176 protein-coding genes and 1 riboswitch (1 of these 177 cut by a window edge) are annotated in these 176,360 nt (G+C 57.7%); of the genes, 81 read left to right on the top strand and 95 right to left on the bottom strand.

All coding sequences use genetic code 11. The annotated features are described in order from the left end of the window. Nucleotides 1-222 precede the first annotated feature (222 nt). On the bottom strand, nucleotides 223-1,167 hold the full coding sequence (locus F3J36_RS08795; protein WP_088517303.1) for an AraC family transcriptional regulator: 945 nt from the start codon (nucleotides 1,165-1,167) through the stop codon (nucleotides 223-225). Nucleotides 1,168-1,266: 99 nt separating this feature from the next. Here F3J36_RS08795 and F3J36_RS08790 point away from each other — a divergent pair, with 99 nt between their 5' ends. Continuing rightward, nucleotides 1,267-2,013 carry an SDR family oxidoreductase gene (locus tag F3J36_RS08790; protein WP_166719471.1) on the top strand — a complete coding sequence of 249 codons (747 nt, stop codon included), beginning with the start codon at nucleotides 1,267-1,269 and terminating at the stop codon, nucleotides 2,011-2,013. On the opposite strand, the gene F3J36_RS08785 is transcribed toward F3J36_RS08790, so the two are convergent. Together F3J36_RS08785 and F3J36_RS08780 are read right to left on the bottom strand one after the other, a co-directional pair. Then, nucleotides 2,010-2,438, bottom strand: coding sequence for an NUDIX hydrolase (locus tag F3J36_RS08785; protein WP_021509070.1), 429 nt, complete (start codon nucleotides 2,436-2,438; stop codon nucleotides 2,010-2,012). The genes F3J36_RS08790 and F3J36_RS08785 overlap by 4 nt on opposite strands. An 80-nt stretch (nucleotides 2,439-2,518) precedes the next feature. Continuing rightward, entirely contained in the window at nucleotides 2,519-3,667 is a 1,149-nt protein-coding gene (locus F3J36_RS08780) for a CynX/NimT family MFS transporter (RefSeq protein ID WP_371742000.1), read from the bottom strand. Nucleotides 3,668-3,777: 110 nt separating this feature from the next. On the opposite strand from F3J36_RS08780, the gene F3J36_RS08775 reads away from it, so the two are divergent. Continuing rightward, on the top strand, nucleotides 3,778-4,266 hold the full coding sequence (locus F3J36_RS08775; RefSeq protein WP_166719470.1) for a MarR family winged helix-turn-helix transcriptional regulator: 489 nt from the start codon (nucleotides 3,778-3,780) through the stop codon (nucleotides 4,264-4,266). 87 nt (nucleotides 4,267-4,353) lie between these two features. Next, the gene (cybB, locus tag F3J36_RS08770; RefSeq protein WP_166719469.1) at nucleotides 4,354-4,893 is read left to right on the top strand and encodes a cytochrome b561; all 540 of its coding nucleotides are present in this window, start codon (nucleotides 4,354-4,356) and stop codon (nucleotides 4,891-4,893) included. 72 nt (nucleotides 4,894-4,965) lie between these two features. On the opposite strand, the gene F3J36_RS08765 is transcribed toward cybB, so the two are convergent. From F3J36_RS08765 to F3J36_RS08750, 4 genes are all read right to left on the bottom strand, one after another. Further along, nucleotides 4,966-6,906: a methyl-accepting chemotaxis protein gene (locus tag F3J36_RS08765; protein ID WP_021509066.1), complete on the bottom strand. Its 1,941-nt coding sequence runs from the start codon at nucleotides 6,904-6,906 to the stop codon at nucleotides 4,966-4,968. Between the two features lie 464 nt (nucleotides 6,907-7,370). Beyond that, nucleotides 7,371-7,700, bottom strand: coding sequence for a YebG family protein (locus tag F3J36_RS08760; protein WP_058775925.1), 330 nt, complete (start codon nucleotides 7,698-7,700; stop codon nucleotides 7,371-7,373). Nucleotides 7,701-7,777: 77 nt separating this feature from the next. After that, nucleotides 7,778-8,572 (bottom strand): SIR2 family protein, encoded by a 795-nt coding sequence (locus tag F3J36_RS08755; RefSeq protein ID WP_010618046.1) that lies wholly within the window; start codon nucleotides 8,570-8,572, stop codon nucleotides 7,778-7,780. Further along, entirely contained in the window at nucleotides 8,569-9,129 is a 561-nt protein-coding gene (locus F3J36_RS08750) for a non-canonical purine NTP pyrophosphatase (protein WP_010618047.1), read from the bottom strand. The genes F3J36_RS08755 and F3J36_RS08750 overlap by 4 nt, the downstream gene beginning before the upstream one ends. 372 nt (nucleotides 9,130-9,501) lie before the next feature. On the opposite strand from F3J36_RS08750, the gene F3J36_RS08745 reads away from it, so the two are divergent. Further along, nucleotides 9,502-10,860: a bifunctional diguanylate cyclase/phosphodiesterase gene (locus F3J36_RS08745; protein ID WP_021509063.1), complete on the top strand. Its 1,359-nt coding sequence runs from the start codon at nucleotides 9,502-9,504 to the stop codon at nucleotides 10,858-10,860. Nucleotides 10,861-10,977: 117 nt separating this feature from the next. Here F3J36_RS08745 and F3J36_RS08740 read toward each other — a convergent pair whose 3' ends face one another. The 8 genes from F3J36_RS08740 to F3J36_RS08705 all read right to left on the bottom strand — a co-directional run bounded on the left by F3J36_RS08740 (nucleotide 10,978) and on the right by F3J36_RS08705 (nucleotide 18,614). Then, nucleotides 10,978-11,889, bottom strand: coding sequence for an ABC transporter substrate-binding protein (locus F3J36_RS08740; protein WP_058775928.1), 912 nt, complete (start codon nucleotides 11,887-11,889; stop codon nucleotides 10,978-10,980). After that, nucleotides 11,889-12,683, bottom strand: a complete 795-nt coding sequence (locus tag F3J36_RS08735; protein ID WP_058770231.1) for an amino acid ABC transporter ATP-binding protein — start codon at nucleotides 12,681-12,683, stop codon at nucleotides 11,889-11,891. Before F3J36_RS08735 ends, F3J36_RS08740 begins: the two co-directional genes overlap by 1 nt. After that, complete coding sequence (locus F3J36_RS08730) at nucleotides 12,667-13,593, bottom strand: amino acid ABC transporter permease (RefSeq protein WP_021509060.1); 927 nt, start codon at nucleotides 13,591-13,593, stop codon at nucleotides 12,667-12,669. Before F3J36_RS08730 ends, F3J36_RS08735 begins: the two co-directional genes overlap by 17 nt. An 11-nt stretch (nucleotides 13,594-13,604) precedes the next feature. Continuing rightward, complete coding sequence (locus F3J36_RS08725) at nucleotides 13,605-14,117, bottom strand: GNAT family N-acetyltransferase (protein WP_166719468.1); 513 nt, start codon at nucleotides 14,115-14,117, stop codon at nucleotides 13,605-13,607. Nucleotides 14,118-14,126: 9 nt separating this feature from the next. Continuing rightward, entirely contained in the window at nucleotides 14,127-15,059 is a 933-nt protein-coding gene (locus F3J36_RS08720; protein ID WP_058781522.1) for an ABC transporter substrate-binding protein, read from the bottom strand. Nucleotides 15,060-15,076: 17 nt separating this feature from the next. Further along, entirely contained in the window at nucleotides 15,077-16,390 is a 1,314-nt protein-coding gene (locus F3J36_RS08715; protein WP_058770232.1) for an LLM class flavin-dependent oxidoreductase, read from the bottom strand. Between the two features lie 79 nt (nucleotides 16,391-16,469). After that, nucleotides 16,470-17,606, bottom strand: a complete 1,137-nt coding sequence (locus F3J36_RS08710; RefSeq protein ID WP_166719467.1) for an amidohydrolase — start codon at nucleotides 17,604-17,606, stop codon at nucleotides 16,470-16,472. A 12-nt stretch (nucleotides 17,607-17,618) separates the two neighbouring features. Continuing rightward, nucleotides 17,619-18,614 (bottom strand): MsnO8 family LLM class oxidoreductase, encoded by a 996-nt coding sequence (locus tag F3J36_RS08705; RefSeq protein ID WP_058781525.1) that lies wholly within the window; start codon nucleotides 18,612-18,614, stop codon nucleotides 17,619-17,621. A gap of 416 nt (nucleotides 18,615-19,030) precedes the next feature. Here F3J36_RS08705 and F3J36_RS08700 point away from each other — a divergent pair, with 416 nt between their 5' ends. Genes F3J36_RS08700 through F3J36_RS08665 form a run of 8 tightly spaced genes read left to right on the top strand, consistent with a single transcriptional unit; the run spans nucleotide 19,031 to nucleotide 27,438 of the window. Further along, nucleotides 19,031-20,653, top strand: coding sequence for a TIGR04028 family ABC transporter substrate-binding protein (locus F3J36_RS08700; protein WP_166719466.1), 1,623 nt, complete (start codon nucleotides 19,031-19,033; stop codon nucleotides 20,651-20,653). Nucleotides 20,654-20,663: 10 nt separating this feature from the next. Continuing rightward, nucleotides 20,664-21,608: an ABC transporter permease gene (locus F3J36_RS08695; RefSeq protein WP_211072985.1), complete on the top strand. Its 945-nt coding sequence runs from the start codon at nucleotides 20,664-20,666 to the stop codon at nucleotides 21,606-21,608. After that, complete coding sequence (locus tag F3J36_RS08690) at nucleotides 21,605-22,462, top strand: ABC transporter permease (protein ID WP_058770236.1); 858 nt, start codon at nucleotides 21,605-21,607, stop codon at nucleotides 22,460-22,462. Before F3J36_RS08695 ends, F3J36_RS08690 begins: the two co-directional genes overlap by 4 nt. Next, complete coding sequence (locus tag F3J36_RS08685) at nucleotides 22,459-24,069, top strand: ABC transporter ATP-binding protein (RefSeq protein WP_166719465.1); 1,611 nt, start codon at nucleotides 22,459-22,461, stop codon at nucleotides 24,067-24,069. Before F3J36_RS08690 ends, F3J36_RS08685 begins: the two co-directional genes overlap by 4 nt. Then, nucleotides 24,066-25,070, top strand: a complete 1,005-nt coding sequence (locus F3J36_RS08680) for a putative FMN-dependent luciferase-like monooxygenase (protein ID WP_166719464.1) — start codon at nucleotides 24,066-24,068, stop codon at nucleotides 25,068-25,070. The genes F3J36_RS08685 and F3J36_RS08680 overlap by 4 nt, the downstream gene beginning before the upstream one ends. Before the next feature lie 12 nt (nucleotides 25,071-25,082). Next, a complete protein-coding gene (locus tag F3J36_RS08675) occupies nucleotides 25,083-26,186 on the top strand; it encodes an alkylhydroperoxidase domain protein (protein ID WP_166719463.1) in 1,104 nt (367 codons plus the stop codon). A gap of 2 nt (nucleotides 26,187-26,188) precedes the next feature. Beyond that, on the top strand, nucleotides 26,189-26,566 hold the full coding sequence (locus F3J36_RS08670; RefSeq protein ID WP_166719462.1) for a peptidase dimerization domain-containing protein: 378 nt from the start codon (nucleotides 26,189-26,191) through the stop codon (nucleotides 26,564-26,566). A gap of 23 nt (nucleotides 26,567-26,589) precedes the next feature. Beyond that, nucleotides 26,590-27,438 carry a VOC family protein gene (locus F3J36_RS08665; RefSeq protein ID WP_166719461.1) on the top strand — a complete coding sequence of 283 codons (849 nt, stop codon included), beginning with the start codon at nucleotides 26,590-26,592 and terminating at the stop codon, nucleotides 27,436-27,438. A gap of 1 nt (nucleotide 27,439) precedes the next feature. Here the strand turns inward: F3J36_RS08665 and fetB are convergent, their stop codons facing one another. Further along, nucleotides 27,440-28,201, bottom strand: a complete 762-nt coding sequence (fetB, locus tag F3J36_RS08660; RefSeq protein ID WP_166719460.1) for an iron export ABC transporter permease subunit FetB — start codon at nucleotides 28,199-28,201, stop codon at nucleotides 27,440-27,442. Beyond that, nucleotides 28,188-28,856 carry an iron ABC transporter ATP-binding protein FetA gene (gene fetA / locus F3J36_RS08655; RefSeq protein WP_166719459.1) on the bottom strand — a complete coding sequence of 223 codons (669 nt, stop codon included), beginning with the start codon at nucleotides 28,854-28,856 and terminating at the stop codon, nucleotides 28,188-28,190. The genes fetB and fetA overlap by 14 nt, the downstream gene beginning before the upstream one ends. A 160-nt stretch (nucleotides 28,857-29,016) precedes the next feature. Between fetA and F3J36_RS08650 the strand changes: the two genes are divergently transcribed. Continuing rightward, the gene (locus F3J36_RS08650; protein ID WP_166719507.1) at nucleotides 29,017-29,916 is read left to right on the top strand and encodes a nickel/cobalt transporter; all 900 of its coding nucleotides are present in this window, start codon (nucleotides 29,017-29,019) and stop codon (nucleotides 29,914-29,916) included. Nucleotides 29,917-30,016: 100 nt separating this feature from the next. Here the strand turns inward: F3J36_RS08650 and fhuE are convergent, their stop codons facing one another. Then, the gene (fhuE, locus tag F3J36_RS08645; protein ID WP_166719458.1) at nucleotides 30,017-32,215 is read right to left on the bottom strand and encodes a ferric-rhodotorulic acid/ferric-coprogen receptor FhuE; all 2,199 of its coding nucleotides are present in this window, start codon (nucleotides 32,213-32,215) and stop codon (nucleotides 30,017-30,019) included. A 713-nt stretch (nucleotides 32,216-32,928) separates the two neighbouring features. Between fhuE and F3J36_RS08640 the strand changes: the two genes are divergently transcribed. Further along, a complete protein-coding gene (locus F3J36_RS08640; protein WP_021509031.1) occupies nucleotides 32,929-33,330 on the top strand; it encodes an H-NS family nucleoid-associated regulatory protein in 402 nt (133 codons plus the stop codon). A 169-nt stretch (nucleotides 33,331-33,499) separates the two neighbouring features. On the opposite strand, the gene F3J36_RS08635 is transcribed toward F3J36_RS08640, so the two are convergent. The 3 genes from F3J36_RS08635 to F3J36_RS08625 are packed head-to-tail and all read right to left on the bottom strand — an operon-like array spanning nucleotide 33,500 to nucleotide 37,119. Next, nucleotides 33,500-34,699, bottom strand: coding sequence for an aminotransferase class I/II-fold pyridoxal phosphate-dependent enzyme (locus F3J36_RS08635; RefSeq protein ID WP_166719457.1), 1,200 nt, complete (start codon nucleotides 34,697-34,699; stop codon nucleotides 33,500-33,502). Between the two features lie 16 nt (nucleotides 34,700-34,715). Then, nucleotides 34,716-36,014, bottom strand: coding sequence for an LLM class flavin-dependent oxidoreductase (locus tag F3J36_RS08630; RefSeq protein WP_058770255.1), 1,299 nt, complete (start codon nucleotides 36,012-36,014; stop codon nucleotides 34,716-34,718). 34 nt (nucleotides 36,015-36,048) lie between these two features. After that, on the bottom strand, nucleotides 36,049-37,119 hold the full coding sequence (locus tag F3J36_RS08625) for an iron-containing alcohol dehydrogenase family protein (protein WP_166719456.1): 1,071 nt from the start codon (nucleotides 37,117-37,119) through the stop codon (nucleotides 36,049-36,051). Between the two features lie 252 nt (nucleotides 37,120-37,371). Between F3J36_RS08625 and F3J36_RS08620 the strand changes: the two genes are divergently transcribed. The 9 genes from F3J36_RS08620 (at nucleotide 37,372) to F3J36_RS08580 (ending at nucleotide 44,726) form a co-directional block, all read left to right on the top strand. Further along, entirely contained in the window at nucleotides 37,372-37,917 is a 546-nt protein-coding gene (locus F3J36_RS08620) for a GNAT family N-acetyltransferase (protein WP_088517326.1), read from the top strand. Beyond that, nucleotides 37,914-39,065, top strand: a complete 1,152-nt coding sequence (locus F3J36_RS08615) for an amidohydrolase (RefSeq protein ID WP_141495917.1) — start codon at nucleotides 37,914-37,916, stop codon at nucleotides 39,063-39,065. Before F3J36_RS08620 ends, F3J36_RS08615 begins: the two co-directional genes overlap by 4 nt. After that, nucleotides 39,062-40,378 carry an MmgE/PrpD family protein gene (locus F3J36_RS08610; RefSeq protein WP_166719455.1) on the top strand — a complete coding sequence of 439 codons (1,317 nt, stop codon included), beginning with the start codon at nucleotides 39,062-39,064 and terminating at the stop codon, nucleotides 40,376-40,378. The genes F3J36_RS08615 and F3J36_RS08610 overlap by 4 nt, the downstream gene beginning before the upstream one ends. Before the next feature lie 40 nt (nucleotides 40,379-40,418). Then, nucleotides 40,419-41,123 carry a YafY family protein gene (locus F3J36_RS08605; protein WP_166719454.1) on the top strand — a complete coding sequence of 235 codons (705 nt, stop codon included), beginning with the start codon at nucleotides 40,419-40,421 and terminating at the stop codon, nucleotides 41,121-41,123. Between the two features lie 117 nt (nucleotides 41,124-41,240). Then, nucleotides 41,241-41,483 (top strand): ParD-like family protein, encoded by a 243-nt coding sequence (locus F3J36_RS08600; protein ID WP_071813632.1) that lies wholly within the window; start codon nucleotides 41,241-41,243, stop codon nucleotides 41,481-41,483. Then, on the top strand, nucleotides 41,446-41,787 hold the full coding sequence (locus F3J36_RS08595; protein ID WP_021313439.1) for a type II toxin-antitoxin system RelE/ParE family toxin: 342 nt from the start codon (nucleotides 41,446-41,448) through the stop codon (nucleotides 41,785-41,787). Before F3J36_RS08600 ends, F3J36_RS08595 begins: the two co-directional genes overlap by 38 nt. Before the next feature lie 72 nt (nucleotides 41,788-41,859). Further along, nucleotides 41,860-42,243, top strand: coding sequence for a VOC family protein (locus F3J36_RS08590; RefSeq protein WP_058759086.1), 384 nt, complete (start codon nucleotides 41,860-41,862; stop codon nucleotides 42,241-42,243). A gap of 499 nt (nucleotides 42,244-42,742) precedes the next feature. Further along, a complete protein-coding gene (locus F3J36_RS08585; RefSeq protein ID WP_166719453.1) occupies nucleotides 42,743-43,897 on the top strand; it encodes an MFS transporter in 1,155 nt (384 codons plus the stop codon). Nucleotides 43,898-43,931: 34 nt separating this feature from the next. After that, nucleotides 43,932-44,726, top strand: a complete 795-nt coding sequence (locus F3J36_RS08580) for a hypothetical protein (RefSeq protein ID WP_166719452.1) — start codon at nucleotides 43,932-43,934, stop codon at nucleotides 44,724-44,726. 125 nt (nucleotides 44,727-44,851) lie between these two features. Here the strand turns inward: F3J36_RS08580 and F3J36_RS08575 are convergent, their stop codons facing one another. The 5 genes from F3J36_RS08575 to F3J36_RS08555 all read right to left on the bottom strand — a co-directional run bounded on the left by F3J36_RS08575 (nucleotide 44,852) and on the right by F3J36_RS08555 (nucleotide 50,278). Beyond that, nucleotides 44,852-45,559, bottom strand: coding sequence for a cysteine hydrolase family protein (locus tag F3J36_RS08575; RefSeq protein WP_021509020.1), 708 nt, complete (start codon nucleotides 45,557-45,559; stop codon nucleotides 44,852-44,854). Then, nucleotides 45,552-46,862 carry a cytosine permease gene (locus F3J36_RS08570; RefSeq protein WP_021509019.1) on the bottom strand — a complete coding sequence of 437 codons (1,311 nt, stop codon included), beginning with the start codon at nucleotides 46,860-46,862 and terminating at the stop codon, nucleotides 45,552-45,554. Before F3J36_RS08570 ends, F3J36_RS08575 begins: the two co-directional genes overlap by 8 nt. After that, nucleotides 46,855-48,303, bottom strand: a complete 1,449-nt coding sequence (locus tag F3J36_RS08565; RefSeq protein WP_059012488.1) for an amidase — start codon at nucleotides 48,301-48,303, stop codon at nucleotides 46,855-46,857. Before F3J36_RS08565 ends, F3J36_RS08570 begins: the two co-directional genes overlap by 8 nt. 253 nt (nucleotides 48,304-48,556) lie before the next feature. After that, on the bottom strand, nucleotides 48,557-49,195 hold the full coding sequence (gene leuE, locus F3J36_RS08560) for a leucine efflux protein LeuE (RefSeq protein WP_166719451.1): 639 nt from the start codon (nucleotides 49,193-49,195) through the stop codon (nucleotides 48,557-48,559). Nucleotides 49,196-49,396: 201 nt separating this feature from the next. After that, nucleotides 49,397-50,278 carry a LysR family transcriptional regulator gene (locus F3J36_RS08555; RefSeq protein ID WP_166719450.1) on the bottom strand — a complete coding sequence of 294 codons (882 nt, stop codon included), beginning with the start codon at nucleotides 50,276-50,278 and terminating at the stop codon, nucleotides 49,397-49,399. A gap of 123 nt (nucleotides 50,279-50,401) precedes the next feature. Between F3J36_RS08555 and F3J36_RS08550 the strand changes: the two genes are divergently transcribed. Then, nucleotides 50,402-51,256, top strand: coding sequence for a Vmh family MBL fold metallo-hydrolase (locus tag F3J36_RS08550; RefSeq protein ID WP_166719449.1), 855 nt, complete (start codon nucleotides 50,402-50,404; stop codon nucleotides 51,254-51,256). Nucleotides 51,257-51,304: 48 nt separating this feature from the next. On the opposite strand, the gene F3J36_RS08545 is transcribed toward F3J36_RS08550, so the two are convergent. Continuing rightward, entirely contained in the window at nucleotides 51,305-52,285 is a 981-nt protein-coding gene (locus F3J36_RS08545) for an alpha/beta hydrolase (RefSeq protein ID WP_369974302.1), read from the bottom strand. A 342-nt stretch (nucleotides 52,286-52,627) separates the two neighbouring features. Between F3J36_RS08545 and yddG the strand changes: the two genes are divergently transcribed. Then, on the top strand, nucleotides 52,628-53,542 hold the full coding sequence (gene yddG / locus F3J36_RS08540) for an aromatic amino acid DMT transporter YddG (RefSeq protein WP_058775950.1): 915 nt from the start codon (nucleotides 52,628-52,630) through the stop codon (nucleotides 53,540-53,542). A gap of 47 nt (nucleotides 53,543-53,589) precedes the next feature. On the opposite strand, the gene F3J36_RS08535 is transcribed toward yddG, so the two are convergent. Then, nucleotides 53,590-54,558, bottom strand: a complete 969-nt coding sequence (locus tag F3J36_RS08535; protein ID WP_166719448.1) for a GlxA family transcriptional regulator — start codon at nucleotides 54,556-54,558, stop codon at nucleotides 53,590-53,592. A gap of 112 nt (nucleotides 54,559-54,670) precedes the next feature. Between F3J36_RS08535 and F3J36_RS08530 the strand changes: the two genes are divergently transcribed. The 4 genes from F3J36_RS08530 (at nucleotide 54,671) to F3J36_RS08515 (ending at nucleotide 59,727) form a co-directional block, all read left to right on the top strand. Then, nucleotides 54,671-55,312: an HD domain-containing protein gene (locus tag F3J36_RS08530; RefSeq protein ID WP_166719447.1), complete on the top strand. Its 642-nt coding sequence runs from the start codon at nucleotides 54,671-54,673 to the stop codon at nucleotides 55,310-55,312. 594 nt (nucleotides 55,313-55,906) lie between these two features. Next, nucleotides 55,907-56,641, top strand: a complete 735-nt coding sequence (locus F3J36_RS08525) for a gluconate 2-dehydrogenase subunit 3 family protein (protein ID WP_166719446.1) — start codon at nucleotides 55,907-55,909, stop codon at nucleotides 56,639-56,641. After that, nucleotides 56,638-58,413: a GMC family oxidoreductase gene (locus F3J36_RS08520; RefSeq protein ID WP_166719445.1), complete on the top strand. Its 1,776-nt coding sequence runs from the start codon at nucleotides 56,638-56,640 to the stop codon at nucleotides 58,411-58,413. The genes F3J36_RS08525 and F3J36_RS08520 overlap by 4 nt, the downstream gene beginning before the upstream one ends. An 18-nt stretch (nucleotides 58,414-58,431) precedes the next feature. Continuing rightward, nucleotides 58,432-59,727: a cytochrome c gene (locus F3J36_RS08515; RefSeq protein WP_166719444.1), complete on the top strand. Its 1,296-nt coding sequence runs from the start codon at nucleotides 58,432-58,434 to the stop codon at nucleotides 59,725-59,727. 113 nt (nucleotides 59,728-59,840) lie between these two features. Here F3J36_RS08515 and F3J36_RS08510 read toward each other — a convergent pair whose 3' ends face one another. From F3J36_RS08510 to F3J36_RS08500, 3 genes are all read right to left on the bottom strand, one after another. Beyond that, nucleotides 59,841-60,908 carry a mechanosensitive ion channel family protein gene (locus F3J36_RS08510; RefSeq protein WP_058770269.1) on the bottom strand — a complete coding sequence of 356 codons (1,068 nt, stop codon included), beginning with the start codon at nucleotides 60,906-60,908 and terminating at the stop codon, nucleotides 59,841-59,843. Nucleotides 60,909-61,325: 417 nt separating this feature from the next. After that, entirely contained in the window at nucleotides 61,326-61,904 is a 579-nt protein-coding gene (locus F3J36_RS08505) for a YceI family protein (RefSeq protein WP_058759072.1), read from the bottom strand. Between the two features lie 281 nt (nucleotides 61,905-62,185). Further along, nucleotides 62,186-62,563, bottom strand: coding sequence for a helix-turn-helix domain-containing protein (locus F3J36_RS08500; RefSeq protein WP_166719443.1), 378 nt, complete (start codon nucleotides 62,561-62,563; stop codon nucleotides 62,186-62,188). Between the two features lie 101 nt (nucleotides 62,564-62,664). Between F3J36_RS08500 and F3J36_RS08495 the strand changes: the two genes are divergently transcribed. Then, nucleotides 62,665-63,393, top strand: coding sequence for a 3-oxoacyl-ACP reductase family protein (locus F3J36_RS08495; RefSeq protein WP_166719506.1), 729 nt, complete (start codon nucleotides 62,665-62,667; stop codon nucleotides 63,391-63,393). Nucleotides 63,394-63,451: 58 nt separating this feature from the next. Here F3J36_RS08495 and F3J36_RS08490 read toward each other — a convergent pair whose 3' ends face one another. Further along, the gene (locus F3J36_RS08490; RefSeq protein WP_166719442.1) at nucleotides 63,452-64,231 is read right to left on the bottom strand and encodes a MipA/OmpV family protein; all 780 of its coding nucleotides are present in this window, start codon (nucleotides 64,229-64,231) and stop codon (nucleotides 63,452-63,454) included. 125 nt (nucleotides 64,232-64,356) lie between these two features. Between F3J36_RS08490 and F3J36_RS08485 the strand changes: the two genes are divergently transcribed. The 4 genes from F3J36_RS08485 (at nucleotide 64,357) to F3J36_RS08470 (ending at nucleotide 70,552) form a co-directional block, all read left to right on the top strand. Further along, on the top strand, nucleotides 64,357-65,052 hold the full coding sequence (locus tag F3J36_RS08485; RefSeq protein WP_021509002.1) for a response regulator transcription factor: 696 nt from the start codon (nucleotides 64,357-64,359) through the stop codon (nucleotides 65,050-65,052). After that, nucleotides 65,049-66,221: an ATP-binding protein gene (locus F3J36_RS08480; protein WP_166719441.1), complete on the top strand. Its 1,173-nt coding sequence runs from the start codon at nucleotides 65,049-65,051 to the stop codon at nucleotides 66,219-66,221. The genes F3J36_RS08485 and F3J36_RS08480 overlap by 4 nt, the downstream gene beginning before the upstream one ends. Before the next feature lie 97 nt (nucleotides 66,222-66,318). Next, nucleotides 66,319-67,488: an efflux RND transporter periplasmic adaptor subunit gene (locus F3J36_RS08475; protein ID WP_166719440.1), complete on the top strand. Its 1,170-nt coding sequence runs from the start codon at nucleotides 66,319-66,321 to the stop codon at nucleotides 67,486-67,488. Beyond that, on the top strand, nucleotides 67,472-70,552 hold the full coding sequence (locus F3J36_RS08470) for an efflux RND transporter permease subunit (RefSeq protein WP_166719439.1): 3,081 nt from the start codon (nucleotides 67,472-67,474) through the stop codon (nucleotides 70,550-70,552). Before F3J36_RS08475 ends, F3J36_RS08470 begins: the two co-directional genes overlap by 17 nt. 131 nt (nucleotides 70,553-70,683) lie before the next feature. On the opposite strand, the gene F3J36_RS08465 is transcribed toward F3J36_RS08470, so the two are convergent. From F3J36_RS08465 to F3J36_RS08455, 3 genes are all read right to left on the bottom strand, one after another. After that, complete coding sequence (locus tag F3J36_RS08465; RefSeq protein WP_211072920.1) at nucleotides 70,684-71,880, bottom strand: cupin domain-containing protein; 1,197 nt, start codon at nucleotides 71,878-71,880, stop codon at nucleotides 70,684-70,686. A 344-nt stretch (nucleotides 71,881-72,224) separates the two neighbouring features. Further along, nucleotides 72,225-73,424, bottom strand: coding sequence for an FAD-dependent oxidoreductase (locus F3J36_RS08460; protein WP_166719437.1), 1,200 nt, complete (start codon nucleotides 73,422-73,424; stop codon nucleotides 72,225-72,227). Between the two features lie 90 nt (nucleotides 73,425-73,514). Further along, nucleotides 73,515-74,549: an aldehyde reductase gene (locus F3J36_RS08455; RefSeq protein WP_166719436.1), complete on the bottom strand. Its 1,035-nt coding sequence runs from the start codon at nucleotides 74,547-74,549 to the stop codon at nucleotides 73,515-73,517. Nucleotides 74,550-74,657: 108 nt separating this feature from the next. Here F3J36_RS08455 and F3J36_RS08450 point away from each other — a divergent pair, with 108 nt between their 5' ends. Then, complete coding sequence (locus F3J36_RS08450; protein WP_247653153.1) at nucleotides 74,658-75,590, top strand: AraC family transcriptional regulator; 933 nt, start codon at nucleotides 74,658-74,660, stop codon at nucleotides 75,588-75,590. A 28-nt stretch (nucleotides 75,591-75,618) separates the two neighbouring features. Here F3J36_RS08450 and mgrA read toward each other — a convergent pair whose 3' ends face one another. Further along, nucleotides 75,619-76,653: an L-glyceraldehyde 3-phosphate reductase gene (gene mgrA, locus F3J36_RS08445; RefSeq protein WP_166719434.1), complete on the bottom strand. Its 1,035-nt coding sequence runs from the start codon at nucleotides 76,651-76,653 to the stop codon at nucleotides 75,619-75,621. Nucleotides 76,654-76,822: 169 nt separating this feature from the next. On the opposite strand from mgrA, the gene F3J36_RS08440 reads away from it, so the two are divergent. Continuing rightward, nucleotides 76,823-77,722 (top strand): LysR family transcriptional regulator, encoded by a 900-nt coding sequence (locus F3J36_RS08440; protein WP_166719433.1) that lies wholly within the window; start codon nucleotides 76,823-76,825, stop codon nucleotides 77,720-77,722. Nucleotides 77,723-77,884: 162 nt separating this feature from the next. Here F3J36_RS08440 and F3J36_RS08435 read toward each other — a convergent pair whose 3' ends face one another. Together F3J36_RS08435 and F3J36_RS08430 are read right to left on the bottom strand one after the other, a co-directional pair. Then, nucleotides 77,885-78,211 carry a DNA-binding transcriptional regulator gene (locus F3J36_RS08435; RefSeq protein WP_021508992.1) on the bottom strand — a complete coding sequence of 109 codons (327 nt, stop codon included), beginning with the start codon at nucleotides 78,209-78,211 and terminating at the stop codon, nucleotides 77,885-77,887. Beyond that, nucleotides 78,204-78,587, bottom strand: a complete 384-nt coding sequence (locus tag F3J36_RS08430) for a type II toxin-antitoxin system RelE/ParE family toxin (RefSeq protein WP_021508991.1) — start codon at nucleotides 78,585-78,587, stop codon at nucleotides 78,204-78,206. Before F3J36_RS08430 ends, F3J36_RS08435 begins: the two co-directional genes overlap by 8 nt. Before the next feature lie 305 nt (nucleotides 78,588-78,892). Here F3J36_RS08430 and F3J36_RS08425 point away from each other — a divergent pair, with 305 nt between their 5' ends. After that, a complete protein-coding gene (locus F3J36_RS08425; protein WP_021508990.1) occupies nucleotides 78,893-79,183 on the top strand; it encodes a hypothetical protein in 291 nt (96 codons plus the stop codon). Between the two features lie 24 nt (nucleotides 79,184-79,207). On the opposite strand, the gene F3J36_RS08420 is transcribed toward F3J36_RS08425, so the two are convergent. Both F3J36_RS08420 and F3J36_RS08415 read right to left on the bottom strand, forming a co-directional pair. Further along, complete coding sequence (locus tag F3J36_RS08420; protein ID WP_088517567.1) at nucleotides 79,208-80,635, bottom strand: trehalose-6-phosphate synthase; 1,428 nt, start codon at nucleotides 80,633-80,635, stop codon at nucleotides 79,208-79,210. A gap of 173 nt (nucleotides 80,636-80,808) precedes the next feature. Continuing rightward, nucleotides 80,809-81,672 carry a substrate-binding domain-containing protein gene (locus tag F3J36_RS08415; RefSeq protein ID WP_166719432.1) on the bottom strand — a complete coding sequence of 288 codons (864 nt, stop codon included), beginning with the start codon at nucleotides 81,670-81,672 and terminating at the stop codon, nucleotides 80,809-80,811. A 232-nt stretch (nucleotides 81,673-81,904) separates the two neighbouring features. On the opposite strand from F3J36_RS08415, the gene F3J36_RS08410 reads away from it, so the two are divergent. The 4 genes from F3J36_RS08410 (at nucleotide 81,905) to F3J36_RS08395 (ending at nucleotide 84,656) form a co-directional block, all read left to right on the top strand. After that, entirely contained in the window at nucleotides 81,905-82,600 is a 696-nt protein-coding gene (locus F3J36_RS08410; protein WP_104093372.1) for a hypothetical protein, read from the top strand. A gap of 98 nt (nucleotides 82,601-82,698) precedes the next feature. Next, nucleotides 82,699-83,229 (top strand): outer membrane lipoprotein Blc, encoded by a 531-nt coding sequence (gene blc / locus F3J36_RS08405; RefSeq protein ID WP_021508986.1) that lies wholly within the window; start codon nucleotides 82,699-82,701, stop codon nucleotides 83,227-83,229. A 232-nt stretch (nucleotides 83,230-83,461) separates the two neighbouring features. Then, complete coding sequence (locus tag F3J36_RS08400) at nucleotides 83,462-83,758, top strand: hypothetical protein (RefSeq protein WP_071813630.1); 297 nt, start codon at nucleotides 83,462-83,464, stop codon at nucleotides 83,756-83,758. A 406-nt stretch (nucleotides 83,759-84,164) separates the two neighbouring features. After that, the gene (locus F3J36_RS08395) at nucleotides 84,165-84,656 is read left to right on the top strand and encodes an AAA family ATPase (RefSeq protein ID WP_166719505.1); all 492 of its coding nucleotides are present in this window, start codon (nucleotides 84,165-84,167) and stop codon (nucleotides 84,654-84,656) included. Between the two features lie 292 nt (nucleotides 84,657-84,948). Here F3J36_RS08395 and F3J36_RS08390 read toward each other — a convergent pair whose 3' ends face one another. Further along, the gene (locus F3J36_RS08390) at nucleotides 84,949-85,794 is read right to left on the bottom strand and encodes a hypothetical protein (protein ID WP_166719431.1); all 846 of its coding nucleotides are present in this window, start codon (nucleotides 85,792-85,794) and stop codon (nucleotides 84,949-84,951) included. A 751-nt stretch (nucleotides 85,795-86,545) separates the two neighbouring features. Here F3J36_RS08390 and F3J36_RS08385 point away from each other — a divergent pair. Then, nucleotides 86,546-87,529: a hypothetical protein gene (locus F3J36_RS08385; protein WP_211072918.1), complete on the top strand. Its 984-nt coding sequence runs from the start codon at nucleotides 86,546-86,548 to the stop codon at nucleotides 87,527-87,529. Nucleotides 87,530-87,650: 121 nt separating this feature from the next. Here F3J36_RS08385 and F3J36_RS08380 read toward each other — a convergent pair whose 3' ends face one another. After that, nucleotides 87,651-87,869: a hypothetical protein gene (locus F3J36_RS08380; RefSeq protein WP_058770285.1), complete on the bottom strand. Its 219-nt coding sequence runs from the start codon at nucleotides 87,867-87,869 to the stop codon at nucleotides 87,651-87,653. 331 nt (nucleotides 87,870-88,200) lie between these two features. On the opposite strand from F3J36_RS08380, the gene F3J36_RS08375 reads away from it, so the two are divergent. From F3J36_RS08375 to F3J36_RS08360, 4 genes are all read left to right on the top strand, one after another. Next, nucleotides 88,201-89,913, top strand: a complete 1,713-nt coding sequence (locus F3J36_RS08375; RefSeq protein WP_166719430.1) for an ABC-F family ATP-binding cassette domain-containing protein — start codon at nucleotides 88,201-88,203, stop codon at nucleotides 89,911-89,913. Between the two features lie 143 nt (nucleotides 89,914-90,056). Further along, complete coding sequence (locus F3J36_RS08370) at nucleotides 90,057-91,232, top strand: efflux RND transporter periplasmic adaptor subunit (RefSeq protein WP_166719503.1); 1,176 nt, start codon at nucleotides 90,057-90,059, stop codon at nucleotides 91,230-91,232. Continuing rightward, nucleotides 91,229-93,166 carry a MacB family efflux pump subunit gene (locus F3J36_RS08365; RefSeq protein WP_166719429.1) on the top strand — a complete coding sequence of 646 codons (1,938 nt, stop codon included), beginning with the start codon at nucleotides 91,229-91,231 and terminating at the stop codon, nucleotides 93,164-93,166. Before F3J36_RS08370 ends, F3J36_RS08365 begins: the two co-directional genes overlap by 4 nt. A 176-nt stretch (nucleotides 93,167-93,342) precedes the next feature. Then, nucleotides 93,343-93,621 carry a hypothetical protein gene (locus F3J36_RS08360; protein WP_058770289.1) on the top strand — a complete coding sequence of 93 codons (279 nt, stop codon included), beginning with the start codon at nucleotides 93,343-93,345 and terminating at the stop codon, nucleotides 93,619-93,621. A gap of 351 nt (nucleotides 93,622-93,972) precedes the next feature. Here the strand turns inward: F3J36_RS08360 and F3J36_RS08355 are convergent, their stop codons facing one another. The 5 genes from F3J36_RS08355 to F3J36_RS08335 all read right to left on the bottom strand — a co-directional run bounded on the left by F3J36_RS08355 (nucleotide 93,973) and on the right by F3J36_RS08335 (nucleotide 97,467). After that, nucleotides 93,973-94,188, bottom strand: coding sequence for a YdgH/BhsA/McbA-like domain containing protein (locus tag F3J36_RS08355; RefSeq protein ID WP_058770290.1), 216 nt, complete (start codon nucleotides 94,186-94,188; stop codon nucleotides 93,973-93,975). A 114-nt stretch (nucleotides 94,189-94,302) separates the two neighbouring features. Beyond that, nucleotides 94,303-94,461: a hypothetical protein gene (locus tag F3J36_RS08350; RefSeq protein WP_165899342.1), complete on the bottom strand. Its 159-nt coding sequence runs from the start codon at nucleotides 94,459-94,461 to the stop codon at nucleotides 94,303-94,305. Between the two features lie 141 nt (nucleotides 94,462-94,602). After that, nucleotides 94,603-94,818 carry a YdgH/BhsA/McbA-like domain containing protein gene (locus F3J36_RS08345; protein WP_059009207.1) on the bottom strand — a complete coding sequence of 72 codons (216 nt, stop codon included), beginning with the start codon at nucleotides 94,816-94,818 and terminating at the stop codon, nucleotides 94,603-94,605. 320 nt (nucleotides 94,819-95,138) lie between these two features. Then, complete coding sequence (locus tag F3J36_RS08340) at nucleotides 95,139-95,690, bottom strand: C40 family peptidase (RefSeq protein ID WP_021508972.1); 552 nt, start codon at nucleotides 95,688-95,690, stop codon at nucleotides 95,139-95,141. A 259-nt stretch (nucleotides 95,691-95,949) separates the two neighbouring features. Next, nucleotides 95,950-97,467 (bottom strand): MDR family MFS transporter, encoded by a 1,518-nt coding sequence (locus F3J36_RS08335; RefSeq protein WP_166719428.1) that lies wholly within the window; start codon nucleotides 97,465-97,467, stop codon nucleotides 95,950-95,952. A 78-nt stretch (nucleotides 97,468-97,545) separates the two neighbouring features. On the opposite strand from F3J36_RS08335, the gene F3J36_RS08330 reads away from it, so the two are divergent. Continuing rightward, nucleotides 97,546-98,208, top strand: coding sequence for a TetR/AcrR family transcriptional regulator (locus F3J36_RS08330; RefSeq protein WP_166719427.1), 663 nt, complete (start codon nucleotides 97,546-97,548; stop codon nucleotides 98,206-98,208). Between the two features lies 1 nt (nucleotide 98,209). Here the strand turns inward: F3J36_RS08330 and F3J36_RS08325 are convergent, their stop codons facing one another. Continuing rightward, nucleotides 98,210-98,365: a hypothetical protein gene (locus F3J36_RS08325; protein WP_021508969.1), complete on the bottom strand. Its 156-nt coding sequence runs from the start codon at nucleotides 98,363-98,365 to the stop codon at nucleotides 98,210-98,212. Nucleotides 98,366-98,548: 183 nt separating this feature from the next. On the opposite strand from F3J36_RS08325, the gene F3J36_RS08320 reads away from it, so the two are divergent. Genes F3J36_RS08320 through F3J36_RS08305 form a run of 4 tightly spaced genes read left to right on the top strand, consistent with a single transcriptional unit; the run spans nucleotide 98,549 to nucleotide 101,550 of the window. Continuing rightward, complete coding sequence (locus tag F3J36_RS08320) at nucleotides 98,549-99,115, top strand: peroxiredoxin (RefSeq protein ID WP_125310836.1); 567 nt, start codon at nucleotides 98,549-98,551, stop codon at nucleotides 99,113-99,115. A 14-nt stretch (nucleotides 99,116-99,129) separates the two neighbouring features. Next, nucleotides 99,130-100,359, top strand: coding sequence for a protein-disulfide reductase DsbD (locus tag F3J36_RS08315; RefSeq protein WP_166719426.1), 1,230 nt, complete (start codon nucleotides 99,130-99,132; stop codon nucleotides 100,357-100,359). 17 nt (nucleotides 100,360-100,376) lie between these two features. Further along, the gene (locus F3J36_RS08310; RefSeq protein ID WP_058759048.1) at nucleotides 100,377-100,928 is read left to right on the top strand and encodes a sigma-70 family RNA polymerase sigma factor; all 552 of its coding nucleotides are present in this window, start codon (nucleotides 100,377-100,379) and stop codon (nucleotides 100,926-100,928) included. Continuing rightward, nucleotides 100,921-101,550 (top strand): NrsF family protein, encoded by a 630-nt coding sequence (locus F3J36_RS08305; RefSeq protein WP_166719425.1) that lies wholly within the window; start codon nucleotides 100,921-100,923, stop codon nucleotides 101,548-101,550. The genes F3J36_RS08310 and F3J36_RS08305 overlap by 8 nt, the downstream gene beginning before the upstream one ends. 21 nt (nucleotides 101,551-101,571) lie before the next feature. Here F3J36_RS08305 and F3J36_RS08300 read toward each other — a convergent pair whose 3' ends face one another. Further along, nucleotides 101,572-102,636: an SDR family oxidoreductase gene (locus tag F3J36_RS08300; protein WP_058781094.1), complete on the bottom strand. Its 1,065-nt coding sequence runs from the start codon at nucleotides 102,634-102,636 to the stop codon at nucleotides 101,572-101,574. Nucleotides 102,637-102,736: 100 nt separating this feature from the next. Between F3J36_RS08300 and F3J36_RS08295 the strand changes: the two genes are divergently transcribed. Further along, nucleotides 102,737-103,639, top strand: coding sequence for a LysR family transcriptional regulator (locus tag F3J36_RS08295; protein ID WP_021508963.1), 903 nt, complete (start codon nucleotides 102,737-102,739; stop codon nucleotides 103,637-103,639). 7 nt (nucleotides 103,640-103,646) lie between these two features. Here the strand turns inward: F3J36_RS08295 and F3J36_RS08290 are convergent, their stop codons facing one another. The 7 genes from F3J36_RS08290 to F3J36_RS08260 all read right to left on the bottom strand — a co-directional run bounded on the left by F3J36_RS08290 (nucleotide 103,647) and on the right by F3J36_RS08260 (nucleotide 111,742). Then, a complete protein-coding gene (locus F3J36_RS08290; RefSeq protein ID WP_021508962.1) occupies nucleotides 103,647-104,297 on the bottom strand; it encodes a methionine ABC transporter permease in 651 nt (216 codons plus the stop codon). Beyond that, on the bottom strand, nucleotides 104,281-105,378 hold the full coding sequence (locus F3J36_RS08285; protein WP_058776052.1) for a methionine ABC transporter ATP-binding protein: 1,098 nt from the start codon (nucleotides 105,376-105,378) through the stop codon (nucleotides 104,281-104,283). Before F3J36_RS08285 ends, F3J36_RS08290 begins: the two co-directional genes overlap by 17 nt. A 2-nt stretch (nucleotides 105,379-105,380) precedes the next feature. Next, the gene (locus tag F3J36_RS08280) at nucleotides 105,381-106,181 is read right to left on the bottom strand and encodes a MetQ/NlpA family ABC transporter substrate-binding protein (protein WP_166719424.1); all 801 of its coding nucleotides are present in this window, start codon (nucleotides 106,179-106,181) and stop codon (nucleotides 105,381-105,383) included. A 20-nt stretch (nucleotides 106,182-106,201) separates the two neighbouring features. Continuing rightward, nucleotides 106,202-107,563, bottom strand: coding sequence for an LLM class flavin-dependent oxidoreductase (locus tag F3J36_RS08275; RefSeq protein WP_021508959.1), 1,362 nt, complete (start codon nucleotides 107,561-107,563; stop codon nucleotides 106,202-106,204). Beyond that, nucleotides 107,560-108,762 carry an SfnB family sulfur acquisition oxidoreductase gene (locus F3J36_RS08270; protein ID WP_166719502.1) on the bottom strand — a complete coding sequence of 401 codons (1,203 nt, stop codon included), beginning with the start codon at nucleotides 108,760-108,762 and terminating at the stop codon, nucleotides 107,560-107,562. The genes F3J36_RS08275 and F3J36_RS08270 overlap by 4 nt, the downstream gene beginning before the upstream one ends. A 9-nt stretch (nucleotides 108,763-108,771) precedes the next feature. Then, nucleotides 108,772-109,977 (bottom strand): SfnB family sulfur acquisition oxidoreductase, encoded by a 1,206-nt coding sequence (locus tag F3J36_RS08265; RefSeq protein ID WP_166719423.1) that lies wholly within the window; start codon nucleotides 109,975-109,977, stop codon nucleotides 108,772-108,774. Nucleotides 109,978-110,317: 340 nt separating this feature from the next. Beyond that, nucleotides 110,318-111,742 (bottom strand): hypothetical protein, encoded by a 1,425-nt coding sequence (locus tag F3J36_RS08260; protein ID WP_166719422.1) that lies wholly within the window; start codon nucleotides 111,740-111,742, stop codon nucleotides 110,318-110,320. Between the two features lie 184 nt (nucleotides 111,743-111,926). Between F3J36_RS08260 and F3J36_RS08255 the strand changes: the two genes are divergently transcribed. Then, nucleotides 111,927-112,814 (top strand): alpha/beta hydrolase, encoded by an 888-nt coding sequence (locus tag F3J36_RS08255; protein ID WP_211072916.1) that lies wholly within the window; start codon nucleotides 111,927-111,929, stop codon nucleotides 112,812-112,814. A gap of 8 nt (nucleotides 112,815-112,822) precedes the next feature. On the opposite strand, the gene F3J36_RS08250 is transcribed toward F3J36_RS08255, so the two are convergent. Further along, nucleotides 112,823-113,932 carry a lactonase family protein gene (locus tag F3J36_RS08250; RefSeq protein ID WP_166719421.1) on the bottom strand — a complete coding sequence of 370 codons (1,110 nt, stop codon included), beginning with the start codon at nucleotides 113,930-113,932 and terminating at the stop codon, nucleotides 112,823-112,825. Nucleotides 113,933-114,305: 373 nt separating this feature from the next. Between F3J36_RS08250 and F3J36_RS08245 the strand changes: the two genes are divergently transcribed. Beyond that, nucleotides 114,306-114,944 (top strand): LysE family translocator, encoded by a 639-nt coding sequence (locus tag F3J36_RS08245; protein WP_058770305.1) that lies wholly within the window; start codon nucleotides 114,306-114,308, stop codon nucleotides 114,942-114,944. 114 nt (nucleotides 114,945-115,058) lie between these two features. Here F3J36_RS08245 and F3J36_RS08240 read toward each other — a convergent pair whose 3' ends face one another. The 4 genes from F3J36_RS08240 to F3J36_RS08225 all read right to left on the bottom strand — a co-directional run bounded on the left by F3J36_RS08240 (nucleotide 115,059) and on the right by F3J36_RS08225 (nucleotide 120,272). Continuing rightward, nucleotides 115,059-115,859, bottom strand: coding sequence for an inositol monophosphatase (locus F3J36_RS08240; RefSeq protein WP_021508951.1), 801 nt, complete (start codon nucleotides 115,857-115,859; stop codon nucleotides 115,059-115,061). Nucleotides 115,860-115,873: 14 nt separating this feature from the next. After that, nucleotides 115,874-116,935, bottom strand: a complete 1,062-nt coding sequence (locus F3J36_RS08235) for an ABC transporter ATP-binding protein (RefSeq protein ID WP_021508950.1) — start codon at nucleotides 116,933-116,935, stop codon at nucleotides 115,874-115,876. Then, a complete protein-coding gene (locus F3J36_RS08230) occupies nucleotides 116,932-119,154 on the bottom strand; it encodes an iron ABC transporter permease (protein WP_058781082.1) in 2,223 nt (740 codons plus the stop codon). Before F3J36_RS08230 ends, F3J36_RS08235 begins: the two co-directional genes overlap by 4 nt. 89 nt (nucleotides 119,155-119,243) lie before the next feature. After that, a complete protein-coding gene (locus F3J36_RS08225; protein WP_058759035.1) occupies nucleotides 119,244-120,272 on the bottom strand; it encodes an ABC transporter substrate-binding protein in 1,029 nt (342 codons plus the stop codon). Between the two features lie 216 nt (nucleotides 120,273-120,488). Here F3J36_RS08225 and F3J36_RS08220 point away from each other — a divergent pair, with 216 nt between their 5' ends. Beyond that, on the top strand, nucleotides 120,489-121,523 hold the full coding sequence (locus tag F3J36_RS08220) for a LacI family DNA-binding transcriptional regulator (RefSeq protein WP_166719420.1): 1,035 nt from the start codon (nucleotides 120,489-120,491) through the stop codon (nucleotides 121,521-121,523). 1 nt (nucleotide 121,524) lies between these two features. On the opposite strand, the gene F3J36_RS08215 is transcribed toward F3J36_RS08220, so the two are convergent. Beyond that, nucleotides 121,525-122,427, bottom strand: a complete 903-nt coding sequence (locus tag F3J36_RS08215) for a LysR family transcriptional regulator (RefSeq protein ID WP_166719419.1) — start codon at nucleotides 122,425-122,427, stop codon at nucleotides 121,525-121,527. 131 nt (nucleotides 122,428-122,558) lie between these two features. Here F3J36_RS08215 and F3J36_RS08210 point away from each other — a divergent pair, with 131 nt between their 5' ends. Continuing rightward, a complete protein-coding gene (locus F3J36_RS08210; protein WP_088517377.1) occupies nucleotides 122,559-123,251 on the top strand; it encodes an SDR family NAD(P)-dependent oxidoreductase in 693 nt (230 codons plus the stop codon). A 5-nt stretch (nucleotides 123,252-123,256) separates the two neighbouring features. Here F3J36_RS08210 and F3J36_RS08205 read toward each other — a convergent pair whose 3' ends face one another. The 7 genes from F3J36_RS08205 to F3J36_RS08175 all read right to left on the bottom strand — a co-directional run bounded on the left by F3J36_RS08205 (nucleotide 123,257) and on the right by F3J36_RS08175 (nucleotide 130,269). Next, the gene (locus F3J36_RS08205) at nucleotides 123,257-123,607 is read right to left on the bottom strand and encodes a LysR substrate-binding domain-containing protein (RefSeq protein WP_256378233.1); all 351 of its coding nucleotides are present in this window, start codon (nucleotides 123,605-123,607) and stop codon (nucleotides 123,257-123,259) included. A gap of 248 nt (nucleotides 123,608-123,855) precedes the next feature. Beyond that, on the bottom strand, nucleotides 123,856-124,770 hold the full coding sequence (locus tag F3J36_RS08200) for a hypothetical protein (RefSeq protein ID WP_166719418.1): 915 nt from the start codon (nucleotides 124,768-124,770) through the stop codon (nucleotides 123,856-123,858). Next, nucleotides 124,760-126,442 (bottom strand): AAA family ATPase, encoded by a 1,683-nt coding sequence (locus F3J36_RS08195; protein ID WP_166719417.1) that lies wholly within the window; start codon nucleotides 126,440-126,442, stop codon nucleotides 124,760-124,762. The genes F3J36_RS08200 and F3J36_RS08195 overlap by 11 nt, the downstream gene beginning before the upstream one ends. A 211-nt stretch (nucleotides 126,443-126,653) precedes the next feature. Next, nucleotides 126,654-127,061 carry a DUF2000 family protein gene (locus F3J36_RS08190; RefSeq protein ID WP_058770312.1) on the bottom strand — a complete coding sequence of 136 codons (408 nt, stop codon included), beginning with the start codon at nucleotides 127,059-127,061 and terminating at the stop codon, nucleotides 126,654-126,656. Between the two features lie 35 nt (nucleotides 127,062-127,096). After that, complete coding sequence (locus tag F3J36_RS08185; protein ID WP_166719416.1) at nucleotides 127,097-127,954, bottom strand: AraC family transcriptional regulator; 858 nt, start codon at nucleotides 127,952-127,954, stop codon at nucleotides 127,097-127,099. Between the two features lie 27 nt (nucleotides 127,955-127,981). Continuing rightward, nucleotides 127,982-129,277, bottom strand: a complete 1,296-nt coding sequence (locus F3J36_RS08180; protein ID WP_166719415.1) for an SLC13 family permease — start codon at nucleotides 129,275-129,277, stop codon at nucleotides 127,982-127,984. A 92-nt stretch (nucleotides 129,278-129,369) separates the two neighbouring features. Then, nucleotides 129,370-130,269: a LysR substrate-binding domain-containing protein gene (locus tag F3J36_RS08175; protein WP_058759027.1), complete on the bottom strand. Its 900-nt coding sequence runs from the start codon at nucleotides 130,267-130,269 to the stop codon at nucleotides 129,370-129,372. Nucleotides 130,270-130,366: 97 nt separating this feature from the next. Between F3J36_RS08175 and F3J36_RS08170 the strand changes: the two genes are divergently transcribed. Further along, nucleotides 130,367-131,137 carry a 2OG-Fe(II) oxygenase gene (locus F3J36_RS08170; RefSeq protein WP_088517383.1) on the top strand — a complete coding sequence of 257 codons (771 nt, stop codon included), beginning with the start codon at nucleotides 130,367-130,369 and terminating at the stop codon, nucleotides 131,135-131,137. Here F3J36_RS08170 and F3J36_RS08165 read toward each other — a convergent pair. Together F3J36_RS08165 and F3J36_RS08160 are read right to left on the bottom strand one after the other, a co-directional pair. Then, a complete protein-coding gene (locus F3J36_RS08165; protein WP_166719414.1) occupies nucleotides 131,122-132,204 on the bottom strand; it encodes a DUF2817 domain-containing protein in 1,083 nt (360 codons plus the stop codon). The two genes, F3J36_RS08170 and F3J36_RS08165, sit on opposite strands and share 16 nt — an antisense overlap. Before the next feature lie 38 nt (nucleotides 132,205-132,242). Further along, nucleotides 132,243-133,013 (bottom strand): transporter substrate-binding domain-containing protein, encoded by a 771-nt coding sequence (locus tag F3J36_RS08160; protein WP_166719413.1) that lies wholly within the window; start codon nucleotides 133,011-133,013, stop codon nucleotides 132,243-132,245. 267 nt (nucleotides 133,014-133,280) lie between these two features. Between F3J36_RS08160 and F3J36_RS08155 the strand changes: the two genes are divergently transcribed. Both F3J36_RS08155 and F3J36_RS08150 read left to right on the top strand, forming a co-directional pair. Continuing rightward, nucleotides 133,281-133,955 carry a heavy metal response regulator transcription factor gene (locus F3J36_RS08155; protein WP_104093403.1) on the top strand — a complete coding sequence of 225 codons (675 nt, stop codon included), beginning with the start codon at nucleotides 133,281-133,283 and terminating at the stop codon, nucleotides 133,953-133,955. Further along, a complete protein-coding gene (locus F3J36_RS08150) occupies nucleotides 133,952-135,331 on the top strand; it encodes a heavy metal sensor histidine kinase (protein ID WP_166719412.1) in 1,380 nt (459 codons plus the stop codon). Before F3J36_RS08155 ends, F3J36_RS08150 begins: the two co-directional genes overlap by 4 nt. Nucleotides 135,332-135,360: 29 nt before the next feature. Here the strand turns inward: F3J36_RS08150 and nfsB are convergent, their stop codons facing one another. After that, on the bottom strand, nucleotides 135,361-136,014 hold the full coding sequence (gene nfsB, locus F3J36_RS08145) for an oxygen-insensitive NAD(P)H nitroreductase (protein WP_058770319.1): 654 nt from the start codon (nucleotides 136,012-136,014) through the stop codon (nucleotides 135,361-135,363). Between the two features lie 104 nt (nucleotides 136,015-136,118). Further along, nucleotides 136,119-137,120: a zinc-binding alcohol dehydrogenase family protein gene (locus F3J36_RS08140; RefSeq protein ID WP_021508931.1), complete on the bottom strand. Its 1,002-nt coding sequence runs from the start codon at nucleotides 137,118-137,120 to the stop codon at nucleotides 136,119-136,121. A gap of 136 nt (nucleotides 137,121-137,256) precedes the next feature. On the opposite strand from F3J36_RS08140, the gene F3J36_RS08135 reads away from it, so the two are divergent. From F3J36_RS08135 to F3J36_RS08125, 3 genes are all read left to right on the top strand, one after another. Continuing rightward, a complete protein-coding gene (locus tag F3J36_RS08135; protein WP_058759023.1) occupies nucleotides 137,257-138,174 on the top strand; it encodes a LysR family transcriptional regulator in 918 nt (305 codons plus the stop codon). Nucleotides 138,175-138,674: 500 nt separating this feature from the next. After that, nucleotides 138,675-139,046 carry a type II toxin-antitoxin system RelE/ParE family toxin gene (locus tag F3J36_RS08130; RefSeq protein ID WP_166719411.1) on the top strand — a complete coding sequence of 124 codons (372 nt, stop codon included), beginning with the start codon at nucleotides 138,675-138,677 and terminating at the stop codon, nucleotides 139,044-139,046. Beyond that, nucleotides 139,030-139,329, top strand: a complete 300-nt coding sequence (locus F3J36_RS08125) for a helix-turn-helix domain-containing protein (protein ID WP_021508926.1) — start codon at nucleotides 139,030-139,032, stop codon at nucleotides 139,327-139,329. Before F3J36_RS08130 ends, F3J36_RS08125 begins: the two co-directional genes overlap by 17 nt. 77 nt (nucleotides 139,330-139,406) lie before the next feature. Here F3J36_RS08125 and F3J36_RS08120 read toward each other — a convergent pair whose 3' ends face one another. The 8 genes from F3J36_RS08120 to F3J36_RS08085 all read right to left on the bottom strand — a co-directional run bounded on the left by F3J36_RS08120 (nucleotide 139,407) and on the right by F3J36_RS08085 (nucleotide 145,296). Continuing rightward, nucleotides 139,407-139,874 carry a hypothetical protein gene (locus F3J36_RS08120; RefSeq protein ID WP_058759022.1) on the bottom strand — a complete coding sequence of 156 codons (468 nt, stop codon included), beginning with the start codon at nucleotides 139,872-139,874 and terminating at the stop codon, nucleotides 139,407-139,409. A 185-nt stretch (nucleotides 139,875-140,059) separates the two neighbouring features. After that, entirely contained in the window at nucleotides 140,060-140,989 is a 930-nt protein-coding gene (locus tag F3J36_RS08115; protein ID WP_166719410.1) for an ABC transporter substrate-binding protein, read from the bottom strand. Nucleotides 140,990-140,998: 9 nt separating this feature from the next. After that, nucleotides 140,999-141,733: an ABC transporter permease gene (locus tag F3J36_RS08110; RefSeq protein ID WP_058776076.1), complete on the bottom strand. Its 735-nt coding sequence runs from the start codon at nucleotides 141,731-141,733 to the stop codon at nucleotides 140,999-141,001. Further along, nucleotides 141,717-142,433, bottom strand: coding sequence for an ABC transporter ATP-binding protein (locus F3J36_RS08105; protein ID WP_166719409.1), 717 nt, complete (start codon nucleotides 142,431-142,433; stop codon nucleotides 141,717-141,719). The genes F3J36_RS08110 and F3J36_RS08105 overlap by 17 nt, the downstream gene beginning before the upstream one ends. Beyond that, nucleotides 142,430-143,398 carry a HesA/MoeB/ThiF family protein gene (locus tag F3J36_RS08100; RefSeq protein WP_166719408.1) on the bottom strand — a complete coding sequence of 323 codons (969 nt, stop codon included), beginning with the start codon at nucleotides 143,396-143,398 and terminating at the stop codon, nucleotides 142,430-142,432. Before F3J36_RS08100 ends, F3J36_RS08105 begins: the two co-directional genes overlap by 4 nt. A gap of 10 nt (nucleotides 143,399-143,408) precedes the next feature. Continuing rightward, the gene (locus tag F3J36_RS08095; protein ID WP_132463263.1) at nucleotides 143,409-144,167 is read right to left on the bottom strand and encodes a thiazole synthase; all 759 of its coding nucleotides are present in this window, start codon (nucleotides 144,165-144,167) and stop codon (nucleotides 143,409-143,411) included. A 3-nt stretch (nucleotides 144,168-144,170) separates the two neighbouring features. Further along, nucleotides 144,171-144,368 carry a sulfur carrier protein ThiS gene (gene thiS, locus F3J36_RS08090; protein ID WP_150360083.1) on the bottom strand — a complete coding sequence of 66 codons (198 nt, stop codon included), beginning with the start codon at nucleotides 144,366-144,368 and terminating at the stop codon, nucleotides 144,171-144,173. After that, on the bottom strand, nucleotides 144,352-145,296 hold the full coding sequence (locus F3J36_RS08085; RefSeq protein ID WP_166719407.1) for an FAD-dependent oxidoreductase: 945 nt from the start codon (nucleotides 145,294-145,296) through the stop codon (nucleotides 144,352-144,354). The genes thiS and F3J36_RS08085 overlap by 17 nt, the downstream gene beginning before the upstream one ends. A 127-nt stretch (nucleotides 145,297-145,423) precedes the next feature. Continuing rightward, nucleotides 145,424-145,543: riboswitch (TPP riboswitch) on the bottom strand. A 165-nt stretch (nucleotides 145,544-145,708) separates the two neighbouring features. On the opposite strand from F3J36_RS08085, the gene F3J36_RS08080 reads away from it, so the two are divergent. The 3 genes from F3J36_RS08080 (at nucleotide 145,709) to F3J36_RS08070 (ending at nucleotide 147,694) form a co-directional block, all read left to right on the top strand. Next, complete coding sequence (locus tag F3J36_RS08080; RefSeq protein ID WP_058781064.1) at nucleotides 145,709-146,146, top strand: 6,7-dimethyl-8-ribityllumazine synthase; 438 nt, start codon at nucleotides 145,709-145,711, stop codon at nucleotides 146,144-146,146. Between the two features lie 171 nt (nucleotides 146,147-146,317). Continuing rightward, the gene (locus tag F3J36_RS08075; RefSeq protein ID WP_058776083.1) at nucleotides 146,318-146,995 is read left to right on the top strand and encodes a hypothetical protein; all 678 of its coding nucleotides are present in this window, start codon (nucleotides 146,318-146,320) and stop codon (nucleotides 146,993-146,995) included. A gap of 69 nt (nucleotides 146,996-147,064) precedes the next feature. Then, on the top strand, nucleotides 147,065-147,694 hold the full coding sequence (locus tag F3J36_RS08070) for an RES family NAD+ phosphorylase (protein WP_211072914.1): 630 nt from the start codon (nucleotides 147,065-147,067) through the stop codon (nucleotides 147,692-147,694). A 118-nt stretch (nucleotides 147,695-147,812) separates the two neighbouring features. On the opposite strand, the gene F3J36_RS08065 is transcribed toward F3J36_RS08070, so the two are convergent. Both F3J36_RS08065 and F3J36_RS08060 read right to left on the bottom strand, forming a co-directional pair. Next, nucleotides 147,813-148,022, bottom strand: a complete 210-nt coding sequence (locus F3J36_RS08065) for a glycine zipper 2TM domain-containing protein (RefSeq protein WP_031279978.1) — start codon at nucleotides 148,020-148,022, stop codon at nucleotides 147,813-147,815. A 253-nt stretch (nucleotides 148,023-148,275) separates the two neighbouring features. Then, nucleotides 148,276-149,001 (bottom strand): pirin family protein, encoded by a 726-nt coding sequence (locus F3J36_RS08060; RefSeq protein ID WP_132463272.1) that lies wholly within the window; start codon nucleotides 148,999-149,001, stop codon nucleotides 148,276-148,278. A 123-nt stretch (nucleotides 149,002-149,124) separates the two neighbouring features. Here F3J36_RS08060 and F3J36_RS08055 point away from each other — a divergent pair, with 123 nt between their 5' ends. After that, nucleotides 149,125-150,006: a LysR family transcriptional regulator gene (locus F3J36_RS08055; protein WP_166719406.1), complete on the top strand. Its 882-nt coding sequence runs from the start codon at nucleotides 149,125-149,127 to the stop codon at nucleotides 150,004-150,006. 1 nt (nucleotide 150,007) lies between these two features. On the opposite strand, the gene F3J36_RS08050 is transcribed toward F3J36_RS08055, so the two are convergent. The 9 genes from F3J36_RS08050 to F3J36_RS08010 form a co-directional block, all read right to left on the bottom strand. Next, nucleotides 150,008-150,757 (bottom strand): anti-sigma factor, encoded by a 750-nt coding sequence (locus F3J36_RS08050; protein ID WP_166719405.1) that lies wholly within the window; start codon nucleotides 150,755-150,757, stop codon nucleotides 150,008-150,010. After that, nucleotides 150,754-151,257 (bottom strand): sigma-70 family RNA polymerase sigma factor, encoded by a 504-nt coding sequence (locus tag F3J36_RS08045; RefSeq protein WP_166719404.1) that lies wholly within the window; start codon nucleotides 151,255-151,257, stop codon nucleotides 150,754-150,756. The genes F3J36_RS08050 and F3J36_RS08045 overlap by 4 nt, the downstream gene beginning before the upstream one ends. Further along, nucleotides 151,257-151,811, bottom strand: coding sequence for a cytochrome b (locus tag F3J36_RS08040; protein WP_166719403.1), 555 nt, complete (start codon nucleotides 151,809-151,811; stop codon nucleotides 151,257-151,259). Before F3J36_RS08040 ends, F3J36_RS08045 begins: the two co-directional genes overlap by 1 nt. Next, entirely contained in the window at nucleotides 151,808-152,857 is a 1,050-nt protein-coding gene (locus F3J36_RS08035) for a catalase family peroxidase (RefSeq protein WP_058759011.1), read from the bottom strand. Before F3J36_RS08035 ends, F3J36_RS08040 begins: the two co-directional genes overlap by 4 nt. Before the next feature lie 70 nt (nucleotides 152,858-152,927). Continuing rightward, on the bottom strand, nucleotides 152,928-154,151 hold the full coding sequence (locus tag F3J36_RS08030; protein ID WP_166719402.1) for an MFS transporter: 1,224 nt from the start codon (nucleotides 154,149-154,151) through the stop codon (nucleotides 152,928-152,930). Between the two features lie 186 nt (nucleotides 154,152-154,337). Further along, a complete protein-coding gene (locus F3J36_RS08025) occupies nucleotides 154,338-155,285 on the bottom strand; it encodes an ROK family protein (RefSeq protein WP_166719401.1) in 948 nt (315 codons plus the stop codon). Beyond that, a complete protein-coding gene (locus tag F3J36_RS08020) occupies nucleotides 155,282-156,148 on the bottom strand; it encodes an ABC transporter permease (RefSeq protein ID WP_058776091.1) in 867 nt (288 codons plus the stop codon). The genes F3J36_RS08025 and F3J36_RS08020 overlap by 4 nt, the downstream gene beginning before the upstream one ends. Next, complete coding sequence (locus F3J36_RS08015) at nucleotides 156,148-157,068, bottom strand: ABC transporter permease (protein ID WP_021508908.1); 921 nt, start codon at nucleotides 157,066-157,068, stop codon at nucleotides 156,148-156,150. The genes F3J36_RS08020 and F3J36_RS08015 overlap by 1 nt, the downstream gene beginning before the upstream one ends. Before the next feature lie 18 nt (nucleotides 157,069-157,086). After that, a complete protein-coding gene (locus F3J36_RS08010; protein ID WP_141495847.1) occupies nucleotides 157,087-158,622 on the bottom strand; it encodes an ABC transporter substrate-binding protein in 1,536 nt (511 codons plus the stop codon). Between the two features lie 285 nt (nucleotides 158,623-158,907). Between F3J36_RS08010 and F3J36_RS08005 the strand changes: the two genes are divergently transcribed. From F3J36_RS08005 to F3J36_RS07990, 4 genes are all read left to right on the top strand, one after another. Continuing rightward, nucleotides 158,908-160,041, top strand: coding sequence for an ROK family transcriptional regulator (locus tag F3J36_RS08005; protein ID WP_166719400.1), 1,134 nt, complete (start codon nucleotides 158,908-158,910; stop codon nucleotides 160,039-160,041). 11 nt (nucleotides 160,042-160,052) lie between these two features. After that, on the top strand, nucleotides 160,053-161,495 hold the full coding sequence (locus tag F3J36_RS08000) for a M81 family metallopeptidase (RefSeq protein ID WP_166719399.1): 1,443 nt from the start codon (nucleotides 160,053-160,055) through the stop codon (nucleotides 161,493-161,495). Next, nucleotides 161,492-163,288: an ABC transporter ATP-binding protein gene (locus F3J36_RS07995; protein ID WP_166719398.1), complete on the top strand. Its 1,797-nt coding sequence runs from the start codon at nucleotides 161,492-161,494 to the stop codon at nucleotides 163,286-163,288. The genes F3J36_RS08000 and F3J36_RS07995 overlap by 4 nt, the downstream gene beginning before the upstream one ends. 79 nt (nucleotides 163,289-163,367) lie before the next feature. Then, nucleotides 163,368-164,087 carry a GNAT family N-acetyltransferase gene (locus tag F3J36_RS07990; RefSeq protein ID WP_371741999.1) on the top strand — a complete coding sequence of 240 codons (720 nt, stop codon included), beginning with the start codon at nucleotides 163,368-163,370 and terminating at the stop codon, nucleotides 164,085-164,087. Here the strand turns inward: F3J36_RS07990 and F3J36_RS07985 are convergent. Next, entirely contained in the window at nucleotides 164,056-165,225 is a 1,170-nt protein-coding gene (locus tag F3J36_RS07985) for an ROK family transcriptional regulator (protein ID WP_166719397.1), read from the bottom strand. The genes F3J36_RS07990 and F3J36_RS07985 overlap by 32 nt on opposite strands. Before the next feature lie 264 nt (nucleotides 165,226-165,489). On the opposite strand from F3J36_RS07985, the gene F3J36_RS07980 reads away from it, so the two are divergent. From F3J36_RS07980 to F3J36_RS07960, 5 genes are read left to right on the top strand one after another with little or no spacing between them, the layout of a single operon-like run. Further along, the gene (locus F3J36_RS07980; protein ID WP_021508902.1) at nucleotides 165,490-166,728 is read left to right on the top strand and encodes an extracellular solute-binding protein; all 1,239 of its coding nucleotides are present in this window, start codon (nucleotides 165,490-165,492) and stop codon (nucleotides 166,726-166,728) included. A 9-nt stretch (nucleotides 166,729-166,737) separates the two neighbouring features. Then, entirely contained in the window at nucleotides 166,738-167,649 is a 912-nt protein-coding gene (locus F3J36_RS07975; RefSeq protein ID WP_021508901.1) for a carbohydrate ABC transporter permease, read from the top strand. Then, nucleotides 167,639-168,478 carry a carbohydrate ABC transporter permease gene (locus F3J36_RS07970; protein WP_166719396.1) on the top strand — a complete coding sequence of 280 codons (840 nt, stop codon included), beginning with the start codon at nucleotides 167,639-167,641 and terminating at the stop codon, nucleotides 168,476-168,478. The genes F3J36_RS07975 and F3J36_RS07970 overlap by 11 nt, the downstream gene beginning before the upstream one ends. Next, nucleotides 168,478-169,428 carry a carbohydrate kinase family protein gene (locus F3J36_RS07965; protein ID WP_371742003.1) on the top strand — a complete coding sequence of 317 codons (951 nt, stop codon included), beginning with the start codon at nucleotides 168,478-168,480 and terminating at the stop codon, nucleotides 169,426-169,428. The genes F3J36_RS07970 and F3J36_RS07965 overlap by 1 nt, the downstream gene beginning before the upstream one ends. A gap of 3 nt (nucleotides 169,429-169,431) precedes the next feature. Further along, the gene (locus F3J36_RS07960; protein ID WP_059009291.1) at nucleotides 169,432-170,514 is read left to right on the top strand and encodes an ABC transporter ATP-binding protein; all 1,083 of its coding nucleotides are present in this window, start codon (nucleotides 169,432-169,434) and stop codon (nucleotides 170,512-170,514) included. Nucleotides 170,515-170,633: 119 nt separating this feature from the next. On the opposite strand, the gene F3J36_RS07955 is transcribed toward F3J36_RS07960, so the two are convergent. Continuing rightward, complete coding sequence (locus tag F3J36_RS07955) at nucleotides 170,634-172,043, bottom strand: MFS transporter (protein ID WP_166719394.1); 1,410 nt, start codon at nucleotides 172,041-172,043, stop codon at nucleotides 170,634-170,636. Between the two features lie 115 nt (nucleotides 172,044-172,158). On the opposite strand from F3J36_RS07955, the gene F3J36_RS07950 reads away from it, so the two are divergent. The 5 genes from F3J36_RS07950 (at nucleotide 172,159) to F3J36_RS07930 (ending at nucleotide 174,346) form a co-directional block, all read left to right on the top strand. Then, nucleotides 172,159-173,013, top strand: coding sequence for a helix-turn-helix transcriptional regulator (locus tag F3J36_RS07950; protein ID WP_058770343.1), 855 nt, complete (start codon nucleotides 172,159-172,161; stop codon nucleotides 173,011-173,013). 99 nt (nucleotides 173,014-173,112) lie between these two features. Further along, a complete protein-coding gene (locus F3J36_RS07945; protein ID WP_058770344.1) occupies nucleotides 173,113-173,358 on the top strand; it encodes an AbrB/MazE/SpoVT family DNA-binding domain-containing protein in 246 nt (81 codons plus the stop codon). After that, nucleotides 173,358-173,690: an endoribonuclease MazF gene (gene mazF, locus F3J36_RS07940; protein ID WP_058781048.1), complete on the top strand. Its 333-nt coding sequence runs from the start codon at nucleotides 173,358-173,360 to the stop codon at nucleotides 173,688-173,690. Before F3J36_RS07945 ends, mazF begins: the two co-directional genes overlap by 1 nt. A gap of 105 nt (nucleotides 173,691-173,795) precedes the next feature. Continuing rightward, nucleotides 173,796-173,969 (top strand): hypothetical protein, encoded by a 174-nt coding sequence (locus F3J36_RS07935; RefSeq protein WP_021508895.1) that lies wholly within the window; start codon nucleotides 173,796-173,798, stop codon nucleotides 173,967-173,969. A 29-nt stretch (nucleotides 173,970-173,998) separates the two neighbouring features. Then, complete coding sequence (locus tag F3J36_RS07930; protein WP_021508894.1) at nucleotides 173,999-174,346, top strand: hypothetical protein; 348 nt, start codon at nucleotides 173,999-174,001, stop codon at nucleotides 174,344-174,346. 39 nt (nucleotides 174,347-174,385) lie between these two features. Here F3J36_RS07930 and F3J36_RS07925 read toward each other — a convergent pair whose 3' ends face one another. Then, complete coding sequence (locus F3J36_RS07925; protein ID WP_166719393.1) at nucleotides 174,386-175,579, bottom strand: zinc-dependent alcohol dehydrogenase; 1,194 nt, start codon at nucleotides 175,577-175,579, stop codon at nucleotides 174,386-174,388. A 263-nt stretch (nucleotides 175,580-175,842) separates the two neighbouring features. Here F3J36_RS07925 and F3J36_RS07920 point away from each other — a divergent pair, with 263 nt between their 5' ends. Continuing rightward, on the top strand, nucleotides 175,843-176,360 hold the 5' portion of the coding sequence (locus F3J36_RS07920) for a phage antirepressor KilAC domain-containing protein (RefSeq protein WP_021508892.1). The gene runs 190 nt beyond the window's last position; 518 of the gene's 708 nt are visible here — the first part of the coding sequence; its start codon is at nucleotides 175,843-175,845; its stop codon lies beyond the right edge, outside the window.

Below are 176,360 nucleotides of genomic sequence, written 5' to 3'. Positions count from 1 at the left end.
TCTTCGACAGGCTCATCCTTGCGTATTATGACCGGGCAGAAAAGCGTATTATCCGGATCGACTGACCACAAAAAGTGTTACCTGTGTGCCCGGTCTGATCTGTTACCCATGTGCCCGGTCGTACCTTGATGCGCACCGGCATTAACAGAGTGATTTTTAAACTGAACGGCATTGCACGCTTTATGGCGGCCCGTTTTACGCTGGCGGCTGCCCCCGGCGTGATTAATTTACCTGGGCGATTGCTGGCTCAGCTTCTGCGGTGCCGCTGCGCCGTTCCGCGCCAGCAAAGCCGGTTGGCGTCTGGCCGGTGAAGCGGGTGAAAGCGATGCTGAAGGCACTGGCAGAGCGGTAACCCACCCGTTCAGCCACGTCGGCTACTGACAGGCGGCTACTGCGCAGCAGATTTTTCGCCAGCGCCATGCGCCACGTCAGCAGATACGCCATCGGCGCCATGCCCACTGCATCGCGAAAACGTACGAAAAACGCCGAGCGCGATAGCGCCGCGTGTTTCGCCAGCTGGGGCACCGTCCAGCCATGGGCTGGCCTGGCGTGGATGGCGCGAATCGCCCCAGCCAGCCGCTCATCGGCCAGTCCCCGCATCACGCCAGGCGATGCATTCGCCGCGGGCATTGCGCGCAGCGCCTCGATCAGCAGTAATTCCAGCAAACGTTCCAGCACGATCTGCCGTGCCGGACGCTGTGCACGGCACTCATCCCTGACCAGCTGCACCAGCGTGGTCAGACGCGATGCGCCACGCACATGAATAAACTGTGGCAGTAACGAGACAATCAATCCCGCGTCAGGTGCGGCAAACTGGCAGTAACCAATCAGCGTCTGAACCTCGGCTGGCTGCTGCCGATCGCCAAGCCACACTTCGCCGGGCGCAAGCATCTCCGGCATAGAATCAGGCGCATCTGCGGCCGGTGGCTGCTCGCTGGTCATGCAAAACTCCCACGCGGCCGGAATCAGGACAAAATCCCCCTGCTCAAGCGCAACCGGAGGATGACCTTTCATTTCCAGTCGGGTGCGCCCCTCCAGCACCACGCAGTAAAACGGCTGGCCGGTCTCACTGCGCTGCACACGCCATAATCCATTGGCACGCGCGCGTTTGGAATAAGCCGCCCCGGGCTGTAACAGTGACACCATTTCGGCGAGCGGATCGATCATAATGGACTCCTGCAAATGAAACCAGGACTGTACGTTGTAGTGAGTCCGGTAGTGGCACTCTATAGTGAGCTCTTACCCAACGCAATGCAGGAGTGAACCATGAAAACCATTTTAATCACCGGCTGCTCTTCTGGTTTTGGTCATGCTACCGCGCTCTGGTTTCTGGAGCGCGGCTGGAAAGTCATCGCCACCATGCGCACCCCGCGCGCCGAACTGTTTCCCGAATCCGCCCATCTGCGCCTGCTGCCACTGGATGTCACCGATGCCACCAGCATCAGGCAAACGCTGGCTGAAGCAGGAGAGATTGATGTGCTGGTCAACAATGCCGGCATCGGATTATTAACCTCGCTGGAAGGCGCGCCGATGTCCTCGGTGCGGGAAGTGTTCGAAACCAACACGCTGGGCACCATCGCCATGACGCAGGCGGTCATCCCGCAGTTCCGTGCGAAAAACAGTGGCATGGTGATCAATGTGACCTCGACGGTGACGCTGAAATCCCTGCCGCTGCTGGCGGTTTATACCGGCAGCAAAGCGGCAGTCAACGCCTTTACTGAGTCGCTGGCGCTGGAACTGCAGCCCTTTAATGTTCAGGTGAGACTGGTATTACCCGGGCTGGCACCCACCACCGACTTTGGCAAAAATGCCCGGCCGCGCATGGAAAACACCTTGCTCGAGCCTTACCAGCCGATGTTTGAAGGCATCATCGCCGGCATGCAGCAGCCCCAGCCAACCACTAAAGCACAGGACGTTGCCGCTGCCGTGTGGCGTGCCGCGACCGATCCCGCCGCACCGATGCGCATCCCGGCCGGAGAAGATGCCGAAGCCTCGATGAAGCAATACGGTTAGCGATCTTTACGCTGGGCCAGCGCCTGCAGTGCCGCCAGACCGTCGCGCGCCAGCCAGCTTTGCAGCGGGGCAAACAACGGTTCAGGCAGCGCCTCAGGCGCGAACCAGTGCCAGCCTGCGCACTTATCCGGTTCCCGCAGCTGCGGCTCGCCGCTGGCGTCCGGCGCCACCATCAGCAGCGTAATATAGTGCCGGTTGACCGCCGGAAACACATCGCTGACGAAGGCGCCGTTGTGTACGCTGTGCAGCTGTAGACCGGTCTCCTCCAGCACTTCCCGCCGCGCACAGGCTTCCGGGGATTCACCAAACTCCAGATGGCCGCCCGGCGCCGACCAGTCACCGGCACCGTGGCTGCCTTTACGCTGGCCGAGCAACAGCTTGCCATCGCGGAAAATTAATACGCCAACACCGACCTGCGGGGACATCATTGCTCCTGATTTATCGATTCTCTCACTCTGCACGGTTTATAAAACAGCGTATTCCATCTGACAATGGTTTCCTGCCGTTATCGCTGGGGTTTGAGTCGCAGCGCCATCAGCATCAGTAGCAGCACGCCCGCCGCCATGATTTGCCACGCGCTGTCGAGTGATGCCGCGCGGTCGCGCACGATGCCGGCCATCAGCGGCATCAGTGCGGCCAGCATATAGCCGCCGCCCTGTACGAAAGACAGCAGCGCAGTGGCTTCTTCCGGCGTACGGGCATGATCAAGCGTGACGATCAGCGATAGCGGAAACAGCGCACCAATCCCCAATCCCAGCAGCAGCGTCGGTAACCAGGCGCGTTCGCCGCCCAGCCACAGCAGTGCGATCAGCCCCAGCAGGATGGAAGCCAGCACCAGCAGCAGCGGCCAGCGGCGATCGCGGCAGCGATGAATCAGTGCGGAGAGCATAAATCCGGCGGCGACTTCGGTCAGGGTTAATGCGCCCAGCACGTAGCCACTCTGCGCCGGCAGCCAGCCGTGTTGCATGTAAAATGGCGGTAGCCACGCCAGCACCAGCGTGTAAGCACCGGTGCCGATGCCAAAAAACAGCATCAACAGCCAGGCACGCGGCGTGCGGTGTACGCCGCCAGCCGGTGGCGTGTTTACTCTTGTGGTCACAGGTTGCAGGCGCAGCCACAGAATCAATGCGATCAGCGCCGGTAGCGACGGCAGCATCAGGGCGATCGTCAGTCCGGCATGGCTGGCGAGCGGTGCGGCGCTGGCTGCGGCCACTGCAGCTCCGGCCATAATACCGGTGGTGAACAGTGCCATTAACGTACCGGCACGCGAGGCGAAGTGACGTTTGATGAGCGCGGGCATCAGCGCCTGGATCAGCCCGATGCCGCAGCCGGCCAGCAGCGCGCTGGCGGTTAGCATGGTGGCACTGTGATCAACGCCACGCGCGCCACCCGCGAGCACCAGCACTATCAGGCCAGCGGTAATGCCGCGCGCTTCACCCAGCCTGCGCAGCAGCAGCGGTCCGGCCAGCGCCGCCAGCCCCATCATAATGACCGGCAGCGTCGTCAGCAGGCTCAGCTGCGTGGCACTGAGCCCTGCATCGTGCTGCAGTTGCAGGAACAGCGGTCCGATGGCCGCCATCACCGGACGCAAATTCAGCGCCACCACAAAAACCAGTAAAGCAAACATGCCAATAGCAGGTAAGGTACGATTCACATTCTGTCTCCATACGCCAAAGTATCTTAACGTTAAGATACTTTGCGGAAGAACGATAGCGGGTGCGCACAAAGCGACACATTGCCCGCCGTGAACTGATGAGAATTAACATGACTGACCACGTAGATTTTGTCGTTGCGCAATGGGCCAGCGCCATGCCGGAGCTGGACGCCTCTTCCATGGCGATTTTTGGCCGCATGCTGCGCCTGATGAAGCATCTGGCGAAAAAGCGCGCTGAGGCGCTGGCGCCCTTTGGTTTTCGCGATGGCGAATTTGATGTGCTGGCGACGCTGCGGCGTGCCGGCGCACCTTACCGCCTGTCGCCCACGCAGCTCTACAAATCGCTGCTGGTCACCTCCGGTGCCATGACCAACCGGCTTAACCGGCTGGAAGAAGAGGGATTGATTGCGCGTGTTGCCGATGCCGATGATAAGCGCAGCACGCTGGTGATGCTGACGCCGGCCGGCCTGGCAAAGATTGAGCAGGCGCTGCAGATGCATACGCAAACGCAGAACGCGCTGCTGGCCACGCTGGACGATCGGCAGCAGCAGCAGCTTGCCGCCCTGCTGCGTCAGCTGTTGCAGACAGCCGAACAGTAAGCCGGACGGGATGTGGCAAAAAATGAATTAATTCAGCGCGTTTTTCGCTATGTTAAGCATCCCACACCGCTTATTTTCGGACTGGCTATGCGTAACAAATATGCGCCTGCGCAAATCTTTATTCACTGGCTGACGCTGGTACTGGTGGCCACCGCTTACTGCACCATGGAGTTTCGCGGCTTATTCACGCGCGGATCCTGGCAAGGCTACACCATGATCGTCGGACATTTCAGCGCCGGCAGTTGTGTGCTGTTGCTGATGCTGTCACGCATTGTGCTGCGTTTTCGCCATCGCAGCCCGAAAATCGAACCCCAGCCGCCACGCTGGCAAACCGGACTGGCGCATCTGATGCATCTGGCGATCTATCTGTTCTTTATCGTGCTGCCGATACTCGGCATCCTTTCGCGCTTCTACATGGGCCGTAACTGGTGGATTTTTGCGATTCCGATGCCGGTCAGCGCCAGCCTGGATCCGGATTTTGCCGATATGCTGAGCGACTGGCACGAAACCCTCGCGCCATACGGCTACTGGCTGATTGGTCTGCACGCGGCGGCCGCGCTGGTGCATCATTATCTGATTAAAGACAATACGTTGCTGCGCATGATGCCGTCACGGCGAAACGGATGAAAGGAATAAGACGGTCGCCTGATGTGGCGACCGTCCTGATTTACGCGGCGTGCCGGCGATCGGTCACCGACCTCAGCTGAGGTGAAAACGTCCCACGGTATGCGCCAGCTGTGCCGCCTGGTCTTCCAGCGAACTGGCGGCGGCTGACATCTGCTGGACCAGCGCGGCGTTCTGCTGGGTGGTGCCATCCATCTCATTCACCGCGATCGTTACCTGGCTGATGCCGCGCGCCTGCTCGTCTGACGCGGTAACAATCTCGCCGATAATAGTGCGCACCGAGTTTACCGCCTGCGTCATCTCCTGCATGGTTTTACCGGCATCCTGCACCAGCTGCACACCGCTGCCGACGCGCTGCCCGGACTCTTCAATCAGCGCAGCGATGTCCTTCACCGCATTGGCGCTGCGCTGTGCCAGATTACGCACTTCCGACGCCACCACGGCAAAACCGCGTCCCTGTTCCCCGGCGCGCGCCGCTTCAACCGCGGCGTTGAGCGCCAGAATGTTGGTCTGGAAGGCGATGCTGTTGATAATGGCGGTGATGTCGCCGATTTTCTTCGCGCTGTCGTCGATTTGCGCCATGGTCTGCACTACCTGGCCCACCAGTGACTCACCGCGGCTGGCGATGTGCGTGGCGTTATCGGTCAGCGTCGTCGCCTGATGCGCGTTAGCAGCGTTGTGTTTCACCGTCGCAGTAATCTGTTCCATGCTGGCGGCAGTTTGTTCCAGTGCGGCCGCCTGCTCTTCGGTACGTGACGCGAGGTTGAGGTTGCCGCTGGCGATTTCACCCGCGCCCTGGCGCACCGACGCGCTGGCATCCTGAATCTGCCCGACAATTTCGCGCAGCTGGTTTTGCATGGTGTGCAAGGCGAAGAACAGACTGCTGCTGTCGCGCGCTTTCAGCGGGATGGCGTTATCCAGTTTGCCATCGGCCACCGCCAGCGCAATGGTGGCTGCGGTCAGTGGCTCACCGCCAATCGGCTTCAGCACTTTGCGACTAAATACCAGCCCAAGCAGTGCGCACACCACCAGGATACTGATCACCATTAAAATCACCGCGTTAATCAGCTGACGGTGCGCCGCTTCCATCACCTTGCTCACCGGGGCCACCACGCCGAGATACCATTTCTGATCGCTGTTACCGATCACCACCGGCCGCCAGGCTACCAGCGCATCCTCGCCCAGAATAGCGTCATGCTGTTCGGTGACCGTGCTGCTGAAATTATGTGTGTCGCCCTTCCAGGCTTTGCTGGTCTGGCTTTTGTCCGGATAAGACACCACATTACCCGCGCTCGAGAGCAGCATGGCGTAACCGCTGCCTTCCCACGGTTTGATGCTGTTCACTTTTTCCTGCAGTGACGCCAGTGAGATATCGGACGTCACCACGCCCCACAGTTTGCCCTGGCTGATAATTGGCGCGGCCACCGAGGTCAGCAGTGTTGGCACACCGTTATAGGCATAGCTATAAGGTTCGATCAGCGTATCTTTCTGGCTTTTCTGCGGCAGCAGATAGTAATCGCCCTGGCCTGGCGTAAAGATTGAGGTCAGCGGATGCAGGGCAAAATTGCCGCCCTGGTCGCGATCGACGAAATAGGCGTAACGTCCTTTAGGTGCCGCGCCAGCCTGAGAGGCAAACTCAGCATCGCGCCCGTCAAATGCGTTTTCTTCGAAGATGACCGAAATAGAGAGATAGTCCGGATTATCACGCAGTGCAGAGACCAGCAGCTTATCGGCCACTTTGCGGTCCTGCACGCCGGCAGCCGGCAGGGCAATCAGACTGTGGCCGAGGTTGTGTGCGACATCGCGTGCGTAACTCAGCTCTTGCTGGATTTGCAGCGCCTGACTCTGCGCAATCTGCTGTAAGTAACTTTCCGCCAGCGATTTTTGCTCATTGCTGGACTGCCAGCTGAGCACGCCGATAGTCACGGCGAAGCCGAGGGTGATGGTTAAGGCGCCCGTCAGCAGCATTTGTGTGCGGGTGCTCATTTTTTTCTTATTAGATACGGTTGTGGCCATGTCGGCGCTCCTGGTGTTGACACTTTATTACTGAAAAAGAATCACGCCCTGTGCACCTGCATCCCTGTAATCACTCTATCGGCGCACAATCCGGGAACTTGATGGCCTGGCAGGTCCGATCAGAAAACCATCAACCGCTGTTGTGGCGTCGGGTCGCCATTAAAAACGCTAAGACGATGCAGTAAAAAAAGAGGGAATTTGATCTGGCGCAAGATCGCCACTTCGTTGTGCTGTCAGGTTATTGCGTACGGGCGCAACGCGCCGCATAACAAGAGGAATGCAACATGGCAGGTAAATTGAGTCTGGCAGGGTTAATGGTGGTCTGGCTGGTGTATGTGGCGTGGATGGTCAGTTACTACTCAGGCACCTTCTCTCTTTTCACGCACTGATCCTTAGCACGATTCCCTGGCCAGCACAGAGGCTGGCCCGGATTCAGCAGCAGTGCAAAGCGAACGCGCGGTTCCTCAGGCGGCTTTGACCGCACGCACCTTCTTCTCTTTTTCCGGCGCAGCCGTATCGCTGTCGTCAGCAGCGGTTTCGCCGCTGTCTTTCACCGCGTCCGGCAGTTTGCTGGTGCGCAGAATGTGTTGCACCGCGTCTTTCTGTTCGGCCAGCAGCATACCCAGCGCTTCGGCCTGGGCCTCATCCATCGCTGGCTGATGTTGCTGCAGCCAGTCGGTGAACGCGTCGGCCATATCGAGCATCTTGTCCCATGCATCTGCGTCTTTTTTATTGGCAAACGTCATCTTCTCTTCACCCTTTCTGACCACAACATATTTGGTTTCGACTGCCATGATGCACCTCATTTACTGTGTTTATATACAGTATATTTCATTCAGCTTTATTTCGCCAACGGTTTTCTGCTTGCCGTTTAAGCCAGCAGCTCTTCGAGGAAGGTTGCCAGCGCTTTGCGCGGATCGTCCTCTTCAGACACGATCATCTCAATGCCCCACTGCCCCAGTACCTCTTTCGCCACCGGATTATTACGGTTGGTGAACAGGTAGGATTTGGGTCGTGCGGTCGCCAGCCCGGTGCGGCCCCACATCTTGGTCAGGCGATAAAACAGCAGGCGGATATTGAAATCGCTGATACTGTAGCCAACAAACAGCACGGAGTTACCCATGACATCATGGGTCAGTTTGATATCCAGCGGCGAGTCAAAATAGAGCCGCTCAAAGTAGCTGCTCTCATCCAGCACGATGGAGGTATCATCGTCAAAATCGCCATGAAGCTTAATAATATGGCGCTTATCTTCGGTCAGCGACACCAGATCGGCGGCGTTAGCGACCTTGCTGTACGGCACGTTGTGCGCTTCATGCGCCATCTCCAGCCAGCGGTCGTAATTGGTGGTGTAGATACGCGAGAAATTGCCCTGGGTGATCATGGTGTGGATTTCAGAGCTGCGCACGTCGATATCCGGACGGTGCCACTCGCGATCCATCCAGCTGCGCAGCGGGCCGAGCGAGCCTTTGCGCTGTTTGTAATACTCCGCCAGCGACAAATGGGTGCCGTAGGTATTGAAGATCTTCGGATCGTAGCCCAGCTCATTAGCCAGATGTGCAATCAGCTCGTGCCACTCCGGCAGTCCGAGATTGCGTGAGATGCCCGCACCGGCGAACAGAATCAGTTTGCCGGCATCGTAAGCGCGTTTGAGTTCCGGTTTCATGCCAGTCCCCGCGAAGTTTTCAGAAAGGTGGCAAAGCGATCCAGCGCCAGGCGGCGCATCGAGATTTCGTTTTTCAGTTCGCCCATTTCAGCGAACGTCTGGGTGTGCCCTTCCGGGATAAAGACGCAGTCCCACTGAAATTCGCGCGGCCCCGCCGGCTCCCGGGCAATGGTGCCGCGCAGCTGGCCTTCAAACTGGTACATTTTGCGCCCGTCACAGTAGCCGAGGACGGTTTTGGCGGTCACGCCCGGGCTGTCCAGGCCGTTCACCAGTTTGGTAAAGCGTTCCGCGTTCAGCCGGCTCCAGAAGATGCGCGTCAGTCCGGCGGGCAGGCCATTAAGCCCATCCAGATACAGACCGGTATGCTCGACAAACAGCGGGCGGCCAATGATTGAAAAGGCTTTAGTCAGTTTGTCACGAACCAGCTCCACCTCATTTTCGGTCTGAATCTCTTCAATACGGCGCGCAATGGGCACCACTTCGACACCCACCGGCTCAAGGATGGTACGCACCTCGGCCAGCTTGAGTTCATTAGCAGATAAGAAACGAATTTTCATTGCAATCAGTATGTTGAAAGTGGGTTAGTCCAACCTGGTGACGCGTATCCGGCTGCGGTTCCGGCTGTTATTGTCCGGCACGCTGTCGCCGGGCCGCGTGGTCATTCTACTCTGCGGCGACGTCACTGGCGAGGAACAATCGGGTCGCGCTGCGCGCGCCCTCGCCGGTATAGCGCATCGCTTATCGCTGGCGGCGTTAAATATTGCGCCTGAATGCGTTAATAGCGCTATTTGACGCCGCTTATGTCAAATATAAAAATCCGCGCTTAACGCGCAAATAATCTGAAAACAATTATGACAGTCGTCTCGCTTAAATATATTATGTGGCGTTTACACCTTCACGCGTCATGACAATAAAACCCGGAACCGTTTATGAACCCTTTGTTGAGTTCAGCCTGGTCGCGCATCCGTAATCTGCCCTTCATTCTGCAGGGTGATAGCCCGGAAAAAAAGCTCCGCCTGACGCTGCTGATTGCCGGCGTCGCCAGTATCGTGGCCGGTATCTTTATGGCAACACTGAATTTCAGTCGCGGTCATCATGACATTGGCTGTCTGTATATCGCCAGTATAGCGCTGGGGGGCTACATCATCATCGGCGCCTTCAGCGACCGGCTGGAGCGGCATCTGGCGATCATTACCCATGCGTTATTATTCACCATCATCGTGCTGTTGCTAGTGGATAATCATCACGCTGCCGGCAAGCGTTCAGAATATAACTATCTGGTGGCCTTGATCATCGGTTCGGCACTGGTGTTGCGCCAGCAATCCTTTTATCTGAGTAAAATATTTCCGCTGCTGTGCCTGCTGTGTTATCTGTTTTTTGTCACCACCGGTCTGATCTGGGAAAATAATCGTTTCCATCTGAATATTCCGCAGGAAGCCGTTTTTACCGTTTTCAATTGTGCAGTGCCGGTGACGGCACTGCTGTCGACCGTGTTCACCTATGGCGGCAATTATTCCGCCACCGATCTTATCAAGCGCGAGCTCGCGTCCGCCATCGAGCGCCAGCAGCTGGAGCTCTATTATCAGCCGCAGGTCGATGGCGACAAAAATCTCATCGGTTTTGAAGCGCTGCTGCGCTGGAAGCACCCGGAGAAAGGCTTTATCTCGCCGGAGGTGTTTATTCCGGTAGCCGAAAAAAGCGGGCTGATTATCGATATTGGCAAGTGGGTACTGGAGCGCATGCTACAGCAAATCGTCGAGTGGGATCGCGTGCTGCGGCTGCCTCCGCTGGTGTTTTCCATTAATATCAGTCCGCTGCAGTTGATGCACCGCGACTTCACCCATGACACGCTGCTGACGCTGTCGCATTACAAAATCCGTCCCGAGCGGCTGAAGTTTGAAATTACCGAGACCACCTTTATTTACGATCAGCAGCGCATTGGCGATGTCATTAACCACTTCAGCCAGTTAGGGATCAAATGGGCGATCGACGATTTCGGCGTCGGCTATTCTTCGCTTAAGTCTCTGAGTGATTTCGCTATTGATGATATTAAGATTGATAAATCCCTGATCATGCACATTTTTGAAAACGAATCGGCGGCGATTGTGGTGCAAAAGACCATTGAGCTGTCACGCGCGATGGGGCTGAACGTGCTGGCGGAAGGGATTGAGAGCGAGGAGTATTTCGAGCACCTGCGCAATAAGGGCTGCCATTTATTCCAGGGCTACCATTTTGCCCGCCCGCTGCCCGCCGCCGAAGCATTGCAGTGGATAAAAAAAGCAGGGTAAACCGGGCGAGCCTTCATTTTTTAAGCCGGTGCGCATCAATACGCACCCTGCGAAAGCCCGTGCGAGCTGTAGGGTCGCCATTTATGGTGACCACACCGCACGCCTGAGCACCCCGCCCTAATTCTCCTGATAAACAATCCCGGGCGGATTAACCTGCGAAATCTCTACCGCCTCGCCCTCTTCACCCCATCTTGCCAGCACCTGGTGGTACTGGCCGCCAGCGATAGCGCCGTTGATCGCCTGCTGCAGCGCCACGTCCAGGCCATTGCCCTTCTTCGTGGTGACCGCCACCCAGGCGCGAAACGGTCCGTGCCCGACAATTTTAGTTTGCCCGCGCGAAGCCACTTTCCACGCCGCCATGGCCTGCGGGCCAAATGACGCATCGGCCCGGCCAGAGAGCAGCGCCAGCGTGGCGGAGGCATCATCGTTGAGATAAATCGGCTGCACCGGGGCCAGGCCCTGCGCCCGATTCTTCTCATCCCAGCTCAGTAAGATTCGCTCCTGATTGGTGCCGGAGCCCACGATAATCCGTTTGCCGGCCACGTCTTCCCGGCGACGAATTGCGCTGATTTTACTGTCCGCTTTCACCGCGAAGGCGTGGTTATCCGCGCGATAGGTGGCGAAATCAAACTTCTGCTTGCGCTCCTCGGTCACCGCGATATTAAACATCGCCACATCATAGCGCCCTGCCGTGATGCCCAGCGGCCAGTCCTCCCACGCCGCCGGCACCAGCCTGAGTTTCAGACCGAGGCTGTCGGCCAGCAGGCGCGCAATGTCCGGGTCGCTGCCGATCAGCGTTTTATTATCGGACGCCCAGAGGCCAATTGGCGGTGAATTATTGGCTGAGGTGGCGACGGTTAAATAGCCGGGGTGAACAAAATGAAATCCGGCGGGGATCTTCGCGATCGCCTGCGGATTGGCCGCCATGGTGATCGGCGTTTCGTTATGACTGGCGTCCAGCTGTTGCGCACCTGTCGCGGGTGCCGCCAGTACCGCACCCGCCAGCGCGACTATGATCACTTTCTTCATTACAGCACCCGGGCGAGGAAACGTTTGGTGCGCTCATGACGCGGCTGATTCAGCACCTGCTGGCTGCTGCCCTGCTCAACCACGCGCCCGTCAACCATAAACACCACGTTATCCGCCACTTCACGCGCAAAGCCGATCTCGTGCGTGACAATCACCAGCGTGGTGCCGGAGCGCGCCAGCTTTTTAATCACATCCAGCACTTCGCCCACCAGTTCCGGATCGAGCGCCGAAGTCGGCTCATCAAATAGCATCACGCGCGGGTTGAGCATCAGCGCACGCGCAATCGCAATGCGCTGCTGCTGACCGCCAGAGAGATGCCGCGGCCAGGCATCGGCTTTGTGCCGCAGGCCGACCACATCCAGCAGTTCACCGGCGCGATCGATCGCTGCCCGGCGCGACAGCTGACGATGGGCAATCGGCGCTTCAATCAGATTTTCCAGCACCGTCAGGTGCGGAAACAGATTGAAGTTCTGGAACACATAGCCGACGTTGATGCGCTGCCGCAAAATCGCCTTCTCTTTCAGCTCATAGAGTTTATCGCCGCGCCGCTGATAGCCGATGTAATCGCCATCGATCTGAATAAAGCCTTCATCCACGCGCTCCAGATGATTGATGGTGCGCAGCAGCGTCGATTTGCCAGAACCGGACGGCCCGAGGATCACCGTCACCGAACCGGGAGCCAGCTCAAGCGACACATCATCGAGCGCTTTATGCCGGCCAAACGTCTTGCTGACGCCGGTAATACTGATGGCGCCGGTGGTATGCAGATAGCGGTAATCAATGGCTTCGGACATGAGACAGCTCCTCGTTGACGGCAGGGTTCACGCTGCGGTTGCGCCACTGGCGCCAGCGCGAAGGTTGCGGTTCACGCGTGACGCTGCGTGCCAGCCAGCGCTCGACGCTGTGCTGCAGCAGCGACAGCACGGTGGTGATGATCAGATACCAGGCGGCTCCGACCATCAGCAGCGGGATCACCTGCTGGGTGCGGTTGTAGATCATCTGGATGGTGTAAAACAGCTCGGGCATCGCCAGCACATACACCATTGAGGTGCCCTTGGCGAGGCTGATGATCTCATTAAAGGTGGTGGGAATGATCGCGCGCAGCGCCTGCGGCAGAATGATGCGAAACGTGCGGCGCGACGACGATAATCCCAGCGCCGAAGCGGCTTCAAACTGGCCGTGATCGACGCCGAGAAACCCGCCGCGGATAATCTCCGCGCTGTACGCGCTCTGCACCAGCGTCAGGCCAATTACCGCCGCCGGGAACTGGCCGAGCACGTTGATGGTCTGGAAGTGCCCCCACGACAGGGCGGTGAACGGAATACCGAACGACAGCGTGTCGTACAGGTACGAGAAGTTATACAGAATGATCAGCACCACAATCAGCGGCAGCGAGCGAAACAGCCAGATATAGCCAAACGCCAGCGTGCTCAGCAGCCACGATGACGAGAGCCGCGCCAGGGCCAGCAGGCCGCCGAATATCAGGCTCAGCAGCGTGCCGCACAGCGTCAGCAGCAGCGTTTGCCCCAGGCCATTAAGAATCACCGGATCGAAAAACCAGCGGGCAAACACGCTCCACTCCCAGCGCGGATTAAAGGCCACGGAATCGATCACCGCCGCAAGGATAAACAGCGCGATGATGGCACCGACGGTACGCGCCGGATAGCGTGCCGGCACCACGGTCAAAGGTTGTTGCTTACTCATGGTGGCTCTCCTTAGCTGGCCTGCGCCACGTTGTGCACATCAATGACTTTCAGAAAACGCAGTCGGCCATCGTGCGGCGGCTGGCCGTAAATCTCCATATCTTCGCGCAGCTCAAACTGCGGCTGATAGCCGTGGCCGATATACAGCTGTACCGCTTCCGGCTGACGGAAACCGGTGGTGAGAAACACGCGCTGATAGCCCGCGCGCAGCGCCCGGCGCTCCAGCTCCTGCAGAATCAGCAGTGCCAGTCCCTGACGGCGCAGGTCACGCCGCGTCCAGATGCGCTTCAGTTCGGCGGTGGTAGCATCCCACGGTTTGTAGGCGCCCATGGCGATGATCTCACCGTCGCGCTCCAGCACGATGAACAGCCCGCGCGGCGGCAGATACCACTCAGCCAGCTCAACTTCATTGTGTTTCCTGAAGAAATCGCCGTAGCGTGCTGCATATTCACCAAACAAACCGTCAAGAATCGGCTGCAGCTCCGGCGCTTCCGGTGACACTTCGCGGAAAAATTGCTGGCTCATGCCGCCTCCTTAATCGCCCAGTCCGGGCGGATTGATCTCGGAACGATCCAGACGCTCCACGCCTTCACCCCAGCGGTTCAGCACCTTGTCGTAGTCACCGTTTTTGATCACGCCATTGAGTGCGGTGTTAATTGGCTGCACCAGCCCGTTGTCTTTCTTCACCGTCACCGCGATGTGCGCCGCCTTCGGCCAGCCGCCGTCCACGCTACCCACCAGCCGGGTCTTTTTGGTCAGCGCCGCTTTCCACGCGCCAATCACGTTAGGGCCGAAGTAAGCGTCGGCGCGCCCGGCCTGTAGCGCCAGCGTCTGCGCAGCGTCATCTTTGGTATAAACCGGTGTGAAAGGCTTCAGTCCCTTAGCCTGATTCTCTTTATCCCAGGCCAGCAGGATGGCCTCCTGATTGGTGCCGGAACCGACGATGATGCGCAGGCCGGCGATATCTTCTGCCTTGCTCAGCGAGGTAATCGGGCTGCTGGTTTTCACATAGAAGCCCAGCGAATCTTTACGGTAGGTGGCAAAATCAAAACGCTGTTTACGATCTTTGGTCACCGTCACGTTGGTGATCGCCGCGTCATATTTGCCCGATGCCACGCCCAGCGGCCAGTCCTCCCACGAGGTGGGCACGATGTTGAGCTTCAGCCCGAGGCTGTCGGCCACCAGACGCGCGATATCCACCTCACTGCCCAGTAGCGTTTTATTGTCGTCGCTGAATACCGTGAGCGGCGGCGAGTTGAGTGCCGCCACCGCCACGGTGAACGATCCCGGCACGGCAAATTTGTGGCCCGCCGGAATTTGCGCCACGGCGGCAGGATTCTCTGGCGTGTTGATGGGCGTTTTATTGGCGGCAAGGCTCACCTGCTGACCATTGACGGCCACGTCCTCGGCCAGTGCCGCACTGCTCAGGCTCAGTAACAGCAGCACAATCAGGGATTTTTTCTGCATAGCGTGTTTTCTCATCGTTATTGTGGTGTGAACTGGTTGAGCGGTTGTTTCAGACCAAAGCTGGCGCGCAGCGTGCTGCCCGGGTATTCGCGACGCGTCAGGCCTCGCGCCTGGAGAACCGGAATCACCTGATCAACAAAACGCTCGAAGGTGTCCGGCGTGCCGCCCTGAATAATGAAACCGTCAGTGGCTTCGGTTTCGAACCACAGCTGCAGGCCATCCGCCACCTGCTGTGGCGTGCCGTGAAACAGCGGACGCGGCGTCGCGGCTTCCAGCGCCGCCTGGCGCAGCGTATGGCCGTGTTCACGCGCTTTGCGTTTGATTTCGTCGGTGGTGCTACGGAAGCTGTTCTGGCCAATATCGCCAATGTCCGGGAACGGCTGGTCGAGCGGATACTGCGAGAAGTCGTGATGGTCAAAGAAGCGACCGAGATAGTTGAGTGCATCCTCAATTGAGACCAGCGCCGCGGTGGTCTGGTACTGGCGCTCGACGTCTGCGTCATCCTCCCCCACGATCACACTGACGCCCTGGAAAATGTGCAGATCGCCCGGTTCACGCCCGTTCGCCACCAGCTGCTGCTTCACATCCCGGTAGAACGCCTGCGCTTCTTCGCGCGTTGGCTGATGGGTGAAGATGGCATCGGCATGACGCGCCGCCAGCTTGCGGCCATCTTCCGAGGCGCCCGCCTGAAAGATAATCGGCCGGCCCTGCGGCGTGCGCTCAATGTTCAGCGGCCCCTGTACCTGGAAAAAATCACCGTGATGATTCAGCGTGTGCAGTTTGTCAGGTGCATAGAACTGACCGCTGGCTTTATTGCGCACAAACGCGCCCTCTTCCCAGGAATCCCACAACCCTTTCACCACCTGCAGATATTCGTCGGCGATGCGGTAGCGCAGCGCATGCTCGGGATGCTGCTGACGCGAAAAGTTTTTTGCCGAGCCCTCCAGCGGCGATGTCACCACATTCCAGCCCGCGCGCCCGCCGCTGAGATGGTCGAGACTGGCGAACTGGCGGGCGACGGTGAACGGCTCACTGTAGGAAGTGGACACCGTACCGACCAGACCGAGATGTTCGGTGACGCCGGCCAGCGCCGACAGCAGCGTCAGCGGTTCAAAGCGGTTAAGAAAGTGCGGGATCGATTTCTCATTGATGAACAGGCCATCGGCGACAAACAGGAAATCCAGTTTGCCAGCCTCGGCTTTACGGGCGATACGGCGGGCGTAATCAAAACTGATGCTGGCATCCGCCTGCGCCGCCGGATGACGCCAGGCGGACATGTTGCCGGATGCGCCGTGCAGAATGGTGCCGAGGCGCAGTTGTCTTGCAGTCATAATCGTCTCTCTTTGCTCATGGCGCAGCCTGCCGGCGATAGCCTTATCGCCGTACAGCGCTGCCAGAAATGGAAGGAAATCAGTTAAGGATGGCGTCGCGACATCGCGCGTTTAGCTGCTGCAATGCCTGTTGCGCCAGCTGACTAAAATAGTGTGCCGCCGGGGCGATCAGCGCTTCATCGGGGTTGAAGCCACCGTGATGCAGGCCAAATTCACTGGCGCTGCCAATGCTGACAAACGCGCCCGGGAGCTGCTGCAGGTAATAAGCGAAATCTTCGCCGCCAAGGTGCAGCTCAGCCTGTTGCACCTGATAACCCACCTGCTGCGCCACCTGACTGGCAAACTGTGCCCAGTGGGCGTCGTTCTCCAGTACCGGCGGCCCCGGATGCCAGCTAAAGGTGGCCGTGGCACCGCTGGCGGCGGCGATATTGACCACCACCTCGCGCGCACGCTGCTCCAGCTGCGCGCGCACCTGTTTATCGTGCGTACGCACCGTGCCGCCAAATTCCGCGTCAGCCGTCTGCTGACCGTCGTGCCTGTGCGCATCAATCCGCGTGACGCTCAGCACCAGACTGTCCAGCGTATTAAAGCTGCGGCTGGTGAGGGATTGCAGCGCCTGAATAATCTGGCTGGCGACCAGGATGCTGTTCACGTCCGCGCGGGTGCTGTGCACGCGCACCACAAATTTATCGGCGTTGGCATAAAACGCACCGCTGCGCGTGGCAAAGGTGCCCGTGGGCAAACCCGGTTCGTTGTGCATGCCAAAAATCGCCTGTACCTGATCCAGCACCCCCGCGTCGATGAACTGGCGCGCGCCCTGGGCAATCTCTTCCGCCGGCTGGAACAGGATGCGCACCCGCCCCGCTAGCTGAGCTTCCCGTGCTTTCAGCTGCAGCGTGGCGCCCAGTATCACCGCACTGTGCACATCATGACCGCAGGCGTGCATGACGCCGGCTTGCCGTGAACGAAAAGGCAGCCCGGTGGCTTCATGGATCGGTAATGCATCAATATCGGCACGCAGGGCGATCAGGGGCGCGCCCTGACCCACTTCCGCCACCACGCCGGTGTGCAGCGGATAATCCAGCAGGCGCACGTCAGCCTGCTGCAGCCAGCGGCGCAGCCGCGTGCTGGTTTCCACTTCATGACCGGAGAGTTCCGGCCAGCTGTGCAGCTCGCGCCGCCAGTCAATCAGCTGCTGTTCGCTTACTATCGTCACAGGACCTCCCGGTCAGGCGCTAACCAGACGATGCGTCGCCAGCAGTTCGAGGGATTTCACCCGCGCCTGCTCCTCCGCCACCGGCGTATCAATAACAAACTCTTCAATGCCGTAGCGCTGGTGCAGCGCATCAAGCTGCGCGTGCACCTGTGCCGCGGTCCCTTTCAGCAGCGACGGCGTGCGTGGCTCAATCACGTAATCACTGAAACCGCCCTGCCGCACATAGCGCTCAGCCTGTTCAATGCTGCCGACGTTAACGCTCTGTCCGCCCGTCACGCTGACGTGATAAATACGCAGTGTGTCGACCAGCAGGTCAGCTTCTGCCGGCGAATCCGCCACCACCACCTGTACCGCCACCAGCGCACGCTGACCCTGACTGTGCTGGCGATAGCTGTTCAGCACCTGCGCCATCAGTTGCGGGTCGCCGTTGTGGTGTGCGGCGAACACCAGCTGCCAGCCGAGCTCTGCCGCCAGTCGGGCGCTCGCTTCGCTGGCTCCGAGCAGAAAGCGATTGGCCGGACGCGGCGGCTGCGGCGTGGCGCGCAGGATCTCCTCATCCCCCACCGGCGGCACACTGAGCCAGCTATCCAGCAGCGCCAGCTGTTCGGCAAAGCTGCCTTTCTCCTGCTGGCGCACCCCCAGTTGCAGCGCGCGGGTGGAAAGCGGCAGTCCGCCGGGCGCTTTCCCCACGCCCAGGTCGATACGTCCAGGTGCCAGCGCAGCCAGCAGGTTGAAGTTTTCCGCCACTTTATAAGGGCTGTAATGCTGCAACATCACGCCGCCGGAACCCACGCGGATATGCCGGGTCTGGCCAATGATCCAGGCAATCAACAATTCCGGCGAAGGACTCGCCAGCTGGTCGCTGTTGTGGTGTTCCGCCAGCCAGAAGCGGTGATAACCCCAGGCTTCCGCACGCTGAGCCAGCTGCAGTGTGCGATGCAGGGCCTGCGTGGCGCTCTCACCTGCTGCAATCGGTGATTTGTCGAGCAAACTCAGTCGGTATGACATGCGCCTGTTCCTTATTTCGATGAATAGGGTTGCGATGAATATGGCGCTTAGTGTGGCGGGGAGATTTATATTTCGTAAAACAACTAAATCGGCAAAGCGAATCAGGAAATGAGAAATAGTCATAATACTGGTGAATGAAAGCCTGATTTTTCGTAAAGCGGATTCCGCTTTCTGTCGGGTTAACATTACGCGAGCCGGTAATGATCCGCAGCAGCAATAACATCAGTGCAGGTTTCAGGTTGAGAAAAAACAATTTTATCGGACCAGGAAGACAACCCGGTAATTGCGGCATACAATTAATTCTCCGCTTTTGTTATTTTCGCAAAAGCTTAGTGCAATTCATTGGTTCAACTCACGGGTTGCACATTTGATGATGATTTCAGCCCACCGGGCACTTGATAACAAAGGAAATCATCATGAAGACGCATTTTCACTTGCGGGCGCTGAGCTTAGCCCTGCTGACAGGGATATTTAGCGCCCACGCGGCGGAGACGCCGGTCAAAGGCGGCACGCTGATATATCTGGAACAGCAGGCACATACCAATCTTTATCCGCCGGCCGGGGGTTTTTATCCCAACGGCGGCATTCTCAATCAGATCACCGACAAACTGACGTGGCAAAATCCGAAAACGCTGCAGGTGGAACCGTGGATTGCCGAAAGCTGGAGCAGCAACGCGGATAAAACGGAATATACCTTTAAAATTCGTCCTGGCGTCACCTTTTCCGATGGCACGCCGCTGGATGCGAATGCCGTAGCGAAAAACTTTGATACTTACGGACTCGGTAATAAAGCCCAGCGCCTGCCGGTGTCTGAAGTGATTAATAATTACGAACGCAGCGAAGTGATTGATCCCCAGACGGTGAAGTTTTATTTCAAACAGCCCTCACCTGGATTTTTACAGGGCACGGCCACCATTGGCTCCGGGCTGGTTTCGCTCAGCACGCTGCAACGCAGCTTCGACCAGCTCGGCGATGCGCGCCATATTATTGGCTCCGGGCCGTTTGTGGTCAGCGATGAAAAGCTCGGGCGGGAAGTGGATTTAACCGCGCGCAAAGATTACCAGTGGGGACCGAAAAACAGCGCCCAGCAGGGACCGGCGAATCTGGCTGGCATCAAATTTATCGTCACACCGGAAGATAGCGTGCGCATCGGCGCACTGCTGGCCGGTCAGGCCGATTTTATTCGCCAGGTGCAGGCGTATGACGAAAAACAGGCACAGCAGCAGGCGTTCCCGGTTTACGCAGCGCCGACGCGTGGCGTCAACGACAGCATCAGCTTCCGCCCGGATAACCCGCTGGTCAGCGATCTGCGCGTACGTCAGGCGCTGTTGCACGCGACCAACGCGCAGCAGGTGGTGCAAACCCTGTTTTCACCTAACTATCCGCAGGCCACCTCGGTGATCGCCGCCTCGGCCGCCGGGTATGTCAACCTCGCGGACAAACTGAAATACGATCCCGCCCGCGCCAGGCAACTGCTTGATGAGGCTGGCTGGCAGCCCGGCAGCGACGGCATCCGCGCCAAAGCGGGGCAAAAGCTGGCCCTGACCGTGTATGAATCGCTGCCACAGCCACAGAACAAAGAAGTGCTGCAGCTGGTGGCCCAGCAGTGGCGTCAGGTTGGCGTCCAGCTCACGGTGAAAGCCGGTGACGCCGGCAGCCGCACGCTGGACAACCTCGATCCGCTAAAAACCCCGCTCACCGTCTCGGAAGTGGGCCGCGCCGACCCGGACGTGGTGAAGAGCATGTTTTATCCCGCCAACCGCGATGCGCTGCTGCAAAAAGGCGGCTCCAGCGACAAAGTCCGGCATTTCCGTGACGACCAACTCAACAAGCTTTTGGTGGCGATCTCGGCCGAAGTCGATCCGGCGAAACGTCTGGCGCTCACCGGAGACGCCCAGCGTTATCTGCTGGATCAGGCTTATGTGATCCCGATCTTTGAAGAGCCGCAGGTGTTTGCCGGCGCGCCGTGGCTGAAGGGCGTGAGCTTTGAAGCCGTAGGCCGACCGTCGTTCTACGGCGCATGGCTGGAAAAACATTGAGAGGATGATGATGCGACACGCACTGCTGCATAGAGCGGGACAAAGCCTGCTGGTGTTATGGGCGGCGTTTACCCTGTCGTTTCTGCTGCTGCAGGTGCTGCCGGGCGATGCGGTGCTGATCAAGTTCCAGAATCCGGATCTGGGTCTCAGCCCGCAGCAAATTGCAGAGATGCGGCAGGCCTACGGTGCCGATAGCCCGATCTGGCAGCAGTATCTGCATACGCTGCTGGCGATGCTGCGCGGTGACTTTGGCTACTCGGTGCAGGCAGGTGTGCCGGTCAGCGATCTGCTGCGCAGCAATCTGCCCGCCACGCTGCAGCTGGCGCTGGCCGGATTTGCCGTTGCCTGCGTGGTGGCCTTCGCACTGGCGGCGCTGGCGCGACTGCCGGCGCTGCGCCTGCTGCGTACGCTATTGCAGTCGCTGCCGGCACTGTTTATTTCGCTGCCGACGTTCTGGCTTGGCATCGCGCTGATTCAGCTGTTCTCCTTTCAACTGCGCTGGATTCCGGTGATCAACCCATCGCCCCTGCAGGGACTGATTCTGCCGGTGCTGACCGTCGCCGTGCCCATCTCCGCCCCGCTGGCCCAGATTCTGCTGCGCAGCATCGATCAGGTTGCTACTCAGCCGTTTGTCGCCGTGGCCCGCGCCAAAGGTGCCAGCGCACAACACTTGCTGTGGCGCCATATCATGCGCAACGCGCTGCTGCCGGTGCTCAATGTGGCCGGTTTGCTGCTGGGGGAATTGATCGCGGGCGCGCTGATTACCGAAACCGTGTTCGGCTTAAGCGGCATCGGCCAGCTGACCCAGCAGGCGGTCAACAATCAGGATGTGGCGGTGTTACAGGCGGTGGTGATGATCTCCGCACTGGCGTTTGTGCTGATCAACCTGCTGGTCGATCTGCTGATGCCGCTGTTCGACCCACGTCTGCAAACCGTAGCCGGAGGAAATTCATGAGTCTGGTCGATTACTCTACCGCGCGTCAGGGACAGCCGGCCTTGCGGCGCGATCGTGCCCGTCGCCTGCAACCCGGCTTGTGGCTGGCATGGACGGTGCTGGCGCTGGCATTCGTGGCGGCCGTGGCACCGCAACTGTTCACCCACTATAGCCCGACCGAAGGCATTGCCGGCGCGCAGCGCTTAGCGCCGCACAGTGCGCACTGGCTCGGCACCGATCAACTCGGACGCGACCTGCTGGCGCGCATCGTCTATGGCGCCTCGCAGTCGCTCTCTGCGGCGGTCGCGGCGGTGGCGATGGGGCTCACTGGCGGTACCGCGCTGGGCGTCCTGGCCGGGGCCGTGGGCGGTCGCACTGAACAGGCACTGATGCGACTGGTTGATGTGCTGCTTTCAATCCCGGCGCTGCTGCTGTCATTAAGCCTGCTGATCCTGCTGGGTTTTGGCACCGTGCACGCTGCGCTGGCGGTGGGCATCGCCTCGATTGCCAGTTTTGCCCGGCTGGCGCGCGGCGAAGTGGTGCGGGTACGCCGCAGTGAATATGTGGAAGCGGCTTTCGGCAGTGGCGGCCGTTTCTGGCAGGTACTGTGGCGCCACATTGTCCCCAACTCGCTGACCGCGGTGATTGCCTTCGCCGCGCTGCAGTTTGGTCAGGCCATCCTGGCGCTTTCAACCCTCAGCTTTCTCGGCTATGGCACGCCGCCACCGACCCCCGAATGGGGTTTGCTGATCGCCGAAGGCCGCAACTATCTGGCTACCGCGTGGTGGCTGACAACCTTTCCCGGCGTGGTGGTGGTCGCCGTGGTGCTGGCGGCGAACCGCGTCAGCCGTCAGCTGGCAGGAGGTGACGCATGACAGCGCTATTAAGCGTGGAAAACCTCAGCCTCAGCTATCGCCAGCGCGGCGTGTGGCGTGAAGTGGTACATGACGTGAGCTTTTCCCTGCAGCCGGGCGAAATGGTGGCGCTGGTCGGTGAATCCGGCTCAGGCAAAACCACCACGGCCCAGGCGATTATCGGTCTGCTGGCGGACAATGCCCGGCGCGATAGCGGTAAAATTTTGCTGAACGGCACCGATATCGCCGGCTGGTCATCCCGGCGCATGGACAGCGTGCGTGGCGTGCATATCAGCCTGGTGCCGCAGGATCCCGGTAATTCGCTTAATCCGGTGAAGACCATTGGCGATCAGGTTGGCGAGATCCTGCAGCTGCATCAGAAGCTTAGCCGGACCGCGCGCCAGCAGCGCGTACTGGAACTGCTGCAAAAAGTTGGGCTGAGCCATCCGGAGCAGCGCCTGCATCAATATCCGCATCAGCTCTCTGGCGGGATGAAGCAGCGCGTGCTGATTGCCATCGCGCTCGCCCTGCAACCACAGTTGATCATCGCCGATGAGCCGACCAGCGCGCTCGATGTTACGGTGCAAAAGCGCATTCTCGATCTGCTCGACCAGCTGCGCCGTGAGTTCGCCACCGCCGTGCTGTTTGTCACCCACGACCTGGCGCTGGCCGCGGAACGCGCTGACCGTCTGCTGGTGTTTCGTCACGGCGAGATCCAGGAACAGGGAAGCGCAGCGACGCTGGTCAGCGCGCCACAGCATCCTTATACCCGCCAGCTATTACAGGACGCGGTGCCCGACGCTACCGCTCCGCCTTATCCGTCCGCAGCCCGTTTTTCCACACCGGCGATTCAGCTCAACGCCATCGATAAACAGTTTGCGCTTGGCAGGCAGCAGACGCTGACGGTGGCGAAAGCGGTCAGCCTGACGGTGCCACGCGGCACGACGCACGCGCTGGTGGGTGAATCCGGCTCCGGCAAAACCACGCTGGCGCGCATTCTGCTTGGCTTTGAACGCGCCGATCGCGGCAAAGTAGTGATCGACGGCATTGATGCCAGCAGCCTGCGCGGCGAAGCGCTGCGCCAGCTGCGGCGCAAAATCCAGTTTGTTTACCAGAATCCGTTCGCCTCGCTCGATCCGCGCCAGACGCTGTTTAACATCATTGAAGAACCGCTGCGCAACTTTGGCTCGCTCAGCGCCGCCGCACGCCAGCAGCGGGTGCACGAGGTGGCGCAGCGCGTGGCACTGCCGCTGGATCTGCTGACGCGCAAGCCGCGCGAGCTGTCCGGCGGCCAGCGTCAGCGCGTCGCCATCGCACGGGCGTTGATCCCGCAACCGGCGATCCTGGTGCTGGATGAGGCAACGTCAGCGCTGGACGTCACGGTGCAGGCGCAGATTCTGCAATTGCTGCAACAGTTACAGCGCGAGCTGGGCCTCACCTATCTGTTTATCACCCATGATTTGGCCACCGTACGACGACTGGCACACAGCGTTACCGTGCTGCGCGCCGGCGAAGTGGTTGAACAAGGTGACACCGTCACACTGTTCAATGCACCGCAGCATCCCTACACCCGCGCGTTAATTGACGCCATTCCGGTTTTCCGTCCGCTGATTAAGGAGTCTGCATGACGCGCAAACGCATCGGTTTTTTTACCCGCCTGCTCGACGACACCACGGCGCAACAGCGCTACCGGCTGGCGACGGAACAGATTCAGCATGCTGAACGCTGCGGATTTGACAGTGCCTGGATCGCGCAGCACCACTTTCATGAAAAAGAAGGCGGGCTGCCCTCACCGCTGGTGTTTCTTGCTCACGTGGCCGCGCACACCCGTCATATCCGCCTCGGCACCGGCATCATCACCCTGCCGCTGGAAAATGCCCTGCGCGTGGCCGAAGACGCGGCGGTGCTGGACCTGCTGAGCGACGGACGACTGGAGATTGGGCTCGGCTCCGGCGGCACGCCAACCTCATTTTTGCCGTTTGGCCTGACCAGCGAACAGCGCGCTGGCGTGTTTGCCGACCAGTTGCATACGCTGCTCAGCGCGTGGCGCGGCGACACGCTGGCCCATCCGGACAATCATCTCTATCCGCCGGCTCCCACGCTGGCGCAGCGTGTGTGGATCGCCACCTTTTCCGTTGCAGGCGCGACGCGTGCCGGCCAGGCCGGCCACGGGCTGATGTTATCGCGTACCCAGCCGCGGCCGGCGGGCCAGCCGGACCTGTCGCTGCAGCAGCTGCAAAACCCGATGATCGATGCTTATCTCGCGGCGCTGCCGTCGGGCGTGGCGCCCCGCATCCTGGCTTCACGCACCGCGTTTGTTGCCGACTCGAACGACTACGCGCGCCGCCTTGCCGCGCCCGGTCTGCAGCGCCAGGCGGAGCAGTTTCGCAAGGCGGGCCACGACATCACTGGCAGCACGCTGGAGAGCCACGCGCGCCAGCTCGATGCGCATATCGGCGATGCCGACGCGGTGCTGGCTTCGCTGCTGGCCGACAGTACGCTGACGCGCGCCACCGACATCACCTTCCAGGTGCACTCTATCGATCCGCCGCACGCCGATACGCTGCGTTCGGTGGCGTTAATTGCTGAACATATTGCCCCCACGCTGCGTGCGCTGGGTGCCGCTTAACAGGAGAAAACCATGTCTCAGGCTACAGATTTACTGGCGGCGCTGGCCGATATCGACCCGGCGGCGCAACTGGCAGAGGCGCGCAACGTGCGTCAGGCCGCGACCCGACACGCTCAGGGCAGCTATGAGGTGCTGTTTGGCGAGGATGACGACGATTTCCCGCTGGCGCAACGCTACGCGCTCGCCGGGCAGGTCGCAGCCTGGCACGGCGTCACGTCATTGCAGGCACACTATCAGCAGCAATCCAGCGAAACTCCGACAGATGCGCGCTTTGCCGCCGGTCGCGCCTTTGCTGAACTGCTGAGCCTGCATCCGGTCGACGCCACACCGCAACAACTGACCACGCTGCACCATGCCGGCTGGACGCCGCGCGGCATCGTCACGCTGGCGCAGCTGGTGGGATTTGTCAGCTTTCAAAGTCGCCTGCTGACCGGCCTGCGCCTGCTGAGCGGTGAAGCGTCGCGCGCTCAGCCGCATGCGGTGGCCGGCAAATGGCATAGCGCGCCGCTCACGGCCAGCGGTCAGACTGCGCTCACCGCATTTACCCAGCAGGAGCTGGGCTGGGAGCCGTGGCTGGCAGCCAAACCGCTCAGCGAGTTTACAGCGGAAGAACAGGCGACGCTGGCAAAAAACGGTCATAGCGAGTCCGACTATTTCCGTCTGCTGGCGCGCAATCTGCCGCTGCTGGAACAACGCACGCTGACGGATAAAGGCATCTTTTATACGCCGGGAGGTTTACCTCGCGCCGAGCGTGAACTGGCGGCCTCGGTAGTGAGTAAAGTCAACGGCTGCATTTACTGCGCATCCGTGCATGCCCGCAAAGCCAGTCAGCTGTCAAAAGATGAGACTGCGGTGCAGAAACTCCTGAATGTCGCGCCGGGTGCCGAGCTGGCACACGGCCAGTCCGCGCGCTGGGCGGCGATTATCGATTTTGTCGCCACCTTATCGCTAACCCCGGTCGCCAGCAGCCAGACCCAACTGCAGGCGCTGCGCGAGCACGGGCTGGATACGCTGCAGCTGCTGGACCTGATCCAGTCCGCCGCGTTTTTTGCCTGGGCCAACCGCCTGATGCTAACGCTGGGCGAACCTTTCTTACCCGAACAGCCGCAGGGATGACCATGACACACACGTTATCTGCCACACCGGCAGCGTTTACTGACCATTTTCAAATCACCATTCACGGCAAAGGCGCTCACGCTGCACGTCCGCATGAGGGCATCGACAGTATCGTTACCGGCAGCCACATCGTCAGCGCGCTGGCGGCCGCCGGACTGGATGTCACCCGCTTTCAGGGCGGCAACAGCTGGAACGTGCTGCCGCCAGAGGTCGTCGTGGAAGGCGTACTGCACAGCGAGGATGCCAGTGCGCGCCAGCGGTCATCGGCGCAGGCCGCGACGCTGGTCAGCCATATTGCCCGGGCGTTCGGCGCTGAAGCGCAGCTCGCCTGGCAACCGCAACGCGAAGCCGAACGCAGCGCGACACCGCGGTCATCGTAATGATGCGAACCAGGAGGCAGATAATGGCGATACCGGTACCCGTTCCACAGCTCGATCATGCAGTGATCAATGTTGCCGATCGGCTGGATGATGCCAGCGCGCTGTATCGCCGGCTCGGTTTCCAGCTCACGCCACGCGGCCATCACTCGCTGGGTTCCAGTAATCATCTGGCGGTGTTTGGTGATAATTATCTGGAACTGCTGGGCTATGAAGCCGGGCGTGCGCACCAGCGTCAGGATATCTGGCAGGCACCGGCGGGCCTGAGCGGTCTGGTATGGAAAACCGGCGATGCCGATGCAGTGTGGCGCTATCTGGAAAGTCAGGATATTGATGGCGATCCCGCCGCCAGTTTTTACCGACCGGTGCAGTTGCCGGATGGCAGCGCACAGCAGGCGCGTTTTCGCACCGTTCGCCTGCGCCCCGCACTGGTGCCAAACGGACGCAGTTTTTTCTGCCAGCATGAGACACCGCAGGCGGTCTGGCAGCCAGTATGGCAGCAGCATCCCAACGCGGTGACCGATATTATTGAGTTTGTGGTGGTGGCCCAGGATCCGGCAGCCGCCGCGCTGCCCTACAGTCGTTTATTTGGTGCCGATAAGCTCACCGCCTGCCAGCAGGGCGCGTTTGTGCTGAAAGCGGGCGTGGCCACCGTGCGCTTTGCCGCTGCGCACTATGTAAATCAACGCTTTACCGGCCTGCCGCCCGATTATGACGGCAGTGCGCGTATGGCCGCGCTGACGCTGCGCAGCAGCGACTTACGCAGGGTGAAAGCCAGCCTGCTGCTGGGCGATGTGCCTTTTGGCGAAGAGCCGGATGCCATCGTGGTCAGCGCGGAACAGGCCAGCGGCGTGGCGCTGCGGTTTCAGGCGTAATCTACTGTTTGAGCTGCGCCCGCGCGGTGTAAAAGCGACGGTAGGACAGATACGCCGCGATGATGGTCGACAGGCTGGCGGTGGCAATCAGCATAAACGTCACCATAATCTGGTACTTGATGGCCTTAACCGGATCGATCCCGGCGAAAATCAACCCGGACATCATGCCTGGCAGACTTACCAGCCCCACCGTTTTCGCGCCGTCAACGGTGGGGATCATCGCGGCACGAATACTGTCACGCATCAGCCCGGCGGATGCGCGTTTGAGCGGCGCGCCCAGGCTGAGCATCTCCATGATTTTCTGCTGGTTGTCGCTAAAGCGCTGATTGAGGTTAGTGAAACACAGCCCGACCGCCACCATGGCGTTACCGGCAATCATGCCGGAAATGGGGATTACCTGCATGGGAACAAAGGCAATGGCACCGCTCAGCAGCAGCACCGTTAGTGTCAGTGCCGTACCGCTGGTAATCGCCACCAGCGCGATGATAAAACCATGATCGATCCGCCGGCTGCGTTTGCGCGCATTCAGCGCTGCATTGACGCAGATAAACAGCACCATCAGCAGCGTCAGCCAGTCATTATTGACATCGAAAATTGACTTCAGCACATAACCGACGATCACCAGCTGGATAATGGCGCGCGTGACACTCCACAGAATGTCTTTGCTCATCCCCAGCTTCTCTTTCTGGCTAATCAGCAGCGCTACCAGCACCAGCATGAGTGAAAGCAGCAGCGAGCTGTCGCTGATATTATGCTGACTCATGCTGTTCTCCCGCTGCGGGTGGGGTCAGTCGCAGAATACGCTCAGCGGCATCAATCTCCTGTACGTCATGGCTGATACGGATCACCGCCAGCCCTTTTTCCGCCACCAGCGCGGCAATCAGCTGGTTAACCCGTTGTTTATTGGGCTCGTCCAGTGCGCTGGTCACTTCGTCCAGCAACAAAATCTGTGGCAGAAACTGCAGATTGCGCAGCAAAGCCACCCGCTGCTTTTCACCGCCAGAGAGTCCGGCAACGTTTTTGTCCAGCATGTCGCCGGATAAATGCAGACTGCGCAACGCCGCGACCAGCTGCTCGCGCGACGGTTGTTGCTGACGCAGCTGCCACGGCAGCGCCAGGTTATCGTAGACCGTGTCACCAAACAGTTGCGGTGTCTGGAAACAGTAGGAGACCTGCTGGCGATAGTGTTCGACTTTCAGCGTGTGAATATCCCGCTGCTGAAACAGGATCTGGCCGCTATCGGGCTCCAGCAGTGAGGCAATAATTTTCAGCAACGTGCTTTTGCCGCTGCCGGACGGGCCGGTGAGCAACAGCGTTTCACCTGCGCACAGCTGCAGTGATACCGGCGCCAGCAAGGTGCGCCCCTGCACGGCCAGCGTGACGTCTTGTACCGCCAGCAAAGGAGAATCAGCAGACATAAAAGGCATCCGTGAGAAATTGTCGGCAGATTATAGACAGCTGCACAAGGCAGGGGAATGCGTCACGATGCGGAGAGCGGCAGCCGTTTAACCGCCGTGGCTTTACAACGCGGCAGAAATCCGCATGCTGGTGACATTCAGGACCACATTCTTCATTACTATGACCGCCACCAAAACCGGATTTCTCTGCGCGAGCGTGCTGCTGCTGAGCGCGCTGACACTGCTGTCGTTGCACTGGAGCGCGTTTCAGGCATGGGCGCTGCAAAGTCAGATTCAGCTGCACCGGCTGCTGGTTACCCATTTACTGCAAATCAATAGCGGCCAGTACAGTGCCGGACTGTGGCTGCTGGCTGTGACCTTCATTTACGGCATTCTGCACGCGGTGGGTCCCGGGCACGGTAAATTTATCGTTACCACCTGGCTGACCACCCATCAGCCCCCGCGCGGCGTGGCGCTGAGCGTGCCGCTGCTGGGCAGCCTGGTGCAGGGCCTGAGCGCGATTGCCTTTGTCTTTATTCTGGCGGTTGGTTTTAACCTGACCACCGGCGATCTCAGCCTGAGCCGCTGGTATCTGGAGAAAGCCAGCGCTGTGTTCATTGCCGGGCTGGGCGTGATGCTGCTGCTGCAAGCCTGGCGCAGGCCGCCAGCGGAGCATCATCATGATCATTGCGGCCACGCGCATGGCGTCGCGGCTGGGCACCGCAGCGACTGGAAAAGCTGGACGGGTATTATTATTGCCACCGGCGTGCGGCCGTGCAGCGGTGCGCTGACGGTGCTGCTGTTCGCCAGCGTCATCGGCATTACGCGCTGGGGTATGCTGGCGGTGATGAGTATGGCGCTCGGTACCGGCATGGCGCTGGTGGCGCTGGCACTGTTTGTGCAGCATTATCGTCAGCGCGCCGGGCAGCTGTGGCTGGCAGAACGCTCGCCGCAGGCGGCATCACTGCTGAGAGCGGTACGGATCGCCGGTGGGATATTGCTGGTGATGTTTGCGCTGGTGCTGTTTTTTACCGTGGTGCCGGTGAGTGCCAATGGGGATTATATTGCGGCGGGATGTTGAGGTGCATGGGTTGGGAGGGTGCGGTTTTCCCCTCACCCTAACCCTCTCCCGCACGCGGGAGAGGGAACGTTAAGTGCCGCTTTGGGCACGGGCTTAATGATCAGAAACGGTATTTCGCGGACAGCATAAAATTGCGCGGTTCGCCGTAGACGATGCCGGTGCTGTCGACGTTTTCATCGTACTCTTTGTCGAACAGGTTATTCAGGTTGGCCTGCAGGCTGAGGTTTTTGGTCACGTCGTAGCGCGCGAACAGATCCACCAGCGCATAGCTGCCCTGACGGGTGCGCCAGGTGCCATTGCCATCCGGGCCACTGATATCCGCGTAAGTTCTCGCCTGCCAGTTCACCCCGCCGCCCAGCGTCAGCTGGTCCAGCATCGGCAGGCGATAGCTGGTGAACAGGTTGAACGACGTGCGCGGCAGCTGTGAATTGTAGCGATCGCCGTTGGCGTCTTCCGCCACATACGAAGTCCCGCCAAAGGTCATCTGCCAGTTATCGGTCAGCGCCCCATTCACCTCAAACTCGACGCCACGACTTACCACACCCTTCTTCGCCACGTAAATGGTGTTACCGGTCTGCGCATTGGTCTGTCCGGTGCTCTGACCGACGTTATCCAGTTCGGTGCGGAAGATCGATACCGAGGTGGTCAGACGGCTGTTGAACCAGTCAGACTTCACGCCGGCTTCGTAGTTTTTGCCAATCACCGGCGAGAGATACGCGCCTGACGCATCCTGATAATCCTGCGGCTGGAACACCGAGGTGTAGCTGGCGTAGGCAGACCAGTTATCGTAGAAGTCCCAAATCACCCCACCGTACGGCGTGATGTTGTTTTTCTCCATCTCTGCCGTCAGCGTCTGGCGGTTCCAGTTGGTGTAGCGCGCCCCGACAATCAGGTGCAGCGGATCGGCCAGATTGATGCGCGTCGCGAGATATGCTGACTTCTGCCGCACCAGCTGGGTGTCGGCCGCAGGTTCACGCGGATTCCAGTCAGTTTCCGGGAAATCACCGTTGAACTGATTAAAGTTGCCCAGCTCGGCTGACGAAATGTTGGCCCAGGCGCTGTAATATTTGTTGTCCTGACGGCTGTAGTTCACCCCGACCATCAGCTCATGCTGGCGGCCCAGCAGTTCATAAGGACCGCTGGCGAAGGCATCGACCGCATCCACCTTACGTTTGCCGGTGTTGTAGCCGGTTCCGCCCACCACCGGATAGCCGGCATAACCAGAGACGCCTGCGCCAGTGGTTTTATCGAAGTAACCGTCGAGATACAGCTGCTTGCTGTCGAGGAACATCTCGTTATGCGTGCCGTTAAGGGTGATGTTCCAGCCGTTATCGAAATTCTGCTGCAGGTTAACAAAGACCTTTTTATTTTCTTTGTTGTTGTAAGCCCATTCAGGTGCGGTGTTATAGCCGCGACGGGAGTGGATCTGCGTGCCGTCGGTGTACCAGCGTGGCGCGCCGCCCCACATCGGTGAATCCGTGTTCACCTGGCTGAATTCATAACCAACGGACAGTCTGGTGGCGTCCGTCACGTCAGCGTCGACCACACCGTAGATAAACTTCTTATCGGCGCCGTAGCGTTCAATGAAGCTGTTTTTGTCTTCATAGCCGGCAACCAGGCGACCGCGCACGTTGCCTTCCGGTGACAGCGGTGCAGAAAGATCGGCGACGTAACGCTGCTTATTCCAGCTGCCATAGCCAGCTTCAAGGCTACCGGTAAACTCTTTGCTGTCGGCATGTTTACGCACCATGTTGATGGCAGCAGAAGGATTGCCCGGTCCGGTCAGCAGGCCCGTTGCGCCACGCACCACTTCGACGCGTTCGTACAGCGCGGTATCGGTCTGCGCATCACCGAGGTTCCAGCGCTGGGCAAACGCGGTCGGAATGCCGTCGGTCATGTAATTATCAATCAGAAAACCGCGCGAATAGTAATTGATGCGGTCCATATCGGCGGCCACACCGTGGATGCCGGTGGTGTTGCTCAGTACGTCGTTCAGCGACTGCAGCTGTTGATCCTGCATGCGCTGTTTGCTGACGATGGTGACCGACTGGGGAATATCACGTGCGGTCAGCGCCATTTTGGTGCCGGCCCGCGTCACCGGTACGCTGTAATCCGCTGCGGCCTGCGCCTGCTGCGCTTCTGCGCTGGCGCTAGCATCAACGGTCAGGGTGGCCTCACTGTTTTGCGTATCGGCCGCCTGAGCGACACCCGAGGCAACCAGCACTGCCAGCAGTGACAGGCGCAGCGCGCGCTGCGGCGCAACACCTGCGTCCCTGACGCGCATCTCTTTGCAAGACATAATATTCCTCAATCGGCTTATCGTTATTTTGTGGTGAGCATATGGTTAAGAAAGCAAATGAGAAATATACGCATTAAGATTAACATTGCAAGAAATTGTTACTGCCTTTCTGACGCCTTTACACTGCGAAAAAATCTTATGCTTCATGGAGTAACGGCCCTGAGACTGCTTTACAGGAAACTATCACGCCTGAAATCATCCTTAATCTGAGTCAACCGGTGCGTGACCTACGGCCTCCCCGCCTGAACGGCTGTCCCTGCATCCTGATCTGGCATCTGAACACCACGCATGTACCAGCTTCGTACCCGGTCACCGCCATTGATTTATAATTACGCTGCCGACGGGAAAGGTGTTTATAAAATTTCCTTTTCTGCGCTAAGGTTGACCAGTAACGCTTTTAATCCCTGCAGCAATCGCTGCGTTGTTTACATGACGCCATTTATTAAGCTGTAAATCGCCGTGACGTATATTGTGTGAGATGCTGTGATGTTAAATGAACGGCTTAACGCAGGTGGCTGGCAATATTAAATCAGCCGCTAACATGTTTATGCGTAATCAATGAAGAGACAAAAATCTTTACGCCCAATCAAAAACTGTACAGGTCGGGGCATATTTCCGGACAAATCTGTCGGCGGGTGAATATTTTCATTTGAATAAAATTGCCGTAGAATGCACGCTTTCAAATCAGTGATATCAGTAATAAGGGTTTATACATGAGCGATGCACTCAAGGCATTGAACAATCTTCGTACGCTGCGTGCTGAAGCACGTAATATTGAGGTTGCGGTATTAAACGAAATGCTGGAGAAGTTTGCCGTGGTGGTCGCCGAACGCCGCGAAGAGACGGCTGCAGAGAGTGCTGCACAGCGCGAAAAAGAAGAGAAGCTGGCGTTATATAAAGAGATGCTGCGCAAAGACGGCATTACAATTAATGAACTGGCGCAATTAAACCAGGGTGAAACGAAGAGCAAAGCAAAACGTGCACCGCGTCCGGCGAAGTATAAATTTACCGACGAACAGGGTAATGAGAAATTCTGGACCGGTCAGGGTCGTACTCCCTCGCCGATAAAGTCAGCGATTGACGCTGGCGGTTCGCTGGATGATTTTCTGATTTAATCCAGTCGCCGGAAATCGGGGCGGAACCGGCTAATTGCCGCATCACCGCCCCTGTATCGCGGCACCCTAAATGCTTTCATGCAATCCTTTCAGGCAATCCTTTCAGGCAATCTTTTCATGAAGAGTACCGCGAGGTGATCAGGCTATTACGCCTTCCCACACCCGCCCGTCAGATTAACGCTGCACAGGCGCGCGCAATGCGTTTACCCGCCTCCTCAACGCTATCGATATCCGTGGCGATCGATAAACGGAAATACGGCGACAGGCCGTAAGCACTGCCCGCCACGCCGGACACACCGCTCTCCAGCAGATAATTCTGCACATCCTGTTCGTCATGCAGTACGGCGCCGTCAGGCCGGGTTTTGCCCAGCAGACCAGCACAGCGACAAAAGACAAAAAATGCGCCCTGAGGTTGCAGCACTTCAATGCCGGCCACCTGCTGCAACTGCTGCACAATGACATCGCGTCGCGCCTGATACGCGGCGCGCTGCGGGGGCAGAAAATCGAGCCCACCGTTAAAGGCCGCAACCGCCGCCGCCTGGCTGATGGCGCTGGCACCAGAACTGTTCTGCGACTGCACCACTACCATGGCATCAATCAGCGGCTGCGGCCCGGCAGCAAAACCAATGCGCCAGCCGGTCATGGCATAGGTTTTCGACACGCCTCCCACCAGCAAAATGCGTTCAGCCAGCTCCGGCGCCACCTGCAGCAGGCTAACGTGCTGACGATCGTCAAACAGGATATGTTCATACAGCTCATCCAGCATAATCAGCACATTGGGATGATCGCGCAGCACCGTCGCCAGGGCCTGCAACTCCTGTGCGCTGTACACCATGCCAGAGGGATTGCCGGGATTGTTCAGCACCAGCCAGCGGGTTTTATCAGTGATCGCCTGCGCCAGTTGCGCCGGCTGCAGCTTGTACTGCTGCTCAAGCGGACAAGGCAGCAGCACCGCCTCGCCACCGTTGAAACGCACACTGTCCGGAAAAGTTGGCCAGTATGGCGTGGGCACAATCACCTCATCGCCGTCGTTTAGCGTCGCGGCAAACGCGTTGAAGATGATTTGCTTTGCGCCGTTGGCGATACAGATTTGACCCAGCGCGTACTGCAGCTGATTCTCGCGCGCCAGTTTGGCCTGCACCGCTTTACGCAGCGCGGTGGTGCCATTGGTCGGCGTATAACGGGTTTCACCGCCATCCATCGCGGCGCTGGCGGCGGCACGGATGTGCGCGGGCGTATCAAAATCCGGCTCACCGGTGGTGAGGTCAAGAATATCCACGCCCTGCTCTTTTAGCTGGCGCGTCAGCTGACGTGCCGCCGCGTTAGCCGAGAGCGACACAGACTGTACGCGCTTCGATAGGGTGATCATGTTTCGCTCCTGTCTCTCACACTACCGGCAGGCCAAGGTTTTCACGCAGCGTGGCGAACTCGTACTCTTCGCGGAACAGACCGCGACGGCGCAGTTCCGGAATCACCAGCTCCACAAACAAATCCAGCTGCTCGGACATGATCGCCGGCATGATGTTGAAACCATCGGCGCCGCCCTCGTTGAGCCACAGCTCAAAGTCATCGGCAATATCCTGTGCGGTACCGACGATAACCCGGTGACCACGCGATCCGGCGGCTACCGCGGCCAGTTCGCGCAGCGTCAGATTTTCACGTTTCGCCATGTCGGTCATCAGTTTCACGCGGCTCTGGTTGCCTTCACCCAGCGGCACTTCCGGCACCGGACCGTCGAGCGGATACTGGCTCAGATCCATATTGAAGCGCAGCGAGAGCTGACGCAAACCGTTGTCGATATCAACCAGCGTGTTGAGCTCTTTCCACAGCGCTTTGGCCTCTTCGCGCGTGCGGCCAACAATCGGCATCACGCCAGGCATGATCACCACGTGATCCGGATTGCGTCCGGCGGCAATCACCTGATCTTTCTGCGAACGGTAGAAGCTCTGTGCTTCTTCCAGGCTGGCCGAGGCGGTGAAAATCACCTCGGCGGTCTCTGCCGCCAGCTTCTGCCCATCGCTGGAAGAACCGGCTTCGATAATCACCGGACGCCCCTGAGGTGAGCGGGTAATGTTCAGCGGGCCCTGCACCTGGAAGTGCTCGCCGACGTGGTTAATCGGCTGAATTTTGTCATCAATGAAGTACTGACCGGTCTCTTTGTTGGGCTGCACCGCCCCCGCCTGCCAGCCGTCCCACAGCTTATAGGTGACATCAAGGAATTCACGGGCGCGCGCGTAGCGCTCCGCATGATTAGGCATATCGCTGCGGCTGAAGTTACGCGCCACATCGGTAGAGAACGACGTCACCACGTTCCAGGCGGCGCGGCCGCGGCTAATGTGGTCCAGCGACGAGAAGCTGCGCGCCATGGTGAACGGGTCGCTGAAGGTGGTCGAGGCGGTCGCCGCCAGGCCAATGCGTTTGGTGTTGACCGCCAGCGCCGACAGCAGCGTTAACGGCTCCAGACGCGCCATGGTGGAAGGCAGACGATACATGCTGGTCGCCAGTGCATCACCCACGAAGAACAGATCAAACTTACCGGCTTCGGCTTTTTTCGCGATGGTGATCAGCCAGTCAATATCCGTCGGATCGCCCAGATTTTCCGTCAGCCGCCAGCCGCTCACGTGCTGTCCTACCGGTTGCACAAACAGCCCTAAACGGATGCGGCGTGAAGATGAAGTAGCCATATTTTTTCCTGGTCAATAAAAGGGTCAATAACAATTAAAAGGCGTTCTCGGTCGCCAGCAGCGCCTGCTCTAAGGCATCCGCGCTGATGCGGAACGGCAGACGTTCGGCGCTGGCCGCCGGGAATTTGATCTGTTCAGCAATGCTTCTGATGGCTGCGCGACGATCGCCGTGCAGCGGCGCTAAGGTCAGCGGCATATCATACTGTCGCAGCAGCGCCAGCAGCGCGGCGTCCGGCTCACCATCGTGCTCAATCAGCGACTGCACCAGCAGGCTGTAACCGACTTTTTCACCGTGCAGCCAGTGGTGCAGCTCCGGCTGATGGGTCAGACGGTTATGAATCGCATGGGCAAAGCCTGGCGTTGGCAGCACATCACGCACGCTGTTGGCCAGGCCGGCCAGCACAATACTGGCATCGATCACCTTCACCAGTTCCGCCGTCACCTGCTGTTGCTGGTTGGCCAGCACGGCAGCGGCACCGTGCTGGCGATAGACATCCAGCGCGCGCTGCGCGGTCATCACTTTAAGATCGAGGGCGAGATCGTGGGGGTTGTGCCGCAGATAAGGAGAGAACTCGTAGTATTTAGCCAGCGCGTCAACAATGCCCGCTTTGAGGTAACGCACATCACTTTGCGCAATCACTTCGCTGTCTACCAGTACCAGTTCAGGCATTTTGCCCAGCGGCTGGCTGCGCACGTGGCCGCCCTGCGCGTCATAAATAATCGCCACCGGCGACCAGGCGGCACAGGTCGCCGCGACGGTGGCGAAATTGACGACGGTGATTTCCGGTAACTGACTGCCGACCGCTTTAGCCGCATCCAGTACGCGCCCGCCGCCAATTGCCAGCAGTAGTTCAGCCTGCTGCTGTTGCAGATTGCTTTTCAGCGTATCAATGGCCGCGTCGGTGCATTCGCCGTGTAAATACTCGATTTCCCAGCGAATACCACAGGTTTCCAGACTTTGCGTTAATTGCGGATTAACCGCCTGCCAGGCGCGTGGAGAGGTGAAAATACGGATATGCGTAGCATAAGGTTTAATGAATTCGCCGGTGCGCGCACGCAGTCCCGGTTCGTGTGCGTAGGCACGCGGAGATTTAATCGCTAACACGTTGTCACCCTGATTAGGAAAAACGCCATAACAAAATTGTTATATTTCAGAGGATTAATGCGAAATAGTTATAGCGCTATGTATTTTATGCATACTACGGTAAATGGCGATTTGTGCAATGAAAAAGCCGCCATTTCATTTTCACAAATTTGCATTAGCTTATCCGGATTTCACATATAGCCCGTCAGCGCTTTACTGCTACTCTGAGCCTTCTTTCTTTATCGCCCGCCGGGCGGTTTTCCGGGGATAGCTATGACACTTGAGTTTCGTCAGGTCACAGAAGACGAAGTGGACACTTATCAGGCGCTGATGCATGCCGCCTATGCGCCCACGCTGGCGCTGGGGATCAAATTTGATGCGGCCACTGCTGACCGCGAGAAAACGCTGCGGCATCTGCAAAGCCACGGCGTGTACGCGCTGTATGCCCAGGGCGTGATGGTCTCCTCGGTCACCGTGCGTTATCCATGGGGCCCGTTGCCGGGTCCGTTCGGCCTGCCGCACATCGGCTGGTTTGGTGCTCACCCGGACTATGCGGGGCAGCAGTTTGGCCGCCAGGTTCAGGATCGGCTGGAGCAGGAAATTTTACGCGGCCAGTTACGCTCACCGGCAGTTTCGCTCGGTACCGCCATCAGCCATCCGTGGCTGATTGAGATGTATCGCAAGCGCGGATTTGTGCTCATGCACACCACTGATCTCGGCAAAGGCCACATCACGCAATATATGAAAAAAGTGCTGGATGAAACCGCGCACGATGCCTGGCTGACGCGCCAGGCGGCATCACAAGGAAGCCAGGCATGAGCCAACTGAATGAAACAGCGCTGGGCGAGCAGCTGATCGCCTTTCGCCACGAACTGCACCGTTTTCCGGAACTCTCTAATCAGGAGTTTGAAACCACCGCCCGCCTGCGCCAGCAGCTGGAACAGCACCAGATTCGCATCGTTGATTTGCCACTGAAAACCGGTCTGGTGGCGGAAGTCGGCCCGGCACAGGGACCGCTGATTGTGCTGCGTTCGGATATTGATGCGTTGCCGATTGAAGAGCAGTCGGACGTTGCTTTTCGCTCGGAGCGTCCCGGCGTGATGCACGCCTGCGGCCACGATTTTCACGCTTCCGCTGCACTTGGCGCGGCGATTCTGCTTAAGCAGCAGGAGGCAACGCTGCCCGGCCGCGTGCGGATTCTGTTCCAGGCCGCCGAAGAGACCGGCCAGGGCGCGCCGGATGTCATCGCTACCGGCGCGCTGCAGGAGGCGGTGGCGATTTTCGGCATTCATAACGATCCGTCGCTGCCGCCTGGCGTGGTGGGCAGCAAAGCCGGCGCGCTGACCGCGGCGGTAGATCGCTTCGATATCCGCATCACCGGCACCGGCAGCCATGCTGCCAAACCGCATCAGGGCAACGATCCGATCGTTATCGCGGCGCAGATTGTCTCCGCGGCGCAAACGCTAATTAGCCGTAACGCTCCCTCCGCTGACAACGCGGTGGTGTCGATCACCCAGCTGCACAGCGGCAGCACCTGGAACGTCATTCCGGACAGCGCCTGGCTGGAAGGCACGGTGCGCACCTTCTCTCAGTCCACGCGTGAGCGACTGGAGCAGCGCTTCCGCGAAATCGTGCTCGGCCTCGGTGCGGCTTTTGCCGCAGAGGTTGAGTTTAACTGGCACGCCGGTCCGCCTGCGGTGGTGAATGATGCGCACTGGGCGGATTTTGCTCTGCAACAGGCCACCGCCAGCGGACTTGAGGCGCGCGTGGTGGAAGCCAGCCCGATCGGCGAAGATTTTGCTTTTTATCAGCAGCAGCTGCCCGGCGCCTTTGTGATGATCGGTACTGGCGAACCTTATGCGCTGCACCATCCGGCTTTTCGTATCAATGATGCGGTGTTACTGCCCACCTCACGCTACCTCGCGCAGCTCGCCGTGGCGGCGCTGCGCAGTCTGGAGCGGGCATGAACCTGAGCCACGCGCTGGCTGAGCGCATCCTGCAAAGCCAGCCGGATGCGGCGGCACGTGATGCCGCGCGCACTGGCGTGCAGGATTTTCTGGCTGTGAGCTGGCCGGTGTTACAGCAGCAGGTCCCGGACAGCGGCTTACCGGCGCTGCATCAGGTTTATGGCGACGGCAGCGTACGCTCACAGGCGTTACTGCTGGGCTATGCCGGCCATGCGCTGGATTACGATGATTTCCATGCCGATTTTCGCGGCCATCCCAGCGTGGCGATTCTGCCTGCGCTATTTGCCTGGCAGCAGCAGCAGCCCGCCACTGCCGAAGCGTTCCTTGATGCTTATGTCATCGGCGTGGAAGTGGCTGGCCGGCTGGGACTGGCCGCCAGCCAGCAGCACTACGCGCTGGGTTATCACAACACGGCCACGCTGGGCACGCTGGCGGCGGCGGCCGCGCTGGCACGTCTGCTGCAGCTTAATGCAACCGACTGCGCCACGCTGATCGGCATCGCGGCGACCCAGGCCAGCGGACTGCGCGCTCAGTTTGGTTCGGCGGTGAAGCCGCTGCACGCCGGACTGGCGGCAGAGCGTGCAGTGATGGCGGCGCAGCTGACGCTGGCGAAATTCGATGGCCGGCATGAAGGCGTGATCGACGCGTTTCTCGCCGCCAGCAGTAACGGCGAGGCGCAGCCGCAACGGCTGGTGGAAAACTGGGGCGTGCCGTGGCGCATCAGTACCCCCGGGCTGGAGTTCAAACCCTTCCCCACCTGCGCCGGGACTCACAGCGCTGCCGAAGCGGCACGTCTGCTGCGCCGCGCCTGGCTGGCGGAAGGTCACTCGCTGGACTCGCTGCTGGAAAATATTGATGACATCACGGTCGCCTTCCCGCCGGGTGGCGATATCGCGGCGGCAGTTCGCGTGCCGGCTAACGGCATCGAAGCACGCTTTAGCCTGGAATACGTGATTGCCGCCATGCTGATGTATGACGATTTGCGGCTGGAAGATTTTGCCGAAGGTGCGCTTAATCCGGCGGTGATGCCGCTGGCGGCCAAAGTGCGTCGCACGCCGGATGCGTCCGCGCCGCCCGATGCGCTCAACCCGGCGCGGCGTTTTCATCTCGTCACGCTGACGCTGAAAGAGGGTCGTCAGCTACAGCAGCGCCGCACGCGGCAGCAGTCGCTGGCGGATGGCGTAGATGTGGCGGCCAAACTGCGTCAGGCGCTGCGCCATGAAGTGCCGGCGCGCCAGCAGCAGTTACTGGCTATCAGTGAGCTGCAAAGCACGGCGGATTTGGCTACATTAAGCCAACTGTTGCGCGCCTGAATCCTGCCGGCGCGCGTTCTTCGCTTAAGGCTGGCGTATCATGTCTAAAACTCAGCGGCTTCCCGAACTGCTGCAATTGCTGCGCTGTCATCGCTATCCGCTGACCGCGCAGCGTATCGCCGAACAGTTGCACATCAGTGTGCGCACCGTCTATCGTGACATTCTTAGTTTGCAGCAGCAGGGCGTAGAGATTGAGGGCAGCGCGGGCGTTGGTTATTTACTGAAATCCGACGGCCATTTGCCGCCGCTGATGTTTTCCCGGCAGGAGATTGATGCGCTGGTGCTCGGGCTTAACTGGGTCACCCGACACACCGACGATGAGCTTAAGTCCGCCGCGCGCCATGCGCTGGCTAAAGTCCAGGCTGTGATTCCGCCGCATCTTACGCAGAGTATCGATCACCAGTCGCTGCTGATAGCCTCCCAGGGCGAAGCGTTGTTCGAAACCCATCTGCCGCAGATTCGCCAGGCAATCCATCAGCGCAGCAAGATCAACCTGCGCTACAAAGATCTGCAGGATAACCTCTCCACGCGCACCATCTGGCCGGTGGTGATTGGCTACTTTGAACGCGTGCGCCTGCTGTGCGGCTGGTGCGAACTGCGCCAGGAGTTCCGCAATTTCCGCGTCGATCGCATTGAAGCGATCAGCGTCACCAGCGAACTCTATCCCGGCACGCGTCATCAGTTGCTGAAACGCTGGCGGGATTATCACCATTTACGTCACCCGGTGGACAGCGCGACGCGGTAGCGACATAACGTTGCTATAAGCGACAAAATGTCGCATACTTGGCCGCGTGCAGCAGTAATCGCAACTCAACATTACAACAGTCAGTCCATCACCGCTTTCATCCGCGAGGTAATATTCATGGCCACAAGTATTCGTTTAGACGATGACTTCGTGAGCGACGTAAAAATTCACGCTGAAGCCGCCAGCCGCAGCATTCCAAAGCAGATTGAGCATTGGGCGAAAATCGGTCGGATTGCTGAGGATAATCCGGACTTACCGTATAGCTTCATCGCTGAAGTATTGATCGCCCAGGCTGAAGTCGATAATCAGAAGGTTTCGCCGTATGTCCGCCGAACACCCCGATCCAAAACCACAAAATAGCATCGAGGTTTATCAAACACGCCGCTTTGAAAAAACGCTCGATAAATTGCCCGATACACAGCGTGCCATCGTCGAGGATGAGATCGACAGGATTGTTGATGCGCCTGAGATCGGTGAGCTTAAAAGAGGTGACTTAAACTTTTTACGCGTGCACAAATTTCAGCTGAATAACCGCCTGACGCTGTTGGGCTATAGCTGGGTGGAAAATAAACTGGAACTGTATCTGCTGGATATCGGACCCCATGAAAATTTCTATCAGGAACAGAAAAAGCACCGTAAAGCCGATCTGAAAATTATCAGTTAACCCATCGACTCCTGACAAAATCTGTCACAGCCTCCCCCTACTATGCAGCGGTAAACACACAAGGAGATCACCATGCTTACCGCTAACATGACCATTATTTATGTGCCCAACGTCGTGAAAAGTGCTGACTTTTATGCCGCGCTGTTCGACATCAAACCCGCAGAACTCAGCCCGACTTTTGCCATGTTTGTGTTTGAGAGCGGCTTTAAACTGGGTATCTGGTCGCAGTATACCGTTGAACCCGCGCTCTCCCTGCCCGCCAGTGCAGCGCGTAGCGAAATTGTGTTTAAAACCGCGCGCAAAGACGATGTCGATTTTCTTTATCACGAATGGGGCGTGCTGCGTGAAATCACCATTATTCAATCGCCGGTGCGCATGGACTTTGGCTACACATTTACCGCGCTGGACCCGGACGGGCACCGCCTGCGTGTCTGCTATTTACAGCTGGATGAGTAAGTGAAGAGACCTGGCGCTGACGATTGCAGGTTGTTAAATGCACTGAGCAATCATTAACTATATTTATATTCTTGATTGCCAGCTAATGACATTAACGCTGCTGCTCAGTTAAGCAACGTGCAGGTAATTCAACCTGATGGATAGCGGTGCGATTTATCGCGCAATAAGTTGTACCGCTACACAGTGCGCGAGATGCTTGTATTTTCTCTGGCTAATATCTATATATTACAGTGAATTATAATAAGATTGTCATCGTTGACTTTATTTGTCATTACCGTTTCCCTCCCACATCGCGCTTTTTTAAAGTGCCTTCCGTGGATGCAATAAATAAAATATACTGAATACAGCCACCTGAACACGCTACGTCATTTCCAGGACAAGTCTTGTTACTGTTAAATATTAATTACGTTTTTATGGGCCTCTGCACAGGCTGCAGTGTACCTGTAGCCCGACCATGGAGAAGGCCAGGCGATTAAACGCCGTACTACACCGGGATGTGATGATGAACAGTAATCTGCTTAACCTGCGCCAGCAGCGCGCGACGCGCACGCTATTTTTTATCGCCGGACTGGGCATGGCCGCCTGGGCGCCGCTTATTCCCTTCGCCAAAGCGCAACTGGCGATCAATGACGGCATGCTGGGGCTGCTGCTGTTCTGTATCGCCGCAGGCTCCATGTCAGTTATGCCCTTTACCGGCGCGCTGATTGCCCATTTTGGCTGTCGCACGCTGCTGCTGCTGTGCGGTGCCGGACTGGCCCTGGATCTGCCGCTGCTGATGCTGCTGAACTCACCGCTGCCGATGGCGGGCGCGCTGTTGCTCTTCGGCGCGATCAACGGACTGATGGATGTCAGCATGAATTATCAGGCGGTGATCGTGGAGCGCGAGGCCGGGGCCAGCAAGATGTCGGGCTTTCACGGCTTTTACAGTCTTGGCAGCATTGCTGGCGCCGGCGCGGTGAGTCTGCTGCTGTGGCTGCAGGTTGCGCCTCTGCTGGCGCTGCTGCCGCTGTGTGTGTTGATTTTATTGCTGCTGCTGATGAGCCATACCGCCCTGTTGCCCCGTCGTCGCACGGATGCAAAACCAACGCGCGGTACGCTGCGCGCCCTGACGCACCGTAACGTGGTGCTGATTGCCCTGCTGTGTTTCCTGCTGTTCCTCACCGAAGGCGCCATGCTCGACTGGTCAGCGGTGTTTATGAACAGTGAACGCGCCATGTCGATGCAGCTGGCCGGTTTCAGCTTCACGCTGTACGCCACGGCTGTCGCTACGCTGCGCCTGTTTGGCGATCGGCTGATTAATCACTATGGCAGTCGCCGCGTGCTCACCTGGGGCGGTCTCGTCGCCAGCGGGGGGCTGGCATTAGCGATTTTCTCCGTCTGGCTGTGGAGCGCCCTGCTCGGCTTCGTGCTGGTGGGTATTGGTCTGGCCAATATCGTGCCGATTTTATTCAACGCGGCGGGTAACCAGCGCAATGTCGCCGCGCATTACGCCATACCGGCCGTCACGCTGTGCGGTTACTCCGGGCTACTGCTGGGCCCGGCGCTGATTGGCTTTAGCGCCCAGCTCACGTCCCTGACCACCACGCTCAGCGCCGGCATCGTGATGTTGCTGCTGGTGACTTTCGCGGCGCGTTTCGCTCTGACAGCGAAGTAGCGTCTTTGCCCTGTCATATTCACAAGGAGTTTCTATGACAACCTCAACGCAACCGGTGTTCAGCCTGCACTATGTCGGGCTCAATCTGAAGAAAGGCGTTAATGCCGCGACCTTCGAAGCCTTTCTCAAGGCGCGCGGCACGCAAATTCCTGCTTATCCGGGCTGGCAATGGTCGCTGTTAAAAGGCCTGCGTGGCGAACGCCAGGAACAATACCTGATGCTGTATCAGGCTCCCAGCCAGGCAGAATATGACCGCTATATCACACCGGCTGGCGAACTCACGGCTGAGGCCATCGCCTTCTGGCAACAACGGCCCGAGGCGTGCGCGCTACTTGAGGAGTGGAAAAACTTTGCCACCTATGGGGAGTTACCAACGCTCTTCTCCACCTTCTCGCTGCTGGCAGAAAACCGCCACAGTTCACTGCCGCCCGGCCCGAACTTTCAGCCCGATGCTCACCCTAAGGTGGCACGCGTGGTCGGTTTTCATCATCTGGCGCTCCGCGCGGGCGTGACGGCTGCCGACTTCGATCGCTTTATGATTGAGAACGTCGCGCGCATTGATGACTATCCTGGCTGGAAGTTTCACATGCTGAAGGGCACCGGCGGTAATCGAAGTGAGCAATATGCGGTGATGCTGGTGATCGAGAGCCTCTACTCGCTCAACAGCTTCCATCCGGCGATGGACGTCTCAACCGAAAAATCGCTGACGTTTGTGAAAAACCATCAGGAGAGCGAGCGTATGTATGATGAATGGCGCACCATGGCCTCGTTCTCCGGCGCACCGCAAATGTATACCGACTATCTGACGATTGCCGGCAACGTTGGCTGAGGTTGGCCATGACCGGCGGAGGCCGGTCAGACTGCACTATCACGCCCGCGCAGGGTTGGTGTGCGGTTGTGGCTGGCCCGGCACCTCAACGCCTGGCCAGCCCGCTGTTCGCGTCCGTTGCCGGATTAGCTCACCCGCGCCGCTGCCGGGCTGTTCAGCGCGGCCAGCAGCGTTGCCGAGTCCGCCACTGCGCCAAAAATACCGCCCTGCATATGAATCATGCTGAGCGCCGCCTCATGATGCTTCAACTCCGTCGCCGCGCAGCAGTCGCTCAGCACCAGACATTCAAAGCCGCGATCGTTGGCTTCGCGCAGTGTGGTATGCACGCAAACGTCGGTGGTGATGCCGCTGATGATTAAATTGCGGATACCGCGACTGTGCAGAATCAGCTCAAGGTCGGTGGCGTAAAAAGAGCCCTTGCCGGGTTTATCAATAATCACTTCATCCGGTAGCGGCGCCAGCTCGGGAATGATTTCCCAGCCTGGCTCACCGCGCACCAGAATGCGACCACAGGGCCCAGGTGCACCAATCTCCGCCTGCATGCGCCGCGAGCGCCAGCGCTTGTTAGCCGGCAGATCGCTCAGGTCCGGACGATGGCCTTCACGGGTATGGATGATCGGGAAGCCGGATTCGCGCATGCGCGCTAACACCTGCTGCAGCGGTTTGATGGGGGCACGCGTCAGGGAGATGTCGTAACCCATAGTGTCAACATAACCGCCCTTGCCGCAAAAGTCGGTTTGCATATCAATCACCAGCAGCGCGGTGTTTTGCACCGTGCAGTTGCCGTCAAACGGCCACGGATAGGGGGTTGAATCTACGATATAATCAGGCATTGCTTTTCTCCATTACCGCCGTGCTGCTTTCCGGTTTCCATTTCACAATCAGCGTATAGCTCAGTGCCGCGGTGACCAGGCCGATAACCGCTTCACCAAACTGCGGGAATTCGAGGTGGGCCATCACCGCACACAGGCTGCCGATGGCCCAGGCGGCGAACGCGCTGCCGCGCAGGCGCCGGGTTTGACGCTGTTCGCTGATTTTTGCCATAAAGATCAGATCAACAATCATCACTGCGCCAAACGGCGGCACCACCATGCCAAGCAGGCTGAGCCATTCGAGGAACCAGGACCACACGCCGGCCAGCGCCAGCACGCCACCGATGGCCCCGAGGATCAGCGTCCACAGGCGCATTTTGCTGCTGAACAGATGGCTGAAACCGACCGCGCCGTTATACAGGCAGTGCGTGCACACCGAACCGAGGTTGATAAACACAAACAGAAAGGCAATGACGGAGAGCAGCATGCCGTGCCCCATCAGCAGCGGCAGGAAGTTACCGCCGTTGCTGAGCGGATCGACCGCCGCGCCGACGGCGACAATCACCACACCAAACAGATAGGAAATCACATTCGCCAGCGGGAACGCGGAAAACGCGGCGATCACCGCTGATTTGCCGTCCTTCGACCAGCGGGTGAAATCCGCTGTCATTGTGCCGGAATCCGCAAAGCCGGCAATCACCATGGTGACCGCCGTGCCCATGCTCATGGCGCCAGCGGCTGCCGGACTGCCCTGCCACTGGGTCAGCGTGGTGAAATCATGATCCTTGCTCACCAGCCACAGCGCAACCAGCCCCAGCACCACAAACAGCGGAGCGGCAATCATTCCCAGCACCGACAGCGCCCGCACCCCAAGAAAGGTGACGCCGGTATACAGCACCATGGCAAACGCGGTGACCGCCAGCGCATTCCAGCCAAAAGTCTGGTTGATCACCGTCCCGGTCAGGCCGGTCTGGAAGGCGTACCAGCCTATCACCACGGTAGAAAGAAAGCCGGACACCAGGATATAGCCTTTGGTGCCAAAGGTCCGCTTCGCCTGCAGCGCGAAGTTCATACCGGTATGCCCGGCGAACCAGCTGAGTGCGCCGACATAGGCAAACAGCACCAGGTTACCCAGCAAAATCGCCAGCAGTGCCGGCCAGAAGCCGAGATGCCAGGTGATAATGCCGCCGAACAGCGCATTGGTGAGGATCATCGGAAAGCCAAACCACACCGCCGACACCGAACCCGTCGAGTGGCGATGGCTAAGCGGCACCGGCTCATGCTCGAACTCCTGCTCCAGCGCAGGGGAAGATTTGTTACTCATGGAGAACTCCAATAGCAGCAGGATAGTGATGATTCCATGGTTGGATGCGCTCAAAAGCGGCACTGGCCGCCAGCACCAGGCCATCGTCCAGATGACGACCCACAATTTGCATACCGATCGGCAGTCCACTGGCCGTGAAGCCGGCAGGCACCGAGGCGGCAGGCTGACCGGTAAAATTGAACGGGAAGCAGAACGACAGCCAGTGATCGCTGCGCACCATGCGGCCATCAATGACTTCCGGGCCCTGCATGTGCAGCGCAAACGGCGGCACCGCCAGCGTCGGCGACAGCAGCAGGTCGTAGCGCTGCATAAAGCGCCACAGCTGGTTGCAGAGCTTTTTGCGCGTGGTATTGGCGTCGGTGAAATGCTCCGCGCGCCAGTCGCGCTGCAGCATGGCACTCAGGTGCGGTGACATCGCTGTTCCCAGCTGGTTCTGCATCTGGCGCATGCCGCTCAGATCGCTTTCGAACGCCACCAGCGCAGCAAAGCTGGCGCTTTCGTCAGCGATGCCGGGATCCACCTCCTCCAGTTCTGCGCCCAGCGCCGCAGCGAAACGACGTGCGGCCGCGGTGACCACGGCGCGCACTTCCGCATCGACGGCGATATAGCCAAAGTCGGCGCTGAAAGCGATGCGCAACCCCTGCAGTGGCCGATGCAGACTGGCCAGCCAGTCAACATCGCTGCATGGGATGGAGTGCCGATCGCGCATGTCCGGACCGGCCATCACTGACATCATCAGCGCGCTGTCGCGCACGCTACGCGTCATCGGACCGATATGTTCAAGGGATTCCCAGCTGGAAACGCCAGGATAACGCTCATCGCGGCAGCCCGGCCACAGCGGCACCCGCCCCATCGAGGCCTTGAGTCCATAGACACCGCAATGGGCTGCCGGGATTCGTACCGATCCCCCGCCATCACTGCCGAGCGCAATCGGACACAACCGCGCCGCCAGCGCCGCGCCGGAGCCCGCGCTCGATCCGCCCGGCGTTTTGCTCACATCCCAGGGATTACGCGGTGAGGGAAACAGGGGATTATGGCCGACACCGCTGTAGCCAAACTCCGGCGCGGTGGTCTTGCCCAGCAGGATGGCATCCGCCGCCAGCAGGCGCTCAACGGTGATGTCATCTTCTTCGGGAATAAAATCGGCGTAGGCGGCCGATCCTGACGTGGTTCGCACGCCTGCGGTACAGATCAAATCTTTAACCGCCAGCGGCACACCCGCCAGTGCGCCCAGCGGCTCGCCGCGCGCACGACGGCGGTCGATCTGCTCTGCCTGTGCCAGCGCCCGCTCCGGCGTCAGGGTACAAAACGCCTGAATCAGCGGCTCCCGCTGTTCCAGGCGATCCAGCGTCGCCTGGGTTAACTCGCGCGCGGAAACCTCGCCGTCGCGCACCCGCGCCGCCAGCTGGGTGGCATCTTCATCCAGCAGTGCATCAAACATGATCGTTCTCCGGGGTTAATTGGCTACCGGGAGGAGTGCAGTTTGCGTGCCAGAATAGTGTGGTGTGCGCGGCCGTTATGCGCCGGACCAGATGGGATACGGTCTGGGATACAAGATGGAATACTTATGGATGCGGCGGTCATACGGATGCAGGCAATGCGCACAAGCTGTGCACACCGCTGCATCATGGCGTTGCCATTTTAGGGTGCAGCCGGCGGAGGCGGCGTTGCTGCCGTGGCGTGCGTCAGAAGGGTTAGCTTTGCGCGCTGACTAACCGCACGGCGAAGCCAAAAAACAGCATGCCGGTCAGCATGTTCGCCAGCTTGACCAGGCGGGTGCGGCTGCGCAGATAGCGCACCATCACCGCGCCAGCCACCAGCAACAGGGAATAGTAGCTGAAACTGATCACCTGAATTAGCGCACCCAGGGTGGCAAACGCCGGCGCGGTATGGGTTACGCGCGGATCGATAAACTGAATGAAGAACGAAACGTAAAACAGAATCGCCTTGGGATTGGTTACGCCAAGCAGCAGCGCACGCAGGAAATAGTTTTCCTGTTTGACCGCTTCAGCCGGTTGATCGCCGCTGCGTTTGCGCAGCGCGCCGATGATAATCTTCACGCCGAGATACAGCAGGAACATGGCACCAAGATAACGCACCACCGTAAAAATATGCGGACTGGTACGGATCAGCGTCGCGACGCCCGCCCAGGCGAGGAAAATCAAAATCAAATCGCCCGCCATCACCCCGGCTATCGCCTGACAGGCCGGCTTTGCCCCACGACTCATCCCGGTGCGCAGCACATACAGGCTGTTGGGTCCGGGTAATAGAATGATCACCAGCGCGCCCGCCAGGAAAGTCCAGAGATTAATGATGCCTAAATCGTGAAACATTACGGTGCTACCCCATGCCGTTAAGCAGGTAAAAATGAGTGAAAGTGGAATCCGGCGCGCTGCTCAACTGCCGCGGCGCGGCGCATAGTAGCAGTTGTGCGGTGGATTTGTCGCTTCACGCCACGGTTCTGGTGGTCGAAACGGTGTTACGTAACACATACAGCGCGTGACAGGCACCAGTGACGTTGTCACAGTGATGATTCAGAGGTTTTGCAACTGCTGCATCACCGCATCCAGAAATACCCGTAATACCGCAGGCTGGCGTTCGCGCGACATATACAGGCCATAAATGCCTAAGGTGCGAGGTTGATAGCCGGGCAGTACGCAACGTAACTGACCGCTGGCCAGCGCAGCCTGTGCCTCCATTGCCGGCACCATGGCAACACCACAGCCGGCGATAGCGGCATCACATAACACGGATGAAATACCGGCGCTGAAATTGCCGCTCACCACCACGGAAACCGCCTCGCCTTGCGCATCGTGAAACTGCCAGCGCTGCCCGGCGAAGCGGCTGTAGTGCAGGCAATTATGTTGTGCCAGATCCGCTGGCGTCTGCGGTTCGCCCTGCTGCGTTAAATAGGCCGGCGCAGCGCAGACTACCGAGGCACATTCACCCAGCCTGCGGGCAATCGCGCCGGGCTCCGGGTCGTCGGTAATGCGAATAGCCACATCGATGCGCTCACCCACCAGGCTGACCGGCTGATTATTGATCTCCAGCTCAATACGCACCGCCGGGTAACGCGCGAGGAACGCCGGAATCATCGGTCCAAGAATGTGGGTGGCGGTTGAATGTGCACAGGCCACGCGCAACGTGCCCTGCGGTTTGCCCTCATCGCCCTGCTGTTCAATCTCGTCGGCCAGCCGGGCCAGCGCGCGTGTCTTATGCAAAATCTGCTCACCCGCCGGCGTAATGGTCAGCCGCCGTGAAGAACGGTGCAGCAGGCGTGCGCCTGCCCACTTCTCCATTTCATCAAGATAGCGACTGACCATCGGGCGCGAAATATCCAGCGCGCGCGCCGCCGCGCTCAGGCTTCCCAGCTCACAAATCCGGTTAAACACCCGCGCTGCCGTCACTCTGTCCATGCAGGCTCCATCTGATCGTTTTATGCAACTGATCATATCTGATTGCGGGAATTCTGCCAGCTGGCGATTTGCTTACAATAGCGTCTTTCAGTGACGGCACGTTGCCGTAAAAAGGAAGATGCCATGAAGATGAAATCACTTGCGCTGCTGGTCACCTTAGCCGCCGCGCCGGCTTTTGCCGCTCCGTTGCAGTTAGACGTGTATAACCCACAGGAACAGGGAATTTTTCCGGTCTCGTCGACGCTGGTCTCTGGTCCGCATGAGGCGATTCTGTTTGATGCGCAGTTCAGCCCCAAGGATGGCGAGAAGCTGGTGGAACTGATTAAAGCGCGCGGCAAGCAGTTGACCCACATCGTGATCACCTCGGGCGATCCGGATTTCTACTTCGGTCTTGAGCCGCTGGTGCGGGCGTTCCCGCAGGCCAAAATTGTCGCCTCGCCGCTGGTAGTGGAACATATCGAAGCGACCAAAGATGCCAAGCTGCAGTACTGGGGACCGCAGATGAACGGCGCTGCGCCGCACCAGCTGTATGTGCCGCAGATTACCCACCAGACGCGGTTTAGCGTCGATGGTGAGCGCATCGAGCTGCGCCACGCGGCAGAAAAATCAGCCTACGTGTGGATTCCCTCCAGTAAGGCAATACTCGGTGGCACAGTGGTGGATTCCGGCATTCACGTCTGGACCGCGGACACCCAGACCGCAGCCAGCCGCGCAGAGTGGCGTCAGGTATTGCGAGAAATGCAGCAGTTGAAGCCGCAGGTGGTGATCCCCGGCCACTATCTGGGTGCACGTCCGGCGGGCGATAAGGCGGTCACCTTTACCCTGGATTATCTGCAAAGTTTTGAGCGGGCGCTGCAACAGCACAAAGGCTCCGCGGCGGTGATTCAGGCGATGAAACAGGCATGGCCAACCTTAGCGGATGTCAGCTCGCTGGAGCTGAGCGCGAAGGTGAATACCGGTGAGATGAAGTGGAAGTGACGCGATGATAAATGAACGGGCCAGACGCCGCCGCGCCTGGCCTGAAGCTTACTGCAGATGGGTTTTCAGCTCTTCCGCCGCCTGGCGAATCGCAGTGCGGACTGCCGGCACCTCGCTCAGCGGATTGAGCAGGCCGTAGTCATGAATCAGGCCGTTATAGCGCGTCACGGTGACATCCACACCGGCGGCATCCAGTTTGCGACCAAAGGCTTCACCCTCATCACGCAGCACATCCAGTTCTGCCGTCTGAATCAGCGTTGGCGGTAAGCCCTGCAGCTGCTCTTTCGTGGCGCGCAGCGGCGAAGCGAGAATATTGTCGCGTTCGCTCTGTTTGGTGGTGTAGGCGTCCCAGAACCATTTCATCATGTTCCGCGACAGGAAATATCCGTTGGCAAACTGGTGATACGAAGCGGTATCAAAGCGCGCATCGGTTACCGGCCACAGCATGATGTCATAACGAATTGCTGGCGTTTGCTGCTGTTTAGCCTGCAGCGCGACCGCCGCCACCATGTTACCGCCGACACTGTTACCAACCAGCGCCAGGCGCTTGCCATCGACACCAATCTCGCTACCGTGTTCCGCCACCCAGCGTGTCGCCGCATAAGCCTGATTGATGGCCAGCGGATAATGCGCTTCGGGTGACGGCGTATAGTTCACAAACACGGCCGCAGCGCCAGATTCCACCACCAGATCGCGCACCAGGCGTTCGTGGGTCGGGAAATCACCGAGGATCCAGCCGCCGCCGTGGAAGAACATAAATACCGGCAGCGTACCCTGTGCGCCCTGCGGTTTTACGATATTCAGCTTAATGGGCTGGCCGTTTACCTGAATGGTTTTTTCAGTGACGTCGGCCGGCGGCAGCGTTACGCCCTTCTGCGCATCAATCAGCACCTGGCGCGCCGCCTGCGGTGACAGTTGCTCAATCGGTTTGCCGCCGCTGCTGTTCAGCGCCTGTAAAAACTGCTGCACGTGACGTTCAGGTTGTGGTGCGTCAGCAAAGCTATTTACAGACGCAGTAGCCATCGCCATGGCAAGCAGAGAGTGTTGTAATTTCATGGTGTTACTCCTTTAATATTTTTTGCGATTATATCGCACGCTATTTAAATAATAATGACTCAATGGTCGTGTTCTGAACTGAGAGTGAATTTATATAGTGCGCTATTTAATAGCAAGATATTTTTTAGTGAAGGTTTACATCACTTCTCTATTACACTGATTTTAATCAGGATATTTTTTCAACTTTTTGTCTGCAGACGGGTTCGCTTTCCGGCCAGTCACATTGGCAACCTGCAGATTCATCTTGTCTGCGTCCCCGCCAGCCGCCACACTGGCGAGCACGCCGCGATTTTTCACACATTGAGGTAACGGGTAATGCCGCAGAGTAAAGCTACCCTGACTGGTCTGCTGGCCATTCTGCTGTGGAGCACGATTGTAGGATTAATAAAAAGCGTCAGTGAAAGTTTTGGTCCGGTAACCGGTGCCGCGCTGATTTACAGTGCCAGCGCCCTGCTGTTGCTGCTCACCGTGGGTTTTCCTGACCTGCGCCAGTTTCCCCGCCGCTATTTGCTGATCGGCAGCCTGCTGTTTGTCTGCTATGAGCTCTGCCTGTCGCTGTCGCTGGGTTTTACTCATAGCGGCCATCAGGCGATTGAAGTCGGCATGGTTAATTACCTGTGGCCGGCGATGACCATCGTTTTGACGGTGATGGTTAACCGGCAAAAGACCAGCCCGTTGATTATTCCCGGGCTCCTGCTGGCCGTCGCCGGTATTTGTCGGGTACTGAGCGGCGATCGGGGATTTTCACTGGGCGAAATGATCGACAACGTAATGGATAATCCGCTCAGTTATGGTCTGGCATTTGGCGGTGCGATGATTTGGGCGGTTTATTGTGTGGTGACAAAAAATAGCGCTAAAGGCAGTAACGGCATCACGCTGTTTTTCATCTTAACTGCGCTGACGCTGTGGCTGAAATCGCTGCTATCACCGCAGCCGCCCGTGGTGTTTTCGCTGCAGGCGTGCATCAGCCTGGCGCTGGCAGCGATGGCGATGGGGCTCGGCTATGCGGCGTGGAACGTCGGCATTCTGCACGGCAATGTCACGCTGTTAGCCGCAGCCTCCTACTTTATCCCTATCATTTCGTCGCTGATAGCCGCTTTTATCCTTAACTCGAGCCTGACCTTCTCCTTCTGGCAAGGCACGGCGATGGTTTGCCTCGGTTCGCTGCTCTGCTGGTGGTCAACGCGCGGGACTGCAACGCATAAGCTGGAAAGCAACACGCTGGAATAACCGGCTGGATGGCGCAGCCGGACGAGAATGCAGACAGCGATGCACACTCAGCGCGGCGGCGGGAACATTTTGCGATACAGCGACGGCGTCATGCCGGTCACTTTGACAAACGCGCGGCGCATCACATCGGCACTGTGATAACCGCAGGCCGCCGGGATCGCTTTGAGCGGCAGCTCACCGGCATCCAGCAAAGCCCGCGCGTGGCTGATGCGTGCCTGCTCCAGCCATGCGCCAGGCTGGATCTGCATCTCCTGCTGAAACAGACGCGCTAAATGCCGCGTACTGAGGTGCATGTGCGCCGCCAGGTCTTCCAGCCCGCGAATCTGTGCCAGATGCGCGATTGCCCAGCGCTGCATCTCCTGAAAGGCGCTGCGACCGGCCAGGGACACCTGCTGTTTACGCACAAAATGTCCCTGTGTGACCGGGCGCTGGAAGAACATCACCAGGCTGGCGGCCACCTCCTGCGCCAGCTCGCGCCCGAGATCCTCTTCCACCAGCCGCAGCGCCAGATCCAGTCCGGACGTCACCCCCGCTGCCGTGCGTAATGCACCATCCGCCACATACAGCGCATCGGCTTCGACCTGCGCATCGGGTAGCAGTAATGCCAGCCGTTCCGCACACGCCCAGTGAGTAGTGACTTTCCTGCCGTTCAGCAAACCCGTTTGCGCCAGCAGCAGCGCCCCCGTACACACCGAGCCGTAACGCTGGCTGCGCTGACAGAGCGCGATAATCTGCTGGCGCTCACTGGCGGAAAGCTGCATCTGGCTGGCGTCAGGTGCTCCGGCAACCAGAAAGGTATCGGCGCGATGCTGTGTCGCCGCCGTTAGCGCAACGTCGGCTTCCAGCCGGACACCAGACGAGCAGCGGATGCTGGTGTGCTGCAGCGACATCACGCTGAGCTGATACACCTGACGATGCAGCAGCCGATTTGCCTCGGCAAACACATCCAGCGGCCCGGAAATATCCAGCAGCTGGGCGCCGGGAACGGCCAAGAGGGTAATGTTATGGTGAGTCATTGTCTGGCTGTCCGCTTAAATCGCAATGTCAGAAATCATCGTTAAACAGAGATTCATGACATTGTCGCGCGGCTTTATGCTGAACGCAACTTCACTAAGCGGAGACATCACCATGAGTTTTACGATTAACGGCATTCGTATTCCGGACAGCAAAATGGCGCGCGATGCTACCGCGCTGGTACGTGACATCGAATCGGATCTGTTATTTCATCACTCCAGCCGCGTTTTTTACTGGGGCGCTTTGGCAGGTCAGCGACTGGGCGTCAAAGTGGATGCCGAGCTGCTTTACGTTGGCTGCATGTTTCATGATGTGGGCCTGACGCAACAGCATTGCAGTTGCGATAAGCGCTTTGAAGTCGATGGCGCCAATGCGGCGCGCGATTTTCTGCAACATTATGGGGTTGCCCAGGCGGATATTGATAAAGTGTGGACGGCGATTGCCCTGCACACGACGCCCGGCATTCCGCAATTTATGGCCGGGGAAATCGCCCTGGTGACGGCCGGCGTTGAGATGGATGTGCTGGGTATTGACTATGACCACTTCAGCGATGAGCAACGTGAAGCCGTGGTGCAGCAGCATCCCCGTCCGGCACAGTTTAAAGAAGAAATTATCCAGGCATTTTATGATGGCATTCAACACAAACCGGCGACGACTTTCGGCAACGTGAAAGCTGACGTCATCGCTGATAAGCAACCGGCATTTCGCCCGATGAATTTTTGCCGGGTTATCCGCCAGTCGCGCTGGGCGGGTTAACGTGGACAGCGGAGATAGCTCACCGCGAACGGGAGAAATGGCGACGGAAGCGTGCGCTGTGAATCCCGGCAACAAAATTAACTCGTCGAACATTGTCAGCAGGAGAGAATTTTCGTTGCTACTATAGTGACGCAACACACAGCTCAAGCGTTGCGACGAGAATTTTTCCTCTAGTTTTTTGTTATGCCCGCTCTGCGGGCATTTTTTTATGCCAGAAATGGACTGCCGTCCCCTGCCGCTGCCGTGCTGCCTGATGTCCGCTGGACATATACCCGGTACCGGATGTTAATGAAAACGACCATTTCATCACAATTCGCCCACCACGCATGTATATCTTCGTTACAAATAGGGTGACAAAATGACCTTGTTTCATATGGTACAACACCGTTTCACCATGTAAAATCGCAACGACTATCCCGTAAGACTGCTTACAGCATGCATCGATCCCTGAGAGATCGGGCTGCCGCATGGCCAGAGGATTGAATGCAGAAAAACAATTAGTTGAGGTTATTTATTATTCCCCTGGGAAAGAAAGGGGGTGGGCAAAAGCAAGTAGTGCAAAGCGCCATGTCTTTGTACTCAGGAATCATTTGAATGAAATCAAAAGAGCAACCAATCAAAACATCCAGAAGGTCATTTCTGCAGAAAACCCTTTCTGTTATCCCCTTCACCGCGCTTGCAGGCACCACAGCAGTGAGCGCGATGGCTTCTGCAGCTCCGGCTAAAGAAAAAAGTGAGACCTATCACTACGTTCCGGTATTTTTTAATAATGACGAATGGCGATTTATTTTATCCGCAACGGACCTGCTGATTCCTGAAGACGAATTCGGCCCCGGTGCGGTGAGTGAAGGCGTGCCCGTTTACATCGATAAGCAAATGGAATTGCCTTATGGCTATGGTTACCTGTGGTATATGAGCCCGCCATTTCAGGAGTCGATTCCTGAGATGGGATACCAGACTAATCTGGTGCCACGGGAAATTTACCGCCGGGGTATTATCAACCTGAACAAATACTGCCGTGAAAATTTCCAGAAAAATTTCGCAGATTTAAGCAAAGAAAAACAGGAAGCAATTTTACACGATCTGGAGTCGGGAAAAATCGTGCTTGAGACTATTTCAGGCAAGTTATTTTTCTCTCAGTTACTACAGAACACTAAAGAAGGTTATTTAGCCGATCCGGTGCATGGCGGTAATCAAACCATGGCATCCTGGAAATTGATTGGTTTTCCGGGCGCGCGCGCGGACTTTATTCAGGTTATGGAGAACCCCGATAAACCTTATCCTTTAGGCCCTGTAAGTATTTCTGGCAAGTATGGTGCAAAAAAATGACGATTAAAAAAGAACCTGTAGATGTAGTTATTGTTGGCTTTGGCTGGGCTGGTTCGTTGATGGCGATGGAATTAGCCTCAACCGGGTTAAAAATTGTTGCGCTTGAACGAGGAGAACAGCGAGATACTTACCCTGACTTTGCCTATCCCCGTATCATTGATGAGCTGACATATGGTGTCAGGCTAAAACTTTTTCAGAACATATCCAAAGAGAGCGTGACGGTAAGGCATACCACGAAAGATACCGCTTTACCTTATCGCCGCATGGGTTCTTTTTTACCCGGCGACGGCGTGGGCGGCGCTGGCGTACACTGGAATGGTCTACTGTGGCGGCCACTGGAAGCGGATCTCCGACTGAAAACCGTGGTGACTGAAAAATATGGTGCCAGTTTTATTCCTGAGGGTATGACGCTGCAGGACTATCCTTTCAGCTACAGTGAAATAGAACCCTATTTTGATAAGTTTGAGAAAATTTGTGGTGCGTCAGGCCAGGCCGGGAACCTGAATGGCAATATCATCGAAGGTGGCAACCCTTTTGAAGCGCAGCGCGTGAATCCTTTCCCGACCAAACCGTTGCTTTACCAGTATTCTGCCATGCTGTTTGAAAAAACCGCGAAAGAACTGGGCTACAATCCTTTCCCGGGTCCCGCCGCCATCTGCACTGAGGCATATACCAACCCGTACGGCGTTGCGCTGGGCGTCTGTAACTATTGTGGTTTTTGTGAGAAATTCGGTTGCTATAACTATTCTAAAGCGTCGCCACAAACCAGCGTTATCCCCGCCCTTAAGCAATACGATAACTTTGAATTACGCTGTAAATCACATGTGCTTCGCGTCAATAAAGACAACACGGGTAAACTGGCCACTGGCGTAACCTATATTGATGAAAATGGCAGTGAAGTCGAACAACCCGCCGCGATGGTTATCCTCAGCGCCTTCCAGTTGCATAATGTCCGGCTGCTTTTGCTGTCTAAAATCGGTAAGCCTTATAATCCCGAGACAGGTGAAGGCGTGGTTGGCAGGAATTATGCCTATCAAATGTTAGGCGGCGCAAAACTGTTCTTCAATAAAGAGACCTACTTTAACCATTTTGCCGCCACCGGTGCGTCAGGCGCCTATATTGATAATTACAACAGTGAAAACTTCGATCACTCTGCTGCAGGCTTTATTGGTGGCAGTACGGTCTCTGCGCATGTTACCGGCGCCCGGCCTATTGAACAAACTGTCACGCCTAAAAATGCGCCTAAATGGGGCAGCGGCTGGAAAAAAGCAATCAGGGATAGCTACCTGCATAATATGAGCATTGGCGTCAGTTCATCCGTCATGCCTTATAAGCAATGTTATCTTGATCTTGACCCGACCTATACCGATGGTTATGGGCTGCCTTTATTAAGAATGACGTTTGACTGGCAGCAGAATGAACTCAAAATGACCCAGTTCATGGCGGGCAAAACGGAAAATATCATTAAGGCTATCGGGCCAGACTCTTACGACATGGGCTTTAAAAACTTATCTACGCATTACGATGTTCGTCCTTATCAATCTACCCATACTACCGGTGGCGCCATAATGGGTGACAGCCCGGCGACCAGCGTGGTGAATAAATATCTGCAGTGTTGGGACGTGTCCAACGTTTTCGTGGCCGGCGCCAGTTGCTTCCCACAAAACCATGCATACAACCCCACGGGAATCGTCGGCGCAACCACGCTATTTTCAGCTAACGCAATCAAAACGATTTACCTGAAAAATCCAGGCCCAATGGTTCAGGCTTAAGGGGATAAGGATAAGAAGATGAAAATGACCTGTTTGAAATGGCTGTCCTTATTAACACTATTCTGTGCTTTATCCTCTGCAGCGGAAGATATCTCTCCGGAACTCATCAGCAAGGGTAAATATATTGCCACTGCCGGAGATTGCGTTGCCTGTCACTCGATTGCCGGAAAAGAGAGCTTTACCGGCGGATTAAAAATGATGACGCCGGTTGGCGCAATTTATTCGACCAATATCACCCCGGATAAAGCCACCGGTATTGGCGAATATACCTATGACGACTTTGCTAAAGCATTACGTCAGGGAATAGCGAAAGACGGGCGCCATTTGTATCCAGCGATGCCTTATACGGCTTATGCCAAAGTTAACGATGAAGATATGCATGCTTTGTATGCTTACATGATGCATGGCGTAACGGCGGTTCATGCGGAAAACAGAAAAAGCGATATTCCATGGCCACTGAATATGCGCTGGCCACTGGCCCTGTGGAATCTGGCTTTCCACGACGATAACGCTTACGCAGCGGATACCACCAAAAGTGCGGAGTGGAATCGTGGCGCTTATCTGGTGCAGGGATTGGGTCACTGCGGCACCTGTCATACCCCGCGTGGCATTGCTTATCAGGAAAAATCGTTAGATCAGCAGGGTAAAACGTACCTGACCGGCGGGACACTGGAGGGCTGGCATGCGCCGGATCTGACCGGCAACGCGAAGTCAGGACTCGGCAGTTGGTCAAATGAAGATATTGCGTTATTCCTGAAAACCGGTCGTACCAACACCTCAGCCGCGTTCGGCTCTATGACGGATGTGGTAGAGCACAGCACGCAATATCTCAGCCAGGCCGATCTTGCAGCGGTGGCGAGCTATTTAAAATCACTGCCGGCTTCCGCCCCTGATGCGCCGTCTGCGCCATCCGCCGATACCACCACTGCCGCGCTTATCCGGGGAGACATCAGCGTACCCGGTTCACGGCTGTATATGGATAACTGCTCAGGTTGCCACCGCCTGGACGGCAAAGGCTATGCCAAAACTTTCCCTTCTCTTGTCGGTAACTCAGCGATCCTGAGTGATGATCCTTCATCGGTGATTAGCATTGTACTGCGCGGCGGCAAAATGGCTGTCACGAAGGAGGCGGTCACCGGGCTGGCTATGCCTGATTTTGCCTGGCGGCTCAACGATCAGCAGGTGGCGGATCTGGTGACATTCATTCGTAACGGCTGGGGCAATCAGGCACCTGCGGTAAGCGCGGATCAGGTGGCAAAACTGCGTAAAGATCTGCCAAAGGCAGCGGAGGCGTATAAGGAAAAGAGTCAGTAAAAACGGACGGAGAAAACGCCCTGTTCAGGGCCCCGACAAGGGCCCTGATAATGACGCCGGATAGCAATGGCAACCTGAGCAACTACCGTGCAATGCCCCATCGCCAGCCTGCACTATGCTTTGTCGGCGTCGGTCAGGGTGGCTCTCACCTGTGGCAGACTCTGCGGGTAATTCTGCTGAATGAATTCAATCATTTTCTCGCGTACATAGCAGCGCAGATCCCATGCCGTCGGTGAGTTCTGCGCGGTCATCAGTAAACGGATGGTCATGGTTTTTTCCGTGGTATCGGTCACCTGCAGTACCTGAGTTTCACGATCCCAGAGCCGGGTCTCATTGAGGATTTTTTCAAAATGCTCGCGCAGCGGCGCCAGCGGCATCGAGTAATCAACATAGAGAAACACAGACCCCAATATTTGCGCATTATTTCGCGTCCAATTCTGAAATGCATTCTCGGTAAAATAGGTGATGGGCAGCACCAGACGGCGTAAATCCCAGATGCGCACCACAACATAAGTCAGATTGATTTCCTCAATCCAGCCCCACTCCTTTTCGACCACCACCGCATCGTCAATTTTTATCGGTTGGGTGAAAGCAATCTGAATGCCGGCAAACAGATTCACCAGCGACTTTTGCAAAGCGAAACCAATAATGATACCGGCGACCCCGGCACCCGCGAGGATGGTGGTGCCGAATTTACGTACACCGGGGAAGTTGAGCAGAATTAAACTCAGGCAAAACAGTACCAGGATGACGATAGCCACTTTTTTAACATAGATTAATTGCGTACGAATTTTACGCGCACGCAGGTTGTTCGACAGGTTGATATCGTAGCGAATAAACAACATATCCTGCGCTACGTTAATCAGACGAATCAAAATGGAACAGAACGATAAGATGATAAAGATATTAAGCGTGGTGGCGATAAAGCTCAGTGACCCAGGATCAAGATGCACATAATTCATCCCCATATTGATCAGCAGTAATGGAATGAATAAAAATAACGATCCCCGCAGATGCTTTTCCAGCGATTTAAACAGCTTGCGATCGCGGCTTTGCCAGTAGCGGATAAACCTGAGAAGAAGAAAGCGGGCCAGAAAACCCAGCAGTAGCGAGAGTGTGACGAGCAATACAGCAGGTACCCATGTCGGCGCACCAGATAACTCACCAGGAAGTAATGGCATGATATTCCCTTCTGTTCAGCTAACAACCGTGGTTGTCAGATAAGTCACCAAAATCAGTAACCGTTATCGTGCCGGTTATCTGCTAAACCCATGATTTCGCACTTCAGTGGGTAAAAATATAGTTCACTGGCCGCTGTTAGCAGGGTAAAAACCCATCAGGTAATCAGGCGCTGTACTGGCGATCATCGCAAGGTTATGAATTGGTGGTTTTTTTCGGCTTTATTGCTAAAGGTCTGAAATTGCAGGCAGGTGATGAGGCAAAGCGTCAGAGGGTGCTGACGAGAAATGCGCTGACAGGCAGTGATGCTGCACTCGGGGAAGAAGTACAGACAACCTGTTGCGCCAGCTCGCGCTGAACACGCGCATAGCGCAGCAGGTTGATGCAGAGAAAAAACGCGCGATTAAGCGCGCAATGCATTATTTGGCATACGCCTCGGTAGAGAGCGTAATCGTCACTTCGTCGCCCACGGCCGGAACATATTTATCGATTTTAAAGTCCGAGCGTTTAATGACGCCGGTGGCATCAAAACCGATCGCCTGCTTTTTAACCATAGGGTGCATATCCTGTTTGTTCAGCGTGGCATGCAGCACAACCGGCTTAGTGATCCCTTTGATGGTTAAATTACCCTGCACATCATATTTATTATCGCCTTTGCTTTCCACATGGGTGCTGTGGAAGGTGGCCTGAGGATATTTTTTAACGTCAAAATACTCATTACCCAAAAACTCTTTGGTCAGCGCTGGCACATGCGTGTCAATCGTTTTTAACGGCAGGGTCACATTAACCTGTGACTTTTCCGGGTTTTCTTTATCAAAAGCCAGCTGACCGGAAACATCAGAAATATCAGCAGTCGGATGAGAGAAACCAAAGTGATTCCATGCGATCACCACAGAAGTATGTTGCGGGTCAAGGTTATATTCCGTCGCTGCGGCATGTGACAGGGGAACATATAATGCCACCAGAGAAAGCAGCGCCGTTTTTTTCAAAAATTTCATGGAAACATCCTCAAATAATCAAGTGCTAATACTGTAGCGCAAACCTGCAGAGGTGTTATTGAAATCATTTGCTTTACCCATTCAAAATTTTTAACCGTTTTTTCCTGCACACAAATAATAACGCAGCGTGAAATTTCCTGAAATGACGTAATTAAATTCCGGCGAGTCGAATTTAATAATTCCGTTTTTATGTGGGCTAATTTAGCGGCGAGGAGAAGAACGGCAAACCATGTTGAGCATGCGATTAACAGACCGCCTGAATAGCCGGCGGCCGCCACGCTTTATTCTTCGCTGGCACGACGTTGATCATAGACAATCTGTGCCTTTTCAATCGCATCGCCCTGCTCTCTGGCCCACTTCACCAGCGCAACAAACGGATCCTGCAACGTCTGGCCCAGCGGCGTAATGGCATATTCCACCGCCACCGGGGACGAGGCGATCACGCGGCGGCTAATCAGGCCGTTACGCTCCAGCCGGCGCAACGCCTCCGTCAGTGCCTTGTGGGTAATCGGATCAAGACGGCGCTTGATCGCGTTAAAGCGCGCGGGTTCAGTGCACAGCACGGTCAGAATTAATACCGACCACTTATTGGCGACCTGTTCCAGGATTGGACGGGTGCTGTTGATCTCTGCCAGCAGCGCCGAGATATCAGTCGGCATGGGGTTTCCTTATGTATATCTAATGTAGATAAGGTGCGTAATTGACACTAAATATACGAAATGTATCATCAGCCGTCCACCCCTCTCATTCTGGAGCAGCCATAATGAAACTCGAAGGAAAAGTCGCGCTGGTGACCGGCGGCGGCAGTGGTATCGGCCTCGCCATCGCGCGCCGTTTTGTGCAGGAAGGTGTCCACGTTTTCATCACCGGGCGACGCGAAGCGCTGCTGGCCGAAGCCGTCACGCTGACTGGCGGTCGCATTGAGGCGATAGCAGGCGACCTCACCAGCGCAGACGATGTTGCCCGTCTGTTTGACACCGTGCAGGCCCGCGCCGGACGTCTCGATATTCTGGTGAACTCCTCTGGCGTGGCTGAACCCGCCAGCCTCGAAGAGACCAGCGCAGAGCACTTTGACCGCACGTTCGGCCTCAACGTGCGTGCCATGGTATTCACCGTACAGCATGCGGTGAAGCACATGACGGAAGGCGGTGCCATCGTGCTGGTGGGATCGATTGCAGGCGGCATGGCCAATCCCGGCTATGGCGCTTACTCGGCCAGCAAAGCCGCGGTGCGCGCCTATGCCCGCACCTGGAGCAGCGAACTGGCACCGCGCGGCATTCGCGTCAACACGCTTAGTCCTGGCCCGACGGACACGCCGATGTTTGACCAGGTCAGCGACGAGGTACGACAGACATTCAGCGCGCAGATACCGGCCAAACGCCTCGGCCATCCTGACGAAGTTGCGGCGGCCGCCCTGTTCCTCGCATCGGACGAAAGTGTTTATATTACCGGCAGCGAACTGGTGATTGATGGCGGCATGTCCGCGTAATAGTTGTCGTGCTGCACAGCGCGCCGGCCGGGCGTTGTGCAGCCACCGATAACGTTTCTCAGAAGGTGTAGCTAAAGCAGACAGTGCCGGTGACCTGATCGCGCCGGGACACGATCGGGCTGTCCGCGGCGCGATCGCCCAGCCAGCTGTAACCCGCGCTGACCAGCGTGCCCCAGTGAGCATCAAACTGGTGGCTCCAGGTGAGCGTAGTCGCAACACCATAGAAGCCGCCGCCGGCATCGTAGCGTGAAAACCGGCTGCGGCTGCTCTGGACATCGCTCACGCCATACCAGGTATTCATATAACGCGCATCGCCAAACAGTGCCGCCGTCTGCAGTGCAACGGTATCGCTGTCGCGCTGGACGGGCACCAGCGTAACGGATGCCTGATAGTTCACGCCCTGATCATCGCTAAGCGGCAGCACCGCTTTGCCCTCTGCGCTCAGCCACGGCGTGAGCTGCCAGCCCAGCGCCAGTGCAGTATTGACCGTCGCATTGATGTTTCCCATGCCTTGCAGCCGGCTGGCGCCGTCGCGCCACGTTGAATCTTTATCGCTTCGGCCCAGGCCATAACCCAGCGTGTGTTCCAGATAAAACCCGCTGTCGCTCTGCAGGTCGTACCCGATGCCTTTCTGGGCATCAGCAAAAAATGCGCCATCTCTGGCCTGGAAAATCGGTACCGGCTGCACCCGTGTTTTATTCGATCCGCTGTAGCGTGGCGCGAATTGCGCCCCCGCGCCGAGCGTCAGGCTGGTCTTTGCGTCGCCATCCGCCCTGGCGGCAGCGGAAATCATGAGTAGCAGATGGGTCATGTACATCAGCGTTTTTCTGGTTATCATCGTGTCACCTCTTTATCGGTCCGTTTACCGCCCCTTGCCCGGGCAGCCGCAGCGCGAGGCCGAAGTATCCCGGGGCTGTGTCAACAAACAGCCAGGGATTTATGAAGAAACTGTCAAGGTGAGTTATGCAGACCAAAAATATCCTGATTATTGAGGACGACGCTGACGCGGCTGAGGTGCTGGAGGCCTATCTGCTACGGGAAAATTATGCGGTGCGTGTTGCCGCGGATGGCCTGAGCGGACTTGAGCTGGCCCTGCGCTGGCAGCCCGATCTGATTTTGCTTGATGTGATGCTGCCCGGCCTGAACGGCACCGAGGTGCTGGCAAAACTCCGGCGCAGCAGCGAGGTGCCGGTGATTATGGTCACGGCCATGGGCGATACGCCCGATCGCATCGGTGCGCTGCGCTACGGCGCGGATGATTATGTGGTCAAGCCTTACCATCCCGGCGAAGTAGTGGCACGCGTGCAGGCAGTGCTGCGGCGCAGCGCGGTAAAAACGCCGCAGGAAGAGATCCTGCGCTGGCAGGGGCTGGAGGTGAACAGCGGCGCGATGACGGTTACCGTCACGCAGGCCTCCGGTAACGTGCTTTGCGTTGATACCACGCCAACCGAATTCACGCTGCTGGTCACGCTGATGCGCGCACCGGTGCGCGCGCTGAGCCGCCCGTTTTTGCTGGAGCAGTGTATGCCGGACAGCGACGCGCTGGAGCGGGTGATTGATACCCACGTATATAACCTGCGCAAAAAGCTGGAAGCGGCCGGTATGGCGGGCGTGCTGCTCAACGTGCGCGGCGTAGGCTACCGGTTCCGCCAGCCATGACAGAAAAATCTCCACAAACGCTTTGGCGCTGGCTTTGTCTGCGCATTCTGACGCTGGCTATCGGTACCGTGGTACTGATTGCTTTGTGCATGTGGCTGCGCTTCACGGTGCAGTACCTGTGGATCACGCACCATATGCCGCCGGCGGTTCTGCGTGAATTTCTCGCCCTGCGTGCGCATCCGGAACGCGATCCCGCGCGCTTTCACCAGATCATTGATAGCTGGTGGGGCATACGCTACTCCGATCCGTCCATTGCTTCCTCGGACTGGATCACCGTCGGCATCCTGGTACTGGTGACTATTCCGTTTATTGCCTATTTCGGGCTGCGCCACGCGCGCCCGCTTTCTGCACAGTTCAGCCAGCTCAGACGAGCGGCAGACCAGGTGACCGCAGGCGACTTCGGTGCACAGGCGGCGTTGACACCGGCAGCGCCCGCCGAACTGGCGCAGTTCGCGCACAACTTCAACGCGATGACGCGCCAGCTGGCGCGTTACGACAAAGAGCTGCGTACGTCGCATGTCGCCATGGCGCATGAGCTGCGGTCGCCGCTCAACGCCGCCATGGTGCGTCTGCAGGCGCTGCTTGATGGCGTGTTCAGCGCTGACTCACGTCAGCTCGCCCTGATCATGGCGCAGCTCAGTTGTCTGCACCGGCTGATCGATGAGCTGCATCTGCTGTCACTGGCGGATGCCGGCCAGCTCACGCTGGAGAAAGTCCGCTGCAACCCGGCCGATATCCTGCGCGAGCGCCTGCAGTGGATCAAACCGCAGCTGGATGAAGCGCGCATCAGCACCGGGGTAGCGCTGGCTGAGGAGACATTACTGCCGGTCGATCCGTTCCGACTCGGGCAGGTTTTCACCATCCTGCTGGAAAACGCCCTGCGCTACGCCGGAAGTGGCAGCCAGCTGCAGCTGCGCACGCGCAACACCGTTGATCATTACGAAATCACCGTGCAGGACAGCGGCCCGGGCGTTCCTGCGGCGTTTCTGGCGTTGATGTTCGAGCGTTTTGCGCGTGGTGAGGCGTCACGCGCCCGCCACTCGGGCGGCAGCGGGCTGGGCCTGTCGATTGCGCGGGCGATTTGCCAGGCACACGGCGGCACGATTAATGCCACGCTGCCCGCAGCGGGAGGCTTGCAGATACAGATTTTGTTGCCGCGCAACGCCTGACGTTGTTGCCCTTCTTGACACGCTCTTGATGGAACATCGCCGGATTCTTGATAATCGCACGGTGTAATGGCGCAAATACCGATAAAGGAAATGCGCCATGACCGACGAGCTTCCCTGCCTGATCAAACAGGGTGTGCGCCACCTGCTCAACCCGCGCCACCTGATTTCCCTGCTGCCGCTGCTGCCCTGTCTGCTGCTGACGGCCCTGCTGCTGACCGGCTGTGACCGCAAGCGTTCACCCATGCCGCCACCACCGCGTCCGGTAAAGTTCATCACGGTTGGCCCGCCCGCGCTCGCCGGGCAGCAAACCCTGACCGGCGAGATCCGCGCGCACGATGAAACCTCGCTGAGTTTCAGGCTGGAGGGGCGGATTCTGTCGCGCAGCGCCGATGTCGGCAGCCGCTTCAGGCAGGGAGAGACGCTCGCGGTGCTTGACAGCCCCGGCGCGCTGAATCAGCTGGCGAGCGCACAGGCGGAGCTGAACAGCAGCCGCGCGGCCGAAAAGGTGGCGGCCCTCAATCTGCGCCGCATGCGGCTACTGATGCCGTCCGGGGCTATTGCCCGCGCTCAGCTCGATAGCGCCAGCGCCGACTGGCAGGCTGCGCTGGCGCGGCGGCAGAGCAGTGAAGCGGCATTGAAAAATGCGCAGGATAGCCTGCGCTGGACCCACCTCACCGCGCCTGACGATGGCGTAGTGACGGGCGTCAGCGCCGCAGCCGGTCAGGTGGTCAGCGCCGGTCAGACGGTGTTTACCGTTGCGACCGGCACAGGCCGTGACGTGGTGTTTGACGTTGCCACACCTGAAACCCTCGATCGCCGGGCCAGTGCCCGCTTCCGCGTTGCGCTGTTGCAGAATCCGTCCGTGATAGCCGAAGCGCACCTGCGTGACGTCAGTCCACAGGCCGACGCCCAGACACGCAGCTGGCGGGTGCGCATCACACTGGACAATCCTCCCGCAGAGATGGTGCTGGGCGCCAGCGTCGCCGTCACCCTGCCGCTGATTGACACGACGGCGGATGCGGTGATGGCGATTCCGGCCACCGCGCTTACCCGCCAGGCAGGCCAGCCGGCGGTGTTTATCCTTGACCCGGTGAAAAACTGCGTTATCCGGCGCACGGTCGCGATTGCCGGCTACACGGCAGATGCGGTATGGATTCGCGCCGGTATCATGCCGGGCGATCGGGTGATCACGGCGGGCGTCAGAAGCCTGCGTGACGGTGAGCGCGTTGCCGGCAGCCAGGAGGATCAGCATGAAACCGGCGTTTAATCTTTCTGCCTGGGCGCTGAAACAGCAGCAGCTGATGGCCTTTCTTATGTTGCTGATCGTGGCAGCGGGCATCGTCAGCTATGAAAAACTCTCGCGCAACGAAGATCCGGCGTTCACCATCAAAACTGCGGTGGTGTCTGCGCAGTGGCCAGGTGCCGACATCAACGATACGGTCAGACTGGTCACCGATCCGCTGGAGAAAAAGCTGCAGGAAATTCCCTGGCTGGATTATGTGCAAAGTGAAACGCACGCTGGCCGCACGGTCATTTTCGTCAATCTGCGTGACGACACCCCGCCCGCGCAGGTGGCCGGCATCTGGTACCAGGTGCGTAAAAAAATGCAGGATGTGACCCCGGCTTTGCCGCAGGGCGTGCAGGGCCCGGCGGTCAACGATGAGTTTGACGATACCTTTGGCACGATTTACGGCTTCACCGCTGACGGTTTTTCCCCGCGCGAGCTGCGGGACCGGGTGGACGACATCCGCCGCGATCTGATGAGTCTGCCGGATGTGGGTAAGATCCAGCTACTGGGCGAGCAGGAAGAGCAGCTGGTGGTGGCCTTTTCCCCGCGCCAGCTATCCGCCATGGGGCTGGATTTGCAGCAGGTAGCAGAGGCGCTGCGGGCGCAGAATGTCGTCGAGCCGGCGGGCAGCGTGCGCACCGCCACCGATAACATCGCCCTGCGCGTGAGCGGCGCGTTCAACAGCGAGGCGAGCCTGCGGGCGGTTACGCTGCGCGTTAACGATCGCTATGTTCCGCTGACGGCGATAGCCACCATCACGCGCCGCCCCGCCGAGCCGCCTGCTCCGCTTTTTCGCGTTAACGGCCAGCCGGCCATCGGACTGGCCGTGTCGATGGCCGCCACCGGCAACATGCTGGAGTTTGGCCAGGCACTGCGGACGCGCATGAAGAGCGAAGCCAGCCAGCTGCCGCACGGCATTGAGATGACGCGCATCGCCGATCAGTCAGCGGTAGTACAACAGGCCGTCAGCGGATTTGTCGATGTGCTGGGCGAGGCAGTGATCATCGTGCTGGCGGTTTCGTTTGTCTCGCTGGGACTGCGCGCCGGACTGGTGGTCGCGGCGGCGATCCCGTTGGTGCTCGCCATGACGTTTATCGGCATGCATCTGGCCGGTATCGGCCTGCAGCGCATCTCGCTGGGCGCACTGATCGTAGCGCTGGGCCTGCTGGTAGACGATGCGATGATCACGGTGGAAACCATGGTGGCGCGGCTGGAGGCAGGCGATTCCCGCATCGGCGCAGCGACCTGGGCGTTCAGTACCACCGCCTTCCCGATGCTGACCGGTACGCTGGTGATGATTGCCGGTTTTATTCCGGTCGGCTTTGCCGCATCCAGCGCGGGCGAATATTGCTATACCCTGTTTGCGGTGGTGCTGATGGCGCTCATCAGCTCATGGCTGGTGGCGGTGCTGTTTTCACCGCTGACCGGCAGCTGGCTGTTGCCGGCCACGCTAAAGCAGCACCGCGCCGGAAACGGGCGCCTCAGCCAGTGCTATCGCCGCCTGCTGAGCAGCGTGCTGCGCCACCGCATGCTGACGCTGGCGATGGCGTTGCTGGCGCTATTGCTGGCCGGCGTCGGCACCACGTATATGCAGGGCGAGTTTTTCCCGGCCTCCGATCGGCCGGAGCTGCTGGTGAGCCTGGCGCTGCCGGCCAGCGCGTCGCAGCAGGCCACCCTGCGTCAGGTGCAACGCCTTGAGCGGATTGTCTCCGCCAGCCGGGATGTTGACCACTATTCGTCTTACGTCGGCACCGGTGCGATACGCTTCTACCTGCCCATGGATGTGCTGCTGGACGATGAAAACAGCGCTCAGCTGGTGGTGGTGGCCAAAAGCCTGGCCGCCCGTGAACGACTGCAGCGCTCGCTGGATGCGGTGCTTGCCCGGGATTTCAGCGACATCACCACGCGCGTCGCGCCGCTCGAGCTCGGTCCGCCGGTAGGCTGGCCGATTCGTTATCGCATCAGCGGGCCGGATTATCGCCAGGTGCAGCAGCTGGCAGAGCAGCTGGCCGCCGTACTCGGCAGCTCAGCGCTGACGCGTGACGTCAATCAAACCGCCGGTGAGCCCGAACGCGTAATCACCTTGCAGGTGAATCAGACGGCAGCGCGCGCAGCCGGCCTCTCTTCTGACCTGATTGCTCAGTATCTGCATACGCTCTGGTCAGGAACGCTGATCACCACGGTACGCGATCGCAACCGGCTGATTGATGTGGTGCTACAGGGCAACGCTGCAGCGCGCCATGACCTGAGCAGCCTGTCCGGACTGCTGCTAACCGCGCCGTCGGGCGCAAAAATTCCGCTGACGCAGGTCGCAACACCGCAGTGGGGGCTGGAGGATCCCGTTATCTGGCGACGCCAGCGCCTGCCGTTTATCACCGTTCAGACCGATACGGCGCCGGGTTTGCGCGCGGAAGCCGTCTCCGCCGCACTCACGCCGCTGATTGCCACCTTCAGGGCCAGCTTGCCGGCCGGTTACCGCCTGAACGAGGACGGGGCGGTAGCAGAGTCTGACAAGGGCAACCAGTCGGTGATCGCTATCCTGCCGGTCACGCTGCTGTGCATGCTGGTGCTGCTGATGTTACAACTGCGGCGGATTTCCCGCCTGCTGCTGGCCCTGCTGATGGCGCCCTTTGGTCTGCCGGGCATTGTGCTGGCCATGCTGCCGACCGGCACGCCGATGGGCTTTGTGGCGCTGCTGGGTGTTATTGCTCTGGCTGGCATGATCATCCGCAACGCGGTGATCCTGATCAGCGAGGCAGATAACAACGTTGATGCAGGTATGCCGCCGGATGCCGCCATTGCGGCTGCGGCAGAACACCGCGCCCGGCCGATCGTGCTCACCGCCAGCGCCGCGATTCTCGGTATGATCCCCATCTCGCGTCAGGTTTTCTGGGGACCGATGGCGCTGGCGATTATCGGTGGGCTGTTAGTGGCGACGCTGGTGACGCTCACGGTTTTACCCGCGGCGATGAGTCTGGTGATGCAGGCAGCAGCCCGTCGTGACAAACTGAAATCGCTGCGCTGGCGGCCGTTCAGAAAATAACCGCCTGCTGGTCAGCCCTGCTGGCATGGGGCAACGAAAGGTTTATCCACAGGGTTCCGGGCGGGATATGCACGCCAGATGTGGACAGTATCAGGAGAGAACGCGCAGCACCGGCTGCGCGTGGCCAGGGGCTATTTCACTACCGGATGCTTCTCCTGCTGCAGCGCATTCATAAAGGTGTCGCTGAGATGCAGATGCTGGCGCACCAGCGCTGGCGGCGTGCTGGCCAGCCACTGGTTAAGCGAAATATCCGCGTAATAATCGCTTTTAAACAGTTCCAGAAAGCGCAGCGGCTTGTCACCCGTGTTTTCGATATAGTGACCCATGGCAAAGGGCACATAGCCGACATCACCGGCGCGGAAGTCAAACGTACGCGCCTGACCCGACGAGGCAAACACGCCCATCCGCCCCTGACCTTCCAGATAGTATTGCCATTCGTCGTTATTGGGATGCCAGTGCAGTTCGCGCATCGCGCCGGGAGCCAGTTCCACCAGCGCGGCGGCGATGGTTTTCGATACCGTAAAATTACTGGAATCAGTAATGCGTACCGTGCCGCCCGGCAGCGTCAACGGCTTCTGCGCCAGCATTTTATGCGAGAAGACCTGCTTCGATTTCACCCCGCCGCTCACCGCCGAAGCCGCCGCGCCGTCCGGTGCCTGCCCGGCAAAGATGTACTCCTCTTCTGGCGAGGGCAGCGTGTTAAACACCTCAGCCGGCACGCCAAAGTTTTTTGCCAGCACTTCAGGCGGGATATGTTTGAACCAGTCGCTGAGCAGAAAGGTACTGTCTTCATCGAAATTGCCGTTGTCGAAGGCCAGCAGGAATTCGCAGCCGTCCGGCCCGAGGCCCTGAATTGAGTGCGGCACGCCCGGCGGGAAATACCATAAATCGCCCACGCCAACGTCATCGACAAACCAGCCACCTGCGGTATCCAGCGCGGTGATGCGCGCATTGCCGTACAGCATGTAGGCCCACTCGCCCTCTTTGTGCCAGTGCAGTTCGCGGATGCCCCCCTTATCCAGCCGCATATCGACGCCAGCAATGGTGGTGGAAATGCCCAGTTCGCGCTGCGTCACCTGGCGCGTCCAGCCGCCGCTGCCCTTGCGCACGTGCGCATCGCTAAACGAAAAGCGCAGGTTGGGTAATGTGCCGCTGTCGGTTGCTGGCGGATCGACCAGATCCGGATTCAGCGCTTCGCGCACCGGATCGTGCGGGCCAGGGTCGCGCGGATGGTTGGGATCATTCGTCGGATAAGTCGCCACCTTGCCGTCGTGGGCATGGACTTTGCCGGCGGCCAGCGCCACGGTGCCACCAGCCGCGAAGGCCATAAAGCTTCTGCGAGATAAGTTTTCCAGTTTCATACCTGCCGTCTTCCTCAGTTTCTTATGGTTTGTGTCATGCCCCTTAACCATAATCAAACTGTGGCTTCCGCCAACCTTGTGTCACCGCTGAAATCAATAGAAAACCTTTATCATCGCGTAATCCCGCTATTCACCCGCCTCACGCCATTTACGCTTCGTTGAGATCGCGTTGACGTTCAGGTTATATCAGTCGACAAATAAGGCACAAAGTGATTAAACCCCCTCTCCGATTAAGCAATTTTTTTAATGATAGCCCGCCGAAAAAGTTAATTTAATGTTACAAAAGCATCGCAATTGCAATAATTACCCGGCTACGTTTTTTCTCCGGCGAGACGTGGCCGTTCCGGGCGGAAACCCATGCCAATCAATCGGCCAAACAGATGGCGTAAAAACGGATAGCGGCTGATGAGCTGCGGAACCTTACTGGGCGTGGTACGCGGGCGCTTGCCGCTGCTCATTTTGATCTGCAGGAATTGCGTCGCCACCGTCGGAAACTGCCGCCGCCGCTGCACGTTCTCTAAATCGCGCAGCGTGAGCGTGCCGTTTTGCAACGGCCGCGTCAGATAATTGGCGCTGGCCACCGCGTCCTGAATCGCCAGGTTCACGCCCACGCCGCCAATCGGTGACATCGCATGTGCGGCATCGCCAATGCACAGCACGCCGGGCTTCATCCACTTCTCCAGCCGATCGATACGGATGGATAACAGACTCAGCTGCTGCCACTCCTGCAGCTGCGCCATGCGCGCCACGCTGAACGGCGCAACCTCTGCCATGCGATTTTTCAGCGCGTCGAGCCCGGCCTGCTTCAGCGCCTCGAATTCGCCTTTCTGAATGGTGAATCCACACTGCCAGTATTCGCCGCGGTCAATGACGATGAAGTTTTGCTTCGGCCCCTTGTGGCCCATCCCCAGCTCGGGGTCGTCCGGCTGTTTATCCAGCCGGAACCACACCACATCGCGTGGAGCACCGAAGCTTTTACCCACCAGCCCGGCTTTCTGCCGCACCGCCGAGCGACGGCCATCAGCGCCTATCACCAGCGGCGCGTGAATTTCGTGACCTTGTAACGTTTTCACGCCTGCGATTACGCCATCCTGATAAAGAAAATCGTCAAAACCGGTGGATTGCAGCAGCGTGAAACCGGGATAGTGCGCCGCCTGGGCGGCGAGGAAAGTGAGGAAATCCCACTGCGGCATGAAGGCGATAAAACGGCAGCGCAACGGCAGACGGGAGAAGTCGGCCATGGTGATCTCCTGCCCGCCCACTTCCGCCTGTAACTTTTCCGCGCGCTGATGCGGCAGCGCCAGCAGCGCGTCGAGCAGACCCAGCTGGTGCATGATCTCCAGGGTTGAGGGATGAATGGTGTCGCCGCGAAAATCGCGCTGAAAATCGGCGTGCTTCTCAATCACGACCGCGCGCAGGCCGGCGCGCGTCAGTAAATAGGCCAGCATTAAGCCGGCCGGACCGCCGCCGACGATACAGCAGTCGGCGTTTATCACCTGTGGAGACGGCATGATATCCTCATCAATCGCTATATATGATAATTGTTATCATTTATATAGCATCTGCGCGTCACCAGGGTGATGATAAATGCCGCAGTCAGACTAGTGGTTTGCCACCAGCCCCAGCGCAATCAGGCTGCGCGCGGTGGCAAGAATGGCCTCCTGCGGACTGCGCGGGTGCCAGTTCAGCAGCCAGCCAGCTTTAGCGGCGCTGACATTCATATCAACGCCCAGCAGTTTTACCATTCCCGTCATCAGCGGATTTTGCGCTGCCGCCGCCCGCACCATGGCGTCACTCATTGGCTGCAGCGAAACCTTCTCTGCTTCTGCTGCCAGATGGGTTTTGAGCGTGCGCGCCACCTCAATAAGCGGCAGGCTGTGCCCCGAACTGGCGAGGAAGCGCTGCCCCTGCGCGGCGGCGTGGGTCATCGCCAGCACGTGCAGACTGGCCACGTCACGCACATCAACAAAACATGAGTTGATGTCAGGACAGCCTGGCTGCCCCTCCAGTAGCTCCTTCACAATGCGAATCGAATGTGAATAGTCGGCACCCAGCACCGGCCCCAGCACCGACACCGGGTTCACCGTGGCCAGTTCCAGACCGTTACCCTGCTCAGCGATAAACTGCCAGGCGGCGCGTTCCGCCAGGGTTTTCGATTTCTGATACGGCCACACATCGCCGCTGACATCGCTCCAGTCGTGCTCGGTAAAGGGGCGCGGATAGTCCGCTGGATGTCCGATACCGACCGCGCCAAACGCCGAGGTCAGCACCACACGTTTAACGCCTGCATCGCGCGCGGCGCGCAATACGCGCAGATTTCCTTCAATCGCCGGATTCACCCAGTCAGCTTCGCTTACCTGGCTGCCGGTCGGGGTGGGTGACGCGCCATGCAGCACGAAGCGACAGCCTGCCACCGCATCTTCCCAGCCCGCGTCTGCCGTTAAATCGGCAACGACAAATTGCAGCGCCTCGCCTGCGGCCACCCCGGCCTGCAACAGATGCGCCCTGACTTCAGCTTCACGTTCGGCATCACGTAAGGTGGTTCGCACCTGATAGCCCTGCTGCAGCAGCGCAATAATGCAGTACTGAGCGATAAACCCGCTGCCGCCGGTAACCAGAACTTTGTCATTACTCATCTTTTTTCCTCATCACAAGCATCGTTCATTCGACGCGCTCTACGTTAAGCGGCGGATGGCGTATTTTGAATGCTTGTAAATGCAGTTTACTTGCGTGATAGTACAGAAATGAGCCTTGATCCCTTTTCCGACATTCTGCGATTCGTTCGCGCTGAATCATTGCTGACCGGCGGTTTTACCGCGGGCGGACGCTGGGCGCTGCGTTTCCCTGCGCCCGAAAAAATTAAATTCTTCGCCATTATCAAAGGCAGTTGCTGGGTCATACTGGAAGGCGAACCTGAACCGTTCCACTTTGCCACCGGCGACGTCGGCTTGCTGAGCGCTAAACGCGCCTTCGTGCTGGCCAGCCATCCGGACGAGCCGCCGGTTGACGCCATGAGTGTGTTTTATGGCGCAGGAAAAGGTCATGCGCCGATTGGCAGCGGCGATGATTTTGTCCATATCGGTGGCCATGTACTGCTTGATCCTGCCAGTGGTCGTTTACTGACCCACGTATTACCTCCCTGGATTCAGGTACCGGCGGCGTCACCGCAGGCGGCGTCATTCCGCTGGGTGCTGGATCAACTGGTGCAGGAAGGCCAGCATGTTCAGCCGGGATCGCAGCTGGCAACGGCCCAGCTGGCACAACTGCTGTTCATCCAGATTCTGCGGGCGCATTTGCAAACCAGCAGCGCACTGCCCGCCAGCTGGCTCCGAGCGCTGAACGATGCGCGATTGGCACCGGCGTTACAGCGGCTGCATGGCGATCCGGCGCGCAACTGGCATCTGGACGAGCTGGCGCGTGCCTGTGCCATGTCGCGCACCCGTTTTGCCCAGTATTTTCGTCAGGTGGTTGGCATTACGCCGATAGCCTATCTGACGGCGTGGCGCATGCGGCTGGCAGAGCGTGCGTTGCAGGAGGAAAATGAGGCGGTGGCCGTGGTAGCGCAGACGCTGGGTTACGCCTCAGAGAGCGCCTTCAGCCATGCTTTTAAGCGTGAAACGGGTCAGTCACCCAATGCATTTCGCCGCGCCGTGCGGTTACAGCAGGCGCAGCGATAAAACGCGCCGCGTTGCGCGGCGCCGGGCATCATTTAAGTTGCGAAGAGACGCGCCACATATCCACCCCACCTTCGGTGGCGTAGCAATCAATGTCCGCCAGTTCCTGTGCCGTAAAGGTCAGGTTGTCCAGCGCGCGCAGGGAATCGCTTAACTGATCAACCGTGCGGGCACCAATCAGCGCAGAAGTGACCCGCTCATCACGCAGCGCCCAGGCGATCGCCATCTGCGCCAGCGTCTGATCGCGCGCTTCAGCAATCGCGTTGAGCGCGCGAATTTTTGCCAGGTTCTCTTCGCTGAGCATGGCAGAAAGACGCGGATCGCTGCCGCCGGCGCGCGCGCCCTGCGGTACGCCGTTGAGGTATTTATTGGTCAGCATGCCCTGTGCCAGCGGGGAAAAGGCGATGCAACCGCTGCCGAGCTCCGCCAGCGTATCGAGCAGCCCGTGCTCAATAGTGCGGTTTAGCATCGAGTAATTGGGCTGATGAATAAACAGCGGCACTTTCTCATCGGCCAGAATCGCAGCGGCCTGACGCGTCAGCTCTGGCGAATGGGAAGAGATGCCGACATACAGCGCCTTACCCTGACGATGCAGCTGTACCAGCGCGCCCATGGTTTCTTCCAGCGGCGTATTCGGATCTACGCGATGACTGTAGAAGATATCGACATAATCCAGCCCCATGCGGCGCAGGCTGTTATCACAGCTGGCAATCAGATGTTTGCGGGTGCCGGTCGGGCCACCATACGGACCCGGCCACATATCCCAGCCGGCTTTGCTGGAGATAATCAGTTCATCACGATACGGGGCAAAATCCTGCGCCAGCCAGCGACCAAAGTTCTCTTCAGCCGATCCCGCTGGCGGACCGTAGTTATTCGCCAGGTCGAAATGGGTAATGCCGTTATCAAACGCGTGGCGCAGGATCGCTCTGCCGGTCTCAAACACGTCAACGCCGCCAAAATTCTGCCATAGCCCCAGCGAGATCAGCGGCAGCACCAGGCCACTTTTGCCGGTTTTACGGTACTGCATGTTGGTCTGATAACGCGCTGGCGATGCAACATAACTCATAACAGATTCCTCTCATTAAATGCCGCCGTACAGGTGCACAGAAGACATTGTTTTGCCTTCCTGCAAAACCGCGCGGCTAACAGGCGATTGCCGGACAAATTTTTACCGCGTATCGTTAATCTGTAAAATTCATTATTGTGATTAAATTCATCTTTTATGGAGATAACTGATGGAATTGCGCCAGATGCGGCACTTCATCGCCGTGGCGGAACATGAAAATTTCACCCGCGCCGCGCAGAGTATGCATATTGTGCAATCGGCCTTGTCCACCTCGATCAAACAGCTGGAGGAGGAACTGGGCGCGCCGCTTTTTATCCGCTCCACTCGCCAGGTGCGCCTGACCATGGCCGGGAAAGTGTTTCTCGATTACGCCAGAACCATCGGCGCCTTTGTCGAAAAAGCGTCACAGGAAGTGGCAGCGATCGTGGCGCTTAAGACTGGAACCCTGTCGATTGGCACGGTGCAAAGCGTGCCGCCATTTATCGATCTGCCGCAATTACTGGAAACCTTTATTCGTCGCTTTCCGGATTTTGACGTCAAGCTGTGCCAGGGATCATCGGCGAAGCTCAATGCAAAAGTGCACAATCAGCAGATCGATCTGGCGATTATGCCGGTGGAGGAAGTCTCCGACCGGCTGTCGTCGCGCATCATCGCCTGCGATGAAATCGTGGTAGCGTTCGCCGCCGATTATGCCGGATTCACCGCAATGCAGCCGGACGTCACCATGGCACAACTGGCGCAGCAGTCGTTTATCGATTTCGAAGCCGGCCAGGGCACGCGCAAGGTGAATGACAACAGTTTTGCCCTGCAGGGGCTGAGCCGCAAAGTGACGTTTGAAGTCAGCGATCTGGAAACCCTGCTGAGTCTGGTGGAACGCAATATGGGCATTGCCCTGCTGCCCGAACAGGTAGTGAAAGCGCGCAGCACGACGCTGCATTATTGCCGCATCAGCGACGTTGATGTGTGCTGGGAACTGGCTGTGGCCTGGCTCAGCGATCGTCCCGGCAGTATGAACGTCTACGACCGGCCAGTGCAGGAGTTTATGGATATTCTGGGCAGCAGCGATTAGCGCCGGGGCGGGTAACGGCGGGATAGATACTAACAGGCATAAGATCTATGCCTGTTTTCATCACTCAACCCAGCGTCACAGCGTGATTTTGGCTGCGGCGTCACGACAAATTCGTTGTGTCACGCAATGTCAGGCCACGTTATCCTGTGGTCGCAAAAATGATTAACGCAATACCTCAAGACCCTTTCTATCAATGAGGTTAAGCAGGCGCAGCGCAGCGCCATTTGGCTTTTTCTCCTCGCGCTCCCATTTCACCACGGTGGCCGGGGACAGGCCAATATAGGCGGCTAACATGGCCTGACTCAGACCATGACGCTCACGTAACTGACGAATAGCCTCGCCTGACATCAGTTGTAAAACCGGCAGAGAGGTACGCAGCTCACGTAATCTGACACGTGAATCGATTTTTTCGGTAAGCTCATCGCTAATCACCCCCAGCGGGTTAAAATCATGCGCGATTTCCTGCAGATCTTTTAGATGATCAACCATCGCATATTACCTCTCGCATTTTTCTCGCCTTTATCGCTGCTCTTTCCTGCTCAGTCGTCATGGCAAACAGTTGACTGGCTACCTGTCTGTAGAGATTAAGCTCATCCTCTTTAATCTCACGTATGCCACTCTTCGTGGTCGATTTAGCGTAACCGTTAACAAAAAACAGATGTTTTTGCGATTTGAACGCGACAATGGCTCTGGCTCCGCCGCTTTTGCCGGCACCGAGCGGAATACGTTTTTTGTAAACACCACCCCCCAGGCTGGCCTCATACTGTCCGGCAATCAATTCGCGGGCAGCCAGACAGAGCTTGATGTCCGCAATCATGTCACCTTTGAAATTTCGGTCGAAGGGCTTCAATACATAAATGGCCATGCTGTTTCCCTGCTTTATGAAGAAGAGGACTGTCCTTGTCCTTGCCTGAACCACCTATGCTACTAAGTACAATAGCATCTTGCAACGCCAGCGCGCATCAAAGCGCTAAAGAGTGAAAGGGATGACACTCCCGCCTGTACAGAAGCGCTTTTGTTGTATAAGTTTAAGGGTGCTGTCGGGGAAAAATTTCGCTCAGCAGGTCACACATTTCCGACAGAGGAAGAGCGACACTATCAGTCGTTGATTAGGCTTTGGTTTACCTGCACCAGGCAATGCTAAACGCAACGCGGATACTGAGAGCTTTTATGTATAGAAGTGAAGATGAAAAACTGGCCGACATTGTCATGGGCGATGCCGTGCTGCAATTGTTAAAACAAGCCGGACCGGTAACCACTCTCGCGCTGCTGGAAAAACTGCGCGCGATGGCGGCATCAGAAACCGATCCGGCACGCCAGCGCGCGTTTCGCTATGCGATTGCTGAAGTGCAGAACAGCAAAAGTGCGCCACAGGGCGAAGCAGTGGCGTTAAAAGGTAGCGATAACGTGACCCATATTTTTCGCAACCGTGATAATACGGGCAAAAACACCCGACATTAGCCCCGCTCTGCCCCAGTCTGCTTATCAATAACGTAACCGCCCGCTTATGCCTGCGCCCGACAGGTGACGGCTACACAGCTGCACACTCTCCGGCTGCTGCTCATCCATTAACAGGGCGAGGAAGCTGTCGGCCCACCAGTGACAATCATAGCGGTGCAGATTATTCAGCAAGCGCGCATGACGGTTCTGACGGTCGCTGAGCGGCAGCCGCAACGCCGTATGGATGGCATCCGCCATTGCATCAGGATCGTAAGGATTAACGATCAGCGCGCCATCCATCTGTTCGGCCGCACCCGCGAACTGTGACAGAATCAGCACGCCGGGATTTGCGGGATCCTGCAGCGCAGCATACATTTTCGCCATCAGGCTCATGCCCGCCATCAGTGGCGTCACCAGTGCCACCCGCGCCGCGCGATACAGCCCGGCCAGCTCCTCACGGCGATAATCGTGGTTGAGATAGCTGACCGGATACCAGTTGAGCATACCGTGCACGCCATTAACCTCACCGCACAGATTTTCCAGATTGTGGCTGATCGCCTGCTGCCGGTGCGGGTGTCCGCTGGCAGCAGAAGCCAGCTGCAATAACATCATGTTGCCCGCATAGTCGGGATGATGGCGCAGCAGCACTTCCAGCGCGCTGATGCGATACGGCAGACCTGCGCTGTCGTCGAGATGACCGCCGCTCAGCACCGTGTTGGCCGGCAAATGTTCGCGGCTCTGCTGTTCCATATACTGGCAGCTGTTACTCTCAAGTAACGCCTGAACCTCAGCCAGATCGATCCCGACCGGAAACACGCCGGTGGTGATGATGTGACCGTGCACGCGCAGACGGTTCCTGCCTAAGCGTTCAGCGCGAAACTCGCTCTCCAGCCACAGCAGAAAGTTATTCATATCCTGCCCGGTCTGGAAGCCAATCAGGTCGCAGCACAGCAGCGATTCTGCCAGGCTGCGCCAGTCAGGGATCGCTTCAAACAGCTGACCGGACGGAAACGGCTGATGTAAAAATAAACCGATGCGGTTAGTTAAGCCGGTATCACGCAGCATTTTTACCGTTGGGATGAAGTGATAATCCTGCAGCCAGACAACATCGTCCGGCATGGCATATTCGGCGATGGCGTGGGCATAAGCCGCATTCAGCTGGCGATAGGCCTGGAAGCTGGCGCTGGTGAAACGTGCCAGGTCCGGACGCTGGTGAAACACCGGCCACAAGCCCTGATGGACGTAGCCGTGATAGCCCTCTTCGTATTCTGCGCGCGTCAGCGCAAACTGCAGCCTGTCGTATTCGTTACCCTGCTGAAAGCTAAGCGTGCGCGCCGCTTCCTGCGCAGCGACGGTACGTTGTCCATCCCAGCAGACCCAGAGGCCACCGCGTCGCGCCATCAGGCGATCGTAAATGGCTGCCAGCGTGGAAGACTGATGCTGATTATGTGTGACCAGAATAGTGCCGGGCATGATATTTCCCTTTGAGGTTGAGGCGCGCCACAGTGCCGCCTGCTGCGCTGATTTAACCGCCGGCAATATAAAAAAGGCGTAAAGAAAACCTGCGCGGATATAAAAATCCGGCAAAGATCAGCGCCAGTGTGTGGAAATCAACCCGGCGCCCAAGGGGGAAAGACTTGCAGCGATCAGTGACGGATGGCGCAGCCGCACTGCGACATTTCGCCAGGCACATATTTGCCGTGATGCGAATGGCGCACCTGCAGCTCACCCTGCTGCCAGGCGCGGCTGTGGTCCGGACGCTGATCCAGCAGCCGGTTCAGGGCTTCCGTCACCAGTAAATCACGGCGCGGTGCCCAGCTGCTCAGGTGCCATGTGGAACCGCGCGCCTCGTCAGCATCATCAAAGCCCACTACGGCGATATGCGCGCCCTGACCGAAGTCGCGCACGGCCTGCAGTGCGCCAAAGGCCAGCTCGTCGTATTCGCACATCAATGCATTAATGCGTTCTGCCGCACGGGTTTTCTTCAGATAAGCCATCATCGCCTGATAAGCCTGCTCACGGTGAAGGGCGCCGGCGTGCAGTGCTGCGTGCAGCGTCTTGTCCTCCGCCTGCAGGCTGGCAATAAACCCCTGCACCTGGCGCGGCGGCGTGTCACTTGCCTGCACCTGCATGGCGCCCAAACGCTGGTGCCCCTGCGACAGCAGCAGTGCGCCAAGCTGCTGCCCGGCGTGATACGCATCGGCAATCACCACATCAGCGCCCGCGCTGTCGTTCGGGCACAGATGCACCGCGCGCAGCGATGGCAGCAGGTGCGCGGCGATCTCCTGCGCATCCTGACACGGCGAGCTCAGGAACAGCAGTCCGCCCAGCGGCAGCGACGCCGCGTTCCGCAGCGCGGCCTGAAAATCCTCGCGCGTGGCGGCGCACAGCAGCACCGGCAGCAGATCACGCGCACTGAGTTGACGCGTGACTTCTTTGAGCATGTGCATACTGTGCGGATGGCTGACATCATCGCTGACGATGCCGATGAGCGGCGAATGGACGGACATAACTGACCTCTCCTGTTACGTAGGGTACGGAAAAAATTTTGACGTATGAGTATGAAATTCCACGTTACCCGAATAATCAGATATCGCCAATCGGTGGATGCGAAGGATTGCTGTTCTCCTTTCACCCGGTGCGTGTTGACGGCGGCAAAATGCGCAGCCGCTGCACCGGACGCCCGGTTAGCTTCGTTTTACGTTACACTGACGCCACGAATATTTTGCTAGCGGAAAATTTATGCGCATCACCCTCGATCAGGCCGATCAGCCTTTTATTCACCGCTTACTGGGCGAAGAGATCGCCAGTATCGATTCCCCGTCTGACGAACAACTGCGCCTGCGACAGGCGTTGCAGGATGCGCGGTTACAGAGAAATCATGAAGCAGAGCTCGACTGGAAACGCAACGCGCTCTATCTGCTGCTGTTTGTGTTCCTGTATGGCGCACTGGGCTGCTCGCTGACGCTGGATTTGAGCGCGGTGGCACAAGCGTCAAGCCATAAAAGCATTGCCTATGCGCTGGAAGCGGTACCGGTCCTGATCGCCTTCTCTGGTCTGTTCCTGTCGCTGCTGTTTCTGTTCGCCGCGCGCGGCAGCGCACGCCGCCTGCACAACTGGGATCACACTATCGTGCTGCTGGAAAAATACAGCGGCTGCAACCTGAGTCTGCAGATTAATGAAATGGGGGCGCGCACCACGCATTACTCGCAGTCGGCGATTACCGTGGCGCTGGCGATGTTTATCTGCCTCACCTGGGTGGTGATGTACAACTACTTCACCTTCACCACCAGCGGCGTGATTGGCAGTGTCATCTCGCTGTTTATTACCACTATGACCTACGTGATTCTGGATATTCAGCTGCTGAAATCCGGCAAATCGATCGCTATCGATGAGCCGGTGATTCCGCCAGAAGATGAGGTTGAGAAACGCCGGTAATCGACAGACCGGCAGCGGCGTAAGGTTTTGCGCCGCGCCGGTTTCGCTATCCTTATCTATACTTCAGACAGGATTTTGAGAGATATAAAGGAGTTGCGATGAAAATCTGGCCGTTAGTCGCCATCACGGCACTGTCTGTTACCCTGGTCGCCTGTAAATCCCCGACGCCACCTAAAGGGGTGCAGCCCATCACCCACTTCAATGCCGATCGCTATCTCGGTACCTGGTATGAAATTGCCCGACTCGATCACCGTTTCGAACGCGGTAAAGATCATGTGACCGCCACCTACGGCAAACGCAGCGACGGCGGTATCAGCGTGCTGAATCGCGGTTACGATCCGGAGAAAAAAGCGTGGAGCGAGAGCGAAGGCAAAGCTTACTTCACCGGCAAACCTGACGTCGCCGCGCTAAAGGTCTCGTTCTTTGGACCTTTTTATGGCGGTTATAACGTGATCGCGCTGGATGAAGATTATCAGTATGCACTTGTCGCCGGGCCGAACCGGGGGTATCTGTGGATTCTGTCGCGTCAGCCCACCATTCCGGCTGAAGTCAAACAGCGTTATCTCGCCTATGCCCAGCGACTGGGCTTCGCAACCGATCAACTGATTTGGGTTAATCAGTCACGATAAGAGGGTGCAGCGCCAGTGACGCCCGCGCGGGCGTCAGTGATTACCCTCGCAATAAGCAGAGTGAGGTCAGCAGCAGGCACTGCGTAAATTGACGGCCTTAGTTTCTTATTGAAAAACGGGTGTTGAAGATCTGTTAAGTCAGCAGAGATAAAACGGATGGTAGTGTATTTCTTCGTGAGTATTACCCGCCGCGGCAGCCTGAGCTGCCCGTTACGAATCGAGAGGCTAACCAATGAGTAAGTATTTTCTGGCCTGCTTTTTGGCACTGTTCGCATGCTCTGTCAGCGCTGGACAGGGAGGAGCCGGAGGTCAGGGAGGAAACGGCGGCTATGCGGGAGAATCCGGCGCTGACGGTGGAAACGGTTCAGATGGAGGTAACACTGATGGCTCTGCCGGCAGGCCGGGATGTCCCGGCGGCACCGATCCTGATGCGGACGGAAAATTTTATCTGCCAGGTACCACTCAGGAGTGCAATCCAGGCAAGCATGATTCGATGAAGGTACATCAGCCGACGGTAACCGGTGCTTAATTCGCTAGCGTGTTGCCGGGTAAATGTATGTTTGGGCCAGCGTGTCATTTATTTCCCCGTCATGTACGGTTTCAGTCACTCTCTAAGCGTCAGCAGCAGGCTGGCGGTAAGCATGCTCAACCAGAGCGTTTTGATATACGGAATACAATGAACTGCCTGCGCACTGCCCGTTAGTCTTAGCCTCTGGATATGTGGAGTTGCTGTGAATGCCTGCTTTGTGCCAGAAGCGGAAGTCGCAAATTTCGCGTAGTATTAATTACACAGTAGCGAACCACAATTTTGCCAGTAAAAATTGTCGTTACGTTAGATGTTGATGTTTTCTTGTTATTGGCTGAATTATTTGAAGTTTTAGGTGAACGGGGTGAAAACTTTAACATTAGATGATCTTGGCCCACGCATATGCATCATGGGGCCATCAAATAGCGGTAAATCCACACTGGCAAGAGCAATTTCTTCTAAGACGTCATTACCCTTAATTCATCTGGACCAGTTGTATCATTTACCTGATACAAAATGGATTCCCCGTGTACCTGAAGAATTTTATCGGTTACATGAAGAGGCTGTTAGTGGAGAAAGATGGGTGATAGAGGGCAATTATACAAAGTGTATTTATCCCCGACTTGAACGTGCTACAGGGCTGATACTACTTGATGTGCCAGCAGCGATAGCACTTCAGCGCTATATACGGCGATGTTACTCGTCAAAGCCCAGAATAGGTGGTCTCACTACCCGAAGGGAGAATATTACGTGGGAAATGCTTAAATACATTGTGCATATTGCGCCTAAAAACCACCTTCGTCATAGGCGGCTTTTCGAGCAGGCAACCATTCCAAAGCTCATGTTGTCATCACCTCGCGATATTACCGCCTGCTATCGAATCTGGGGTATTTCACTTTAATTTCAATAGCTTATTATGCTTCCAGTTAGATCCTATCATTCATCAGAGCTGTAACTCGCACAATTTAACAGCCGGCCACATTCAATTTACAGGGAAGGTAATAAACCTGTCTGCTAATCGCTCATAGCGGCCGTTGCGATGTAAAGTTCCGCTCCGTGCCAAAAACGGACATTGTTAACATCTATCTGTATTAATCTGTGGGATCAGGTCATATTGACTTCTACATGTTCGACACATAAGGGAATCCTTCACGCCTGCTAAAAACAACATTCCTGCCTTATAAAAAATTAATCTAATTAGTTTTTTGAACAAGCGCCAAAAAGTCTGAAGCTATACTCCAAGAGATTTTATTTTGAGAGTCGATATAGTGCCTCAATTCTCTGTCAATCTCATATCGCTTCATTATATCATCTGTATTTCCCCTAGAGTCATAGATTTTCATTCTACCTTGAAGCAACTTTACTTTATCTTCAAAACCATCTGGATATTTATTTAGTCTTTCTTTGTTTTTTTCAAGCGCAATAGAGATTTTTTTCAAAAGAACATTGCGAAGTCTTTCCGGTATATTCCCAGCACTTTCATAAAAATTATGATTACCCATCTTTATTGCATTACTAATTGCTGTGTATGGCTTAACATATAATTCGTCAAATTTAGGATAGGATGGGGAACTACTAAGGCTTTTGTTCACCCGGTTTATGCTGCTCCTTAAGTAAGTATTTCCAATCAATCCATTAAAGTTTTCCCAGAAAACTGATGACAAATTTCTGTTGTTATCATCGACTGCTTTTTTAGCCAAAGATCTCTGTTGTTTTAATGCGCGAATTGACTCTGATAATTCAGCATTTGTGGATTTTAATTTCCTTTCCAATTCATCTTGCTGGACATTTAAACTATCAATATCCTTAAGCAATTCACTCTGTGCTAAAATATTACCTTGGAGAATATCAGATGATCTCTTTAACTCTTTTTTTAAACCATTAAGTTCAAATTCCTTTTTCGCAATATCCTCAGAGAGCAATTCCTTTTGATAAATCGGCCTGACAGTATAAAAATAACCGAAAATAGCAAAGGCAACTAAGAAAACCTGTGATAAATGGCTTATACGATTTAAATAAATATCAAGTCTGCTTGGCATCTACTTTAATTTCCTGTAATTAATTCTGCGTGAGTCTAGTAGACCTCTCTTATTGCATTCAGAGATTACACTAAAGAAACTGCCAGCTCTAATCAACATGTTACACATTCAAGTTTTTCAACTATAAAGTACAACATAGCGGTTCCACTTTTATGTCAGGAGATACCCGTTATGCTCATTTGGAACTAAAGAGCAACTGCAAACATACGTGACAGTTTCCCAGTTGATTGACATAAGGTATTGCTAGCAACATCCATGACGACTCAATTACTAACGTCGGCTTCTCGCTCATAGCTGCCCGAGGTCTTTCCAACGGACTGCATTATGCCATTGATGGTACTCAGGGTGCCACGGGTTTGAAACACGAATGTCTGCTGATCGCTCAGGCTGTGTGTAAGCCCTGCCCAAAAATGAAGTATGCGCATCTGCGCAAAATCTGGCAATGCCCGACTGGCTGGCTAGCCAGATTTTACGTATGAGCGCAGTTTTCAGCCTTGCTTTTGGCAGTTTAAGAGACCAAAACAGTTTTCACACAGCCTGCGCTCACAACTGACCTTCAAGTCTGTCAGGTGACGGCTTCATGCAAAGAGAGGATGATAGATTTAGCAAAGAAAAATCTATAAAATAGTCAGCGCCGTTTGACGTTCAAGAATATAAAAAAATCATCACTTACAAAGTATGATAAAATTTTTTAGGTATATCCTATATAGATAGACAATTTTTACCTTCATAAGAGGAAATAAAGAAAATCATGGATATGGCACATTCATATGAAAACATGTATTTAACTTTAAGAGGGATACCAACTGACTCCGTTGAAGACGAGAATATTTACTTTATACGTGACCCTCAAGGAGCATGGTATCCAAACATAGGAAATCATTTTTATGAGATCGATGCGCTATGTGTTAATATCCATGATGCTCTAGCCAATAGAATATTTGATGGGATAGAAAACTATTACGAATTCCTTCATGTGGCTCCTGATTTTTTATCAACAGCAGGTATGAACTCAGAGTCCTTAGTTTCAAAAGAAACATTCATTTTATTTATTGATAAATTAAAAGGTGATACTGACATAAACAAAGGCCTTTATCTTTTCGATTGTCGTAAAATCGTAAGTAGCATACAGGAATGCTGTAAGGAGGTTTTGCAACTTCAAGGAGAGTTTTATTACACGTTAAATTTTGAACCCTTGTTTTTTCCTAATATTAAAGAGGAGGATGGTACAAGATATGTTTCATCTCCGATCGTAACTAAGCTCTTTGCATTACTTAGTTTTATTTACATCCGAATGTACAGCTTGCTTGACTACATAACAAAACTAGCTATAGAAATTGAAAATTTAAAAAAACAATTCTCTTCTTATAATAAACTGACATCCAAAAACTCTCAATATGGCGATAAAAAGAAGACGAGACTTAATAATTATAAAGGGACTCTATTTGAGCAATGTTCTTTTATTAATGAAATAGAAACCGTACGAAACCATGTCATACATGATGGTCTTTTAGACGATATGCCAAAAGCATACAAAGTCATCCTGAATGGTGAGTGCATTGAAAAATATTTACTTTTTCCTGACCAAACATCAGGAGGACGTTTTGAGTCGTACAAAAGTCGAAATTTATTTTATAGTGGTGATACCAAAATAAATCAACTTCTCCCAGAAATAACCAGCCAATTTCAAAAAAGACTTTTGGTTACTTTAAAAGAGTTACTTGTTAAATTCTGATCTGCTCCCCATTAAAACTTCATTCCGGCAGTTAGCGACGTCCGCTTTTCGCTCAAAGCGGACATACACTTGTTCACACTCCGCTTTATGCCAAAGGCAAACATCTCAACATAACCAGGTTTTATTCGATGCGTTTCACATCAGGATGATGCTCAGTTGCAGCTTCATGAAAGATATCACCCAGCCAGCCTGCAATTTCGTCTTCTGGCATATCATCTGGAATAGCGATATCGAACATTCGCGAAAATTTTCTTTCTGTCACGTCGGCACGAAACACCTGCCAGCCATCCTCCTTGCGCAGAACACCAATGTGGCGGCCAAAAACGTCATAAATCAGCATATTCACTCTCCTGTGATATCAATCAGACTCTGACGCCATACTATACCAGCGCCGATTCAAATCGCTGGAAAAAGCCGCACACCGCCACTATTATCGGCTGACTTATTCACCTGCTGATAACTAAGGAGGATCTCTATGCCGTCGTGTGAACTGTTTGTTTACTCACACTTCTATGGTGACTGGACCCGCTCAGGTTTTAACGCACTCGTGCTGCGATAATCCGCCTGAGCGAAGTTCTGACAATCTAATCCCTTCTCTCCGGCTTACCGGGTTGTCGTCAGCGAAATTCTGACGTCAGGCTTTTTTGCGCCTGCAACTTGAGAGTAAGTAGATGAGCACACTCCTTTCCGCACATGCCGTCGGCTTCGACAATGCCTTTGGCCCGCTTTTCCATTCCCTGGATTTCAGCCTGAAAAAAGGCGACCGCATCGGCCTGATTGGCGACAACGGCAGCGGTAAAAGTACCCTGCTGAAAATTCTCAGCGGTGAACTGGCCGCCAGTCACGGCAGCGTCACACCCGCCAGCCACTGTCTGCTGGCGCGCATCGAACAACACCTGCCGGAAATGTTACTTAAGGCCTCATTGCTGGATGGCGTTATCGCCCGGCTGCCCGCAGCACAGCGCAGCAGCGAGCGCTGGCGTGCCGAGGCGCTGCTGCATACGCTGGGTTTCAGCACAGCGCAGCAGTCACAAACCGCGGCGACGCTGAGCGGCGGACAGCATATGCGGCTGTTGCTGGCGCGCGCGCTGATTCTGCAGCCCGATTTACTGTTGCTGGACGAACCGGGTAACCATCTCGACCTGCCGACCCTGCTGTGGCTGGAGAATTTCCTGATCGGCTGGCAGGGCAGCTTTGTGCTGGTATCCCACGACAGCGCACTGCTGGACCGCGTCACCAACTGTAGCGCAATCCTGCGCGATCGCACGCTGCACGTCTTCCGTCTACCCTGCACGGCCGCCCGCGAGGCGCTGGCGCAGCAGGATGAGGCGGATGCGCAGCGCCACCAGGCACAGCAGCAGGAGATTGCCCGGGTTGAGAGCAGCGCAAAACGGCTGGCGATCTGGGGCCGGACCTATGACAACGAAGGTCTGGCGCGTAAAGCAAAACAGATGGAGAAGCGCATCGACTGGCTGAAAGCCGCGCAGACCACGCTCAGCGCCGGCAGTCCGTGGCAGCTGCAGTTACAGGGCGAAGCGCTGCAGGCGGATCGCGTGCTGGCGCTGCCGCCGATGTCGATTCAGCCTGCTGCCGGGGCGCCGACCCTTTTTTCCCTGCCCGCGCTGCAGGTGAAAAGTGGCGATCGCATCGCGATTGTCGGCCACAACGGCTGCGGCAAATCCTCACTGCTGCGCCAGCTGTGGCACAGCTGGCAGCAAGGCGACAGCCCGCTGTTTCATCCGCGCGCCCGCGTCGGCTATTACGATCAGAGCCTGCAACAGTTGCGTGACGACCAGACGTTAAGCGCGGCGCTACACGGTTTCGCTGCGCTGAGCGATGAGCAGTGCAAAATGGCGCTGATTAGCGCAGGCTTTCCCTGGCTGCGCCACCAGCAGAAAGTTGCCTCCCTCAGCGGTGGTGAGCGCTCGCGCCTGCTGTTTGTCGGCCTGACGCTGGCGCGCTATTCGCTGCTGCTGCTGGATGAGCCGACCAACCATCTGGATATGGCAGGCAAAGAGGAGCTGGCGCAGGCGCTGCAGCAGTTCGCCGGCGCGGTGCTGCTGGTGTCTCACGACCGCAGCCTGATCGCCAGCAGCTGCAATCGCTTCTGGCTGATTGAACAGCAGCAGCTGAGCGAGTGGCACGACTGGCCGCAGGTGACCGCCAGGCTGGCCACCGCCCATGTGCCCGTCGATCACCCGCTTGCCGCTGCTGCCGTCGATGACCGCCCGGGCGATGAAGATGCGCTGTTGCAGGCGCTGCTGGTGCTGGAAGAAAAGCTGCAGCAGGACGAAGCGCGTAAGGCAAAGCATCAGAAACCGGCGCAGCAGCAGCAGTGGCGCAGGGAGATTGCGCAGCTGAAGCAACAGCTGAATCTGCTCTGAACGGATTGACTGACGGGGTATCGCTAACCCACAACCTGCGCCAGGGATGGCGCACTCCCCTGCGGCTGACAAAATTCCGCAGAATTTTTCTCCAGTTTGTCCCGCTTAGTGATTATTATTCTCGCTAAATTTAAGGGACGATGATGCACACAATGACGAAAAAATGGCTGTTTGCCGCGCTAACTGCACTGGTGATGATTCTGGTTCTCTGGGCGTATTCGGCGTCACGCAGTAAACCTAATCCGCTGATGACCGCCGCGGTGCGCCAGGGCGACATCGAAAACGTGATTGCCGCCACCGGCAAAATGGACGCGATCGAGCGCGTTAACGTCGGTGCGCAGGTCTCCGGTCAGGTGAAAAAGCTGTATATCAAAGCCGGCGACAACGTGCGTAAGGGCCAGCTGATCGCGGAGATCGATGATCAGCCGCAGCGCAGCGATTTGCGTAATGCGCAGGCGGCGCTGAGCGTGGCGCAGGCGGATTTACAGACCCGTCAGGCTACGCTGGTACGCCAGCAGGCGCAGTTTCAGCGCCTGCAGCAGATGATTAAAACCAACGCCGTTTCCCGCCAGGATTTTGATACCGCCGCCGAAGCGTGGCGCATCGCCCAGGCAGAGCTGACGGCGCAGCAGGCGCGGGTGATTCAGGCGCAGATCGAAGTGGATAAAAAGCAACTCGATCTCGGTTACACGCGCATCATGGCACCGATTGACGGCACGGTGGTGGCGATCGTCACGAAGCAGGGCCAGACCGTAAACGCCGTGCAGAGCGCCCCAACCATCGCCAAACTGGCGCAGCTCGGCACCATGACCATCAAAGTGCAAATATCCGAGGCGGACATTACCAATATTCAGCCCGGCCAGCAGGCGTGGTTTACCACTTTCGCCAATCCGGATAAACGCTACAACGCCACGCTGCGCAGCATCGAACTGGCTCCTGAGTCGGTGATGAAAGATGATGCGCTGATGGGTAACAGTGAAAGCAATACCGTGAGCAGCACAAACGCGGCGGTCTATTACAACGCCCTGCTTGATGTGCCGAACCCGGATAATGCGCTGCGCATCTCCATGACGGCGCAGGTTAATCTGCTGCGTGACCAGGCGAAAAACGCGCTGCTGGTGCCGGTGCAGGCCACGAAAAAGGCCACCGATGGTCGTACTTACGTCGAAATCGCGGATCAAAATAATCAGCCTGAGAAGCGCTACATCACCACCGGCATCAGCGACAGCGTTGACATTCAGGTGCTGAGCGGGCTGCACTTAGGGGAAAAAGTGATCCTTGCCACGCAGCAGCCGGGCGCGGACAAGGTGGTGATGTGAATATCATCGAACTGCACAACATTCAGCGCAGCTACGTCAATGGTTCGCAATCCCTGCAGGTGCTGAAAAACATTAATCTGCAGATTGCCAGCGGCGAAATGGTGGCGATCATCGGCCCCTCGGGCTCAGGCAAATCCACATTGCTGAACATTCTTGGCTGCCTTGATGCGCCGGACAGCGGTGATTACCTGATTGGCGGCAAAAATACCGCCACGCTCTCGCCCGATGCGCTGGCGCAAGTGCGGCGCGAGCACATCGGCTTTATCTTTCAGCGCTATCACCTGATGCCGGATCTCAGCGCGCTGAGCAACGTTGAAATACCGGCGATTTACGCCAATTTATCCGGCACCGCACGCCGTCAGCGCGCCGCCCAGCTGCTGGCACGGCTCGGATTACAGGGGCGCGAACAGCATAAGCCGGGCGAGCTGTCAGGCGGCCAGCAGCAGCGTGTCAGTATTGCGCGTGCACTGATCAACGGTGCCGAAATTATCCTCGCCGATGAGCCCACCGGCGCGCTCGATTCGCACTCCGGTGAAGAAGTGCTGCGCATCCTCAGCGAACTGAACCGCGAAGGTCACACGGTGATTATCGTTACCCACGATATGAAAGTGGCGCAGCACGCGGAACGCATTATTGAAATTCAGGACGGCGAGATTTTTGCCGACAGCGGCAGCGCTGCCACGGCCGCAAAAACGCACTTTACGCCAGCGCCACGCAAGCGGCAAAGCCGATTCCGCGGTCTGCTTGACCGGCTGCGCGAATCATTGCGCATGGCGCTGAATGCCATGAACGCCCACCGCCTGCGCACCGCACTGACTATGACCGGCATTATCTTTGGCATTGCCGCCGTCGTCACCGTGGTGGCGCTGGGCCAGGGCGCGCGGGAAAAAACGCTGGAGAGCATTTCCGGACTGGGTACCAATGTAGTTTCTATTTATGCCGGGGGAGATTATGTCGAGGACGATGCGCATCCGGTACAAACCCTGGTGATGGCCGACGCCGATGTGATTGCGCGCCAGCAGTTTGTCGCCGCCGTCAGTCCGGAAATCATCGCCACGCAGCCCATTCGCTACCTGGCCAACGCCTCCAAAACTTCAGTTTCCGGCGTGGGCGTCGACTATTTTCGCATTCAGGGCATTAAGCTGGTGGAAGGCAGCAACTTCAGCGATGAGCGGCACGCGCGCCAGGAAGTCATTATTGATATCAACACACGCAATAAATTATTTGGCGAACAGGGCCCGAGCCCGATTGGCAAAATGATTGTGCTGGGATCGGTGCCGGTGCGGGTTATTGGCGTGGCCAATAATGAAGATGGTCTGTCGCCCAACCGCCTCAGCGTCTGGCTGCCGTGGAGCACGGTGATGTATCGCATCAGCGGTCAGACCGCGCTCACCAGTATCAGTATTAAACTCAAAGATGATGTGGTGAGCGGTGCGGCGGTGGAATCGCTCACCCAGTTGCTGACGGCGCGCCACGGCACCAAAGATTTCCTGATGTTCAACCGGGACAAGTATCGTAAAGCGATAGAAGGTGCGGCGGCCACGCTGACGCTGCTGATTTTACTGGTGGCTTCGATTGCGCTCATGATCGGCAGTATTGGCGTAATGAACATCATGCTGGTGTCGGTGACCGAACGCACCCACGAGATTGGTGTGCGCATGGCGGTAGGTGCGCGACGCGGCGACATCATGCAGCAGTTTATGATTGAAGCGGTGCTGGTGTGCCTGGTGGGTGGATCGCTCGGCGTGGCGCTGTCTCTGGTGATAGGTCCGGTCATTTCACTGCTGGCTGGCGGCGTGCTGACCGCCATCTACTCATGGCAATCGGCTGGCGCAGCGTTTGCCTGCTCAACCATTATCGGCATGATATTTGGTTATCTGCCCGCGCGCAAAGCCGCGCGAATGGATCCGGTCGCCGCACTCGCCAGCGAATAAAATCAGCAACCGGACCGGCACATTATTCATGCTGGTCCGGTCATTTCAGGTCTAATCCGAAAGTCATTAAATCAATTAGCCCCGCAGGTCATCATCGGCGTAGACTGAATGCGTCTCTAATTTAGACACATCACCGATTATCTATTCGATGGCTATCACTCGCCCGAGAGTAAGTTATGTTAGAACCGCACTATTTTTATTTATGTCACGATCCGGACGCCGGCTGGGTATTGCATAAAAAAGGCTGTTACGTACTGGAATTTGAGGAAGAGAAGCGCTTTATCGGCTCTTTGTATACTGTGCATCAGGCGCTGACGGTAGCGCGTATCCACCATCCGCAAATAGCCTGTTGCCGCGACTGCCTGCTGGACAAAGGCCGGTCGAAAAGAACGCCGGTTAATAAAGAGAAAAATCTGATTCCCTCTCGCCATTTTGACGACGACGCGAAAAAATAACGGTGCAGATTACGCAAACGTAATGTGTTTTGAAATGGTGAAATAAACTCACCCGCTTCGCGTTTATTTAGCCGCAACCGGATTCATTTCTGACAAAATAACCGACGTGTAAGTCGGGAAATCCACTCAGCGTTTATCGCCTGACGGTTTGATATTAAAGCAGTTATCCACAACTGACGTGCAAAGAGGCTGGCTTATCCTGTGGATAAACGCCTGGGCTCCGCCTGTTGCGCCCGCTGAGCAGGATTGGTCAAATTTCGAACGCCAGCCTATTGCTTTTGTTCGTTTTCAGCCTTCCGGAAACAGCAAAGCCGCCCGAAGGCGGCCTTAACACAGTTAAGCAGTCTGAACTTAGTTATACAGTTCAGCCGTCATGTGCACGCGGTTGTTGGTGTTGGCTTCAGTAATTTTATACTGAGCGCCCTGCTCTTGCGCCTGCGCGGCGATTTTAGCTTCTGCACCGTCCAGCGTAGAGGAAGTCACGGTTACACTCTGGGCAAAGCTGGCGGCTGACATCAGAGAGAGAGCGGCAACAGCGGCGATTGACATAGCTTTAATGGTTTTCATGGTCTTATTCCTTAATGGTTGTGTCTGAAGGCTGTGTGCCTTCGATGGAACTAATAATAACTCAGGTTACTATACTGCAATTGATAATTAGTGCGGTTATCGTGATCGTGCTAATTATTTCTGATCGCCCGGTTGCGCCAGCTCAGCGCGCACCGTCGCGATAAATTGCGGCCAGTGGGCAAAACGAATCACCGGAACGTGAGCATGGCGTTGCGTGCGTAATGCATCTGCAAAAGCCAGCGCCTGCCGGTTGATATCCACGTTGTTCAGCATATTGCGTTCTCCTGCCAGACAGTTTGCGCTGCAAATTCAGCAATATCGCCAGAATGATTGATACGCTGCGAGCCTGACTGCACGACAAAAAAGGCCGCCTGTCAGGCGACCCGTTCTGGCACATCCCTGTGCAACCATCCGTTATTTGTAGAGTTCAGCGGTCATGTGCACCAGGTTGTTGGTGCTGGCTTCCAGAATTTTATATTGCGCACCCTGCTGCTGAGCCTGAGCGGCAATTTTCGCTTCGGCACCATCCAGTGTGGTGGAGGTGGCTGAAACGGTTTGCGCGAAGCTGGCAGCAGACATCAGGGAAAGCGCGGCGGCGGCGGCAATGGTCAGTGTTTTGATAGCTTTCATGGTCATATTCCTTAGCGTTTGATGAGAAGGCGCTGCGCCTTCGATGGAGATAATAATAACCATGATTACTATTACAAAATTGATAATTAGTGCGAATACTATGATCGCACTAATTGTTAACGCGTGATATTTAAATTATTTATTTATAATCAACAGGTTGAATGTATTTCGATGCCCATAAAGCGGCACAGAGCGTTAAAGCAGCCATCATGTTGAAGGCGAATTGTCACTGAAACAGGAGACGAATGGTTGACGGGGAGATGGGTCTGAGCATGGGCGCGAAAATGTCGCGCCGCGGCTTTAAGGAGGGATGTCTGACCTCAGACTTTATTTTTATAATTGAAACTGATCTGCGAATTTTGCTCGCGTGGAAGTCGTCTGGCTTCTAAATATACCGATTTCCAGTACGGATTATTCAGTGACGAGCGCATCACGCCCTGGCTGACTGAGGCATGCAGGAACTGGCGATCGGTGTCGTAAAAGCCGACGTGCAGCTCATGCTTAATGCGGAAGAACACTAAGTCGCCAGGCTGTAAATGCGCCTGATCGACCGGCTTACCCATGGCGATCAATTCACGCGTTGTGACGCGATCCATGGGAATATTGAAACGATCTTTTAAGGTGCGCCAGACAAATCCGGAACAGTCAACGCCGGATAATTGCGTTCCGCCCCACTGATATTTGGTGCCTTCCCACGAATGCATTTGATCGTGCAAAGCGGCTATTACCGGAATTAAATCGGGCTGTTTACCACCGTCCTGCGAGGTATCAACACTTTCCTGCTCCGGTGCTGGCGAGGAGTGAGACGAGCAGCCAGCCAGGGTTAATAACATCAGGCAGGCAATCAGGTTGCGGGCCGCAGTAGCAATCATAGGGTGACGTTTCACAGTGGATAACAGGGATAGCAGATTTATACCGTAAAGAAGTTGCAGAAATAAAGCGTCTCCGCTCGAATTCTCGCTGTCTTCACTATTTTTACCTAAGTTTACAGAAAGGTAACGCTATGTATTTAGGATAAAAATCTATATCTTTTGCTGCTTTGCGCCGACAGCGCATATTTATCCGGCAAATTGCGTTTAAATTTTATTCCGCAGCCTGTCCGACTGACCTGCTGCGAAATAACCGGAAAGCTTATTTGCGCACGTTATCGCGCAGCGGCGACTCCGGCAGCAACAGCGAAAGTATAAACGCCAGCAGCATAACGCCGGCGGCCATCTGAAATGCGGCATGCACTGCATCGCTGAACACCAGCAAATAAGCCTGACGCAGCGCTGCAGGCAAATGGTTCACGGCGACCGGATCCAGCGAAGGCGGTAGCACGTTACCCTGCTCTATCAGTCGGGTCGCTCCGGATTTCAGCACGTGACTGAACACAGCGCCAAACAGCGCAACGCCGATCGAACCGCCCACCGAGCGAAACAGCGTAACCGATGAGGTCGCTACGCCGATGCGATCGGCCGTCACCGCATTTTGCACCGCCAGCACCAGCACCTGCATAGTCATGCCCATTCCCATGCCGAGCACGCTGGAGAACAGATAAATGTGCCAGAGCGGCGCATCCAGCGTCAGCGTGGTCATCAGCGCCATCCCGGTTGTGGCCAGTAGCGTCCCGGCGATGGGGAACAAACGGTATTTCCCGCTGCGGCTAATCATGCGACCACTAATGATCGAGGTGACCAGCAGCCCGCCCATCAGCGGTAACAGCTGTAGTCCGGCCTCGGTGGGCGTGGCGTTTTTTACCACCTGCAGATAAAGCGGCAAAAACGTCACGCTGCCAAACAGCGCCATGCCGATAATAAACGCCATCAGACTGGCGAGGGAAAAACTGCGATTACGGAACAGATCGAGTGGAATGATCGGTTCCCATGCGCGTCGCTCCTCATAAATAAACCCCAACACGCCAACCAGCCCCATGGCCAGAATGCACCATAGCTGGGGATCTGACCATTCGCGCAGCGTGCCGCCTTCACTGGTAAACAGCGTTACGCCCACCAGCGCCAGGCTGAGAAACACCGCCCCCGGATAATCGATTTCATGGGGTTTGCGTCGGCTATCCGCTTTAAACACTGCATTAATGATCAGCAGCGCCAGCAGGCCGAGCGGCAGGTTAATGTAGAAAATCCAGCGCCAGGACATGTGCTGCACGATAAAACCGCCCAGCAGCGGCCCAATCACCGTTGCCAGACCAAACACGCCGCCAAACAGGCCCTGGTACCGGCCGCGATCGGCGGGCGGAATGACATCCGCGACCGCCGCCATGCTCACCACCATCAATCCACCGCCGCCCAGTCCCTGCAGTGCGCGGGTAAAAATCAGCTGCGGCATGTTTTGCGCCAGCCCACACAGCGCCGAGCCCAGCAAAAACAGCACCACCGAGATTTGCAGCACCGTTCGGCGGCCAAACAGATCGCCAAATTTGCCATACAGCGGCACGACCAGGGTTGAGGCCAGCATGTAAGCAGTGACGATCCACGACAGGCGATCCAGCCCGCCCAGTTCGCCGACGATAGTCGGCAGCGCGGTCGAGACGATGGTCTGATCAAGCGCGGACAGCAGCATCACCAGCATCAGCGCGCCCATCAGCAGGCGAATGGAAGGCGGGCGGGTTGCCCCGCTGTCGCGCTGCGATGTGATAGATTGAGGTTTCATAACGACACCATTTGAAATTAATTAAATGCACAATTAATATTAACTGAAGTCTGACACGAAACCCGTGAGTACGTAAAGATGACCGCACAAAAAGTGATGGAGAGCGAGACAGCGCCTTCTGATAAACCCCGCCGGCCGGGCCGTCCACGCGGCGGCGCAATCAATGCCCAGCAGCGCGAGCATCTGCTCGACATCACGCTCGCGCTGTATGCGCAAAACGGCATCGCGGAAACCTCGCTCAACGCCATAGCCCGTAAAGCCGGCGTCAGCCCGGCCATGCTGAATTACTATTTTCAGTCGCGCGAGTCACTGCTGGATACCGTGGTCGCAGAACGCTTTGTGCCGTTACGGCAACGGCTGGAAGCGCATTTTGTCGAAGAGAGTAGTGACCCTGTCGCAGCGATCAGCGGGTTTATTAAAGAGTTCGCGGATATCGTGCTGAGTCATGACTGGTTCGCACCGCTGTGGCTGCAGGAAGTCGCCAGTGGTCAGGGGCTGGGCGGCACGCTGAAACAGCGTCACGGTCATGCCGGACGCGAACGGATTCGCGCGCTGCTGATTCAGTGGCAGCAGCAGGGATTACTGAACAACCAGCTGAATGTCGATGTACTGATGACCTCAATTCTCAGCATGGTGCTGGTGCCCTTTACGCGCTTTGCCCACGAGCCGGGCTTTGATACCGAAATGATTCTGCAGCACACCCTGAGCATGGTGTGCCAGGGTATACAGCCGCGCAACTGAGTCAGGCGTCGTCGCCGTGGGTCAGCGTCTCTAACTGCTGCCAGAAATCTTCCGGCACCGGCTGCACCCGGGGAGGCGGCTCGGCAATGTGCTGTTCAAGGGAGGCCAGCAGCTGCTGGGTTTCACTGTTCTGTTTATCGCAAGACGTTGAAGACATATCTAAAACCTAAAAAAACATCAGGCGATTATTGTAAGGATTTCACGCAAAGAATAAATAAACGAGACGGGAAAAAGGGATCTGCCCTGCTTTTTTTTGCCCTTCGCGCAACTTTTTACCGACTGCGGCGAACTGTCTGACTGAACACCCCTAACCGGACCTCTTTTACCGCAGGAGCAGATCATGACAACTATCAGGCATCTCATCGCTACCCTCACCCTCGGCACCACGCTGAGCCTCGCCGCCTTCGCTGCTGGCGCGGCGCTGCCCGTCGGGGCCAAAGCACCTGACTTTGAACTTCAGGGCGCGCTGGCCGGTAAGCCGCTCACCTTCTCGCTGCAGCAGGCGCTGCAAAAAGGGCCGGTGGTGCTCTACTTCTTCCCGGCGGCCTTCAGCGCGGGTTGTACCATTGAGGCGCACGACTTCGCCGAAGCCACGGATGATTTCAAAAAAATGGGCGCCACGGTGATCGGCGTCACCGCCGGTAACACCGAGCAGATCAGCGATTTTTCTAAGCTGGAGTGTCGTGACAAATTCGCCGTAGCTGCCGATCCGGGTGCCAAAGTGGCCGCCGAATATAAAACGCTGATGCAGATAAAAGGCAAAACGCTGTCTGACCGCACCTCTTATGTGATTGCCCCCAACGGCAATATTCTGCTGAGTTATACCGACAGAAACCCGGATACCCACATCGAAAAAGCGCTGGCGGCGGTGAAAGAGTATGACGCTGCGCATCCGCAAGCGCAGTAAGTGAGAGGCCAGCCATGTTAACCGCGATGCTGGCCGCCTTTTTGGGCGGCATCATCCTCAACCTCATGCCGTGCGTCTTTCCGGTGATTTCGCTGAAAGCGCTTAGCCTGCTGCGCCATCAAAGCCAGGCTGCCAGCGCGCGCCGCGAAGGCCTCGGATTCCTGCTCGGCGTGCTGGTGACCATGATGGCGCTGGTCGGTATTCTGCTGGCCGCGCGCGCGGGTGGTGCCGCGGTCGGCTGGGGCTTTCAGCTACAGTCACCGCTGGTGATCGCCCTGCTGTCGCTGGTGATCCTGGCTGCCGCGCTTAACCTGCTTGGCGTCTTTGAGGTGGGACTAACGGTGCAGCGCGTCGGGGCCATCGACATCCAGCGCGGCGCTTTTTTGCGTTCCGCGCTGACCGGAGCACTGGCGATCATCGTAGCCACGCCCTGTGCCGCGCCCTTTATGGCCAGCGCCATCGGCTACGCGCTGGTGCAGCCCCCTGCGGTTGCGCTGGTTATTTTCTCTGCGCTGGCGCTCGGCTTCGCCGCGCCCTTTACCCTGCTGTCGCTGTTCCCGCCGCTGGCACGATTTTTACCGCGTCCTGGCGTCTGGATGGATATCCTTAAGCGCGGGCTGGCCTTTCCCATGCTCGGTGCCTGGGCCTGGCTGGTGTGGATTCTGGCCCAGCAGGCGGGCAGCAGCGCGCTGGCTGTTATGCTGGCCGCCTCGGTGGTGCTGGCGTTTGCCGGCTGGCTGTATGGCATAGCGCAGCAGCGCCGCTTTGCCGGAAAAGGGCACAAAGCGCTGTTCAGCGTCACGGCGATATTGCTGATTGCGGTGATCGCGCCGCTGCCGGGGCTGATCAAGCCAGGCGCGGCGCTGCAAGCCGATGTGCAGGCGCAGGTCAGCAAACAGACGTGGACGCCGCAGGCGGTGGCCGCTCAGCGCGGGCATGGCAAAGCGATTTTTGTCGATTTTACCGCATCATGGTGCATCACCTGTCAGGTGAACGAGAAGACCTCGCTGTCGACCCAGGCGGTGAAAACCGCACTGGCGGAAACCGGTACGCTGTACATGGTGGCAGACTCGACTAAATTTAACCCGGACGTTGATGACGTGATGAGTGAGTTTGGTCAGGGCGGTTTACCGATGTACCTGGTGTATCCGGCTGATGGCGGACCACCGAAAGTACTGCCGCAGGTGCTGACACCCGGCATCGTAGTGGATGCGTTAAACCAGGCGGCAGCGAAGAAGACGTAACGGCAACAAGGCAGCGTATGCACACAGGCGATAGCGCACGTGAAAACTGGCCCGGACTGATGGAACGCGCGCAGGCCGGGGATCAGTGTGCCTATACCCGGCTGCTGCGGGCGCTGGTGCCGGTGATACGCGCGCAGGTGCGGCGCAGGCTGAGCGATGAAGCCTTAACGGAAGATGTGATTCAGGATGTGCTGCTCACGCTGCATCGCGTGCGCCATACCTACGATCCCGCTTACCCTTTTCTGCCCTGGCTGACGGCGATAGTCTCGGCGCGCGCGATTGATGCCCTGCGCCGCCGCGGCCGCCAGCAGCACTGCGCGCTTGACGACGCCCAGGCCGCCGATCCCGCCAGCACGGCAGAACAGCAGCAGCTGGACACCCGGCAGGAGCTGGCGGGCTATCTCAGCCAGCTGCCGCTGCGTCAGCGTGAAATCGTTGAGCATGTTCATTTGCATGAAATGAGCCTGAACGAGGCGGCGGCACACCATAATCTGAGCGTGTCGGCGGTGAAATCGCTGCTGCACCGCGCGCTCATCAATCTGCGCCGCTTTGGAGCAAACCATGACTGATCATCATTTGCTGATTGAAAAACTGGGGCGCGATCTGCGCCCGGTGAAACGCCCGCCGGCGAGCGGAAAACGCGTGCTGGGCTGGCTGGCGCTGGCGCTACCGGCCGGCATCGCGGCCAGTTTGCTGGTGCCGCGCACTCTGACCGACTGGTCGCAGGCCGGCGCAATGCAGGCTGCACTGCAACTGATGCTGGCCTTTATCCTCGGGCTGCTGGCGATGCGCAGCGCCTTTGAACTCAGCATTGCAGGGCGGCGCGGCATCAGCGCAAAGCTGCTGTTGCCGCCGGGCCTGCTGTGGCTGGGATTGAGCGCCAGCAGTCTGCTGCAAACGGCCACGCCGCTGCAGCAGCACGACACGCTGCCGTGCTTTGTTTTCCTGCTGGTGGTGAGTCTGCCGATGCTGCTGCTGACCATCCTCAGTCTGCGCCGGACGCGGGCGCTCTATCCGGCCCGCAGCCTGGCCATGGCGGGCCTGGGCGTCGCCTGCATGGCGGTAAGCCTGCTGGCGTTCTGTCATCCGGTGCACCTGCATGCGCTGGATTTGCTGCAGCACCTGGCGGCCATCGTGAGCATCATCGTGCTGACCGTATTGCTTGGCCGGCGCTGGGTGCAGATCGCCTGACGCCGCCGGCCAGTAACGCTATCAGGGAATGATGCGCTCCGCACGCAGCCGGTCGAACAGTTGGGTGAAGGAATCCAGCGTGGCGCGATAGCCGGTAAAGCCAGCTTTACGGCTCTTGCTCATATCGGTAAACGCCTCCATCGGCCGGCCCAAATCCGCATCGGTGTGCCACCACGACGCCAGTTTATCGATGTCTGCTTCACGCAGCTGATAGCGCGCAGCGATCTCACGCCAGGCCGCTGCGGCTTCCTGCATGCGTCCTTCCAGCGGCATCATCTGCGCCGGATAGTCTGCAGCTTCAATACCGAAATAGTCTGCCAGACGCGGCCACAGCCAGTTCCAGCGGAACACATCGCCGTTCACCGCGTTGAAATCCTGATTGGCAGCCCCCTCAGCACTGGTCGCCCACAGCAGCTGTTCCGCCAGTAAACCGGCTTCGGTGACATCGGCCAGACCGTTCCACTGCTGCGGCGAGCCGGGAAAGATAAACGGCCAGCCTTTTTCACGGCACAGCGTGGCGTAAACGGCCAGCGTCTGCCCCATGTTCATAGCGTTACCCAATGCATAACCGATGATGGTGTGCGGACGGTGCACACTCCAGCTGTAGCCATATTGCTCTGCGCCGGCAAACACTTCGTCTTCCTGCGCATAGTAAAAGTTATCGACCGGCTGACGTCCCTGCTCTTCGCGGAACGGCGTCACCGGCACCGCACCTTTGCCATACGCTTCGAATGGACCAAGATAGTGCTTCAGCCCGGTCACCAGTGCCACATGCGCGCCGTTCAGCCGCTCGCCAAGCGCGGCAATGACGTTATGCACCATGCCGCCGTTAACGCGAATGTTCTCTTTTTCATTCGCCTGACGTGACCAGACGCTAAAGAACAGCGCATCCGGTTTTTCCTGCGCCAGCGCATTGCGCACCGCTTCTGCATCGGTCAGATCGGCCGTCAGACTGCGGCAGCCTTCCGGAATGGCACCGCGTCCGCGCGACAAACCGGTTACCTGCCAGCCCTCGCTTTGCAGCCTTTCCGCCAGCGCACGACCGATAACCCCGCTGATCCCCACGATTAACGCCTGTTTTTGCATGTCGAATCTCCTCTGTTGCAGTTATCCTTAGCGTAATAGAGAATTAAATTCTTAGCCGTGGCATTAATTCACATCATTCCTGAACTGGATTCACCAATACATGCACGATCAGCGTCTGAAAGATATCGTTCCTTTTGTCGCCAGTGTTGAAAGTGGCAGTTTTGCCGCTGCCGCTGAGCGTCTGCACCTGACCGGTTCCGCCATCAGCAAAAGCGTGACGCGGCTGGAAGCGCGGCTCGGCTCACGCCTGCTGGAGCGCACCACCCGCAGCCTGACGCTCACCGACGCCGGCAGCGCCTATTATCAGACCTGCCTGCGCATTATGGAGGAGCTGGCGGAAGCCGAAGCAGTGCTGGCGGCGCAGCGCACCATTCCATCCGGGCGATTGCGGCTGGCGGTGCCCAATACCTATGGCCGGCTCGGCGTCATGCCGCTGCTGATTCCGTTCTGTCAGCAGCATCCGGATGTGGAACTCAGCCTGACCTTCTCGGATCGCTTTATTGATCTGTTTGATGAGGGCATTGATGTCGCGGTGCGCATCGGCGGTTCGCCGGATCTGCCCGCCTCGCTCGGCTGCCGGGCGATGGGCCGCGAGCGTATGGTGTTTTGCGCCGCGCCGGACTATCTGGCGCGCGCAGGCAGACCAACCAGCGAGAGTGAGTTGCTGCGGCATCGGGCGATTCTGTACGAGCGCGTTGACGGCAGCACCAAGCCGTGGCTGTTCACCACGGAGGATGGACATCCGCACTGGCGTCAGGTGCCGTCTCGCATGGCGCTGGGCGACGTGGATGCCCAAATGCAGGCGCTGTGCGCTGGCCTTGGGGTGGCGCAGATGCCGTCATGGCTGGTGCGTGACGCGCTGGCGAGCGGCGCGCTGGAAGTGATTGTGCCGCAGCAGCAGCCGGACGGTCTGCCGCTGTCGGTGATTTGGCCGCGGCGCAAACAGCTGCTGCCGAAGGTCGACGCGCTGCTGGCGGCGCTTGACGGCCTGCAGATCAGGTAAAACGCCTTTAGCGATGGTTCAGCCGGCGCGACAGCCGGTCGCCACACAGCTGCAGCAGCGTGACCAGTGCCACCAGCACCACGATCACCGTGAGCATGACCTGCATATCGAAACGCTGGTAGCCGTAACGATAAGCCAGATCGCCCAGCCCGCCGGCGCCAATCGCACCGGCCATCGCCGAGGCATTAATCATCGTCACCAGCGTAATGGTAAAACCGCTGACGATGCCAGGCCGCGCTTCTGGCAGCAGCACGTGCCAGACAATATGCCAGCGCTGAAAGCCCATCGCCTGCGCCGCTTCCGTCAGCCCTTTATCCACTTCGCGCAGACTCACCTCCGCGATACGGGCAAAAAACGGCGTCGCCGCCAGCGTCAGCGGCACCACGGCCGCCCAGACGCCGTAGGTAGTGCCGACAATCCAGCGGGTAAACGGGATCAGCGCCACCATCAGAATCAAAAACGGAATCGAGCGGAACAGGTTCACCAGCCAGCCCAGCAGCCGGTTGAGCAGCGGATTGGGGAACAGATCGCCGCGCCCGGTTACCACCAGAATCACCGCCATCGGTAAACCGATCAGCAGCGCCAGCAGCGACGACACGCCGACCATCAGCAGCGTATCCAGCAACCCCTGCCATAAACGATCAATAGCCAGTGACATAACCTGCAACCTCCAGTTGGTCCGCCAGCGGATGAAGCGCGGTAAGGGCTGCCGGCGCGTCGTGCCGGGCATCCAGCAGCAGCAACAGCTGGCCGGTGGGTTTGCGATCGACCCATTCAACCGCGCTATACAGTAGCGTCAGCTCGCCGCTGACCTGTGCGCTGATCGCCGCCAGATCCGGCTGCGCACCCTGCCCGCTGTAGCGCAGCCGGACCAGCAAACGCGAGTCCACGTCCTGACGTTGTGGCGTCAGCAGCGGCTGGATGGCCTCCGGCAGCGCGCCGAATTGCGGATTAAGCAACTGCCGCGTCGTCTCATGCTGCGGATCGCTGTACACCTGCCACACCGGACCGCGCTCAATGATTTCACCCTGATCGATCACCGCCACCTGGTGACACAGATCGTGCACCACGTCCATCTCATGGGTGATCAGTACGATAGTGATATGACGCTGCTGATTGATTTTTTTCAGCAGCGCGAGGATGGCGCGCGTGGTTTCCGGATCCAGCGCCGAGGTTGCCTCGTCGCACAGCAGCAGTTCCGGATCGTGCACCAGCGCGCGCGCAATGCCGACACGCTGCTTCTGCCCGCCAGAGAGTTGCGCCGGCCAGGCATGCTGGCGCGCCTCCAGCCCAACCAGCGCCAGCAGCTCATCCACTTTTTGCCGCCGTTGCGCCGCCGGTATGCCAGCCACCTTCATCGGCAGCTCAATGTTTTGCCGCACCGTTTTAGCGGACAGTAAATTGAAGTGCTGGAAAATCATGCCGGTGCGGCGCCGCCACTGCACCAGCTGGCTGGCGCTCAGTGAACTGAGATCGATACCGTCAATCACCACCGCACCCTGCGTCGGATTTTCCAGCCGGTTCAGACAGCGGATCAGCGTCGATTTGCCCGCGCCGCTGCGGCCAATGATGCCAAAAATCTCGCCGCGTTTAACCTGCAGGTCGATGTGCTTCAGCGCATCCTGCGACTGGCCGTCATAGCGTTTGCTCAGCCCGCGGATCTGCACATGCGCACGGCCCGCAACCGGCGTCGTGGTGTGCAGCGCCGCCTGCTCGCCAGGAAGAGTCAGGCTGACCATGATTACTGGCTCCAGCCCGGCTGATACAGCTTGCCGTAGAACTCATCCAGCTTCGCGCGCACCACCGGCGAGTGCTGATAGATATCTACAAACTTTTTGAGACGCGGATCGTCCTGATGTCCGTCACGAATCACGAACTGAATCACATATTCCGGATGCTCAAGGCCATCAAATAACAAGGCCTTGTTGGGGTCGATGGTCTTCGACAAACGCAGATAGTGCGGATATCCCTGCGCCAGGTCGACCTCATCCAGCGAGCGCGACAGCTGCACCGCCTCCACTTCGATGATTTTCAGGTGTTTGGGATTGCTGGCGATATCATCCACGGTGGATTTCAGCCCGCTGCCCGGTTTTAACGTAATCAGCTGCGCTTTTTGCAACAGCAGCAATCCGCGCGCACCGTTAATCGGGTCATTGGCAATCGCCACCGTGCCGCCGTCCGGAATCTGATCGATTGCCGTGTGCTTCTTCGAATAGAGCCCGATGTTATTGATGATGGCGGGCGCATACGGCACCAGATGAAAACCGCCCTCGCGGTTGGCATTGTCAAGAAACGGCTTGTGCTGGAACAGGTTGACGTCAATGTCGCCATTTTCCACGCTCACGTTCGGCGCAGTCCAGTCGGTGAACTCCACCAGCTCCACCTGCAGACCCTGCTTTTTCGCTTCAGCCACGGCGGTTTCCAGCGGCGGCGCGAAAGCCGCCGTGGTACCGACTTTGAGTGCGCCGCTGTAGTCACCGGCGGCTAACGCGCTGGCGGTTAATATTGCGGCGCTCAGCGCCACTAATGAGGCAAATTTCATCCTGACTCCCTGAGGTTAAATTAACGAACGTCAGCCGCAGGCCGCCAGCGCGCGGCCGGGTGGCGCGCGGGCAGACGATCCTGCTGCTGAAAAATTTTTTGCCGGAGCGATCCCGGCTGATAAGCGGTTTTAAAGCGGCCGCGCTGCTGAAGTTCCGGCACCACCAGTTCAATAAAATCGCGGTAGCTTTGCGGATTCAGGATGCGCGTCAGATTGAAGCCGTCGATGTCACCTTCATCAATCCAGCGGATCAACTGGTCGGCGACCTGAGACGGGTTGCCGACAATCACCGGGTAGCGGCTGCCAAGCGCGTGCTGCTCCAGCAGCTGGCGGCGCGTCCAGCCGTTATAGGCTTTGCTCACCGATTCAATGGCGCGCGTGTCGCCGCTGTGAATCGGTTCATCGAGGCCAAACGCGGCGAGATCGACGCCAATTGAGCTGGAGAAGTGCGCAATGCCGGCTTCGGCACTGGCGTATTCCAGATAGCTGCGGTGCTTCTCCTGCGCTTCGCGTTCGCTGGCGGCGACGATCACGCTGACGCCCATAAAGATGCGTAAGTCGTCCGCCTGACGACCCGCCGCCACCGCCGCGTGGCGCAGACGCTGCGCCTGCTCGCGCAGCGCCGCCGGCGAGCTGGCATTCACGAAACTGCACTCGGCGTGCCGCGCAGCAAACGCCACGCCGCGCGCGGATGAGCCTGCCTGGAACAGCAGCGGCGTGCGCTGCGGCGAAGGGCTGCTCAGGTGATAACCCTGCACCTGATAAAATTCGCCCTGATGATTGATCGCGTGAATCTTCTGCGCATCGGCATACAGCCGGCGCTGTTTGTCGGCCAGCAACGCATCGTCCTGCCAGCTGCCTTCCCACAGCTGATAAGTGACATCAAGAAACTCATCGGCCTGGTCGTAGCGCCGATCGTGCGCCAGCAGTTGCTGCTGCCCCATGGCGCGCGCCGCGCTGTCGAGATAGCCGGTTACGATGTTCCAGCCGATGCGGCCGTTGGTCAGATGGTCGAGCGTCGACAGGCGGCGGGCAAAAGGATAAGGGGCTTCGTAGCTGAGATTGGCGGTCACGCCAAAGCCCAGGTGCTGCGTCACGCTGGCCATGCCGGAAATCAGCATCAGCGGATCGTTCACCGGCAGCTGAATGGACTCGCGCGCCGTCAGGCCGATACCCTGCTGATACACATCGTAAACGCCGAGAATATCGGCAATGAACAGTCCGTCGAACAGGCCGCGCTCCAGCAGACGCGCTAAATCCAGCCAGTACGCCAGCGAATTGAACTCCACCGAGCGGTCCTGCGGATGGGTCCACATGCCATGGTGAATATGCCCCACGCAGTTCATGTTAAAAGCATTAAGCAGAATCTGTTTGCGGCTCATAGCGTTCCCCGTCGCGGTGGCAGCACGCCGTTAAGCAGATAGTTGCCGATGACCGGATATTTCCAGCGTACCGGGTCATGCAGCGTATGGGTACGCGCGTTGCGCCAGTGGCGATCGAGGTTGTGCTCGCGCAGGCTGGCGCGCGATCCGCCCAGCTCAAACAACAGATTGCCGGCTTCCAGCGCCACCTCAGTGGTCCAGGCACGGGCTTTCGCTACGTCAACCGATGCCAGCGCGACGTGCTCAGCACTCGGGTTGCGTTGGGCGACATCGACCGCCTCCCCGGCGACATCCAGCAACGCATCACCGGCGCTGAGTCGTGCGGCGAGCCGCCCGGTGCGATCCAGCGTCAGCGGATCGTCACAGGCTCGCTCAACGCCGCTGTCCGGCCACGGCCGCGCGCGCTGCTGCACAAAGGTCAGCATGTCGTTGAAGGCCGCGCGGGCAATGCCCTGGTCGATGGCCGCATGCATAATCTGGGCAAACGGTCCGACGGTGGTCGGCTGCTCAAACGCGCTGTGAAACGGCACCACATCGTGCGGCGCGATCGCCACATCACGAAACTGCACGCTGCCGCTGCCGGTGGTGCGCTGGCCGAAACCGCTCCAGTCATCAATCACCGTCACGCCCGGCTGATGGCGCGGCACAAACACCAGCTGTTCTTTGCCGTCATCGGCGATGGCCAGCGTCGGGATGCGGTCGGCAAACAGCGCCCCGGTGCAGTAAAATTTGTCGCCATTGAGGCGCAGCCCGCTGGCGGTCTGGCTGAAGGCGGTGGTGCGCTGATGCGCCGCCGCAGAGCCGAACTCCGCCAGCGCGTTGCCATAATGAACGCCCGCCAGCACTTCGTTGTACAGCCGCTGCTGCTGGGCATCGCTGCCGTTAACGCGCAGCACTTCCAGCGCGTAGAAGTGGTTTTGTGGCACCTGACCGATCGATGCATCGGCAGCGCTGAGAATGACAAAAATCTGCGCCAGTTCTGCGCTGGAAATCTCAATACCGCCCCACGCACGCGGCACGGTAATGGCACCTAAGCCGGACTGGAAATAGTGCTGAAGTTCAGCATGTGGCAGCTCACGCTGCCGATCGCGCTGCGCTGCGCCGCTGCGAAAGCGTTCAGCCAGCTCTTCTGCCACCTGCAGGGCCTGCTGCGCGCTGCGGATACGTGCTGCCGGCTGTTTAGCGAAAACCTGCGTCATCATCGCTCCTTAAATCCACGCATGACGCGCGGGCAGAACATCATTGAGGTAATAGTTGCCGATGGCGTGCGTTTTCCAGCGCACCGGATCGTGCAGCGTATGGGTGCGCGCGTTGCGCCAGTGGCGATCCAGCCCATGCTTCAGCAATGTGCCGCGGCTGCCGCTCCACATCAGCAGCTTTTCACTGGCTTTCAGCGCAATTTCGGTGGTCAGCACTTTGGCTTCTGCAACCGCGATGGAGGCGCGCGCGCAGTGCGCAGCGGTAAGCGCGTGCGGGTCAATGCTGTCCAGTACGCGCGCCGCCCGCACCAGCAGCGCGTTGGCGGCGCTCAGTTCGGTGTTGATATGCCCGACATCGGCGAGAATGTAGGGATCGTCTGCGTTGCGGCTCACGCCTGCGTCCACCCACGGACGCGAGCTGCTGTGAATAAACGCCAGCGCCTCATCCAGCGCGCCCTGCGCGATCCCGGCGTCAATCGCGGCCTGGATCAGCTGCGATACGGCACCGCGCAGCGTTGGCTTATCGGGGGACGGTAGCGCGATGGTCAAACCGGCATCGACCGCCACCTGCTGGAGTTTCACCGTGCCGCTGGCGGTGGTGCGCTGACCGATACCCGACCAGTCATCGATAATCTCCACCCCTGCAGCCGGCAGCGGAATGAACGCCATCACCGGCTGGCCCTCCTGCTGCGCGGTGGTCACCAGAATGTCGGCAAACAGTGCACCGGTTGAATAAAACTTTTCACCGCTGAGCCGTAACCCCTCCGGACCTGACACCAGCTGCGCCTGCACATCACGCGTGTGCTTGCTGTTCTTTTCCGGACCGCCGTTGCCCAGCCGCTGGCCCTGTACCACCGCGCTGAGCAGGCGCTGCTGCTGTTGCGCGCTGCCTTCCCCCAGGATGAACTGGATCAGCCCGAAGTGGTTTTGCGGAATCTGGCCAAGCGACGGATCGCTGGCGGAGATCAGGCGGAACACCTCCGCCACGGTACCAAACGACAAACCGCCGCCGCCAAACTGGCGCGGTACGCTGATACTGCCCAGCCCCAGCTGGGTGAACTGATCGAGCAGTTCACGCGGATAGATACGCTGTTGGTCGCGTTCGGCTGCCCCGGCTTTCGCCTGTTCCGCCAGGTGGCGGGCGGCGTCGATTGCCGCCGCGTCAGACGTGATCACCGCCGCGCGCTGAAGTTGTTGAGCCCTGATTTGCGTCATCGCTGGATTCACTTTTTATTTTGCTGTGATTCACAGGCTCATTCTGCCAGGGCAGAGAGCCGTAATTTAATAACAGATTGGGCGCGATGATAATCAGCGGGAATAACAGCGGTAAAGAGCGCGGTTATGCTATATCCGGCAAACGGCATGCAGAAAGAGAATAAAGAATTTATCAGGGATAAGAAGGCGTTAGCGGGCGCGGAGATACAAGGTTATTACGCTGAGTGACACGGGTGAATAATCTTAAGTATTAATTCCGCTATCGATAGTGATAAATGACATTATTGTTTTATTGCGCCATGGGCTGGCGCAATAAAGTGGGCATTAAGTTATCCTGGTATTACGCCTGCGCCAGATACATCGCCGGGGAATAGTGGCGCGTCGATTCACTCTTCTCACTGTGCGGTGTGCTGGTGCTGTCAATCAGCTTCGCCAGCTGATAGGTCTTCACCGTTTCCTGCTGCGTCAGCTGCCGGGCGAAACGGGCGGTGAGATTGCCCTGCGCATCCTGCGTCACCTCAGTAGTGCTGCGCGTTTCATCGTGAATCTGGTGGTAGTGATAGTTTTGTGACTCTTTGGTTTCGTTGAGCGCCAGCGGCGAACTGGCGCTTAGCGCGGTATGAAAACTGGCGTTCAGCTTAAACAGGGTTTCCTGCGTCATGCGCTGCGTATCGCCGTTCTTCTGCTGGCTGCTGCGCTGCGCCACATCCAGAGCGAAAGTATCTTCTTCTTCCGGCTTCAGCGGATTGCTGGAGCGCGCCGTCTGGTGATAGCTGGCCGAGAAATCTGCCAGGCCGCTGATGGCACCGGCCTGCGCCGCATGCGCGCCAACGGTGATCGCCTGCGGGGTGCGCATCGCCACGCCGGCCGCCGCGCTGGTGCTGTTTAAGCTCTCGAAACCCTGCTTAAACAGTGCCAGCGCCGCGCGATCGCCGTGACCGCGCGAAGCGGCCTGATCAAATTCCGCGCTCCACTGCGCCAGGGCGCTCTGCTGCTGACCGGCGTTGCTGGCCTGCGCCAGGCTGCGCATGTCCGTCGTCAGTTTGAAACTGGCGTCGGCATTATGGAAACCCAGCCAGCGTGAACCCGGGTCGGCATGCAGATTCAGCGACTGCATTACTTCGCCGCTGCGACGCAGGTCGGTTTTCAGATCAACGCTGGCCAGCTGGTTACTGTCAAAACTGAGCAGGTCACCGACATCCAGTTTACCGTTGCCGTTATCCAGCCCGCTCAGGGTTTTCTCCAGCGCGCCAGAAAGTTTGGCAATTGCCGCAGCTTCGTCATCGCTCAGCTTACCGTGAGTGGTTTTCAGTGCCACCGCTACGCCATCCTGCTGCCGCGTCATCTGCAGAGTCAGGCTCACGCCGGACTGAGTGGTAATCTCCAGCGCCACCGCGCTCTGCGTGTCAGTTTGCGCGCCGCCGCTGGCCGGTACGCTGATGGTGACATCGTCACGCTGCTGCGTCAGTGCGCTCAGCAGCGCGCTGCCAATGCCATTCATGCTGACGCCCGAGCTGCGCAGCGCACCCATCGCCTGCGTCTGCATATCAGGCGAAAGAGGCGTGCTGGCGGTGACGCGCGCCGGCGTCATCTGGTACACCGCAGAGATGGCGTCGGTGGCTTCGCTAAAGGTGACTTTCGCTGAGGCGTCTGCCGTCAGACTATTTTGCCGGGTCGCATTGCTTGCCGTGCTGCTGGTCACGCGTGCGCTGGCGCTGCTGAGATGGAGCGGTGAGAAACTACCCGGTCCGATACCGTTAATCATCCTGACTATCCTCGCTGGTATTATACCGCTACGTTATCGGCGATCCTGACGAAATCTTTACACTTCCGCACGGCGCATGACGGTGCAAAATGGCTGTTGAAATTAATAATCATTATCACTAATCTGTCTGGCGCTTTCGCTGTGACACGGAAGTAATTGACTCGCCAGCTAGTAAGGAAGCGCCATGATTTATCGCCTTGTCATTCCGCTGTTCACCCTGCTGAGCCTGCTGCTCGGCCCCGCTGTCGGCTTCGCCCGGCCTGATATGACGCCGCTCGGACCCAACATTGCCGACAAAGGCTCTGCCTGGTATCGCTTCACTGTTAACACGTTTGATTCCGCTGACGGCCAGCGCCACTACAAGGTGTGGACGGCGGTGCCACGTAAACCGGCACCGGCCAACGGTTACGCGGTGCTGTATATGCTGGATGGCAACGCCGTGATGAACCATCTCAGCGAAGCACTGTTGCAGAAGCTGGCGGCAGGCAACCCGCCGGTGCTGGTGGCGGTAGGCTATCAGACCCCGCTGCCGTTCGATCTCGCTGCGCGCACGCTGGATTACACCCCGCCGCAGCAGGTGCAGGATCGTCGCGGCCGGCCAGCTGGCGGCAGTGCCGCATTCCGCCAGCTGCTGGAACAGACTATCGCGCCGCGTGCCGAACAGCATCTGCCGATCAATGCGCAGCAGCGTGCGCTGTGGGGCCACTCTTACGGCGGGCTGTTTGTGCTGGACAGCTATTTAAACTCCGGATTTTTCCAGCGCTATTTTGCCGCCAGTCCTTCCCTGCGCGGCGACGCAACGCTGTTGCAGCAAATGGCGGCGGTGACGCCCGCATCGTTTAAGCAGAAGCAGCTGGTGCTGATGGAAGGCAACGGCGAATCCCGTTCTGGCGTCAGCGATGTGCTGGGCCGGATTCGCACCACCCTCGACGGCATGCAGGAGAACGGCCTGGCGGCTCGCTTCCAGCTGTTTCCCGGGCTCAGTCACGGCCAGATGTTTCCGGCTTCGCTGGAAAGCGCGCTGTCGGCTATGGCGGAAGACGGTGCGCCGTCACGCGCACCGGATGAGTGAAAGGGCAGTTAGTTAAAGAATTTGATGTCGGTTGGCGTTGCCAGCTTCGCCGCCACACCGCGCGCGCTCAGCTTGCCGCTGTGCGCATCAAAATCAAACAGCGTAATGGTGTTGGTAAACACGTTAGTGACATAGAGGTGTTTACCGCTGTTATCAAACGCCAGCGCGCGCGGCTCAATACCGTCGGCGGCATAGCGCTGTGGATCTGTCAGGCTGCCATCGGCGGCAATCTTAAACACCAGCAGATGATTGTCAGATCCGCGGTTAGCGGCAATCAGGAATTTACCCTGCGGGCTGAGAATGATGCCGCCGCCGCTTTTATAGGCGGCGCTGCTGTTTTGCGTATTCAGCGCCACCTGTGCCTGCCGTTCCAGCCGGTCGTCAGTGACGCGAAATACCACGATTTCGCCCGCCATTTCAGTAATCACGTAAGCGTGTTTACCGTCGGCGGAGAACACCATGTGGCGCGGACCCGCACCTGGCGCAAAGCTCACATCACGGCTGGTATCCGCCTGCAGCGGCTCTCGCCGATCCGCGTGGTAGCGATAGGCGTGCAGTTTGTCGTCACCGAGATCGGCCGCATACAGATAGCGGCCATCATGGGTAAAGGTGGTGGAGTGCGCATGGCCGCCATCCTGCCGATCTTTTACCACGCCGCTGCCTTCGCTGAACGCGAAATGCTGGACCTGTTCGCCCAGCTTGCCGTCCGACGCAATCGGGAACACCGTTACCCCTGCTCCGCCTTTCGCCACCGAATAGTTGGCGACAAACAGGAATTTGCCGTCCGGGCTGAGAGTGGCGTGCGTCGGCTGCTCGCCGTGGCTGTCGACCTGATTCAGCACCCGCACTGCGCCCTGTTTATCGATCGCCAGCGCGGTAACGGCACCGGCATTTTCCTCATTGGTGGTATAAGCAAACCGCCCGTCGCGTGATTTAACGATCCACGACGGGCTTTTCATCCTGATCACCTCCAGCGGCTTGAGCGTCCCGTCGCTGTTGACCTGCATGCGATACAAACCTTCACTGGGTTGATCCGGCTTTTGTACCGCAGGGGCATCCGGAATACTGGTCCAGGTGCCGACTAATGCTGTTTGATGATGTTCCGTGTTCTGCGCCATAGCACTCCCCGCCAGCGTCAATAGAGCCAGTGATATTGCCACGGTTAAGTTTGTTGCTAAACCGCCAGTTGCCGGTTTTGGGTATCCACTCATTGTCTTTCCACCATAATCGGAATTTTCACGGGCCTGCGCCCAAACCAGGTTGATTTTTTTGTATTGAAACGGACGTTGTTAACGTCTCGTTAACGACTATAGTGGCATTCCCTGCGCGCAAAGCTGCGCAGGCCGATCGGCTTCACAAATCGGTTTATTTAATTGTGCCTTTGCTTACGGGTCATAGCGTTTGGTTATGGATGGCAGGAAGCAGTGTAAAAAGCCCCGGCACGCATGCTTTAATCTTTCCTTTACCGAACTCAGGGATGGTCACGACGTTATGCTGCCGTTTTCTAATGGTTTTTTATTGAGTTTATCGCTGTGTCTGGATATCGGACTCGCCAACATCGCCATGCTGACGCTGGCGATGCAGCGCGGTTATCTGCACGGTTTCTGGCTGGGCATGGGCACCTGCGTGGGTGATTTAATTTACGCCTTGCTGGCGATGGCTGGCATGGCGGTGGTACTGCAGTTTACGCCGGTGCGCTGGTTGCTATGGATTGGCGGCGGCATTTTGCTGTTGTGGTTTGCCGCTAAAATGCTTTACGCCGCGCTGGCCAAAAAAATCGACATTCCCACGGCTGAAACCCAGCCTTATCGTTCACTACTGCGCGAATTTCGGCGCGGCATCGTGCTGGCGATGTCGTCACCGACGGCGATTCTGTGGTTCGCCAGCGTGGGCGGCGCGCTGATAGCCCGCATCGGCCACAGCGATGCCGGTGCAACTTCGTGGTTTCTCAGCGGGTTTTTCCTCGCCGGGGTGGTGTGGACCTGTGTTATCTGCCTGATCGGCAGCATGGGCGGAAAGCTGTTAGGCGAGCGCCTGCTGAAGTATTCGTATCTCGCCTCAGCGCTGATTTTTTGTTATTTCGCGGTGTATGTGATTTGGTCGGGATACCGCGAGTTCGTGGCGGTTTAAATCACCACTTTATCGTTTGAAATCATGCCATTATCCAGTTACGACAGCGCAAGCGTAGTAAGGTCGCCATGGATGGCGACCTGGAAAACGCCGCGCGGCCGTGAAATGCACCACTTAAACGCCGGCAATCCGCCTCAGCTCCGCCTGTGCACCCGGCGCCACCGCCAGCACCTGGGCGCCTTTCAACAGCCGGTCGCCCTCTGTATTAAACGGGTGATACCAGCCGCCGGCCTCTTTCACCAGACAGTAACCGGCCAGGCAATCCCACGCGTGCATGTAGGGTTCGAAATAGCCCACCACGCGTCCGGCTGCCACCCACGCCAGCATCAGCGCACCAGATCCGATACGGATAAAGTTGCCCCCCGCTGCCAGCAGTGACGCCAGCAGGCGGCCCACCTCTTCCGGGCTGACATAGCTATTAGCGCCAAAGCCGGTCACGTGATTTTGCAGCGTACGTGACGGATCCACCTGCAAACGGCGGCCATTCAGCGTTGCGCCCTGGCCGAGCGCGGCGACGTAGCACTCCTGATAGGTCGGCGCAAAGATCACGCCAATCACCGGTACGCCGTCATGCAGCACCGCAACGGAAACACACCAGTTTGGCATACCGTTGAGGAACGGGCTGGTGCCGTCAATCGGATCGACCACCCAGGTGTAGCCTGACGTGCCCGGCTGCAGGCCGTACTCCTCGCCAAGAAAACCGTCGTCCGGGAAGCTGGCGCGAATCTGCTGGTCGATCATCTGTTCCACCTCGCGGTCAGCGCGTGATACCACATCCTGCAGGTCGTGCTTGGTTTCGACCACCAGCGTGTCACGCTGATTGAAGTAGGCCAGCGCCTTCTCCCCGCCCGCCCGCGCGACGCGTTCGGCCAGCAGCAGACGCGATTGCAGCGCGTCATTTTTCGTATCACTCATGCGTTATCCTTAAATTAACCGGCAATCAGGGCCAGACCCTGAGGTTTAAAATCAATCGCCACCCGTGCGGCCAGCGGCAGCTGCTGCTCCATCTGCGCATCGACGATAAACAGCGAGCCCAGTTCCGTGTTGACCTCGTATTCGATGTGATCGCCCAGCCAGGTGGCATGCGTCACCTCGCCGCGCAGTGCGCCTTCAGCACCGCTGTGCAGGGTAATGAACTGTGGTCTGACCGACAGCTGCGCGGATCCGGTCGCAACGCCGTTACCGCGCACGCGATAGCGCTGCCTGCCGAGTCGCACCAGCGCTTCGCTGCCTTCTACCTGTTCGACTTCGCACGGCAGAATATTGGCTTCGCCCATAAAGTCAGCGATGAACACCGAATTGGGCGCGTGATACAGGCTTTCCGGCGCGCCCTGCTGAGCAATATCGCCCTCTTTCATGACAATAATTTTATCCGACACCGCCAGCGCCTCTTCCTGGTCGTGCGTGACATACACCGCCGTGAAGCCCAGCCGCTGCTGCAAATCACGAATATCCGTGCGCACCCGGCGGCGCAGGCGCTCGTCGAGATTGGAGAGCGGCTCATCCAGCAGCAGCACCTGCGGCTCCAGCACCAGCGCGCGCGCCACCGCAATGCGCTGCTGCTGCCCGCCGGAAAGTTCGGACGGCAGCCGCTGCCCCTGACTCTCCAGCCCGACCAGTTTCAGCCCTTCGCGCGCACGATCCTGCGCTTCCTTTTTGCTCATGCCGGACGATTGCAGGCCGTACATGATGTTGTCGAGCGCACTCATATGCGGAAACAGCGCGTAGGATTGAAACACCATCGCCACGTCGCGCTCGTTGGCTGGCAGATGCGTTACGTCTTTGCCACCAATTAAAATACGCCCCGAAGTCGGATGTTCCAGGCCGGCCAGCAGGCGCAGCGTGGTGGTTTTACCGCAGCCGGAAGGCCCCAGTAGCGTCACCAGCGTACCTGGCTCCACCGTCAGCGATAAATCCGGCAGCGCGGTAAAACCGGCAAAGCGTTTTTCGACGTGTTCAAACACCACGGAACCAGCAGTAATCGCGGTCATACGGCACTCTCCTGAGTTAACGAAGGGGAAGCAGGTGGCGCGGCGACGTCCACCGGGCGCGCCACGCGGCGCAGGCGCCGTTCGCCCACCAGCCACTGGAACACGCCAATGATCAGCAGCATCACCACAATCAGCACCGTGGAGTAAGCGATGGCGACGCCGTATTCGCCATTCTCTACCAGCCCGACGATGTAGGACGTCGCCATGTTGTACTGGGCGCTGACAAGGAAGATCACCGCGCTGATCGAGGTAATGGCGCGGACAAAGGCGTACACCAGCGCCGCGCTGATCGCCGGTTTCAGCAGTGGCAGCACCACTTTGCGCAGCGTGCGGAAACTGCTGGCGCCCAGCGTCAGTGACGCTTCATCAAGGCTCTTATCCAGCTGGCTCATCGCCGCGATACCCCCGCGCACGCCGACTGGCATATTGCGGAACACAAAGCAGGCAATCAGGATCATCGCCGTGCCGGTAATCTCCAGCGGCGGCAGGTTATAGGCCATCACATAACTGACGCCGATCACCGTGCCGGGAATGGCAAAGCTCAGCATCAGCAGAAACTCAAACGTCTGACGACCGGCAAATTTCTGCCGCACGATGAGCCAGGCGGTCAGCAGGCCCACCACGGCGGTGAGCGGTGCGGCAATCAGGGCTATTTCCAGCGTGGTCCAGAACGAGTTCCACGCCACGCCACTCCACAGCAGATGACCGTCACTGACGCTGACGCGGAAAGCGCGCACATAGTGCTCGATGGTCAGCGCATCGTTCAGGCCCCACGACTGCACAAAGCCGCCCACCACAATCATGCCGTAGATCACCAGGGTAAACAGACCCCACGGAATCACCATGCCGTACACGCCGTAGCGCAGCAGACGCGGCAGCTGACCATGTTTGCCGCCGTCGCCCTTGCCGGTCACCGTGGCGAAGTTTTTGCCACCCAGCCACAGCCGCTGCAGCACAAAGGCGGCCAGCGTGAAGCACAGCAAAATCATCGCCAGCACCGCGGCGCGACTCGGATCGTTTTGCGCACCTACCACCGAGAAGAAAATTTCGGTAGAGAGCACGCCGTGGCTGCCGCCCAGCACCATCGGATTACCAAAATCAGCCATGCTTTCGATGAAGCTGATCAAAAAGGCATTGGCCAGACCCGGCGCCATCAGCGGCAGCGAAACGCGGCTGAAGGTGCGCCAGCGGTTAGCGCGCAGCGTTTGCGACGCCTCTTCCAGCGACGGACTGACGCCCTCCACCACGCCAATCAGCACCAGAAAGGCAATCGGCGTGAACGACAGCACCTGGGCAATCCAGATACCGGTCAGGCCATACAGCCAGCGGCCGGGCTCGATGCCAAATAGCGCCGCCAGATGCTCCGTCACCACGCCCGAGCGACCGAACAGCAAAATCAGCGCCAGACCAATTACGAACGGTGGCGTGATGATCGGCAGAATGGTCAGCATACGCAGTGCTTTCTTGCAGGGCAGCGGCGTGCGCGTTGCCGCCAGGGCAAAGGCCAGACCCAGCAGCGTCGAACCGCTGGCGGTCATCAGCGCCAGCCACAGCGTGCGCCACGCGGTGCCGCAGGTGCCGCCTTTCAGACAGGCAAGGCTCCAGATTGACGGGTCCTGCAGATTGCTGATCAAACCGTCCGGTTTGAAACTGCCGTCAACGTCCTGCACCGACACCACAAACATGCTAAGCACCGGATAAAGTACGAAGATGCTGACCAGCGCAGTCAGCAGCACCAGCGACGCCACCACAAAGGCATCGCCTTTCAGCACGCCGCGTTCGGCCAGCGCAAACGAGAACAGCAGCAAAAACACGGTCAGCAGCAGGAGCGCGCCAGCGCCCATCGCTGGCTGTCCCTGCGGCAGCGCGCCGAAGCGGTTTTCCAGCCACAGCCAGCTCCAGCCGCTGTAACCAATCGCGTGCCCTTCCACAATCAGGAAGATCACGCCCAGCGCGCTGAACAGCAGCAGCAACCGGCTGCGTGCGCTGCCGGGCAGTAAACCACAGGCGGCGCACAGCGCCAGCAGCGCCACGGCGAGCGCCAGCCATGGATGGCTGCCGATCTGCCACAATGCCGGCGCGCTGGCTTCATCACGCCACAGGTTAAGCAGCCAGCCGCTATCGAAAAAGCCTGCTTCCAGGCTGTACCACGGCAGCAGCAACAGCGCGACGGCGCCCAGCAGCAGCGCGCCTGTCAGACGGCGATTATTTGCGTTCATGTGTTACCTCAATGCGGGATCATCGCGCCATCCTTAGCGCTGTCGGAACCGGCAAGCCGCCGTCAGCGGCAGCGTCCGGCGATGCGGCATTACTGCGCGCTGGCGCCGATCTCTTTATCCCAGCGGCTCAGCAGCGCTTTACGTTTGGCGGAATCGCCGTAGGTTTTGAAGTCATAATCGATCAGTTTGATGTTCTCGAAGCGCGGCGCGTATTCGGAGATCTCTGCACTGCGGTTTGACGGCAGCTGGAAGGATTTGGCCTCTTTCATGTGCGACTGCGCTTCGGCGCTAAGCGCCCAGTCGTACCACACTTTGGCATTGGCCAGATTGCGTGCCCCTTTGACGATCGACATTGAGCCAATCTCATAGCCAGTACCTTCACAGGGCGCGACGGTTTTGATCGGGAAGCCGTCGACTTCCATCGCCACCGCGTCGTGCATAAATACGATGCCAACGGTGGTTTCGCCGCGCGCCGCCGCCTTCACCGGTGCCGAGCCGGATTTGGTGTACTGGGAAATGTTGGCGTTGAGCTTTTTCAGGTAATCGAACGCTTTGTCCTCGCCCATGATCTGCACCAGCGTCGCCAGGGTGTTATAGGCGGTGCCGGACGAGTTCGGATTGGCAATCTGAATTTCGCCTTTGAAGGCCGGATCGAGCAAATCAGCCCAGCAGGCTGGCGCTTTGAGCTTTTTATCCGCCAGCAGTTTGGTGTTGTAGCCCCAGCCGAGCGCACCGGCATAAATCCCGACCGTGCGGTAACCTGAGTTTTCCGCCTGCTTCTGCGCCCAGTCCTGCTGCTGGTCGAGCAGCGGCGATTTATACGGCTGCGTCAGCCCCTCTTCCGCCGCCTGCATATGCGGATCGCCGGTGCCGGCCCACCAGATGTCGGTGCGCGGGTTACGCGCTTCGCTGCGCAGGCGGGCATAGGCTTCACCCGCCGACAGGCGCACCATGCTGACTTTAATATCCGGATGTGCCTGGCTGAAAATGCGCGTCATGTGTTCGCACACCACCACGTCCGCCGAGCAGACCATATTGAGATTGCCAGCGGCCGTCGCAGCAAACGGCAGCGCGGTGCAACTGAGGGACAGCGCAATGGCCAGTGAGGTGTAGCGCATGATGTTCTCCTTGGTTGGCAGGGTTCCGTGCTTAACAGAGGTTTTATTTGCACGTGTGTGCAAATTAGTAATGAACAGAAAATAGCCTGTCAAATAGCGCAATCTGCAATTGACAGGCTGTGTCACAAAAATGCAACAAATGTGATCGCAGACAAATTGCACAGCTTTGCAATTTACGGCAGACTGCTTTTCAGCCGTAATTGTGAGGAGTTGAAGATGCAGAATGACAAAGCCGGGGTGAGCGCACAGGATGTGGCCGATCGCGCGGGCGTGTCGCGTTCGGCGGTGTCACGCGCCTTTACGCCCGGTGCCAGCGTTTCTGCAGCCACGCGTGCCCGGGTGATGAAAGCGGCGCAGGAGCTGGGCTATCACGTTAACCACCTGGCGCGCGGGCTGGTGCGCAACCGCAGCGGCATCGTCTGCCTGATCGTCTCTGAAATCGCCACGCCTTACCGCGCCACGCTGGTGCGCTGGCTGACCCAGTTTTTACAGGAAGCGGGCAAAGTGGCGATGCTGATTAATACCGATCGTTCCGACAACAGCGTCTCCGCCGCGCTGCTGCAGGCGATCAATTTTCGCGCCGATGCCTCCATCATCCTCTCCGGCATGCCGGATCGCACCATCACCCGCCAGTGCTATCAGCACGGTCAGCGCATCATCCTGATCAACCGCGACGAAGCGCTGCCGGGCTCGCTCAGTATCAACCTCGACGCGCAGGCGGCGGCCGAAACGGCGGTGATGGCGTTTCAGCGCGCCGGCTGTCGTCAGCTGGCGTTCGCCAATTCGCTGGCCGGTACGCCGAGCCTGATCAAACGCGAAACGGCGTTTATCGCTGTGGCGGAGCGCGCCGGACTGACGGTCAGCGTGGAGCGTTTCGGCACCACCTCGTATGAGAGCGGTCAGATTCTGGCGCATCGCCTGCTGACGCGTCATCAGCGCCCGGACGCGGTGTTCTGCGTCACCGATCTGATGGCCTGCGGTTTCATGGATGAAGCGCGCCACCGTTTCCAGCTGCGCGTGCCGGAGGATTTGTGCCTGATCGGCTACGACAACATCGCGCAGGCTGGCTGGTCCTCTTACAATCTCACCACCTTCGCCCAGCCGGTGGAGCGCTTTGCCCGCGACGCCATCGCGTGGCTGACACAGACGGAACAGGCGGAGAGTGGTTTTACGCCGCAGAGTGAGCAGCAGCACGACACGCTACTGTATCAGGCTGATGTGGTATGGCGCGGATCGGTGCGCGGCGGCTGATCTAAGCGCGGCATACCTGCCGCACCGTGTCACGCAACCAGCGGTGTGCGGCATCCTGCTCCAGCCGCGGATGCCATAGCTGTGACACCGTCACCTCTGGCGTGGCGAACGGTAATTCAAACATCGCAAACGCCGGATTATCTTTGATTAGCGGATGGTGCAGGCACAACGTATGCGGCACCAGCGCCAGCCAGTCGCTGTGCAGCGTAAGCGCGACGGCAGTGGAAAAAGCGGGTACCACGGCCGCTACCTGACGGGTAAAACCGGCGGCGAGCAGCGCCTCATGCACCGGCCCGCCCAGCTCACCGCGCCTTGACGCCACGATGTGACCATATGCGGCCAGCTGTGCCAACGTCACGTCCGCGAGTAACGGATGCCCGGCGCGCACCACGCCGACGAAGCGATCGCGAAACAGCGCCTGCAGCCGAATCTCCGGTCCCATATTGCCCAGAACACCAATCTCCAGATCGACGTCGCCGCTGCGCAGCGGTCGATCATTTTTCTCTGCTTTCGGCATGAAGCGCAGCTGCACGCCAGGCGCCTGTGCGCGGACTGCGGCGATCAGCGCGCTGCCAAACGCTTCGACAAAACCTTCGTTGGTACGCAGCGTGAAGTGGCGCTGCAGCTCGGCGGCAGCAAAGCGTTGCGCGGGTGGACTCAGCAGCGCCTGCGTATCCCGCAAAGTGGCATGCACCTGGTTGCGCAGCGCTTCGGCGTGTGGCGTCAGCACCATCACGCGCCCGGCGCGCACCAGTAGCGCATCGCCGGTGGCAGCACGCAGTCGCCCCAGCGTGCGGCTCATCGCTGACTCGCTCAGCCCCAGGCGACGCGCAGCGCCCACTACGCTGCCTTCACTGAGCAGCGCGTCCAGCGCAGGGAGTAAATTCAAATCGACGCTATTCATCGCATCATCCTTATTGATTGAGCGCCATCTGGCAAGGCGTTTGCTGCAGGTTATGTATGCAGATGCTGCGCGTTCCGCCTGTTGTCATGCAAGGGTAGACTTTTCACTCACCCCAAAACCAGGAGAGGGTCATGAACAAGGCTTCCCGTGCTTTATTGATTGGTGCTTCGCGCGGCCTCGGCTTCGCGCTGGCGGAGAATATGCTGCAGCGTGGCTATCAGGTGGTGGCGACCGGCCGCCAGCACTCCCTTCACGCGCTGCAACAGCTGGCGCAGCGCTACCCGCAGCAGCTGACGGTGGAGAGCGTGGACATCACCGTGCCAGCAGAGGTCAACGCCCTGCATCTGCGGCTAAGCGGCCAGCAGTTCGATCTGCTGCTGGTCAACGCGGGCGTGAAAAATGACGATCGCGAAACCCTTGCCGATGTGTCGACGGAAGAGTTTATTCGCGTAATGGTCACCAACGCGCTGAGCCCGCTGCGTGTGCTGGAAACCTTCAGAAACAACGTCAGCGCGCGCGGCACGCTGGCGGTGATGTCCTCCGGCCAGGGCAGTCTCACCAACAACACCCATGGCAACTACGAGGTGTATCGCGGCAGTAAAGCGGCGCTGAATATGTTTATGCGCAGCTTCGCCGCGCGTCACGACGATGCGCGCACGCTACTGCTGCTGGCCCCAGGCTGGGTGCGCACCGACATGGGTGGCGCCGGGGCGCGACTGAGCATTGAGGAGAGCATCCCGAATCTGCTCAACACGGTGGAAAGCCAGACCGGACGCGGCGGCCTGCACTATCTCGATTACCTCGGCCGCGTAGTGCCGTGGTAAGCGTTTCACGCCAGCTTGCGTTCGATCAGCTGACGCAGCGTGGCGCGCAGCCAGCGGTGCGCCGGGTCTTCGGCCCGGGCGTTATGCCACAGCAGCGAAAGCGCATAATCCGGCATGCCGATCGGCACCGCCGCCGTACTCAGCGCATAGCGCTGTTGCCATGCCTGCACCAGTCCCTGCGGAACGGTCGCGAACAGCGGCAGACGCTGCAACATTAGCGGTAACACCGAGAAGTGCGGCGTGACATAGCGCACGCGGCGCGTCAGTCCCTCGCGGGCTAACGCGGCGTCCAGCGCACTTTCACTCACGCCGCGATAGGAGACCAGCGCATGCTGATACTGCACGAACTGCGCCAGCGTCAGCGGTGGCGCAAGGTCAATTTGTCCGCGATGCCATACCGTGACTCACGCAGACCGAACAGGCGGTGAGTGGTTTTACGCCGCAGAGTGATAAGCACGACGCACTGCTGTATCAGGCCGATATGGTGTGGCGCGGATCGGCACGCGGTGGGTGAATCTGAAGGTATGTAACACCGCAAACACATCGACCCGAAAAGTAAATCCCGGATATCAGACACGTGGATCTGGGATTTACGCCGGGTCTTTCATTGATCGTTTAAAAGTAACAGGCTATCAAGATACGCCAGAAGCGGTTTATTATTAAGAACCGATTGATAATAAATTGCCATCCATGAATTAACGCCTTTCTTTTTTTGCATACTTAAAAAAAGGCCGACTGTAGTTTTTGCGTCATTAGCTGTCTCTTTATCACGAAAAAGTTCAAGTAAATCACTATGCATTTCAATACAGTAGCTTTCAATTCTGGGAACAAGATTAATTCCATCGACATGGTTACTGATCACCTTGTGCATCGCAGAACAACAATTTATCTTCAATTCAAAATTACTGGGAGCATCGAAAGGTGGAGCAATATCGATATAAAAACTAAAACCATCATAACAGTCGTAATAGGGGTGCAGAAATCTTTTTTCGCCGTTGACAGGTACATAGTCAGAAGATTTTAGTGTCTGACATTTAGAACACATAGGGGTAAGATTCTCAAGAACGACCGACAGTTCTGGAAAGTATTCTTTTGGAAGATAGTGGTCCAGCGTTGCCGGTACACCCTCTTCACCACAGCATGGGCACGTACGTAATTTGTGCTTATGCCTCATTACATTTAATATAGTATATAATTCGGAGTCTTTTTTTGGTTCAAAAAAATTAATAAAGCTAGTTTTCCTTTTTAGTGCAACACGTTCTACCAGTGTCATGCGCTTGCTCTTCGCAGTTGCTTTTGTTTTTGTCTCCTGCTTTAGCTCCTCTTTCGATATGTATACTTTAAAATCGAAGGGGGTTAACTTTAAAGGGCTCCCACCACAAACATGATAATTTTTAGCAACAAGCAACCAGTCTTTTAATATTCTGGTAAAGAACGCATTGTTGTTTCTTCTTAAGCTAACAATATCATTGATAATAGTTGCCGTATCACCTTTTGGCAGCTCTAATTTAGTGACCATTTCTTTTCTCAAGCTGATATAACGACATGATGAGGTTTTCGTTAATTTCATCCCCTAGCTTTTCAATGAGCTCTTTAGCATCCGGATGCTTATCGATCAATTCCTCCAGCCACGCCTGAAAAGGCTTGCTAATTGACCTATCCCCAAAAACGTAGGCAGAAATCTTTTGTACACTTCCACCAAAAGTTTCGAATGGCGGATTAACCACATCTAAAAAACCTTGCTCATTGCGGAATATATGAACGCATCTGCCGGGAACCTCACGTGAAATTGAGATAGAATGGGTTGCCAGAATTGCTTTAGAATTGAATGGAATTAAAACCTTCTTCAATAGACTGATCAAACCTATTTCTAGCGTTGGATGCAAGTAAAGCTCTGGTTCATCAATAACAACCATACTGTTAGTTCTAATTTCACCAATAATATTTGTTATTATATAACCAAACATTTTCTGGCCTGAACTTAACAGACAAACGTTGCCATTCTTGAAATAAGTCACGCCGGTTTCAACATTTACAAATTTAGTTAGCAATTCATGATCATAAATATCACCCGATTTTTCGTGAATATTCAAATAAACCTTATCTTCAAATTTAATCAGGTGTTCAGAATCTGATAAACTGGCATCCTCAGAGTTTACTTCTACCGCAAGACAATCAAAATCAATCGCCTCTTTAAGCGTATCAAGTAACAGGCTTACCTTTTTCAACTTCCCGGACTCTTTGTAAAAGAAATCATGACCCACTGCCTTGATCAATGATTGTGTCGCTTCTTTAGCTGGCAAATACTTATCAACTACCTCTATTTTATTTTGGTCCAGACGCCTTAAACCAAAATATTTATATACTCTTGTTTCCTGAATATGAGTTTCTGTCAAATCCAGCTTAAAATCCTCGAAAGGACTAAATGAGATAAGAATCAAATTACTGAAGTTAGGATGTATATTGAATGGGACGTGACCAATCTGACGTAGGGTGTCTGGTTCTCCGCTGGCGGTTTTTAACCAATATTCCACTAACGACTTGATTGCATAAGACTTCCCGACTCCATTTGCACCAATCATCACATTTATGTCATAAGGTAATAATTCAGAGTTGAATTTAAAAGAGATGGTTGCTCCTTTACCATCATGAGTGCGCAGGCTTAAGTCAAAATCATCAATGTTAGTGATTTCATCTCTGAAATAGGACCATCCATCACGATATGATTTAACTGCACCACTTTCTCGCAAAAGTGAATATTTGAAAATACTTTTATTTTCGAGATGACCTGCAGATATGCGCCCGAGATTGACCCGTATTCCAGCATCATGAAGACAATCAAAAAGCTGGTAAGCCTCACGATGACCTAATGTTGAAATCATAATTTCATAGATACTGATATCAGAAGGCACCGAATAATATTCATCCACCGGGATAGGAAACACCCCATCCCAGCCATGTTCACATAGCTTATACAGATATTCAGACGTGTTAGATTCATCACCAATGATAATTTTTATATGGAAATCAAAATCCAGCTTTTCACCCTGAATAAATACAACGGCATTTAATGTAGTTTTAAAACTATAGTCATCCCATTTATTGCCCAGCAACACCATGACATCGGTTTCATCATCGTTCAGCTTAACATCACTTTTCCAGTTGGCGTCAGGTTGATAGCGTATCTTCATCAATGATTTCCAAAGCGAGTTTTAATGATTAAAAACATTATTCACGGCAATTATTTCCGTCTATCCCCAGGTGAACTTAGGCCAACTTAAATTCTTCTTCCGATAAAATCAATACTGCAAACTTCATCAGAGCATTCAGCATGACTCTCCCTCTGAAAGTTGAGCGCTGGCACAAGTCCAGTCTCAACAATTCAAATTGATTTATGATGATTCAACCATGCAGCGCCAGCCCTTTGATGGCTTTATCCACCGCCTTTTTCGGGCCGCGCAGCGCGATGCCCACCAGGTTGAGATTATCGGCGTCTTCGGCCAGAAACACCGCGCGGTTGGCGGCATCGTGGCCGGTGGAAAACATCGCTTCGACGTAAGGAATTAGCGTTAACTCACGCTCTACGCCCTGGCGATGCGCCCGTTGCAGGCCGGCTAAATCGGCGGCAAACACCAGCATCGGCTGGCCGGCCATGTTGCCGTACTGACGACCGAGCGCGTCGACGTAGGGTTCACCCATCATCTCCGGCGCTGCCGCCGCAATGCCGGTTGCCAGAAAAGCCACCACATTCAGGCGCTGCCAGGTGGCTAAATCATCACGTACGATCAGGGCAATTTTGGTATCAAACATCTGTCAGAACTCTCCGGTGAGAATTAAAAATCCCATCATCGGTTAGCCGGCAGAGAGCGGTATAGAATGTTTGTGCACTGGCGCTGATAGGCGGCGGGCGTCATGCGATAAGCACGCTGGAACCAGCGGCCAAGATGGCTTTGGTCGGCAAAGCCCACCTGCGCTGCGACCTGCACTGGCTCAACGCCTTGTGCCAGCAGCGCGCGGGCGCTACGCAGCCGCAGCCGTACCAGATAAGCGTGCGGCGACTGGCCAAACGCCTGCTTAAACTGGCGCGTCAGGCGGAAACGATCGATGCCGGATAAGCGAGACAGATCATCCAGCCCGATATCCTGCGCCATAAAATCATGCAGATAGTCACGCAGCAGATGCATCTGCCGCTGAGCGTCACTGAGCTGCATGCCGGGTTTATTTTCCAGATGCCGGGACAGCAGCGTGAGCAGATGATCCAGGCTCTGATCGCGCGCCAGCCGCCCTTCCCGCTGATGCACCGCAAACCATGCCTGCTGAATCGCACTGGCCAGCTGCGCATCATCGGTGAGCGTGGAGCGAAACGCCCCCTGAATATTCGCCACATCGCCCAGCCCACGGCGCTGCATCATCTCCGCCACCCAGGGTTGCGGCAGATAAAGCATCACATAGGTAAAACCGGCGGCATCGGGCGCGTGACCATCGTGTACCGCGCCCGGCTCAATCAGAATAGCGCGGCCCGGCGTGCTGGTGTGCAGCGCGCGGTGGCAGTTAAAGCGCTGCAGCCCCTGCTGCGTCACGCCGACCAGCAATTCGTCGTGGTCGTGCGGATCGTAAGCGTGGCCGCAGAAGTGCGCGTTAACACTTTCGATGCCCGTCTCCTCATCACGACGGAAATCTACCCAATCGTTAGTAGCTGACATAGCGAATTCGTGACCTCTGACGGCGTATCAGGCATAGCCTAGCAGCCGGAACCACAGATAATCCAGCGGTAACAGCAGCAGCGCGCTCAGCACGAACACCAGCAGGCACAGCTGCAAACCGGCTCTGGCAGGCACATTCCCCAGCCCCATTGCCACCACGATGGGCGACGCCTGATATGGCAGCAGCGGGGTGGCGTAGGCAAAAACCTGCAGCATCACCACGCTCAGTAGCGGAAAGCCCGAAGCGGCAGCCAGCTCCTGCGCCATCGGCGTGACCATCGCCGGCACGCCGTTGGCGGTGAGCACAAAATTCAGCAGCGTCACCAGCGCATTGAGCACAGCAAAATTACTGAATGACGGCGAGTCATGCAGCGGCAGCAGGTGAAGCAGTGCATTGGCGATGAGCCGCCCCAGCCCAGAGTCCACCACCACCGTGGCGACGCCGAGAATGCCGGCGATATAGATGCAGGTGCGGAAATTGACGCCGCTGGCAAAATCGTCGCCCGAAAGAAAGCCCACGCGCGGTAACAAACACAGACACGCCGCGGCCAGCCCGACCCACGCAGCGGATAAGCCGTGCAGGCTGTCGGTCATCCACAGCAGTAACGTGACGGCCAGTAGGGCAATCAGCCGCCATTCGCGCCCGCTTAGCGCCGGCAATGCTTCCCGCGTCGCCACCGGCTGCGGCTGAGCGCGGAACAGCAGCGTAATGCAGGCAACCAGCAGAATACCTTTGCCCAGCCCCACCACCGGCATGTGCAGCAGCCACCACGGCAGCCATTGCAAATGCAGCTGGTACGCGCTTTCCGCCGCGCCGCTCAGCACCAGGTTTGGTACGTTGGCGGGCAGAATACTGGCAGAGAGTTGAAAGGTGCCGAAGCCCACCGCCAGCGCCAGCCCAATGCTGCCGCGACTGCCCGGCCGGATACCGGCCCGCTCGCCCAGCGCCAGCACCACCGGCGTCAGCAGCGCGATGCGTCCCATGTTCGACGGCATCACCAGCGCCAGCAGATAACTCAGCAGCACCGTGCCCGCCACCATCCGCGGCCAGCTCTGGCTGAACGGCACCACCAGCCAGTTGGCCCAGCGTTGGGCAAGGCCCACTTTGCGGATCGCCGCGCCCAGCACAAAACCGCTCAGCACCAGCCAGAACGCTGAGGAGGCAAAACCGCTGAACACGCTGCTGGCTGGCGCTATGGACAGCAGCATCGCCGCCGCAAAAAACAGCAGCGCGGTAAGGTATTCCGGCAACCGCGCCAGCGCCCACAGCAAAATTGTGATGCTGACCACCAGCGTGGTCAGCCAGAATGAGGTATCAATCATCGTGCCTGAACTCCCTTTCTTCGCAACTGCGCACAAAGCGCATCAGCATAGGGCAATCCCTGTCGCAGAACGCTGCGGCAGTTAACAGTTTGTTAACTCGCCAGCTGCGTCAGCCACTGAATCAGCGCCTCGCTGCCGGGCTGACTGCGGGAGCGCTGTGGCCAGGCGAGGAAATAGGGTTTGCTCAGCGGCAGGCTGAGCGGATCCACCACCTGAAGTGCACCGCGCGCCAGTTCGCCGGCAATCAGGCGACGCTGCCCCAGCAGCACACCGGCCCCGGCTACCGCCGCGTCTATGGCCAGGGAGGTGAGATTAAAACTGAATGCCGGCTGGGCCGCCGGCTCCATGCTACCTTTGGCCTGAAACCAGCTGCGCCAGTCGGGCAGAAAGCGGCCTTCATTGCCCCAGTCCAGATGGATCAACGGCGCCTGGCTGAGCAACGATTCGCCCGGGTAACGCTGTATCAGCGCCGGACTGGCGACCGGCAGCACCTCGTCACAGAACAGCCGTTGTTTGTCGAGTTGCGGGTAGCGATCCTCACCAAAGCAGATGACAAAATCTGCCGGTGTGGCGCTGAAATCCACCGGCGCATGAGTGCCGTGCAGGCTAAGATCGCAGTCCGGGCAGTGAGCCCGCCAGGCGGTGATATTCGGCAGCAGCCATTTCGACGCCAGCGCCGGCAGTGAATAGAGCGTCAGCTTTGGCATGCTGGCCGCATGGCGCAAATTTTGCTGCCCCAGATGCAGAATGTCGAAAGCTTCACTGACGTAGCGCAGATACTCTTTGCCGGTTTCCGTCAGCATCACGCCGCTCTGGGTACGCACAAACAGTGCGCTGCCCAGCTGCGCTTCCAGCTGACGAATTTGCTGGCTGACGGCAGCCGGCGTCAGCGCCAGCTGTGCGGCGGCTTTCGCCAGGCTACCAAGTTCCGCCGCCACTTTGAACGACTGAATCACGCTGATTTTTGGCAAACGCGACGCGGGTGCAGGCATTAAGGTTTCCTTAGCAAGGCGTTAAATATTTATCGTTAGGCATCAACATATCAGGCCGTTACAGTCTCTACACCTGTCAACTCAGAGAACCACCGCGATGTCTGCTTTGATTCGATTTGATTTGCACCCACTGGCCGACGCCGACTGGCGTCGGCACTGTCGCCAGCAGCTTGAGCAACACGGTGCGCTGGTGCTGCGTCAGTTTTTGCAACCGGCTGCGCTGCAGGCGATCGTGGCTGACGGGCTGGCCCAGCGCCATCTGGCTTACCACACCGTCAGCAAGCACAACGTCTATCTGCTGAAGCCGGACGAGGCGTACCGTGCCGATCATCCGCGCAACCGTGACGTGATCAGCACCAAAGGCTGCATCACCGACGATGTGATTGCGGCGGAATCGCCGCTGCGTCAGCTGTACAATGACGAACTGTTTAAACGCTTTCTGTGTGATGTGCTGGACGAAGACGCGCTGTATCCGTATGCCGACCCGCTGTCGTCCATCAATCTGCATTACGCACCTGACGGTCAGGAACTCGGCTGGCATTTTGACAACTCCTCTTTCGCCATCACGCTGCTGGTGCAAAAACCGCGCGGCGGCGGTGTATTTGAGTATGTAAAAGATTTGCGCGATGCCGATGCCGGCGAGATGAACTACGACGGCGTCGCCGCCGTGCTCGATCAGCGCCAGCCGGTCGAGGCACTGGAGATTGATGCCGGTGACCTGGTGCTGTTTCGCGGGCGTAATTCGCTGCACCGCGTGACGCCCACCGAAGGCGATGTCACGCGTATGCTGGCGGTGCTGGCCTACAACACCCAGCCCGGTATCGCGTTGTCCGAAACCGCGCGCATGACCTTTTACGGCCGGTTGTAAGCCACCAGCGCGCGCCAGCCGCGCAGGAAAATCTGCCGGGTACGAAACGCAGTTAAGGCGCGCCAGTCTTCATCGGCGGGCCAGAACCCCTCCACCAGCTGCTGCTTCAGCGCGCGTCCGGCGTGGCTTGCCGGATCGCCCTGCAGATGCAGCCAGTGATCGTCGCGCACCCGGCGGTGCATCTCCTCACCCGGATAAGTGCCGCACTCCACTACCAATGGCAGCAGCTGCGTGTCAGGCAGCGACGTCAGCAGAAACTGCGAGACATAGCCCGTTGCCGTGGCGGTCACGCCGGTGTCGCTGTCGCGCCCGGCGCCGGTAAACAGCAGCGTCAGCCACTCATCGTATAACGTTTTGCCCCAGTCATGCGCCGGATAGCGCTGTTCAGCAATCGCCAGCAGCATCGGATGGCCCCACGCGCCAGCACCGGTGTGCAGGTCGAAACTCAGGATGACCTGCGCCTGACGCAGGTGCTGTTCGACAATGGCGTGCAGCGTGCGGTGCGACCAGGCCGGCTGCTGCCCGCCATAAAACAGGCCATCTGCTGCCTGATATTGGCCCGCTTCCACCACCCGTTTTAGCGCCGGCCAGCCTGACTGCTGCAGCGTCTCCGCCAGCAGCCGATCGGCATGTGCGCGGTCGCCATGGTACAGATCGTGCCATAGCGCATAGTGCGGATTAGCGGGTGCGGGCTGGCTGAAATCGATGAAATTCCGGTTGAGATCGATATTGTCTTCATTGACGCGCCGCAGATGCGCAGCGCCCCACGGATTCAGCAGATGGACCAGCACCAGGGCGCAGTCGGGCGGTAACGCGGCGACATCGAAGCTATCAAGCCAGGCGATCTGGCTGTCTGAACCGTAATAGCCCTCCACACCGTGTGTGCCGGAGAGAATCAGCATGCGTTTGCGGGCCGCCGGATCGCCGATCACCGCGACGTCGGTATACAGCGCAGCCCCGTCGGGCGCGGTCAGCGGATGGCGATAGGCAGTCAGCGCGCCGTGCTGGCGCGTGACAGCGGCCAGGAATCGCGCCCGCTGCTGGGTATAATCAGGGAGTAAAGACATGATTTTCCTGTGCGTGATGAAGGCAAATCGCCCTGCGATTAGGGATAAACCTTAACCTTAAAGTACTTCTGCGCCAGCCGGTCATAGGTGCCGTTGCTGTGCAGCGCAGCCAGCGCATTGTTAATTAAAGTAAGATTGGCCGTATCGCCTTTACGCAGCCCGATACCCACGCCGTTGCCCAATAATGCTTTATCCACCAGCGTGGCTTTATTGACATAGCCCTTGCCTTCCGGCGTGTTGAGAAAGCCCTGCTCGGCCGAAACCGCATTCGCCAGGCTGGCATCGAGTCGACCCGCTACCAGATCCGGATAGATCTCCATCTGATTCGGATACGAGACCACATTGACGCCCTGCGGTACCCACTTCGTTTTGGCGTAGGTTTCCTGGATGGTGCCCTGCGCGACGCCGATATTCTTCCCGCGCAGCGTGCTGATATCCGCCGTCAGCGTGCTGTTGGCAGGCGTCAGCAGCGCGCTGGGCGTGATATACAGCATATCGCTGAACGCCACCTGCTCGCGGCGCTTCTCCGTCATCGACATCGCCGACAGAATGGCGTCAAATTTCTTCGCCTGCAGCGCCGGAATGCTGCCATCAAAGCCAATCTGCACCCACTGACATTTCACTTTGGCCTGCGCACAGATGGCATTGCCCAGATCAATATCAAACCCCTGCAGCGAGCCATCGCTGGCTTTGGATTCGAACGGTGGAAAAGTGGGATCGACGCCGAAACGCAGCGTCTGCTGCGCCGCAGCCAGTTGGCTGAGGGCGCTGAGTGACAACAGTAAGGCAAAAGACCAACGCTTTTTCATGATGCTCTCCGGCAGGCTATCTCACAGGTTTTAACCTTGTAATAACACGATGCCGCTGACGCCACCATCAAAAGCGCGCAAAAATGCAGAGCAAATTCTTATATATGTTAATGATTTAGCGAAATTTGTCGCGCCCTTAAGTTTTACTTAACGCTCTGTCATGATTTTGTCATCAGGGGCTCATGCCGCTGTCAGCCTCGGTTTTCTATGCTAACCCGCGTTATACTGCCCGCCATCAGCAAGCGGCCGCCACTGCCGGGAGATCGCATGAAAATATTGGTGATAGAAGATGAAGCCGGGGCGCGTGATTACATGCGCAAAGGATTGACCGAGGCCGGTTTTATCGTCGACGTGGCGGAAAACGGTCAGGATGGCCTGTTTTATGCGCAGGAGCACCATTACGATCTGATTCTGCTGGATGTGATGATGCCCGGCATCAATGGCTGGGAGGTGATGGCGCAGCTGGATAAGCAATTGCAAACGCCGGTGATTTTCCTCACCGCCAAAGGCACGGTGGAAGATCGCATCAAAGGGCTGGAACTGGGTGCCGATGACTATCTGGTCAAGCCCTTCTCCTTCGCCGAACTGCTGGCGCGCGTGCGCACCCAATTGCGGCGCGGTAGCCAGCAGAAGCTGCCCGACATCCTGACGCTGGCCGATCTGCAGCTGGATATTGCCCGTCGCCGGGTCGAGCGCGCCGGACAGCGCATCGACCTGACCAACAAAGAGTTCAATCTGCTGCATCTGTTTCTGCTGCATCCCGGCGAGGTACTGACACGCACGGTGATTGCGTCGCGCGTCTGGGACATGAATTTTGACAGCGACACCAACGTAGTGGATGTGGCAGTAAAACGGCTGCGGCAGAAAATTGACGGCCCTTTTAACCGACCATTAATTCATACCGTGCACGGTGTCGGTTATCGCTGCGAAGCTGAAACATGAAACCCCGCTCGCTCGCCGTCCGCCTTTCGCTACTGCTCAGTGCTACGGTGGTGGTCATTTTTACACTCAGCGGCATGGCGCTGTATCACGCACTGGCGAAGCAGATCGGCGTGCGCGATGACGCAGCCCTGCTGACGCGCATCGATCAAATGCGCACGCTGCTGCGCGATGAAGATGCGCTGACGCTGATTCAGCAGAAGCCGCGGCTGTTCGCCAACATGCTGGGCAATACCGAATCGTTGCTGGTGCTGCGCTTTCCCGGCCAGCCGCCGCTGATCGTGATCAATCCTGGCGCGCGTCCGGTGCCAGCCATTACGCCGGTCGCCGCCGATCAGCCGTTAACCCTGCAATCGGTCCACCATCAGCAGGCGGCGGACGGCACGCCGTTTATCGCCGCCGCCGCGTTAACACCAACGCGCGATGGCAGCGGCCAGATCGAAATCATCACCGGTCGCCTGATGAGCGACCGCACGCAGACCCTCACCGGCTATCGCCACCAGATTATCCTGTGCACCGCGCTGGCGGCGCTGCTGGTCGCCGCGATCAGTGTGCTGCTGGTGCGCCGCGGCCTGACGCCGCTGCGCCGGCTGGCGGCGGAAGCTGGGGTGATCGACGTGCGGCGGCTGTCGCATCGCATTGAACTGACCAGTGCGCCAGGCGAGCTGCAACCGCTGCTGGCGGCGCTCAACCAGATGCTGAGCCGGCTGGAGCAAGGTTATCAGCAACTTAGCCAGGTCTCAGCGGACATGGCACACGATCTGCGCACGCCGATTGGCACGCTGCTTGGTCAGACGGAAGTGGCGCTGAACCAGCCGCGCAGCGTCAGCGAGTATCAAACGCTGCTGGGTTCCAATTATGCGGAGCTGGAGCGGCTGGCGAAGATGATTGATAATATGCTGTTTCTCGCCAAAGCCGCAGACGCCAGCCAGGCGCTGGACAGGCAACGCATCGATCTGACACCGCTGGGTGAGCGGTTGAGTGACTATTTTGAGGGTATGGCAGAAGAGCATGGCATGCAGCTTGTCATCTCGCTTCACGGCGAGTTGCACGCCGATCCGCAGTTATTACAGCGCGCGCTGGCTAATCTGATCGCTAACGCGCTGCATTACGGCACGCGCGACGGCACCATTCACGTCTCCAGCATCACGCAGCCAGACGCCGTGCTTTTGGTGGTAGAAAATCAGGGGCCGACGCTAAGTCAGGCGCAGCAGGCACGCCTGTTTGACCGCTTCTGGCGCGCCGATGCGTCACGCCAGCAGGGCGGCAGCGGACTGGGTCTGTCAATCGTGCGCGGGATCATGCAACTGCATCAGGGCAGTTGCACGGTGAGCAGCGAACACGGCATAACCCGTTTCTGCCTGCGGTTCCCACGTTAAGCGCGCAGGTGCGCACCTGGTTAAGTCCCTTAGATAAAGGTGAAAATTTCGTCCTGCGGCAGACGCGATTTCGGCAGCGTGGCGTTGAAATCTTCCTCACTGCGATAGCCAAGCGAAACCAGCACCACGCTGGTAAAGCCCTGTTCACGCAGGCCCAGCGCCTGGTCAAGTGCACGCGCATCAAAGCCTTCCATCGGGGTGGCATCAATGCCGAGCATCGCGGCGCCCAGTAACAGTCCGCCCAGCGCCAGATAGACCTGTTTCTCCATCCATTGCGGCACATCGCGCAGCTCATAACGGTGCATATCCACGTAGCTGCGGCGGCTCTTATCCTGACCGGCTTTGGCTTCGGGTTTGGCAAAACGCCCGTCTTTCTCTTCCTGCGCCAGCACGTTTTGCAGGTGCGCTTCATCCAGATCGGTGCGCATGCACAGCGCAATCACGTGTGAGGCGTTCAGCACTTTAGGATTGTTGTAAATGAACGCGCCACTGGTGGATTGCGCCATCTTTTCCCGCCCTTCCGCAGTCGACGCGACAACAAAGTGCCACGGCTGCGAGTTAACCGATGACGGGCTGTTGCGCAGCAGGTTAAGCAGCGTGTCGATCTCCTGCTGCGGCAGCGTTTTGCCCGCAGAGAAAGCTTTTACGGTGTGACGGCGGGCAACCGCATCATTAAGGGTCATGAGAGTCTCCTGATTGAAGATTGCGCCAGAGCGCAGATAAATAGCAAAGTTGCTACCATAACCGCCCGGGCTGACGGACGGTTAACCTTACGTGTTTTAATGACTTAAAAGCCGCTGAGGACAATCTTGCCGCGTGCGCGACCGCTCTCAATCAGCGCATGCGCTTTACGCAGGTTGGCCGCGCTGATGCTGCCGTGATGCTCGCCAGCGGTGGTCTGCAGGGTTTGATCGTCAATCAGCTGACTCACCTGCTGCAGAATCTGATGCTGGCGCTGCATATCGGCGGTATGGAACAGCGAGCGGGTAAACATCAGTTCCCAGTGCAGCGAGATGGCTTTGCGCTTCAGCGGCACCGCATCCAGGGTTTCCGGATCGTCAATCAACGCCAGTTTGCCCTGCGGAGCCAGCACATCGATCAACTGCGGATAGTAGCTGTCGGTATGGGTCAGTGAGGCCACGTAGCGCACCTCTTTATGGCCAATCGCTGCCAGCTGCTCACCCAGCGGACGCTGATGATCGATAACATGATGGGCACCCAGCGAGCGCACCCAGTCAGCGGTTTCCGGGCGAGAGGCGGTACCAATGACCGTCAGTCGGGTCAGTTTGCGCGCCAGCTGCGTCAGCATCGAACCCACGCCGCCGCCCGCGCCGATGATCAGCAATGTGCCTTCGTCGGCAGCATCAATTTCCAGGCGATCGAACAGCAGTTCCCACGCGGTGAGCGACGTCAGCGGCAGCGCGGCGGCATCGGCGTCGCTCAGCGTGCGCGGCTTGAGTCCGGCGATGCGTTCATCCACCAGTCCGTACTCGGCATAGCTGCCAGCGCGTGTGATGTCGCCGGCATAGTAAACTTCATCGCCGGGCTGAAACAGTGTGACATCGCTGCCCACCGCCTCGACCACGCCCACCGCATCCCAGCCGAGAATGCGCGGCGTGTCCGTCGGGGCGCCAGCACGCACTTTGGTATCAACCGGGTTAACCGCAATCGCGCTGATTTTTACCAGCAGATCGCGTGCGCCTGGCTGCGGTTTCGCCACGTCCAGTTCATACAACGCATTTTCATCTGAAATCGGTAAACCGTTTTGGCTATAAACAATCGCTTTCATGCAACAGGCTCCAGGTGAATGAATATTTTCAGGGTGTTGACAGCAGCATAGCCAGACATCGCGCCGGGAAAAATGCCTGTTGCAGGACAACACTTTCACTCGTAGAGTGAAAATCCCGATAATGGCGAGAACGTCGATGATTCGTTTAGAAGATGTCACCCTGTTTGTGCGCTCTGCCGCGCTGGGCAGCTTTTCCCGCGCAGCGCGCGAAGCCAACCTACTGCCCGGTCAGGTCAGCGCCGCCATTCAGCGGCTGGAGCGCGATCTCGATCGCCGCCTGTTTGCGCGATCGACGCGCAGCCTGCGTTTAACGGCGGAAGGCGAAAAGTATCTGCCGTTCGCTCAGGAGATGCTGGCGCTGATGCACGCCGGTGCGGAAAGCCTGCAAAGCCACGACGATGCCCTGAGCGGCGAGCTAAAAATCGCTCTGCCGTCTGACATCGGCCGCCATATTATTCTGCCGCTGCTGACAGAATTTTGCCGGGCGCATCCGGCGCTCGGGCTGCGTCTCTCGTTTTCCGATCAGGTGAGTGACGTGTTCCGCGATCCGGTGGATATCGCCATTCGCTACGGTAAGCTGGAGGACAGCAGCTATGTCGCGCTACCGCTGGCGGAAGAAAACCGCCGTGTGATGGTCGCCGCACCCGATTATCTCGATCGACATGGCCGTCCGGAAAAACTCGAGGATCTGGCACAGCATCACTGTCTGCCGTTTGTCATGGGCGGTCACGTGTATGATAAATGGACCTTTCCGCAGGAAGGGATGCGGCGACAGATTACGGTGAAAAGCCGGCTGCTGTGCGACGACGCTGAAGTGGCGCGCCGCTGGGCGATTGCCGGAATGGGGATTGCTTATAAATCCTGGCTTGATGTCTGCGACGATATCAGACACGGCCGGCTGGAACGGGTGCTGCCGCAGCTGCCAGGCGAAAGCACGCCGCTGCATTTAATCTGCCCGCATCGCAAACAATTCTCGCCGGCGATTCGCGCTTTACATCAATTACTGCGTGAACATTTACGCACTCTGACGGCGCAAATCTTACCGGCAATTTAATCTCACCGCTGCGCCTCAACGCCATCAGCCACGCAATCCGGGCCAGCCATCAGGCGAATGCCCCTGCGATTTATCTTTAAAAATAAGGACGCGCGGCCGCAAGCGGATGAAATGTCGTGCCTTCTGAACCCGCGCATGAAAACGCAGCGGTCCGGCACCTCTGATAACCGTGGCACAGCATAGTAATCTTATTCTTAACAGGTAATATTTAACGTTACTTCACTGTATTCACGTTAATTATTCAGGACTAATGATGTCTCAACCCAAAGCGATGTCCGTTAATGCCCTCACCCACATTATCCTGTTCTTCCTGGTCATCAACGCGATTGATGTCGTGTATGCGTTGATGCACTGATGGCTTATTGCGCTGCGCTTTGCCGCTGATTTTTGCGAGCCAGACTCGAAAGATGAGATAAATTCCCCGTCACGGATTTTTTAATCCGCGAGCCTTGATAGACTGCAGACGATAAAATAGACTACAGACTATCAAGGATGGCATCGTGTGGCAGGTTGAAGCAACAGATCGGTTTTGGAAATGGTTGCAGGCTCAGGATGAAGCGTTGCGTCTCGATGTGCTTGCCGCCATGAAGCTTCTGGCGCAGGACGGTCCGCACCTCGGCCGCCCTTTCGTTGATACCCTGATGTTATCACGGGTGCCCAATATGAAAGAGCTACGCGTGCAAAGTAAAGGTCGTCCCATCCGCAGCTTTTTTGTTTTCGATCCGCGCCGCCATGCGATTGTGCTGTGTGCCGGCAACAAACAGGGTAAAAATCAAAAGCGTTTCTATCAGCGGATGCTTCGCATTGCCGAAACCGAATACCATCATCATCTGAACGCAATCGGGGAAACACATAATGAAAACCTTGGATGAGATGCTGGCGGCGCTGACGCCCGAACAGCAACATCAGGTCGATGAACGCGTCAGCCAGATGCGTCTGGAATACCAGCTTTATCAATTACGTGAGCAGATGCAGCGGACTCAGCGTCAGCAAGCGCAGGCCATGCACATTGCCCAGTCATCTGTGGCGGCGATGGAAGCGCGTGGTGCAGAGTTAAAAATTTCCACGCTGAAGCGCTACATTGAGGCGCTGGGTGGAGAGCTGACGCTGGGTGTAAAGATGCCGGGTGGCCAGCATGTTGACTTAATTATCTGACCGTTCAGGCAGAGCGCATTACGCCCTGCCCCAGACTTCGATCAACGGTGCCGACACCTGGCCCGCACCGCAGTCAATCAGGAGTTGTTTGGCGTGGCAGCGCTTTCGCTGAACTGCGGTTTTTGCCGCGTAACGGAATAGACCACGTTTTTCGGGCCATTGGTGTCTGTGGTGACATCGACCGCAGGAATGGTCACTTTGCCAAAACCAAACAGTGTCTGCACGTAGCCGCCAATCTGGTGTTTACCGGCCGGAACGCGGAGCTCTTTACTCTCGCCCTTTTGCAGCAGTCCGGCTTCCTGCCCATCCACCGTCACGTACACGGATGAGCCATCGTCGGTGCGCGTCACCAGATGGGAGACATTGATGACGGTCGGTCCGCTGGCAAACGGCGAAGCGCTGTCGTTGTTCTCGACCGGAGCGGAAGCGGTAGCCGGGGCTTCTGCGGCGGCAGCATCAGCGCTGCTGTCGCTGGCAGCATGACGCGCGCAGCCGGTGAGCAGGAGTGTGGCCGTTAACGTGGCCAGTGTGAAACGCGAAAACATCGTGACGAAAAACCTTCTGCTAAATGAGAAGTATTTATTTTAGCGTTACCCGCGCAGTGATAACAGTCACAGAAATCCAGTATTTTCCGAAAACCGGGGATGCGGGTCTCCGTTTGTCCCCCGGCCGCACGCAATGTCAACGCGCGCCGTTCTCCCGGCCCGGGAAAACGGCGCAAGCGGACGGACTACAATGAATAGCGCGCCAGCGGCGCCACGGTGGTGATCAGCCCGTTGGCTTTCATATATTCACCAAATGCCTGATAACGCGCCTGATTGAATTCCGCACTGTGCGATGCAAAATAAGGCAGCGTCGCCTGCCAGGCCTGATGATTGAGCGGCGTATCCAGTTCAGGGTAACGCTTAATGAACGCCTGCCACGCCTGTTGCGGGTGAGCGCGCAGCCAGGCGATGCCCGCATCCAGCCCACGCAGAAATGCCGGGATGCGAGGATCGTTTGCCGCTGTGTTGCTGTTGGCCAGAATGATCAACTCATCGTAGGCCGGCACGCCGTAATCTTCCGGTTTAAACGACACCGGCTTTGCGCCTTTGTCCTGCAAATCCAGCAGCTCGTAGTTACGGAAGATGGTCAGCGCGCCGTCAATTTTATGCGTCAGCAGCGCGGAGACGGCGTCCATATTCAGATTGACCAGCTTCACGCTGTTAACGTCGACACCCTGCGATTTCAGCATATTGCGGATAGCCACATCTTCCGCGCCGGGAATCGCATAGCCAATCGATTTACCGGCGAAGTCTTTAATACTGTGGATATCGCCCGATACGGCTGTCAGGGTGTTCAGCGGCTGGTTAATCAGGGTACCAACCCGGATCACCGGCACCTGCTTGTCCACCAGCGTATAGAGCTGCGGCTGATAGCTAATCGCCAGATCCGCTTTGCCTGCCGCCAGTAACAGCGGTACCGACGCGGAATCCGCCGGTGCGATCATCTCGACATCCAGCCCCTGCTGTTTAAACGCCCCGCTGTACTGAGCGGCAAAGATCGCCGCGTGGTTAGGGTTAATGAACCAGTCGAGCAGCAGCCGCACCTTTTCGGCTGCCTGCGCGTTGACGGTGGCCAGCAGCAGTAACGAAGCGATGGCACGAAGAAGTCTATTCACTCAAGTTCCTTAGTATGATTGCCAGAGAAATTTTTTACGCACCAGCGCCACGGCCGCTGAGAGCAGCAGCGCCAGGCTCATTAACAGCAGCAGTGCGGCAAAACTGGTGGCCGTTTCCAGCCGCGCGTTGGATTGCATCATCAGGTAGCCTAACCCTTCGCTGGCACCGACCCACTCGCCGATCACCACCCCAATCGGTGCCAGCACCACCGCCATCTGCAGGCCGGCGAAAAACTGCGGCAGCGCAGCCGGCCAGCGTACGCGCCAGAAAATTCGCCAGCGCGAGGGATACAGCGTTTGCGCCAGCTCCAGCCAGCCGGCAGGCGTACGGCATAAACCGTCGAACAGCGACAGGCACAGCGGGAAAAACAAAATCAGCGCCGCCACCACGACTTTTGACGCGATGCCAAAACCCAGCCACAGCACCAGCAGCGGGGCCAGCGCAAATACCGGGATGGTCTGGCTGGCTGTCACCAGCGGAAACAGCACCCGACGCAGTAGCGGGCTGGAGGCCATCAGTACCGCCAGCACCACGCCGCCGCCGACGCCCAGCAGCAGCGCCAGCACAATTTCCGCCAGCGTAAACATTGCGTGATGCGCGAGCAGCTGCCGCTTTTGCCACAGAGCCTCCAGCACCGCCTGCGGTGCCGGCAGCAAAAATGCCGGTACGCCGTTGTGGCGCGCCAGCAGCCACACGCCCAGCACCACCGCGATCAGGTAGATACCACTACTCAGCTTTTTCATAGGAATTCAGTCGGGAAAAGAGTTCGGCCTGCGCCTGCAGCAGTCCGGCATCATTGAGCGCGCGCGGCACCGTACCTGCCGGCACAGGCCAGTGCGTCACCTGCAGCGGCTGGCCGTGCAACAGCAGAATGTCATCGGCCATGCGGCAGGCTTCCAGCGGATCGTGCGTCACCAGTAACACCGTTTTGCCGCGCAGCAGCGTCGCGGTCAGCGTTTGCAGCTGGTGTTTGGTCATGACATCCAGCGTGGCGAATGGCTCATCCATCAGCACCAGCTCGCGCTGCGCATACAGCGTGCGCGCCAGCGCGACCCGCTGTCGCATGCCACCCGAGAGCTGTGAGGGCGCGGCTTGCGCCTCGTCTTCCAGTCCCACCTGCGCCAGCAAATTGTGCGCCCGCACGGGGTCCGGCTTCGCACCGCTCAGACGCGCCGTCAGCATCACGTTCTCCAGCACCGTCAGCCACGGATAGAGCAGATCCTGCTGCCCCATCCATGCCACGTGCTGCGCAATACCGCTCAGGCTGCCCTGCTGCGGCTGCACTAAGCCGGCCACCAGACGCAGCAGCGTGCTTTTCCCAATGCCGCTGCAGCCCAGCAGCACCGTGGTTTTGCCGCCGCGCAGTTGCAGATTGAGCCGATCGCACAGCTGTTTTTCGCCCCAGGCAAAGCTCACCTGGTCAAAGCGGATGTCCTGCGTCATGGCCGGCGCGCCGCCAGAATCGCCAGCTGATTAAAGCCGCGCTGCGCCAGCGCGCTGGCCGCCTGCGCCGCCCGGATGCCGCTGGCGCAGACCAGTACGATGCGGCGATCCGCCGGTGGCTGCCAGGCGTCCAGTTCGTGCGGCAGCACGCGCTCAACCCGTTCGGCCACGCTGGCGGGCGCCTCTTCGCAGCTGCGCAGCTCCACAATGCAGTCTTCGGGTTGTAACAGGTGAGCATCAATAAACGGCACGCCGGGCTGGGCCGGTTCCTGTGCCGCATCAAAGCGGAACGAACGAAAGTGCCAGCTGACGAAGTCACAGTTGACCATGCAACCGAGCGGTGAGGGTTGCAGGCCGAGCAGTACGCTGAGCGCCATCTGCGCCTGCATCGCCCCCAGCGCCGCCACGGCTGGCCCCATCACGCCGGCGGTGTTGCAGTTAGCTGCGGAGGCGGGCAGCTGCGGAAACAGCGCACGGTAGCTCGGTGCGCCGCCGCAAAAACCGCCAGCATAGCCCTGACGACCCAGCACCGAGGCGCTGATCAGCGGTATGCCTGCCTGGAAACAGGCATCAGACAGTTGGTAAGTCACCGCGAAGTTATCGGCGGCATCAATCACCAGATCGCACCCCGCCAGCGCCTGCGCGATATTGCTGGCGCTCAGCGCCTCGGGCACCGCGTCGATTTGCACCTCAGGATTGCGCAGCAGCAAAGCCTGCTGCGCCGCCACAGCTTTGCTGCGACCCACATCCTGCAGGGTGAACAGCGTCTGGCGATGCAGGTTATGCAGCGCGACCTGATCGTCATCGTACAGACACAGCTGACCGACGCCCGCGCCCGTCAGCTGAGGCAGCAGCGTGGCGGCCAGCCCACCGGCACCGGCTACCAGCACGCGGGCGCGAGCCAGTTTCTGCTGCCCGACGACGCCAATTTCCGGCAGCATCATCTGGCGTTGGTAGCGTTCCATTGCGCGCTCCTTAGTTCAGGTTAGCGAGGCCGAAGATCGGCGTTGAGGCCACGGCCATATCACGCTTCTCCATCAGCCCGGCCTCGCGCGCGCCCTGCCCGGCGGCGATCGCCTGGCTGAACGCGCGCGCCATCGCCACCGGATCGCCCGCTTTCGCCACAGCGGTATTGAGCAGGATGGCATCGAAGCCCATCTCCATCGCCTGCGCTGCCTGTGACGGCGCGCCGATGCCAGCATCAATGATCAGTGGAATATCGCTGAACCAGGCACGCATCGCCCGCAGCCCGTCAATATTTCGCAGTCCCTGGCCGGAGCCGATGGGCGCGCCCCACGGCATCAGCAGTTCACAGCCGGCGGCCAGCAGTTTTTCACCGACAATCAGATCTTCCGTGGTGTAAGGAAACACCTGGAAGCCGTCGGCGCACAAAATGCGTGCCGCTTCGACCAGCGCGAACGGATCGGGCTGCAGCGTGTCGGCATGACCAATCACTTCCAGCTTGATCCACGGCGTGTTAAACAACTCGCGCGCCATGTGCGCGGTGGTGACGGCCTCTTTGACCGTGTGGCAGCCAGCGGTGTTGGGCAGCACGCGTACATTCAGGCCCGTCAGCAGCTCGCGAAAAGCCGCGCCCGCCGTGCCTTCGCGGCGCAGGCTGACAGTGATAATTTCACTGCCGGATGCGGCGATCGCCTGCTGCAAAATCGCCGGTGAAGGGTAGCCTGCGGTGCCAAGCAGCAACCGTGACTGCGGTGTAAAATCGTAAAACATCGCTCAGCCTCCCTGCATCGGTGACAGGACTTCCAGCTGCCAGCCTTCCTGTAACTGCAGGCTGGCATACTGACTTTTCGGCACAAAATCGCCATTGCAGGCGGTGGCAACACAGACCGCGTCAATTTGCTGTTCGATCAGCAATTCGCTGAGGCTGGTGGCCTCAGTGCTGATGGTGCGGCCGTTAAGCTGAATATTCATGGCTAACCTCCCCGGACAGGCGCTGCATCAGCTGTTCTGCCATCATTGGTGCCAGCAGAAAACCGTGACGATACATGCCGTTAAGATAAAAAATACCGTTGTGATAGTGGATTTCCGGCAGATTAGCCGGCCATGCCGGACGCAGACCGCTGCCGCTTTCGATGACGCGCGCTTCCGCCAGCGCCGGATGCAGGGTGTAGGCCGCGCTGAGCAGTTCCATCATGGCGCGCACGCTGATAGCGCTGGCATCGTCGCTTTCGATCATGGTGGCACCGAGCATGAAGTGGCCGTCGCGACGCGGCACCAGATAACAGGGAAAACGCGGATGGAGCAGACGAATCGGCCGGGAAAATGACACCTCATGACTCTGCAGGATCAGCATTTCCCCGCGCACCGCACGCAGGCCGGAGAGTTGCGCTCTGGCATGGATACCGCGACAGTCGATGATCTGGCCCGAGGGCTGGCGCGCATCAAAGCGGACGCCGCGCTGCAGCAGTTTGTCACGCAGTTCAGCCAGCGCACGGCGCGGATCGAGATGTGCTTCGCGCGGGAAAAACAGTCCGCGCGCAAACCGGTTTTCCAGCGCCGGTTCAAGCGACGCCGGATCAACCCATTGATGCGCCGTCGTCATGCGCGCGAAGCGGTTTAACTCCGGGTTATCACGCGGCGGTGCCAGCACTAACGTGCCCTGCTGCACCACGCTGCTGACGCGCGTTTGCCACCAGGCCGCAGCATGCTGGCCGAGGGTAATCACCTCCGCTGGCGCGCTTTCTGCTTCACACCACGGCGCCAGCATGCCACCGGCAAACCACGAGGCAGGCTGACGCGCTTCATCATCAATGACCTCGACGGTTTCGCCGCGCTCAGCCAATAGCGTGGCAACACAAAGCCCGGACACGCCGCTACCGAGCACGCTCCAGCGGCTCATGAACAACGTTCCGGTAAATAATCTGGGAAATTCACATCGGCCTCTCAGTGATAACTGAGACCCGCAGATACAGGTGAAGGGAATCGACGCCAGCGATCGGGCTCGCCTTTGCGCCAGACGGCTTTGCACATGAAGCCGTCAGTCTTCCTACGCCAGTATCAACTGGGTCAGGTTCAAAGGGTCGCTAAGCCGCGCAGTGCGCTATTAGCCTCTCAGTCTCTCAGGCGAGACTCCCCCGACGCGTCTATTTGTATTGCAGGCGCTGGCTGGCGTCAAGCAGCACGTTAACCACACTGCCCGCGTTGTGGATCAAAATTGCAACATATGGTATACCAAACGGATAGCGGGCAGATGATAAAAAAGACTTTTTTATTATTCACTTATAAATTTTTCAGCTAATCATGGAAGCATTATGAATAAGTTTCGTGTGGCTTTTATCAAAGCAGGATGGCATCAGGCGATCGTGAACAACGCGCTGGTGGGATTTGAGCAGGAACTGGCAGAACAAGGCGTCGAAAATACATTAAAAAGCTACGATGTACCCGGCGCGTTTGAAATGCCGCTGCTGGCTAAACGCCTGGCCGAAACCGGCAAATTTGATGCGATTGTCTGCGCCGCGCTGGTGGTCGACGGTGGCATCTATCGCCATGACTTTGTCGCGCAGGCCGTCGTCGATGGCCTAATGAATGTGCAGCTCACCACCAATGTTCCGGTGTTTTCGGTATCACTCACTCCGCACAATTTTCAGCCGGTCGACGCGATTGAAGCGTTTTATACCGAACATTTTATTAAAAAAGGCAAAGAAGCCGCCCGCGCCGCTCTGATGATTCATCAGCTTCAGATCGACTGAACCTCAAACGGATTGTTAACTTTTCCCACTTTTAACAATCCTTTTCCTGCAGTGTGCTCCCTCTTACCTCTCGCCTCTTGCTTACTTAAAGCAGCACCGTCAATGCCATTGCAAGTTATTCGGGATATCGTTAAAATCAGATAACCCAAATAACCTTGCGGGAGTTAACTGATGGTTAGCGATAAAGATCACACCGGGGTTTCTGCACTGACAGGTACCCCGCAGGAGATTCAGGGTCGGCTGTCAAAATCACATGCCAGTCACGTTGTTGCCATTACTTTCGACCATCCAGGCGATGCGCTGACGCTACGCAACCTGTCAGAAAATCTTTCCGCAATCGCTTCATCCATGTTTGCAATTTTTCAACAGCGGCAGCGGCAGGAATCGCTGGAGCAACTGGCCAGTGCGATGTTACCGCGCGTGCCAGCTTCGCCTCATTTACTCAAAGAAGCGGCGATGTTACTAGAGGCGCGCAATGCCGTACTGGAGAGCGGAAACTGGCTCAGCGCCGCAGAAGTGGCGCAACTGGCAGGGTTGAGTTCCACAAATCCGAGCGCTCAGCCGAATAAATGGAAAAAAAGCGGCCAGATATTTGCCATCAATCACAATGGGATAGATTATTTCCCCGATTATGGCCTGGATCGCGACACGCACTTTCGCCCGGTTAAACCACTGGCTCAGATACTCAGGATTTTTGCCGGACACAAAGACAGTTGGGCTATCGCATTGTGGTTTCTGTCGAATAACAGTTTCCTTGCGGGCAAACGGCCACAGGATCTACTGCTAACCGAAGCGCAACGCGTCATCGACGCCGCTCTGGATGAAATGGAAGGAATAACGCATGGATAAGCGCAGCACTGCGGCGCAACCTGATGATTTATCAACTCTGCCTGTTATTACTCCGAAGAAGGTGCGCCATTGCCAGGCGCTTTACTTCAGCTTTCATTTATTACGCTTTCAGCAGGAAGCATTCTGCACCGGGTCCATCTGTCGCGTTATGCCGCCAACCAGTTCAATCCCGGAGTGAAAGGGAATGCCCGCTTCAGTCCGATAAAAACCAGACATGGGCAGCCAATACCGACCCTTTACGGCGGTTCGACCAGAGACTGCGCATTAATGGAAACGGTATTTCATGACGTGCCCTTCGCACCCGGTCTTAAGACGCAGGATAAGAACAAATTACATCATCAACTTCATTCCTGTCTTAAAGTTAATGAAGATATGCTGCTAATCGACCTGAGCAGCATCGCATTGCGCAAGTTAGGTATCACGCGTAAGCAGCTTATTGATACAGAAAAACATCACTATCCCCTCACCCGACGCTGGGCAGCCGCTCTGCATCATCAGAGCGAATCAGCGCAGGGCCTTTCATGGATATCCCGTCAGGATGATTCAGCGCGGGCAGTGATGTTATTTGGCGATCGAATTTCACCGGGCATGCTGACGCCACTTAATAAATCATTAAGCCTGATTGATGATTCCGATACTTATGGCGAGGTTTTACATCTCGCATCGCGATTAGGTGTGTTTATCATTGCAGCCAAATAAACCACGATGCTATCCGGCGATGGATAAAAGAGAAAAGTGGACGAATAAGGATTTAAGAATGAAGTGGTTTAAAATTTCGCCAGCATTCCGGCTGGCGAAATCCTGAGTAGCGGTGAAATTAACGGCTGACTTCGTGACCAATCAGGCCGCCGATAGCCGCGCCGCCGAGGGTACCGAAGGTGCTGCCGCCGGTCAGAACGGCGCCACCCACCGCACCCACACCCGCACCGATGGCGGTGTTGCGACCACGATGAGACATGCCACAAGCCGTTACAGAAAAGGCTAAAACCAATACCACTGCGATATTAAAGCTGCGTTTTAAAACCATCAAAATCCTCATTACCATTAATTCTAATGGAATGTAATAGTGTTAACTTTGTTTGTTGTTTAGCCGCCAAATACCTGGCGTAGCGTGCTTATCCTGGAGGCAAATTTAAGGGGCTTTGCATTTTTGTGGAAGGTAAAAATTCCTATTTTATGCCGGACCTGTCAGGTGCTGGTTATTATTCGTACCTTAAGCCAAATAAAAAGGCATGGCGTGAAGGTTCACGCCATGCCTCGCTGACTTACCGCGCAATGAATTAACGCTGCGGATGATTAACTTCTACTGGTCGTAAATCAAACACCAGCACTTCAGCATTGTTACCGTTAGCGAACTGCAGCGCCGTCTCATTGCGTACGCGCGCGCCGTCGCCGGCGTTAAAGCTCACGCCATTCACTTCAATGCTGCCGCGCGCCACGTGAATATAAGCATAGCGATCGTTAGCCAGTTCCAGCGTCTGCTGCTCGGCACCGTCAAACAGTCCCGCGTAAATACGCATATCCTGACGTACGCGCAGCGAGCCATTGTCGCCTTGTGGCGAAACAATCAGGCGTAGCTGACCGCGTTTGTCGGCCTCTGCCACTGACACCTGCTGGTAACCTGGCTCGGTACCGCGTTCTGCCGGCACAATCCAGATCTGCAGGAAGTGCACATTATCCTGTTTCGAGTGGTTAAACTCGCTGTGCGTTACGCCGCTGCCGGCGCTCATCAGCTGCACGTCACCGGGCACGATAACCGAACCGGTACCCATGGAATCTTTATGCTCCAGCGCGCCTTCCAGCACGTAGGAGATAATTTCCATGTTGTTGTGCGGATGCGCACCGAAACCGCGACCCGGTGCTACCTGATCATCGTTAATCACCAGCAGATCGGAGAAACCGGTCTGTTGTGGGTCCCAGTAGCTGGCAAACGAAAAGGTATGGCGTGAATGCAGCCAGCCGTGATCGCCTAAGCCACGTTGTTCGGACAGTCGTTGTTCAATCATGGTCTGCTCCTTAAATTTTTAGCTGGAGGGCGAAGGCCCTTCCCGTTGCTGACCAGTATACGTAAACTGATTTGCCCAACAATGCGCCTGTATGACAATGACTGTCACAGATAAGTGGACAATATGCAGATTGAAGATCTACGGATTTACGTCGCCGTAATCAAAGCGGGCAACTTTACCGCTGCGGCTGAACAGCTGATGCTCTCCAAGCAATACGTCAGCCGACGCATCGCCGCGCTGGAAGAGTCGCTCGGGGCGCGTTTGCTGAATCGCAATACGCGCAAACTGTCCGTTACCGACAACGGCCAGCTGTTTGCCCAGCATGCGCAGCGCATTCTGGATGATGTGCAGGAAGCCGAACTGGCGGTGTCCGGTCGTCGTCAGGTGCTGCGCGGCAGTTTTCGTCTCAGCGTACCGATGTCGTTCGGCATCAGCCATCTTTCCCCTTATATCGCCGAATTCCTGAGCCAGCATCCCGGTATCCAGTTCCAGGTGGAACTGGCCGATCGGCATGTGGATATGGTGGGTGAAGGTTTTGATATGGCGATCCGCATCGGCACGCTGCCGGACTCCAGCCTGATCGCCAAACGGCTGGGCGAATTCCGCCGCGTGATTTGCGCCAGCCCGGCCTACCTGCATGGCGCCGGCGCACCGCGTGAGCCGGAGGATCTGCTGCAGCATCTCTGCCTGCGCTATGGACGTGAAAGCCAGACCGGCTGGGAGCTGTTTCAGGGCGACATGCGTAAAGTGCTGGCGGTCCAGGGACCGATGGTCAGCAATAACGGAGAAATGCTGCGTGATGCGGCCGTCGCCGGGCTGGGGCTGATCCTGCTGCCGGAGTTTATCGTGGCTCCGGCGCTGGCGCGAGGTGAGCTGGTGACGGTACTGGATGACTGGCATCCGGCCTCGCTGCACCTGAATGCGCTTTATCCGCAGCATCGCCAGCGCAGCGAGATCAATCGAGTATTTATGACGTTCCTGCAGGCAAAGCTGGCAGGCAAATGAATCAGCCCACTTCGCTGCCTATCGCAGCACGCAGCGCCGGTGCGGCTTCGCCGCTCATCGGGCTCACCAGCGCATAGTTATAGTGGCGATCGCTCCAGTATTGCGCCACCAGGTTGTCCGCCTGGCGCGACCCCTTTTCCAGCCGCACGGTTTGCGGGCGGATGTACCAGCCAACGCGCGTGCCGCTGGCGGTCTGATACAGCACCAGCGCCGAGGCGCCATGCTCATTCGCCATCAGGCGCGCGCCGATGAGCTGATAGCCAAAGCGTTCCAGATTGGGCGGCAGCGTACCGTTGATAAAATAGCGGCCCAGCCAGCTGGCCAGCTGTGTCGTCTGATGGGTGCTAATGTCCATCGTCGCCTGCTGCGCGCCATCGCCGAATAACCGGTAAGCCTGTACCGCATCCTCCATCGGTAACGGGTGATTCTGTAAGCGTTCAGTCATCTGCCAGCCGGACAGACTGCCGATCCCCAACGCCAGCACCAGCGAGCAGGCCAGCGCCAGCCGCTGATAACGCTGCCGCGCACGCCGCTGGCGCAGCTGTGCTGGCTGCAGTGGCGTAAAGGCGGTTCGCGCCATGTTGCGCTGCAGGCTTTGTTGCAAGCGCAGCTTGTCCTGACGCCAGCCCTCAACCTGGGCGGCGACGTCAGGATGCTGCGTCAGCCAGTCGCTGACGGCCTGATGGCTGGCGCTATCCAGTTCACCATCCAGCCAGGCGTGCAGCTGGTTCTCATCGGGCGGGATCTTCATTTTAATCTCCTCAACGTCACCGGGGCCGGCAGGCCTTCGGTCATGTGCTGCAACTGTTTTCGCGCCCGCGATAACCGTGACATCACGGTGCCCAGCGGAATGTCCAGCGTGTCAGCCGCTTCCTGATAACGCATGCCTTCAACGTTAACCAGGAGCAGCAATGCGCGACTGTCAGCCGGCAGATGGGCGAACAGCGCCAGCATCTCATCGGCGATGGCGTGATGCTCAGCCGACTCGGCAAAGGGCTCGGCGCGGCTGAACAGCGTCATAATCGCCTGCCAGCGCTTGCGGCGGCGTTCGCCATCAATGAACTGATGCCAGAGAATGGAAAACAGCCAGGCACGCAGACTGCGCGTGTCATCGCGCGCCGCGTCCAGTGCTTTGACCAGCGTGTTTTGTACCAGATCCTCAGCGGCCATGCGCTCACGCGTCAGCCCCAGCGCAAAACGCTGCAAATGCGGCAGTAATGCGCGGATTTCGTCATCGCTCAATGCAGACATTATTTTTGCTCTCGCACCCGGCGCAGGCCGGTCATGCTACTCAGCACGCCATCACGTAAAATCACACCATGCAGCAGCGCGGCAGCCAGATGGGCCAGGATCAGCGCGAACAGACTAAACGCCAGCAGCGAGTGTAACGGGCGCAGCACGGCATAACTTTCCACGCTAACCGGCAGCAGCGGCGGCAGCACCAGTCCCTCGCCAATAGTCACTGGAAACCCGCCTGCCGACAGCATCGCCCAGCCTACCAGCGGTTGCGCCAGCATCAGTAAATAGAGCGCCAGATGGGTCAAATGAGCCACCGTTTGCTGCCAGCCCGGCACCGACGCGGGCATGGCGGGCACACCATAGTAACGCCGCAGCCCGATACGCACGACCACCAGCAACGCGATTACCACGCCGAGCGGTTTGTGTATCGCCAGCAGCAGTGAATGGGCAGCCGAGATATCCGCCACCATCGCCACGCCGATAAATAGCATGGTCAGCACGGCCAGTGCCATCAACCAGTGTACGATGCGCAGCAGCGGATGAAACAGGGTTGTCTGGTGACTCATGATTTTTTCTCCTGCTGGTGCGCCTGTTCAGCCGTGCGCAGATTGAAAGATTTTGCGTAAGCGGCGGAGCGCGCGTTGAGCAGCGGATCGTCAGAACCGCTGATGCCCTGCGGCAGAATCAGCGGATCGTAATTGATGTCATTGCAGCTGCCGCCCTGTTGCGGGCTGCTGTCGCGCAGCGTCAGCGTACCGGCGACAACCTGCTGCCGATCGGCTGGCCACACCTTGCTGGCATCGTTCACCGCATCGCCGGGCTGAGCCACGCTGATCACCAGATCCCACTTCAGCGGTGCGGTCGCCAGCCGGTCGTGCAGGTCGCTCTGCAGATAATCCGGCTGCTGCTGCTGAGCGGCACTGATCGGCTGCCATGGCGTACGTGGCACCAGACTCCAGCGCACAAAGCGCGTTTCCCCCTGCGCATTGGTAAAGCGGAAGGCATTCAGGCTGTTGTACTGCTCCTGCGCCCAGCTGGCGGCCAGTACATGGGTTTTCACCCAGGCAAAGAACGGTTTAACTTCGGGATGGGCAACGGTAAACGCCATCAGCTTTTGCGCATCAGGTTTACCGGTCTGCGGCAGCGGTCGACTGGCCTGCTGCTGATCGTAAAAAGCCTGCGGCGTACTGACCGGGAAAAACGGCAGCGCGTTCATGCCGGTACGCCACTGCTCGCCGTGCGCCAGCTGAAATTCCAGCGCCAGGCTGCGCACCGGCACGCCATAGTCCGGCGCGTGCGGATTACCGCCGGCAATGGCAAAGCGGCCAATCACCGGCACCGTACCCGGCTGGAAAACGCTGGCGCGTGACAGAAACGCCGCGTTGCCGCTGGAGGTAAAATCACCGGTAACGCACACGCCCTTGGCATGATTGCGCCGGTATCCCGGATGCACACCGCTGTTTTGCTGCAGCGACTGCACCAGACTTTGCGCACTGAGGCGCTGCGGCGTCAGCCAGCCGCCTGCAGCAAGAAACAGCACCAGCAGTAATCCGGGAATAATGACCACCAGCAGTAACAACGGCAGATGTCTGACCGTAGGTTTAAAGTTCATCTTAGCCAACTCAGTAAGGAAAAGTGAGCATAAGACGAACCAGCGCGGCGTTTATTCCCGCGCGGTAAAATTATTTTATGGCGAGCGCCGGCGTCCGGCGCGCATCGCGCACCGCAACGGCATGAATCAGCAGCCCCAGTACGGACAGAATGGCCCCAACCCAGCCGGTAGACTGCCAGCCCAGCCCGGCGGAAATGGTGATGCCGCCGAGCCACGCCCCCAGCGCGTTGGCAATGTTAAACGCTGAGTGATTAAGTGCGGCCGCCAGGGTTTGTGCATCACCGGCCACGTCCATCAGGCGGATTTGTAGCACGCTTCCCAGCGCCACCATGGTACCGACCAGCATCACGTTAAGCGCGCCCGCCAGCGCATAATGCGCCGCGAAGACAAACGCGCTCAATACCAGCAGCGACCACACCAGTATAATGCGGATGGTTTTCTCCAGCCCGCGATCGGCCAGACGTCCCCCGACAAGGTTGCCGATAATCATGCCAAGACCAAACAGCGCCAGTATCGCCGGTACCAGATTTTCCGGCAGGTGGGCCAGTTCCATCATGGTGGGTTTAACGTAACTGAATACCGAGAACATGCCGCCGCTGCCAATCGCGCCAATCGCCAGCGTCAGCAAAACCTGCTTGCGCGTCAGCGCCGAGAGCTCGCGCAGTGGACTGGCCTGCTTGTCACCGGCCACATTGGGTACCCAAAGCCACACCAGTAGCAGCGTCAGCAGCGCCAGTCCGCCGACGATGGCAAACGCATCACGCCAGCCAAACCACTGGCCGATGGCGGTAACGGCAGGTACGCCAATCAGATTGGCGATGGTTAATCCCAGCAGCACCATCGACACCGCCTGCGCGCGCCGCGCGCGCTCCACCAGTCCTGCCGCCACCAGCGCCGCAACGCCAAAGAAAGTACCGTGGGGAAAGCCCGCCAGAAAGCGGGCCACCAGCATCGCAGGGTAGCCCGGCACGACAGCACTCAGCAGATTACCCAGCGCAAACAGGCCCATCAGCGTCATCAGGAAATTACGCCGTGAAGCCCGCGCGCCGAGAATAGCCAGCAGCGGCGCGCCAATCACTACGCCGAGGGCATAAATGCTGATGAGATGGCCGGCCTCAGGAATGGTGACGTTCAGGCCTTTCGCCGCATCGGGCAGCAGGCCCATGATGACAAATTCACCGGTGCCGATGGCAAATCCACCGGTGCCCAGCGCGAACAGCGCTTTTGGCACGCTGTGACGCGGCAGCGAGGCCTCGTCCGGAAGCTGAGAGAGTTGAGGTTGTACTGATGACATGTTTTTATCCGTACCGCAGGTGAAAAAAACAGCAAAGAGGCTGGCGACAGTGTCTGTTCACCAGCCTCTTTGCTGCGGGTTTTAGCGCGTCAAGCTTAGCGCATTTAAGGTTGAATCGGGTTCAACGAAGTCTTGAGCGCAACACGGTAACCGAAAAGCGCCAGCAACGGGCGAAAGGGCAAAAGCTCAGGACGCGCTGAGCGCCTGCCGCGCCAGCAGCGCCGCACCCACCATGCCGCCCTGATGGGCAAACTCGCCCGGCACCACCAGCGCATGCGCTGTGCTGCGCAACACGCAGCGCTGCACCGCATCATTAAGCGCAGCAATCAGCGGGGTGACCGAAGCCAGTCCACCGCCTACCGCCACCCGCGACGCACCGGTAATGTTAATGGTGTAGGCGAGCGGCTCGCTCACCAGTTGCAGCCAGGCTTCTATCGTCTGCTGCGCCCGCGCTTCTGCCTGCTGCCAGCGGGCAATGACTTCCACGCTGCTGGCGCTTTCAGCGTGCAGCACCTGATGCAGCGTTTCCAGTCCGCGTGCGCCGCCGTAGGTGTCCAGACACCCTGTCTGGCCGCAGGGACACGCCTGGCGCGGCACGCGCACGCGACCATGCGCCAGCATCACTTCCGTGAGGGTAATCGGCCCGTGGCCCCATTCGCCGGTCAGGCCGTTTTGTCCGGTGATTATGCGGCCGTCCGCCACCAGACCACCACCCACGCCGGAACCGAGAATCGCGCCAAACACCACTTTGTGCCCTTTGCCGCTGCCGGCCAGCGCCTCGGCCAGGGCAAAGCAGTCGGCGTCGTTGTGCGCGATCACTGGCCGCTGCAGCACCTCACCCAGTTCCCGCGCCAGATTACGCCGGTGAAAAGCCGGGATGTTGCTGGCAAACATTTCGCCGGTTTGCGGTGCCACAATGCCCGCCGTAGAGATGGCGACAGCCGCCTGGCTGCTGAAATGGTTATGCTGCCCGGCGATCATCTCGCTGACTCTGGCGCAAAATGCCTGCCAGTCCGTCGCCGGGATTTTTTGCTGATCGAGCAGCGTTAGCCGATCCTGTGCATCCATCACGCCAAGCTTGATAAAGGAGCCGCCCAAATCGAGGCAGATCACGGTTGAGTGCGGGTGAGTCATAAACGTTTATCCATTACATCGCGCAGGCCGTCGCCCAGCACATTAAAACCGAGCACGGTAATCAAAATCGCCAGTCCGGGAAATAGGGAGACGTAAATATTTAGCCCGAGAAAGTTGCGGCCATCGCTCATCATGGTGCCCCACTCCGGCATCGGCGGCTGCACGCCCAGTCCGAGAAACGACAGACTGGCGGCAGAAAGCACTACCGCGCCAGCCGTCAGCGTCGACTGTACAATCAACGGGCCAATGGCGTTGCGCAGAATATAGTGCGTGATAATGCGCGGGTATCGCACGCCAAGCATATGCGCCGCTTCGATATACTCCATGTTTTTCAGTCCCAGCGTCAGGTTGCGACTCAGACGTGCATATACCGGGATCGAGAACAACGAAATGGCGATCAGCATGTTTGTCAGCCCCTCGCCGAGCACGCTGACAATCAGAATCGCCAGTACGATGCCGGGGAAGGCGAAAATAATATCCATCAGCCACATGATCAGCGCATCAATTTTGCGTCCGGCCAGCCCCGAGATGATGCCCAGAGGAATGCCGATCGCCATCGAGATGGCTACGCTGAGGCTGACTTCAAACAGCGTGATGCGCGCGCCATAAATGACGCGGGCAAAAATATCGCGGCCGTAATCATCGGTGCCGAACCAGTGGGCAGCGGAAGGTGCCTGCAACGTGTTCAACAGATCCTGCTCGATGGGATCCCAGTGAGTGATCAGCGGTGCGAAAAGGGCAGCCAGCACCACCAGCAGCACCAGCCCGCCTCCGGTCGTGATTGAAGGGTTGCCAAGCAAAAACCTCACGATCTGGCGGCGGCGCGCGGGCGGCGGCTGGAGAGACGTGTCGAAACTGTTCATCAGTCGAACCTTATTTTCGGGTTGAGCAGGCCAATCACTATCTCACCCACCAGATTCATCAACACCACGCCGGTTACCGCCACTAACGTTACGCCCTGAATCACCGGATAATCGCGGTATTTCACCGAATCCACCAACAGGCGGCCAATACCCGGCCAGTTAAACACCGACTCTGTCACCACTGCACCTCCGATCAGGCTGCCAAAATTCAGCGCGACGATGGTGACAATCGGTATCAGCGCATTGCGCAGCGCGTGTTTCCAGTTAACGCTGGCCGACGATAATCCTTTGGCTCTGGCGGTACGGATATAGTCCTGACTGAGCACATCCAGCATGCTGGAGCGCGTCATCCGCGCGATCATCGCCATCGGGAGAATCGCCAGCGTCACGGTCGGCATCACATAGTTGCGCCACGAATCAGCGCCGAGTAGCGGCAGCCAGCCGAGCTGAACCGCAAAGTAGTTCATCGCCAGCAACGCCAGCCAGAAGTTCGCAATCGAGGCACCGGCAATGGTCAGTACCATGACGATCTGATCGGGAATGCGCTGTCGGTAAATGGCCCCGGTCATGCCCGCCGGCACGCCGATGGCAATTGCCAGCAGGTACGCCAGCGCCGCCAGCGACAGCGTGTACGGCAGGCGTTCGCTGATTTCGGTCATCACCGGACGCTGCGACTGCAGCGACAGCCCAAGATTGCCATGCAGCGCTTCACCGGCAAACCTGACGTATTGCAGCGGCAAAGGCTGATCCAGCCCGAGGCGCACGCGCATACTGTCCACTGCTTCCTGCGGCGCTTCCGGGCCGGCCATCAGGCGTGCCGGATCGCCCGGCAGCGCGCGGATGGCGATAAACACGATGATCGACACACCGAAGATAATTAACGGCAGCGAGAGCACCTTTTTTGCGACATACGCTTTCATATTAATCAGCCATCAGCACTATTTCTTCACGGCATCACGGACCACAATCTGGCCGCCCGGTTGCATTGTCACGCCACTGATATTTTTGCGCGTCGCATACAGATCGTCCTGATAGTAGAGCAGCACCTGCGGGGCGAGTCCGCTGATCCGCTGCTGTGCCTGGAAATAGAGCGCTTTGCGCTGGGCATCGTCGAGCGTGGAGGCGGCGCTATCGATTAGCTCATCGGTACGTTTGTCGCTGAAGAAGCCGAGGTTGGCCCCGCCGGGCGCAAAGCTGCTGCTGTGATACAGCGGACGCAACTGCAGATCCGAGCCGTACAACCCCGAAGACCAGGACGCCAGCACCGCGTCCGTACCCTGCGCGGCTTTCTCTTTGGCATCGGCAAACGCCGCTTTGGCCCATACGCCGCTCTCCATCTGGCGCACGCTGAGCTTGACGCCAATTTTGCTCCACATACCCTGCAGAACCTGCGCGGTGCGTGCGTCGGGTGCCTGCACGGCAATCGACATGGCGAAGCCGTCGGCATAGCCCGCTGCCTTAAGCAGGTCTTTGGCTTTCTGCACATCGTACGGATAGTCATGCAACGCTTTGTCGTAGTTGGCATCGACCGGCGCCAGCGGGGAATTGGCCGGCTGCGCATAACCAAACATCACCGCTTTCACCAGCGCCTGCTGGTCGGTCGCGAAGTTCAGCGCCTGGCGTACTCTGACATCGCTGAGGGCTTTACTCTGCGTATTGAGATCGATCCAGAATACCGCCGCGCCCGGCGACTGTTTTAACTGCACGCCGGGATTATTTTTTAACATGCCGGCAAATTGCGGCGGCACCGGGTTAATAATATCGACCTGACCGGATTGCAGCGCCATATTCATGACTGACGGCTCACTGCTCCAGGTCCATTTTATTTCGTCCGGCCCGGCAGACTTGCCCCAATAGTCCGGGTTCTTCTGCTCCAGGACAAATTCACCGGATTTATACTGCGCCAGTTTATAGGGCCCGGTACCGTCGGCTTTATTATTGATCGTGCCGGCTTTGTCAGCTTGAGGACTCACCATTAATCCCGGGCCGGAGGCTAGCACAGTTAAAAACGCCGGATTAATTTTCTTCAGTGTGAAGGTGACGGTTAAGTCATCTTTTTTCTGCACGTCCTGAATAAAGGTGCGAATTTTCCCACTTCCGGCGAGACCGCGCTTCGTATCCAGATGACGCTGAAAGTTTTCAACGACCGCATCGGCATTAAATGGCGTGCCATCGTGGAATTTAACGTTGGGACGCAGCGTAAATTCCCAGTGCAGTCCGCTGTCGTCGGCATGCCAGGAGAGCGCCAGAGCCGGCATGATTTTGCCATCGTCACCGAGCCGCGTCAGGCCTTCATACATCGGGTCCAGCACCGTGCCAGTAAAGGTCGCGGTCTGATTGCCCGGGTCCATGCTGCGCGGCGGTTCGTTTTGCATAATGACCAGCTGAGCAGCCAAAACCGATGCGCTGGAAAACGACGCCAGAATACCCGCGGCAAGTGTCAGTATCCTGAAATGCTTGAGTGTGCTTTGCATGAAGGCCTCAGTGAATCAGTGACAAAGAGTGAAGAGTCATCGCCCGGCAGGCAGCTGACTGTCATTGCACGCCATCGCCTGCCATACGCTTTGATCATGTTAACGGCAGCAGAAGAACGGGCTCGACGCTATATAAGGCACACTCTGCAAACAAAAGCCAAGATGTCAGTTCATATATTTTACTTATAATTCGATCTGCATTCAGAAAATAAACTAAATGCGCTTGAATTTGTTTTCACGGCTGATTATTGTCGGCCTAATACAGCCTGTGCCGTGAGAACCCGGATGCTTAATGCTCATCAGCAACAAATTCTGCGTTTATTAATTGCTTCGCATGGCATGAGCCGCACGGCAATTGCGGAAAAAATGAAGCTGAGTAAAGCCGCAATCAGCACATTAATCAAAGAGATGCTTAGCGCAGGACTGCTTGAAGAGAGCATTCCAGAAAGTAACGGTCAGGGTCGGCCTTCGGTGTTATTAAAAATGCGTGCCGACAGCGCCTATTTTCTCGGTGCGTCGTTGCTCGGTGACGATGTGTATCTGGTGCTGACGGATATGCACGGCCGCATCCTGGCCAGTACCCACATGCCGCTGAATCCCGATCCTGCGCTGCTGGCTGGTGCGCTGGCCGCCGCCATCCCCGGCCTGCTTGCACAAAAAGGCATCTCCGCCGACCAGCTTATCGGGCTGGGCGTCACGCTTTCCGGCTTTGTGGATGAAAACCAGGCGGTGTGCGTTCAGTCTGCCCTGCTGGGCTGGAAAAACGTCCCGCTGGCGGCACTGCTTAACGCGCAAACCGGTCTGGAGGTGTCACTGGAAAACGATGCCAAAGCTCTGGCGGTCAGCGAAAAGATTTTCGGCGTGGCGAAAAAGGCACGGAATTTCACCCTGATTTCCCACGGCGACGGCATTGGCTCCGCGCACTTCTTTCAGGGGCAGCTGCACCGCGGCGCGCACGGTGGGGCCGGTGAAATTGCTCACTGTACCATAGAGCCCGGCGGCCGCCCGTGCCGCTGCGGCAAACGCGGCTGCCTTGATACGCTGGCATCGCTCACTGCAATGCGTGAAAGCATGCGTGACAAACAGCTGCCCTGCACCAGCGTTGCCGAACTGGAAGCGCTGGCGGTAAAAGGCAATAGCGCCGCGATTGCCATTCTGCACCAGGCAGGTGACGCACTTGGCCTCGCCATCGCCAACATCATTCAGATGAACGATCCGGAGATGATTATCATCGCCCATCAGCCGGATGCGTTCGACGGCCTGCTCAGAACCGTGGTGATGCAGGCGGTAGATAGTCACGTGTTGCCTTCAATCATGGGCAAGACGCCCATCACCAGCATGGCGATTGATCAGTTCAGCTGGGCCCGCGCCGCAGCCAGTGTGGCGGCTTACCGTTTTATCGTTCACTTACCCGACTAGCGGAGTCTGTTATGCGCATTGCCTATGGTGGAATTCATACTGAATGCAGTACCTGGAATCCGGTGCTCAATTACGCCGACGACTTCCGCATCGTGCGGGGTGAAACGATGACGTCCAATCCCTATTTCGCCTTTCTGCAGGATTACGCGGCCGAATTTCTGCCGACCTTTCACGCCCGCGCCATTGCCGGTGGGCCGGTGGCACGTGTGACCTATGATGCCTTCAAACAGGAGTTTCTCCGTCGGCTCGAGGCGTATTTGCCCGTGGATGGCGTTTACCTGGCGATGCACGGCGCGGTATATGTCGAAGGGATGGAAGACGCGGAAGGCGACTGGATTAGCGCGACGCGCGAGCTGGTCGGGCCCGATTGTCCGATTAGCGTCAGCTACGATCTGCACGGTAATGTCTCGCAGCGCATCATCGACGCGATCGATATGTTTTCGACCTATCGCACGGCACCCCATATCGATGTGGAAGAGACCATGCGCCGCTCCGTCTCAATGCTGGTCAATAGCCTGCAAAGCGGCATCCGACCGGGTGTGGTGTGGGCACCGATCCCCGTAGTGCTACCAGGCGAGCGCACCAGCACGGAAGATGAACCGGCCAAAAGCCTTTACGCCAGCCTGCCCGGGATTAACGCACTTGAACATATCTGGGATGCTTCGCTGATGGTTGGCTATGTCTGGGCGGATGAGCCACGCGCCACGGCGGCCGCCATCATGACCGGTACCGATGCCGATGTGCTGTCTGAGCAGGCGGCCAAACTGGCGCTGGCTTACTGGCAGGCGCGTGAGCAATTTGTGTTTGGCTGCGTGACCGGCAGTACTGAAGAGTGCGTACGCATGGCGATTTCCAGCCCTGGCGGACCGGTGATTCTCGCCGACTCCGGTGATAACCCGACCGGCGGCGGCGTGGGCGATCGGGCCGATGTTCTGGCCGAACTGCTGCGGCAAAATGCGCAGGATGTCATCGTTGCCGGCATTACCGATAAACCGGCCACGGAGGCGGCCTTCGCCGCGGGCGTCGGTGCCCGGCTCTCCCTGACTATCGGTGCCACGCTGGATCCTGCCGGCGGCAAAGTCAGCGGCGAGTTTGACGTGTTGCTGCTGAGTGATGATGCCCGTTCGGTTGCCCGTCAGGCGCTGCTGAAGATTGCAGGCATTACCGTGGTAGTTGCCGATCGGCGTCGTCCTTATCACAACCTGGCGGATTTCGCCCTGCTCGGACTCGATCCGCGCCAGGCAAAAATTGTGGTGGTGAAATCCGGTTACCTGTCGCCCGAGCTGGCGCCGATTGCCAATCCCAACCTGATGGCGCTGTCGGAAGGGGTGGTCGATCAGTATGTTGAACGGCTGGTGCGCAAGCGCAAGCTGCAGCCGGCTTATCCGTTCGATACCGATTTTACCTTTGTGCCGGTCAGCACCCGCTCGGCGCGTTTTGTGGCGGCACAATGAATCGCGCTGACCCGCCGGTGCTGAGCATCGAAAATCTCACCGTCGCGTTTCGCAGCGATGACCGCTGGCGTGAGGTGGTGAAAAACGTCTCTTTTACCCTCGGGGCCGGTGAAACGCTGGCGATTGTGGGTGAGTCGGGCTCAGGCAAAAGCGTTACCTCGATGGCGATCATGCGTCTGCTGAATAGTCGTCACGCACGTATCAGCGGCAAAGTGCTGCTGAACGGCGTGGATTTGCTCACGCTGAGCGAACGTGCAATGCGCGATATCCGTGGCAATGCCATCGCGATGATATTCCAGGAGCCGATGACCAGCCTTAATCCGTCGTTCACTATCGGTCACCAGATTGCTGAGGCGCTGATCGCGCACCGCAAAATCAGCGCACGCGCCGCCCGCGAAGAGACCATCCGGCTGCTGGAAAAAGTGCGTATTCCCAACGCGGCCAAACGCTTCAGTGATTACCCGCACCACTTTTCCGGCGGCATGCGTCAGCGCGTGATGATCGCCATGGCGCTGGCGCTGCGTCCAAAATTGCTGATTGCCGACGAGCCGACCACGGCGCTCGACGTCACGATTCAGGGGCAAATCCTTGACCTGATCAAGACCCTGCAGGAGGAGGAAGGCACCGCCGTGCTGTTCATCACCCACGATATGGGCGTGGTGGCAGAAGTCGCCGACCGCACGCTGGTGATGTACCAGGGCGCGATGGTGGAAAGCGGCAGCACCGCCGCGATTTTTTCAGCCCCGGCAGCAGAGTATACCCGCACGCTGATTGCGACCGTGCCGCAGCTGGGTGCCATGCGCGGCATTGATGGACCGCGTAAGTTTGCGCTCAACGGCGAAGCGCCGGTGGCGCAGGCGCGCCAGACACCACAAGGGCAAACGCCGCTGCTGTCAGTGAAGAACCTGAGCACGCGCTTCAGCATTCGCGAAGGGCTGTTCAGCCGTAGAACCGGTGCGGTGCACGCCGTGGAGAATATCTCGTTTGATTTGCTGCCGGGTGAAACCTTGTCGCTGGTCGGCGAATCCGGCTGTGGCAAGTCCACCACCGGCCGCTCGCTGACGCGGCTGGTGCAGCCGAACTCCGGGAAGATTGCTTTTGACGGCAGCGACGTGCTTACCCTCTCCCGGCAAGAACTGCGCAAGCTGCGCTGCGCCATGCAGATGATTTTTCAGGATCCGTTTGCCAGCCTTAACCCGCGTATGTCGGTCCTTGAAGCCCTCACCGAACCTTTTTTACAGCATCGGCTGGGCAGTAAGGCCGCCGCACAGAGAAAAGCGGCCGAACTGATGACGCGCGTTGGCCTGCCCGCAACCATGCTGAAACGCTATCCGCACGAATTTTCCGGCGGCCAGCGTCAGCGCATCTGCATTGCCCGTGCGCTGATGCTCGATCCGAAAATGATCATTGCCGACGAGTCGGTGTCCGCCCTCGATGTCACCGTAAAAGCGCAGATCATCAATCTGCTGCTCGATCTGCAACACAGCCTGAATCTGTCGTATCTGTTTATCTCACACGATATGGCGGTAGTGGAGCGTATCAGCCATCGTGTGGCGGTGATGCTGCTGGGAGAGATTGTTGAGATTGGACCGCGCGCGGCTATTTTTGAGAATCCGCAGCACCCTTACACACAAAAACTGCTCGCGTCGGTGCCGGTGCCCGATCCGGCGCGCCGCCATTTAAAACGGCACGTGGACGTCAGCGAGTTGAAGAGCCCGGTGCGTGCCAATGGATTTGTGCCGGAAACACGGCATTATCAGGAAGTGAGCGCCGGACACTGGGTGATGCGGTAAGACGCTGTTATAAGTGCCGATGCTATTCTGGTTTCATTTACCGGACATCATGCGCGACGCCACGGCTAAGGAAATCAACGTGACACGTCACAATCATTATGGTCAGCCCATCGGTTTTGCCTTATCGGACTGGCAACCCGCCAGCTATCCGCCAGCAAAAAATCTGTCAGGGCGCTTTTGTCAGCTTGCGCCATTGCAGTTGAGCCACAGCCAGGCGCTGTTTATGGCATTTTCACTCGCCCCAGACGATCGCGACTGGACCTGGCTGGCCGCCAGCCGACCACAGTCATTGATTGAGATGGAGAGCTGGATTGAGCATAAAATCAGCGATCGCCAGCTGGTGTGTTATGCCGTCATGGACAGACATCAGCGTGCCGTGGGTGTGGTTTGTTTTGCAAATATTGATATGCAGAACGGCGCGATAGAAATCGGTCACGTCACCTGGTCACCGCTGATGCAGCGTAACGTCATGGGTACGGAAGCCTTGTTCCTGTTGCTGCGCCAGGCATTTGCGCTGGGCTATCGTCGCGTTGCATGGCGCTGTGATTCGTTAAACCTGGCTTCACGCCGGGCTGCCGAGCGCATTGGTTTTACCTTTGAAGGACGCTTTCGCCAGGCCATGACGCGTAAACAGCGCAATCGCGATACCGACTGGCTCTCAATGATTGATGGTGAATGGCCTGTTGTTCAGCAGGCACTTACAGCCTGGCTGGCACCAGACAATATGGATGATAACGGGTGCCAGCGGCGGACGCTGGCCGCGTTTTTCACTTCATCAGCACCTGGAACTGCGGATTAAACTCATCAAAAATTGGCAGAGCCGCTGCGCCCAGGGCGGCGGTGTCGCTGCCAGTCATGCCGGTCTTGAGTCGCGTGCCGGTCAGATAGCGGCCGCGCACCGATTGGTAGAGCGGCGGCAGGCGCTGGATAATTTTATCCAGCAACACCGCAGGCATCATGCCGCCGATAATCACGCTCTCGGCATCAAAGATACACTCCAGCATGTTAATACCCTGGCGCAGCGGCGTAAGCACGGTATCGATCCAGCGATCAAACAGTGCCGGATCAACCTGCAGTAAATCTTCCGGCAGCGCGCTCATCGGGTCCAGCCCGCAGAATTCGTAAGCGGCCTGCAGCGAAACATAACGCTCCAGGCAGCCGTGGTTGCCGCAGTAACACTCACGTCCACCGGGTTCAACCACCACATGCCCTACTTCACCGGCGTTGTGCGCATGGCCGCTGTACACATGGCTATCCATGATGATGCCCGCGCCCAGGCCCGTACCAATATACAGATAAATAAAGGAATTAAGATGACGCGCCACACCGTGAAAGCGTTCGCCAATCGCCGCGACGGTGGCATCATTCTCCAGCGTCACCGGCAGTCCACTCATCTCAGCAAGACGCGCAGCGATATCAACATCCTCCCAGCCGTGCAGCGTGGTCGGCCCCATTGACGAGATACCCTCCACACCAAACGGCCCCGGCATCACCACGCCAATACCCAGCACTTTTTGCCAGCGCGGCCCGGTCTGCTGTTTGATCTCCGCCAGCACCCCGGCAATGCGCGCTAATGTGGCATCCGGCTGCGGTTTTTGCACCATAATAAGGCGGCGAAAATGGATTTCACCGGTCAGGTCCACCAGCACAATCAGTAGCGTCTGATGGTCGAGATGGATGCCGATGGAAAACGCACTGGCCGGATTCAGGGTGACCGGAATCGCCGGCTGACCGCGGCCCTGCTTACGCGGCTGACGGCTGGTGAGCAACTCCGCCTGCTCCAGTTCAGCGACGATATTCGAGACGGTTTGCGGCGTTAACGCGGTCAGTCGCGCCAGCTCGGCACGGGTCAGCTCACCGTGCAGGCGTATCGCTTCGATAATCACCCGGCGATTGTGCGCGCGCGCATGTTCCAGATTGGTTCCCGACGTTTTCATCCTGCTAGCTTCCCTCTTTTAACCACCGCTGCGGACCGCCGCCTCAATATCTATGATCGGCCACACATTTTACAACCTGTTTACCTGACAGCGGCAAAAATCTGTGCAAAGTAGTGTCGGATGGCAGCGTTGTTTTCTGCCCTGGCACGTCCCTTGCTTTAGCTCACTGCTGTCAGCCACTGCGCGCTGGCAATCTGTGCGCGATATTAAATCAATCAAATTGATTTAATTAAACACCCTCTACTGCATGAAGGCGAGAACGCAATGAAAAATCAGATGAAAGGTTGTTTTGCCGCCGTACTGTTCGCCTGCGCGGGCAGCGCGGCAGCGGCTACCACTACGCTCAACGCCCTGTTTATGACGCAGGCGGCCTATAGTGAAAATGATATCCGCGCCATGACGCAGGCGTTTCAGACAGCGCACCCGGACGTGCAGGTCAATCTGGAGTTTGTTCCTTACGAAGCGCTGCACGATAAGATCGTCGCGGCACGCGGCGCGGGCGGCAACGGTTACGATGTGGTGCTGTTTGATGCCATCTGGCCGGCGGAATTCAGCAAGTTCGACCTGCTGCAGGATGTCAGCAGCCGTATCAGCGCAGATGAAAAAGAGAAAATCTTCCCCGGCGCAATGAACACCGTGGTGTTCAAAGGCAAAACATTGGGCATGCCGTGGATCCTCGACACCAAATATCTCTACTACAACAAAGCGATGCTGGAAAAAGCCGGCATCAAAGATCTGCCGCAAACCTGGCAGCAGGTGATGGATGATGCGCGCATCATTAAGCAGAAAAATATCGTTAAATATCCGCTGGTATGGAGCTGGTCACAGGCGGAAGCGCTGGTGTGTGACTACACCACGCTGGTCTCCGGCTTCGGCGGCAAATTCTATAACAACGGTAAGCTCGATTTCTCAACGCCAGCCTCGCTGCAGGCGGTGAAGCTGATGAAAAGCTCGCTCGATGAGGGCCTGACCAACCCGGCTTCGCGCGAATATCTGGAAGAGGACGTGCGCAAAGCCTTTTCCAACGGCGATGCGGCTTTCGCGCTCAACTGGACCTACATGTACAACATGGCCAATGATGCCAAACAGAGTAAAGTCGCCGGCCAGGTTGGCATCATGCCCGCACCCGGCGATGCGCCCAATCGTTTCGGCGCGGTCAACGGTTCGATGGGTCTGGGCATTGCCAAAGGCAGCAGCCATCCGGAGCAGGCGTGGCAGTACATCAGTTACATGACTTCGCAGCCGGTACAGAATAAATACGCCACGCTCAGTCTGCCGATCTGGAAAAGCTCCTACCAGGATCCCGCGGTCAGTAAGAATCAGGAAAGCCTGATCGCTGCTGCCGACAAATCGCTGAACGTCATGCTGTCGCGTCCGGAAACCGCTGATTATTCACGTCTCTCCAACACCCTGCAGCAGCAGCTGCAACAGGTTCTGGTCGGCAGCGCGACACCGGAAGCGGCCATGCAGGCGGTAGACAAAAGTGCGGCGCGTCTGCGTTAAGGGGTCAGTATGCTGAGTTTGCGTCAACGCGAACAACGGCAGGCATGGGTGCTGCTGGCACCCATGCTACTGGTGATGCTGTTGCTCACCGCCTGGCCGCTGCTGCGCACTATCTGGCTGAGTTTTACCGATGCCGCGCTGATTGGCAGCGGCGGTGAAGCACCGCAATGGATTGGCCTGGAGAACTATCTCTACGCCATTACCGATGCGGATTTTCAAACCTCGCTGTGGCGCACGCTCTACTTCACCGTGGTGTCGGTAGCGATTGAAGGCGTCATCGGCGTGCTGGTTGCGCTGCTGCTCAACCAGAAATTCGCCGGACGTAACGTGCTGCGCGTGCTGGTGATTCTGCCGTGGGCGCTGCCAACCATTGTGAACGCCATGATGTGGCGCCTCAATTTCAATCCGGATTACGGCAGTATCAACGCACTGCTGACGCAGCTCGGTATCATTGATGGCTACCGCAGCTGGCTCGGGTCGCCGGCTTCCGCACTCAACGCGGTAATGTTCGCCGACATCTGGAAAAACTATCCGCTGGTGACGCTGCTGGTGCTGGCAGCGCTGCAGTCGGTGCCGGAGGATCTCTACGAAGCGGCGCGGCTGGATGGCGCATCGGCATGGCGACGTTTTCGTGCCATCACCTTTCCGGCGATTGTCGGATCGCTCAGCGTGGCGCTGGTGTTACGCACCATCGACGCCTTTAAGATCTTCGACATCATCTATGTGATGACGCGCGGCGGTCCGGTCGACAGCACCAAAACGCTGAGCTTTTACGTCTATCAGGAATCCTTCAGCTACCTGCGCGCCGGCAGCGGTGCGGCTTATGCCATGTTAATGACGCTGCTGTGCGCGGTGCTGATCACCCTTTACATGCTATTACTGTGGCGGCAGCGCCGTCGGGGAAGTGCCTATGAAGGTTAAACTGCGTACCGGCGCTAAATACGCGGCGGCGCTGCTGGTGGCGCTCTCTGTCGTGGCACCGATGGGCTGGCTGTTTCTGATGAGCGTCAGCGCCACCAGCGATCTGACACGCGTGCCGCTGGAGTGGCTGCCGCGCCAGTGGGATTTTAGCCGCTACGGCAGGCTGATCTCGCTGGAACCCGGCCAGCCCGGCGTGCTGTTTTTGCATGCGCTGGGTAATAGCCTGCTGGTGGCAACCGGCGCGACGCTGGTGTGCCTGCTGCTGGCGATTCCGGCGGCGTTCAGCTTCTCGCGCTATCGCGGTCGCGACGGGTGGCTGTTCGCGTCTCTGGCCATCTATATGGTGCCACCGGTGGCGTTTGTGCTGCCGCTCTACTTTCTGCTGCAGCAGTTCGATTTGCTTAACACCCGACCCGGTTTGATCATCGTGTACTGCTCGCTGATTTTGCCGTTTCTCACCTGGATGCTGAAAAACCAGTTTGATGCCCTGCCGCAGGATATCGAACAGGCCGCGCGTCTTGATGGCCTGCGCGTCTGGCAGGTGCTGCTGCGCATTACGCTGCCGCTGGCGAAACCGGTGCTGGGCGCGGCGGCGCTGTTTGGCTGGCTGCTGGCGTGGGATGAATTTTTCTACGCCCTGCTGTTCACCAGTAACATCGCCGCGCAAACCCTGCCGGTCACCATTGCCGGCTTTACCGCAGGCCGCGCCACCGACGATGGGCTGATTGCCGCCGTCGGTATTCTGGCGTCGGTTCCTCCTCTCTTTATCGCTATCTGGCTGCAAAAAACGCTGGTCAGCGGCCTTGCCAGTGGCGGGAGCAAAGGATGATGAGCAATAAGGAAGCCCGCGCCACGCTCTACGTGGTGGGCAATATCAATGTCGATGTCATCATGGGTACGCTGGACAGCTGGCCGCAGCGCGGCACCGAAGTGATGCTGCAGCACAGTGAGCTGCGTCCGGGCGGTTCAGCGGGCAACTGCGCGCTGGCGCTGGAAGCGATGCAGGTGCGCCATCGCGCCGTCGCTAATCAGGGCGATGACGGCCTCAGCGCATGGTTGGCGAGCCATTTTCCGCACAGCGCGGCGCACTGGACACGCTACCCCTGCGAAACCTCGCTCACCGTTGGCGTTACGCACTCCGATCACGAGCGATCGTTCCTCAGCAATCTCGGTCACATTGTGCGGCTCAGCGCGCAGGACGTGCTGAGCCAGCTCCCGGCGCAAGCCAGCAGCGGCGATATCGTGCTGTTGTGCGGCACGTTTCTCTGCCTGCAACTGTATGAGGACTATCCGCAGTTGCTGGCCGAACTGCAGCAGCGCGGGTTTATCACCGCCGTCGATACCGGCTGGCCGCCGCAGGGCTGGAGCGATGAGGTACGCGCGCAGATCGCCCGCTGGCTGCCGCAGTGCGACTGGCTGCTGCTCAATGAAGTCGAAACGGTCGGGCTGAGTGGGGCAGATGATCTGCACACCGGCGCGCACCTGCTGGCGCAACGGCTCAGCGGGCGCGGCGGCTGCGTGGTGAAATGCGGTGCGCAGGGCGCAGGCTGCTGGCAACGTCAGCACAGCCTGCAACAGCCTGGTCGCGCGGTCGCGGTGGTCGACACCATCGGTGCCGGCGACAGCTTTAACGCCGGCTTTCTCACCGCGCTGCTGCATCAGCAGGATCTTGCCACCGCGCTGCAATGGGGCATTGCGGTGGCCTCACTGGCAATCAGCACGCAGCCACGTCGCTATCCCGACTGGCAACAACTGCAACTATGCGCACAGGAGTTTTAAATTATGGCCGGTGTTGAACTCGTTAAAGTGGCCAAGCGCTACGGTAAACAGTCGGTGCTGCATCCGCTCGACCTGACCATTCCCGACGGCAGTTTTACCGTGCTGGTCGGCCCGTCCGGCTGCGGCAAGTCGACGCTGCTGCGCCTGCTCGCCGGACTGGAGAGCCTGTCCGACGGCGCGATTCTGATGGATAAGGTGCAGATTAACGATCGCGATCCCGCCGATCGCGACATTGCGATGGTGTTTCAGAGTTATGCGCTTTATCCGCATCTGACGGTGGCCGAAAACCTGGCGTTTCATATGCAGGTGAAAAAGGTACGTCGCGATGAGCAGCAGCAGAAAATCGCGCGCATCGCCGCGATTCTTGGCATTGATAAGCTGCTGCAACGCTACCCGCGCGCGCTATCGGGTGGGCAGCGTCAGCGCGTGGCGATGGGCCGCGCCATGGTGCGTAATCCGCAGGTGTTTCTGTTTGACGAACCGCTCTCTAACCTTGATGCCCAGCTGCGCATGGAGCTGCGCGCCGAGATCAAGTCGCTGCATCAGCGTTTCAAAACCACCATGGTGTATGTCACGCACGATCAGGTAGAAGCGATGACGCTGGCCGACCAGATTGTGGTGATGAAAGAGGGACGCATCGTGCAACAGGGCGCACCGCTGGCGATCTATGATCGTCCGGCAGATACCTTTGTGGCGCGTTTTATTGGTTCGCCGCCCATGAACCTGTTACCGGCACAATTGCTGACGCACGATGGCGTGCCGGGCGTGCAGTGTCAGGACTGGTGGCAGCCGCTGCCCGCGCAGTGGCAGGCGGTGGCACGGGAACGTGAAGGCGCTGCCGTGACGCTGGGAGTGCGCCCGCACGATCTGTGCGAAGTGCAGGACGGCGCGCCTGCGAGGGTGAATGTGGTGGAGATTACCGGGGAATCAACTCTGCTGCACCTTGACTGGCACGGTCATGCGCTGCATATGCAGATGGCCGGCCGGCATGCGGCCAGCAGTGGCGCGACGCTGCGCATCGGTTTCAATCCGCAAAAAATTCATCTGTTCGATGCCGAAAGTGGTTTACGCCTGGCGGAAAAGTAAGCGCAGCGCGGTTTTCAGGTGCCGGGGCGCATCAATGCGCACCCGGCCCAAAAACCTGTTATTACCTTGCAGGATCAGCGTTTACGGTGACCAGACGGGCTGACTTTTTCCCTCCGGCGTCAGCCTTCAGCCGTCACCGGCTGGAACGTCCGGCGGTTGACGCTGGTCAGCACCACCAGCAGTGCCATCATCAGTAACTCCACCGCCAGCGTACCGCTGATGGCTGCCAGATGATTACCATGCTGATTGATCTGGGTGAACACGCCGCCGAGCAGCATCGGTCCCAGTCCCAGCGCCGATTGCTGCACGGTAGACAGCACCGCACTGCCTGCGCCGGCCTGATGATGCGGCACCCCGCTCATGCCAATGCGGTAGAAGGTGCTGACAATAAACGACTGGCCAAAGCCAATCAGCGCGGTAGCCGGAATCAACGTGACAATGCCCACCCGCGGCCACGCCAGCTGCAGCGTCGCGATCAGCGCCACCAGCCCGACCATCTGAATCGCACAGCCAGACAGTAACGTGGCACGTTTACCATAGCGCTCAACCATGCGGGTAGTACGCATTGAGCCGATAAAATAGGCCGCGCCCAGGGCAATAAACGCGTTGCCGGACTGGAAAGCGGTCATGCCGATGCCGGATTGCAGCGTCAGCGCCACCGCGAACATAAAGCCGCTCCAGCAGGAGAAAAACAGCACCGCCAGCGTCAGACCAAAACGCACGCTGGAGAGACGCAGCAGCGAGGGCGGCAGCAGCGGCGATCCGCCAGCGGCTTCCAGTCGCAGCGCGCTGTGGCGCAGTCGATGCAGAAACAACGGAAACAGCGCCAGCAGTAACAGGCACGGCCACGACCAGTGCAGCAGCGGCCCCAGCGCGAGTGCCAGCATCAGACAGCCGATCGCGCCAGCCAGCAGCAGCGTACCGCTCACATCCACCGGCACCCGCTTGAGGTTATGCGTTTCCGGCACGAAGCGGCGCGCGGTTAGCAGGACGAACAGGCAGATCGGCAGGTTGATGAGAAACACGCTGCGCCAGCCGTAGCCGCCAATATCAGCTTTGATCAAAAAACCGCCCAGCACCTGGCCAATAATAAAAGCCAGCCCGCCGATACCGCCGTACAGACCAATGGCCCGCGCATGCGCCCTGCCCTGCAGCGTGACGTGCAGCGTGGCGAGAATCTGCGGCACCATAAACGCGGCACCGACGCCCTGCAGCGCGCGCGCAAACATCAGCATGCCGACGCTGTTAGCGATGCCGCACAATAATGACGCAATGCCAAAGATCCACACGCCGGCAAGAAACACGCGACGGCGGCCAAAGTTATCGCCCAGGCGTCCGCCCATCGCCAGACAAATAGCAAAAGCGATACCGTACACCGCCACGATCAGCGCCAGCGCGATCGGCGAGGCACGCAGCGATTGCGCCATCGCATCCAGCGCGACGTTGACTATGGAAAAGTCGATCATCGGCAATAGCTGCCCGGCCAGCAGGACCACCAGTCCTGCACGTTGAAGTTGCGATGTCTGCATAGCGTTAACCTTGTTTTTAGTTTCACTACGGCATAGCATCACCTAACCGTTAAACGGGTACCAGTTCTTGATTATCATGGTATAAATTCTACCCGTCTCGTCTGGAGAGCTGCTGATGAGCACCGCGCAAACCCTTACCCCCGCTGAGCTGAACAACCGTAAATTACTCGGTACCTTTTTACGTACGCGTCGTGAGAGCCTGGATCCTAACCGCCTCGGTTTACCGCGCATGCGTCAGCGCCGCACGCCGGGTTTACGCCGTGAAGAGGTGGCGCAGCTGGCGGATGTCGGCGTCACCTGGTACACCTGGCTGGAACAGGGGCGCGATATCAAAGCCTCCACCAAAACGCTGACGGCCATCGCCAGCGCCCTGCAATGCAATGATGTTGAGACGCAGCATCTTTTCTCGCTGGCCGGACACACCCTGCCATCGACGCGCGTCGCCGCTGCCTGCTGCAAACTCGCCGGACATAATCAGCAAATGCTGGATGCCATTCAGCTGCCGGCGATCATCGAAACGCCGCGCTTCGATATCCTCGGCTATAACCAGGCGTGGTGTGCACTGATGGGCGTCGATTTAGCCCAGATCGCGCCGGAAGATCGCAACTGTATCTGGCTGGCGTTCAACCATGCCGGCTGGCGTAACGTGATGACCGACTGGGACGAAGTAATGCCACAGATGGTGGCGATGTTTCGCGGTCAGATGGGCGAGCATCTGGGCGATCCGCACTGGGAGAGCTTCCTGGCGCGATTGCTGAACAGTTCCGATGAGTTCGCGCACACCTGGCAGCGCTACGAACTGGGCAAGGTGGAAAACCGCGTAAAACGCTTTTACCGTGCCGAAGTGGGCGAAATGACCCTGCGCCAGAATAACTGGTGGTCGGCGTCACGCAACGGTGACCGCCTGCTGGTGTATGTGCCGGATGATGCCGCCAGCGCAGCGGCGCTGCAGCAATTAACGGCGCGCTGAATCCTGCCGCTTTCTTAACATGTCAGGCTGAAGGTGTTTATACGTTGTATCAACATCATCACGGCTATACAATGTATACACATTCTTCGGAGGCCTGTTATGACGACCGTCACCTTAAAGAAATGGGGCAACAGTCCCTCGATTCGCATCCCGTCCAGCGTGATGCAATCCGCGTCGCTCAGCGTGGACGATAAACTGGAACTCAGCGTTGAAGATGGCAAACTGATCCTTGTGCCGCTCAGGGAAAAGGTGTATTCACTGGACGCTCTGCTGGACGAGATCACCGACGATAACGTCCATGATAAAATTGATTTTGGACCTTCAGTGGGCAAGGAAAGAATCTGATGGTGTCACGTTTTGTTCCCGATGCAGGCGATCTCATCTGGCTGGATTTTGATCCCACCCTCGGCCATGAACAGGGCGGCCATCGTCCTGCGGTTGTGCTGAGTCCCTTTGCCTATAACAACAAGGTTGGCATGTTGTTGTGCGTCCCGTGTACCACCCAGGTCAAAGGCTATCCTTTTGAAGTTTCCCTTACCGGTAGCCGTGATAGTGTGGCGCTGGCCGATCAGGTCACCTCCATCGACTGGCGCGCCAGAAAAGTGGTGAAAAAAAGCCATGTGACCGCCGACGAACTGAGTGAGATTCGCGCTAAAGCTAAAGCGCTGATTGGCTGATGTCCGTTATCTTTGCCATCCCCACCGATAAGAACGTCCTGCGCTATCCCCAACCTTATTTATCCTGACTATGCTTATCAGACGATAATAAATTCAGGAGAGCGCATGAAACTACTTTATTTCGTTTCGCTTATTGCTGCAGCCGGTTATTTACTGGCTTTCTTACCTAAACTGCGCACCCGTCGCGAGCCTGTGGCTTATTGGGGGTGCTGGGCTTATTTAGGTCTGAACGCGGTATATTGGGCAGTATTTGCGTTTCGCTATTATTTTCTGCGCTAACCGTGGTAACGTCATGAAGGAGTTATGTTATGTCAGAAAACAACCGCGATCGGATGCCCTATTTACTCTATTTTTCCCGTCAGCGTTTACTGGTGGAAAATATTGATGGCCACATCGTTGATATTGGCGGTGCGGAAAGAGTGGGCGATCGTTATCGCTGGCAGCTGGATGGTAAAGATGCCGGGGGAGAAACGGAGCAGGAAGTGGACGAACTACTGGCCGAGGTGGAAAAACACCTGAGCTTTTTATTCGTCGATGGCCAGTTTACCAGCCTGCCCGATGTCAGTGCTGATTATGGCGATCGGCTGGATAACGCGCCCTCACGGCAAATTGCACTACCTGAGCTCAACGACCGCGATGAAGATATCGTGCGTTAAGCCACAGAAGCAGGCTGCCGTCAGGCAGCCTGTCAGCACTCAGGCCGCCGGCGTGGTACTGGCCATACCGGGCACCAGAATCACTTTGCGGCAATCCTCTTTGCGTTTTTCAAAGATTTCATAGCCGCGCGCGGCCTCTTCCAGCGGCATATGGTGCGTCACAATCTCTTCCGGCGTCAGCAGCCCTTGCTCAATCAGCGACAGCAGGCGCGGTAAATAGGCCTGCACATGCGTCTGGCCCATTTTAAACGTCAGTCCTTTATCGAATGCATCGCCAAACAGGAAGCCGTGGATAAAGCCGGCATACACGCCCGGCACGCTGACCACACCGCCACGGCGTACCGCCGCAATACACTGCCGCAGCGCCTTCCCGCTGCTACCCTCCAGCTTCAGATTACTCATCACCGTTTCCGTCAGGCTGCCCTTGGCTTCAAAACCTACCGCATCGATTACCGCATCAACGCCCCGGTGGCCCTGGGTATGATCAATGATCCAGCCAGCAGGATCGTCGATTTCATCAAAATTGATCGGCGTAACCCCATAACGCTGGCGGGCAAATTCCAGTCGATAAGCGTTGTGGTCAATCATAAAGATCTCTTCCGCCCCTGCCAGGCGCGCGCAGGCGGCGCTCAGTAACCCGACCGGGCCGGCGCCAAAAATGGCGACGCTGGAGCCTTTATCCAGCCCGGCATTTTGCACTGCCTGCCAGGCGGTGGGCAGGATATCGGAGAGAAACAGCACTTTCTCATCCGGTAGCGCCAGCGGCACTTTAAACGGCCCGACATTGGCTTTTGGCACCCGTACATATTCCGCCTGGCCGCCCGGCACGCCACCATACAGTTTGCTGTAGCCAAATAACGCTGCAGGCGGGGTAATATTTTTCTTGTTTAAAATAGCACCGCGCCCGCTATTGGTATTTTCACAGGCCGCATACTGATGCAGATGACAAAAAAAACAGTCGCCACAGGCAATAACAAAGGGCACCACAACGCGATCGCCAATTTTTACGTTGGTAACCTCACTTCCCGCTTCGACCACTTCACCCATAAATTCATGACCAAATATATCACCGTGATCGGTACCGGGAATTTTCCCGCGATAAAGATGTAAGTCGGAGCCGCAAATTGCCGTCGCGGTGACGCGTAAAATAATGTCGTCCGGATGCTCTAAAATCGGGTCAGGAACAGTTTCAACACGCACCCGATGTGGGCCATGATAAGTTAACGCTTTCATAATCGGCTCCTCATAAATAAGCGTAACGAAAGGCTGTCTTTATTTAACCTGAATCGCTTAAGCCTGGTAGTAATAGTCGAATAGGCAAGCGTATCGGTATCGGGTGCAGAGCGGGGTCCGGCGCAGTTGCGCTTTGTGCGATATCTCGCAGAGAGGCATTTCTTACAGTAACGGCTAAAAATAATACTGGATATGCAAACAGTATATTGTATACTTATCCAGCAGTCTGATGGACTGTTCCACGTTTGTAAGAGGTGATACTGATGATGATCTCAACGGAAAGTCTTGCTGCTCTCAACGCAACTCTGCTGATGAGCAGCCGTGAAATTGCCAGAATAACCGGCATCACGCATGGCGAAGTGAAGCGCCTGATTAAAAGCCTGGAAACCGCGCAGCGCCTTTCCCAGCCTGTCACGGTGAATCATTACGAGCATGAAGGTGAGACACGTCAGGAGTTTCAGCTGAATAAACGTGACTCGCTGCTGGCGGTTGCTCGTCTTTCCCCTGGCTTTACCGCCGAACTGCTGGACCGCTGGCAGGAGCGGGAAAAATTCACCCATCTGCCCGATTTCACTAATCCGGCAGAAGCGGCACGTGCCTGGGCAGAACAGTTTGAGCAACGCCGTGCGGCGGAACAGCAACTGGCGCTGACGGCCCCAAAGGCAGAATTCTTTGATCGCTTTGTTGATGTGCATGAGTCGCTGGGCTTTCGCCAGCTGTGCAAAATGCTCAAGGTGAAAGAGCCGGAGTTTCGGCAGTTTCTGCTTGAGCGCAACATTAT

It is taken from the genome of Pantoea sp. Cy-640 (assembly GCF_011752635.1).
Taxonomy (GTDB): Bacteria; Pseudomonadota; Gammaproteobacteria; order Enterobacterales; family Enterobacteriaceae; genus Pantoea; species Pantoea dispersa.
Note: the sequence above shows the minus strand (reverse complement) of the source record. Positions and strands in the feature narration are given on the sequence as shown.

Coding starts and splice junctions, on each gene's coding strand:
- F3J36_RS08380 (WP_058770285.1), bottom strand. CDS start 87,869: ATGCTGATTTATGACGTTTTTGGCCGCCACATTGGTGTTCTGCGCAAG.
- mgrA (WP_166719434.1), bottom strand. CDS start 76,653: ATGAGTTATGTTGCATCGCCAGCGCGTTATCAGACCAACATGCAGTAC.
- F3J36_RS08525 (WP_166719446.1), top strand. CDS start 55,907: ATGAAATCAAAAGAGCAACCAATCAAAACATCCAGAAGGTCATTTCTG.
- F3J36_RS08680 (WP_166719464.1), top strand. CDS start 24,066: ATGACGCGCAAACGCATCGGTTTTTTTACCCGCCTGCTCGACGACACC.
- F3J36_RS08775 (WP_166719470.1), top strand. CDS start 3,778: ATGACTGACCACGTAGATTTTGTCGTTGCGCAATGGGCCAGCGCCATG.
- F3J36_RS08035 (WP_058759011.1), bottom strand. CDS start 152,857: ATGAACTTTAAACCTACGGTCAGACATCTGCCGTTGTTACTGCTGGTG.
- F3J36_RS08590 (WP_058759086.1), top strand. CDS start 41,860: ATGCTTACCGCTAACATGACCATTATTTATGTGCCCAACGTCGTGAAA.
- F3J36_RS08140 (WP_021508931.1), bottom strand. CDS start 137,120: ATGAAAGCGATTGTTTATAGCCAAAACGGTTTACCGATTTCAGATGAA.
- F3J36_RS08080 (WP_058781064.1), top strand. CDS start 145,709: ATGAATAAGTTTCGTGTGGCTTTTATCAAAGCAGGATGGCATCAGGCG.
- F3J36_RS08110 (WP_058776076.1), bottom strand. CDS start 141,733: ATGAAAAAGCTGAGTAGTGGTATCTACCTGATCGCGGTGGTGCTGGGC.
- F3J36_RS08570 (WP_021509019.1), bottom strand. CDS start 46,862: ATGAGTAACAAATCTTCCCCTGCGCTGGAGCAGGAGTTCGAGCATGAG.
- F3J36_RS08755 (WP_010618046.1), bottom strand. CDS start 8,572: ATGAAACCGGAACTCAAACGCGCTTACGATGCCGGCAAACTGATTCTG.
- F3J36_RS08245 (WP_058770305.1), top strand. CDS start 114,306: ATGCTGCCGTTTTCTAATGGTTTTTTATTGAGTTTATCGCTGTGTCTG.
- F3J36_RS08285 (WP_058776052.1), bottom strand. CDS start 105,378: ATGGTCAGCCTGACTCTTCCTGGCGAGCAGGCGGCGCTGCACACCACG.
- F3J36_RS08020 (WP_058776091.1), bottom strand. CDS start 156,148: ATGAACAGTTTCGACACGTCTCTCCAGCCGCCGCCCGCGCGCCGCCGC.
- F3J36_RS08085 (WP_166719407.1), bottom strand. CDS start 145,296: ATGAGCCGCTGGAGCGTGCTCGGTAGCGGCGTGTCCGGGCTTTGTGTT.
- F3J36_RS08670 (WP_166719462.1), top strand. CDS start 26,189: ATGACACACACGTTATCTGCCACACCGGCAGCGTTTACTGACCATTTT.
- F3J36_RS08565 (WP_059012488.1), bottom strand. CDS start 48,303: ATGTTTGATGCACTGCTGGATGAAGATGCCACCCAGCTGGCGGCGCGG.
- F3J36_RS07985 (WP_166719397.1), bottom strand. CDS start 165,225: ATGAAAACGTCGGGAACCAATCTGGAACATGCGCGCGCGCACAATCGC.
- F3J36_RS07930 (WP_021508894.1), top strand. CDS start 173,999: ATGTCAGAAAACAACCGCGATCGGATGCCCTATTTACTCTATTTTTCC.
- F3J36_RS08700 (WP_166719466.1), top strand. CDS start 19,031: ATGAAGACGCATTTTCACTTGCGGGCGCTGAGCTTAGCCCTGCTGACA.
- nfsB (WP_058770319.1), bottom strand. CDS start 136,014: ATGACCCTTAATGATGCGGTTGCCCGCCGTCACACCGTAAAAGCTTTC.
- F3J36_RS08135 (WP_058759023.1), top strand. CDS start 137,257: ATGATTCGTTTAGAAGATGTCACCCTGTTTGTGCGCTCTGCCGCGCTG.
- F3J36_RS08025 (WP_166719401.1), bottom strand. CDS start 155,285: ATGACTCACCCGCACTCAACCGTGATCTGCCTCGATTTGGGCGGCTCC.
- F3J36_RS08440 (WP_166719433.1), top strand. CDS start 76,823: ATGGAATTGCGCCAGATGCGGCACTTCATCGCCGTGGCGGAACATGAA.
- fetA (WP_166719459.1), bottom strand. CDS start 28,856: ATGTCTGCTGATTCTCCTTTGCTGGCGGTACAAGACGTCACGCTGGCC.
- F3J36_RS08155 (WP_104093403.1), top strand. CDS start 133,281: ATGAAAATATTGGTGATAGAAGATGAAGCCGGGGCGCGTGATTACATG.
- F3J36_RS08735 (WP_058770231.1), bottom strand. CDS start 12,683: ATGTCCGAAGCCATTGATTACCGCTATCTGCATACCACCGGCGCCATC.
- F3J36_RS07955 (WP_166719394.1), bottom strand. CDS start 172,043: ATGCAGACATCGCAACTTCAACGTGCAGGACTGGTGGTCCTGCTGGCC.
- F3J36_RS08585 (WP_166719453.1), top strand. CDS start 42,743: ATGATGAACAGTAATCTGCTTAACCTGCGCCAGCAGCGCGCGACGCGC.
- F3J36_RS08450 (WP_247653153.1), top strand. CDS start 74,658: ATGAGCCTTGATCCCTTTTCCGACATTCTGCGATTCGTTCGCGCTGAA.
- F3J36_RS08630 (WP_058770255.1), bottom strand. CDS start 36,014: ATGGCTACTTCATCTTCACGCCGCATCCGTTTAGGGCTGTTTGTGCAA.
- F3J36_RS08180 (WP_166719415.1), bottom strand. CDS start 129,277: ATGATTGATACCTCATTCTGGCTGACCACGCTGGTGGTCAGCATCACA.
- F3J36_RS08610 (WP_166719455.1), top strand. CDS start 39,062: ATGAACCTGAGCCACGCGCTGGCTGAGCGCATCCTGCAAAGCCAGCCG.
- F3J36_RS08235 (WP_021508950.1), bottom strand. CDS start 116,935: ATGACCGCGATTACTGCTGGTTCCGTGGTGTTTGAACACGTCGAAAAA.
- F3J36_RS08315 (WP_166719426.1), top strand. CDS start 99,130: ATGTTAACCGCGATGCTGGCCGCCTTTTTGGGCGGCATCATCCTCAAC.
- fhuE (WP_166719458.1), bottom strand. CDS start 32,215: ATGTCTTGCAAAGAGATGCGCGTCAGGGACGCAGGTGTTGCGCCGCAG.
- F3J36_RS08190 (WP_058770312.1), bottom strand. CDS start 127,061: ATGTTTGATACCAAAATTGCCCTGATCGTACGTGATGATTTAGCCACC.
- F3J36_RS08575 (WP_021509020.1), bottom strand. CDS start 45,559: ATGCCTGATTATATCGTAGATTCAACCCCCTATCCGTGGCCGTTTGAC.
- F3J36_RS08765 (WP_021509066.1), bottom strand. CDS start 6,906: ATGGCCACAACCGTATCTAATAAGAAAAAAATGAGCACCCGCACACAA.
- F3J36_RS08545 (WP_369974302.1), bottom strand. CDS start 52,285: ATGGCGATGGCTACTGCGTCTGTAAATAGCTTTGCTGACGCACCACAA.
- F3J36_RS08745 (WP_021509063.1), top strand. CDS start 9,502: ATGAACCCTTTGTTGAGTTCAGCCTGGTCGCGCATCCGTAATCTGCCC.
- F3J36_RS08010 (WP_141495847.1), bottom strand. CDS start 158,622: ATGCAAAGCACACTCAAGCATTTCAGGATACTGACACTTGCCGCGGGT.
- F3J36_RS08460 (WP_166719437.1), bottom strand. CDS start 73,424: ATGCCGTCTCCACAGGTGATAAACGCCGACTGCTGTATCGTCGGCGGC.
- F3J36_RS08015 (WP_021508908.1), bottom strand. CDS start 157,068: ATGAAAGCGTATGTCGCAAAAAAGGTGCTCTCGCTGCCGTTAATTATC.
- F3J36_RS08165 (WP_166719414.1), bottom strand. CDS start 132,204: ATGTCTTTACTCCCTGATTATACCCAGCAGCGGGCGCGATTCCTGGCC.
- F3J36_RS08295 (WP_021508963.1), top strand. CDS start 102,737: ATGCACGATCAGCGTCTGAAAGATATCGTTCCTTTTGTCGCCAGTGTT.
- F3J36_RS08105 (WP_166719409.1), bottom strand. CDS start 142,433: ATGACGCAGGACATCCGCTTTGACCAGGTGAGCTTTGCCTGGGGCGAA.
- F3J36_RS08150 (WP_166719412.1), top strand. CDS start 133,952: ATGAAACCCCGCTCGCTCGCCGTCCGCCTTTCGCTACTGCTCAGTGCT.
- F3J36_RS07970 (WP_166719396.1), top strand. CDS start 167,639: ATGAAGGTTAAACTGCGTACCGGCGCTAAATACGCGGCGGCGCTGCTG.
- F3J36_RS08685 (WP_166719465.1), top strand. CDS start 22,459: ATGACAGCGCTATTAAGCGTGGAAAACCTCAGCCTCAGCTATCGCCAG.
- F3J36_RS08210 (WP_088517377.1), top strand. CDS start 122,559: ATGAACAAGGCTTCCCGTGCTTTATTGATTGGTGCTTCGCGCGGCCTC.
- F3J36_RS08790 (WP_166719471.1), top strand. CDS start 1,267: ATGAAAACCATTTTAATCACCGGCTGCTCTTCTGGTTTTGGTCATGCT.
- F3J36_RS08595 (WP_021313439.1), top strand. CDS start 41,446: ATGTCCGCCGAACACCCCGATCCAAAACCACAAAATAGCATCGAGGTT.
- F3J36_RS08275 (WP_021508959.1), bottom strand. CDS start 107,563: ATGAGCCGCAAACAGATTCTGCTTAATGCTTTTAACATGAACTGCGTG.
- F3J36_RS08505 (WP_058759072.1), bottom strand. CDS start 61,904: ATGAAATTTTTGAAAAAAACGGCGCTGCTTTCTCTGGTGGCATTATAT.
- F3J36_RS08695 (WP_211072985.1), top strand. CDS start 20,664: ATGCGACACGCACTGCTGCATAGAGCGGGACAAAGCCTGCTGGTGTTA.
- F3J36_RS08535 (WP_166719448.1), bottom strand. CDS start 54,558: ATGACTCACCATAACATTACCCTCTTGGCCGTTCCCGGCGCCCAGCTG.
- F3J36_RS08120 (WP_058759022.1), bottom strand. CDS start 139,874: ATGTTTTCGCGTTTCACACTGGCCACGTTAACGGCCACACTCCTGCTC.
- F3J36_RS08420 (WP_088517567.1), bottom strand. CDS start 80,635: ATGCCCGGCACTATTCTGGTCACACATAATCAGCATCAGTCTTCCACG.
- F3J36_RS07935 (WP_021508895.1), top strand. CDS start 173,796: ATGAAACTACTTTATTTCGTTTCGCTTATTGCTGCAGCCGGTTATTTA.
- F3J36_RS08270 (WP_166719502.1), bottom strand. CDS start 108,762: ATGACGCAGGTTTTCGCTAAACAGCCGGCAGCACGTATCCGCAGCGCG.
- F3J36_RS08395 (WP_166719505.1), top strand. CDS start 84,165: ATGGGGCCATCAAATAGCGGTAAATCCACACTGGCAAGAGCAATTTCT.
- F3J36_RS08425 (WP_021508990.1), top strand. CDS start 78,893: ATGTATAGAAGTGAAGATGAAAAACTGGCCGACATTGTCATGGGCGAT.
- F3J36_RS08475 (WP_166719440.1), top strand. CDS start 66,319: ATGACCGACGAGCTTCCCTGCCTGATCAAACAGGGTGTGCGCCACCTG.
- fetB (WP_166719460.1), bottom strand. CDS start 28,201: ATGAGTCAGCATAATATCAGCGACAGCTCGCTGCTGCTTTCACTCATG.
- F3J36_RS08635 (WP_166719457.1), bottom strand. CDS start 34,699: ATGATCACCCTATCGAAGCGCGTACAGTCTGTGTCGCTCTCGGCTAAC.
- F3J36_RS08360 (WP_058770289.1), top strand. CDS start 93,343: ATGTTAGAACCGCACTATTTTTATTTATGTCACGATCCGGACGCCGGC.
- F3J36_RS08355 (WP_058770290.1), bottom strand. CDS start 94,188: ATGAAAACCATTAAAGCTATGTCAATCGCCGCTGTTGCCGCTCTCTCT.
- cybB (WP_166719469.1), top strand. CDS start 4,354: ATGCGTAACAAATATGCGCCTGCGCAAATCTTTATTCACTGGCTGACG.
- F3J36_RS07960 (WP_059009291.1), top strand. CDS start 169,432: ATGGCCGGTGTTGAACTCGTTAAAGTGGCCAAGCGCTACGGTAAACAG.
- F3J36_RS08415 (WP_166719432.1), bottom strand. CDS start 81,672: ATGTCCGTCCATTCGCCGCTCATCGGCATCGTCAGCGATGATGTCAGC.
- F3J36_RS08260 (WP_166719422.1), bottom strand. CDS start 111,742: ATGATTAACGGTATCGGACCGGGTAGTTTCTCACCGCTCCATCTCAGC.
- F3J36_RS08045 (WP_166719404.1), bottom strand. CDS start 151,257: ATGTCTGCATTGAGCGATGACGAAATCCGCGCATTACTGCCGCATTTG.
- F3J36_RS08055 (WP_166719406.1), top strand. CDS start 149,125: ATGCAGATTGAAGATCTACGGATTTACGTCGCCGTAATCAAAGCGGGC.
- F3J36_RS08170 (WP_088517383.1), top strand. CDS start 130,367: ATGTCTGCTTTGATTCGATTTGATTTGCACCCACTGGCCGACGCCGAC.
- F3J36_RS08705 (WP_058781525.1), bottom strand. CDS start 18,614: ATGTCATACCGACTGAGTTTGCTCGACAAATCACCGATTGCAGCAGGT.
- F3J36_RS08410 (WP_104093372.1), top strand. CDS start 81,905: ATGCGCATCACCCTCGATCAGGCCGATCAGCCTTTTATTCACCGCTTA.
- F3J36_RS07925 (WP_166719393.1), bottom strand. CDS start 175,579: ATGAAAGCGTTAACTTATCATGGCCCACATCGGGTGCGTGTTGAAACT.
- F3J36_RS08620 (WP_088517326.1), top strand. CDS start 37,372: ATGACACTTGAGTTTCGTCAGGTCACAGAAGACGAAGTGGACACTTAT.
- F3J36_RS08075 (WP_058776083.1), top strand. CDS start 146,318: ATGGTTAGCGATAAAGATCACACCGGGGTTTCTGCACTGACAGGTACC.
- F3J36_RS08330 (WP_166719427.1), top strand. CDS start 97,546: ATGACCGCACAAAAAGTGATGGAGAGCGAGACAGCGCCTTCTGATAAA.
- F3J36_RS08305 (WP_166719425.1), top strand. CDS start 100,921: ATGACTGATCATCATTTGCTGATTGAAAAACTGGGGCGCGATCTGCGC.
- F3J36_RS08225 (WP_058759035.1), bottom strand. CDS start 120,272: ATGCGCTACACCTCACTGGCCATTGCGCTGTCCCTCAGTTGCACCGCG.
- F3J36_RS08000 (WP_166719399.1), top strand. CDS start 160,053: ATGCGCATTGCCTATGGTGGAATTCATACTGAATGCAGTACCTGGAAT.
- F3J36_RS08665 (WP_166719461.1), top strand. CDS start 26,590: ATGGCGATACCGGTACCCGTTCCACAGCTCGATCATGCAGTGATCAAT.
- F3J36_RS08230 (WP_058781082.1), bottom strand. CDS start 119,154: ATGAACGCAAATAATCGCCGTCTGACAGGCGCGCTGCTGCTGGGCGCC.
- F3J36_RS08125 (WP_021508926.1), top strand. CDS start 139,030: ATGAAAACCTTGGATGAGATGCTGGCGGCGCTGACGCCCGAACAGCAA.
- F3J36_RS08730 (WP_021509060.1), bottom strand. CDS start 13,593: ATGAGTAAGCAACAACCTTTGACCGTGGTGCCGGCACGCTATCCGGCG.
- F3J36_RS08370 (WP_166719503.1), top strand. CDS start 90,057: ATGCACACAATGACGAAAAAATGGCTGTTTGCCGCGCTAACTGCACTG.
- F3J36_RS07975 (WP_021508901.1), top strand. CDS start 166,738: ATGCTGAGTTTGCGTCAACGCGAACAACGGCAGGCATGGGTGCTGCTG.
- F3J36_RS08720 (WP_058781522.1), bottom strand. CDS start 15,059: ATGCAGAAAAAATCCCTGATTGTGCTGCTGTTACTGAGCCTGAGCAGT.
- F3J36_RS08375 (WP_166719430.1), top strand. CDS start 88,201: ATGAGCACACTCCTTTCCGCACATGCCGTCGGCTTCGACAATGCCTTT.
- F3J36_RS08060 (WP_132463272.1), bottom strand. CDS start 149,001: ATGATTGAACAACGACTGTCCGAACAACGTGGCTTAGGCGATCACGGC.
- F3J36_RS08725 (WP_166719468.1), bottom strand. CDS start 14,117: ATGAGCCAGCAATTTTTCCGCGAAGTGTCACCGGAAGCGCCGGAGCTG.
- F3J36_RS08005 (WP_166719400.1), top strand. CDS start 158,908: ATGCTTAATGCTCATCAGCAACAAATTCTGCGTTTATTAATTGCTTCG.
- F3J36_RS08350 (WP_165899342.1), bottom strand. CDS start 94,461: ATGCTGAACAACGTGGATATCAACCGGCAGGCGCTGGCTTTTGCAGAT.
- F3J36_RS08615 (WP_141495917.1), top strand. CDS start 37,914: ATGAGCCAACTGAATGAAACAGCGCTGGGCGAGCAGCTGATCGCCTTT.
- F3J36_RS08760 (WP_058775925.1), bottom strand. CDS start 7,700: ATGGCAGTCGAAACCAAATATGTTGTGGTCAGAAAGGGTGAAGAGAAG.
- yddG (WP_058775950.1), top strand. CDS start 52,628: ATGCCGCAGAGTAAAGCTACCCTGACTGGTCTGCTGGCCATTCTGCTG.
- F3J36_RS08580 (WP_166719452.1), top strand. CDS start 43,932: ATGACAACCTCAACGCAACCGGTGTTCAGCCTGCACTATGTCGGGCTC.
- F3J36_RS08280 (WP_166719424.1), bottom strand. CDS start 106,181: ATGAAATTTGCCTCATTAGTGGCGCTGAGCGCCGCAATATTAACCGCC.
- F3J36_RS08675 (WP_166719463.1), top strand. CDS start 25,083: ATGTCTCAGGCTACAGATTTACTGGCGGCGCTGGCCGATATCGACCCG.
- F3J36_RS08320 (WP_125310836.1), top strand. CDS start 98,549: ATGACAACTATCAGGCATCTCATCGCTACCCTCACCCTCGGCACCACG.
- F3J36_RS08385 (WP_211072918.1), top strand. CDS start 86,546: ATGGATATGGCACATTCATATGAAAACATGTATTTAACTTTAAGAGGG.
- blc (WP_021508986.1), top strand. CDS start 82,699: ATGAAAATCTGGCCGTTAGTCGCCATCACGGCACTGTCTGTTACCCTG.
- thiS (WP_150360083.1), bottom strand. CDS start 144,368: ATGAATATTCAGCTTAACGGCCGCACCATCAGCACTGAGGCCACCAGC.
- F3J36_RS08030 (WP_166719402.1), bottom strand. CDS start 154,151: ATGTCATCAGTACAACCTCAACTCTCTCAGCTTCCGGACGAGGCCTCG.
- F3J36_RS08240 (WP_021508951.1), bottom strand. CDS start 115,859: ATGAGTGATACGAAAAATGACGCGCTGCAATCGCGTCTGCTGCTGGCC.
- F3J36_RS08175 (WP_058759027.1), bottom strand. CDS start 130,269: ATGCCTGCACCCGCGTCGCGTTTGCCAAAAATCAGCGTGATTCAGTCG.
- F3J36_RS08430 (WP_021508991.1), bottom strand. CDS start 78,587: ATGGCCATTTATGTATTGAAGCCCTTCGACCGAAATTTCAAAGGTGAC.
- F3J36_RS08195 (WP_166719417.1), bottom strand. CDS start 126,442: ATGAAGATACGCTATCAACCTGACGCCAACTGGAAAAGTGATGTTAAG.
- F3J36_RS07995 (WP_166719398.1), top strand. CDS start 161,492: ATGAATCGCGCTGACCCGCCGGTGCTGAGCATCGAAAATCTCACCGTC.
- F3J36_RS08220 (WP_166719420.1), top strand. CDS start 120,489: ATGCAGAATGACAAAGCCGGGGTGAGCGCACAGGATGTGGCCGATCGC.
- F3J36_RS07965 (WP_371742003.1), top strand. CDS start 168,478: ATGAGCAATAAGGAAGCCCGCGCCACGCTCTACGTGGTGGGCAATATC.
- F3J36_RS08640 (WP_021509031.1), top strand. CDS start 32,929: ATGAGCGATGCACTCAAGGCATTGAACAATCTTCGTACGCTGCGTGCT.
- F3J36_RS08785 (WP_021509070.1), bottom strand. CDS start 2,438: ATGTCCCCGCAGGTCGGTGTTGGCGTATTAATTTTCCGCGATGGCAAG.
- F3J36_RS08400 (WP_071813630.1), top strand. CDS start 83,462: ATGAGTAAGTATTTTCTGGCCTGCTTTTTGGCACTGTTCGCATGCTCT.
- F3J36_RS08715 (WP_058770232.1), bottom strand. CDS start 16,390: ATGACTGCAAGACAACTGCGCCTCGGCACCATTCTGCACGGCGCATCC.
- F3J36_RS08095 (WP_132463263.1), bottom strand. CDS start 144,167: ATGTTTTACGATTTTACACCGCAGTCACGGTTGCTGCTTGGCACCGCA.
- F3J36_RS08100 (WP_166719408.1), bottom strand. CDS start 143,398: ATGGAACGCTACCAACGCCAGATGATGCTGCCGGAAATTGGCGTCGTC.
- F3J36_RS08265 (WP_166719423.1), bottom strand. CDS start 109,977: ATGACGCAAATCAGGGCTCAACAACTTCAGCGCGCGGCGGTGATCACG.
- F3J36_RS08345 (WP_059009207.1), bottom strand. CDS start 94,818: ATGAAAGCTATCAAAACACTGACCATTGCCGCCGCCGCCGCGCTTTCC.
- F3J36_RS08335 (WP_166719428.1), bottom strand. CDS start 97,467: ATGAAACCTCAATCTATCACATCGCAGCGCGACAGCGGGGCAACCCGC.
- F3J36_RS08185 (WP_166719416.1), bottom strand. CDS start 127,954: ATGTCAGCTACTAACGATTGGGTAGATTTCCGTCGTGATGAGGAGACG.
- F3J36_RS08490 (WP_166719442.1), bottom strand. CDS start 64,231: ATGATAACCAGAAAAACGCTGATGTACATGACCCATCTGCTACTCATG.
- F3J36_RS08325 (WP_021508969.1), bottom strand. CDS start 98,365: ATGTCTTCAACGTCTTGCGATAAACAGAACAGTGAAACCCAGCAGCTG.
- mazF (WP_058781048.1), top strand. CDS start 173,358: ATGGTGTCACGTTTTGTTCCCGATGCAGGCGATCTCATCTGGCTGGAT.
- F3J36_RS08215 (WP_166719419.1), bottom strand. CDS start 122,427: ATGAATAGCGTCGATTTGAATTTACTCCCTGCGCTGGACGCGCTGCTC.
- F3J36_RS08795 (WP_088517303.1), bottom strand. CDS start 1,167: ATGATCGATCCGCTCGCCGAAATGGTGTCACTGTTACAGCCCGGGGCG.
- F3J36_RS07980 (WP_021508902.1), top strand. CDS start 165,490: ATGAAAAATCAGATGAAAGGTTGTTTTGCCGCCGTACTGTTCGCCTGC.
- leuE (WP_166719451.1), bottom strand. CDS start 49,195: ATGTTTCACGATTTAGGCATCATTAATCTCTGGACTTTCCTGGCGGGC.
- F3J36_RS08465 (WP_211072920.1), bottom strand. CDS start 71,880: ATGGCCTTCGCGGCTGGTGGCACCGTGGCGCTGGCCGCCGGCAAAGTC.
- F3J36_RS08455 (WP_166719436.1), bottom strand. CDS start 74,549: ATGAGTAATGACAAAGTTCTGGTTACCGGCGGCAGCGGGTTTATCGCT.
- F3J36_RS08310 (WP_058759048.1), top strand. CDS start 100,377: ATGCACACAGGCGATAGCGCACGTGAAAACTGGCCCGGACTGATGGAA.
- F3J36_RS08160 (WP_166719413.1), bottom strand. CDS start 133,013: ATGAAAAAGCGTTGGTCTTTTGCCTTACTGTTGTCACTCAGCGCCCTC.
- F3J36_RS08340 (WP_021508972.1), bottom strand. CDS start 95,690: ATGATTGCTACTGCGGCCCGCAACCTGATTGCCTGCCTGATGTTATTA.
- F3J36_RS08740 (WP_058775928.1), bottom strand. CDS start 11,889: ATGAAGAAAGTGATCATAGTCGCGCTGGCGGGTGCGGTACTGGCGGCA.
- F3J36_RS08290 (WP_021508962.1), bottom strand. CDS start 104,297: ATGTCACTGGCTATTGATCGTTTATGGCAGGGGTTGCTGGATACGCTG.
- F3J36_RS08485 (WP_021509002.1), top strand. CDS start 64,357: ATGCAGACCAAAAATATCCTGATTATTGAGGACGACGCTGACGCGGCT.
- F3J36_RS08520 (WP_166719445.1), top strand. CDS start 56,638: ATGACGATTAAAAAAGAACCTGTAGATGTAGTTATTGTTGGCTTTGGC.
- F3J36_RS08515 (WP_166719444.1), top strand. CDS start 58,432: ATGAAAATGACCTGTTTGAAATGGCTGTCCTTATTAACACTATTCTGT.
- F3J36_RS08435 (WP_021508992.1), bottom strand. CDS start 78,211: ATGGTTGATCATCTAAAAGATCTGCAGGAAATCGCGCATGATTTTAAC.
- F3J36_RS08050 (WP_166719405.1), bottom strand. CDS start 150,757: ATGAAGATCCCGCCCGATGAGAACCAGCTGCACGCCTGGCTGGATGGT.
- F3J36_RS08605 (WP_166719454.1), top strand. CDS start 40,419: ATGTCTAAAACTCAGCGGCTTCCCGAACTGCTGCAATTGCTGCGCTGT.
- F3J36_RS08530 (WP_166719447.1), top strand. CDS start 54,671: ATGAGTTTTACGATTAACGGCATTCGTATTCCGGACAGCAAAATGGCG.
- F3J36_RS08750 (WP_010618047.1), bottom strand. CDS start 9,129: ATGAAAATTCGTTTCTTATCTGCTAATGAACTCAAGCTGGCCGAGGTG.
- F3J36_RS07950 (WP_058770343.1), top strand. CDS start 172,159: ATGAGCACCGCGCAAACCCTTACCCCCGCTGAGCTGAACAACCGTAAA.
- F3J36_RS08200 (WP_166719418.1), bottom strand. CDS start 124,770: ATGGTCACTAAATTAGAGCTGCCAAAAGGTGATACGGCAACTATTATC.
- F3J36_RS08255 (WP_211072916.1), top strand. CDS start 111,927: ATGATTTATCGCCTTGTCATTCCGCTGTTCACCCTGCTGAGCCTGCTG.
- F3J36_RS08065 (WP_031279978.1), bottom strand. CDS start 148,022: ATGGTTTTAAAACGCAGCTTTAATATCGCAGTGGTATTGGTTTTAGCC.
- F3J36_RS07945 (WP_058770344.1), top strand. CDS start 173,113: ATGACGACCGTCACCTTAAAGAAATGGGGCAACAGTCCCTCGATTCGC.
- F3J36_RS08550 (WP_166719449.1), top strand. CDS start 50,402: ATGAAGATGAAATCACTTGCGCTGCTGGTCACCTTAGCCGCCGCGCCG.
- F3J36_RS08650 (WP_166719507.1), top strand. CDS start 29,017: ATGACCGCCACCAAAACCGGATTTCTCTGCGCGAGCGTGCTGCTGCTG.
- F3J36_RS08390 (WP_166719431.1), bottom strand. CDS start 85,794: ATGCCAAGCAGACTTGATATTTATTTAAATCGTATAAGCCATTTATCA.
- F3J36_RS08470 (WP_166719439.1), top strand. CDS start 67,472: ATGAAACCGGCGTTTAATCTTTCTGCCTGGGCGCTGAAACAGCAGCAG.
- F3J36_RS08300 (WP_058781094.1), bottom strand. CDS start 102,636: ATGCAAAAACAGGCGTTAATCGTGGGGATCAGCGGGGTTATCGGTCGT.
- F3J36_RS08555 (WP_166719450.1), bottom strand. CDS start 50,278: ATGGACAGAGTGACGGCAGCGCGGGTGTTTAACCGGATTTGTGAGCTG.
- F3J36_RS08690 (WP_058770236.1), top strand. CDS start 21,605: ATGAGTCTGGTCGATTACTCTACCGCGCGTCAGGGACAGCCGGCCTTG.
- F3J36_RS08510 (WP_058770269.1), bottom strand. CDS start 60,908: ATGCCATTACTTCCTGGTGAGTTATCTGGTGCGCCGACATGGGTACCT.
- F3J36_RS08040 (WP_166719403.1), bottom strand. CDS start 151,811: ATGAGTCACCAGACAACCCTGTTTCATCCGCTGCTGCGCATCGTACAC.
- F3J36_RS08250 (WP_166719421.1), bottom strand. CDS start 113,932: ATGGCGCAGAACACGGAACATCATCAAACAGCATTAGTCGGCACCTGG.
- F3J36_RS08480 (WP_166719441.1), top strand. CDS start 65,049: ATGACAGAAAAATCTCCACAAACGCTTTGGCGCTGGCTTTGTCTGCGC.
- F3J36_RS08500 (WP_166719443.1), bottom strand. CDS start 62,563: ATGCCGACTGATATCTCGGCGCTGCTGGCAGAGATCAACAGCACCCGT.
- F3J36_RS08600 (WP_071813632.1), top strand. CDS start 41,241: ATGGCCACAAGTATTCGTTTAGACGATGACTTCGTGAGCGACGTAAAA.